The 192,243-nt window shown below is 37.9% G+C and carries 172 protein-coding genes, 2 tRNA genes and 3 riboswitches (1 of these 177 cut by a window edge); of the genes, 91 read left to right on the forward strand and 83 right to left on the reverse strand.

Annotation, left to right across the window (positions count from 1 at the left end; all coding sequences use genetic code 11):
- The 4 genes from BUC06_RS01340 to BUC06_RS01355 all read right to left on the reverse strand — a co-directional run.
- Nucleotides 1–22, reverse strand: the 5' portion of a protein-coding gene (locus BUC06_RS01340) for a hypothetical protein (RefSeq protein WP_073328693.1). It extends 185 nt beyond the left edge of the window; only the first 22 of its 207 coding nucleotides appear in the window; it begins with the start codon at nt 20–22; its stop codon lies beyond the left edge, outside the window.
- A gap of 128 nt (nt 23–150) precedes the next feature.
- Nucleotides 151–816, reverse strand: a complete 666-nt coding sequence (locus BUC06_RS01345) for a response regulator (protein ID WP_073328696.1) — start codon at nt 814–816, stop codon at nt 151–153.
- Between the two features lie 15 nt (nt 817–831).
- Nucleotides 832–2,463, reverse strand: a complete 1,632-nt coding sequence (locus BUC06_RS01350; RefSeq protein ID WP_073328698.1) for a tetratricopeptide repeat-containing sensor histidine kinase — start codon at nt 2,461–2,463, stop codon at nt 832–834.
- A 77-nt stretch (nt 2,464–2,540) separates the two neighbouring features.
- Nucleotides 2,541–2,768: a hypothetical protein gene (locus tag BUC06_RS01355; RefSeq protein ID WP_139263254.1), complete on the reverse strand. Its 228-nt coding sequence runs from the start codon at nt 2,766–2,768 to the stop codon at nt 2,541–2,543.
- Nucleotides 2,769–3,148: 380 nt separating this feature from the next.
- On the opposite strand from BUC06_RS01355, the gene BUC06_RS01365 reads away from it, so the two are divergent.
- Nucleotides 3,149–4,003 carry a hypothetical protein gene (locus BUC06_RS01365; protein WP_073328706.1) on the forward strand — a complete coding sequence of 285 codons (855 nt, stop codon included), beginning with the start codon at nt 3,149–3,151 and terminating at the stop codon, nt 4,001–4,003.
- A 49-nt stretch (nt 4,004–4,052) separates the two neighbouring features.
- On the opposite strand, the gene msrA is transcribed toward BUC06_RS01365, so the two are convergent.
- From msrA to BUC06_RS01410, 9 genes are all read right to left on the reverse strand, one after another.
- Entirely contained in the window at nt 4,053–4,607 is a 555-nt protein-coding gene (gene msrA / locus BUC06_RS01370; RefSeq protein WP_073328708.1) for a peptide-methionine (S)-S-oxide reductase MsrA, read from the reverse strand.
- A 383-nt stretch (nt 4,608–4,990) separates the two neighbouring features.
- Nucleotides 4,991–5,959, reverse strand: coding sequence for an ROK family protein (locus BUC06_RS01375; RefSeq protein ID WP_073328711.1), 969 nt, complete (start codon nt 5,957–5,959; stop codon nt 4,991–4,993).
- A gap of 84 nt (nt 5,960–6,043) precedes the next feature.
- Entirely contained in the window at nt 6,044–7,255 is a 1,212-nt protein-coding gene (locus BUC06_RS01380) for a PepSY-associated TM helix domain-containing protein (RefSeq protein ID WP_073328714.1), read from the reverse strand.
- Between the two features lie 51 nt (nt 7,256–7,306).
- Nucleotides 7,307–9,424: a TonB-dependent receptor gene (locus BUC06_RS01385; RefSeq protein ID WP_073329115.1), complete on the reverse strand. Its 2,118-nt coding sequence runs from the start codon at nt 9,422–9,424 to the stop codon at nt 7,307–7,309.
- On the reverse strand, nt 9,424–10,620 hold the full coding sequence (locus BUC06_RS01390) for a PepSY-associated TM helix domain-containing protein (protein WP_073328716.1): 1,197 nt from the start codon (nt 10,618–10,620) through the stop codon (nt 9,424–9,426). The genes BUC06_RS01385 and BUC06_RS01390 overlap by 1 nt, the downstream gene beginning before the upstream one ends.
- 40 nt (nt 10,621–10,660) lie before the next feature.
- Nucleotides 10,661–12,826: a TonB-dependent siderophore receptor gene (locus tag BUC06_RS01395; RefSeq protein WP_073328719.1), complete on the reverse strand. Its 2,166-nt coding sequence runs from the start codon at nt 12,824–12,826 to the stop codon at nt 10,661–10,663.
- Between the two features lie 153 nt (nt 12,827–12,979).
- Entirely contained in the window at nt 12,980–16,054 is a 3,075-nt protein-coding gene (gene secA / locus BUC06_RS01400; RefSeq protein WP_073328721.1) for a preprotein translocase subunit SecA, read from the reverse strand.
- Nucleotides 16,055–16,179: 125 nt separating this feature from the next.
- Entirely contained in the window at nt 16,180–16,401 is a 222-nt protein-coding gene (locus BUC06_RS01405) for a DUF2795 domain-containing protein (protein WP_002662059.1), read from the reverse strand.
- Between the two features lie 141 nt (nt 16,402–16,542).
- Nucleotides 16,543–17,565, reverse strand: a complete 1,023-nt coding sequence (locus tag BUC06_RS01410) for a GDP-mannose 4,6-dehydratase (protein WP_073328724.1) — start codon at nt 17,563–17,565, stop codon at nt 16,543–16,545.
- Nucleotides 17,566–17,651: 86 nt separating this feature from the next.
- Between BUC06_RS01410 and BUC06_RS01415 the strand changes: the two genes are divergently transcribed.
- From BUC06_RS01415 to BUC06_RS01425, 3 genes are read left to right on the forward strand one after another with little or no spacing between them, the layout of a single operon-like run.
- Nucleotides 17,652–18,446, forward strand: coding sequence for a DUF2797 domain-containing protein (locus BUC06_RS01415; RefSeq protein WP_073328726.1), 795 nt, complete (start codon nt 17,652–17,654; stop codon nt 18,444–18,446).
- Between the two features lie 2 nt (nt 18,447–18,448).
- Entirely contained in the window at nt 18,449–20,263 is a 1,815-nt protein-coding gene (locus tag BUC06_RS01420; RefSeq protein ID WP_073328729.1) for a WG repeat-containing protein, read from the forward strand.
- A 28-nt stretch (nt 20,264–20,291) separates the two neighbouring features.
- Nucleotides 20,292–22,919, forward strand: coding sequence for a hypothetical protein (locus tag BUC06_RS01425; protein ID WP_228423598.1), 2,628 nt, complete (start codon nt 20,292–20,294; stop codon nt 22,917–22,919).
- A 37-nt stretch (nt 22,920–22,956) separates the two neighbouring features.
- Here the strand turns inward: BUC06_RS01425 and BUC06_RS01430 are convergent, their stop codons facing one another.
- The gene (locus BUC06_RS01430; protein WP_073328734.1) at nt 22,957–23,307 is read right to left on the reverse strand and encodes a hypothetical protein; all 351 of its coding nucleotides are present in this window, start codon (nt 23,305–23,307) and stop codon (nt 22,957–22,959) included.
- A gap of 173 nt (nt 23,308–23,480) precedes the next feature.
- On the opposite strand from BUC06_RS01430, the gene BUC06_RS01435 reads away from it, so the two are divergent.
- Together BUC06_RS01435 and BUC06_RS01440 are read left to right on the forward strand one after the other, a co-directional pair.
- Nucleotides 23,481–23,675 (forward strand): hypothetical protein, encoded by a 195-nt coding sequence (locus BUC06_RS01435; RefSeq protein WP_034739952.1) that lies wholly within the window; start codon nt 23,481–23,483, stop codon nt 23,673–23,675.
- Nucleotides 23,676–23,795: 120 nt separating this feature from the next.
- A complete protein-coding gene (locus BUC06_RS01440) occupies nt 23,796–24,842 on the forward strand; it encodes a PA0069 family radical SAM protein (protein ID WP_073328736.1) in 1,047 nt (348 codons plus the stop codon).
- 354 nt (nt 24,843–25,196) lie between these two features.
- On the opposite strand, the gene BUC06_RS23705 is transcribed toward BUC06_RS01440, so the two are convergent.
- The gene (locus BUC06_RS23705; protein ID WP_164466347.1) at nt 25,197–25,358 is read right to left on the reverse strand and encodes a bacteriocin-like protein; all 162 of its coding nucleotides are present in this window, start codon (nt 25,356–25,358) and stop codon (nt 25,197–25,199) included.
- 264 nt (nt 25,359–25,622) lie between these two features.
- Between BUC06_RS23705 and BUC06_RS01450 the strand changes: the two genes are divergently transcribed.
- Nucleotides 25,623–25,895 carry a bacteriocin-like protein gene (locus tag BUC06_RS01450; protein WP_073328742.1) on the forward strand — a complete coding sequence of 91 codons (273 nt, stop codon included), beginning with the start codon at nt 25,623–25,625 and terminating at the stop codon, nt 25,893–25,895.
- Between the two features lie 106 nt (nt 25,896–26,001).
- On the opposite strand, the gene BUC06_RS01455 is transcribed toward BUC06_RS01450, so the two are convergent.
- The gene (locus BUC06_RS01455; protein ID WP_073328744.1) at nt 26,002–26,952 is read right to left on the reverse strand and encodes an isopenicillin N synthase family dioxygenase; all 951 of its coding nucleotides are present in this window, start codon (nt 26,950–26,952) and stop codon (nt 26,002–26,004) included.
- 86 nt (nt 26,953–27,038) lie between these two features.
- On the opposite strand from BUC06_RS01455, the gene menD reads away from it, so the two are divergent.
- A complete protein-coding gene (menD, locus tag BUC06_RS01460; protein WP_073328746.1) occupies nt 27,039–28,715 on the forward strand; it encodes a 2-succinyl-5-enolpyruvyl-6-hydroxy-3-cyclohexene-1-carboxylic-acid synthase in 1,677 nt (558 codons plus the stop codon).
- On the opposite strand, the gene BUC06_RS01465 is transcribed toward menD, so the two are convergent.
- Together BUC06_RS01465 and BUC06_RS01470 are read right to left on the reverse strand one after the other, a co-directional pair.
- Complete coding sequence (locus BUC06_RS01465) at nt 28,712–29,338, reverse strand: aminotransferase class IV (RefSeq protein WP_073328748.1); 627 nt, start codon at nt 29,336–29,338, stop codon at nt 28,712–28,714. The two genes, menD and BUC06_RS01465, sit on opposite strands and share 4 nt — an antisense overlap.
- Nucleotides 29,322–30,299, reverse strand: coding sequence for an aminodeoxychorismate synthase component I (locus BUC06_RS01470; protein WP_073328751.1), 978 nt, complete (start codon nt 30,297–30,299; stop codon nt 29,322–29,324). Before BUC06_RS01470 ends, BUC06_RS01465 begins: the two co-directional genes overlap by 17 nt.
- A gap of 47 nt (nt 30,300–30,346) precedes the next feature.
- Here BUC06_RS01470 and BUC06_RS01475 point away from each other — a divergent pair, with 47 nt between their 5' ends.
- The 4 genes from BUC06_RS01475 to BUC06_RS01490 all read left to right on the forward strand — a co-directional run bounded on the left by BUC06_RS01475 (nt 30,347) and on the right by BUC06_RS01490 (nt 33,207).
- Nucleotides 30,347–31,066, forward strand: coding sequence for a hypothetical protein (locus BUC06_RS01475; protein ID WP_073328753.1), 720 nt, complete (start codon nt 30,347–30,349; stop codon nt 31,064–31,066).
- 72 nt (nt 31,067–31,138) lie between these two features.
- Nucleotides 31,139–31,876, forward strand: a complete 738-nt coding sequence (locus BUC06_RS01480) for a beta-carotene 15,15'-monooxygenase (protein WP_073328755.1) — start codon at nt 31,139–31,141, stop codon at nt 31,874–31,876.
- 9 nt (nt 31,877–31,885) lie between these two features.
- Nucleotides 31,886–32,977 (forward strand): AI-2E family transporter, encoded by a 1,092-nt coding sequence (locus tag BUC06_RS01485; RefSeq protein ID WP_073328758.1) that lies wholly within the window; start codon nt 31,886–31,888, stop codon nt 32,975–32,977.
- 2 nt (nt 32,978–32,979) lie between these two features.
- Nucleotides 32,980–33,207, forward strand: coding sequence for a DUF3820 family protein (locus BUC06_RS01490; protein WP_073328760.1), 228 nt, complete (start codon nt 32,980–32,982; stop codon nt 33,205–33,207).
- 77 nt (nt 33,208–33,284) lie between these two features.
- Here the strand turns inward: BUC06_RS01490 and uvrB are convergent, their stop codons facing one another.
- The 3 genes from uvrB to BUC06_RS01505 form a co-directional block, all read right to left on the reverse strand.
- Nucleotides 33,285–35,276: an excinuclease ABC subunit UvrB gene (gene uvrB / locus BUC06_RS01495; protein WP_073328763.1), complete on the reverse strand. Its 1,992-nt coding sequence runs from the start codon at nt 35,274–35,276 to the stop codon at nt 33,285–33,287.
- Between the two features lie 152 nt (nt 35,277–35,428).
- On the reverse strand, nt 35,429–36,862 hold the full coding sequence (locus BUC06_RS01500; RefSeq protein WP_073328765.1) for a M56 family metallopeptidase: 1,434 nt from the start codon (nt 36,860–36,862) through the stop codon (nt 35,429–35,431).
- 1 nt (nt 36,863) lies between these two features.
- On the reverse strand, nt 36,864–37,235 hold the full coding sequence (locus BUC06_RS01505) for a BlaI/MecI/CopY family transcriptional regulator (RefSeq protein ID WP_073328767.1): 372 nt from the start codon (nt 37,233–37,235) through the stop codon (nt 36,864–36,866).
- 107 nt (nt 37,236–37,342) lie between these two features.
- Here BUC06_RS01505 and BUC06_RS01510 point away from each other — a divergent pair, with 107 nt between their 5' ends.
- Nucleotides 37,343–38,560, forward strand: a complete 1,218-nt coding sequence (locus BUC06_RS01510; RefSeq protein WP_073328770.1) for a PQQ-dependent sugar dehydrogenase — start codon at nt 37,343–37,345, stop codon at nt 38,558–38,560.
- 57 nt (nt 38,561–38,617) lie between these two features.
- Here BUC06_RS01510 and BUC06_RS01515 read toward each other — a convergent pair whose 3' ends face one another.
- The 8 genes from BUC06_RS01515 to BUC06_RS01550 all read right to left on the reverse strand — a co-directional run bounded on the left by BUC06_RS01515 (nt 38,618) and on the right by BUC06_RS01550 (nt 48,558).
- Complete coding sequence (locus tag BUC06_RS01515) at nt 38,618–41,053, reverse strand: TonB-dependent receptor plug domain-containing protein (RefSeq protein ID WP_073328772.1); 2,436 nt, start codon at nt 41,051–41,053, stop codon at nt 38,618–38,620.
- Nucleotides 41,054–41,215: 162 nt separating this feature from the next.
- On the reverse strand, nt 41,216–42,373 hold the full coding sequence (locus BUC06_RS01520; RefSeq protein WP_073328775.1) for a pyridoxal phosphate-dependent aminotransferase: 1,158 nt from the start codon (nt 42,371–42,373) through the stop codon (nt 41,216–41,218).
- Nucleotides 42,374–42,378: 5 nt separating this feature from the next.
- Nucleotides 42,379–43,458 (reverse strand): FAD-dependent monooxygenase, encoded by a 1,080-nt coding sequence (locus BUC06_RS01525; protein ID WP_073328777.1) that lies wholly within the window; start codon nt 43,456–43,458, stop codon nt 42,379–42,381.
- 242 nt (nt 43,459–43,700) lie between these two features.
- On the reverse strand, nt 43,701–45,077 hold the full coding sequence (locus BUC06_RS01530; RefSeq protein WP_073328779.1) for a tryptophanase: 1,377 nt from the start codon (nt 45,075–45,077) through the stop codon (nt 43,701–43,703).
- Between the two features lie 93 nt (nt 45,078–45,170).
- A complete protein-coding gene (locus tag BUC06_RS01535) occupies nt 45,171–45,788 on the reverse strand; it encodes a DUF502 domain-containing protein (protein WP_073328781.1) in 618 nt (205 codons plus the stop codon).
- Nucleotides 45,789–45,812: 24 nt separating this feature from the next.
- Entirely contained in the window at nt 45,813–46,391 is a 579-nt protein-coding gene (gene miaE / locus BUC06_RS01540; protein ID WP_073328783.1) for a MiaE family protein, read from the reverse strand.
- A 76-nt stretch (nt 46,392–46,467) separates the two neighbouring features.
- Nucleotides 46,468–47,556 (reverse strand): acyltransferase family protein, encoded by a 1,089-nt coding sequence (locus BUC06_RS01545; protein ID WP_073328785.1) that lies wholly within the window; start codon nt 47,554–47,556, stop codon nt 46,468–46,470.
- Nucleotides 47,557–47,670: 114 nt separating this feature from the next.
- Nucleotides 47,671–48,558 carry a neutral zinc metallopeptidase gene (locus BUC06_RS01550; protein ID WP_073328787.1) on the reverse strand — a complete coding sequence of 296 codons (888 nt, stop codon included), beginning with the start codon at nt 48,556–48,558 and terminating at the stop codon, nt 47,671–47,673.
- A gap of 405 nt (nt 48,559–48,963) precedes the next feature.
- On the opposite strand from BUC06_RS01550, the gene rplU reads away from it, so the two are divergent.
- The 3 genes from rplU to BUC06_RS24480 all read left to right on the forward strand — a co-directional run bounded on the left by rplU (nt 48,964) and on the right by BUC06_RS24480 (nt 50,176).
- The gene (gene rplU / locus BUC06_RS01555; RefSeq protein ID WP_073328790.1) at nt 48,964–49,539 is read left to right on the forward strand and encodes a 50S ribosomal protein L21; all 576 of its coding nucleotides are present in this window, start codon (nt 48,964–48,966) and stop codon (nt 49,537–49,539) included.
- A 12-nt stretch (nt 49,540–49,551) separates the two neighbouring features.
- Nucleotides 49,552–49,809 (forward strand): 50S ribosomal protein L27, encoded by a 258-nt coding sequence (gene rpmA / locus BUC06_RS01560; protein ID WP_034726841.1) that lies wholly within the window; start codon nt 49,552–49,554, stop codon nt 49,807–49,809.
- A gap of 199 nt (nt 49,810–50,008) precedes the next feature.
- Nucleotides 50,009–50,176: a bacteriocin-like protein gene (locus BUC06_RS24480; RefSeq protein WP_407919917.1), complete on the forward strand. Its 168-nt coding sequence runs from the start codon at nt 50,009–50,011 to the stop codon at nt 50,174–50,176.
- Between the two features lie 310 nt (nt 50,177–50,486).
- Here BUC06_RS24480 and BUC06_RS01565 read toward each other — a convergent pair whose 3' ends face one another.
- From BUC06_RS01565 to BUC06_RS01595, 7 genes are all read right to left on the reverse strand, one after another.
- A complete protein-coding gene (locus BUC06_RS01565) occupies nt 50,487–53,015 on the reverse strand; it encodes a DUF5686 family protein (protein ID WP_228423599.1) in 2,529 nt (842 codons plus the stop codon).
- 647 nt (nt 53,016–53,662) lie between these two features.
- Nucleotides 53,663–53,739, reverse strand: a tRNA-Asn gene (locus tag BUC06_RS01570).
- Nucleotides 53,740–53,876: 137 nt separating this feature from the next.
- On the reverse strand, nt 53,877–54,350 hold the full coding sequence (locus BUC06_RS01575; protein WP_073328792.1) for an AAA family ATPase: 474 nt from the start codon (nt 54,348–54,350) through the stop codon (nt 53,877–53,879).
- Nucleotides 54,351–54,389: 39 nt separating this feature from the next.
- Nucleotides 54,390–54,463, reverse strand: a tRNA-Asn gene (locus BUC06_RS01580).
- Nucleotides 54,464–54,544: 81 nt separating this feature from the next.
- Nucleotides 54,545–56,026: an RIP metalloprotease RseP gene (rseP, locus tag BUC06_RS01585; RefSeq protein WP_073328795.1), complete on the reverse strand. Its 1,482-nt coding sequence runs from the start codon at nt 56,024–56,026 to the stop codon at nt 54,545–54,547.
- Nucleotides 56,027–56,128: 102 nt separating this feature from the next.
- Nucleotides 56,129–56,569, reverse strand: coding sequence for a DUF6646 family protein (locus BUC06_RS01590; RefSeq protein ID WP_073329120.1), 441 nt, complete (start codon nt 56,567–56,569; stop codon nt 56,129–56,131).
- A 182-nt stretch (nt 56,570–56,751) separates the two neighbouring features.
- Nucleotides 56,752–57,501: a sialate O-acetylesterase gene (locus tag BUC06_RS01595; RefSeq protein WP_167367392.1), complete on the reverse strand. Its 750-nt coding sequence runs from the start codon at nt 57,499–57,501 to the stop codon at nt 56,752–56,754.
- Nucleotides 57,502–57,713: 212 nt separating this feature from the next.
- Between BUC06_RS01595 and BUC06_RS01600 the strand changes: the two genes are divergently transcribed.
- Nucleotides 57,714–58,466 (forward strand): nitrilase-related carbon-nitrogen hydrolase, encoded by a 753-nt coding sequence (locus tag BUC06_RS01600; RefSeq protein ID WP_073328800.1) that lies wholly within the window; start codon nt 57,714–57,716, stop codon nt 58,464–58,466.
- A gap of 67 nt (nt 58,467–58,533) precedes the next feature.
- Here BUC06_RS01600 and BUC06_RS01605 read toward each other — a convergent pair whose 3' ends face one another.
- From BUC06_RS01605 to BUC06_RS01615, 3 genes are all read right to left on the reverse strand, one after another.
- Entirely contained in the window at nt 58,534–58,833 is a 300-nt protein-coding gene (locus tag BUC06_RS01605) for a thioredoxin family protein (protein ID WP_034701246.1), read from the reverse strand.
- 63 nt (nt 58,834–58,896) lie between these two features.
- Complete coding sequence (locus BUC06_RS01610) at nt 58,897–59,271, reverse strand: rhodanese-like domain-containing protein (protein ID WP_073328803.1); 375 nt, start codon at nt 59,269–59,271, stop codon at nt 58,897–58,899.
- Between the two features lie 4 nt (nt 59,272–59,275).
- Nucleotides 59,276–60,685 (reverse strand): MBL fold metallo-hydrolase, encoded by a 1,410-nt coding sequence (locus BUC06_RS01615; RefSeq protein ID WP_073328806.1) that lies wholly within the window; start codon nt 60,683–60,685, stop codon nt 59,276–59,278.
- Between the two features lie 365 nt (nt 60,686–61,050).
- On the opposite strand from BUC06_RS01615, the gene BUC06_RS01620 reads away from it, so the two are divergent.
- The 15 genes from BUC06_RS01620 to BUC06_RS01695 all read left to right on the forward strand — a co-directional run bounded on the left by BUC06_RS01620 (nt 61,051) and on the right by BUC06_RS01695 (nt 78,318).
- Entirely contained in the window at nt 61,051–62,577 is a 1,527-nt protein-coding gene (locus BUC06_RS01620; RefSeq protein ID WP_073328808.1) for a helicase HerA-like domain-containing protein, read from the forward strand.
- Between the two features lie 398 nt (nt 62,578–62,975).
- Nucleotides 62,976–64,199, forward strand: coding sequence for a 3'-5' exonuclease (locus tag BUC06_RS01630; protein ID WP_073328814.1), 1,224 nt, complete (start codon nt 62,976–62,978; stop codon nt 64,197–64,199).
- Between the two features lie 259 nt (nt 64,200–64,458).
- The gene (gene lysA, locus BUC06_RS01635) at nt 64,459–65,658 is read left to right on the forward strand and encodes a diaminopimelate decarboxylase (protein ID WP_181876124.1); all 1,200 of its coding nucleotides are present in this window, start codon (nt 64,459–64,461) and stop codon (nt 65,656–65,658) included.
- A 320-nt stretch (nt 65,659–65,978) separates the two neighbouring features.
- Entirely contained in the window at nt 65,979–67,712 is a 1,734-nt protein-coding gene (locus BUC06_RS01640; protein ID WP_073328819.1) for a thiamine pyrophosphate-dependent enzyme, read from the forward strand.
- Entirely contained in the window at nt 67,712–68,956 is a 1,245-nt protein-coding gene (locus tag BUC06_RS01645; RefSeq protein WP_073328821.1) for an MFS transporter, read from the forward strand. The genes BUC06_RS01640 and BUC06_RS01645 overlap by 1 nt, the downstream gene beginning before the upstream one ends.
- Before the next feature lie 118 nt (nt 68,957–69,074).
- A complete protein-coding gene (locus BUC06_RS01650; protein ID WP_073328824.1) occupies nt 69,075–69,560 on the forward strand; it encodes an energy transducer TonB in 486 nt (161 codons plus the stop codon).
- Between the two features lie 9 nt (nt 69,561–69,569).
- Nucleotides 69,570–69,980 (forward strand): energy transducer TonB, encoded by a 411-nt coding sequence (locus tag BUC06_RS01655; protein ID WP_073328826.1) that lies wholly within the window; start codon nt 69,570–69,572, stop codon nt 69,978–69,980.
- On the forward strand, nt 69,967–70,707 hold the full coding sequence (locus tag BUC06_RS01660) for a hypothetical protein (RefSeq protein ID WP_139263256.1): 741 nt from the start codon (nt 69,967–69,969) through the stop codon (nt 70,705–70,707). The genes BUC06_RS01655 and BUC06_RS01660 overlap by 14 nt, the downstream gene beginning before the upstream one ends.
- 111 nt (nt 70,708–70,818) lie before the next feature.
- Complete coding sequence (miaB, locus tag BUC06_RS01665) at nt 70,819–72,255, forward strand: tRNA (N6-isopentenyl adenosine(37)-C2)-methylthiotransferase MiaB (RefSeq protein ID WP_073329123.1); 1,437 nt, start codon at nt 70,819–70,821, stop codon at nt 72,253–72,255.
- Between the two features lie 6 nt (nt 72,256–72,261).
- Nucleotides 72,262–72,777 (forward strand): hypothetical protein, encoded by a 516-nt coding sequence (locus BUC06_RS01670; RefSeq protein ID WP_073328831.1) that lies wholly within the window; start codon nt 72,262–72,264, stop codon nt 72,775–72,777.
- Nucleotides 72,749–73,546: a tetratricopeptide repeat protein gene (locus BUC06_RS01675; protein ID WP_073328834.1), complete on the forward strand. Its 798-nt coding sequence runs from the start codon at nt 72,749–72,751 to the stop codon at nt 73,544–73,546. Before BUC06_RS01670 ends, BUC06_RS01675 begins: the two co-directional genes overlap by 29 nt.
- Nucleotides 73,547–73,579: 33 nt before the next feature.
- Nucleotides 73,580–74,866, forward strand: coding sequence for a sigma-54 interaction domain-containing protein (locus BUC06_RS01680; RefSeq protein WP_073328836.1), 1,287 nt, complete (start codon nt 73,580–73,582; stop codon nt 74,864–74,866).
- An 8-nt stretch (nt 74,867–74,874) separates the two neighbouring features.
- On the forward strand, nt 74,875–75,576 hold the full coding sequence (locus tag BUC06_RS01685; RefSeq protein WP_073328838.1) for a DUF4013 domain-containing protein: 702 nt from the start codon (nt 74,875–74,877) through the stop codon (nt 75,574–75,576).
- Nucleotides 75,573–76,094 (forward strand): LPS assembly lipoprotein LptE, encoded by a 522-nt coding sequence (gene lptE, locus BUC06_RS01690; protein WP_083563887.1) that lies wholly within the window; start codon nt 75,573–75,575, stop codon nt 76,092–76,094. The genes BUC06_RS01685 and lptE overlap by 4 nt, the downstream gene beginning before the upstream one ends.
- Before the next feature lies 1 nt (nt 76,095).
- Entirely contained in the window at nt 76,096–78,318 is a 2,223-nt protein-coding gene (locus tag BUC06_RS01695; protein WP_073328843.1) for a hypothetical protein, read from the forward strand.
- Nucleotides 78,319–78,374: 56 nt separating this feature from the next.
- On the opposite strand, the gene BUC06_RS01700 is transcribed toward BUC06_RS01695, so the two are convergent.
- The 4 genes from BUC06_RS01700 to BUC06_RS01715 form a co-directional block, all read right to left on the reverse strand.
- The gene (locus BUC06_RS01700; protein ID WP_073328845.1) at nt 78,375–78,983 is read right to left on the reverse strand and encodes a DUF4126 domain-containing protein; all 609 of its coding nucleotides are present in this window, start codon (nt 78,981–78,983) and stop codon (nt 78,375–78,377) included.
- Between the two features lie 295 nt (nt 78,984–79,278).
- The gene (rnpA, locus tag BUC06_RS01705) at nt 79,279–79,653 is read right to left on the reverse strand and encodes a ribonuclease P protein component (protein WP_073328847.1); all 375 of its coding nucleotides are present in this window, start codon (nt 79,651–79,653) and stop codon (nt 79,279–79,281) included.
- Nucleotides 79,653–80,378, reverse strand: coding sequence for a tRNA threonylcarbamoyladenosine dehydratase (locus BUC06_RS01710; protein ID WP_073328849.1), 726 nt, complete (start codon nt 80,376–80,378; stop codon nt 79,653–79,655). The genes rnpA and BUC06_RS01710 overlap by 1 nt, the downstream gene beginning before the upstream one ends.
- A complete protein-coding gene (locus BUC06_RS01715; protein ID WP_073328852.1) occupies nt 80,371–80,997 on the reverse strand; it encodes a TatD family hydrolase in 627 nt (208 codons plus the stop codon). Before BUC06_RS01715 ends, BUC06_RS01710 begins: the two co-directional genes overlap by 8 nt.
- Nucleotides 80,998–81,095: 98 nt before the next feature.
- Here BUC06_RS01715 and BUC06_RS01720 point away from each other — a divergent pair, with 98 nt between their 5' ends.
- The 9 genes from BUC06_RS01720 (at nt 81,096) to BUC06_RS01760 (ending at nt 90,375) form a co-directional block, all read left to right on the forward strand.
- On the forward strand, nt 81,096–81,725 hold the full coding sequence (locus tag BUC06_RS01720; protein ID WP_073328854.1) for a TetR/AcrR family transcriptional regulator: 630 nt from the start codon (nt 81,096–81,098) through the stop codon (nt 81,723–81,725).
- 103 nt (nt 81,726–81,828) lie between these two features.
- The gene (locus tag BUC06_RS01725; protein WP_073328857.1) at nt 81,829–82,824 is read left to right on the forward strand and encodes an outer membrane protein assembly factor BamD; all 996 of its coding nucleotides are present in this window, start codon (nt 81,829–81,831) and stop codon (nt 82,822–82,824) included.
- Between the two features lie 42 nt (nt 82,825–82,866).
- Nucleotides 82,867–83,190 carry a DNA-directed RNA polymerase subunit omega gene (locus BUC06_RS01730; protein WP_027372958.1) on the forward strand — a complete coding sequence of 108 codons (324 nt, stop codon included), beginning with the start codon at nt 82,867–82,869 and terminating at the stop codon, nt 83,188–83,190.
- A 123-nt stretch (nt 83,191–83,313) separates the two neighbouring features.
- Nucleotides 83,314–84,519 carry a bifunctional phosphopantothenoylcysteine decarboxylase/phosphopantothenate--cysteine ligase CoaBC gene (gene coaBC / locus BUC06_RS01735; protein WP_073328859.1) on the forward strand — a complete coding sequence of 402 codons (1,206 nt, stop codon included), beginning with the start codon at nt 83,314–83,316 and terminating at the stop codon, nt 84,517–84,519.
- A gap of 36 nt (nt 84,520–84,555) precedes the next feature.
- Nucleotides 84,556–85,458: a type IX secretion system protein PorD gene (gene porD, locus BUC06_RS01740; protein WP_073328862.1), complete on the forward strand. Its 903-nt coding sequence runs from the start codon at nt 84,556–84,558 to the stop codon at nt 85,456–85,458.
- A 77-nt stretch (nt 85,459–85,535) separates the two neighbouring features.
- Complete coding sequence (locus BUC06_RS01745; RefSeq protein ID WP_073328864.1) at nt 85,536–87,185, forward strand: DNA repair protein RecN; 1,650 nt, start codon at nt 85,536–85,538, stop codon at nt 87,183–87,185.
- A gap of 50 nt (nt 87,186–87,235) precedes the next feature.
- On the forward strand, nt 87,236–88,702 hold the full coding sequence (locus BUC06_RS01750) for a DUF5687 family protein (protein ID WP_073328867.1): 1,467 nt from the start codon (nt 87,236–87,238) through the stop codon (nt 88,700–88,702).
- Nucleotides 88,703–88,705: 3 nt separating this feature from the next.
- Nucleotides 88,706–89,425, forward strand: coding sequence for an ABC transporter ATP-binding protein (locus tag BUC06_RS01755; protein ID WP_073328869.1), 720 nt, complete (start codon nt 88,706–88,708; stop codon nt 89,423–89,425).
- A 14-nt stretch (nt 89,426–89,439) separates the two neighbouring features.
- A complete protein-coding gene (locus tag BUC06_RS01760; RefSeq protein WP_073328872.1) occupies nt 89,440–90,375 on the forward strand; it encodes a Dyp-type peroxidase in 936 nt (311 codons plus the stop codon).
- Nucleotides 90,376–90,434: 59 nt separating this feature from the next.
- Here BUC06_RS01760 and BUC06_RS23475 read toward each other — a convergent pair whose 3' ends face one another.
- Both BUC06_RS23475 and fumC read right to left on the reverse strand, forming a co-directional pair.
- Nucleotides 90,435–90,626 (reverse strand): bacteriocin-like protein, encoded by a 192-nt coding sequence (locus BUC06_RS23475; RefSeq protein WP_139263258.1) that lies wholly within the window; start codon nt 90,624–90,626, stop codon nt 90,435–90,437.
- Between the two features lie 146 nt (nt 90,627–90,772).
- Nucleotides 90,773–92,167, reverse strand: a complete 1,395-nt coding sequence (gene fumC, locus BUC06_RS01765; RefSeq protein WP_073328874.1) for a class II fumarate hydratase — start codon at nt 92,165–92,167, stop codon at nt 90,773–90,775.
- Between the two features lie 136 nt (nt 92,168–92,303).
- Between fumC and BUC06_RS01770 the strand changes: the two genes are divergently transcribed.
- Complete coding sequence (locus BUC06_RS01770) at nt 92,304–93,911, forward strand: fumarate hydratase (protein ID WP_073328877.1); 1,608 nt, start codon at nt 92,304–92,306, stop codon at nt 93,909–93,911.
- A 93-nt stretch (nt 93,912–94,004) separates the two neighbouring features.
- Entirely contained in the window at nt 94,005–94,289 is a 285-nt protein-coding gene (locus BUC06_RS01775) for a hypothetical protein (protein ID WP_181876125.1), read from the forward strand.
- A 98-nt stretch (nt 94,290–94,387) separates the two neighbouring features.
- Here the strand turns inward: BUC06_RS01775 and BUC06_RS01780 are convergent, their stop codons facing one another.
- Nucleotides 94,388–94,531: a helix-turn-helix domain-containing protein gene (locus BUC06_RS01780; RefSeq protein WP_073328880.1), complete on the reverse strand. Its 144-nt coding sequence runs from the start codon at nt 94,529–94,531 to the stop codon at nt 94,388–94,390.
- Nucleotides 94,532–94,799: 268 nt separating this feature from the next.
- Between BUC06_RS01780 and BUC06_RS24035 the strand changes: the two genes are divergently transcribed.
- The 19 genes from BUC06_RS24035 to BUC06_RS01870 all read left to right on the forward strand — a co-directional run bounded on the left by BUC06_RS24035 (nt 94,800) and on the right by BUC06_RS01870 (nt 122,417).
- Complete coding sequence (locus BUC06_RS24035; protein WP_228423600.1) at nt 94,800–96,248, forward strand: alpha-amylase family glycosyl hydrolase; 1,449 nt, start codon at nt 94,800–94,802, stop codon at nt 96,246–96,248.
- Nucleotides 96,193–97,638, forward strand: a complete 1,446-nt coding sequence (locus BUC06_RS24040) for a T9SS type A sorting domain-containing protein (protein ID WP_228423601.1) — start codon at nt 96,193–96,195, stop codon at nt 97,636–97,638. The genes BUC06_RS24035 and BUC06_RS24040 overlap by 56 nt, the downstream gene beginning before the upstream one ends.
- Before the next feature lie 109 nt (nt 97,639–97,747).
- Nucleotides 97,748–97,856, forward strand: a riboswitch (SAM riboswitch).
- A 96-nt stretch (nt 97,857–97,952) separates the two neighbouring features.
- On the forward strand, nt 97,953–100,373 hold the full coding sequence (locus BUC06_RS01790; protein WP_073328882.1) for a TonB-dependent receptor plug domain-containing protein: 2,421 nt from the start codon (nt 97,953–97,955) through the stop codon (nt 100,371–100,373).
- A gap of 7 nt (nt 100,374–100,380) precedes the next feature.
- Complete coding sequence (locus tag BUC06_RS01795; RefSeq protein ID WP_073328885.1) at nt 100,381–101,682, forward strand: APC family permease; 1,302 nt, start codon at nt 100,381–100,383, stop codon at nt 101,680–101,682.
- A 208-nt stretch (nt 101,683–101,890) separates the two neighbouring features.
- Nucleotides 101,891–102,976: a peptide chain release factor 1 gene (gene prfA, locus BUC06_RS01800; protein ID WP_073328887.1), complete on the forward strand. Its 1,086-nt coding sequence runs from the start codon at nt 101,891–101,893 to the stop codon at nt 102,974–102,976.
- Nucleotides 102,977–103,057: 81 nt separating this feature from the next.
- Nucleotides 103,058–103,729 carry a hypothetical protein gene (locus tag BUC06_RS01805; protein WP_139263260.1) on the forward strand — a complete coding sequence of 224 codons (672 nt, stop codon included), beginning with the start codon at nt 103,058–103,060 and terminating at the stop codon, nt 103,727–103,729.
- Nucleotides 103,730–103,751: 22 nt separating this feature from the next.
- A complete protein-coding gene (locus BUC06_RS01810; protein WP_073328893.1) occupies nt 103,752–104,426 on the forward strand; it encodes a hypothetical protein in 675 nt (224 codons plus the stop codon).
- A gap of 161 nt (nt 104,427–104,587) precedes the next feature.
- A complete protein-coding gene (locus BUC06_RS01815) occupies nt 104,588–106,624 on the forward strand; it encodes a prolyl oligopeptidase family serine peptidase (protein ID WP_394363671.1) in 2,037 nt (678 codons plus the stop codon).
- Between the two features lie 136 nt (nt 106,625–106,760).
- Nucleotides 106,761–109,793 (forward strand): reprolysin-like metallopeptidase, encoded by a 3,033-nt coding sequence (locus tag BUC06_RS01820; protein WP_073328898.1) that lies wholly within the window; start codon nt 106,761–106,763, stop codon nt 109,791–109,793.
- 232 nt (nt 109,794–110,025) lie between these two features.
- A complete protein-coding gene (locus BUC06_RS01825; protein ID WP_073328900.1) occupies nt 110,026–113,073 on the forward strand; it encodes a reprolysin-like metallopeptidase in 3,048 nt (1,015 codons plus the stop codon).
- Nucleotides 113,074–113,211: 138 nt separating this feature from the next.
- On the forward strand, nt 113,212–115,332 hold the full coding sequence (gene scpA / locus BUC06_RS01830; protein ID WP_073328903.1) for a methylmalonyl-CoA mutase: 2,121 nt from the start codon (nt 113,212–113,214) through the stop codon (nt 115,330–115,332).
- Between the two features lie 73 nt (nt 115,333–115,405).
- Nucleotides 115,406–116,386 (forward strand): M28 family peptidase, encoded by a 981-nt coding sequence (locus BUC06_RS01835; protein ID WP_073328906.1) that lies wholly within the window; start codon nt 115,406–115,408, stop codon nt 116,384–116,386.
- 406 nt (nt 116,387–116,792) lie between these two features.
- Complete coding sequence (locus BUC06_RS01840) at nt 116,793–117,527, forward strand: hypothetical protein (RefSeq protein WP_073328908.1); 735 nt, start codon at nt 116,793–116,795, stop codon at nt 117,525–117,527.
- A 26-nt stretch (nt 117,528–117,553) separates the two neighbouring features.
- Nucleotides 117,554–118,945 carry an RtcB family protein gene (locus BUC06_RS01845; RefSeq protein WP_073328910.1) on the forward strand — a complete coding sequence of 464 codons (1,392 nt, stop codon included), beginning with the start codon at nt 117,554–117,556 and terminating at the stop codon, nt 118,943–118,945.
- An 84-nt stretch (nt 118,946–119,029) separates the two neighbouring features.
- Nucleotides 119,030–119,581, forward strand: coding sequence for a hypothetical protein (locus tag BUC06_RS01850; protein WP_073328912.1), 552 nt, complete (start codon nt 119,030–119,032; stop codon nt 119,579–119,581).
- A 1-nt stretch (nt 119,582) separates the two neighbouring features.
- Nucleotides 119,583–120,167 carry a hypothetical protein gene (locus BUC06_RS01855; RefSeq protein WP_073328914.1) on the forward strand — a complete coding sequence of 195 codons (585 nt, stop codon included), beginning with the start codon at nt 119,583–119,585 and terminating at the stop codon, nt 120,165–120,167.
- Nucleotides 120,146–120,844 carry a peptide chain release factor H gene (prfH, locus tag BUC06_RS01860; protein WP_073328916.1) on the forward strand — a complete coding sequence of 233 codons (699 nt, stop codon included), beginning with the start codon at nt 120,146–120,148 and terminating at the stop codon, nt 120,842–120,844. Before BUC06_RS01855 ends, prfH begins: the two co-directional genes overlap by 22 nt.
- Complete coding sequence (locus BUC06_RS01865; protein WP_073328919.1) at nt 120,831–121,334, forward strand: tetratricopeptide repeat protein; 504 nt, start codon at nt 120,831–120,833, stop codon at nt 121,332–121,334. Before prfH ends, BUC06_RS01865 begins: the two co-directional genes overlap by 14 nt.
- A gap of 90 nt (nt 121,335–121,424) precedes the next feature.
- Nucleotides 121,425–122,417, forward strand: coding sequence for an enolase C-terminal domain-like protein (locus BUC06_RS01870; RefSeq protein ID WP_073328921.1), 993 nt, complete (start codon nt 121,425–121,427; stop codon nt 122,415–122,417).
- 75 nt (nt 122,418–122,492) lie between these two features.
- Here the strand turns inward: BUC06_RS01870 and BUC06_RS01875 are convergent, their stop codons facing one another.
- Entirely contained in the window at nt 122,493–122,780 is a 288-nt protein-coding gene (locus tag BUC06_RS01875) for a cytochrome C (RefSeq protein ID WP_073328924.1), read from the reverse strand.
- A 22-nt stretch (nt 122,781–122,802) separates the two neighbouring features.
- Nucleotides 122,803–123,093, reverse strand: coding sequence for a c-type cytochrome (locus tag BUC06_RS01880; RefSeq protein WP_073328927.1), 291 nt, complete (start codon nt 123,091–123,093; stop codon nt 122,803–122,805).
- 142 nt (nt 123,094–123,235) lie between these two features.
- Between BUC06_RS01880 and meaB the strand changes: the two genes are divergently transcribed.
- On the forward strand, nt 123,236–124,219 hold the full coding sequence (gene meaB / locus BUC06_RS01885) for a methylmalonyl Co-A mutase-associated GTPase MeaB (protein WP_073328929.1): 984 nt from the start codon (nt 123,236–123,238) through the stop codon (nt 124,217–124,219).
- On the opposite strand, the gene BUC06_RS01890 is transcribed toward meaB, so the two are convergent.
- Nucleotides 124,216–124,767: a DUF4251 domain-containing protein gene (locus tag BUC06_RS01890; RefSeq protein WP_073328932.1), complete on the reverse strand. Its 552-nt coding sequence runs from the start codon at nt 124,765–124,767 to the stop codon at nt 124,216–124,218. The two genes, meaB and BUC06_RS01890, sit on opposite strands and share 4 nt — an antisense overlap.
- 106 nt (nt 124,768–124,873) lie before the next feature.
- Here BUC06_RS01890 and BUC06_RS01895 point away from each other — a divergent pair, with 106 nt between their 5' ends.
- Nucleotides 124,874–125,680 carry a M48 family metallopeptidase gene (locus tag BUC06_RS01895; protein WP_073328934.1) on the forward strand — a complete coding sequence of 269 codons (807 nt, stop codon included), beginning with the start codon at nt 124,874–124,876 and terminating at the stop codon, nt 125,678–125,680.
- A 92-nt stretch (nt 125,681–125,772) separates the two neighbouring features.
- The gene (locus BUC06_RS01900; RefSeq protein ID WP_073328937.1) at nt 125,773–126,084 is read left to right on the forward strand and encodes a hypothetical protein; all 312 of its coding nucleotides are present in this window, start codon (nt 125,773–125,775) and stop codon (nt 126,082–126,084) included.
- A gap of 35 nt (nt 126,085–126,119) precedes the next feature.
- Here BUC06_RS01900 and BUC06_RS01905 read toward each other — a convergent pair whose 3' ends face one another.
- The 12 genes from BUC06_RS01905 to BUC06_RS01960 form a co-directional block, all read right to left on the reverse strand.
- Complete coding sequence (locus tag BUC06_RS01905) at nt 126,120–126,734, reverse strand: outer membrane beta-barrel protein (protein ID WP_073328939.1); 615 nt, start codon at nt 126,732–126,734, stop codon at nt 126,120–126,122.
- Nucleotides 126,718–127,533 carry an ABC transporter ATP-binding protein gene (locus BUC06_RS01910; RefSeq protein ID WP_073328942.1) on the reverse strand — a complete coding sequence of 272 codons (816 nt, stop codon included), beginning with the start codon at nt 127,531–127,533 and terminating at the stop codon, nt 126,718–126,720. Before BUC06_RS01910 ends, BUC06_RS01905 begins: the two co-directional genes overlap by 17 nt.
- Nucleotides 127,533–128,285, reverse strand: coding sequence for an MlaE family ABC transporter permease (locus tag BUC06_RS01915; RefSeq protein ID WP_073328944.1), 753 nt, complete (start codon nt 128,283–128,285; stop codon nt 127,533–127,535). Before BUC06_RS01915 ends, BUC06_RS01910 begins: the two co-directional genes overlap by 1 nt.
- A gap of 119 nt (nt 128,286–128,404) precedes the next feature.
- Nucleotides 128,405–129,775, reverse strand: coding sequence for an exopolysaccharide biosynthesis polyprenyl glycosylphosphotransferase (locus BUC06_RS01920; RefSeq protein WP_073328947.1), 1,371 nt, complete (start codon nt 129,773–129,775; stop codon nt 128,405–128,407).
- A gap of 156 nt (nt 129,776–129,931) precedes the next feature.
- Entirely contained in the window at nt 129,932–130,561 is a 630-nt protein-coding gene (locus BUC06_RS01925) for a 7-carboxy-7-deazaguanine synthase QueE (protein ID WP_073328950.1), read from the reverse strand.
- A 7-nt stretch (nt 130,562–130,568) separates the two neighbouring features.
- A complete protein-coding gene (locus BUC06_RS01930) occupies nt 130,569–131,453 on the reverse strand; it encodes a bifunctional 5,10-methylenetetrahydrofolate dehydrogenase/5,10-methenyltetrahydrofolate cyclohydrolase (RefSeq protein ID WP_073328952.1) in 885 nt (294 codons plus the stop codon).
- Nucleotides 131,454–131,474: 21 nt separating this feature from the next.
- A complete protein-coding gene (locus tag BUC06_RS01935) occupies nt 131,475–132,299 on the reverse strand; it encodes a class I SAM-dependent methyltransferase (protein ID WP_073328955.1) in 825 nt (274 codons plus the stop codon).
- 3 nt (nt 132,300–132,302) lie between these two features.
- The gene (pgi, locus tag BUC06_RS01940) at nt 132,303–133,943 is read right to left on the reverse strand and encodes a glucose-6-phosphate isomerase (protein WP_073328957.1); all 1,641 of its coding nucleotides are present in this window, start codon (nt 133,941–133,943) and stop codon (nt 132,303–132,305) included.
- Nucleotides 133,944–134,146: 203 nt separating this feature from the next.
- Nucleotides 134,147–134,755, reverse strand: a complete 609-nt coding sequence (locus BUC06_RS01945; RefSeq protein ID WP_073328960.1) for a hypothetical protein — start codon at nt 134,753–134,755, stop codon at nt 134,147–134,149.
- On the reverse strand, nt 134,745–135,254 hold the full coding sequence (locus BUC06_RS01950) for an RNA polymerase sigma factor (protein WP_073328962.1): 510 nt from the start codon (nt 135,252–135,254) through the stop codon (nt 134,745–134,747). Before BUC06_RS01950 ends, BUC06_RS01945 begins: the two co-directional genes overlap by 11 nt.
- A gap of 24 nt (nt 135,255–135,278) precedes the next feature.
- Nucleotides 135,279–136,148: a TraB/GumN family protein gene (locus tag BUC06_RS01955; protein WP_073328965.1), complete on the reverse strand. Its 870-nt coding sequence runs from the start codon at nt 136,146–136,148 to the stop codon at nt 135,279–135,281.
- 156 nt (nt 136,149–136,304) lie between these two features.
- A complete protein-coding gene (locus BUC06_RS01960; protein ID WP_073328967.1) occupies nt 136,305–137,210 on the reverse strand; it encodes a DUF4349 domain-containing protein in 906 nt (301 codons plus the stop codon).
- Between the two features lie 210 nt (nt 137,211–137,420).
- Here BUC06_RS01960 and BUC06_RS01965 point away from each other — a divergent pair, with 210 nt between their 5' ends.
- Complete coding sequence (locus BUC06_RS01965; protein WP_073328970.1) at nt 137,421–138,779, forward strand: acyl-CoA dehydrogenase family protein; 1,359 nt, start codon at nt 137,421–137,423, stop codon at nt 138,777–138,779.
- A 101-nt stretch (nt 138,780–138,880) separates the two neighbouring features.
- Here the strand turns inward: BUC06_RS01965 and BUC06_RS01970 are convergent, their stop codons facing one another.
- Nucleotides 138,881–139,258, reverse strand: coding sequence for a DoxX family protein (locus BUC06_RS01970; RefSeq protein ID WP_073328972.1), 378 nt, complete (start codon nt 139,256–139,258; stop codon nt 138,881–138,883).
- A gap of 156 nt (nt 139,259–139,414) precedes the next feature.
- On the opposite strand from BUC06_RS01970, the gene BUC06_RS01975 reads away from it, so the two are divergent.
- Nucleotides 139,415–139,657, forward strand: coding sequence for a bacteriocin-like protein (locus BUC06_RS01975; protein WP_073328975.1), 243 nt, complete (start codon nt 139,415–139,417; stop codon nt 139,655–139,657).
- 84 nt (nt 139,658–139,741) lie between these two features.
- Here the strand turns inward: BUC06_RS01975 and BUC06_RS01980 are convergent, their stop codons facing one another.
- Nucleotides 139,742–140,854, reverse strand: coding sequence for an AI-2E family transporter (locus BUC06_RS01980; RefSeq protein ID WP_073328977.1), 1,113 nt, complete (start codon nt 140,852–140,854; stop codon nt 139,742–139,744).
- Between the two features lie 320 nt (nt 140,855–141,174).
- Entirely contained in the window at nt 141,175–143,580 is a 2,406-nt protein-coding gene (lon, locus tag BUC06_RS01985) for an endopeptidase La (RefSeq protein ID WP_073328980.1), read from the reverse strand.
- A 260-nt stretch (nt 143,581–143,840) separates the two neighbouring features.
- Here lon and BUC06_RS01990 point away from each other — a divergent pair, with 260 nt between their 5' ends.
- The 5 genes from BUC06_RS01990 to BUC06_RS02010 all read left to right on the forward strand — a co-directional run bounded on the left by BUC06_RS01990 (nt 143,841) and on the right by BUC06_RS02010 (nt 149,892).
- Nucleotides 143,841–145,994, forward strand: coding sequence for a peptidylprolyl isomerase (locus tag BUC06_RS01990; protein WP_073328982.1), 2,154 nt, complete (start codon nt 143,841–143,843; stop codon nt 145,992–145,994).
- Nucleotides 145,995–146,122: 128 nt separating this feature from the next.
- The gene (locus BUC06_RS01995) at nt 146,123–147,073 is read left to right on the forward strand and encodes an MlaD family protein (protein WP_073328985.1); all 951 of its coding nucleotides are present in this window, start codon (nt 146,123–146,125) and stop codon (nt 147,071–147,073) included.
- Between the two features lie 7 nt (nt 147,074–147,080).
- Nucleotides 147,081–148,415: a 4Fe-4S dicluster domain-containing protein gene (locus BUC06_RS02000; RefSeq protein WP_073328986.1), complete on the forward strand. Its 1,335-nt coding sequence runs from the start codon at nt 147,081–147,083 to the stop codon at nt 148,413–148,415.
- A gap of 100 nt (nt 148,416–148,515) precedes the next feature.
- Complete coding sequence (locus tag BUC06_RS02005) at nt 148,516–149,301, forward strand: (Fe-S)-binding protein (RefSeq protein WP_073328989.1); 786 nt, start codon at nt 148,516–148,518, stop codon at nt 149,299–149,301.
- A gap of 102 nt (nt 149,302–149,403) precedes the next feature.
- Nucleotides 149,404–149,892, forward strand: a complete 489-nt coding sequence (locus BUC06_RS02010; protein ID WP_073328991.1) for a hypothetical protein — start codon at nt 149,404–149,406, stop codon at nt 149,890–149,892.
- Nucleotides 149,893–149,913: 21 nt separating this feature from the next.
- On the opposite strand, the gene BUC06_RS02015 is transcribed toward BUC06_RS02010, so the two are convergent.
- Both BUC06_RS02015 and BUC06_RS02020 read right to left on the reverse strand, forming a co-directional pair.
- A complete protein-coding gene (locus tag BUC06_RS02015; RefSeq protein ID WP_073328994.1) occupies nt 149,914–150,522 on the reverse strand; it encodes an acyltransferase in 609 nt (202 codons plus the stop codon).
- Nucleotides 150,509–151,741 carry a lipopolysaccharide biosynthesis protein gene (locus BUC06_RS02020; protein WP_073328996.1) on the reverse strand — a complete coding sequence of 411 codons (1,233 nt, stop codon included), beginning with the start codon at nt 151,739–151,741 and terminating at the stop codon, nt 150,509–150,511. Before BUC06_RS02020 ends, BUC06_RS02015 begins: the two co-directional genes overlap by 14 nt.
- 70 nt (nt 151,742–151,811) lie before the next feature.
- Here BUC06_RS02020 and BUC06_RS02025 point away from each other — a divergent pair, with 70 nt between their 5' ends.
- Both BUC06_RS02025 and serS read left to right on the forward strand, forming a co-directional pair.
- Nucleotides 151,812–152,336, forward strand: a complete 525-nt coding sequence (locus BUC06_RS02025; RefSeq protein ID WP_073328999.1) for a hypothetical protein — start codon at nt 151,812–151,814, stop codon at nt 152,334–152,336.
- A 67-nt stretch (nt 152,337–152,403) separates the two neighbouring features.
- Nucleotides 152,404–153,672 (forward strand): serine--tRNA ligase, encoded by a 1,269-nt coding sequence (serS, locus tag BUC06_RS02030; protein WP_073329001.1) that lies wholly within the window; start codon nt 152,404–152,406, stop codon nt 153,670–153,672.
- Nucleotides 153,673–153,747: 75 nt separating this feature from the next.
- Here the strand turns inward: serS and BUC06_RS02035 are convergent, their stop codons facing one another.
- Together BUC06_RS02035 and BUC06_RS02040 are read right to left on the reverse strand one after the other, a co-directional pair.
- Nucleotides 153,748–154,512, reverse strand: coding sequence for a hypothetical protein (locus BUC06_RS02035; RefSeq protein WP_139263262.1), 765 nt, complete (start codon nt 154,510–154,512; stop codon nt 153,748–153,750).
- Nucleotides 154,513–154,604: 92 nt separating this feature from the next.
- Nucleotides 154,605–155,228 carry a hypothetical protein gene (locus BUC06_RS02040; protein ID WP_228423602.1) on the reverse strand — a complete coding sequence of 208 codons (624 nt, stop codon included), beginning with the start codon at nt 155,226–155,228 and terminating at the stop codon, nt 154,605–154,607.
- 584 nt (nt 155,229–155,812) lie between these two features.
- Between BUC06_RS02040 and BUC06_RS02045 the strand changes: the two genes are divergently transcribed.
- The 3 genes from BUC06_RS02045 to gwsS all read left to right on the forward strand — a co-directional run bounded on the left by BUC06_RS02045 (nt 155,813) and on the right by gwsS (nt 158,269).
- Entirely contained in the window at nt 155,813–156,013 is a 201-nt protein-coding gene (locus BUC06_RS02045; RefSeq protein ID WP_073329009.1) for a hypothetical protein, read from the forward strand.
- A 51-nt stretch (nt 156,014–156,064) separates the two neighbouring features.
- The gene (gene gwsG / locus BUC06_RS02050; protein ID WP_073329012.1) at nt 156,065–156,994 is read left to right on the forward strand and encodes a grasp-with-spasm system ATP-grasp peptide maturase; all 930 of its coding nucleotides are present in this window, start codon (nt 156,065–156,067) and stop codon (nt 156,992–156,994) included.
- Between the two features lie 183 nt (nt 156,995–157,177).
- Nucleotides 157,178–158,269: a grasp-with-spasm system SPASM domain peptide maturase gene (gene gwsS, locus BUC06_RS02060; RefSeq protein ID WP_073329017.1), complete on the forward strand. Its 1,092-nt coding sequence runs from the start codon at nt 157,178–157,180 to the stop codon at nt 158,267–158,269.
- A 46-nt stretch (nt 158,270–158,315) separates the two neighbouring features.
- On the opposite strand, the gene BUC06_RS02065 is transcribed toward gwsS, so the two are convergent.
- From BUC06_RS02065 to BUC06_RS02100, 8 genes are all read right to left on the reverse strand, one after another.
- Nucleotides 158,316–159,053 (reverse strand): sulfite exporter TauE/SafE family protein, encoded by a 738-nt coding sequence (locus BUC06_RS02065; RefSeq protein WP_073329020.1) that lies wholly within the window; start codon nt 159,051–159,053, stop codon nt 158,316–158,318.
- Nucleotides 159,044–159,496: a FixH family protein gene (locus BUC06_RS02070; RefSeq protein ID WP_073329022.1), complete on the reverse strand. Its 453-nt coding sequence runs from the start codon at nt 159,494–159,496 to the stop codon at nt 159,044–159,046. The genes BUC06_RS02065 and BUC06_RS02070 overlap by 10 nt, the downstream gene beginning before the upstream one ends.
- 76 nt (nt 159,497–159,572) lie before the next feature.
- Entirely contained in the window at nt 159,573–161,027 is a 1,455-nt protein-coding gene (ccoG, locus tag BUC06_RS02075; RefSeq protein ID WP_073329025.1) for a cytochrome c oxidase accessory protein CcoG, read from the reverse strand.
- A 93-nt stretch (nt 161,028–161,120) separates the two neighbouring features.
- Nucleotides 161,121–161,999 (reverse strand): cbb3-type cytochrome c oxidase N-terminal domain-containing protein, encoded by an 879-nt coding sequence (locus tag BUC06_RS02080; RefSeq protein ID WP_073329027.1) that lies wholly within the window; start codon nt 161,997–161,999, stop codon nt 161,121–161,123.
- Between the two features lie 10 nt (nt 162,000–162,009).
- Entirely contained in the window at nt 162,010–162,210 is a 201-nt protein-coding gene (locus tag BUC06_RS02085; RefSeq protein WP_062652071.1) for a cbb3-type cytochrome oxidase subunit 3, read from the reverse strand.
- Nucleotides 162,211–162,226: 16 nt separating this feature from the next.
- Nucleotides 162,227–164,488 (reverse strand): cytochrome-c oxidase, cbb3-type subunit I, encoded by a 2,262-nt coding sequence (gene ccoN, locus BUC06_RS02090; protein ID WP_073329029.1) that lies wholly within the window; start codon nt 164,486–164,488, stop codon nt 162,227–162,229.
- A gap of 5 nt (nt 164,489–164,493) precedes the next feature.
- Nucleotides 164,494–164,721 (reverse strand): cbb3-type cytochrome oxidase assembly protein CcoS, encoded by a 228-nt coding sequence (gene ccoS / locus BUC06_RS02095; protein ID WP_073329032.1) that lies wholly within the window; start codon nt 164,719–164,721, stop codon nt 164,494–164,496.
- 109 nt (nt 164,722–164,830) lie between these two features.
- Nucleotides 164,831–167,209 carry a heavy metal translocating P-type ATPase gene (locus BUC06_RS02100; protein ID WP_073329034.1) on the reverse strand — a complete coding sequence of 793 codons (2,379 nt, stop codon included), beginning with the start codon at nt 167,207–167,209 and terminating at the stop codon, nt 164,831–164,833.
- An 88-nt stretch (nt 167,210–167,297) separates the two neighbouring features.
- Here BUC06_RS02100 and BUC06_RS02105 point away from each other — a divergent pair, with 88 nt between their 5' ends.
- The 11 genes from BUC06_RS02105 to BUC06_RS02155 all read left to right on the forward strand — a co-directional run bounded on the left by BUC06_RS02105 (nt 167,298) and on the right by BUC06_RS02155 (nt 176,238).
- A complete protein-coding gene (locus BUC06_RS02105; RefSeq protein ID WP_073329037.1) occupies nt 167,298–168,011 on the forward strand; it encodes a Crp/Fnr family transcriptional regulator in 714 nt (237 codons plus the stop codon).
- Between the two features lie 63 nt (nt 168,012–168,074).
- Entirely contained in the window at nt 168,075–168,890 is an 816-nt protein-coding gene (gene panB / locus BUC06_RS02110; RefSeq protein ID WP_073329039.1) for a 3-methyl-2-oxobutanoate hydroxymethyltransferase, read from the forward strand.
- Between the two features lie 3 nt (nt 168,891–168,893).
- Nucleotides 168,894–169,217, forward strand: coding sequence for a hypothetical protein (locus BUC06_RS02115; RefSeq protein ID WP_073329042.1), 324 nt, complete (start codon nt 168,894–168,896; stop codon nt 169,215–169,217).
- Between the two features lie 3 nt (nt 169,218–169,220).
- Complete coding sequence (locus BUC06_RS02120; protein WP_073329044.1) at nt 169,221–169,898, forward strand: RluA family pseudouridine synthase; 678 nt, start codon at nt 169,221–169,223, stop codon at nt 169,896–169,898.
- Nucleotides 169,899–170,027: 129 nt separating this feature from the next.
- A riboswitch (TPP riboswitch) is annotated at nt 170,028–170,125 on the forward strand.
- Nucleotides 170,126–170,183: 58 nt separating this feature from the next.
- On the forward strand, nt 170,184–170,390 hold the full coding sequence (gene thiS / locus BUC06_RS02125) for a sulfur carrier protein ThiS (protein WP_073329047.1): 207 nt from the start codon (nt 170,184–170,186) through the stop codon (nt 170,388–170,390).
- Between the two features lie 26 nt (nt 170,391–170,416).
- The gene (gene thiC, locus BUC06_RS02130) at nt 170,417–172,228 is read left to right on the forward strand and encodes a phosphomethylpyrimidine synthase ThiC (protein WP_073329049.1); all 1,812 of its coding nucleotides are present in this window, start codon (nt 170,417–170,419) and stop codon (nt 172,226–172,228) included.
- A complete protein-coding gene (locus BUC06_RS02135) occupies nt 172,225–172,815 on the forward strand; it encodes a thiamine phosphate synthase (protein ID WP_073329051.1) in 591 nt (196 codons plus the stop codon). Before thiC ends, BUC06_RS02135 begins: the two co-directional genes overlap by 4 nt.
- A gap of 49 nt (nt 172,816–172,864) precedes the next feature.
- Nucleotides 172,865–173,479 (forward strand): thiamine phosphate synthase, encoded by a 615-nt coding sequence (locus BUC06_RS02140; protein WP_139263264.1) that lies wholly within the window; start codon nt 172,865–172,867, stop codon nt 173,477–173,479.
- On the forward strand, nt 173,476–174,252 hold the full coding sequence (locus BUC06_RS02145; protein WP_073329056.1) for a thiazole synthase: 777 nt from the start codon (nt 173,476–173,478) through the stop codon (nt 174,250–174,252). The genes BUC06_RS02140 and BUC06_RS02145 overlap by 4 nt, the downstream gene beginning before the upstream one ends.
- Before the next feature lie 14 nt (nt 174,253–174,266).
- Entirely contained in the window at nt 174,267–175,385 is a 1,119-nt protein-coding gene (gene thiH / locus BUC06_RS02150) for a 2-iminoacetate synthase ThiH (RefSeq protein ID WP_073329058.1), read from the forward strand.
- A 142-nt stretch (nt 175,386–175,527) separates the two neighbouring features.
- Nucleotides 175,528–176,238 carry a HesA/MoeB/ThiF family protein gene (locus BUC06_RS02155; protein WP_073329061.1) on the forward strand — a complete coding sequence of 237 codons (711 nt, stop codon included), beginning with the start codon at nt 175,528–175,530 and terminating at the stop codon, nt 176,236–176,238.
- A gap of 71 nt (nt 176,239–176,309) precedes the next feature.
- On the opposite strand, the gene BUC06_RS02160 is transcribed toward BUC06_RS02155, so the two are convergent.
- Nucleotides 176,310–178,532, reverse strand: a complete 2,223-nt coding sequence (locus BUC06_RS02160; RefSeq protein ID WP_073329064.1) for an outer membrane beta-barrel protein — start codon at nt 178,530–178,532, stop codon at nt 176,310–176,312.
- A 122-nt stretch (nt 178,533–178,654) separates the two neighbouring features.
- Nucleotides 178,655–178,752: riboswitch (SAM-I-IV-variant riboswitch) on the forward strand.
- A gap of 287 nt (nt 178,753–179,039) precedes the next feature.
- Between BUC06_RS02160 and BUC06_RS02165 the strand changes: the two genes are divergently transcribed.
- On the forward strand, nt 179,040–181,784 hold the full coding sequence (locus BUC06_RS02165) for a TonB-dependent receptor domain-containing protein (protein WP_073329066.1): 2,745 nt from the start codon (nt 179,040–179,042) through the stop codon (nt 181,782–181,784).
- 544 nt (nt 181,785–182,328) lie between these two features.
- Here BUC06_RS02165 and BUC06_RS02170 read toward each other — a convergent pair.
- The gene (locus tag BUC06_RS02170) at nt 182,329–184,449 is read right to left on the reverse strand and encodes an outer membrane beta-barrel family protein (protein ID WP_073329069.1); all 2,121 of its coding nucleotides are present in this window, start codon (nt 184,447–184,449) and stop codon (nt 182,329–182,331) included.
- 161 nt (nt 184,450–184,610) lie between these two features.
- Here BUC06_RS02170 and BUC06_RS02175 point away from each other — a divergent pair, with 161 nt between their 5' ends.
- Nucleotides 184,611–185,627, forward strand: a complete 1,017-nt coding sequence (locus tag BUC06_RS02175; RefSeq protein WP_073329071.1) for a sensor histidine kinase — start codon at nt 184,611–184,613, stop codon at nt 185,625–185,627.
- Complete coding sequence (locus BUC06_RS02180) at nt 185,614–186,297, forward strand: LytR/AlgR family response regulator transcription factor (RefSeq protein ID WP_073329072.1); 684 nt, start codon at nt 185,614–185,616, stop codon at nt 186,295–186,297. The genes BUC06_RS02175 and BUC06_RS02180 overlap by 14 nt, the downstream gene beginning before the upstream one ends.
- Before the next feature lie 123 nt (nt 186,298–186,420).
- Here the strand turns inward: BUC06_RS02180 and BUC06_RS23710 are convergent, their stop codons facing one another.
- The 5 genes from BUC06_RS23710 to BUC06_RS24000 all read right to left on the reverse strand — a co-directional run.
- Nucleotides 186,421–186,591, reverse strand: a complete 171-nt coding sequence (locus tag BUC06_RS23710; protein ID WP_167367394.1) for a hypothetical protein — start codon at nt 186,589–186,591, stop codon at nt 186,421–186,423.
- Between the two features lie 364 nt (nt 186,592–186,955).
- On the reverse strand, nt 186,956–187,480 hold the full coding sequence (locus tag BUC06_RS02185) for a hypothetical protein (RefSeq protein WP_139263266.1): 525 nt from the start codon (nt 187,478–187,480) through the stop codon (nt 186,956–186,958).
- A gap of 4 nt (nt 187,481–187,484) precedes the next feature.
- On the reverse strand, nt 187,485–188,600 hold the full coding sequence (locus tag BUC06_RS24415) for an RHS repeat-associated core domain-containing protein (RefSeq protein WP_394363672.1): 1,116 nt from the start codon (nt 188,598–188,600) through the stop codon (nt 187,485–187,487).
- Nucleotides 188,601–188,744: 144 nt separating this feature from the next.
- The gene (locus tag BUC06_RS02195) at nt 188,745–189,278 is read right to left on the reverse strand and encodes a hypothetical protein (RefSeq protein WP_073329078.1); all 534 of its coding nucleotides are present in this window, start codon (nt 189,276–189,278) and stop codon (nt 188,745–188,747) included.
- A 4-nt stretch (nt 189,279–189,282) separates the two neighbouring features.
- A partial coding sequence (locus tag BUC06_RS24000) for an RHS repeat domain-containing protein (protein WP_139263268.1) occupies nt 189,283–192,243 on the reverse strand: 2,961 nt, incomplete at its 5' end.

The following is a 192,243-nucleotide window of genomic DNA, read 5'->3' on the forward strand; positions in this document are numbered from 1 at the left end:
TGTTTACGTAATACTTTTTCATATTATTTATTTTAAATGTTTTAACATTTCAAAAGTAGAACGATTAGAAAATGAATCCTTACGGGAATCCGTAAAAAGAAAAAACCTTCCAAGAATTTGAAAGGTTGTATATCCTATGTAAAAACAAGATTAAATAATTCCCAGGTCTTTGCAGAAGGCAACCAGCTGTTCATTACTTGCTACATTGAGGTTTTCTTTTAGATTGTTCAGTCTTTTCTCAACACTGCTCAGGCTATTAGGCTTGATATTATTATTCTGAAGATAGGTGGGGATATTTTTTTGTAATACTCCCTGAGAAAGAAGGGAAACGAGTGTAATGTCATACGACGTAAACTCATAGCTGTTGAGTTTTTTCACTTCCTGTTTAAGGTCAAGTGAGAGGTAGTTTTCATTGACGTATACGGAAGCGATTGCTTTTTTGAGATCTTTGGAATCATTTCGGGCTTTGCGTACAAATCCATTGATCTTATAGTCGTTAAAAAGAGAGTCTATCACTCCTGATTTATGTTCTCCGGAAAAAACAATCACTTTGACAGAAGGGATTAATTCCCGTACTTCAAGGATCAGGTCCTTTCCTTCTTTGATGGTTTGTTCGCGGTGATCCTCTTCGAAAGAGAGATCGGTGATCAATAAATCATAGTGGTCATTCTCGCGAATGGACTTTTTTACTTTAGCGACTGCATCATCACAGTAATACACATAATCAGCATGGGAGATATTGAGATCTTCCAATGTTTTTTGTACAGAAATACTGCTGCTTTCGTGGTCTTCGGCTATTAAAATTTTTTTGAACATTCTTTAGGTCTTTTTTTAAGAAACAGGAAATGAAATTGTAATCTTCAGTCCTTTTTCGGATTTATTGTCAAAAATAATTTCTCCACAGATAGCGGCAATACGGGTTCCCGTATTGGTGAGGCCATTTTTGTAGATCAAATCTCCTGGAATTCCGATTCCGTCGTCTGTATACTGTATTTTGACAAGGTTATCAGTTCTTTCAAATTTAAAAATAACACGCGACGCCTGGCTGTGTTTTTTCATATTAACCATCAACTCACGGATAATCTGAAAAACATCTTCAAATGAGGATGGCGAAACTCCATTCCATATTTCGCTTTCATTTCCTACGATATAAGTGTGGGTTGTATCATTTTTAAAAGAAGCAATAAGGCTGGATATTCTATCTTTATTGTCCTTTGTATAATGTTCAGGATCAGGATCAGGTTTTTCGTAGGAAATGTCTCTGGATTTCTCGTAGACAAATTCCAGTTCGTCCAGAGCTTCTTCTTTATCAAAATGTTCCTGATTTTCTATTTTGGTCATCACCTGGTAGATACCGTTGGCTACAACGTCGTGGACTTTTTTTGAGATTCTTAATTGGTCATTTTTTATCTTTAATTCATTTTCTTGTTTCACTCTCTTTTTTCTTTTTCTATACCAAAAATAAGCCCCGATTAAAAGGGCTGATAAAGTACCTATACCAATATTTCTTTTTAAGAGCTCAACTTCATTTTCAACTATTTTCTTTTTCTTTTTCTCTACATCATATCTTATTGTAGCAAATTGGTTTTTAGCTTTACTTCTTGCAACCTGTACGGCATCATTAAGTTCCTGGAATTTTTCAAAACACACCAGATAGTTTTCAGGATCTAAATTGATTATTTTTTGTAATGCTTGTAACTGATCCTCCAAGCTATTATTTTTTTCCGCAGTATTTAACATTTTGTATGCATAGTATAATGCCTTACTCTTGTCTTTATAGAAAAAATAATTGGATAGCGTGGCATAGCTTGAATTTTCATCGTTTCCATTTTTCAGTCTTATTTCGAGAGCTTTATGAAATTCGGGAAGAGGATTGTAATTTTGATTTTCATAATATTTTGCCCGGGCCATATTATTAATAAACATTGCATATTTTAAACTGTTTGTGGTTGGCAGGGCAAGTTTTATACTTTCCTGAGCTTCTTTATACTTTCCTAATGTTATCAGTGCAGCTCCCAGATTATTATGGTACATATAATTATTCTCTTTATCATCAGAGTATTGAAGTGCGCGCTTATAGTACTCTATAGTTTCATCAAAACTGTAAAGATAGGATGAGCAGATTGCCATATTGTTAAAGCTGGAGGCTAATATTCGTCGGCTTAAGCTATCTTCATTTTTCTCAAGACATCGATTGGCTTCAAGAGAAGTTTCGATACTTCCATAATAATCTCCTTGATTTTCTTGAAGAATGGCCATATTTACTAATGATCTTGATCCTTCGATAGAATCGTTTGCTTCAAAATATAAATTTTTAGAGAGATTGTAATAATAGAAAGAGGAGCCTGTTGTATCTGCTTTTGCTTTATCAAAGTATGCTTTCGCAGCAGCAATTTTTTCAGATTTATTATTATTGCACGAAAAAAGGAAGATTGATAAAATGATGAGAAAAAACGTTTTCATGGAATTTGGTTTTTCCTACAAAGTAAAAAAAAAGAACAGATTATACAATCTGCTCTTTTAAAATTGATATGTTAAACTTATGGTTGTGTTGAAAAGGGAGGTGTTTGTCCTGTGTTTCCTCCTGTATTTCCTCCGTTTCCATGGCCGTTCCCATTCCCATTTCCTGTTCCGTCTCCGGTTTCTGGATTTTCTCCCAGATTGATAAGCTGTGCTGTTGCTTGTCCTTGATTGTTAGTACATGTTGCCGTGTTGGCATTATTATTTGAGAATGCTAAACCAAATAGCATTAATATAATCTCGATCATCTTCTTAAAATTTAAAATTTGAGCATTTCTGTAGTTGCCAGTGAAACCGATCACGGGTAGAGCTACACGAATAAAAAATTTGAAGCGCTTCTAAATTTTTGGGAAGTGAACCTTCAAAAACGGAGGAGAAACATCTGCTTCCCAACCCGGAGTTTTCCTCCGTTTTATCTGGTGTTTTTTGAAATCAGTTTCGTATTTTTGTTTTTGTAATGTTTTGTTTGTCACTGATTTCTATGGCAAAGATGCGGCAAATGATGAAGCAGATGTTAGACAAAACATGGACATCGATAGACAGGAAATGGACAGGGATTTCATTGCGGAAACCCGTAATGCGACATGGTCGAAAATCACCTATTTTGTAATTATTTTAAAAACTAATTATGTCCAAAATAAAACTACTTATTCATGAGGTTTTCAAACAGGCACGGGAAGAATCTGATAAGGACACTAAAAATGGTCTTGCTTCCTACTTATGGCTCTATTTTAAAGAAGATTTAGGTTTTGAAATCACCGATAAAAGCTTTGCGAGATATTACGATGCTTATATATTGGGAGGGAAAGAGATTCAGATTCAGTCGGATAGGCTAGATAAGATGAGTGAGTACGTTGGTTTTAGGAATTTTTCTGATTTTTCCAGAACTTTTGTTAAAAATGATGAAAGTTCCAATAAAACAACTGTTAAAATAAGTGTGGATAAAGACGAAGAAACACTGACGGAAAAGTTATCTAACATTATCATCAATATTACCAATGAGCAGCATTTCAAAATGCCTGATTTTATGAAACAGAATGGCTTAGGGATCATGGAGATGGCATTGCTTTTATGTCTCGTCACAGGCAATGTGGTTTTCTCTAATAGTAAGAAGATATCGAATGGCTCTTCGTTTCCATCAAGCTTTATGTCTGGTTTACAAGCGGGTACAGATAAAAAATATATGTATTGGGGTGGGGAAAGATATATTGCTACGGATAGTAGCTTTATCAGACCTGGATTGGAAGTAAAGGCCATGAACGAGCATGTATTTCTGCATTTTAGAAAGATCAAAAGAAAAGATACTCTGACAGAGGCTAATGCTCTTGGAAAAACTTGGTATTCAAAGTTCTATGGAAATGTTGAATTCTTTACAGATGATGGGGTAGATCCTGAAAATGGGAGGGAATTGAGAAAATCAACCTCCACGATTATTTATAAATATGCAGGAAAGCCAAAAGACTCGGTAGAGGTTGAAGAATAATTTAGACACAAAAAAGCGAACATCCACCAGATATTCGCTTTTATATTTTTTATGCCTCATTCAGCATTCCCAGTCCTCCAAAATGTTTTTTAAACTTCTGGATCTTCGGACCTACTACGGCACTACAGTAAGGTTGGTTCGGATTCACGTTATAATACCCCTGATGGTACTGCTCTGCAGGCCAGAACTTCTCAAACCGGGTAACTTCAGTAACGTATGTTCCGGGCCATTTTCCTGAAGCTTCAGAGGTTTTCAGAGCTTCTTCCGCTTTAGCCTTTTCAGCATCGTCTTTATAGTAAATAACGGAACGGTATTGTGTTCCGATGTCATTCCCCTGTCTGTTCAGTTGCGTAGGATCGTGAAGGAAGAAGAATACATCCATCAGCTGTGCATAAGAAATGATCTTTGGATCAAATGTAATCTGTACTACTTCTGCATGTCCGGTTTCTCCGGTGCAGACTTCTTCATAGGTAGGATTGTCTTTGTGTCCTCCTGAATATCCTGAGATAGCAGAATGCACTCCTTTAAGCATATTGAAACAGCTTTCCACGCACCAGAAGCATCCGCCTCCGAAAGTGATCTGTTCTAAATTATTATTATCCATTGTTCTTAAATTATTTATTTGTTGGTTTCACCAGGTTAGCCCGAGCGTAAAATGAATGAAAAACCAATCAAAAGTAAGAAAAAGTTTTTCATTTTGCATGAGAATTCCGATGATTTAAAACAGAATTGATGCCAGTTTTTTTAACCGCTGAAGATGGGAAAGTGATCTGATTTATTCGCGCATATTTCACAGATTAAACAGATCACTGCGGCAAAGAATTTCTGGAATAAATGAAATTTATCAAATAAAGTAGAGAAAAAGTATATGTAAACCTGTATCAAGACCTGTAGAATCTGTGGGAGCTCCAACCAGATCGACCCATTCAAAGCAAAAAAGCATCCCAAAAGGATGCTTTAATATATTATTCCATTGTTGTTGTTCAGTTATTTTTCCCAAACCAAAGCACTTGCGCCAAGAATGGCAGCATCTGCTTCGTCCAGTTCACTGAAAACCAATTTTACTTTATTTCTAAAGATCGGAAGAAGGTTTCTTTCCATATGAAGTTTTGCAGGCTTCAAAATAAAATCTCCCGCCTTGATCACGCCACCAAATAGAAGAATGGCTTCAGGTGAAGAAAACATCACAAAATTAGCCAAAGCCTCGCCCAGTTTCTGTCCCGTATATCTGAACACTTCAATAGCGATAAGATCACCTTTCAATGCGCATTCATGGACTGTTTTCGAGTTGATGGACTCTTCAGGATACTGGCTCAGCATAGATTCAGGAAATTCAGCCCTCATCTTCTTGGCGGTAATCGCAATTCCCGTGGCTGAAGCATACGCTTCCAGACTTCCTTCAGATCCTGTACTCCAGTGCTTTCTTCCGCCCGGTTTTACAATGGTGTGCCCCAATTCTCCTGCAAAACCGTCGTGGCCGTAAATCAAACTTCCATTAGAAATGATTCCACTGCCCACGCCTGTTCCCAGAGTGATCATGATAAAGTCCTTCATTCCCCTTGCGGCTCCGAAAAGCATTTCTCCAAGAGCAGCTGCATTCGCATCATTGGTGATGGTACACGGCAGATTGAATTTGGCATTCATCAGTTCACTGAAAGGAATGAGTCCCTTCCATGGTAAGTTAGGGGCCTGCTCAATGGTTCCTTTATAATAGTTGGCATTGGGAGCACCTACCCCGATTCCGTCAAAGTTGGTTTCAGTACCGTACTTTTCGATCAGGGGTTTTACCTGTTCGTATAAAGCATCGATAAAGTCTTCTACTTTTTCGTACTCATCGGTTCTCAGATTTCCTTTTTCCAGAACTTCACCGCGGTGGTTAACCACTCCGAACTTGGTATTCGTCCCGCCGATATCAATTCCTAGAGCAACTTGTTTTGATAAATCTATTAATGACATTTCTATTTGTAAATTCTAAAGGGTTAAAATTATAAAAAAGATTGTATTAATGGATTATTAACAAAACTTTTATTTAAAAAACTTTTAGGCGGTTTTTGCCGGTTTCTTTTTTCTTCTTCCCCACCAAACCATAAATCCGGTTACCGGCAGTGATGCGCAGATGAGGCTGACAATGAATGCGATGATCTTCGTAGGAAGTCCCAAAATGGAACCTACATGGATATCATAGTTGGCCCCTACTGCTTTTTCACCAAAGTTTTTGTCCTTAGGATCATGGGTGTGGAGTAGTTCTCCCGAGTTTTCATCAAAGATCAGGCTGCTGCTTTTGTGATAAGAATAAGAAAGATGCTTGACATACACCTCAAAATTCGGGTGTTCATGATCATCCATATGCTCGTGGCCAAGATCAATTGCGAAACCAAAAGAATCAGGATATTTCTGTATAACCGTATTGATCACTTTGTCCAGTGTTCCTTCCGTTCTTAATTCTATCGGAGCTTTGGTTTTAATGTGAGAGAAATCCGGATATTGGGTTTCTCCGCCGGAGAAGATCACATAGATCATCGCCTGTACAACGAAGAACGCATAAAACAATCCTGTAATGGTAAAGATCAACGCAAAGATAGAGGAGTAAAAACCAAGGATGTTGTGAAGATCATAGTTCTTTCTTTTCCAGCTTTTGATATTTTTCCATTTGAAAGAAAGACGCTGCTTTCTTGCCGCTTTATTTTTAGGCCACCAAAGTACAATTCCGGTGATCAGCATGATCAGGAATATGATCACGGGAATTCCCACGACATACGGTCCCCAGTCCTGCTTCAGCAAAAAACTCCAGTGAATCATTTTCACAATATTGAAGAACCCGTTCTTTTCATCATAAACTCTGAGAACTTTTCCTGTGTAAGGATTTACATAAGCGGCTTTATAAACCGGCAGTTCATCAAAATAATTCCAGGCCTTCGTGTTGTGTTCATACCAATAAAAAATATAAGATCTCTTTTTATCAATCGGAACATTCACCCAGTGAACCGGATATTTTTCTTTGACCTGTTCTACAACAGATTTCTCCATCATTCTGATAGGAAGAACGTTTTTCTGTTCGATATTCTGTTCGTTATGATAGATCACGTCCTTTCGGGTAAAGTTTTCCAGTTCGTCCTTAAAAACATAGAGCGCTCCTGTAATGGAAATAATAAAGATCAGAAAGCCAATCCCCAGACCAAACCAAAGGTGCAGTTTGGCTGACCATTTTTTAAAGAAACCCGGTTTGTTTTTATGATGATGTTTTTTCTTCATATCGCAGTTCAAAGTATCGCAAAGATAAGTTTTACTTTTTATTTAGATTAATTAAAATTTATATTCAAGCATCATCGTCCCTCTTCTTCCCAGTGAGTTCACGAATTCACTGTCACGGGCAGACCACCATGCAATCGCGGGTTGATACATTCTGTTGAATACATTTTCAACGCCTGCAGAGACTCTCCAGTTCCTATTGACTTCGAAACTTGCTTTAAAATTAAAAACAGTATAGTCAGGAACATAGCCTTCTCCGTAGGCAAACATTCCTGTTTTGGCGTTAGTCTGGAACCTGTCCTGCTCAAAAGCGTGAATCATATCAGCCCCGAGAGATAAAGAAGGTATTGGTTTTACCTGAAGGTAGGCCAGTACTTTAGGCGCAGAAATGCGGCTGTTGTTGATTTTTGCTGAATAATCTCCGTCGTCTTTGATAGAAGTAATGCCTTCCATCCAGCTGTAGCTTCCTCCGAAGTTGATCCATTTAGCCGGCATAAAATGTAAGAATCCTTCCACACCGTAAACAATTTCCGGAGATCTCTGTATCGTTAATGCTCTGTCCGCACTCTGTACAAATGAAGCGCCTAGTTTTGATGTACTTACATAAGAAGTAATCTCGTAGTTGATCCATTTGGAGATCTGTCCCGTCGCCCCGAATTCATAGTTGTTCACGATGATCGGTTTGGTTTCAAGATTTTGAATCGTACCTTCTGTTGAGGTTCTGAGGATTCTTCCTAATTCATTGATAGAGTAGGACTGTGAGAAGCTTCCGAACAGATTAATGAAAGGTTCAATATTGTAACGTACCCCTAAATTGGCGACCAATGCATTGTATTTTAAATCTCCACCGGTCACAAAGATACTTTTGGTAAATGTCCCGTCACTTTTAATAGTAGAAAGGGTATTGAAATCTCCGACTTTCACACGCATGTTTTCATAGCGTAGACCTCCTTTGATGGTTAATTTTTTTAATAAATCAATTTTAACCAAAACGAAAGGGGCAAGGTTGGTCATATTCATATCCGGTGTCCAGTAACGTCCGTCTTCCAGCTTCTGGACGGTCTGATCGTTAAGGATATCCATCCCGTACATGATTTCACCCTGAGAATCTTTAGCCGACCACAGTTGAGTGTCGAAGTTGAATCTGACTCCGTACTTTTTAGAGATTACGTTGGACTGTCCTCCTCCGGAGAAGGTATCGCTGTATCCGTATACAGTCCTGAAATCCTGCATATAAGCATTGAAATTCAGTGAAGTTGTTCCACCAAAAAGGTTCTGATTGTCGTAGTTGATCCTGAAATTATGGTTTCTCGGTGTTCCCTGAGGGGTGGTTTCAAGATTTTTTCCTACACCTTCTCCAATGGTTGGGGTAATCCCGTATTTTCCTGTTTTTAGTCCTAAGTTAAGGTCAGATTTAGAGGCATATCCGATGTAGGAAGCTTCAATTCTCTGGTCTTTGTTGATATTGTAACCTACTTTAAGCATTCCGTTGTAGTTGTCCATTTTTGCAGGACTGTAGGTCGGGGTAAGGTTTACGCCGTCCGCATCTTTCATATAGCCTGTTTTTTCGTAGGCGAGAGAGAAGACGTAATCAAATTTATTCACCTTTCCGGATAAGAGCTGGCTGGCCCTCACTCCAAGAGTTCCGCCATACGTTTGACCTGTAAAACCGAGCTGAGTAAGTCCGGAAATATTTTTATCGGATTTGCTTCTTCTCGTGATGTAGTTGATGATCCCGCCATCTGCTCCGTTTCCGTAGATGGAGGACGCTCCTTTGATCACTTCAATTCTTTCAATCACGGAAGGATCGATAGACCTTAGATCTCTGGCTCCGTTTCTGAGTGGAGTAGACTGGGGAATTCCGTCGATAAGAACAAGAACCTGGCGGCCTCTCAAGGTCTGCCCTGTATTGGATGTTTGTCCCGAGTTGGTTCCTAAACTTGGAACGGTATATTGAAGAATGCTGGTAATATCTGAATTGACGGTCAGCTGAGACTGGATCTGCTTTTCTGCAACAATCGTTACCGAGCTGGGTATTTCTTTGATATTTTCTTTTTTTCTGGAAGCAGTCATCACGACTTCATCCACGCTGTTGATCTGCAGGCTGTCTTTAACCTGTGCAAAAATGGCAACCGAACCTAAGCATGCAGCTGATATAAGCGCTTTTTTCATTATATTTTCTTTCCTTGTTTTTTTTGTTTTCCCCACCATACCAAAAATCCTGTCACAGGAAGTGAAGTACAGATGAGTCCGGTAATGAACCATAGAATTTTTCCGAACAGTCCGAAGTAGGACCCTGTGTGGATGTCATAATTGGCATTGGCATATTTTTCAGCATTGCTCAGTTTCTGATGAGGTTTTTCAGCCAGCAGCTTTCCTGAGTATTTGTCAAAGATCAATGCATTTCTTTCGCTGAACCTTCCTTCTTCGCCGTAAATAGTCACCGGGATATTTTTCAGTTCTTTTCCTTTCTTGTTTTTTCCGTTCAATGGAATTCTGAAACTGGAAGAAGTAGGATACAATTTTCTGGTTTGCTGAGCGGTAAGGTCATAAACCGAAGCATTTTTCACCATAAGGGAATCAGGAGATTTAATATCCTTTTCTTTAGGCTGTTCCAGAGATCCTGAAAGGGCAAGATTGAATGTGTTTTTCACATACGGATAGGCAAAATAGATTCCTGTAATGCTGATGAGTAAGGCGAAAAATGAAGCATAAAACCCTAACACATTATGGAGGTCATAGTTTTTACGTTTCCAGGTTTTCACATTTTCCCAGCTGAACCAGAAGCGTCCTTTTCTCGCTTTTTTGTTATTTGGCCACCACAATACGATTCCTGTGATCAGCATGAAGATAAACACAACAGTAGGAATTCCCACCACATATTTTCCCCATTCGGAGTTCAGAAGAAGACTCCAGTGGATGTATTTCAGAATGTTGAAAAAGCTATATTTCTCATCGTAAACGGCCAGAATTTTTCCGCTGTACTGGTCCACATAGACGAGCTTATTGATCTTGACCTCTTCAAAATAATTCCAGCCTTTTTTATTTTTTTCGTAATAGGAAAAACGGTAGGATCTGTTTTTATCCAATGAGATTTCTACAGCACTCAGCGGATATTTTTCATTAAGTTCAAGACTTACTTTTTCCTTAAGAACGGCAATAGAAAGTGGTGATGTTGAAGATTTCTGTACATAAATCGCTTCTTTTCGGAGACTGTTCTGTATTTCGTCTTTAAAAACATATAAAGTTCCGGTAAGCGAAACAATAAAAACAATGATACCAACGGACAAGCCCAACCACAAGTGCAGCTTGGAAGACCATTTTTTTGTAAAAGAAACTTTCTTTTTATGGAGGTGCTTTTTCTTCATAGCAAAAAGTTAACCTCCGGAGAGGCTAACTTTTGATTATTTAAAATTTATATCCTATTGATAGTCTCCAGTTACGCGGAGCGTTATAGATCCATGCGTAAGAACCGTCATCTGATCTGTAACCGCTGTAAAGTTTTCTGTTCAGCACGTTGTTCAGTAATAGGTTAACATCGAATTTTTTGGCTACATAAGAGATCCCGAAGTTGGTGTCAAAATAATCTTCCAGACTCTGGTCATATTTGGCGGTGGTTCCAAACCACGACTGTCTTCCTCCCTGATATTGGTATCCCGCAGAAATACCGAATCCTTTTAATTGACCGTGTTCAAATCTGTAGTTTAACCAGGTATTCTGTACGTTTTTGGCATTTCCGGGAGCAGCCGTTCCTATTCTTGAAAGATCTGTATCTTCTGTCACGATCGCATCGGTATATGCGTAGTTTATGACAACATTTAGCCCGCTTACGATTTCACCTTTGATATCTGCTTCAAATCCTCTTGCTCTTTGTTCACCAATGGCCAGTTTGAATGGATAATTAAAGGTGATATTATCCGGATTAAGTACACCGTGTTCTTTGTCGTCTACACTTATGTTTTTTCTTTTAATTTCATAAACAGCGAAAGTAGAGTTCCATTTGCCATTAAACCAGTCTTTTTTCAATCCAAATTCTATATTTTGCCCTTTTAATGGAGCCGGAATATTGGTGTTGGTATAACTTGCTACTGATTGAGGAACAAATGTTTTATCAAAAACTCCATACACTGAAAGATCATCCTTAATAGAGTAGCTGACACCAGCTCTTGGTGTAAATTCTCCAGCTTGATCAGCTTTTATCGGATCTAAATTGGGATATCCCGAGAATGTTGTTCCACTGGTATATCTTCCTGCCAGTGTAATACGGAGCTTATTATTAAGCATTTCTATTTGATCCTGAGCATAATAAGAAGTGTATTTTACTCCCTGATCATTATAGTAATTAGCATTTCGGTTTAGATAATAAGCACTTTCAGGAGGCAGTGTACTAGGATTTACACCATAAGTAATATTGTGGACATCAATAGATCCTCCATCACCTAAATAAGAGAAATCAGCCTGGTATTTTCTATTTCCATAATCGAATCCGGCAATGATTTTATGAGTAATATTTCCTGTTTGTAGACTTCCTCTAACGTAGGTCTGGAATATATTGTTTTTTCCAAGAGCCTGCCAGTTGCTTAATGATCTGCTTAAAATATTGGGATCTGAACCGTAGAAACCGCCCCACCACGAGCCGCCGTCATAATTCATATCCATGTAGGCATATTGTGTACTCCAAATCCAGTCTTTGAATAACTTCTGATCTAAGCTTAAAAATAAACTCTGATCTTTCACTTCTGTTTTTTTGAAGTTAGGATCGTTAAAGTTAGTATGAACATTGAGTGAAGCATAGCCGTCATTAGACATCAGGTAGGCACCCGGCTGATTGAATTTTAGATATTGATAATTGTATTGGGCAGTGAATGTAGTTGTTTTTGTAGGTCTGAATGTGATAGACGGAGCAATGATTATTTTACTTGTCTTATCATTTTCTGACCATGATTTGTTGGAACTTCCCATTAAATTTAAACGATAATCCAAAACACCGTCTTTCACAATAACCCCGTCAAGATCTGCTTCGCCTCTGAAAAGGTTGTAACTTCCTGTTGTGAATCTTACGCTGTTGGCGAATTTTCCAGTGGGTTTTTTCGTCACTATATTATAAAATCCTGCCGGATCACCCATAGATCCCATGAATCCTGCTGGCCCTTTTACAAATTCTATTCTGTCGATAATGGATGCGTCCGGGTTAATGGGTCCCCAGGTAGAAGATACGTTCATTCCGTTCATATAAGTAGCAATACTTGCTCCTCTCATGAAAACGTTGGAATAAACATTGTCCCAGTGTTCTACTTTTCTGGCACCGCTCACATTGCGGACAATTCCTTCAGACATATTTAAGGTGATCTGATCATTCAATACCTGGCCACTAATAGACTGTACATTCTGCGGAAGTTCAATAAGAGGGGTCTGCAATCTCAGTGATCCGGAAACCTCGTTGAGTTTATATTTTTGATAATATCTTCCATTGACAACAACTTCTTCAATATCGTTTGATTTGATAGTGTCTTTTTTTTGGGCAGAAACCAGCATTGTTCCCAGTGCGGAAGCGCAGATCAGTACATTTTTCATGAAAGTCAAATTTTTTGCAAATATATTGTTTTTAATTGTTCTAAATAAATAATAACATTGATATTTATCATGAAATTATTAGGTGCTGAATAACAAAACCCCGCTTCAGACGGTACTGAAGCGGGGTTTTTATGAGATTTTATTATAGATTTCTTAAGCCGGAATTTCTCCTTTGTATAAGAAAGAAATAATTTCTTTGTTCATTTTGTCAACCATTTCACTGAATAAGTGGAACGATTCCTGTTTGTAAATTACCAATGGATCTTTCTGCTCGTAAACGGCACCTTGAGAAGATCTTCTCAGGTCATCCATTTCACGAAGGTGAAGTTTCCAGTTTTCATCGATGATGGATAAGGTAATATTCTTTTCAAAATCATTGATCAGACTTTCACACTGAGTATCGTAAGCTTCCTTAAGGTCAGCCACAATCGTCATGGTTTTGTGTCCGTCTGTGAAAGGAACCTGGATCATTTTAAACATTGAACCTTGATTCTGATATACATTCTCAATAATAGGGAATGATTTCTCCTTCAATAAGTTCAGTTTCATTTTGTAATCTTCCTGAGCTGCTTTGAAGACAAGATCCGTCAATTCAGGAATCTGCTTGCTCTTGAAGTCATTTTCAGAAACCGGAGATTCCATGGTAAAGAACTTAATGATATCGAATTCAAAATCTTTATAGTTCCCTGTAGCCTTTCCTTTTGTAACGATGGAGTTGGAAACATCGAAGATCATATTCGTGATGTCATACTTCAGGTGATCCCCAAAAAGAGCATTCTTTCTTCTCTTATAGATCACATCACGCTGCTTGTTCATGACGTCATCATACTCAAGAAGTCTTTTTCTGATCCCGAAGTTGTTTTCTTCTACTTTTTTCTGAGCTCTTTCAATAGACTTGCTGATCATAGAATGCTGAATCACTTCACCTTCTTTATGACCCATTCTGTCCATCATTTTCGCGATTCTTTCAGAACCGAACAAACGCATCAGATTATCTTCAAGAGATACATAGAACTGAGAGCTTCCCGGATCTCCCTGACGTCCTGCTCTACCTCTTAACTGTCTGTCTACACGTCTTGAATCGTGTCTTTCTGTACCGATAATGGCTAAACCTCCCGCTTCTTTTACTTCTTTGGAAAGCTTGATATCTGTACCTCGACCTGCCATGTTCGTTGCAATCGTTACAACTCCCGGCTGTCCTGCTCCGGCAACGATTTCAGCTTCTTTCTTGTGAAGCTTCGCGTTCAATACCTGGTGAGGAATTTTTCTTAGCTGAAGGGCTTTAGAAAGCAACTGAGAGATTTCAACAGATGTTGTACCTACCAGTACAGGTCTTTTAGCAGCTGTTAATTTTTCAATTTCTTCAATAACAGCGTTATATTTTTCACGGTTAGTTTTGAAAACTAAATCCTGTTTGTCATGTCTTAAAATAGGACGGTTCGTAGGAATGACCACAACATCTAATTTGTAGATCTCCCAAAGTTCTCCCGCCTCTGTTTCAGCAGTACCTGTCATCCCCGCAAGCTTGTTGTACATACGGAAATAATTCTGAAGTGTTACCGTTGCAAAAGTTTGCGTAGCAGCTTCAATTTTTACGTTTTCTTTAGCTTCAATCGCCTGGTGAAGACCGTCTGAATAACGTCTTCCTTCCATGATACGACCGGTCTGTTCGTCAACGATTTTTACTTCACCGTCTATTACCACATACTCATCATCTTTTTCGAATAGAGTATAAGCTTTCAATAACTGGCTCATCGTGTGTACACGCTCAGACTTTTCAGCGAAGTCAGAGAAAAGTTTTTCTTTAGCTTCGAATTCCTCTTCTTTAGATAGGTTTTTTGCCTCAACTTCAGCGATTTCTGTTCCGATATCCGGAAGAACGAAGAAGTTGTTGTCAGAATTCCCCTGAGACATATATTCTACTCCTTTATCTGTAAGATCTACCTGATTGTTTTTCTCTTCAATAACGAAGTAAAGGTCTTTATCTACAATGGGCATGTCGCGGTTGTTGTCCTGCATATACTGCGCTTCAACTTTCTGAAGCAATGCTCTGTTTCCGCTTTCCGATAAGAATTTAATTAATTGTCTGTTTTTAGGAAGACCTCTGTAAGCCTGAAGTAATTTGAACCCTCCTTCTTTAGTGTTTCCTGCAGCGATTAATTTTTTTGCTTCATTAAAGATCGCAGAAACTGTTTTCTTCTGAACTTCCACGATTCTGTCAATAGAAGGCTTAAGAACATCAAATTCCTGTCTGTCTCCCTGAGGAACCGGACCCGAAATAATTAGTGGTGTTCTGGCATCATCTACCAATACAGAGTCAACTTCATCCACGATCGCAAAGTTTAATTCTCTTTGTACCAATTCTGAAGGGGATGTTACCATGTTATCTCTCAGATAATCGAAACCGAATTCGTTGTTCGTCCCGTATGTAATATCTGAATTATATGCTTTTCTTCTTCCGTCTGAGTTCGGCTGGTGGTTATCGATACAATCGATAGACATTCCGTGGAACTGATAAAGAGGGCCCATCCATGCCGAGTCTCTTTTGGCAAGATAGTCGTTCACCGTTACTACGTGAACTCCTCTTTCAGGAAGTGAATTTAAGTAAATCGGCAATGTTCCTACCAAAGTTTTACCTTCACCGGTTGCCATCTCGGTAATTTTACCGCTGTGAAGAATAACCCCTCCGATAAACTGAACATCATAATGGACCATGTCCCAAACTACAGGAGTTCCGGCTGCGTCCCATGAGTTTTTCCAGATTGCAGTATCTCCCTGAATTTCTACGAAATCTTTACCCGCAGCGGCCAGTTGTCTGTCCCAGTCGGTGGCTTTGGTGCGGATTTCTCCGTTCTGAGCCCATCTTCTTGCTGTTTCTTTTACCAGAGCAAAAGCTTCAGGAAGGATCTGGCCAAGAACTTTCTCCTCAATGTCGTATGATTCTTTTTTAAGAGTCTCAATCTTTGTGAAAAGAGCTTCTTTTTCATCAACGTTTGTTGAATTCTTTATCTGCTCCTGTACTTGTTCTATTTGAGCTGTGATTTTGCTGGTTGCAGTTTTGATATTTTCTTTAAACTCAGCAGTTTTTTCTCTCAAACCATCATCAGACAATTGCTGAATAGTTGGTTCAACAGCTTTGATTTTTGTTACAACTTTTTTTACTTCTTTTAGGTCCTGCGCTTTTTTGTCTCCCAAAAACCCTTTAAGAACTTTGTTTAAAAAACTCATAAATTTTTTGCTTTATGCTTAAAGTAATATGCTTTAAGCGTTGTATTGATACGCTTATCGTGTGAATTATATATAAAAAAAGGGCAAATAAGCTCTAAGCTACTGCTTAAAGCTTATTGCTTTAATTAATATTCGTCTTCGTTCCAAAGGAAATCCTCGTCGGTAGGATAGTCGCTCCATACCTCTTCGATAGACTCATAGATCTCTCCTTCGTCTTCAATAGCCTGAAGGTTTTCTACTACTTCCATTGGTGCACCAGTTCTGATTGCATAGTCAATAAGTTCTGCTTTTGTCATCGGCCAAGGTGCGTCACTTAAATAGGAGGCTAGTTCTAATGTCCAGTACATAATTTCTAATTTTTTTGCAAAAGTATAAAATTAGCTTATATTATACGCCTTTTTATACTTGATTTTCAATTCTTTTTGATTAATTTTTGTTCATTGTCCGTCATAGACTGCATTACAGCTGCACCGGAAACTTATATGATGTCATTTTCTCAAAAACCATTCCACAAATTTTTTTATGCCATTTTGGAAGTCGGTGTCTGGTTGGTAACCTATTAATGTCTTTGCTTTTGTGATATCTGCATTGGTTTTCTGGACATCTCCGGGCTGAAGTGGCAGAATTTTTCTGGTGGCAGAAATTTTAAGGGTTCTTTCTATGGTCGCCAACATTTCAGATAAGGTCACTACTTCGCTTTCTCCAAGGTTAACGATTTCATAAACATCGGAATGTGTTTCCAGATAAACAATAGATTTCGTGATTCCGTCGATGATATCATCAATGTAGGTGTAGTCTCTGGCTGTATTTCCGTCGCCGTAGAAGGGGATTTCCTCACCTTCTGAGATCAGTCTGGTGAATTTGTGAATGGCAAGGTCTGGTCTTTGTCTGGGGCCATATACGGTGAAAAAGCGTAAATGAATCATGTCGATATGATACAGGTTGTGATACACGTGTCCTAAAATTTCACCGCTTCGTTTTGTTGCGGCATAAGGGGAGATCGGATGATCTACATTATCTGTTTCGGTAAATGGGATCTTTTCATTATTGCCGTAAACGCTTGATGAAGATGCACCTATGAATTTACTGATATTGAATTCCTTACAAAGCTCCCAAAGATTCATGGTGCCACGAACATTTACTTCTTCATATTCCAGTGGTCTTTCAATGGAAGGCCGTACGCCTGCCAATGCTGCAAGATGGATAACAAGGTCTATGTTGTGACTTTTAAAAATATTTTCAAGTCCTTTTTTATCACGAATATCCTGATAATAGATTTGATAATTGTCTGACCGGGAAATGTCAGTTAAATATCCGATATCGGTCTCTTTGTCCGAAAACTCAAAATCCGGATTTTTATCAATAGACTCTAAAGTATTTTTAATTTTTATCTGATAATTGTAGAAATCATCAAAATTGTCAACGTTTATGACAGAATGTCCATTTCTTAATAATTTTTCTATTAAATGGGAACCTATAAACCCGCTTCCTCCAGTTACAAGATAAGTCATTTGTGATTTTTTAATGCTGTAAAAATATAAATTTACTTTTTGAAAATATAATCATTAAATTTACTTAAAAAAGTAATATAAATAGTATGCAGTTTCAAGGGCAAATTTTAAAAATGACGAGCTACGACGCACAGCCGATCCAATATTATCTGAATCTTTCAGGAGATCTTATCCATATGAATGAGCTTTTCGGAAAAGAATTACGTATAAAACATGTGGGGTTTCAGTGTGTGAACTGTGGGGAAGATAAAACTATTTATAGAATAGGCTTCTGCAAAAGCTGTTTCTTCGAAAGCCCGTACGCGAGTGATACGATCATTCGTCCCGAGCTTTCCACGGCACATCTGGGAGTGGGGGAACGTGATCTGGAAGTTGAAAAACAAATCCAGTTGCAGCCCCACACCGTATATCTTGCCTATACAGGCGATGTAAAGGTAGGAGTAACTAGAAATACTCAGATCCCTACAAGATGGATCGATCAGGGAGCTACTTTTGCACTGCCGATTGCCAGAACCGAGAACCGTTACGAGGCAGGAATGATAGAAGTTGCTTTAAAAGAACATCTTCCTGACAAAACCAACTGGAGAAAGATGCTTCAGGATGATTTTGAGGGAGAAATGGACCTCGCCGATTTTCAACAAAAAATCAGACAGTATTTCCCTGAGGATTTTCAAAAATTCTACAGTGAAGGAGAAGACCTCTGGAGATTTGATTATCCTTTTGAAAAGCCGGAAAAAGTAACCTCATTCACATTAGATAAAAGACCTGAATTTACCGGCAAATTAACCGGAATAAAAGGGCAGTACCTGAGTTTTCATGGCGGAGATTTTATCAATGTGAGAGGACATGAAGGATATGTAATTGAGCTGGATATCTCTTAAATATGAAGCATATTATCTTCCTTATTTTTGTAATTTTAGTTTCCTGTCATTCAAAATCTCAGAATAAGGTGGATTTCTCAAAACAGAATATTAGTTATACAGAAAGAGATGAGGAAACAGACTGGATTAGAGTAAAACTTAATAATCCTAATAAGTGGGGCTATATTAACGATGACGGTCTGGTTATGATTCCTTTTGAATATGATTTTCTTAATCCTTTTAAAAATGGTTTGGCTTATGCTAAAAATAACAATAAAGAATTTTTTATAACCAAGAAAAATTTAAGATTAAAAGGAGATTTTGAAGCTGTAGGTATTTTTTCTGAAGGACTTGCGCCTGTTAAAAAAAATGGAAAGTGGGGATTTATAGATTATCAGGCCAATTTAGTAATACCAATACAGTATGATGAAGTTGATTGCTTCAGGCCTAGTGGACTGTGTGCTGTAACAAAGAATGGGAAATCTGGATTTATAAATAAATCTGGGGCGGAAATTATTCCAGTCATTTACGATGAGGCAAGTCAGGAAATGAAAGATCAGAATGTAATTGTTAAAAAGAATAATAAATGGGCGGTTTTTGACAATTCAGGAAAACAACTTTCAGATTTTTTATATGACAGTTTCAAAAGAGCTTCTATTTCAGATTTTTCTAAAGATATTTTTACTAGAGATCAATCTACATTTTTTGAAAACGGAGCGGCTTTAGTAGAGGCCAATGGAAAGTATATATTTATAAATAGGAAAGCTCAGGCTGCTTTTCAAAATAATGAATTTGATTCTGCAAGTGTTTTTGACACCTTTAAAAATGCTATAGTAAAGAGAAATGGTAAGTTCGGAATTATTAAAACAGATGGAACCTTTAAGGTTCCTCTACAATATGATTTCATTGATTATTTTGAGTCAAATCATTCTTTTTCAGAATATTATAACGCACGAAAAGGAAAAATATATTCTATCTTTAATAAGGATTTGAAAAAAATAGGCGAATCTTATGAAGCTGTTTATAATGATTATTCAGATTTGGATCCTACACTTATTTACAAAAACTTAAAGAGAAAATATGGTATTGTTGATTGGCAAGGAAATGTCATTGTTCCTTTTGAATATGATGAGTTAAGACAAATTGAAAATACCACTTTTCTATGGGTTAAAAAGGGTGATTTTTACGGAATTATTTCTGAAAAGGGACAAATTAAAATACCTATAAAGTATAAAGAAATAACTTCTGTTTATGATAAATTTGATAATATTGAAAATGCTAGTAAATGTTTATTTATTATAAATGGAATGGTGGTTGATATAAACAATAATGTAATAATTAAAGGATATGATTCACTAATACCTCTTTATTACAATCATAATAAACTTATAGCATCTAAAAACAAAAAGTTTGGAATTATTGATATCAGTAAAAAAGTTCTTTTGCCGTTGGAATATGATGAAATATCAAATTGGGTAGAGTATGGTCCTGAAAAAAGACAATTTATAGAAAAAAATGGCAAGCATGGCTTGATAGAATTTGAGACTTTTAAAATAATTATTCCACCAATTTATGATCAATTTATTTCAAGAGAAAATTTGATTTTTGCTTCTAAAAATGGAAAGGCAGGAATTCTTGATATCAATAATAAAGAAATTTGCCCTTTTATTTTAGATCAGATAAGGCCTCATAAATATTTTGGTTATGATGGTGGACAACATACAATGTTTTATTCTAAAAAAGGGAATGCGCATTTTCAAATTAATTTAGAAGGTAAAATTCTGAAAGAAATTTCAGAAAAAGAATATAAAAACTATACCGAACATCAAAATAAATAATATGCGAAAATGGGTCAAAAAGTTATTAATGAGCCTGGGAATTCTGCTGCTCATTCTTCTTGCCGCGAATTTCGGTTTGAATATATGGCTTAAAACCCAGCTTCCTGATTATATCAAGAAAAATACGGATTATAAAGTTTCCTATAAAACTCTGGATGTAGATCTGGGTTCTGGAAATATTTTTGCTGCAGGAATTACCGTAAACAGTAAAAATCCTCAAAATACTAACGTTATTGGACTCAAGGGAACCATCGATACCTTGAAAATCAGTCGTTTTGGGATTTATGATGCCATTTTTAATAAAAGAATCAGCTCATCAGATCTTCTGTTGGCCAGGCCGAATTTAAATATTAGTCTCGCAAGACCTGTCGACCGGAAAACCGATAAGAAACAAAGTCCATTCCTGTTTGAAAATATCAGAATTAATAAGGGAACCATCAATATTTTCAAATATACCAAACAGAAATTTTTATCTGTTCAGCAGCTGGATTTATTTGTAGAAAACCTGCAAATGACTGAAGAATCCGTAGAGGATAACCTTCCGGTTGCTTTTGACCGTTATGATATTAAAGGAAAGAATTTTTTCTTCCGTCCGAATGAGGTATATGCTATCACCATCAGTACCATCACGACTTTAGATGGCCAAATGTCAGTTGGGAATTTCCGGCTGAATCCACTTTTGTCTTTCCATCAGTTTACAAGATTTTATCCTAAAAAGCCCAAATTATTTGAGTTTTCCGTCCCAAAGATGGATTTTAAGGACGTAGTTTTCGCTAAAAATAAAATTTCACTCACCAATGCTGATTTCCAAAATCCGGTTCTTACTGTTTATAATACGGGCGTAAAAGCAAAAAAAACAGACAAAAAACTGAATTTTGAAATTAATTTAGAAGATGTAAAACTGAATAATGCGTCAGTGCTTATCAATAAACCTGACGGAAGCAGGCTGCTTTTTGCTAAAACAATGAATGTAAAGGTTAACCAGCTCAAGTTTGATAAAGTGACCGCAGAAGAGATTATTCCTGTCGGATATAAAGATTTCCATTTTTCAGGAAGAGAGATACAATATTCAAATCATCAGAATTTTTCTGTTGAAAGTATTGCATTGAACCCCAAAAGTGGCGAAATCAGGAATCTGATTTTGTCTCCCGGATCTTCTGAAGCAGGAAAAGGGGCAATGGATCTTAAAGCCGGACATATTGCTCTTAACATCAACAAGTTTGAATTTATAGAAAAGAAACTTAATCTAGATCTGAAAGATGTTCTTGTTGAAAATATAAAAGGAACGATTAAGGCAGGTACCGGTAAACCGAAGAAAAATTCCGGTACCGGAATCATCAATTCAGTTATAGTAAGAAAAATGTCCCTGAAAAATTCTGATCTTGTTTATGATAAAGGAATGCAACCATTAGCATTTCACGATTTGAATGCCACAATCAATACTATTGAAATAGCACCCCAACCCAATAATCAGGGGCTTTCTTTCAAAGTGAAAGATTATTTCCTGACCACACGGAACTTTGCTTACAGAACGAAGTTTTATAATATGAGCGCGGGACTTTTAAAATTAAATAAAAACAAGATTCAGGTTAATAATTTTGTCATGAAGCCTCTCGTTTCGAGAGCCCAGTTTATCAAAATGATACCTGTTGAACGTGATCTTTATGACATTAAGGTTTCCGGGATCACAGCAGAAGGACATTGGGACTTATTCTTAGATCATCAATCGATCAACGCGTCCCATGTAACAGTTGATGGAGCAGATGCCAATATTTTCAGAAGTAAAATTCCGAATGACGACCCAAAAGTGAAGCCTCTCTACTCTCAACTGCTTCGTTCGATAAAAATACCATTGACCATTAATAGTCTGGATCTGAAAAACTCAGTTTTAGTCTATGAAGAAGATACACCGCAAAGTGCAGGACCTGGAAAGCTTACTTTCGCCAATTTTAATATGAACGTTAAAAACCTGAATTCTGCTAAAGCAAAAGGCAAACCTACGCAAGTGGATATCAGGATCAACTGCTCGTTTATGAATCTGGCGCCACTTTTTGTAAACTGGAATTTCGATGTAGCTGATCGCAATGACGGTTTTTCAATTGCCGGAAAGACATCCAATCTCCCTGCAAGCGGTATTAATCCATTTATTAGACCCTACTTGCATGTAACGGCTACGTCAGGAACCATTCAGGAAATGCTCTTTAACTTCAGGGGGAATCCTGCCGGGCTGCATGGAACATTTAATCTGAAACATAAAGATCTTAAAATTGCGGTATTAAATAAGAATAATCATGAAAAGAAGGGGGTATTAACCGCTGTAGCCAATCTTTTTATCAGATCGAACTCAGGTAAATTTCCTGAAGCCGTAGAGGTGGAAAATGTTGAACGTGATCCTACAAAATCATTCTTTAATCTTTTCTGGAAAGGAATTGAGCAGGGATTGAAGAAAACCCTGATCGGAAAGAATGTGGATAAAACTGAAGAAACCGTTAAAAAAGCGGTCACTTCGGTAAAGGAAGTAAAGAAGTCTGTAAAAGAACTCAAGCAGGAAATCAAATCGAAAAAAGAAGAGCCCAAGCCGCAGGAAGAGAAAAAAGAAAAGAAAGGCTTTCTAAAGAATGTATTCAGGAAAAAAGAAAATCCCGAAGCTGAATAGTTTCGGGATGTATATTGATCTTCTCATGGAAGTGGGATCAGAAATTAAATTCGTCGCTTTCCTGAACGGGAATATCTCTTAAAAATTCGTCAAATTTTTCACCGGGATAGTTGCTGTCCGCTCCATAAGAATCTATAATCATTCCTCGATTTCCGGCGTCGTCCTTCACTACATATAATACCGCACTGTCATCAGGATTACTGTCGCCTTCAAAACGGTAGGTTTTTAAAATGGTGAGGTCAGAAGGCTGATAAACGGTCTCTGAATTTTCAAATTTCATTTCGCAGTTTTCATTCATTCTGAATTCCCGGTGTATTCCTCTTCCTGCAAGGGTGTTCATGACCTGACTTAGGGTGGTCATTTTATCGTTATATTCAGAATTGTCCATAATATTATTTTTTATAGTTAGTACAATAATTAAACCATTAATCTGCTAAATATAATTAAAAAAGCAATTATGTTTTTCATTGAAATAAAGTTTAATGTTAACAAAATTTATAATTTGAAACAGAAAAATAGGTATGCTTTTTGCAGTAACGAGATTAATAAATCGGACAAAATATGAAAAAAGAAGTTGGCGTTTTACTGGCAGGAGGTGTTGGTCTTTTGGCAGTATTAGGTTTTATTGGATTAAAAAAAATACTGACTAAAAAAGATAAAAAATATAGTGATACCTATTCGGATTATCACAGACATTTTGATGAAAAAAACCACGAAGATGAATATCATGGCGTGGAATTTTATGCACTGAAGTAGTAAAAGAATATATTTTAATTATGTTGAAATCCGGCTCCTTTTTAGGGATCGGATTTTTTTGTGAATAAATTTAATGTTAAAACTCATTATTTTATAAAAAATCCATTCTAATTTTACATCATGCAAAACGAAAATTTCATCAAAGGACAGGGGGCACAGCGGAACGTGATCAATCGTTTCGACAAATATACCTATGAGCCTGAAGATGAGGATTTCGAAGCGATAAAAACAACCTTCACAGAAGTTTTTCCGAAAACCATCGTCAATCAGGTGAAAAGTGAAGATCTGCCTATGGAATATTCTATGAATCCATACCAGGGTTGTGAACACGGATGCTCCTATTGTTTTGCAAGACCTACCCATGAATATTGGGGATATAGTGCAGGAATTGATTTTGAAAGACAAATTATGGTCAAGAAAAATGCTCCGGAACTATTGGAGAAATTTTTTCAAAAAAGAGGTTATAAGCCAGCGCCCATTCTTCTCTCGGGAAATACAGATTGCTACCAGCCTGCAGAAAAAAAATTTGAAATTACCAGAAAGTTACTTCAGGTGTGCCTGGATTACAGGCATCCGGTTAATATTCTGACAAAAAACGCACTTGTTCTGAGGGATTTAGATATTTTAAAGCCAATGGCAGAGCAAAATCTGGTTTCTGTATCTTTTAGTATTCCTACTATCAATGAAGATCTTAGGCGCAAAATGGAACCGCGTACGAGCTCGGCACCGAATAAATTAAAAGCAATAGAAGTTCTGACCGAGAATAAAATTCCGGTTCACGTTATGGTTGCACCAATTATACCTGGATTGAACAGTGATGAACCGTTAAATATTTTAAAAGCAATTTCAGATGCCGGGGCTTTAAGTTTCGGTTATACTTTGGTACGACTTAATGATACGGTAGAACCTGTTTTTGTACAATGGATTGAGTCACATTTTCCGGACAGAGCACAAAAGATTTTAAATCTTATCCGTTCCATGCGGGGTGGAAAACTCGGAGATAAGAGATATTTTGAGAGACAGAAAGGGGAAGGGAATATTGCGGAAATGATCCATAATACCTTTAAGATAGGAAGAAAGAAATTTTTCGAAGGCAGAGAGTTTCCCAAATTATCAACCTCAAATTTTACGGGCGCCAAAGATCAGCAGTTGCGACTGTTTGACTAATTTAAAGTTTTCCAGAGGGATGTTGCGAGGTATAAGAAAACCACCCCAAAAGGATGGTTTATAGTATATTTGTCAGGTTATTTCTAGTGAATAACAGGATCTTCACCATCTGGGCAAATAAATTCATTTCGGCACAAAGGGCGGTAAGTTATGCCGTCACTGCATACATCAACACATTCTCCGGGAAAAGGATAACTTATTCCTCCGGAAATCATTTTCATCTTGCTTTTATTCAGTTTTTTAAAATTTTTCAGAGTATTTTATTGATAATGAATGGTGGTGATGAATAGTTTTTTTAAGATAAAAAACCACTCCAAAAAGGAGTGGCTTTCTTATTCTTTCTGATTTTCAATCTTACATAGTGTTGTCCGGACATTTGAAATCATCACTGCAAGTGGCACAAACTACGGTGCCGTTACAATAATACATACAGAATTCTGGTTCCGGAAGTTTAATTCCTCCTGCTCCTGAAATGCTTTTTAACTGGCCTTTGTCTAGTTTTTTTAGATTTTTCATATTGTTTTAATTAAAAATTTGATAGTAAAGTAAATATAATTAAAATATTTTTAACTAAAATAAAATGTGATAGTTTTTTTTACATTAAATAGTACCGGCTTAAAAAGTCGGTAGTTTATCCATTTTTAATATGGGATCATTAATTTCATTTTATAGTGAATAAAATAAGTTAAGACTTTGATTATTAATGGAAAATAATTAATTTAGGTCAAACAAAACGGGATCCGAAAAGCGGATAGCGTAGAAAATCTAAAAACAAAAACCATGAAAAATTTAAAAAGATTGTCCAGACAGGACCAAAAGAAAATTTCTGCCGGAGATCTGACCCCCTCGTTCTGTTTTGAAGGAGAAGGACCGGGAACAGGAGGCTGTTCAGCAGGACAGATTTGCTCAGGTGGCAGGTGTGTCCCTTATGTTGATCCGGGAAATGGTGGAGGCGGCGGAACCGGCGGCGGTGATACCTATACCTGTATCTGTCCATGGGGTACTTTTACGCAGACCACTCCATGCCCTGAATTTTACTGTATTACAGGATAAAACCCAGCTACTTACAGGCATAAAAAACAAAAGTCAATAATTAATCTGAGGGTCACAACATTACGTTGATAACTGAAACAAAGATCAATTATTGACTTTTTTTATATTACTTTTTGATAAGACCTAGTTCTATAAGTCTTTCATGTAAAAACTCTCCTGCAGTCGTATCTTCATATAACTTAGGATTGTTTTCGTCAATACAGTTTTCAAGAGCATTAAGCGACATTCCGCTCACAGGATGCATAAAGAAAGGAATTGAATATCTTGAAGTTCCCCATAATTCTCTTGGCGGATTGACCACTCTGTGAATGGTAGATTTCAATTTGTTGTTCGTATGTCTCGATAACATATCTCCAACATTGATCATTAATTCGTCCGGTTCTGCAATAGCATCGATCCATTCCCCCTTATGGTTTTGAACCTGTAACCCTTTTCCCTGAGATCCCATCAACAGAGTAATCAGATTGATGTCTCCATGAGCTGCAGCTCTTACCGCATCATCAGGCTCCTGAGTGATGGGCGGATAGTGTATTGGTCTTAAAATAGAGTTTCCTTCTGCGATCTTATCATCAAAATAAAACTCATTCAGGCCAAGGTACAAAGCCAAAGCTCTTAGCACATACTTCCCTGTTTTCTCAAGCATCTGGTACGTTTCTTTACCTACCTCGTTGAATTTTGGAAGTTCGTCTACAATTACGTTATCGGGATATTCCTGTTTGTATTTTGAATCATCAGACACATACTGTCCGAAATGCCAAAATTCTTTCAAGTCTCCTTTTTTGAAACCTTTTGCAGTCTCTTTACCGAATCCTACATATCCTCTTTGGCCTCCAATTCCGGGAATCTCATACTTTTGTTTCGTTTCCGTTGGAAGTTCAAAAAAGTTTTTCACCTCTCCATACAAGCCTTCTACTAATTGGTCGTCAAGAAAATGGCCTTTTAAGGCAACAAAACCAATTTCTTCGTAAGCTTTTCCGATTTCATTTACAAATTTCTGTTTGCGTTCCGGGTTGTCCGAAAGGAAATCACGCAGGTCTACACTAGGTATTTTATCCATTTTTAGAAATTTAACGTGGTGCAAAATTACATCTTTTTTGAATTAAATGTTTTTACAATTAAGTATTTATAAGTTAAATTTGCTGTATGAAAAAATATTCTTCAAAGAGAAGTATTCAGATACTTGCTCATCTCCTTCAGCAGTACGGAATTTCAGATGTCATCATTTCCCCGGGATCCAGAAATGCACCCCTGGCGATTCATTTTTCAGAAATTGATGCGTTCAACTGTTACAGTATTGTAGATGAGAGAAGTGCAGCTTTTGTGGGAATAGGAATGGCCAAGAGTGAAAAGAAACCTGTAGCGATAACTTGTACCAGCGGTTCTGCGGTGGCCAATTATTATCCTGCGGTGACAGAAGCTTTTTACCAGAATGTTCCGCTTTTGATCCTGACTGCCGACCGTCCTACAGATTTTGTAGATATTTTCGATGGGCAGACCATCAGACAGAAGGATATTTTTCATCAGCATTCTTACGGTGATTTCCAGCTTGTGGAAGACAGCAAAGAAAATGCGGAAGACATTAATTTTGACATTATTAAAAAAGCGATTGAACTATGTTTTGAAAAACAGGGTCCTGTACATGTCAATATTCCATTAGAAGAGCCTTTATATAATTTGGTTTCCGAACTTCCTTCTTTTCCAACCGTTGAAAAAACAATCAGACATAAGGAATATGAGGTTCCTTCCAACTTAATTGCAGACTGGCATACTTCACAAAGGATTATGATTTTGGTGGGAACCAGAGATTACAGTCCTGAGTTGGAAAATCAGTTGACACAGCTTGTGAAAAACCATTCTGTTGTTGTATTAAGCGAGGCGAACTCCAATCTGTATCATGAAAAGTTCTTCAGACATATTGACCGTTATATCTTTAATTTCACAGAGGAGGATTATAAAACCTATGCACCGGATCTTCTTATCACAGTGGGTCAGAATGTTGTGTCTAAGAAGGTAAAACAGTTTTTGAGAAGTGCACGCCCGAAGCAACACTGGCATCTGGATGAAGTATGGCAGCCGGATACTTATTTCTCTCTCACGGAAAAAGTAGAGGTGAAGCCTGAGGTTTTCTTTTCTAAACTTTTAAAATTCATCAACCTTGAGCCGAGGCCTTACTTTAACCTTTGGGATGTTTTAAGGGATAAAAAGGATGCTAAACACGAGCTTTTCCTGAATAAAGTGGAATTTTCAGATTTTTATTTCTTTAATAAAGCTTCGCAGACAATTCCTCAAAACTATAATATCCATTTCAGCAATTCCTCAGCAATCCGGTATGCGCAGCTTTTTGATTTCGGAAAAAGAAAGATGTACTGTAACCGCGGAACGAGCGGTATAGACGGTTCTACTTCCACAGCGATGGGTTTTGCTATAAAAAATACCAACCCTACACTGCTTATTACAGGAGATTTAGGATTTTTCTATGATATCAACGGGCTGTGGAATCAATATATTCCGCCGTTTGTACGAATCATCATTTTCAATAACGGTGAAGGAAATATTTTTAAGATTATTCCGGGACCCGGAAATGCCAATCCAAATACGTTAGATGAATTTATAGCCACAAAGCATCGCAAACACGCAGAGCATTTGGCTAAACATTTTGGTTTCTCCTATATTAAAGTGGAAGACGAGCCTACGCTGGACAGGGTATTAGAGAATTTCTTTAAGCCTGATCTGCAGCCGAAGATCCTGGAAGTGAATACACACGGGAAAAACAGCGCAGATGTTCAGAAGGCCTACTTTGAATTTATGAAGGGAAATTAATAATCCAGATACTCTTCATTTCCCGGAAGATTGTTAATCTTGTCGATAGGATAAATAAACATATCATCAAAGTCATTCATCGCATTAATCAGTTGGAAATGAGAAAACTGCTTAATGTTCTGAAGTGTGACTTCAGTTTCTTTTATTTTCTTGTGTTTCAGAAGATTCTGTCTCTGTACTCCATTCAGAAGATAGGTAGTCGGCGTAAACCATTCCTTACCTTTCAGGAAAAGAATATTGGAGAAAGACGTATCTGTGATGTGGTTGTTTTTGATGATAATGATTTCCTCAGCTTTGGATTTCATTTTCATCTTTTCCAGTTCCTTACGGTCTTCAAACTTGAATGAATAGTCGAAACTGTTGTTTTCAACCAGCTGGAAGCTCTGGATCTCCGGAATAGCGTAAGGAATCATCTGGGTGCGGATTCTTTTATCAAGATCATAAGAAAGTCTGAGCTTGAACAGACCGTCTTCGTCATGCTCAAGATTTTTGAAAATCTTACCCAGATCAATAGAACCCTCTTTTCCGAAGTGGGCAAACGTCTGGTTAACACGTTTTTGATGTAGTTCCAAAAGGAAAATATCCTGATCTTCTACTTTTATGCTTTCAATGAATTGGGACATAGATTTTATTTTTCATTTCCTGATATTCGTCTTCTAACTTGCTCATGTGTGTTATACCGCCGCCACTTTTGAAATAAAGCCGGTCTCCCTCTTTTTCAATAAAACGTATCATGACGCAGCTGTCAAGGTTCTCACCGTCAAACCAGCCGCATACTCCGGTATAATATCCTCTGTCATATCCTTCTGCTTCCAAGATTATTTCCAGCGTCTTAGGCTTTGGCGCCCCCAAAATTGATCCGGCAGGAAGCAGTTTTTTCATTAAGCTGCCTATCTTTCCTTCAAACTCAGGCTTTACTCTCCCTGAAATTTCAGAACTCATTGCGTACAGATCTTTTTGCTGTGTTTTGATGAGTTCTATATGCTGAAATTGGTCTACTATGACATCGTCTGCTACCATGCTGAGATCGTTCCGGAGAAGATCTACCACGGTGTAATGTTCTGCCTTTTCTTTTCGGTCGTTTTTCAAAACTTCAGCTGCATTTTCCAATGAGGCATCGATAGTACCTTTCATCGGATAGGTTAAAATTTTGCCGTCAATAATCTTTACAAAAGTTTCAGGAGAAAAAAATACAAAAAAATCTTCACAAAACACTTTGTACTTTGCAATTGAGTGATAAAAAATTTCTTCCAGGCTTAAATTGGTCTGAACTTCCGTCTTTCTCGTATAATTGACCAGATAAGAATTTCCGAGACGGATATTTTTCTGAACTTTATCAAAGCCTTCTTTAAAGCTTTCCAAAGTTTCAGGAAATGCCTTCCATTCAATTTTTTTATTGAGATTATGTTTCTGAGTAACGGTTGAAAAGTTTTGAAAATCAATTAATAAGCCTGATTTTTTAATTTCACTTTCTCTATAAACCTTTACATTTTCCGAAAGGAAATCGATCATGAAGAAGTAGGGAACTTTCTGAAGGGAAAGTTCGTCCATTTCCAGAAATTTTTGATGATTCATTGAAAACATCCTGCAAAAATAATTAATGATGACTACTTTTGTGTAAAATTTTTTTAATGCAGACTAAATATCCTCAGAAACCGGGAATAGATTTTATATTGAAGCAGGCTTTTTTCTATTGGAATAAGACCCTTTTCTTTCAACTGGTATTTTCAATCTTTTATTTTGGAATCTTTTTTTCGGTGCTTTTCTTCTTAGACGGAAAATATGGAGTGCTGACCCAGTATTTAGAGACGGCTAAAAATATTAACCAGGGGATGAATGCTTCTGAGCAGATTTTAAAGATGCAGTCCAATCCCGGGATCATCTATTTTTCATGGGCTCTTATTGGGACTTTAGTGTTTCTTTTTCCACTGAATATCGGGTTTTATCATATTTACAGGAAGATTGACCTGAAAGAAAAATTGGAATTGGGAGATTTGCTTGTAGGTTATAATGGACTTAATTTTTTCAAATACATAGGATATTACATTTTCTGGCTATTTGTTTATATCTATACATCTCAGACCATTATATTGGGTGTCGTGTGGGTTTTTATCACCATTTTTGTAGCTCCGCTGATGTTTTTCACAAACAAAAGGATTTTTGAAGCCATCTCCTTAAACTTTCAGGCCCTCAAAAGGTACTTTCTTGAAATACTGGTCTGTGTTATAGTGGCTGTATTCTTTAAATATGTTGGTTTTATGTTGTTCTTTGTAGGAGGCTTGTTTACATTTCCTTTTTGGAATGCCATGATTTACTCACTGTACAAAACTATTTTCTCGGAAAAAAGTTAAATTTTAAATAAGTTTAATATGTTTTTCTGCTAAAAAAAGTTAATTTTGAGGAAAATCATTAAATATTAAACTATGTCAGAATTTAACGAATTTGACCAACAGGGGTCTGTTCCCAACAAAGATACGGGATCTATTATTTCGCATTCTTTTGAAATGTATAAGGGAGTCTTCCTATACGGTATTGTAGCGATGGTCATCTACATGATAGCAGGTTTTGCAATCCAGTTGATTACAGGGTTCAATTCCGCTTCCATGATGGAGGAGATGAAAGATGCAGGAGGGGACTATTCTTCCTTTAGCTACTGGAATGTACCGGGGTTTTCGCTATACCTTTCATTGTCAGGTCTTTTGGGGATCTTGGTAGCTCCGTTATATGTAGGATTGATCTACATTGTTAATAAGTATAATACGAAAAAGCAGATTGATTTTGCTGATCTGTTCATCGGATACAAACAGAATTTTGTGAATATCCTGATCTACAGTATTATTTCAGGGATTATTTCCAGTGTGGCGATGACTTTATGTTTCTTCCCGTTCATTTTTGTTTATCCTTTCCTTTTATTGGGTTATCCTATCTTATTATTTGAAAATGCATCAGCTACTGAAGCATTAGGAAAGTCTTTCAATATTGCAAAAGAAAATTATGGAACGTTTCTTGGTGCAACGGTTGTAGGTGGACTGATTTCTATTGCCGGAGTTATTTTATGCGGTATCGGTATCATTGCAACAGCACCATTCATGATGATTGTAATGTATTCTGTGTATTGTGCATTTTTAGGAAAGCCAAGACAGATTGAATTTAAAAAATAAATAAGATAAATGATAAATAAGGATAAGCAGATAAGTAACGTTGCGATAAAACAGGTCGCTTTGCTGGCCATAATTCTGGTTTTGGCCGGATTGATCTGCTTTAACCTTGCCTTGTTTATCCCATCAGTTCTCGGGGCGATCACGATTTACGTGGTCTGCAGACGATATAATTTCTATTTACAGGAAGAGAAGAAATGGAAACCCTGGCTAGCGGCATTTGTACTGATGCTGGCAAGTCTTGTCATTCTTATTCTTCCCGTATATTTTATCGCTGATCTGCTGATAGAGAAACTTGGGAATGCTCAGGTTTATATGACTAAATTCAATGTATTTGTGGATAAAATACATTCATATATCTACTCAAAAACAAATTTTGATATTCTCAGCAAAGAGAATATGGACAAAGTAAAAAGCTCTGCCGGAAGGTTTTCCACTTCTGCAGTTAGCGGGACTTTCAACACCCTTACAGTCGTGATGTCCATGTACTTTATTCTTTATTTTATGCTGGCCAGTCCAAGGCTGTTTGAGAGGATTCTTAGTTCTTCCGCACCATTGAAGAGAGCAAACATCTCTTTGATCGGCGAAAAGCTTAGAAAACTGATTATGGCCAACGCTATCGGGATTCCGGTTGTAGCATTAGGGCAAGGAATTGTAGGGCTTATAGGGTACTTTATTTTTGGAGCACCAAGTCCGATTCTTCTTTTCGCTTTGACAGCTGCAGCTTCCATGATTCCTGTGGTTGGAGCTGCTATTATTTATGTTCCGGTCTGTGTCTTTATGATTGCAGAAGGAAATACAGGTCAGGGACTTGGTCTTGCTGCCTATTGTTTAGTAGTTGTAGGACTTACCGATAACCTGCTCCGTTTTACACTCTTAAAAAAACTGGAAAACATCCATCCGCTGAATACCGTATTCGGAATTATCATGGGGATGAATTTATTTGGTTTTATGGGGCTTATTTTCGGACCTATTCTGATCTCTTTTACCTTACTTCTGGTTCAGGTATACAGAAATGAATTTTCTGATGAGGATACACCGCCTGAGCTTGAGTTGCCGAATAGAGATAATGATCAGGGAGACAGAGTAGATTTAATTGTATAAAAGTGGAAGGAGTAAATTCAGAAATATTAAAGGAAATATGCATCGTCAGGATGCCTTTTGGGAAATACCAGGGAACCATTCTTGCCGATCTTCCGGTAAGCTATCTGGAATGGTTTAACCGAAAAGGAATGCCTCCGGGAAAACTGGGGATGCAGCTTGCGACGGTTTACGAGATTAAGCTGAACGGCTTGATGGAACTGCTGATTCCGATCAGGGCTTCTTTAAGATAAAATAGATTTTTCCGTAAAAGTATAAATTTAGGGGCGGCATCTTCGATGCCGCCCCTAAATTGTTTTATATCAATCAATTATTCTTTCAGTGCTGCGATCTCATCCCTGAGCTTGGCCGCTTTTATAAAGTCAAGATTTTTAGCTGCTGCTTCCATCTCTTTTTGTTTCTGCCCGATCATTTTTTCAATGTCTTCACCTCCATAGCTCGCTTTCGTTTCTGCTGCTTTCTGAAGGATCTCTTTTTGTGTATATTTCGGATCAGGGAAATCTTTGCTTCTTCCGACCAGATTTTCAGAGATCTTTTTATTTAAAGCCGTTGGAACCCTATTGTTCTCTTTGTTGTATTGAATCTGCTTTTCACGACGATAGTTTGTTTCATCTATCGTTGCCTGCATAGATTTAGTCATTTTATCAGCATATAAAATAGCTTTACCGTTAAGGTTTCTTGCCGCACGCCCAACCGTCTGAATCATTGATCTTCTGCTTCTCAGCATTCCTTCTTTATCAGCATCCAGAATGGCCACCAGAGAAACTTCAGGTAAGTCCAATCCTTCTCTCAATAAATTCACCCCAATTAAGACATCGAAAAGGCCAACACGTAAATCATGCATAATTTGAATACGTTCCAGTGTTTCCACATCCGAGTGGATGTATCTTGTTCTGATTCCGAACTTTACAAAATATTTAGTAAGCTCTTCAGCCATTTTTTTGGTTAGGGTAGTCACTAGAACCCTCTCATCAGCGTCAGATCTTTTCTGGATTTCTTCCATCAAATCATCGATCTGGTTGAGACTTGGTCTTATCTCAATGACGGGATCCAACAGACCGGTCGGACGGATAATCTGTTCGATATAATCACCACCCGTTTTTTCCAGTTCATAATCAGCTGGTGTTGCGGAAACATAAATAACCTGATTTTGAATTGATTCATATTCTTCAAATTTCAATGGTCTGTTGTCCATCGCTGCAGGAAGCCGGAATCCATATTCTACCAAAGCTTCTTTTCTGCTTCTGTCGCCACCGTACATTGCATGCACCTGAGGTACTGTAACGTGGCTTTCGTCAATCACCATTAGATAATCCTTCGGGAAATAATCCAGTAAGCAGAAAGGTCTTGACCCAGGAAGTCTGCCATCTAAATACCGTGAATAGTTTTCAATCCCGGAACAGTATCCAAGCTCTTTGATCATTTCCAGATCAAGCTCAGTTCTTTCCTGTAGCCTTTTGGCTTCCAATGGTTTTCCTATTTCACTGAAAAAGTCGACCTGCTTTACCATATCATCCTGAATGTTTTTAATGGCTCCGTTTAAGGTCTCTTTTGAAGTCACAAAAAGGTTAGCAGGATAAATCTGGATCTGGTCAAAATTAGCCGTAACATTTCCTGAAACGGGATCAAAACTTTGAATTTTTTCGATCTCATCTCCAAAAAACTGTATTCTCACCGCATTGTCGGCATACGCAGGAAAGATATCGATAACATCTCCCTTTACACGGAATGTTCCTCTCTGGAAGTCTGCCAGTGTTCTGGAATAAAGCGCATTAACCAGAGAGTGGAGGAGCGCGGTTCTTGTTACCTTTTCTCCGGTAGCAATTGATATTAACGATTTATGAAACTCAGCAGGGTTTCCCACACCATAAATACAGGATACGGAGGCAACGATTAAAACGTCCCGTCTTCCGGAAAGTAAACTGGCGATAGCAGAAAGTCGTAGCTTTTCAACTTCTTCATTAATGCTCAGGTCCTTCTCAATATAGGTTCCGGTTGTCGCAATGTAGGCTTCCGGCTGATAATAGTCGTAGTAACTTACAAAATATTCTACCGCATTGTCAGGAAAAAATTCTTTAAATTCCATGAAAAGCTGTGCTGCCAATGTTTTATTATGAGCCATGACAATCGTTGGCCTTTGTACATTTTGTACAACATTGGCTACAGTAAAGGTTTTCCCGGATCCGGTAACCCCCAGCAAAGTTTGATATTTCTCACCAATTTCTATTCCTTTGGTAAGTTTTTCAATAGCTTGTGGTTGATCACCTGTAGGTTTATATTCTGATTGAAGATTAAAGTTCATTTGAAATGATGTATACAACAAAAATACGAAAGAAATTTTTAGCCTTCATAAAGTATTTAAAGATGAATGTTTTAATAGTAAATTTTTCGTCAGTCAATCCTGAATACAAAATAAAAAAAAACGCTACTGGAGTAGCGCTTTTTCTCTTCATTTTACTTGAAACTCATTGTCGCAGGCATCTTGTAAATGCTGGCGATAGCTTTTCCGTTTTTTGTCGCTGGTTTCCATGCGACTCCACTATTTACAGCAGTGACGGTTTTAATCATCTCTTTATTGAATCCTTCATTATCACCGGAAGCAGTTACATTAACTACCTTTCCCGTTTCATCAATGTGTATAAATGCTGTTGATTTTACGAGCCTCTCTTTTCCGTCAAAGATACTGGTATCAAGCATTGATCCAACTTTTGATCGAAGTGATTTTGCTCCTTCCGGAAATTCTGCCTCAACAAAATTCTGGTCTTTTTGTGCATCATTTGTGTTAATACCTTCATTGCTGGCTGTTTTTCCTGGAGAAACAGTATCCGAAACAGCTTGTACCATTTCTTTTTTGATTTCCGCTGTGGTTGGTGGTTTCTCTTCCACTGATTTTTCGAAATAATAAGGAGAAGTTAAATGGCTCTGATTCGCCTGCACATTTCCGGCTGTAATGGTGCGCTCAGAGGAATCCTTAATGAATGGTTTCTCTTTTTCTGTGCTGTTGGCTTTTTGCGTATCTGCTGTAAGTCCGGGACTTCCTGCGTATGTTCTTTCAGCGAATAAAGCTGTAGCGGCAATCATTGCGGTGATTCCGGCTGCTTTTTTCAATACAATGAACTTGGATTTTTTTGCTGTCATCATAATAAATCGTTTTTTGGTGTTGTTAAAATTAAATGAATGGGTGAGTGGCAGGTTCTGATGGTGAATAATCTCTTTAAGGATTAAATTCTGGTACTCTTTAATATTGTATCTGTTATTTAAAACAGCTTCGTCAGCAAGAAATTCATGATTGGTGAGTATAGCCTTCTTATAGAAAAAAAGAACAGGATTGAACCAGGTGAATATCTTAAAAATATCCAGAAAAATGAGATCAAGACTGTGTTTCTGATCAATATGTCCTTTCTCATGAAGGAAAATTCTTGTGTCGATTCCATCATCCTTTACATAGGTTTTGCCTAAATAAATAGTGTTCCAAAAGCTGAAAGGAGGAATGTTTTCTTTTATTACCAAAATCCTGTGATTCTGATAAATCCGCTTTTCACCCTGCATTTTTTTAATCGCTCTGAAAGAAAGAATACTTTTGATCAGTAAGAATACGGTGATGGCTCCATAGACAAGCCATACGATACTGACCCAATTGAAACTTTCCTGTTCATGCTGAGCGAATGTGATTTGCTGTACTGTCTCTTCAAATAGGATCTGAGATTTCTGCTCATGTTCTGGAAGCTTTACGGTGATCGAAATAAAAGGAATCACGTAGGAGAGAATCAGTGAGCATAATAAATAGAACCTGTTGAAACGACACATTTTCTCCCTTTCCAGAAACAGATGATAGACCGCGATGAAAATGGAAGAACACAGAATTATTTTCAGAATAATGATCAACATTTTATTCTTTTATTTGCTGGTCGATAATATCACGGAGTTCTTTCAGCTGCTTTTGACTGAATTGGGCATTCGAAGTAAAAAAAGAGGCAAACTGAGTCACCGAGCTGTTGAAAAAACGGTCAATCATAGAGGTCATTTCCTCGTTGAAATATTCCCTTTTTTCTACTTTTGGATAGTATTCACGGGAATTTCCATACTGTGTATAGCCTACCAGATCTTTATTCTGCATCCTTTTCAGCAGAGTAGCAATGGTAGTCGCTGCGGGTTTCGGTTCCGGATAAGAATCCAGAATGTCCTTCATGAAAATGCGTTTCTTTTCCCAAAGGATTTCCATCAGATTTTTTTCTGAACCGGTTAATTTAATTTCTTTCATTCTACAATGTTGTAATTTGTTCTACAAATGTAGAATAAAAATTAATACCAGCAAATTTTTATGGCATTATTTTTCTATCTATCTTTTTACCACTAAATCAAATCATTATGAAATTCAACCCCATTTACGTACCGGCACTCAGTATTTTTGTTCTTTTGTCTTCGTGCAGTAAGAACAATGCCAATGCTCAGCAGACAGGAAAAGATGGCAGTGTAGAAACCGAAAAGCCCAATACAGACTATCAACCTGCTTTTAAAGGTCAGACAAGAATTAAAGCTGTTAAAACAGCCACTGCCTATAAGGTGGAAGTTCTGAATAAAGACCTTGGAAGACCCTGGGGGATGATTAATCTTCCGGACGGCAAATTTCTTATTACCGATAAAAAAGGTCATATGAACGTAGTTTCTCAGGATGGCCAACAGGTTTCTAAAATTGAAGGATTTCCAAAAGTAGACTCTAAAGGACAGGGAGGAATGCTGGATGTAGCGCTTGATCCGGATTTTAAAACCAATAATATCATTTATTTCAGTTTTTCAGAACCTTTTGGAAAGGGAAATCTGACTTCCGTTGCGAAGGGTAAACTTTCTGCAGATCTTAAAAATATTTCAGAAGTAAAAGTTATTTTCCGTGCAGAGCCTTCTTATGACGGTGACAAGCATTACGGAAGCAGGCTGGCATTTGATAAAGATGGATATTTGTTTGTGAGTACCGGAGAAAGATCAGATAAAGAAACCCGGGTGTATGCTCAGAAAACGGATAATTATTTGGGTAAAATTTTAAAAATAACCAAAGACGGTAAACCCGCTCCGGGAAATCCATTCATTGGAAAACAGGGATATAAACCTGAAATATATGCCTATGGGGTAAGAAATCCACAGGGAATGGCAATAGATCCAAATGGAACACTCTGGGATGTTGAAATGGGACCAAGAGGTGGAGATGAAATAAATCTTATACAACCTGGAAAAAATTACGGCTGGGGAGATGTGACTTATGGAATTGAGTACATGGGATCAAAAGTAGGAAACGGAATTACCCAAAAAGAAGGTACGGAGCAACCGGTTTATTATTGGGATCCTGTGATCTCTCCAAGCGGAGTCACTTTTTATACCGGAAATATCGAAGAATGGAAAGGAAACCTTATCATCGGATGTTTGAGTGGAGAGCATATTAACAGAATGGTGATAAAAGATAATAAAGTAGTGGGCGAAGAACGTCTGCTTGCTGATCAGAAAGAACGCTTCAGGGATGTTCTGGATGGGATGGACGGTCATCTGTATGCAGTCACCGACAGCGGAAAACTTTATAAGATTTCTAAAAAATAATAAAAAGAGGCTGTGATTAGAATAAATTCATTTCTGTTACAGCCTCTTTTGTGTATTCTAAAACTTAAAATTAAGTCTTGCGAAAGCCTGTCTTCCTGCAAAACCCATCTGTACAGGATCGAAGATTCCTCCGGATTCTGTATTGCCGTCTACAGCGGCGGTCTGAAGAGTAGGGTAGCGGTTGAATAAGTTTTTGCTTCCGATCGTAAGATTAAAATTTTTCGAGAACTCATACCCGAAAGAAATGTCAGTGGTTACTTTTGCGCCATAAAGCTGATAATCATCTGCACCGTTGTAACCTATCAGTTTCACTTTGTCAAATCGTACCAGCTGAACATTGGCATTAAACTTACTGATCTTATAATTTAAATTCAGATTAATCTTTGTTTTAGGAGCAGAAGCCAGGATAAATGCTCTTTCTCTCGGGCTTAAATAAGTATCTTCTTTTCCTTGTAGTTTTTCTGAAGTATTGACCTTGGTGATCTCCATTTCATTGTAATTTCCGGCCAGAGTTGCAGAAAGTTTTCCATAACCAATATTTTCAGTGTAATTTAAAATAATGTCAACACCCTTTGTTCTGGTGTCTATCGCATTCGTGAAAAACTGAGCCTGGTCAATACGATTATCAATTAAAATCTGCCCAATAGCATCATCATCCTGTGAGAAATTACCGGTTAGTACAATTCTGTCTTTTACTTTGATATAATATCCGTCAATTGTTGCGGTGAATTTTCCGGTATTAAAAGTGAATCCGGCACTACCGTTTAACGAGGTCTCCTGTTTTAATTGTGGAATTCCAACAGTTTTTGCAAGATCACTATCATTGGAGGCAAGCTGAATGGTCACCAGATTTCCTCCCTGGAAATTGGTAAACTGAAGGCTGTAATATTTTTGAGCCAGAGAAGGCGCTCGGAATCCTGTAGAAACCGATCCTCTGAACGCAAATTGAGGCGTAAAGGCATATCGTGTAGCGAATTTACCATTCAAAGTACTTCCGAAATCATTGTAGTTTTCAAACCTTCCCGCTGCACTGATCATCCATTTTTTGGTAATATCCAGTTCAGTGTCTATATAAGCCGCAAAATTATTTCTGTTTTTATTAGCCTCCTGTGAATAGCCGGGAAAGCCTTGCGAGCCGCCAGGTCGTACATCTCCGGAAAGAGGATTGGTAACCAGTAGGTTTCCGGGCGTGTTGGAAGTAACAATGTTTCCATTGATATCATACATTGCATACGATGCTTCTTCCCCTTTAATGATTTCAAACTGTTCATACCTGAATTCAGATCCGAAAGCAACATTTAATCCTTCCAGTACCTTAAACTGTTGGGAAGCGTTAAAGCCTGTTGTATTCTGTAAAAGAGAGTGTCCGCCGGCATTAAAGCTTGTGGGTGATCTTTTTCCTAGCGTAGCATTGATCGTTTTGTCTATCTGATAAGTAAACCTGTTGCTCCCGAATGCATTATAAAAATCGACATCCCAGTTTGCAACTTTAAACTTGAGTCCATTGTCAAAAGTGAAATCTGTAATCGTGGTATTCTCTATAGGATTAAACCCATTGGGATAGACTTCAGGAATATTTCCATCCGCATCGGCGGATCTTGTCCACGCATAAGCATTCGTTTTACGGTAGGAAAATCCTTGACGAGAATAAAAGTTCAGTCCATCAGATAAAGGCACTTCTACATTTCCAAAAAAGTACATATTCTGGGATTTTGCATCTCCAAACTTTTCCCTTGGAGACGAATAACCCTTTTCCGGATTGGCATTTCTAATGGTACGATCTTTATTGATAAATTCAACAGTAAAGTTACCGAAACCTCCTTTGTTGCCTATTTTAGTCCCCAGATTTCCGTTGAAGTTAAAGGTGGTTCCATCTATTTTGTGATCTGACACTACATCTTTGTCTCCGGGGCTTTTGAAAAGATTCATACCGTAAAAAGCATTGCCTTCAAAACCATGGTTACGGTCATTAAGAATAACGTTAATGACCCCAGCGATCGCATCAGAGCCATATTGTGCAGAAGCTCCGTCACGAAGGACTTCAATCCTTTTGATCGCTCCGATGGGAATGGTATTCATATCTGATCCCGTATTTCCTCTTCCTTTGGTTCCGAAAAGGTTGATCAGTGATGACTGATGGTATCTTTTTCCGTTCAACAAAAGAAGCGTCTGGTCTGGCCCGAGACCACGGAGGGTTGCCGGATCTACAGAGTCCGCCCCATCTGATCCTGACTGTTTATTAGAATTAAAAGAGGGGGCCGCAAACTGTAAAAGCTGATTGACCTCTATCTGCCCGGTGGACTGACTGACCTGTTTGATATCAATAACATCTACAGGGACAGGCGTATTGGTCACCGTTCTTTTTTTATTCCGGCTTCCGGTGATCGATACTTCCTCTATTTTTGATTCCTTGGAAATGGTATCATTGGTATTTTGTGAATAAAACATCGTTACAGTCCCTAAAAAAAGAACGCTGGTGTATATTATTTTCATATTTCATATTGGATTTCGTGATTGTTTCAAAAATATTGAATTTTATCTTCAAATCAATGTGAAATATCGCTATTGTGTATGAATTTTTTAAATAGAGGGTGTTTTTCGTTAATTTCAGTAAAATATTAAGTATATAATTATAATTTATGAATTTTTTTAACCTTAAAAACTTTTGATGATCCGGTTAAGGCCTTCCTCCAGAATTTCCCTTGAAGTGGAGAAGCAAATTCTGATATGGCCCTCAGCTCCTTTTCCAAACCATCGTTCAGAACCCGGAACAACTGCTACTTTCCCATGCTGAAGTACGTGCCGGGTAAATTCATCACTGGTAAGATTGTTTTTGATCTTTGGAAATAATACGAAGGTAGCTTCAGGTAAGTTCGGAGTTAAAATCTCTGATCCGCTCAGAATATCATAAGCAAAGTTCCTGTTATTCTGTAAGTGGCTTAGAAATTCTCTATACCATGGTTTTGCGCGCTCCAAGGCAACACTGGCAGCAATTTGTGAAAGCGTAGAAACCCCTTCTATCGTAGAATTGAAATTTGATTTTTCTACAAAGTCATCAAATATATCCTGATCATTACACAAAACAGCTCCAATCCGGAGTCCTGCGATTCCAAATGATTTTGAAAAACCATAAACCGTGAAGCTTTTTTTCCTTGCCTCCTCTGAAACAGATGAATAGGTATGGAAGTCTTTATGGTCATAGATGATGTCACTCCATATTTCATCACTCATCACCCAAAGGTCATGAGCAGAAGCAATTTCAGAGACTTTTTTCAGAACTTCTTTGGAGTATACTTTTCCAAGTGGATTATGAGGATTGCATATACTGATGAGTTTGGTTTTCGGATTGATCAGTTCTGTCATTTTTTCAAAATCAATATCTCCGGTTGTGTGATTTACAGGGCATAATTTGACAGTTCCTCCGGCAGCTTCTACAGATCTTTTGAACAGAAAATCTACGGGATCTAAAATAATGGCCTCGTCTCCAGGCTTTAAAACATAGGATGCAATCAGGAACATTCCCTGCGCAGCGCTGTTCACAGCAAGAACGTTGTCAGGTGTAAAACGGCCATGTTTATCAGTATTAAAATGTTCTGCAACATTTTTTTTAAACTCAGGAAGCCCTGAAAAAGGCCCATAGCTTAAATAGCCGTCTTTGATGTATTCTATGATTCCCTGCTCTATTTCCTGGGCGGTTCTAAAATCCGGATCTGCAGCTGTCAGAGGAATAATTCCCTCTTCTATGGTTGCCCATCTGCCGTTGTAGGCTTTTCTCTTTAAGGCTTCAAAATTGATATCGTTATTACTGAACATTGGCTTTATTTATAGGATATGGGTAAAATATTTTCGGTCAGTTGGTGAAGAGGTTTCAGAAACTCATTCAGCAGGGTTCTTCCGTTTCTGATATGAATTTCTATTTCCGGTTTCCTTTCTGCTTCATATTTTCTGAAGGCATTGACCCTGTTTTTTTCTGTTATCAGACATTGAGTCAGAGTAAAAGAATCCTTTAGTGCTGAGGTTACGCCCTGGCTGGTGAAGGGGATGAGCGGATGGGCAGCATCACCTATGAAAACAATATTATCGTTGAAAAAAGGGTTGAGTTTCTCCAGTTCATAGACCCGCCACAAATGGACATTTTCATAATTTGATCCTTTTACGATAGAAGATACCATAGGATCCCAATCGTTAAAAATTTCAAACATATAGCTTTTCAGGTTTTCAACGGTAGATGCTTCACTGATTTTGTATTTTTCATGATCAAACTGAGCGTACCATAAGACGGTGTCTTCGGAAAGCTTCAGGATCCCGAAAGTAAGTCCGCCATCTTCGTGATGGTATTTCATGAAGTTGTCTTCTAAGCACGCAGCGATCTCCTTACATTTGATGATGTTCACAATTTCATATTCCTGCACCGTTCTCATGACCTCGTCCTGGAAGGTTTCTCTTCTGATACGGCTTTTAGAACCATCAGAAACAATGGCAAGATCAGAATCTAAATACGTTCCGTCATGCTTTTTTAATTTCCCTTTCTGAAGGGTACAGGGGATGACCGTTTCTTCATATGTGATCTTTTCAGCAGGAATATTTCGGGCCAGAATATCAATAAGCGAGCTTCTGGAAATGACAAAGACATCATGGAGTTCTTTTTCTGCAAGTATCTTTCCCTGATGTGAATACCTGATGTATTTCTTTAAAAAATTACCCTGTTTATAAAGCAAGGACTGATCAACGATCTGTGACAGATATTCTATCCCTTCTTTCGGAAGCAGAAAGCCGTGACCTGTAAGATCATCTTTTTTCCTTCTTTCATAAATGTGGTAATCTAATTGATGTTTTTCTAAGTAACTCGCTATGCTTAAGCCGGAGATGCCGGCGCCCACGACAGCAATTTTGTTCATTTCGGAATGATGGATTTTTTCAGTTAGTGTTTACGTTTACGTCCTGTAAACTGTTTTTTTTGATAAGTGCAAATGTAAATTAAAAACGATCATCATTTGAATAAAGTAAATGATTTTAATTTAGAATAATTTATACATAACATAAAAAATACATGAGTTGATATATTTTGATCAGAAGTTTCGCGTGTTTTTTTTTGCTGAAATGTAACTAAAAAACCGGGAGCTGAATCCCGGTTTTATTGTTAAGCTTCTTCAAGCTGTACTGTAAAGTGTCTTAGTAAATCTGGTTCCCAAGTGATTTTATATCCTTTGGAAATCTCTTCACGTCTTTCATATACGTTTTTGATTCCTGCAGCGATGTAGTCCATGTGGTTGTTGGTATACGTTCTTCTAGGAATTGCAAGACGTACCAATTCCAGTTTTGGATAACGGTTTTCTCTGGTTTCAGGGTCTCTGTCGGCTAATAGTGTACCGATCTCTACGGTTCTGATTCCTGCTTCCTTGTAAATCTCAAGTCCTAAAGTCTGCGCAGGATATTCTGCACGGGATACGTTGGGAAGAAAATTTAGGGAATCAATAAAAACAGCATGTCCTCCGATGGGTTTCTGAACAGGAATTCCGTATTCAATCAGTTTGTTTCCAAGATATTCCACCTGAGAAATTCTGCTTTCAAGGTAAGCGAATTCTGTTGCTTCATCCAGACCAACGGCCAAAGCAGCCATATCTCTTCCGGCCATTCCTCCGTAGGTAATGAAACCTTCATAAATGATTGTAAAGTTGGATGCTTTTCTAAAGATTTCTTCACTGTTTAACGCAATGAATCCTCCAATATTAACAAGACCGTCTTTCTTGGAACTCATCGTCATTCCGTCTCCGTATGAGAAGATTTCCTTACAGATTTCTTTGATGCTTCTGTTTTCCTGGCCTTTTTCTCTTTTTTTAATGAAATAAGCATTTTCTGCGAATCGCGCTGAGTCAAAGAAGACAGGAATCCCATATCGGTTGGAAAGTTCTCTTACTGCTTTCATGTTCTCCAGAGAAACAGGCTGTCCTCCCGAAGAGTTACAAGTGATCGTAATCAAACAGAAAGGGATGTTTTCTTTAGGATGGCTTTTGTAAATCTCTTCCAGCTTTTCCAGGTTGATGTTTCCTTTAAACGGATGCAGATCATTAATGTCAAAAGCTTCATCGATGGTACAGTCTACTGCATGTGCCTTTCTGAACTCGATGTGACCTTTAGTCGTGTCAAAATGAGAGTTTCCAGGAACAACATTGCCTTCTTTTACCAGAACTGAGAAAAGAACGTTTTCAGCAGCTCTTCCCTGGTGAGTTGGTAGTAAATATTTAAAACCGGTGATTTTTTCAACGGCATTCTGAAGCTGTTCAAAAGATCGTGACCCGGCATAGCTTTCATCTCCGGTCATCAATGCGCCCCATTGTCTGTCGGACATCGCTCCTGTCCCGGAATCGGTAAGAAGATCGATGAAAACCTGGGATGACTTTAGGTTAAAAAGATTATAATTGGCATCTTTAAGCCATTGCTCTCTTTCTTCTCTGGTAGACTGGCGGATTTCCTCCACCATTTTGATACGGAATGGTTCCGCGTACGGTAATTTCATGCGTTAAAATATTTTTTAGATTGTTTGTAAAGAAAATTTGTTTGAAAAAAATTTCAAATTCATCAATGTATATTTAAAAGGGAGCAGAAGAGATTACTCCGGAGCTTTAAATATATTGTCGTCAGAATGGAACCCGGCTACACCGCCGCTTACGGCAAACTTCATGGCAGAAGCCGCAGTCATTCCCACAACAGGTTTGATGTTTTTTTCTTCAGTAACAATTACCCATCCTGAAATAGCGTAGGAGTGGGGCAGATATACCGCAACGTAATTGTGCTTGTCAACGTCCGACATTTCTTTTTGGGTCAGAAAGCCGATTCTCCAGATTTCAGGATTTTCGTTGGTTTTTACCCAGACCGGATCGTTGAATTTCTTTTTGTCTCCTACAAATGAAGACATGACGTCTTTTGTAGGCGTATAGATGTGTTTCACCCCGGGAGTTTTCTCCAGCAGGCTATCCATGGTGTCAAAAAAGAACCGTCCGACTACGAATTTATTTCCAAGATAGCCCAGGATTGCAGTCATCAGTATGGTTGAAATGAAAACCAGACCCGGGACTTCCCTTGCGACAGATGGAATAAGGTTGTCAATAGCACTGACAATATACCATATCACAAAGATGGTCAGCCCGATCGGGCCAATAATAACCAGTCCCTGAAAGAAATTTTTCAGAAAAAAATTAGCAATATTTTCGAAAGTCGGTTTTTTCAACGTGGATTTTTTACTTTTTTTATTTTAACCGTGAATGGTTTCTTTGTTTCCGTAAGATTTGATGATACTGGCTTCGTATTCCAGCCATTCTTCCCAGCGTTGGTTTACCTTTTCGAGATCACCCAGCTGTCTTGCAAAACCAATGAAAGTCGTGTAATGATTGGCTTCTGAGATCATTAATTCTTTATAAAAAGCTTTAAGCTCTTCATCTTTGATGTTTTCTGTAAGAACTTTAAATCTTTCACAGCTTCTTGCTTCAATCATGGCAGCGAAAAGTAATTTATCAACAATTAAATCTTCTCTTCGTCCCTGAACAACAAATTTAGCCAGTTCATTGACGTAATCATCTTTTCTCGCCTTTCCGAAAACATATCCTCTTTTCTTGATAATTTCGTGAACCTGGCTGAAATGGTCGAGCTCTTCCTGCGCAATGGCAATAAGTTCCGTTACAATTTCCGGGTATTCTGGGAGCATATTGATTAAACTGATGGCATTGGTTGTGGCTTTCTGCTCGCACCACGCATGATCCGTTAAAATTTCTCCTATGTTTCCTTCTGCAATATTTGCCCACCTTGGATCGGTAGGAAGTTTCAACTTAAACATGTTTTGAATTTTTTGTAAAATTAAAATAAATTGCGATACTAAAGTTTTTTTTTATTTCAAATAGAGAGCTAAAGTGTTAAGAAGCAGTTTTTCTCCTTAAAAATTCCAGAACTTTCCACCCGAGATCGTCTACCTTTTTTAATCCTGCTGCAATAATGAAGGCAAAGATTATATTAATGATATAAATGAGGATCATCAGCGTCCACCAGGGCATATTTTCTTTTAAAGCAACAACTATAAAATAGACGAGCGAGGAACTTATTCCCTGAGCGAAGTAAAAGAAAATGGCATTCTTTCCGATGTGGGTAACAAAATTTTCTTTTGTAATTTTTAATCTGTTATAAAGCACCAGTAAGGTAGTGAGGGAGAATAATGACCAGATAATATAAGGAATCTTTGGCGGGAATTTATTTTTATTGATTTTATAAAAGATCTCACTTCCATAATACCAGAACATCCAGATCAGGGCCGCCGCAACTGCTGCGTAAACGACAGGAATAGCTTTGGCCGGAATTTTTTTTCCGCGCATTCTGTTGGCAATTAAAAAGATGGCCAGGTAGAAAGCTACATAACCGACTTGACCTGTAGGATAGGTTTCCGGGAAAATATTGAATACTAAGGTTAAAACAAGGCAAAGTCCTATGAACCAGTTGACATGTCTAGGAAAAAATCTTAAAATTAATACTCCAAAAACAGCTAAAATAAAATAAACTTTGAGGTACCAGAAGCTGCCCATAACCACTGGGAAAGTGTCTGCATTCGTATATTGGTGAAGGTACCAGTTTCCAAGATTCTGCCATTGCGGGATATCGGAAACACCGGTTGTGGCATATTTTGATCCAAACGTTGAATAAAAGCTCTGAAGCCATTCCATAGAAAAGAATGTTAATCCAAATACTTTGAAAAAGTAATCTAAAAAGAAAAGGAAGGTGACAAAGATCATATAGGTGATCTGAAGTTTTAATAACCTGTACAATGTTTTTTCTACGTTCGATCCGGAAGTAATTCCACTGAGTGCATAAAAAAGCGCAACATCAAATACCAGAGAAAATACTCTGATTTCTGCAGGAATATAAAACTGTCCCGACCAGAAAGCGGTATGGATGAATATAATGGAAAGTGTGGCTATTCCCTTGGCAAAATCAATGTAGAGGTCTCTGTTCATTGTTGTACGATATGGCTCAAAAGTAAATAAACTTTAGGATATTTGTCGATAAAAATAAAAAGAGACAGGACATTGCTGCCTGCCTCCTTTGTTAAATATGCTAAAAATGAATGTTTATTGAAGTTGTTTAAATTCTTCTGCAGAAATTTCTCCCGTCTGAATTTTTCTAAGTTCATCCATGTATTGGCTCATATAAGCATCGATCTCCGGGTTTGCGGAGTTTTTGCCCATTTTATAAGTTCCGTTTAATACACCCTGATAATAATAGAAGAAATTATAGTCGAAATTCGCGGCATTAAGATCGTACTGTCCGAGAAGAAATCCTAAACGTACAGCGGATCTTCTTTGTGGAGGAGTTCCGTGATGGTTGGCGCTGTTCGTTTGATAATCTCCGATGCTTTGTGCAAATTCATAGGCAGCGGCAATTTCTGTAAAGTTGGTTTTGTTGTATCCGTTCGGTCTTCTTAAATAATATCCTGCAAAACCATCTGCTTCCAGTTCGTTGGGTCTTGCGGTGGATTCATTAACGGTAGGCAGTCCAAAAATGTATTGTAACTGATGACCATATTCATGAGCAAGGATCATGGCATTGACAATATCTCCGCCTTTGCTTTTTGCATCATAATAAATAGCGTAGCCATAGTAAATCTTTCCTGTGGAATAAGAAATGGCATTGTACGTAGAATTAAAGTTGGAAGGGTCATTCACAAATCGAAGGGTAGGATTGCTTCTTCCCCATAAACTTGCAATTTTAGTCATCTGAGAATTCATAAAGTTGGTGTCCGTAGAATTCTGAAGAGTAGTGTACAGTAAAGAAGATGAGCTCCAGTTCTGGTCTACATAAGAGCAGCTTTTTTGAAGATCTCCCGGCTGTTCGATCTTTGCGCTTGCAGATTGAGATTCAGGAAGAACAGATTCTTCCATTTTGTCGTCACGGCAGGCTGACAATGAGAAAGCAGCCATGGCTCCTGCTAATAAGCAGAATTTGAAGTTTCTTTTCATATAAAATATTTTTGGTGATAACGAAGGTATAAAATTATCTCTTAATTATGAGTGCTTTAATGTGATAAATTATTCAAAACATAGTGAATTTATATTTTTTGTATTATTTTGATGAAAAAAATAAATCTAATTGTAAATATTAATAGGAATTTGTACAGGTAATTTTCTTTTATGCCTTGATATAACTAAGAAAAAGGGATGAATAGACCATTGAGTATTGATTTTAAACTGTTGGTAATAAGAAATTATTTCTTTTCAAAATAGGTTTACGATTGAATATTTTACAACGGGGAATTCTTTAAATGACCCTAAATTGTTTTTCTAAAAAAATACAGATCTGATTGCAAGCTATTTAGAAAATTATTCATATATTTGCACCTCGAAATAACTAAAAATTTATAAACAATGTTTGCAATTGTAGAAATAGCAGGGCTTCAATATAAAGTTGAGCAAGACCAGAAGTTGTTTGTAAACCGTTTGAAAGGAGAAAAAGGAGACAAGGTTTCTTTTGATAAAATTCTTCTTACTGTAAACGGTTCAATCACTGTTGGCGCCCCAGCTGTAAGCGGTATCACTGTAGATGCAGAGATCCTAGACCATGTAAAAGCTGATAAAGTAATCGTTTTCAAAAAGAAAAGAAGAAAAGGTTACCAAGTAAAGAATGGTCACAGACAATCTTTAACTCAGATTCGAATCACTGGTATTACCGGTTTTGAAGCTGGAGCAAAGAAAGTGACTAAAAAAGAAACAGCAAAAACTGAAATTCTTTCTGACAACGCAACTGTTAACTTTGGTGAAGATCATGAACTGAACTATCACCTGAAGAAAAACAACTTGTCTCAGTCTAAAGAGAACAGAGAAACTTTAATTACTTTAGGTAAAGCAGTTAAAGTGGAATTAGAAAAAACTATTCTTACTCACGAAGAAGTAGATGCTGCTATCGTTAAGAATATTGATCAATTTAAAGCACTTAACAAATAATCCAGTAATAAAATGGCACACAAGAAAGGAGTCGGTAGTTCCAAGAACGGTAGAGAGTCTCACTCTAAGAGATTAGGTGTGAAGATTTTCGGTGGACAAGAAGCTATTGCCGGAAATATTATTATCAGACAAAGAGGTACACAACATCACCCGGGTGAAAACGTGGGAATGGGTAAAGACCACACTTTGTTTGCATTAGTAGACGGTAAAGTAGTTTTCAGAAAGAAAGCAAACAACAGATCTTTCGTATCTGTAGAAGCAAACGCATAATTTTTTAAGCGTTTTATAAAAATTGAAACCTCGGCATTTGCTGAGGTTTTTTTATGTCTATATCCGTTAAAAGCAAAATATTTTCGCCAATATTCCAATTTTGGTGAAATATTTATATATTTGTTAACCATCAAATAACAAATCATATGCGGATGCCGAAAAGCGTAGAGAGTAGGCGAACAAATCAAAGCTAATTATTATGAAAAATCTCAGAAAATTATCTAAGAACAAACTTAGAACTATTGCCGGTGGAGCTGTATTGTGTCCACCTCCTGCAACTACCTGCGGTGAATGGTGTTCATGGACATCACAGCAGAGACTTAGATGTATTAATATGGTTATGGACCCGGATCCTTGCCCATGTTAATGTAAATAAAGTTATTGAAAGGCCTCAGCATACGCTGAGGTTTTTTTATTTTCAAGGATAAATAATTCTACCCTATTCCACTGTAATGAAACATATATCTATTTGTTTAACAGATAAATAAACAGTAGCTACCGTATGTGATATCTGGTGGAATGACTGATTTGAAGAAAATGCATTTTCCTGCTTCATGTTAATGAGGGTTGGAAATGCTAAGTGTACAAACCTGAATAAAGTCAATATTCATGAACTTAGTAAGAATGAAATGGGCTGCATCTTCGAAGATGCAGCCCGTTCTTATATTGTCTTCTTATTAAAATCCTACCTGGAATCCTGCTTTGATACCAAATGTAGAAATATCAGGTCTGTCGAGATAATTTCCTCTCCAGTTGAAGTCTACTCTAAAGATCCTAAGGTTTCCGATTCCTATATTTTCAATTCCGAATCCATATTCAAAATAAATCTGCTCACTGGGTGCGGAATATTTAAATCCGTCTACATTGATCGCTTTAGACGCGTCACTTAAAGTTCCGTAAGCACTTCTGATAAAGGCAATCTCTCTGAGCTTCAGTTTTTTAATCAAAGGAATGAAAGAAAGTATCTTTCCATTAAAGTGATGTTCAAGATGAAGTGTTGAATACGTATCAGCAACAAATTCATAATAATTAAGCTGTGCAAATGTATTTTGTGCCAGACTGTAAGATTGGTTTCCCGGGATTACATTCTGAAGTCCTAACGGAACATTGTCGAAAGTCTTTCCAGCCTCGAAGCTGATCATGGTCTTACCCCAGCTTCCGAGCAATACGGGCTTGTAGAACATAAACTGAAGTCTGTTGTAATTGAAATCACCATTGAATAATCCTTCAATTCCTCTCGTGTATTTCAATATAATAGTAGGTGCCAATGTTCCATGTTCATAACGGTCTACTCCGGTCTGGGAGAATTTGGCTCCCGGTCTTGCAATTAAGCTAAGCGTAACGTGAGAATCATTAAGGGTTTTTCGCAAATCACCATTGCGGTAGTACATCAGGCTGAACTTCTCGGGATTGGCAGATTTGATGCTCTGCAGGGTTCCGTCTACTCTTACCTGGAAGTTTTTCCATGGCTCAATAGAGGCAAAAATATTAGTTTTGTTGATAGAACTCAAAGAAGCGTTCTCTCCTCTGGCAAAAAGGGTGGATGATGCAAAAGTTCTTGCCATGATTCCGTCATCAGTCGTAAGCTGTACCCCAAGTTGTTCGATGTCTCGCTTGGTTCCGGCGCCAATCATAAATCTGTTGACCCTGTTGAACATGTAGCGAGCTTCTGCTCCGTATTTAACCTGTTGGTCTTTGAATCCGTATGCGGTATAAAACTGAACTCTCCAGGGATCATTTTGTCCGAAATACGTTCTGGCTCCCAGTCTTATCCTGTCTCCTTCAACCTCATTTTTACCATAAATTGAAAAAATAGGACCGATATCAATACCTTTAAAGGCGTTGTAATATCCTGATGCGAGTGTTTCGTAGATTTTAACAATACGGTTGAATTTTGGGGTCTGCTGAAGCCTGTCAAGCATCTCGTAAACTCCCTGCTCCGATTTTGATAATGAGTCCGGTCTTGCTTTTGCCCAATAAGCATCGTCTTTATCAACAAATTTATCATCGTATTCTTCTTCTCTGCGGGTAAATACTTTGTCATCAAGAGGCTTGTTGAATTCATACTGTGAATAATCAACGGACCGTTTTGCAATAATACTTTTTGAAGTTCTTTTTTTCGCAAAAGGGGTAAGCTCTATTTCTGTAATGAATTTTTTAGGAAGGAATGTATTTTCGTCAGGATTATCATATTCCAGCTCTGTGGAAATACTATTGATAAAGTTAACGTTGATTTTCTGGGTTGATTTTAAAGTGGCTCCCAGCACAGCATAGCTATCTGTATCTATATAAAGGTATCCCTGAAAAGCTAAAACGTCTTTCCTTTTGGGTTGATATCTGATCTTATAAGCATTCTCTCCGTGGATAGAGATCGTATCGGTTAAGTTATAATCGTAGGTGCTGAATCCATTGGTGCCCACGGGGCTAGGAAATCCGATGTCAAAATAATTTAACGTGTTATCGTAAATATTAATATCTCTGTAGAGGTTTTTTGCCGTAATGGTGATGACCTGATTATCCTGAAATCCTGATGTTTTTTGGGCGACAAGTAATCTTTTTGTCTTTTTCCCCGGTTTGTTTTCCCCGAAATTTTCATACATGGACTCATTCAGGAATATAGGAAGTCCTATTTTTCCGCTCGCTGTAGAATCAGCATAATCAAAAATAAAGTCAAGTTTGTTAAAGATCTTTTTACTCATAAAAGCACTGTCCAGATTGTTGGCGTCAAACTGGATTTTTTCATACTCTTTATAGGTATAGGTGTCGAACTTTTCTAAGCCGTTATTTCGTTTTCTTTTCCATACTTCCTGCATAATGGCATAAGCAGGATTTTCCTTCTTGTTTTTATACTTAGGTTTTTCGTTATGGATGACAATCTCAGCAATGGTATTTTCTTTTTCCTGTGAAAGTTTTACGAAAATGTTTTCTGCTGTTTCAGGAGTAATGTTAACGGTTTCAGCGGAATAGTTCTTTTTCGAAAATTTTAGTTTATAAATAATGCTGTCAGACTGGACGCTGAAGTTTCCCACGGAAGTCTTCAGAAAAGGGGTTGTGCTGTCATTGATAAAGATATCTACACCGGAAATTTCTTTGTTGGTTTTTGCATCGGTGATTCTACCGTTTGCTGTGTTTTGGGCATACGTGAGACAGGATATAAAAAGCAGAAAAAAAAGGTTGTAATATTTGGAGTTGTTATTTAACATCATTTGGTTCTTCAGGCAATTAGCACAAACAAAAAGCGTGCTGTTAATTTAAAAAAGATCATTTTTTTTAACGTTTTCTGTGAAAAATCACAAAACTACAAATGTAACGAAAATAACAGGAAAAGATTGTGATAATAACTGGCTTGATGAAGGGAAATTTTGCCATTATAATTCGGTATGTGATTCACGAATATGTTTTTTCGCTATTCACATCTTTTCCACAATTTATCAGCATAGGAAAATTGGATTATCAACACCCTTTAAATATGTTTTCGTTAGGTTATTCACATGATTTTAACAGATTAATATTGTGTTTTCCATGATATCTTAATACCTTCTTAATAGTTTTTCCACAGGTTATTAACAATAGTAATTTATTTAATTTCAATTGATTATTCAATTTAATGAGCTTTTTCCACATTAAATAATAGTTATTTGTGGATATCTGAAATGATAGGTAAAAAGAAGAAGAAGTTGACGTCTTTAGCTATTTTGTGGAAAATTATGGGATGTGGAAAAGTAAGTTGATCGGAATTTAAGTAAAATAGATTAATTAGATAATGAAGACTTGCTGATATTGATGGTTCAAATACCTCCTATTATCTGAGGTCCGGATACAAAAAAAAGACCTACATTTCTGTAAGTCTTTTTGGCTCCTCCTGCTGGGCTCGAACCAGCGACCCTCTGATTAACAGTCAGATGCTCTAACCAACTGAGCTAAGGAGGAATTTTCCTCTGTTTAAGGTGCTGCAAATATAAAAGGAATATTAATATCAGGCAAATTTTATCCTTAATAAACGGCGGATTTTGAGCAAAAATGTTGAATTTCAGGAAGAAATATTTCAATCTTTTTTTTGTTTAACTCTAATAATCCTCAAATAAATGACGAAAATAGAGTTCCGGAGATTCTAAAAAATTCTTGGTCAGCTCATAATGCTCTGTCTCTTTGTAATGAGTTCGTTGAATTGGATCATCCAATAAATAAATTTCGGCGCCGGGATAGCTCATCAGAATCGGAGAATGGCTGGAAATGATGAATTGAGCCTTTCCTGCTTTTTCTAATTTGTGAATGACGGATAATAATGAAAGTTGTCTTTGTGGTGAAAGGGCAGATTCTGGCTCATCAAGGATATAGAGGCCCTTCTGGAAGTGATTATGGAATAATGAAAGGAAAGCTTCGCCATGCGACTGTTGATGCAGGGATTTGCCTCCGTACGCGTCAAGAGCCCTTCTGTCTTCTTTGGCGACTTCATCAATATACGTGGCGAAGTTGAAAAAACTTTCGGCTCTCATGAAAAATCCCTGGCCTGTTTTGGTTTTCCAGGATAGGGTAAGCAAAATAAAAAAGACCTACATTTCTGTAAGTCTTTTTTTGGGCTCCTCCTGCTGGGCTCGAACCAGCGACCCTCTGATTAACAGTCAGATGCTCTAACCAACTGAGCTAAGGAGGAATGTCCTTTGTTTTAAGTGGTGCAAATATAGGACGAATATTTATACCTTACAAATATTTTTTAGAAAAAATTTCAAAAAAATTATAAACTGCCGGTAAGTGCTTTAAAGATATCACTTCCGAAGATCAGTAACATCAATCCTAGCAGGAAGATAACCCCAATCATCTGTGCGTTTTCCAATACTTTCTGAGGTACAGGTTTGCCTGTAACTACTTCCCATAATGTAAACAAAACGTGTCCGCCATCTAATCCAGGAATTGGAATAAGATTCAGGAATGCCAACCATACCGAGAACATTGCTGTAAAACTCCAGAACATACTCCAGTTGATAGATACACCTCCGTCTTTCGACTTCTCTACAGGCATATTCTTGATGATCGCCAAAGGACCACCCACTTTTTTGTATCCCTGAACTTTCTTGTTGAATACCAGTTTAAACTGCTTCACCTGATACGTCAAACTTTCAATGCTTCTGGTAAAGCCTCTTCCGATAGATTCTATAAATGTGAAATGTTGTGTGCTGGCGAACTTTTGCATTTGCTTATAAGACATAATGCCTAGTGTGCCTTCTTTGGAAACCTGAAGGGTTAAAGGATGAACTGCCCCGGCTCTTAATACTTCCGTATTAATTGCTTTTCCTGAATTCTTTACAACAACACCTTGCAGTTCGTCATAATAATTGATTTTCTGGCCATTTACAGAAACGATCTGATCTCCTATTTTTAAACCTGCTTCAGCTGCTTTAGGATTCACGATGGAATCAATAATAGGTAAAGATCTTGGCGTAAGGAATGCTCTTGGATTCTCATCTTTGAAAGCCAGTGCTTTTCCGTCATCATTCGTGTTGAAAGTAACTTCCTTACCATTTCTTAGAACAGTTACCTGATCACTTAATAAAATATCCAAAGACAGTTTATCCAGATTGTTCTGGACCTTTCCATCTACTTTTAAGATTTTATCACCGTCTTCAAAGCCCATTGCTTTGGCAATATTGGTATAATGCATCGGCGTATCTACCTTCGTGGTATCAAAAGAGGTTTCTCCGTTGAAATAAGAAAGACTTCCGAAAATAATCCAGGCAAGGAAAAAGTTTACTGTAACCCCTCCAAGCATGATGATTAGTCTCTGCCATGCCGGTTTCGATCTGAATTCCCATGGCTCAGCAGGTTTTTTCATCTGCTCGGTGTCCATGCTTTCGTCAATCATCCCTGCAATTTTCACATAGCCACCAAAAGGAAGCCATCCGATTCCGTATTTCGTCTGCTCAGGATGTTTTCTCCAGTCGTTGTCTGAAAGTTTTGATATATCGATAGGGACTTCTTTCTCTTTACCATCTACTACAATGGTTTCTGTGTCCGGAAGGTTTTTCGAAATAAATTTATACTGCCATTTTCCGTTGATCTTCTTCATTGAAAAGAGAGAAAACCAAGGATCGAAAAACAGGAAGAATTTCTCAGCTCTGGTCTTAAACCATTTTGCCGGTAAAAAGTGTCCAAGCTCATGAAGAACCACTAAAATAGAAATACTTAGTATGAACTGGAAAATCTTGATTGCTAATTCCATTAATAATTTTTAGATTTAATTTGCAAAGGTAACAATTATCAAAACTATGCCAAATAAAAAAGCCTCCCTAAATGAGAAGCTTTGTCATATATTAAGCTGATATTACAGATTGAAAGAAACACCTATACTGCCGTTATTGCCTACTTCTGCAAAAACACCCACTTTCTCCGTGAAAAAGTAACGCGCTCCGATGTGGGCTCCAATCCCAAAATCTTTCCCTAGTACTCCCACGTCAACTCCTGGGTAAATATCCCATTTAGCGGGTAGGTCAAGAGCTTCCTGAAGGTGGAAATTCACCCTTCCGAATACAAAAACACGGTTGTCTTTGTCATTATCTTTATAATCACCAAAGTAAGCATTAAGCCCTGCTCCAACAGATACAAGCTTGTTTAGTCCATAGTCATAAGTTCCTGTAACTCCCGTTCCATAACCCCATGCACTCAATCCAAGCTGAATTTTCTGATCACCTTTTCCTGTATAAGCCTGCGCATTGGCGGTAGCTCCACAAAAAATAACCATGAATGTAAAAATTAACTTCTTCATAAACTTTAAATTTTTAATGATAACGATAAGAGGTATCATTATCAAAAATGAAACCGAATATTTCAGAAAATATAAAATTTACAGAAAATCAATGGGTATTTTGCTAGTGGACAAGCGTATTATATTTCTCAAAATATCTTAACCCCAGCTCTCTTTGCCCTTTTGCATCAAAGTGTATATGATCATAGGAATTTATTCAGCTTAGATATTTCAAAAGGAAATGTAGGGTCTGCATATGCTGAATTGTTAACTCTGTTTGGGGTCGTTTTAATCTTTTCCTGCTGTGCTATTCTTGAAGGATGTCGGTTCACCCAGAACGGAACCATTCCCCCCAATACAATTGGAAGATTAGGATCATTTAAATCCTTTCGTAGATCTCCAATAAATTTGTCCAGTAATGTAGTATAATTTGTGGTATTTACATTAAATTCTCCCTGATGCCATAATATACCTTTTAAAGAACTCCCGGGATTATTATTGAGTGCGGTTAAAGTTCTCTTTACTGCATCGTTATACAGGGGGGTGTTTTTAGACCATTGCTGTATGGTGGTACCTCCATAGCCGCAGGGAACGAGCAATATTTTACGATCGGGTTTTAGCAAATATTGTTTATATTTTTTTGCGAAAGTTAATCCGAAACCTATCTTACTGTTGTTGGAGGTCCAATGATGTAAAGCTTCACTGGCGACAATAACTTTATTATTGAATGTACCATGCCTCCCTACTTGGAAAATATCGGGATCTATGGTATCTATCATTGGATCGTAACCTATTCCATAATGGGTATTGGATTGTCCGGCGATTAAAAAAATATCGTACTGTGGCGCGGCTGTTTTTGATTGCAATAAATGAACTTCTTCTTCAATGTTGTCTGTTGTGTTTGTGCAGTGTACAAAAAAGAATGCCATAAGTACTAGAATAAATTTTTTCATGTGTTTGTGTTTAATCATCATTTGTTGTGTAATATATTTGTTTACTGATAAATTTGTAAAAATTCTTTAGTAATTTGCTTTTGGATTATTCAACTAATTGGTAAATGAATTGTATCCCCTATTCTGAATGTTTTTTGGATCGGAATAAGGCTATTATTAATCCCCTTTTTGTGATATAAAGCAATTTTTATGCCATTTGAAATATAAATAATATGAAAATTATAGGATTAAATTTAGATATTGTCTGGAAAGACAAAAAGAAAAATTTTCAAATAATCGAGGGTGAGTTGAAAGATCTGGAAGCAGATATTTTTCTCCTTCCAGAAATGTTTTCTACAGGTTTCTGTATGGATGCAGATGAAGTTTCAGACAGGCATGAAGAATCTCTGGAGTTTTTGAAAAAGATGGCAAAAGAAAAAAATGCAGCCTTTTGTGGAAGTGCTCCGGTAGAAATGGGTGGTCATTTTTATAACAGAATGTATTTTGTGCAGCCTGACTCCGAAAGTTTTTTCTACGATAAAAGACACCTTTTTTCTTTTTCAGGAGAAGATCAAGTGTATAGCCCGGGACATAAAAGGGTCATTGTGAATTATAAAGGATTCCGGATTTTACTTCAGGTATGCTACGATCTTCGTTTTCCGGTATTTGCAAGAAATAATGATGATTATGATGCTGTTTTATACATCGCCAACTGGCCTGAGAAGAGAGTCGGAGCATGGGAACATCTTTTAAAAGCCAGAGCCATTGAAAACCTGTCTTTTGTTTTTGGTTTAAACAGGATTGGGACGGACGGAAATAATCTTTTTTATCAGGAAAGTTCACACTGCTTTTTCGCAGACGGAACTGAGATTTCCCAAAAAAACGGAAATATCATCTCTGCAGAACTCAATATAGATGAATTGAAAGACTTCAGACAGCACTTTCAGTTTCTTAATGACAGAGATAAGTTTACAATAGATTTATAGGAAAAGGCTGAATTTGAGACTAAAGCAGAATATCTTCTTTTCTCAATTTCAGCCTTAGCCTGAATTTTTAAGAATATTGTTTAAGCAGTTCCGTGAGTGTATTCACATCATGAACACCGCTTTCTTTCCATAAGAGTTCACCGTTTTTGAACACCGCCAATGTTGGAACTCCCCGAACTCCATATTGTGCCGCCAACGCGGGATATTGGTCTACATCTACTTTGATAATTCTGGCTCCTTCGCCGATATTTTCCTTTACCGTATTTAAAACAGAGGATTGTACTTTACATGGCTGACACCAGGTAGCAAAAAAGTCAATAAGTACAGGTCTTTCCGAATTGATGATTTCCTGAAATTTTTGTGACATAGTTCTAGTTTTTATTGAAACCATTAAGATTCTCCTTGATCAATCTTAATGGCTTAATTATTTTTACTTTCCGGATGATTTCTCATCCTGTATTGCTTTTACATTTTTCCAGCTGGTCCCGTCATAAGCCTCTATGCCGTTTTTCTTCAGGATTTCCATTGCCTGATCGGCCTGTATTCCTTTATTACAGAACACAACAACTTTTTTGTCTTTCAGCGAATCTATAGTATTCTGTAGTTCAGCTAATGGGATGTTGATAGCGTTCTTTGCGGTTCCTGCTTCATACTGTTCCGGAATTCTTACATCCACTAAGGTGGCATCTGAACTGTTGACCACTTCTCTGATATCTGCTATTGGGGCTATTCCCGTACCCGCTGTTTTACAAGAGGTTACCACTAAAATTGCAGCTAAAAGGAATCCGGAAATCTTTACTGTCATGATATTACAAAGTCTTTGACTGGCATACAAAATCTGTAGTTGGTAGTTTTTCCGTCTTTTTAATCCCGTTGAAACCTCCTTCTATTTCAGTAAAGTTTCTGATTCCGTGTGCATTAAGGATGCTTGCTGCAATCATGCTTCTGTATCCACCTGCACAATGAAGGAAGAAGTGTTCCGAGTCATCTATGGTTTTTACCCAGTCACTGATGGTATCCAAAGGCTTATTGAATGCATTGTCAACGTGTTCCGCAGAATATTCGCTTAGTTTTCTGACATCGATTACTTTAGCGTTTTCTGTAAACTGTTCAGCGAATTCAGCGGGAGATATTCTTTTGATTTCGTCAGTTTCTTTTCCTGCATCTTTCCATGCACTGAAACTGCCGTCGAGATATCCTAAAACATTGTCAAAACCAACTCTGCTTAATCGGGTAATGACTTCTTCTTCACTTCCTGTATCAGTTACAAGTAAAATAGGATGTTTTACATCTACAATCATATTTCCGACCCATGGCGCAAAATCTCCTTTTAAACCGATATTAACTGAATTAGGAATAAATCCTTTATGAAACTCTGCGGGGCTTCTTGTATCTAAAATTAAAGCACCCGTATCTTCTGCAAAAGCCTCAAAATCTTCAGCAGCAATCGGACTTAGGCCTTTGTTCATTACCACATCCAGGCTTTCATATCCGCCTTTGTTCATGGCTACATTCATTCCGAAATATTTCGGTGGAGCAGTAAGACCGTCCAGAACTTCTCTGATGAATGATTCTTTATCAGGCTGGTTAAGCGCATAATTGGTCTTTTTCTGATTTCCCAGAATGTCGACTGTTTCTTTCTGCATATTTTTTCCACATGCTGAACCTGCACCGTGAGCAGGATAAACGGTAATACTGTCGTCCAGAGGGATAATTTTTGTCTGAAGACTGTCATACAGAATTCCGGCAAGATCTTCCTGCGTAAGATTGGTTGCTTTCTGTGCCAGGTCAGGCCTTCCGACGTCACCCAGAAACAGAGTGTCGCCTGTAAAAATAGCCGTTTCAACACCGTTTTCATCGATGAGCAGATAGGTGGTACTCTCCATCGTATGTCCCGGAGTATGAAGTGCTTTTATTTTTATTTTTCCGATCTCAAAGATCTGATTATCTTCAGCAATGATTGCATCAAATGCAGGCTGAGCAGTAGGTCCGTAAACAATGGGAGCCCCGGTTTTTTGACTTAAATCCAAATGTCCTGAAACAAAATCAGCATGGAAATGAGTCTCAAAAATATATTTTAAAGTAACATTGTCTTTTTCTAGACGATCCTGATAAGGTTTTACCTCTCTCAAAGGATCAATAATGGCAGCTTCATTTTCTGATACAATATAATAGGCACCCTGAGCCAGACAGCCCGTATATATTTGTTCAATTTTCATTGGGTCTTTTTTAAATTTTAGATAAAGATACGAAGTATTAGATGAAATGTAAATGAAATGTTAAATCCGTGCGATAGTTTCTTTCAATATTCGAGGGGGTGAAAGCCTTAAAATCCTTTGTTTTCAAATGGAAAGGGGATGTCGTGAAAAAGTGATTTAATGCAATGTTTTTTATCATGTGCAAAAAATGAAAATAATTGTGTAGGGCCATTCTTTGCATTGTTCCCTTCTCTCATTGTTTTGAATTTGAAGAAAAGGGCATTCATGGATTTTTAAAGTGTATTCACTAAGATTATTCCGGAATATCACTTTAATGGTCAGATATTTTACAAAAACTTTTATATTTATAGGTTAAAAAAGATCAGATGGCAGACAAAACACAATTTATTGAAGAACTGAACACAAGATATACTCCAAAAGGAGAACACATTATACTGGGAAAGGGAATGCTGGACGGTGAAGTAGTACCGGAAGTCAATGTAACTATTCCTTTGAAAACAATCAACCGTCATGGTCTTATTGCAGGGGCCACAGGAACGGGAAAAACAAAAACACTTCAGGTATTTGCAGAGCAGCTTTCTCATGCAGGAATTCCATCTTTAGTTTTGGATATTAAAGGTGACTTTTCAGGAATAGCTGAAGCCGGCCAGATGAATCCTGTGATTGAAGAAAGATATGCCAAAACACAACTTCCGTATAATCCGCAGGCATTTCCGGTAGAGCTGATGAGCATTTCCGGTGGAAAAGGGGTAAAACTACGGGCGACTGTGACAGAATTCGGTCCGGTTTTGTTAAGCAAGATCCTGGAGCTGAATGATACCCAACAGAGTATTATGTCTATTGTTTTTAAATACAGTGATGATAAAGGCCTTCCATTAATTGATCTCAGTGACTTAAAGAAAGTTCTGCAGTATGTGACGGACAATGCTCAGGGGAAAGCTGAACTGGCAGCCAATTATGGATCTATTGCTTCCGCTTCATTAGGGGCAATCCTAAGATCTATCGTGGCACTGGAACAGCAGGGTGCCTCTGACTTTTTTGGAGAATTAAGTTTTGACGTTCATGATCTTTTGGAAACCAGAGATGGAAAAGGAGTGGTCAATATCTTAAGAGTTGCCGAAATACAAAGCAAACCACAACTCTTTTCAACATTTATGCTTTCTCTGTTTGCAGAAATTTATATGACTTTTCCTGAAGAAGGAGATAGTGGGAAACCTAAACTGGTTCTGTTTATAGACGAGGCTCACTTAATTTTTGATGAAGCTTCCAAGGCATTGCTTTCCCAAATTGAAACAATGGTCAAACTGATCCGTTCAAAAGGAGTCGGGATCTATTTTATTACACAGATTCCGGGTGATGTTCCTGAGAATGTGCTGTCACAGTTAGGGCTGAAGATTCAGCATGCATTGAGAGGTTTTACGGCAAAAGATAAAAAAGAGATTACCAAAGCTGTTGAAAATTACCCCACAACAGAATTTTATAATGCCTCCAGCCTGATCCAGAATCTTGGAATTGGAGAAGCCTTTATTACTGCTTTGGATGAAAAAGGAATTCCTACACCACTTGTTCATACCTATCTGATCTCTCCTGAATCAAGAATGGATGTTTTGAGTGATGCAGAAATTTCAGAACTGACGGGAAAATCTGCGTTAGTAGCCAAATACGAACAACCTGTTGACAAAGAGTCTGCGTATGAAATATTAACAAACAGAATGGAGCAGGCCGCCCAAAATTCTGCACCCACCCAAAAAACAAAACCGGTAAAAGAAGAACCCGGAATGTTTGAGCAGGTCCTTCAAAGCAAAGCGGGAAGAACTTTTACCAGCACCTTGATGCGGGAAGGAGCAAAAGCGCTTCTTGGAATGTTTGGACTGGGGGGAAGAAAGAGATAGAATTTTAAAATTAATTCTTCGAAAAAATCATCTGCTATGAAAAGAGTATCAGCTTTTTATTGTATTCGACTGGCTGTTTAGAATCTGGTCATGGACAGTATCAATACGCGTTTTACTTTTTTTGATATATTTTTTGTTATTTTAGCCGCATTGCCTTTATTGGTAAATAAAAAATGGCTTTATCAGTTATTGGGCGGAATAATTTCTTTCAGTAGTCTGTATGTCTTTTTTGCGGTGTTTCTTTCCAACACTAAAGATTGGCAACAGGCGCAATTGCAGCCGTTATGGACGTATGGCATGGGTTATGTACTAAGCCTCATAATGTTAAGCTCCTGTCTGATAACGACGGGAATTATAAAATATTAATTAAAAAAAATAGCAGTATAATTAAAAATTCAATGTATTCGATCATAGATATAGAAAGTAATGGTGCAGGTTATAGAAATGAATGCATTATAGATATAGCCATCTACAGGTATGATGGTCAGAAAATTACTGACCAGTTTATTTCTCTTGTCAATCCTGAAAGCGATATTACCCCTTTTGTGCAGAAACTGACCAATATAACGCCCAAAATGGTTAAAACAGCACCAAAATTTCATGAAATAGCAAAAAGAGTCATTGAAATTACCCGGAATACCACGCTTGTAGGTCACAATATTGATTTTGATTACAGAATGCTCCGCCAGTCTTTCAAAAGATTGGGATATGAATTTCAGATCAATACTTTAGATACCATTCCTTTAGCGAAAAAGATGATTCCGGATGAAGTAAGCTATTCACTCGGAAAATTGGTGAAATCTCTAGGGATTCCGTTGACAAATCATCACAGAGCCGACGGGGATGCAAGAGCCACGCTGGAACTGTTCAAACTTTTGATTTCAAAAGATACTGAAAATGAGATCATCCAGAAGCAACATGACGAAACCAATTCGAAAACCTATATCAATAAAATCAAGATCCTGACTCAGGATTTACCGAATGAAAAAGGGTTTGTTTATTTTCAGAATGAAGCCGGAAAAATTATTTTATCAGACTATGTTCCGGATATCAATAAATTCTCAAAGAAGGTCTTTAATTCCAAATCTAAAAAATGGGAGCAGGTTCAGCAGGAGGTTGAGCAGATCAATTATGAACTTACAGGAACAGATATTATTGCCAAGCTCATCCTGAATTCTAAAAACATCAAAAAAAAGGAAGTATTTCCGTTCGGACTTTATTTTAGAAACAATAAATACATCGTTGAAAAAAATAAACTGAATAAAACTGAAAAACCCATCCTTAAATTCAGATCGTTTACCCAGGGAACAAAAGCCGTTCAGTTTATTGGACTTCAGGAAGAGTTCAATGATATCAATGTACTCATTAAAAAAATAGATTTCAGAAAAAGAAATGAACTCTGGCTTGGTCAGGGGAGAAAGTTGGGTGAAAAGATGTTCATGATCATTGAAAATGGAAAGATAATGTCTTACGGTTTTTATGACCTGTTTACCCAGATTCAGACCATGAGCAAGATCTCAAAACTGAAGATTGATCTTCCTTTGCCCTCTACAGACTTACATAATGATCTGCAGCTGGCATTGCTTCGGGGTGATTTTGAGACCTTACCATTACCGAAGTAATAAAGAATTTCAGACTTTAGGAGTTTTTAGCAAAAGAAGATGCTTTCAAATGAATTTTCTTAAAATAAAAAATAAATAGTATTTTTGTAAAAAATAAATAGAAGCAATGCAAAATTTTAAACAAATTAAAACCGGAAAAAAGGGAACTGTAAAGTTTTCTAAGGTTTGGAATATTTAAAAGAGTTGTCTTGCATAAAAATAATTAATGTGGCAGACTCTTTATCTAAGAATCTGCCTTTTTTTATGTTAAAATGAAATTATGAATTCAAAAGAATTATTAAAGATTGCCACTGAGTTTGGCACCCCGGTGTATGTTTACGATGCTGAATCCATCAAAGTTCAATACGAGAAACTTACATCTTCTTTTTTAAAACACACAAAGTTTTTCTATGCGGCAAAGGCGTTGACAAACATCAACATTCTGAAGTATGTCAAGAACTTGGGTGCTTCTTTGGATTGTGTTTCTATTAATGAAGTGAAACTTGGACTAAAAGTAGGATTTCCGAAAGAAAAAATATTGTTTACGCCCAATTGTGTTGATCTGGCTGAAATAGAAGAAGCAATGACTTTCGGAGTTCATATTAACATAGATAATATTTCTATTCTTGAGCAGTTCGGGAATAAATACGGAAGTACGTATCCGATCCTGGTAAGAATTAATCCACATATTTTTGCAGGAGGAAACTATAAAATCTCAACAGGGCATATCGATAGTAAATTCGGTATTTCCATTCATCAGGTTCGTCATATCGAAAGAGTGATGAAAAGTACCAACCTTAATGTGGAAGGTCTTCACATGCACACCGGAAGTGAGATTAAAGATCCGGACGTTTTTCTGCAGGCGCTGGATATCATGCTGGAACTTTCCGAGCATTTCCCGAATCTTAAATACCTGGATATGGGAAGCGGGTTCAAAATTCCTTATCAGGACAGTGAAGAAGAAACCGACGTGAAAACATTGGGGAAAAAAGTAGAAAACGTATTGTCTCAGTTCACAAAATCTACCGGAAGAAAGTTCGAATTATGGTTTGAACCGGGAAAATTCTTAGTAGGAAAAAGCGGCTATCTTTTGGTGAAGGCTAATGTGATCAAACAGACGACGGCGACTGTTTTTGTAGGCGTAAATTCAGGATTTAATCACCTGATCCGCCCGATGTTCTATGACTCTTACCATAAGATCGAAAACCTTTCTAATCCTAAGGGAGCGGAAAGAATCTATACGGTAGTAGGAAACATCTGTGAAACCGATACTTTTGCTTGGGACAGAAAACTGAATGAAGTCAGAGAAGGAGATATTCTTGCCTTTCACAATGCCGGAGCGTACGGTTTTGAAATGAGTTCCAACTTCAATTCAAGATTAAAACCTGCTGAAGTATTATTCTTAGACGGAAAAGCACACCTGATCCGTAAAAGAGACGAATTTGAAGACCTGTTAAGAAACCAGATAGAAGTAATTTAAAATCAGATACAAATCATATAAGCTCCGCAGTAATTTGCGGAGTTTTTTGTTGAAAGAAATAGTAAATTTTAGTGATTAAGAATTAGGTTTTTAAGAATATAAAGTTGAGTTTCATTTAAAAAAAAATTCATGAGTTTAAAACTTTTTTCTTCGATAATTACTATCAAAATATGTTGAAATTTTAATAGTCTGTTGGCATGAAAATTATAATTTATTAGCTAAATTTGAGAGAGTGAAGAATTTTTTATGCTAAAAACGACGCATCGATTCTTATCCTTTTCAGTATTCTATAACGAAAATAAACACCAAAAAATAGTATTATGGCTAAAAACATAGCAGAGCAGATCGTTGAAATGCTCGAAGCTGCCCATGTAAAAAGAATCTATGCAGTAACAGGCGACAGTCTTAATCATCTCAATATCGCCGTGAAAAAAAGCAGCATCGAATGGATCCATGTCAGACATGAAGAAGTTGGTGCCTATGCTGCCGCCGCAGAAGCGGAACTGGATGGTTTTGCAGTATGTGCAGGAAGCTGCGGTCCCGGACACGTTCATTTGATCAACGGAGTTTATGAAGCACATAAATCTCACGTTCCGATGCTGGTTATTGCCTCTACCATTCCAAGTGACGAAATGGGAATGGATTACTTCCAGGAAACCAATACTATCAAACTATTTGAGGATTGCAGCCACTACAATCAGATGATCACAAGGCCTGAACAGGTTCAGAGAACACTGCAAAGCGCCATTCAGCACGCGATTTCAAAAAAAGGGGTCGCTGTAATCGGGCTTCCGGGAGATGTTTCAGAGCTGGATGCCGAAGAAGCTTCTACTTCCACCCAGATATTCAGGACCAACCCCGTTATCAGACCTTCTGATGATGAATTGAAAAGTCTTGCAAATCTCATCAATGAAAGTAAAAAAGTAACGCTTTATTGCGGAATTGGAGCATCAGAAGCGAATGCTGAGGTCATAGAATTATCAAAGTTTTTAAAAGCACCGGTCGGCTATTCTTTCCGTGGAAAAATGGCTATTCAGCCCAATAATCCAAATGAAGTAGGACTTACAGGTCTTCTGGGATTCCCATCAGCCTATCATGCAATGCACGAAGCTGATCTTGTGATCCTGCTGGGAACTGATTTCCCGTATCAAAAGTTTATGCCGGTAAAAAATAAAATTGTCCAGATTGATGAAAGTCCTGAAAGATTGGGAAGAAGGGCCAAACTGGAGCTTGGGCTGGCAGGAGATGTTAAAGAAACCATTAAAGCCTTACTGCCGTTGATTGAAGAAAAAACAGATATTCATTTCCTTAATGAACAGCTGGCGTTTTATGAAAAAGTAAAAGAAAACCAGCTTGAATATGTCAAAGACTTTGGAAAGGAAGATGCGATTCAACCGGAATATGTAGCACATACCCTCGATCGGCTGGCTAAAAAAGATGCAATCTTCACTGTAGATACCGGGATGTGTTGTGTTTGGGGTGCCCGATTTATTACAGGGACTGGCGAAAGAAAAATGCTGGGATCTTTCAATCACGGATCAATGGCCAATGCAATGCCGATGGCTATTGGTGCTGCTCTCGCTCATCCGGGAAAAGAAGTGATTGCCATGTGCGGAGATGGAGGACTTTCGATGCTTCTCGGAGATATGGCCACCATCTTCCAGTATAAACTTCCGGTAAAATTGATCGTTTTCAATAACAGAACCCTTGGAATGGTAAAGCTTGAAATGGAGGTAGGTGGAATGCCGGACAATGAAACCGATATGATCAATCCTGACTTTGCAATGGTAGCTCAGGCTATGGGGTATCCGGGAAAAAATGTTCACAAACCCGAAGACGTAGAAAGCGCGATAAAAGAATGTCTGGCCTATGACGGACCTTATCTTCTTAATATATTTACCAATCCAAATGCACTGGCTCTTCCTCCCAAAGTAGATTTCGATCAGGTTCTGGGAATGACTAAATCCATGGCTCAGCTGATGCTTGGTGGGAAAATGGAAGAAGTTCTGGACACGGTAAAAACCAATTATAAACATATAAAAGGACTGTTGTAATGAGTGTTTCCTTAAAAAGATGGTATGTCATTGCCTGGTTATTCGGGCTGGTATTCTATTTTCTGGATTATGTAGTCCGTTCAGCGCCGGCCGTCATGATCCCTGAGCTTGTCAATAATTTCAGTACAACAGAACTGAAGCTTGTCAGCCTTATCGGAACCTATTATTACACTTATTCCACTTGCAGTTTGATCGCCGGAATCGCTTTGGATAAATTCGGGGGAAAAAAATCACTTTTTGCCGGAGCTTTAATTCTGGGAGTCGGTTGTTTGTTGTTTCTTGCGTCTGCGTATTCCGGAGGTGTGGTTGGAAGATTATTGCAGGGTGCGGGTTGTGCTTTTGCATTTCCGGGCTGTGTGTATCTGGCAAGTAAAGGATTTTCCTCAAAATCTCTGGCTACGGCCGTAGGATTTACACAATGTATCGGGATGCTGGGAGGAACGGCAGGACAGTTTGTCGTGGGACCTTGGGTAGAGCAGGGTGTCAATATAGATACTTTCTGGCTTTGGTCGGGGATTATCACGGTGATTACAGCATTTTGTCTGTTCTTTGTAACGCCTGGAGAAAAACAGGCTGAAGCAAAGCCCGGTGAGAATGTTAAAAAAGTGGGTTACTTAGAACCCTATAAAATCGTTTTTAAAAACCCTCAATCCTGGTTATGTGGCCTTATTTCCGGGCTTTTGTTTGCTCCTACCACCATATTTGCCATGACATGGGGAGTCGCTTTTTTTCAAAAAGACAAAGGATTTTTGTTTCATGATGCGGCCATCACAAGTGCAATGGTTGCTTTTGGATGGGTATTCGGGTGTCCTGTTTTAGGCTTTATTACAGATAAAATAGGGCGGCGAAAACCTGTTCTGGTTGGTGGTGCATTCTTAATGATTCTAAGCTTTCTACAGCTGGTATACCTTCCGGAGCTTTATCCGGCCAAGATCAGTATGTTTATTTTCGGTCTGGGTTCCGGAGCTGCTATGATCCCTTATTCTATCATCAAAGAAGCGAATCCTGATTATGTCAAAGGAAGTGCAACCGGTGCTATCAATTTTATCACCTTCGGAGTGACCACATTGGTGAGCCCGTTGTTCAGCAGATGGTTCGGGAAAAGCTTGGATGCTTCTTCCGGAGAAATGCATTTTCAACACTCCATCTTATTCTGGATAGCAGGAATTGTACTCGCTGTTCTGATTTCATTATTATTAAAAGAAACGGGAAGTAAAGCACAGGCTCAGGCTTTAACTGCGTAAAATAAATCTCAATAGTATCTTACAACTTCAGGTGAAAGCCTGAAGTTTTTCTTTTTGATACAACATTTAAATAATTAACTTTGTTAAAGTAATTTTATTAACTAATGAATACGGTTCTATGAAAGCTTTTACATTGTTTATAGCACTCCTTATGGCGAATTTTGCATTGGCCCAGCAGGATGTTGAAGACAGAGACGACAATCCAATGACGGAGAATAATAAAAACCTCCTGAAAATAGACATCAAAGAACCTCTTCTGCAGATTGCGGTGAAGAATTGCAATGATTTCAAACCTGCAGCATTTGAAGGAGGCGTAGCTGTTTATAAGGATACGCTGCAGAAGTTTATGTATGATTATCTGAATTCAGATTTTTATGTTCTGAACGGCGATTTTACCTTTACCCTTACCGTAGATAAGACCGGAAAAGTAACCAATATAGAAGGAAGTCCGAAAGTTTCTAACAGCGCTTACTTTTTTGACGATATGAAATACGTAGTGAGACGCATCAAAAAGAACTGGATTCCTGCTTCATGCAACGGCCAGCCTGTTTCTTCCCAGATCAAACTTAAAATGAGTTTCTCTTCTATAACCACAGATCTATAAATTGATCAGATGAAAAAATACCTTTTACTACTGCCTTTATTGTTCATTGGAATTAAAGGCTTCTCTCAACAAACTCAGGTTGAAGGAACATCATCATATACTCAAAAAGCAGAATTTCCTGGTGGAGACGAAGCTTTCAGAAAGCAATTCATGGAGATGCTTTACGCTTATGTAGATACCCAGAGTTATGCGATCAACGGCAAAGTAACTTTTGTGATCAATATATCGCCGGATGGGAAAATGAATCGTCTTGATATTCTTCCCAAGATCAGAAACAGCGAAATGTTTGTAGATGATGTAAAGTATGCAATGAAAAAGATCAAAGGAAAATGGAAACCAGCTATGAAAGACAATACTCCGGTAGATTCCAAAATGATTGTAAAGGTTAATTTCAGTACCCATGGATATGATGAAGATTAGAATACTGCTCTTTTTCCTGCTGATATTTTCTTCTCAGGTTACCTATGCGCAAATGAATGTTCTAGAGTCTTATCCTCAAAACCAGTACTTTTATGAAGGTGGAGCGGTAGAGTTTTATAAACAGGCCCATGAATATCTGACCCATAATCAATTCAAAGAATGTGGTGAAAAAGAAATTTATCAACCCAGAATTATTATTACAAAAGAGGGAACTGTCAAGAAGATAAAGGATAATGACACCGTAAATATTGCAAAAAACAAATGTGCCTTTGATCTTTCAATGGAAGTCCTGAAAAACCTGAAGAACTGGAAAGTAGCTGATGTAAAAGGGGTTAAGATTGGTGCTATTACTGAATTCATATTCTATCCTAAAGATCTGATGAGTAACTATAAAAAAGGTTATGATGCCCGTACTTTTGTAATCCACGCACAATATCCCGGAGGAAACAAAAAGCTGAATGAAGATTTCCATGATAACTTTATGACAATTTTTGCAGATTATCAGATCAATGGAGCTCTTAGTTTGGAATTCTATGTCAATGATAAAGGCTATATGACCAATCCCAGAATCTATCCTGAAATAGACAACCAAAATTTTAATATGAACTTCTTGAGAACTTTTTCCAGGCTTAAAAAAGTTTGGAAACCCGCTCTTTATTCAAATATTCCGATCAAACAGAAAATTGTATATCCAATGGAATTTTCTGTAAAATTTATAGAAAGATAGCCCTGCCATTCTGTCACAATATTTTGTATCTTTGCAGACTAATCTGTTCAGGGGTGAAAAATTCATGAATTGAACTTTGGATCTTGAATCCTGAACATCAAATTGATTACAGTGCAGGAAAAATATATAGACGAAACAAAACAGGGAGAAGCTTTTGCCATCGCTGAAAGGCCCGAGAATTCTAAAAAACTTTTTTTAGAAAGCTATGGTTGTCAGATGAACTTCTCTGATTCTGAAATTGTTGCATCTATTCTTAATGAGCAAGGGTACAACACCACGCTGAAAGTAGAAGAAGCAGACCTTATCCTTTTAAATACCTGTTCGATCCGTGAAAAAGCGGAGCAGACCGTAAGAATGCGTCTTGCCCAGTTCAAAAATCTGAAGAAACAAAAACCGAATATGACGGTTGGTGTTTTGGGATGCATGGCTGAACGGTTAAAAACCAAATTTCTGGAGGAAGAACAATTGGTAGATCTTGTGGTGGGTCCCGATGCTTACAGAGATCTTCCCAACCTTTTGAAGGAAACCGAAGACGGAAGAGATGCCATCAATGTCATTCTTTCAAAAGAAGAAACTTACGCAGATATCAACCCGGTCCGTTTAGGCGGAAATGGTGTTACAGCCTTTGTAACCATTACGAGAGGCTGCGATAATATGTGTACATTTTGCGTGGTTCCTTTTACAAGAGGACGCGAAAGAAGCCGTGATCCCCATTCCATCATTCAGGAATGTAAAAACCTTTTAGATAACGGATACAAAGAAATTACACTTTTAGGTCAGAATGTAGACTCTTACCTGTGGTATGGAGGCGGTCCTAAAAAAGACTTTGTCAAAGCTTCTGAAATGCAGAAAGCAACAGCCGTTGATTTTGCGCACCTGCTTGATCTGGTGGCTAAAGCCGTTCCGGAAATGAGAATCAGATTCTCTACGTCCAATCCTCAGGATATGAGTCTGGATGTGTTCAGAATGATTGCAAAACATGACAATATCTGTAATTACGTTCACCTGCCTGTACAAAGCGGAAGCAACAATATGCTTTTGGCGATGAACAGACAGCATACGCGTGAAGAATATCTAGATTTGATTAAAAAAGCAAAGGAGATTGTTCCTGATATTGCTTTTTCTCAGGATATGATTATCGGTTTCTGTAATGAGACGGAAGAAGATCATCAGGATACATTAAGCCTGATGAAGGAAGTGGAATATGACTACGGCTATATGTTCGCTTATTCGGAAAGACCCGGAACACCGGCACATAAGAAAATGGAGGATAATATTCCTTTTGAGGTAAAACAGAAACGCCTGAATGAGGTCATCGAACTTCAGCGCGAACTGTCGAGAAAAAGGATGGAGACTTATGTCGGAAGAACGCACCAGATTCTGATCGAAGGAACTTCCAGAAAGAATAAAAATCAATGGAAGGGAAGAAACTCACAGAATGCAGTTTGTGTATTTGATGTTCTGGAAGGTCAGAAAATTGGTGACATTGTGAACGTATTTGTCTATGACAATACACAGGGCACGCTTTTAGGGAGAACTGCAGAATAACATAAGATGGTGATCAAAGCGGTTTATCTTTTTGCTTTATTTTCCTTTATCCTGATGTCATGTCAGACAGAAAAAAACATCAGTCAATATCCTGCAACCGTAGGAGACATAGAATTTGATGAAAAGCTGGATGATCCTGCCTTTAAAAAATGTACTCCTGAGAAACTCATAAGTCTTCAGTATTATCAGGGATCAAAAGAGTTTGACTATAAAGGAGAGAAAATAGCTATTCTAGAAAAACTCGAAAAAGAAAAAATATCTTCCGAAAGTAAAACGAACGGTTATATTACCGTAAGATTTTTAGTAAATTGTGAAGGAAAAACAGGATGGTTCAGAGTTCAGCAGATGGATGCAGATCTTAAGGAAACAATTCTAAATAAAGAGCTGGGAGAAAGGTTGCTTCGGTTTACAAAATCGCTGGACGGCTGGATTCCCAAAGAGATAAAGGGTTTTAAAATAGGCTATTATCAGTATTTAACCTATAAAATTGAGAATGGAAAAGTTTCAGAGGTATTACCTTAGCTTTTTGCTGCTTATCGTTTATACCAATACTATTGCACAGGTTAACTGTAATGCAGTAGAGGGGGAGAACTGCAAAAAAGCTTGTGAATTATACAACTGGGCTTCAGACAGACAAGGCAGCCGGGAATCTCAGGAAGCCTTCGATAAAGCCATCGGATTTTGCCCGGATTTCTCCAACACCTATATGGAAAAAGCAGTTCCATATCTTAAGAACGGAGACTTTGTAACCTGGAAGATTCTTATTGACAAGGCTGTTGCAGCAGATCCTAAAATGCATTTAGGCTACAGAGGATGGTGCAAATTTCAGTTTTTGCGCGATTACCGAGGAGCCATTCAGGATTTAGAAGCATTAAAAAAATATTACCCCGATGATCTAGGGAGATCCTTAAACGGAGATTATCATTTAGATATAGTAAAGGCTATGTCTTACAGTGCGTTGGGGCAGAAAGAAAAAGCTGCAGCGATTATTGAAAAGCTTCTGGCGTCAAAAGGCTATTTCAAAGGATTGTATGACCACTACCAGCTGGGAGTAACGTACTTTGAACTTGGCAGGTACGACAAAGCTTTAGAAAATTTTGAAAAACAGAGCAAGGAAAACAACTTTGCAGAGAATATATATTTTAAAAGTAAAGTTTCTAAAATCAGAAACAAAGATTATTTAGATTTAAAGAAGTTAGCATTAATGACTTATGATGAAGGAAAGACCATGAAGGATGTCTACACTCATCACTTTAACAAAGTCTACAGGAAACAGATCGAAGAACTGTAGATTATTATTAAATCAATAATCAAAAATTTACTTATGAGTAACGAGTTACAAAACATAAAAAACCGCTTTGGCATCATTGGAAACTTTCCTGTCCTGAACAGGGCTTTGGAAAAGGCAATCCAGGTAGCGCCCACAGATATTTCCGTTCTGGTTATCGGAGAAAGTGGTGTTGGGAAAGAATTTATCCCGAAAATCATTCATTCAGAATCAAAAAGAAAACATCAGCCCTATATCGTGGTCAATTGTGGAGCTATTCCGGAAGGAACCATAGACTCTGAATTATTCGGACACGAGAAAGGAGCATTTACAGGAGCTACCGCTACCAGAAAAGGATACTTTGAAGTAGCAGACGGCGGAACCATCTTTCTGGATGAGGTTGGAGAGCTTCCTTTACAGACGCAGGTCCGTCTTTTGAGAGTCCTGGAAAGCGGTGAATTTATGAAAGTAGGTTCCTCGCAGGTGCAGAAAACCAATGTAAGAATTGTAGCCGCAACCAACGTCAATATGATGAAGGCTATTCACGACGGAAGATTCCGTGAAGATTTATTTTACCGTTTAAATACCGTTCAGATTGATATGCCTCCTTTAAGAGAAAGAAAAGGAGATATTCATTTGTTATTCAGAAAGTTTTCAATAGACTTTGCAGAGAAATACAGAATGCCGGAATTGCAGTTGGAACCGGGTGCTGTTCATTATATTGAAAATTATTCCTTTCCCGGAAATATCCGTCAGTTGAGAAACCTGGTGGAACAGATGACGGTAGTGGAAAGAAACCGGGAAATAACAGTGGAGAAACTCGCTGAATACATTCCTATGGAAACCCATCTTCCGATGGTGGTTAACAATCAGAGTACTCAGAAACAGAGTGATTTCGGAAGTGAGAGAGAAATCATGTACAAAATTCTCTTTGATATGAGAAGTGATATTAATGACTTAAAATCACTAACTTCAGAACTGATCAAAAACAGAGGAACAGCCGATCTGAGCAACCAGGAAAAAAATCTCATCAACAGAATCTATTCTGCAGAACAGACTCAGCCTGTGTCCCAGAATTCACTGCTGTATTTCGAGGATAAATCTCCTGTAGTGCAGTCTGCGCCAACCATTATTTCAAACAATGATGACAGCTACGAAGATATTGAAGATATAGAAGTAGAAGAAAACCGACCGGAATCTCTATCGCTTCAGAATAACGAAAAAGACTTGATCATTAAAGCTTTAGAGAAGCATAAGGGACGCAGAAACAGAGCTGCGGACGAGCTTGGAATTTCACAAAGAACTTTATACAGAAAAATAAAACAATATAACTTAGAAGACTGATAACACAAATGAAAAACTTAGAAGTACTGAATATAAAAGAATATGATTTCAATATAGGGAAATATCTGTCCCAGGGAACAGACCTGTTCAAAAAAGATATTGGAGGCTTTATTGTCGCTACATTGCTGCTTTTTGTAATGAGCTTTATTCCTTTTTGTGGTATTCTTGGATTGGGAAACTTCTATAAAATCTGCAAAAAAGTAGATGAAGGTCAGCAGGTTTCAGCAGGAGATATTTTCGACTTTACGGATTTCGTAGTGTATCTGAAATTGTTTCTGCTTATTTTCGCAGTGTGTATCGTGGTTATGATTCCTATACAGCTTACGTTACTTCCGTTTCTGGCTGTGGCCGGAGTAGATGGGGAAAATGTATCAGATACTGGTGCCGCTTTATTTGCTGGCGGAATGGGACTGTGGCTGATGTTGACCATAATTGTGTTCATGGCTCTTTCTATATCAATGTATTTTGTACAGCCTTTGATCTCGCTTTACAGAATAACAAGTGTAAGAGAAGCTTATGGACTTTCATGGAAAATTGCCAGAAAAAACTTTTTTAAGATCTTTTTATTCTCGATTGTAGTAGGTTTCATTTCCCAGCTTGGAATGATCGTGTGCGGAGTAGGAATTCTGGTGACGATACCTCTCGGAATCTGTATGAAATATGCTGCGTATAAAGACGTGCTGGAGTCGCTAAATCAAAAAATGGTATGAGTAAATTAAAAATAATAGTTGGGTTTGTAATGCTTTCACTGTTTCATCAGTGTTACTCTTTTACCGGATCTTCATTGACGGATGAAAAGACCGTTCAGATCAATGAATTTCCAAATAATGCAGCGCTTGTTAATCCAACTCTTTCCCAACAGTTTTCTACAGATATCCAAAACAGATTTTTGCAGAGAACCACATTAAAAGGAACAAAATCAAATCCTGATATTTTGATAGAAGGTGAAATCTCCGACTACGGCTATTCACCAACTACGATCAGCTCCAATACAACAACCAACCCTTCGGGTGGAGTAGTACAGCAGGCACAGAGCAAGCTGACTATTTCTGTAAAAGTACACTATGAAAACAAAGTGCATCCGGATTCCAGTTTTGACAGAACCTATACGGATGAAGCTGTTTTTAACAGTAACCTGACCCAAAGTGAGATCGAAGCTTCTCAGGTGAAGCTTGTGACAGACAGAATTATTAACAAGATATTTAACGATATTGTAGCCAATTGGTAAGATGAATCCCAGAGTTTTAGAATTATTAAAGAACCCCAAAAATATTCAGTCAGAAGATCTCGGTCTTTTGAAAGAAGAAATTCATGCATTTCCTTATGTTCAGAACATCAGGGCACTTCATTTGTTTGGGGTACACCTTTATGATAAAGAAAACTATCAGAAAGAACTTTCGACAACGGCAGCGTATACTACTGACAAGAAACTTCTTTATCAGCTGATTAACGGGAAAATACAGCGAGAACCAAAGCGTGAGGTTTTAGAAGACAAAAAAACTTCTAAAACAGCAGAAAAAGAGGTGAAATATTCCTATAAAGACAAAGCTTTCCCGATAAAAAGAGAGGAGCCTTCCGAAAAAATACAGCAGAAACAGGAGAAATATGAAGCGGTGGCCAGCATGATGCCACCTGTTCAGGAAGTGAAACACATCCATACCAACGGGGAAAGAAACCGTATTCTCTTTGAAGGTGAAGAAAACTTCCTTGAGGAAACCAGCTCTGAAATCATAGATCTTGAATCCACACTCGAATCAGGGGTCATCGTAACTCAAAAAACGGAAAATGCTGCAAAAGATCTGCAGGAAGAAGTTGTACAAACAGCAGAAACACAAAAAAGTGAGGAGGAGAAAGAGTTAGAAGTAGGAGCAGACTTTACTCCTGAACTTATTGTTGATGAAAATAATATTGATAGCCAGCCAGAAGAGCAGAAAATCGATAAAGATGAAGATGTAAGCTTCCATGAAGTAGAAACAGAAAATAATGATAAGAATGATAGTGAAACTGGAGCAGAATTCACTCCGGAATTGATTGTTGAAGAAAATAATATAGCCAGCCAGCCAGAAGAACAGGAAATTGATAAAGGGGAAGACGTAAGCTTTCATGAAGTTGAAACCATCATTCCGGAACCGGAAGCTAATGAAAATGAGGAACAACAGGAAAAAGTTGAAGAACCTTTAGTTACCGAAAGAGATCAGGACCCTGTCATCGTTGCTGTAAAGGAAGATTCAGTCGAGCTGGATGCTGAAATAAGTTTCCATGGAATGGATCAGTTTCTTCCCGATGTTAAGATTCAGGCAAACAGTGAGGATGAGGCAGTAGCTCCTGAAGTTTCTAAACCGACTGTTAATAAACATGAGGAAGAAATGCGACGTCTGATTGAAGAGGTGGAGAAGAAAATGAAAGAGGCTCAATCCGCTCCAAAAGCTGAGATTGAGGATACTGAAACAACCGACCACGAGATCAGTTTTGCAGAAACACAAAACTTCCATTTCTGGTCCACTGAAAAAGAAGAACCTAAAGCTGAAGAATCTGTACCTGAACCCATAGAAAATAAGGTAGTTCAGCCGGAACCAAAGGAAAAACCTGTAGAAATAACGGAAAGAGTTGAAGAACCTGAGGAGGAAACCTCACAAGAAGTTTCTGCATGGAAACCGATGAGTCTGGATGCTAATCTGCCCGACTCGATGATCAGTAAAGAAACTGCAGCAAACTCACCTAAGACTGAAGCTCCAAAACAGCAGGAAATTTCAGATGCAAAAGAAACGCATAAGGAAATAACTGGGCATTCTGCCGGAGAGCCGCAAAAAGAGATTGAAACAACCTCAGGTCATAATATTCTGCCTGCTGTAGAGGAGGAGACCGAACTGCCGGTAGAAGAAGCTGAAGAAGTTAGAAGCTCTGAAGAAATTACAGAAACAAAAACGCAGAAAGGAGAAGAAGCACCAGTCATGAATGTTTCCTTCTTCGGGACAGATATTTCAAGTTTGTCTGTGCAAAAAGCGGAAAAAGAAAAAACTATAGAAGAACCTGTTCAGGAAGCTAAAGTTCAAAACACAGCAAAAGCTGCGGATGACAGTAATGTTCCCGGATTTATCAATACATGGCAAAGTTGGTTGAAAATAGACCGACCTGCAGAGGAAGAAGTCATTGCTGAGAAAAAAGTAAAAGAAGCACCCATTCCGCCGGTTCAGGAGAAGGTAATTGAAGCTTTTATCGAAAACAATCCTAAAATCAGTCAGTTAAGAGACGAAAGCACCTACGTTGTCAGAGAAAAGAATGATGATATTTCACACCTGATGACAGAAACACTGGCCAATCTGTACTTTGAACAGAAGTTATATACTAAAGCTATTAAGGCGTTTGAGATTCTGATCAAAAAGACTCCTGAAAAAAAGGAACACTTCCAATCTAAAATTAAAGAAATTAAAGATTTCAGAAGCAAAAACTAAAGAGCAAATAAAAGATAAATTAAAGGCTGAATACAGAAGTGTTCAGCCTTTAATTTTTATATATTTTCAGGGGTGTTTTTCCTGCCGCGTACTTTTCGCCACGCTTTCCGGCCAAAAACAACAACAAGAATAATCAGAATTACGGCAAATACAGCCGCAATAACAGGGGCTGCCATGGCCAATATAGTCATGATGCCGGCTCCTGCTGTTTCAGTCGTTCCCACCACAGAATTACCCAAACCTCCTGTGGTGGCAGTAGAAGCTGCCCGGATCCCGGCAAAGCCTGAACTGATGGTTGCTGCAGTTCCTCCTCCTGCAATTAAAGCAAGCGCCCACTGCGGAAAAGTACCCAGATCCGCAAACTGGCTCGCAAATAAAACAGAACCCGCCACGGTAGCCAGAGGCACAGAGATGGTATCCAGCAAATGATCTACGAAAGGAATATAATAGGTTAAAATTTCAGCAATAGTGGCAATACCCGTTGTAATAAGTGCCGGAAGCCCGGATATCCATTCAAAATGCTCATTCATCGGGATCCAGTGAAAGTACGAAGCAAGACTCACTGCAAACATAGGCAGAAAAACTCTGAAGCCTGTAGCCGCAGCCAAACCGATGCCGATGAAGGCGCTCAGTACGTAAGAAAAATAGGGAACATGGTCTAACATTTTAATTTTCAGATTTATTGTTTCCCCTAAAAATACAAAAACTATGCAAGATTTTAGAAAAATTTATAACCTGTAAATCACGGGCAGCTTATTCCCCACAGATTTATCTGATTGCACAGATATCTGTTCTGCATGAAATAAAAAAGATAAGCTGTAATTGAGATATTAAAGTAAAAGAAATGATTTCACAAAGAATTAAAGGTTTTTCTCTGTGAAAATCTGCGCGATCGGTGGGAGAAAATTTACAGTTTCACCATTTCATTGGTCAACTGTAAACTGCTGCATTGTTGCATTATTAAGCCTTCTTCTGCATCTGGCAAAGCTTGAGAAACTGCTCTTCCACTTCCTGAAATTTAGCCGGGATTTCAGAGGAAACCCAAAACATCATGGCCAGTGTTTTCTCTCCGAAAGCATCTTTATATACCTCCTTATTCAGGCGGTAACACTCCCTTAAGAGCCTTTTTACCCTGTTTCTGTGCACCGCCTTCTTGAAATATCTTTTAGAAACAGAAACACCAAACTTATGGTTTTCAACGGGTAAATTGGGTTTGTCTTTGAGAATAATGATTCTCAGATTTCCGCAACTCCTCCATTTACCTTTGTCAAAAAGTAAAGCAATCTCAGTGTTTTTTTTGAGTTTTTCTTCTCTGGAATATTTGAAGTTTTGCATTAATCCTGTTTCACTAAATAATTAATCACTTCCGCTGCTGCATACAATCCGAAAATTGCAGGAATATAGCTTACCGTGCCGTAGAAAGATCTTTTGTAATTGGCTCCGTCGGTCAGTTTCAGACTTTCCTCCTGCTGAAGTTCATTGGAAAAAACACATCTGAAGCCTTTATTGATATTTTCTTTTTTAAGTCTTTTTCTGATTTGTCTGGCCAGGAAGCAGTTCTGCGTTTTGCTGATGTCCCTTACCATAACTTTACTCGGGTCTGTTTTTCCACCAGCTCCCATAGAACTGATCAGTTTTATTTTCTTTCTTTTGGCTGCTTTGATTAAACACAGTTTGGGAGTAATGCTATCGATGCAGTCCAGAATATAATTAAACTTGTCCGATTCAAGAACTTCATCCATTCTTTCCGGATTAAGGAATTCATTGATCTTCTTCAGATTAAGTTCCGGATTGATATCCAGAAGTCTTTCCGCGACGACTTCTACCTTGTGCTTTCCTACGGTGGAACGTAAGGCGGGTAACTGTCTGTTAATGTTGGTGATATCTACCGTATCGCCATCTACAATCGTCATATTTCCAACACCCGATCTGGCCAGAAACTCTGCGGCAAAAGAACCTACACCTCCTAAACCGATGACCAGGACATTGGCCTTATTAAGTTTTTCTAAACCTTCCTCTTTGATCAGGAGTTCCGTTCTCTCCAGCCAGTACTTATCCATTCTTTATCGTGTCTAAATTTTCTAAAATCTGTTCATTCAGCCTTTCCACAGAAATACCCTTTAATTCTGAAACCTTTGAATATAATTCTTCAATATTAAAACATTCATTATCAGTTTCTAAAAAGATTTTATCTAAAGGTGCATTCCTTACAATATCCTGCAAAGATAAATGATACAAAACAGCTTTTCCAAAACTCAGATAAAAATTATTTTTCAACAGGTCTTCAGCGATCCGTTGTTTTTTGTTAAAACCATGAATAATAACCGCTTGTTCGGCTTTCTTAGTTAAAGAAATAACCTCATAAAACTTTCTGACACAATGAATAATCAATGGTTTCCTGATCTCATTGGAAATAAGAATCTGTCTTGAAAAAACTTGCTCCTGGATCTTTTGCGGTACAGCCACCATTGAATCCAAACCACATTCCCCGATCGCCAGACAGTTTTCTGAGATATTTGATTGCAGCCAACTGAATTGTGCCTCTATAGAGTCCAAAGCAATATCCCTGGGATGGATACCGATAGAGTAGGAACGGTCCGGAGGAGTCATTCCAGGGTCAATATTGTAAATTCCATGAAGAATATTTTTCCTATGATGGTGAAAATCAAAAAAATCCATTCACAAAAGTACGATTATCTGGAAAATTAATTTAAAATTATTAAACGAACGTTTATAATTGTGTTAAAAATTTCCTAACTTTACTCAAAGTGCACTTCATGAGAAAAAAATTTACGGAAAAACAGATCCATATACTGGATATTGCTGAAGAACTTATTGCCAAAAAAGGGTATGAGGGAACTTCGGTAAGAGATATCTGTTCCAAGGCCAACATCAATGTGGCAATGATTTCCTACTACTTCGGTTCCAAAGAGAAAATGATGTCTTACCTTTATCAGTACAGAGTGCTGAAAACAAGAGAGAATTTTTCGGAATTTGCAGATACCATCAAGGATGGCAAGCCGGAAATGCAGTTAAGAGAAATCATTAAATATATTGTTTCCCAACTATTCAAATACAACTATTTTCATGGGTTTGTTACCCAGGAACTCAGGCATACTGAAAACTTAAAAGATGAACTTCTCGATTTCTATCAGCTGTTTGTCAAAAAACTTGATGATGTGATCAAGAAAGGGGTGGCTTCTGGAGTATTTACTTTTACGCCAAAGCCTGAGGATATCCTTACCATGATTATAGGCTCCACATTATTTGTCATCAGAAATAAAAATTTCTATGAGCTCTATGTGCCGAGCAAAAATGAGGAAGCGTACACCAAAGAAGCAGAGAAAAAAGTAAGAATGAATCTTTTAGTCAGCGTTTTTGCTATTTTGGGATACGCTGCAGACTAAATTTACGTTAAATATTCATAAAAAAAAATCTATTGACAAAAAAGTTATATTTTTGCAAATTAGTAAATCGGCCCTATAATCCGAAAACTGTTGAATTTTTTATATGAAAAAATATATTTTAGGTCTTTTTGCTGTGGCAGTTGTTTCCTCATGCGTAAGCCAACAGGAAAGAGCAATGAAGAGTGCTGACAAGAATTTTATCTTAAAAGCAGCGAATGATAATTTTACCAAAAAGAAGTGGAAAAATGCATTGGCTCTATATGACAGGTTGACTAACCTTGTGGCAGGAACAGATGATTTTCCTAACGTAGGTTTTAATACTGCTTATGCGAATTACTATGACAAGAGTTATAAACTGGCAGGACATCAGTTTAAAAACTTTGCGGTCAATTTTCCAAAAGATCCTAGAGCAGAAGAAGCAGCCTATATGTCTGCATTATGCTACTATGAAGGGTCTATGGACTACAATTTGGACCAGTCTACAACAGAAACGGCGATCAATGAACTTCAGGACTTCCTGACCAATTATCCCAACTCTGAAAGATCTAAAAATATCAGTCAGCTTATTGACGAACTCTCTTATAAACTGGAATTTAAGGCCTACGAAAATGCCAGACAGTATTTCAAAATGGGTGAGTACAAAGCAGCCAACGTTGCTTTGGAAAATGTATTGGAAGACTTCCCAAGTACCAAACTTCGTCCAAAAATCTACGACTTTATTATGAAGTCAAGATATGAACTGGCTGTAAAATCTGTTTATGAGCTTAAAGACGAGCGTATAGAAAGTGCTCTTTCTTATACAAGGATGGTGGAAAAAGAACTTCCGAATACAGAGTATTCCAAAACAGCAACAGATCTGAGAGGAAAACTGGAAAAAGAAAAAGAAAACTTTGTAGTTGTCAAGAAACAAACAGAAGCAAGAATTGCGGCATTAACGATAAGACAGAAAAAAGAGGCTGAAAAACTGGCTGAAAAAAATAAAACTGAGCAGCAAATCAAAGATCAGATCAGTAATGAGAAGAAGGCAATGCAGATCCAGAGGGACAGTGCAGCACTTCAGACCCCTCCTCCAGCAGCCACTTTCAAAATCCAAAGATAATTCGTAAATTTGCCGTCTTATTAATAAAATAATTTTCTCAAAATGAGTGTAAAAGATACAAAAGCAGAAGTAAATACTATTACTTACGATAAAGACAAGATTGAAGATAAAGTAGGTTCAATCTATGAAGCTATTGTTATCATGGGAAAGAGAGCAGAGCAGATCAATGCGGAGATCCGTACGGAACTTCACAATAAATTGGACGAATTTGCTGTGCACAATTCTACATTGGAAGAAGTTTTCGAAAACAGAGAACAGATCGAAATCTCTAAACATTACGAAAAACTTCCTAAGCCTACTTCTATTGCTATCGAAGAATGGCTGAATGAAGATATCTATTTCAGAAAGACAGAAGACAGAAAGTAATTATTTTTGTTTTTAATCATATGAAGGTCATAAGGGAATTCAATTCTTTTATGACCTTTGTCTGTTTATACCCGGCTTTGTGCGAAAAAATAAGTAATTTAGTATTTCAAAAATTAAAACTAAATGAGTGTTTCCGGTAAAAAGATACTTATCGCTGTTTCCGGTGGAATTGCGGCCTATAAAATTCATTTCCTCATCAGGGATTTTGTGAAAAAAGGAGCCGAAATTCAGGTAATCATGACTCCAGATGCAGAACAGTTTGTAACAAAACTAAGTCTTTCAACCCTTTCAAAAAAACCTGTCTATTCAGATTTTTATGGTGATAACGGTACCTGGAACAGTCATGTTGAAATGGCCTTGTGGGCAGACGTCATGATCGTTGCTCCATGCACCGCCAATACATTAGCCAAAATGATTCACGGAATGTGTGATAATCTGGTCATTGCGACCTATATGTCTGCCAAATGTCCCGTATTTATTGCTCCGGCCATGGATTTGGATATGTATGCACATCCTTCCACCAAACAAAACCTTGAGATGGCAGAAGATTACGGACATTTTATTGTTCCCGCAGAAACCGGTGAACTTGCCAGCGGATTGATAGGCCAGGGTAGAATGGCAGAACCAGACACGATTGTTAAAACCATTGAGGATTTCTTTACCTCCGGAAATCACATCAAAAGTCTGGAAGGAAAAACGGTACTGATCACAGCAGGACCTACCTATGAAGCCCTTGATCCCGTAAGATTTATCGGGAATCATTCTTCAGGTAAAATGGGATTTTCCCTGGCTGAAGAAGCCTCAAAAAGAGGAGCCCGAGTAATTCTGATCTCCGGCCCGAGTGCCCAGACAACCGAAGATAAAAATATAGAACTGCATAAAGTAACCTCCGCAAGAGAAATGCTGAATAAAGTTTTTGAATTCTATGACCACATCGATATCGGTATTGCCAGTGCCGCCGTCGCAGATTACGCTCCAAAAGAAGTAGCGAAGGAGAAAATTAAAAAGAATGATGAAAATTTAACCCTTGAACTGGTTAAAAATCCTGATATCCTTAAAACAATGGGTGAAAAGAAAACCCATCAGTTTCTCGTAGGTTTTGCCCTGGAAACCCAGAATGAAGAAGAAAATGCAAAAGGGAAACTGGAAAAGAAAAATCTTGATATGATCGTTCTGAACTCCCTGCGCGACGAAGGGGCAGGCTTTAAAAATGACACCAATAAAATCAAGATCCTGACCAAAACAGGGAAAAAAGAATTTGACCTTAAATCCAAAGATAAAGTAGCCATAGATATTCTGGATTTTGTTGAGGCTCAACTTTTAAAATAATTTTAATAAATTTCCGTTCTCAATTTTTAATCGATAATGAAAAAAATTATAAGCTTATTCTTGCTGCTTTTTATATATAACCTGAGTTTTTCCCAGGAACTGCTTGCAACGGTACAGATCAACTCCCAGCAGCTGGGAGGAAGTAACCAGCAAGCCTACAAAGCGCTGGAAAAAAGTCTCAGAGACTTTATCAATAACACCAGCTGGACCGGTAAAAAACTGCAGAATTTCGAAAAGATCAAATGTAATTTTGCCGTTGTCATTGCAGAAAGAGACGGAAACAGATTTAAAGGAAGCATTGTGATCCAGGCTGTTCGTCCGGTTTACAATACAAATTACGAGTCACCGTTGGTCAATCTTCAGGACCAGAGGTTTGCATTTGAATACGTAGAAAATGAAAATCTTGTATTTAATGAAAGACAGTTTTCCGGTAAAAACCTGATCGATGTGGTAAGCTTTTACGTCTATGTGATCTTAGGGTATGATGCAGACAGTTTCCAGTCTATGGGAGGAACACAATGGTTCTCAAAAGCCCAGCAGATTGCTCAGAATTCACAGAACAGGAATTATGAAGGATGGAATGTCATCAACGAGCCGCGAAGCCGCACAATACTGATCAATGAGATTATCAACCCGAACTGGAGCCAATTGCGTTCCACGATGTATACCTATCACAGGGCTGGTTTGGATAATTTATTCAACCAGGATCAGACTGCTGCAAAAAAAGTGATCTTTGATGCGCTTATGCAGCTGAAAATGTATGAAAATTCATTTCAGCAGTCCTATTATTTCAATCTGTTCTTAGATAATAAAAGTGACGAGATTTTCAATATTTTCAATTCCGGAAACAATGGAGGATTGGTGATGAATGACCTTAAGCAGCTGATGATGATCCTTACGCCCAAATATTCAGAGAACAAATGGAGCAAGTGGAAATAAAATCTGCCAGCTTTACCCATTGAATACCGGATACTAAATTCTATATTTGCATTACTTAAAGTAATCAGTTATTATCCATGCTTTCGAGAATTTACATTAAAAACTTTGCCTTGATTGATACTCTTGAAGTATCATTGAATAACGGTCTGCAGGTAATTACCGGGGAGACCGGAGCCGGTAAGTCTATTATTTTAGGGGCTTTAAGGCTTATTCTTGGCGAAAGGGCTGAAGTAAAATCTATTTCCAAATCGGAAGAGAAAAGCATTGTGGAAACTGAATTTGACTTAAATAACCAGTTCAAAAAATTCTTTATTGAAAATGATCTGGATTATGAACATCAGACCATCATCCGAAGGGAAATCCTTCCTTCAGGGAAATCCAGAGCATTCATTAATGATGTTCCTGTGACCCTTGATGTCCTTAAAGAATTAACGTCTCAACTTATTGATATTCACTCACAGTTTGAAACCTCAAACCTTTTTACCTCAGAATATCAGTTTAAAATTATTGACGGACTTTCTGAAAATAAAAAGCTAATTGAAGAGTATCAGAATGAATTTTCCGACTTTCAAAGCTTAAAATTACAGCTTAAAAAACTTCAGACCCAACTTTCTGAAAACAGAAAAGAAAGCGACTACAAAGAATTTCTGCTGAATGAACTGGAGGAATTGAAATTGGATGATGTAGATTATGAAGACCTTCAGAATCAGTTATCTGTCCAGGAAAACGCTGAAATGATCTCAGAAAACCTTGTGCAGATTCTCTCAAGATTCCATCAGGAAGAAGTAGGAATTTTATCGTTCTTTAACGAAGCCAAACATAAGCTGTCACGAATTGCTGAAGTTTCAAACGGCTTCTCAGAACTTGACGAAAGGCTGGAAACCTCTTTTGTCGAACTGAAAGATATTATTTCCGAACTGGAAAATGAGTCCGAAAGAATAGAGATCAATCCAGCAAATCTGGCGGTTCTTGTGGAGCTTAATAATAAAATCAATGCCCTTTTTCTAAAGCATACTGTATCTGATATCAATGAATTAAGAGCACTCAGAGATCAGCTGGCAGGTGAGCAGAAAGGAGCTTCAGAACTCGAAGATCATATTGCCGAGATTGAAGAAAATATTTCTAAAAAAGGGAAAATACTTCAGATTCTCGCTGAGAAACTTTCAAAAAACAGAAAAAAATCGGTGCCTGTTTTCATTAAAAAAGCAGAAACCCTTCTGAAAAAATTAGGTCTTGAAAAATCCAGAGTGGATATTGAACTTCAGGATACTCAGGAATTTAATGCATTTGGAAAAGAAAATATACAGTTGCTTTTTCAGGCCAACTCAGGCTTTCCTTTAAAGCCAATCCAGACCGCTATTTCCGGTGGTGAAAGATCCAGAGTGATGCTTGCCGTGAAAAAGATCATTGCCGAAAGTGATGAGCTTCCAACCCTTATTCTGGATGAAATTGATACAGGAGTTTCCGGAAAAGTAGCCGAAGAAATAGGAAATCTGATGAGAGAAATGTCTGCGGATATGCAGCTTATCGTTATTTCTCACCTGGCCCAGGTTGCTGCCAAAGGAAATGACAACTACAAAGTCGTAAAACGTGATATTTCCGGTAAAACACAATCTACCATCATTCCTCTGAACGAAGAAGAGAAACTGAACGAGATCGCCCAGCTTCTTTCCGGAAGCAAAATTACCGATGCCGCACTGGCACAGGCGAAAGAACTAATTGGCTGAAAAACTGTAACATATTTTACATTATATTGACTAATATAAAAAACTAAAATATGTTTCTAAAGTTCCTCAGGCTGGAAATCAAAAGCTTTTTCCGTGGTACCTCCTTAGGCGTGAATCTTGCCATGAAAATCCTTCGTTTTATAGGAATCCTTTATTTTATGGCTTGCCTGGCAGGAGGCGCTTTTGCTACATTCTTTTACGTAAGAGACGAGATGCATCAGGATCCTTTGAAAGTAGTTTCAAAATTTTTAATCATAGCCTGGGCGGCAGACTTGATTTTGAAGTATATCTGGCAGGAAATGTCAACTCAGAATATTAAACCATTCCTGACTCTTAATATTCCCAAGAATACATTGGTCAACTACATGTTTGTTAAAACATTTTTATCGGCGTTGAGCTGGCTGAATTCTTTATTTTTTATTACTTTTTCTGTTATTGCCATGTTCAATGGATATAGTATTACCGGGATCTTAGCTTGGTTTACCGGAATTTCTTTTTTGTTTTATCTCAATAATTTTATCAACATTCTGTTCAACGATAAAGAAGCCGTAGTTATTAGTATAGGCTGCCTGTTTGCTGCCATTGCCGGGCTTGGATACTACCATATTGTACCTGTACTTTCTTACTCAGAGAATTTTGTATACAGTTTTTATCAAAGTCCTTACTTTATCATCGTTCCTATTGTTCTCTTTTTTGGTTTGTGGATCATCTGTTTTAAATATATCCGAAAAGAATTCTATCTCGATCAGGGACTGGAAGCGAAGAAGCAATTCGGAAAAACAGAAAATATTGCATTCTTAAACAAGTATGGCGTCATCGGAACATTCATCAACAATGATATAAAAATGCTGCGACGGAATAAAGTCACCAAAGGAATTCTGATCGGAAGTTTTTTCTTTCTTTTCTACGGCATGCTGATGTTCACTTCTGCCATTTACAAGACACCGGCCATGATCATGTTTATGGGGCTTTTTGTAACCGGAGGTTTTCAGTTTCTTTTCGGGCAGCGGGTTCCTGCCTTCGACAGCTCTTACTATCCTCTGATGATGACATTGAATGTACCTTATAAAGAATATCTTAAAGCAAAATGGTGGCTGATTAACATTGTGACCGCAGCTTCAATGATCATTGCTTTATTTTATGTGTATTTCGGCTGGGAAATGTACATCACATTTTTCGCCGCAGGACTTTACAATATGGGCGTGAATTCACAGTTTACCCTTTGGTCGGGAGCCTACAATAAGACTCAGATCGACCTTAATTCAAAAGAAAAAAGGATTGGGCAGAAAAACAGTTTTAACCTCAAAGCCTTACTCCTGCTGATCCCTAAAATGCTTCTTCCTATGGGTGTTTTTGCCTTGTCAAAATATTTCTTTGGAATGACCGGGGGAGTCATAAGCATTGCCATTTTGGGACTTTTAGGGTTTTTTCTCAGAGAAAAAATATTCAATATTATTGTCAAACAATATAAAAGAGAAAAGTACAGTACGCTGGATGCATTTAAAAATAAAGACTAAATTATGATTACTATCAATAACTTATCCAAAACTTACGGAACGGCTACCGTTCTTCAAATTGAGCATCTTGAAATTCCTAACGGAGAAACATTCGGGCTTGTTGGAAACAACGGAGCCGGTAAAACAACACTTTTCAGTCTGATGCTTGATCTGATTCAGGCGACAACAGGATCTGTAAGCATCGACGGCATCAAAGTCAATGAATCTGAGGCGTGGAAGAATAAAGTCTCCGCTTTTGTGGATGACACTTTCCTGATCGGCTATCTGACGCCCGAAGAATATTTTTATTTTATTGGAGAACTGAGAGGTCAGAATAAAGCTTCCATTGACGAATTCTTAAAACCTTTCCATGATTTTTTTAATGGAGAGATTCTGAATTCAGGAAAATACGTTCGTGATTTGTCAAAAGGGAACCAGAAAAAAGTAGGAATTATAGGCGCAATTATCGGAAATCCGGAAATTATTATTCTTGATGAACCTTTTGCCAATCTGGATCCTTCTACTCAGATCAAACTTAAAAACCTGATCAAAGAACTTTCAAAACAAGATGGAGTGACTTTTCTGATTTCCAGTCATGACCTGTCACATACCACCGAAGTCTGCAATAGAATTGTTGTAGTCAACAAAGGACAGCTTGTCAAAGACATTAAGACCAATCCTGAAACATTGAAGGATCTGGAACAGTATTTTGCAGATCAGGTTTCTGCGTCTCCGGTAATTTAATTCATAAAAAAATAATGAGCATAGAATCACAAAACGTCACCGACTATCCTAACAGCAACACTATTTTTATGGTGTGGAACCTGAATGAAAGCCCTCTACTGAAAGATACCTTTCAACAGCTTTGTGCATTGGTTCTCAATCTTAATAATTCAGTTTTCAACAGATTTCCGGACAGCAGAGCCAGCTGTGTTATGGGAATAGGTTATGAAGGCTGGAAAAAATTAGAGCTTCCAACCCCGTTACCTAAAGAATTGGTCAATTTTGAGGAAATTAGAGGAGTAAAGCATACAGCCGTTTCTACACCCGGCGATCTTCATTTCCACCTGAGAGCCGATAATAAAAGTCTTATTTTTGATATGGCGATAGAAATCTCCAGACTTTTAAGTCCTGTTGCAGAAAGTATTCTTGAGATCAACGGATTTAAATACTGGGATACCCGTTCCATTCTGGGTTTTGTAGATGGTACGGAAAATCCGCACGGAGAAGACCGGGATTATTTTGCGAAAATTGGAGAAGAAGATTTACAATATAAAGGAGGAAGCTACTTGTTTGTCCAAAAATATCTGCATAATATGGATGCCTGGAAAGGCCTTTCTACAGAAGAACAGGAAAAAGTAATCGGAAGATCAAAAGAAAATGATATTGAAATGTCAGATGCCGTGAAGCCATCCAATTCCCATATCGCATTAGCCAATATAGAAGGAGAAAACGGGGAGGAGCTTAAAATTGTAAGAGATAATATGCCTTTTGGAAGACCCTCTTCCAATGAATTCGGGACTTATTTTATTGCTTATTCAAGTACATTTACTACCACAAAAAAAATGCTGACCAATATGTTTGTCGGAGATCCGGTTGGCAATTACGACAGAATCTTAGATTTCAGCACAGCCGTCACCGGAACCTTGTTTTTTGTACCTACCAGAAATATGCTGGATGAATTTTCAGGATAAAAAAAGGCTGGAAATATGCTTCCGGCCTTTCTATCAATTATTTTAAATAGGATCTTCCTCTATCGGAACAGCACACATATCAACATGCACCATGCACATTCCCTGGCATGGATTGTCTGTAGGAAAACGGCAACATGCATAATAGCCATTGTAGGGATAAGATACGAATAGTTAATAGGGCAGTGTGGAATAACCACTCCCCCGAATACTTCTTTCAGGTTCGCTCTGTTGAATTTTTTAAGATTTTTCATACGATTAGTTTTATATATCACCAATATATGAAAAAATAAAATTGAAGAATGTAATTTTATAAAAATTTGTTGTTCAATATCTTACTTAAAATAAAAACCCCAGAATTTCTGAGGTTTCTATCATTTAATCTATAGGTTCTAAAATCTTATTTAAGGCTTCCCACCATATCTTCCGGCTTTACCCATTCGTCAAACTGTTCAGCTGTTAAAAAGCCAAGATTCACAGCTTCTTCTTTTAGAGTAGTCCCATTTTTGTGGGCTGTTTTTGCAATTTTTGCTGCATTTTCGTAACCGATGTGGGTATTTAAAGCAGTGACAAGCATTAATGATTTGTCTACCAGCTCTTTAATTCTCTCATGATTCGGTTCAATACCTTCCGCACAATGATCATTGAATGAAATACAGGCATCAGCAATCAGTTGTGCAGACTGCAGGAAATTGTAAGCCATAACAGGCTTGAAAACATTAAGTTCATAATTCCCCTGCGTTCCCGCAAAAGATATGGTGGTGTCATTTCCAAGAACCTGAGCACAAACCATAGTCATGGCCTCGTTCTGCGTAGGATTTACTTTCCCCGGCATAATAGAAGATCCCGGTTCGTTTTCCGGAATATGAATTTCACCGATTCCCGAACGCGGTCCGGAAGCCAGCAATCTGATGTCCTGAGCTATTTTGAATAGTGAAACAGCCAGTTGCTTTAAAGCTCCGTGAGATTCTACAATCGCATCATGAGCAGCTAATGCTTCAAATTTATTTTCAGCAGTAATGAAAGGGTGATTCGTAAACTTAGCAATATATTCAGCTACTTTTACATCATAACCATTTGGTGTATTGAGTCCTGTACCCACAGCAGTTCCTCCCAAAGCAAGTTCAGAAAGATGAGGCAGTGTATTTTTTAAAGCTTTCAATCCATATTCAAGCTGAGCCTTGTAACCTGAAAACTCCTGGCCAAGCGTAAGAGGAGTAGCGTCCATCAGGTGGGTTCTCCCGATTTTTACAATATCTTTAAAAGCTTCTGCTTTAACTGCAATCGTATTTTTCAGTTTTTCAACAGCAGGAATCGTTACTTCCACCACTTTTTTATAAGCAGCAATATGCATTGCCGTTGGGTAGGTATCATTGGAAGACTGCGATTTATTCACATCATCATTCGGGTGAATTTCAGATTTTTCGCCCAAAACTCCGCCATTGTTTACGTGAGCTCTGTTTGAAACCACTTCATTGATATTCATATTGGACTGCGTCCCCGACCCCGTCTGCCAGATCACCAAAGGAAACTGATCGTTGAGTTTTCCTTCCAGGATTTCCTCACACACCTTGGCAATCATATCTCTTTTTTCAGCAGGAAGAACTCCAAGATCTGTATTGGCGTAGGCTGCCGCTTTCTTTAAATAAGCAAAAGCCTCAATGATTTCGTGGGGCATAGAACCCTCCGGTCCGATCTTGAAATTATTTCTGGAACGTTCAGTCTGTGCCCCCCAAAACTTGTCTGAAGGTACCTGAACCTCTCCCATAGTGTCCTTTTCGATTCTGTAATTCATTGTGATTGAAATTTTTATAAAGTTAACGATAAACGCAGAATCACGCAATTTATAACCATTATAAATATCAATATGGATCACTGATTTTACTCATGTTTTTTTAAGGATGGCGTATTTTTGCACAAACAAAAATTGAATGGATTTTAGATATCAGGATCCGTATCCGATCCAGAAAGATGATACGGTGTATAAAAAATTGACATCAGACTATGTAAAGGTTGAGCAATTGGGAGATAGAGAGATTTTAACCATTGACCCGAAAGGACTGGAGCTTTTAGCGGAAGAAGCGATGGCTGATGTTTCTTTCATGCTTCGTTCTTCGCACCTGGAAAGTCTTAAAAGAATCATCGATGATCCGGAAGCTACTGATAATGACAGATTCGTAGCATATAATCTCTTACAGAATGCAGCAGTTGCCGTTGAGGGAGCGCTTCCTTCTTGCCAGGATACAGGTACAGCTATTGTAATGGGTAAAAAAGGAGAAAGTGTTTACACCGGAGTGGATGACGGAGAATACCTGAGCAAGGGAATTTATAATACATACCAGAAAAGAAACCTTAGATATTCACAAGTGGTTCCTTTAACCATGTTTGAAGAGAAGAATTCAGGATCCAATCTTCCGGCACAAATTGATATTTATGCTAAAAAAGGAGATTACTATGAATTTTTATTTTTAACGAAAGGAGGGGGATCTGCTAACAAAACATTCCTGTATCAAAAGACCAAGTCATTATTAAACGAAAAGTCTCTTGAAGCATTTGTTAAAGAAAGAATCTCAGATCTTGGAACGGCTGCGTGTCCTCCTTATCATCTGGCTCTTGTGATCGGAGGAACTTCTGCTGAAGCGAATCTGGCTGCCGTGAAAAAAGCATCTGCAAAGTATTATGACAATCTTCCGACAGAAGGAAATGAAGGCGGACAGGCATTCAGAGACCTTGAATGGGAAGCCAAAGTTCAGAAAATATGTCAGGAAAGTGCCATCGGAGCTCAATTTGGAGGAAAATATCTTACCCATGACGTAAGAGTAATCAGACTTCCTCGTCACGCTGCTTCCTGCCCTGTGGGAATGGGGGTTTCATGTTCAGCAGACAGAAACATTAAAGGGAAAATCACCAGAGACGGTATTTTCCTTGAACAGCTGGAAGAAAATCCGAAGAGATTCTTGCCGGATACTCCTCCGCACTTGGAAGAAGCTGTTGAAATCAATTTGAATAAGCCAATGCCGGAAATTTTGGCTGAGCTTTCAAAATATCCGATCAAAACGAGATTGAAATTAAACGGAACATTGATCGTCGCAAGAGATATTGCCCACGCAAAGATTAAAGAAATTCTGGACAGCGGACAACCGATGCCTGAGTATTTCAAAAATCATCCGATCTATTATGCGGGACCTGCAAAAACTCCCGAAGGAATGGCGTCAGGAAGTTTCGGACCTACGACTGCCGGAAGAATGGACGTCTATGTTGACGAATTCCAGAGCCACGGCGGAAGCATGATTATGCTGGCGAAAGGAAACAGAACTAAAGAAGTAACGGATGCATGTGGTAAATACGGAGGATTCTATCTGGGCTCCATTGGTGGACCTGCAGCCATTCTTGCCAAAGACAATATTGTATCCGTAGATATCGTAGATTTCCCTGAATTAGGGATGGAAGCCGTAAGAAAGATCGAAGTGAAAGACTTCCCGGCCTTCATCATTACGGACGATAAAGGCAACGATTTCTTCGCAGATCTAGCCCACTAATTAGTTTAAAATCAAAATAAATTAGAAAATAGGGCGTGTATCTTTTGTGTACGACACAAAAAAGTCCTATTTTTGCCTAAAATCTTTAAGAAAATGATAACGATTTTATCAGCATTTTGGCCGTTCTACCAGTTCCTATGGACTGTATTCTTTATAATCATGTTCTTGGTAGGGTTCTGGTGTATCTTCATGTTCTTCGGTTTGGTAATCCCAATGTGGTTAACTGAAGGTCTGAAAGAATATTTCGGAAAAGTAAAACCTTTCGACCCTGAGGATATCAGAAGAAAAGAGGTGAATGAGCAGGAAGGTGTAGAAGTAATCTACAGCAATCCTAAAGGAAACGGACCTTTCCTACACGATCACGGACATCATCATTAATTTGATTGTCATTGCTTTTTCACCTTAATTCTGAAAAAGTAATATCAAAGCAAAACAATATATATAAACCGCTTAATTTTTTTAGGCGGTTTTTTTTATTATTCATTTCTCAGTTGTTCAGGCGACACTCCGAATTTTTTCTTGAATGCCCTCTTGAAATTCTGGACATATTCATATCCGCATTTCATCGCAATTTCTTTGGTCATAATTCCTATACTAATAATCATTTTCTTCGCTTTCATTATTCTCAGTTCCTAAATAAAGAACGGGCAGGCTTTTTCTAAGAAAATTATTAAAAACTAGATCCTTAAATATTTGATTGATCAGCAGGGGGGAGGTAGGCACTTTGTTGATTAGCCTATGAATTAATTTTAAATATTAGTTTGTTACAATTACTTTTATCGTAAAGGTTTATGAAATTTTTCACGTGCTTTTTTATATACTTAATTTTCACAGGTAAATGAAGTATAAAAATGAAAATAAATACTATATTCGATAAAAATAAAGAAAATGAAAAAGTTTTATTCCCTTGTTTACCTGTTGGTTGCGGTGTTTTCTTTTGGACAGATCAATTATACAATCGCTCCGAATCCCTTCAACGAAACTGATGCCATCACGCTGACGGTTCCGGGAGATCAGATCGATGAATCCGCATGGGGTGTTTCCAATAATTCTATTTACATGTGGTCTTGGTCTTTTGATACCAATTATCAAAACAGTCAGGATTGTCCTACCAACGGAAGCTGGAACAACTCCAATGATTTGAATAAACTCAGTTATAATTCAATTACAGATACCTATTCATTAACTTTTACTCCAACCACCTTTTATGGAAGAACAGGAATAGGAAGGTTCGGATTTCTGTTAAAAGATAAAACAGGTTCTCATCAGACCTCGCCGGATATTTTTGTTAATGTTGGTATTTTAAATTTAAACTTGACGAATCCGGTCGCCAATAGTCTCACTACAGTTCCTTCGGGAAACTCTGTCAATATCACAGCAACCACAAATGTTAGCGCCATATTTCAGCTAAAGGCTAACGGGACAGTTGTCAATTCTACGTCTGCTCCCTCCCAGTCTTATAATTATAGTTATACGGTAACTCAGGATGCCAACATGGAGCTGATTGCAACAGACACCAATTCGAACTCAAAAAATGCAGCATTTATACTACAGACTCCCAGGACGGTCATTTCGGAAGCAATTCCCGGCTGGATCAGACAGGGAATCAACTATCTTCCATCCGATCAGACCAAAGTAGGACTTGCTCTTTATGCACCTCATAAAAATTTTGTACATGTGATCGGAAGCTTTAATAACTGGGCTGTAAATGACGCTTATTTAATGAAAAGAGATACTGCCAATCCGGATCTTTACTGGATTGAATTAAATGGGTTGACCCCTCAGCAGTTATATACGTTCCAATACAGAACCAATGATCTCAAAAAAGTAGCAGATCCTTATTCACCACAGATCTTATCTTCCTATGATGATCAGTGGATCTCAAATGCTACCTATCCGAACTTACCACCGTTTCCTGCAGGACAGGATTTTGAAGTTTCTATGTTTAAAACCGGGCAGGCTCCTTATAACTGGCAAACGATTAATTTTCAAAGGCCGGCTAAAGAAGACCTTGTAGTGTATGAACTATTGCTCAGAGATTTTACACAGGAAAAAAACTGGCAGTCACTCATTAACAAAATCTCTTATTTAAAAAATTTGAATATCAATGCCATAGAATTGCTTCCTATTATGGAATTTGATGGCAACCTTTCCTGGGGATATAATACTTCATTCCATTACGCATTGGATAAAGCGTATGGAACGCCCGAAAAATTTAAAGAATTTGTTGACTTATGCCACCAGAATGGAATTGCTGTTATTTTAGACATTGCCTTTAATCATGCTACGGGACGTTCTCCTCTGGCAAGACTCTGGAATATTGACCCCGGATGGTGATGGCTACGGCGAAATAGCGGCTAATAATCCTTATTTTAATCAGGTTCCCAAACATTCTTATAACGTGTTTAACGATTTCAACCATACAAGCCCTTCAACTCAATATTACGTTGAAAGAAGCCTTCAGCAATGGCTTACCGAGTATCATATTGATGGATTCCGCTGGGATCTTACCAAAGGTTTTACCCAAAACTGCTCGGAAAATGATGAAGTCTGTACCAATGCCTACCAGCAGGATAGAGTAGATATTATGAAACAGTATGCAGACAAACAATGGGCTATTGATCCCAACTCTTACATGATCTTTGAACATCTGGGAACAGATGCCGAAGAACAGCAATGGGCCAATTATAGAATAGACGAAGGAAAAGGAGTAATGCTGTGGAATAAACAAACCGATCCTTATAACCAGAATACAATGGGCTATAAGGATAACAGTAATTATGACAGAATGAATCACAGTCTTCATGGTTTTACCAATAAGAGTGCCGTAGGATATGGAGAAAGTCATGATGAAGAAAGATTAATGTTTAAGAACCTTGCGTATGGTGCCATTAACGGAAACTACAATGTGACCAACCTTACTACTGCTTTAGAAAGAATGAAAACTTTTGGGGCGACATTTTTTACCATTCCCGGTCCTAAAATGATCTGGCAGTTTGGAGAATTGGGTTACGAATTCAGTATCAATCGTTGTGCAAACGGTACGATCAACAGCGGATGCAGAACCGATGAAAAACCTGTTGCCTTTACACTAGGCTATGATACCAATGCCAGCAGAAAAGCGGTATATGATACCTGGGCTAAAATCATTAATATCAGAAATAGCCACCAGGTTTTCAAGTCTAAAACATACACAATAGAATCCAACAACCTTACCAATGACCCGGAGGGCCTGATCACGAGGATTTATGTATATGATAATACCCTGAATGGAATGAAAAACGTTGTTGTGCTGGCCAATTTTACCACTTCTGCACAGAATGTTGTTCCTTATTTTCCGTATGCTGGTCTATGGCAGAATCTGATGGATAATACAATCTCAAATTTTATTTCTACAACAACTCCGATCATGCTCCAGCCGGGAGAATTCAGAATTTTTGGAAATTATTCCGGAGCACTTGCAACCGTTGATGTCAACGCAATGAATAAATTATCACTTCAGATTGCAGATAATCCCGTAAAAAATCGTTTAGTAAAATTGATTTACCACAAAGTGAAAAACGGAGACATCGTCATTTTTGACATGAGCGGCAAAAAAATGGATTCATTTCAATTACCTCAGGAAAACGGAACTTATGAATTGAAGGTTGCCTATCCTTCCGGAACCTATCTGGTTCATTTACGGTCTGAAACAGGCACAGCTATCCAGAAGATGGTGATTAAATAAATGGGAAAAAGAGGGATGATGAAAGGACATGATCCCTCTTTTTTATTCACAGCACAGAATATATAAATCTACTTTTTGGTAATTAAAAATATTAGTCTACTTTTGCAGTAGATTATCAAGAAAGGTGGAGGGATTTGGCCCTATGAAACCTTAGCAACCTGCACGTCTCTAAAAAGTGTAAAGGTGCTAATTCCAGCCCGTTGTGGGGAAGATGAGAAAAGTCAATATTCTGGCAGCAATTCCATTTCTTGAAGTCTTTTTATATCTGCGGATGAGGTCCGTTGAAGTATATTATTAATTTATAAGAACGAAAGATGAAAAAATTAAGCCTGTCTGTTATACTCTTGGGATCCGTTTTGGTCAACGCACAGGAACAGGAAAAAGGAACTCAGATCGAAGATGTGGTCATTGTAGGAAACCGGAATGCCAAAAGAACAAAACTGGAAACCCCCGTTCCCGTTGACATTATCAATATAGAAAAACTGCAGAGATCAGCCCCGCAAACTACAGTTCAGGATCTTCTGAACTATGTGATCCCTTCATTCAACGCGGTAAGACAATCTGCTTCTGATGGTACGGAACATATTGATCCTGTAAGTTTGAGAGGAATGGGACCTGATCAGGTGTTAGTACTGGTCAATGGCAAAAGAAGACATACCAGCTCACTGGTGAATTATCAGAATACAGTCGGAAACGGATCTGTAGGAACGGATCTCAGTACTATTCCGGTGATTGCTATTGACAGGATAGAAGTTCTGAGAGACGGTGCGGCAGCACAGTATGGTTCAGATGCTATTGCAGGGGTTGTGAATATCATCCTTAAAAAAGATATTGGAGCGTCGGCATCGGCATCTTACGGAATTACTGGAAGAAACGACGGGGAAACTTATCAGACAGGAATCAACTATGGATCCTCTCTTGGAAAAAAAGACAGTTACATCAATCTCTCACTGCAGTTGAGTCACCGGGGTAAGACTACAAGAACTCAAAATCATGATCTTGATATTTTCGGAGATAATTTTGCGTATGAATTTGCAGATGATCCTGATGCAGCCAGAGCAGCTGACGATCAAAAAATAAGAGAACGGGGATTGACGCGTAATGATTTTAACTTCCAGATCGGAGATGCTCAGATCAGACAGGCACAATTGTTTTTTAATTCAGAATATCCTTTGAGTGAAAACTTCAAACTTTATTCTTTCGGAGGTTTCAGTATTAAAGAAGGAAAAGGATTTGGTTTCAGAAGGCTGCCAAGTGAAACATCTAATGTGGTTTCTTCTATTTATCCAAACGGATTTCAGGCCTCTCTGGGATCACAGGTCTACGATTTTTCCTATGCTTTAGGCGCTAAATATAATGTAAACAACTGGCTGATTGATTTAAGCAATACTTTCGGAAGCAATACGTTCAATTATAATGTGAATAATACCAATAATGCTTCGTTGGGAGCGAAATCTCCAACAAGTTTTTATGCAGGAGCTCACAGTTTCCTTCAGAATACTGTCAATCTTGATATATCTAAAAATATCAATCAGTTTAATGTAGCCTTTGGAGGAGAATTCCGTTTTGAACAATATCAAATCAAAGCAGGAGATGAAGCTTCTTACACCCGTTATGACATCAATGGGAATCCTTCCGGCCCTGATTCTACGGTTGAAGGCAATGGGGGTTCACAGTCATTTATAGGTTTTTCACCGGATAATGCCTTGAAAAAATCCAGACATTCAGCAGCGGTATATGCAGATGTTTCTTATGATCTTGCTAAAAAATTAAATATAGATCTTGCCGGGAGATTTGAAAACTATTCAGATTTTGGAAATACCCTGAACGGAAAACTGGCATTGAGATATGAATTTGTAAAAGACTATGCTGTAAGAGCAGCGGTGGGAACTGGTTTCAGAGCCCCCTCCCTTCAGCAGCAATATTTTAACAACTCCTATGCAGATATTTCTACTTCAGGATCTGGCATTGTGACCAAAGGGATTTTCAGAAACGACAGCGATGCGGCCAAAGCGCTTGGATTCGATAAATTAAAGCAGGAAACATCAGTCAATGCCAGTGCTGGATTTGCTGTAAAGCCAGCCAACAGATTACTGATCACTGTTGACGGGTATTGGATCCGGGTAAAAGACAGAATTGTGATCACCAGTAATATCACAGATCCAAGACTGGCGGAGTATAACGTAGAAAGCGGAAGGTTTTTCGCCAATGCTATTGATACTGAGACAAAAGGCGTTGATGTCGTAGTAACGTATGACTGGAAAGTAGGCGGTGGAAATTTAAATATCAATCTCGCAGGAAATTATACTGAGACAAAGATCAAAGATTTCCATTTTCCTGAAAAGTTAGTGCCTGCCCAAAATGAATTCTTCGGGCCCGATCAGATCAATATTATTGAAACCCTGTCTCCCAAAACAAAAGCATCCTTAGGACTGAATTATGCCATCGGAAAATTCAATTTCATGGTAAGAAATACGTATTTTGGCCAGGTGATAAGAGATGGTTATCCTTTTGGAAAAGTTCAGAGCTTTACGCCCAAAGTAGTAACCGATGTGAGTGTAGGATATGATATCACAAAAAGTATTAACCTGACGGTGGGTGCCAATAACGTACTGGATGTCTTTCCGGATCTTCAGATTTATGAAAACTCATATTATGGAGTATTTAAATATGCTCCGGTTCAGATGGGAACCTTAGGGAACTATTTCTTCGGAAGACTTAATTTTAATTTTTAACGGCTAAATGAGTACTGCTACACACCAGATCGGCTGGAAAACCGCTGCTGCCATCGTTGTTTCCAATATGATCGGGACCGGGATATTTACCACCTTAGGCTTTCAGCTTTCTGATATTACCAATACCTACAGTATTTTTCTGTTGTGGATCATCGGTGGGATTCTCGCTTTGTTTGGGGCTTTTTGCTATGCTGAGCTGGGATCTTATTTTAAGGGAAACGGAGGAGATTATATTTATCTTAAAGAAACCTATCATCCGGTTTTCGGCTATCTGGTCAGCTGGATCTCTCTGATTATTGGGTTTTCTGCGCCCGTGGCTTTGGCTGCATTGGCCATGTCAAAATATCTTTCAGCCTTTAATTATACCTTTGGAAACGGTTTTGCGATTGGATTCATTTTCCTGGTGGCGGCAACATTATCATTCAGCCTTAAAACCTCAAGCCGGTTTCACAATTTTTTTACCTTGATCAAAATTGCTTTCATCATTGTGCTGGTTATTTTGGGGGTTGTGCTTCCGGGATCTGCTTCCGGAAACAGTCTTGAATTAGGAACCAGCTGGCAGGACGAAATTATGCTTCCGGCATTCGCAACATCTCTGGTATTTGTTACCTATTCCTATACCGGATGGAATTCTGCATCTTATATCGCAGGAGAAATCAAAGAGGTCCAGAAAAATCTTCCCAGAGCTTTAATTGTGGGAACTGTTTTTGTAACGTTAAGTTACCTTCTGGTCAATTATATCATGCTCAAACACGCACCAGTAGTTCAGATGGCAGGAAAAGAAGATGTGATGGGAGAAGCAGCAGGCAATATGCTGGGTATCGGCTTTGGAAAAATTGTCAATATTTTTATTGCCTTGCAGTTGATTGCAACCATCAGCGGATATCTGTGGGTAGGTTCAAGGCTGACGCAGGCTTTTGCAAAAGAAAATCATTTATGGAGATCACTAGCTGTCAACAACAAAAAAGGAATTCCCGTAAGAGCGATCTTTGTCCATGCTGTGATTGCTTCGGTGATCATTCTGACAGGAAGTTTTAAAGAAATATTTGTTTACACCGCATTTATCCTTCAGTTATTTGCCAGTCTTTCCATTTCTACCGTCTTCTTTCTGAAAAAAGACCAGCGAAAGATATTTAAATCCAATCTATTCTATATTTTTCCGGCCGTTTTTCTTCTTTTCAGTATCTATATTCTCTATTTTACGCTTATTCATAACCCGAAAGAGAGTATTATAGGACTTGGTATAGTAGCCTTCGGACTTATTTTATATGCAGTTGATCAAAGGTTTTTTAAAAAGCCAACAGAATAATTATTCAGTAAATTGTGTAGAATAAGATCTTCAATCTTGATGAAAGCAATTATTCTCATTTTAAATGAAATTCTAACGGTTAGCCAGCTTGATTATCTGAAAAATATCATAAACCCAAAGGTTTCAAAAAATTATGACGATTTGATTGTAGAAAGGAATTTTAATTTGAATTAATAATTCTTATCTTTGCACTCTCAAAAATTGCAGAATGTCTAAATCATTAATTCCAAAGCTAGAAGCGATTAAACAAAGATATAATGAGGTTGCAGACCTTATTATACAGCCTGATATCATTTCAGATCAAAAAAAATATTCTTCATTAAATAAAGAATACAGTGATTTGGGTAAGATTGTAAGAGTTTACGATCAGTATAAAGGGGCACTAGACAATATTGCAGAATCTGAAGAAATCATTGCAGATGGTTCAGACAGAGATTTGGTAGATATGGCTAAGGAGGAAAAAGTAGAAGCGCAGGCTAAACTTCCGGGTTTGGAAGAAGAGCTGAAAGTTTTATTGATTCCTAAAGATCCTGCCGACGACAAAAACATCATCGTGGAATTACGTGCCGGAACCGGTGGTGATGAAGCGGCTATCTTCGTGGAAGATGTATATAGAATGTACTCCATGTATTTCAAAACAAAAGGTTGGAAACATGAAGTGACAGATTCTAATGAAGCAGCAAAAGGATATAAGGAACTTATCATGAAGGTGGAAGGTGAAGGCGTTTACGGTATCATGAAATTTGAATCCGGAGTGCACCGTGTACAGCGTGTTCCTGAAACAGAATCTCAGGGTAGAGTTCATACCTCTGCCATTACCATTGCTGTTTTACCCGAAGCTGAAGAAGTGGATTTTGAACTGAATCCTGCAGATATTGAAATGCAGACATCCCGTTCAGGTGGAGCCGGAGGTCAGAACGTAAACAAGGTTGAAACTAAAGTTCAGCTGACTCATAAACCTTCAGGAATGGTCGTTGTTTGTCAGCAGGCCCGTTCTCAGCTGGCAAACAGGGAGTTGGCAATGGAAATGCTGAGAACCAAACTATACGATATCGAATTGCAGAAAGTTCAGGGTGATATTGCAGCACAACGTAAATCGATGGTTTCTACCGGTGACCGTTCTGCAAAGATCAAAACCTACAACTATCCACAGGGAAGGGTGACAGATCACAGAATCAACAAATCGATGTATAATCTCGATGCCTATATGAACGGGGATATTTCTGAAATGATAGACGCCGTGATCATGGCAGAAAATGCAGAGAAGATGAAGGGGGAAGAAGAAAACTATTAAAATAAACATATCAGGCTCTTGAAATTCAAGAGCTTTTTTTTGCTGGACCATTCAGCAGATTTAAAATAAACTATACTACCTATGAAACGACCGATGAGAATTGTATTTCTGATGCTGTTGTTCTGTGTTCAGAACCTTTTTGCACAGACTAAAGCATTAAATCCTGAACAGGTATTCGGAATGTATTTTGATGCTTTTGTAAAGCAGGATCAGAATACACTTCAGAAACTGAATACGTACCTTACGCCATTCCTTGGTGCTGAAAATGGGTATACCATAGATTTGAAAAAATCGTACAGCGAGGAAGTTCAAAATCTCACCAATACCTTTCTTACCAATCTTCCAAAAGAAACAGCAGTTGATTGTCAAGCGGAAGCAGGCGAATATTTCAATGCACTTTTAGACAATTTAAAACATACCCGATACGTTGTAAAAAACATACAGGAAGTAAAGAACGAATATGTGGATAATGGCCTGTTGACAGAACTTAATGTAGATTTGATTTTTTCTGTTCCTGCAAAAACCTCAGATTTAAAACTTGAAGAAGTAAAAAACTTGAAGACTGAAGATCTGAAGACCTATTTAAAAAAGAAAACAAGTGCTTTTACAAAATCAGAAAGAAAAGAGACTGTAAAACAGGTTTTTAAGCTTTATCAGATTAAAAAAGACGGAAATACTTATTATTGGAATGGAGGTCCACAGGAATTAGTATGGAAGCTGAATGAATTGTATTTCTGGACTTTAACGCATTAGAACGACAAAATAAAATATATTTATGAAGAAGTTGAATGTCATTATATTGTTGATGTTGGCCCTGTTCAGCCAGAATCTTACGGCCCAGACGGAAGTGAAAAAACCTTCAGAAGTTTTTGAAATGTACTTTGGTACTTTCGTTAATAATGATACAGCCGTCCTGAATAAACTGAACGATTATCTGAAACCTACGGTAGAAGGAGAGAATGCTTATCAGGTAGATTTTAAGGTCGTTTCTCAGGATATGATGAAAGAGAGTACAGATAACTTTTTATCGGCTTTTTCCAAAACGACAGCGGATGCCTGTAGAAAAGAAGCTGAAGACTACTTCAGTGCCATGATGGAGAATTTTAAAAATGGAAAACTAACCGTGAAAAACGTAAAAGTTGTCCAGAATGAATATATTGAAGATCAGAAAATTGCGGAGATCAATTATTCAGTAAGTTTTAAAGTTCCTTCAAAATTTTCAGATATTCCCTCAGGAGATATTAAAAATGTAAAGCCTGAAGACTTGAAGAAATATCTGGTTCAGAGTGTACAGGATTTTAAAAATGCAGACAAAACTGTAATAACTGACCAAACGTTTAAATTGTATCAGCTTAATGAAGCAGGAAAAATATATTACTGGAATGGTAGTCCGGACGAAATTGTTTCCGGGCTAACCGATTTTTACTTTGAAAGCTTCGGGTCTAAATAACGATCTGTACAAAATATACCTTAAGAAAAGGCTCTGATTTTTCAGGGCTTTTTTTATTTCACATACTTTGCGTATTTTTGAGAAAACCCTTGATTATGAATTTTAAGCCTATGTTATTAACCGCTGGAGTCCTGTTTTCAGCAACTTTTTATTCTCAAAAAATGAATTATCCTAAAGCAGTAAAAGGAAGTCAGACGGATACCTATTTCGGAACCGCAGTATCTGACCCTTTCAGAGATCTGGAAAATGATTCTGAAGCTACAAAAAAGTGGGTAGATGATGAAGTGGCCTACAGCCAGAACTATCTTTCTAAAATCCCTTTCAGAAATAAAATCAAAGATCAGTTAAAAGATATCTGGAATTATGAGAAGATATCGGCACCTTTCAAAGAAGGAGAATATACCTACTATTATAAAAATGACGGTCTTCAGGCTCAGTCTATCTTATACAGAACAAACAATAAGACCAAAGCAACGGAAATATTTTTAGATCCAAACAAGTTTTCAGATAAAGGAACGACGTCACTTTCTAATCTTTCATTCAACAAGAAAGGAAACCTTGCCGCCTATTCTATTTCTGAAGGAGGAAGTGACTGGAATAAGATCATTATTATCGATGCACTGACTAAAAAGAAGATCGATGAAACGCTGGTAGACGTAAAATTCAGCGGAATTTCATGGCAAGGGGATGATGGTTTCTACTATTCAAGCTATGATAAGCCCAAAGAAGGAACCGTACTTTCCGGGATGACCGATAAGCATAAAGTGTACTTCCATAAATTAGGAACAAAACAATCTGAAGACAAACTCATCTTCGGAGGAGATAAAACACCTAGAAGATATCTAAGCGCAGGTGTTTCTGAAGATCAGAGGTTCCTGATCATTTCTGCTGCCAATGCAACGAACGGAAATGAATTGTACATTAAAGATTTAAAGAAAGGCGGAGACTTTGTACAAATTAACAAAGGATTTGATATTAATGCCAGTATTGTAGATACTCACGGTGATGATCTGTTTATCTTTACCGATAAGGACGCACCTAATATGCGTCTTGTAAAAACAAGTATTACAAATCCTTCGCCGGAAACATGGAAAGATCTTATTCCGGAGACCGAAAATGTTCTGGGAATCTCTTCAGGAGGCGGATATTTCTTTGCAACCTACATGGTTGATGCCATTGACAAGGTAAAACAATTTGATAAGGCCGGAAAACTGGTAAGAGAAATTACACTTCCCGGAAAAGGAAATATTTCAGGTTTTGGAGGTAAGGAAGAGGAAAAAGAACTTTACTTCTCATTCAGCAACTATATCACACCGGGAACCACCTATAAATTTAATGCAGATTCAGGAAAATCAGAAGTCTATCAGAAGCCGAAAGTGAAGTTTAATCCAGAGGATTACGTCTCTGAGCAGGTATTCTATACTTCAAAAGATGGGACTAAAGTTCCAATGATGATCAATTATAAAAAAGGAACTAAGCTGGATGGAAAGAACCCTACCATTCTTTATTCTTACGGAGGATTCAACATCAGCCTTCAGCCCTCATTCTCTGTAGTGAATGCAATATGGATGGAAAACGGAGGGATCTATGCAGTTCCAAATATCCGTGGTGGCGGTGAATATGGTAAAAAATGGCATGATGCAGGCACGAAAACACAGAAGAAAAATGTTTTTGAAGACTTCATTGCTGCCGGAGAGTATCTTCAGAAAAAAGGCTATACTTCCAAAGAATATATGGCATTGTCCGGAAGATCAAATGGTGGGCTTCTCGTAGGCGCAACGATGACGATGCGTCCCGATCTTGCCAAAGTAGCTTTTCCTGGAGTTGGGGTTCTGGATATGCTGAGATACAACAAGTTCACAGCTGGAGCGGGATGGTCATATGACTATGGAACTGCCGAAGACAGCAAAGAAATGTTTGACTATCTTAAATCTTATTCTCCTGTACATAATGTGAAGAAAGGAACATGTTATCCCTCTACGATGATCATTACAAGTGATCATGATGACAGGGTAGTTCCTGCACACTCCTTCAAATTTGGAGCAGAGCTTCAGGAAAAACAAGGATGTAAGAATCCTATATTACTAAGAATTGAGAAAAATGCTGGACATGGAGCAGGAAGAGCAACCGATCAGGTGATCAGTGAAAATGCGGACCTTATTTCATTTGCTCTATATGAGATGGGAATTAATAAATAAATGTAAATAACAAAAAAGAAACCAAAATGGCTAATTTTATTGAAATTAGCCATTTTTTTTAATTGTACTATGTATTAAATTATTACTTTTGTTCTGGATATTTAAAATTTATTAATTCTATTCATGTAGTTCAGTTATGAAAAAAAGAATTTTACTAGTTTGTGCATTGACGGCCGGTGTTGCCAGCTTCAACGCACAGAGATGGGAACCTGCTTCGCAGAAAACTTCCCAAATCAGAAAAGAAGTTGAAGTGCAATATTCTTACAAAGTGGATCTTGCATCACTTAGAAATCTTTTGAAAGATGCTGTAGAAACAGGTAAAGGCGCAAAAGCTGTTGTCGTTTCACTTCCTACAGCAGAAGGGAAAATTGAAAAGTTTGCGGTATACAGCAATCCAGTGATGGAGAAGTCTATGGCAGACAGATATCAGTTAGGTTCATACGTAGGTGTTGGAGTTGAAGATCCTTCTAAATACGTAAGATTCAGTACTTCTCCTACAGAAATGCAGTCAATGATCATCAAGGACGGAGTATTCCAGTTCATTGAGCCAATCACTACAGATAAGCAAACTTATGGAGTATTCTATAAAACAAAAAGAACAAGCAGCGAGCAGGGATTTGAATGTGGTACCAACGAAACCAATATCAAAGATATCCAGCTTTTAAGAGAAAACGGTAAAAAAAAGCTTTCTAATGTAGGAATTACTAACAGACCTGCAAGTACAAAGTACAGAACCTATAGATTGGTAATGTCTACTACCGGTGAATATACTGCTTATTTCGGAGGTGTTCCCGGAGCTGTTACACAGATCAACAATACCATGACCAGAGTAAACGGAGTTTTCGAAAAAGACTTTGGTATTAAATTACTTCTTCAGGATTTTCAGAATGTTATTTATACGAATGCTGCTACTGATCCTTATTCAGATTCTGATGCAGGAGTAGATGATGCATTATGGAATGGAGAGCTGATGAATGTTCTTCACAATAACGTGGGTGAAGCTAATTTTGACATCGGACACTTATTTGGTGCCACCGGAGGTGGTGGTAATGCCGGATGTATCGGATGTATCTGTAGCGATGATATGACATTAGATCAAGGGTCGCCTGTAGCTTACAAGGGATCTGGATTTACGTCTCCAGCTAATGGAGTTCCATCGGGTGATTCATTTGACATCGATTATGTAGCGCACGAATTAGGACACCAGTTAGGTGGAAACCATACCTTCTCAAATAGCACAGAAGGTTCTGGTGTTAATGTAGAGCCGGGTGGTGGTACAACTATTATGGGATATGCGGGAATCACGTACGACAATGTACAGATGAGTTCCGATGCCTATTTCCACTATGCTTCAGTAAATCAGATTCTTAATAATCTTGATGCTAAAACAACATGTGGTGTTTCTCAAAATATCACAACCAATACAGCACCTGTTATTTCCCCTCTTACAGCATACAGTATTCCTAAGGGAACAGCCTATTATTTAGATGCTACAGCAACCGATACTGATCCTATTAAATATACATGGGAGCAATATGACAGCGTAGACCAAAATGCTACCATCTCCGGAGACAGTGGTTGGGGATACAATACTCAAGGCACTGTGGGAAGATCTTTCTTTGGAACAACGAGCGGAAGAAGATATTTCCCAAGCTTACCTTTGGTAATGGCTGGTAAATTAACGAATAAAACAGTTTCGGGAGCTGCTACAACCCCAAATTGGGAAACAGTATCTTACGTTCCTAGGACGTTACATTATGCAGTGACTGTAAGAGATGAGAATGCGCAAAGACCAATGCTTTCCTCTTTAGAGACCACAGTGACTGTAGGAAACGACGGACCATTTAAATTTAACGGTCTTACAGCTTCTTCAGTTTTATATAATAATGCATCAAATACGATCAAGTGGGCTGTAGCCAATACAACAGCTGCCCCTTATAATGTTGCAAATGTAAAAATTGAATATACTACAGATCTTGTCAACGGAGCAACGTGGAACCAACTGGTAGCCTCTACTCCAAATACAGGAAGCTATACAGGACAAATGCCGGATGGCTTAACTGGTGCAGTTAAATTGAGAGTATCTGCGATCAATAATATATTCTATGCAGTATCTCCACAAGTAACTGTAGGAGCAGCGCCGACTTCAACTACAGCAGCGCCGACTGGATTATCTACTACATCTGCAGATGTTCTTAAGAATTCAGCGATCGTTTCTTGGAACAGTGTACCGGGAGCGGCTACCTATTCTGTAAATTATAGAAAATCAGGAGTTTCATCTTGGACAAATGTATCAAGTACAACTAACTCGTTACTGTTGAGTACTCTTGAAGACGAAACAGCTTATGAAGTACAGGTAGCGGCTGTGGTGAACAGTGTACCCGGAAGCTTCTCTTCAAACTATGTTTTCAAAACAAAGCCATTGGCAACAGGGGTTAACTACTGTATCTTAAATACAGGATATAATTCTGTAGGAAATATTGCAAGAGTACAGCTTTCTAACATTAATCATATTGATACTAACATTAGGTCTTATAAAGATTTAAGTGAAGATCCTGCAAAAATAATCAACCTTATCAGAGGAAACTCTTATCCAATCAGTATTTTTGGTATTTACAATCAGGCTGCTCCTATGACTTATAACGTATGGATCGATTATAACAGAAATGGGGTGTATGAGACAAGTGAAAAAGTATATACAAGTGCTGCTACAGCTCCGGCAACAAATGGTATAGGAAGTGTTGCGGGTAACTTCACTGTTCCTGCTTCTGCTCTTGTTGGAAACAGAGTAGTGGGAATGAGAGTTGCATCTAACTATGCTGCAGCACTAAACAACGCTTGTGGAACTGCCGCGGGTAATTTGCCAAGTGGAGCAGGAAGTGTGATGGATTTCTCAGTAAGAATTTTCGGATCCGCACTTGCAGTAGACGAAACTAAAGACACAAAATCTGAAGTGGAAATTTATCCGAACCCTGCTGATACTTTTGTAGGTGTAAGAAACCTTAAAGGAAAGGCAGACTATAAGATCTATAGTGCAGACGGAAGATTAGTTCAGAGCGGTGGTGTTGATAATCAGATTATTAATGTAGCTGGTTTAACTAAGGGTATGTATATCATTACCATTAAAGATGATAAGAACACTTACAATACTAAACTTATCAAAAAATAAGTAAAGTATTTATTAATGAATCGGGCCGGACTTATGTCCGGTCTTTTTTGTTTCTATAACCAAAGGTTTTGATATGTTGAGTATATTTTTTCAGAAATACTATCCACAATGTATTTTTTTACACTTAATTTTTAATATTTTATTGTAAATAAGTGTTTTGTGTACCCTTTCTTTAAATTAATTTTTTATTTTTGTGGAAATACTTAATGTTTTTTCAGAATCAGTGTAAATTATGAAAAAGAAAATTTTACTAGTTTGTACGTTGGCTGCCGGTTTGGCTACTGCTAACGCACAAAGATGGGAGCCTACATCCCAGAAAACTTCTCAAATCAGAAAAGAAGTTGAAGTTCAGTACTCTTACAGAGTAGATCTTGCATCACTTAGAAATCTTTTGAAAGATGCTGTAGAAACAGGGAAAGGTGCAAAAGCTGTTGTTGTTTCACTTCCTACGGCAGAAGGAAAAATTGAGAAATTTGCGGTATACAGCAGTCCGGTTGTAGTACAATCTATGGCGGACCGATACCAGTTAGGGTCTTATGTGGGAGTAGGAGTAGACGATCCTTCCAAATACATAAGATTCAGTACAGCTCCAACAGAGTTGCAGTCGATGATTATCAAAGACGGAGTGTTCCAGTTCATAGAGCCTATCAGTACAGATAAGCAGACTTACGGTGTATTCTATAAAACGAAAAGAACTGCAAGTGATAACGGATTTGAGTGTTCTACGGAAGAAAAAGAGATTGTTAAGGATATCAAAGCTTTGGAAGCTAACGGTAAAAAGAACCTTTCTAACGTAGGAATTACCAATAGAGCTCCTATTACCAAATACAGAACATACAGACTGGCACTTTCTACTTCTGGAGAATACACTAAGAAATTTGACCCGGCAGGAGGAACAACGAATACGGTCATTCAGATGAACGCTACCATGACCCGTGTAAACGGTATTTTTGAAAAAGAATTTGGTATTAAAGCGATCATTCAGGATATTCCGGCTATTCTATTCACAGATGCTGCAACAGATCCATATACAAACAACCTAAACCTTCAGCTTCAGCAGACTTTAACATCTGTCGTAGGTAATGCCAATTACGACATGGGACACGTATTCAATGCTGCAGGTGGAAACGGAAATGCAGGTTCTATTGCATCAACATGTGTAAACCCTGCAACGGCAACTTCTTTAGCGAAAGGATCTGCATTCACGCAGAGTACAAATCCTACAGGAGATCTTTTTGATATTGATTACGCTGCTCACGAAATGGGACACCAGCTGGGAGCTAACCATACATTCTCTCACGTTTCGGAAGGGTCCGGAGTTAATATTGAACCCGGTGGTGGTACTACGATCATGGGTTATGCAGGAATTACAGGAGATAATGTACAGGCTACTACTGATGCCTATTTCCATTATTCTTCTATTAATCAGATATTAAATAGCTTGGACGGTAAGATCACTTGTGGTACTTCAGAAACAATTACTACAAATACTGCCCCTGTAATTGCCCCTCTTGGTGTTTACAATATTCCTAAAGGAACGGCTTATTATTTAGAGGCTTCTGCTACAGATACTGATCCTATTAAATATTCTTGGGAACAGTATGACAGTGTTGATTCTTACAATTCCATTTCCGGAGACAGCGGATGGGGATATAGCGCACAAGGAGCGTTAACAAGATCTTATTTCGGAACAGCAAGCGGAAGAAGATATTTCCCAAGCCTGCCAATAGTGATGAGCGGAGTTTTAACGAATAAGACAGTTCCGGGAGCGACTACAACCCCAAATTGGGAAACAGTATCTTATGTACCTAGAACTTTACATTATGCAGTGACGGTAAGAGATGAGAATGTAGCAAGACCTATGCTTTCTTCTTCTGAAACTATAGTTACCGTTGGAAATGATGGACCTTTCAAATTCTCAGGACTTACAGCCTCTTCAATGCTATATAATAACGCAGCGAATACAATCTTATGGGATGTTGCCAATACCAATACAGCACCATATAATGCGGCTAATGTAAAAATTGAATACACTACAGATCTTGTCAACGGAGCCACGTGGACAGAATTGGTAGCCTCTACACCCAATACAGGAAGCTATACTGCACAAATGCCGGCATCTTTAACGGGTGCTGTGAAATTAAGAATTTCTGCTATCGGAAACGTATTCTATGCAGTATCTCCACAAGTGACGGTAGGTGCAGCGCCTACGTCTACGACTGCAGCACCTACAGGACTTGCAGCAATAAAAACAGAAATTTTCAAAACTACAGCCAGAGTATCCTGGAATAGTGTTCCAGGGGCAACGTATTCAATTAATTACAGAAAAGTAGGCACAACAAACTGGTCAAATGCAACCAGCCCTACCAATTCCGTGGTGCTGAGTGCTCTTGAAGATGAAACAAACTATGAAGTACAGGTTGCTGCAGTAGTAAACACGGTTCCGGGAGCATTCTCAAGTAACTATACCTTCAAGACTAAGGGACTTACAACAGGAGTTGATTACTGTTTAATGACAACTGGTGGAAATAGCTTTGCAAGCTTTAGTTATAACAGTGGGATGGCTCAAATGAACATCTCTAATTTAGCCTTTTCAGATTTAACATATAAGAATATTTTCAGCACATACAGAGATTATACTGAAGATGCAACCAAGGTGATCAATTTGACAAAAGGAACACAATACACATTGACTTATTTCAATGTTGGTACCACAGCTTCTACTTATAATGACAACATGGAAATATGGATCGATTATAACAGAAATGGGGTATTCGAAACTTCAGAGAAAGTAGCTTCAGTAAGTACAGACCCACCTGCTAACGGTCAATATCAGGGATCAGTTTCATTTACAGTTCCTGCTACAGCGTATTCCGGAGATAAACTGTTAAGAATGAGAGTGGCAAACACTTTCTTTAACAAAGCTACAGGTCCATGTGGTAGCCCATCGGTGGGAGTAACCGGAGGTGGAGTAATTTCACAAGGTTCATTTAAAGATTTCTCTGTAAAAATCACTAGCGGATTGGCAGTAAATGATGTAAATGGGACAAAAACATCTGAAATCTCGATTTATCCAAACCCTGCAGATACTTTCGTGGAAGTGAAGAACCTGAAAGGAAAAGCGGATTACAGCATTTTCAGTGCAGACGGAAGACTGGTTCAGCAAGGTCAGACAGATGGTAACAACAGAATTAATGTGGCATCACTGATCAAAGGAATGTATGTGATCACTCTTAAAGATGACAAAAACACGTACAATACTAAGCTTATCAAAAAATAATAAGTAAGTAGATCTATAACTGAGACCGGGCATTTGCCCGGTCTTTTTTATGACCTAAAATTCAGAAAAACTGAATGTTAACATAAGTTTCATGTTTCGTTCAAAAAAATTAACTTTACGGAGACAAAAATTATTGGAATGCGAAAGACAATTTCTGTGAAAAATCCGGATTTTACTATAGAGCCTCAGGAAAGAGAAATCTATAACTTTGAAAAAGACGGATTAGAGTTAAAATCATCTTACACTCAAAAAGATATTAAAAATGAATCTTTAACACAGACTTCTCCAGGAATTGCTCCCTATCTCAGAGGCCCGTATTCCACCATGTACGTACAAAAACCATGGACTGTAAGACAATACGCAGGCTTCTCTACAGCAGAAGAATCCAATGCCTTTTACAGAAGAAACCTTGCAGCTGGACAAAAAGGACTATCCGTAGCCTTTGACCTGGCTACCCACAGAGGATATGATTCCGATCACCCAAGAGTAGAGGGTGACGTAGGAAAAGCCGGCGTTGCCATCGACTCTGTTGAAGATATGAAAATCCTCTTCAATGAAATTCCTCTGGATCAGATCTCAGTATCGATGACGATGAATGGTGCCGTACTTCCTATTTTGTCTTTCTATATTGTGGCAGCTGAAGAGCAGGGGGTAAGTCAGGAACTTCTTTCAGGAACGATTCAGAATGATATTTTGAAAGAGTTCATGGTAAGGAATACCTACATCTATCCACCGGCCCCTTCTATGAAAATTATCGCAGATATCTTTGAATATACTGCGCAGAACATTCCGAAATTCAACTCTATTTCCATTTCAGGATACCACATGCAGGAAGCAGGTGCCACTCCGGTACTGGAAATGGCTTATACGCTGGCAGACGGTCTGGAATATGTAAGAACAGGAATCAAAGCAGGGATGAATGTAGATGATTTTGCCCCGAGACTTTCATTTTTCTGGGCGATTGGCATGAATCACTTCATGGAAATTGCAAAAATGAGGGCTGCAAGATACATTTGGGCTACTCTTTTAAAACAGTTCAATCCACAGAACGCAAAATCTTTAGCCTTAAGAACTCACTCTCAAACTTCAGGATGGTCGCTTACAGAGCAGGAGCCGTTTAATAATATTACAAGAACAGCTATTGAAGCGCTTTCTTCAGCGTTAGGCGGAACTCAGTCTTTACATACCAATGCTCTGGATGAAGCAATTGCCCTTCCAACAGATTATTCAGCAAAAATTGCGAGAAATACTCAGATTATCCTTCAGCAGGAAAGCGGAATATGCGACGTTGTAGATCCTATGGGCGGAAGTAATCTAGTGGAAAGTCTCACCCAGCAGATGATTGAAGAAGCAATGAAATATATCGATGAGGTAGAGCAGGAAGGTGGAATGACCAAAGCAATTGAAGCAGGAATTCCCAAAATGAGGATTGAAGAAGCTGCCGCCAAAAAGCAGGCTAAAATAGACAGTGGTGAAGAATTCATTATTGGAGTGAACTCATTTAGGACATCCCTGAAGCAAGATGGAATAGAAATCCTGGATATCGACAATACTGAAGTCCGCAGAAAACAGATCGAAAGACTTGAAAAAATAAAAGCAGAAAGAAATCCCGAAGCCGTTATCCAGATTCTGGATGAGATCCGTGAAAGTGCCAAAACAGGAAAAGGAAACCTTCTGGCTCTTTGTATAGAAGCTGCGAAAAGAAGAGTGACGCTTGGTGAAATGAGCGATGCGATGGAAGAAACTTTCGGAAGATATAAAGCCAATATCAGAACAATATCTGGAGTATATGCTATGAATGCCGGAAAAAATGAATATTTTGAAAAAGCCCTTCAACTGACTCAGAAATTTGAAGAACAAGAAGGCCGTCGCCCAAGAATTATGGTCGCTAAAATGGGTCAGGACGGACACGACAGAGGCGCCAAAGTAGTCGCAACCGCCTTTGCAGATATGGGATTTGACGTCGACGTGGCACCCTTGTTTCAAACACCGGAAGAAGTAGCTAAACAAGCTGTAGAAAATGATATTCATATCCTTGGAGTATCTTCTCTTGCTGCCGGGCATAAAACCCTGGTTCCACAGGTTGTGGAAGAACTGAAGAAATTAGGAGCAGATGATGTAACCATCGTAGTGGGAGGCGTTATTCCACAACAGGATTATGAATTCCTGTATGCGAACGGTGCCGACTTTATTTTCGGTCCGGGAACCAACCTTCCAAAATGTGCAGTGGAAATTTTACAGAGATTCTTAGAAAATTAAACTTTACTCACGGTGAGGATTGACGGAAAAAGACTAATTTCAGGATTTCCAACAATAAACCCCATACCGTGAGATGAATTTTAAAAATATAACCAGGCCTGCGGCAAATAAGATCATTATTTTCGCAGGCCTATTTTTTATCGCTGTGTTTTGTTTGGCGATAGATTGTAAAAACCAGCCGGTGCAACAATCTCCGTTGCCTGCTGATATTAATCTGGTTAAAAGCCACCTCACAGTCCTTACCCAAACTCCGCAATTCAGAAACCATAAAAATACAGATCAGCTGAATGCTGTGGCAGACTATATCAAGAAGAATTTCAGTAAATATGGTGATAGTACCATCTTTCAGGAATACAATGCCGATGGTAAAACCTATAAAAATGTAATCACTTCTTTCGGGACAGAAAACAAAAGGAGAATTATTATCGGGGCTCATTATGACGTTTGCGGAGACCAGCAGGGTGCCGACGATAATGCTACCGGAGTGACTGCTCTTTTAGAGCTGGCAAGAATGCTCAAAGATCAAAAACTGAACTACCGGATCGATCTTGTAGCCTACACCCTGGAAGAACCTCCCTATTTCAGGACCGAAAATATGGGGAGCCACATTCATGCTCAATATTTAAAAGATCACAACATCGATGTATATGGGATGGCAAGTGTAGAAATGATAGGATATTTCAAGGATGAAAAAGATTCACAAAGCTATCCATTAGGGATTTTATCTTGGGTTTATGGCAACAAAGGAGACTTCATAACCTTGGTCAAAAAGTTCGGAGCCGGAAATTTTGTAAATAATTTCAGCACTCAATTTAAAGAAGCCAATCAGATAAAAACCGAAACCTTTACCGCCCCGAAATTTGTAAAAGGAACCGATTTTTCAGACCACCTTAATTATTGGAAATTTGGCTACTCCGCCCTGATGATAACAGATACATCATTTTTCAGAAATAAAAATTACCATCAGACTACAGATACTCTGGAGACACTGGATCTGGTAAGAATGACCAGAGTAATCGATGGTATATTTCTCAGTCTGATCCACATGAAATAAAAAAAATATTTTGATATTCAAAAAAATTAATATATTTGCATCTGAAAATCAAGTTTAACCCATTAAAAAACAACGAAGCAATGTTCAAAACGAATCAAAATTCTTCAGCTGGAGTACCCCTTATGGTGGTAAGGCTTCGTGGTTTGGTATACTCTTAGAATAATAGTACAACGAAATATCAAAACCCGAAGTCGTAAAGATTTCGGGTTTTTTATTGCGCAATATTAAACTCCAGTTTCCCCGAAATTTTTTAGTGTCATTAAGAACAAAATGAAAAGATCTTTTACGATCCAACTTCATACTGTTCACTATTGTAAAATCAGTCAACTGAAATTTTAGTTGAATACGGAATTGTTGTGATTTGTCAGAATCTAACTTCTAATATCTCACTTCTAAATTCTTTTTTATGGAAAATAATAACCTTCTGTTTCACCGCCTTAGAAGCATAAGAAGCAGAAAAAGAACAGCTATAAAAGATGTAGAAAAACAGATAAGAAAAAAGTATAAACGTAGTAAGGAGCTTTGGCACCTCAGAAGGAATATCCGTTGGATTCCACTGGAAAATCCCTATCAGAGAGGATTTGTAAGATTCTTCGTTGTGAATGATGAGGTGAAAAGATCTGAAGATGAAGATTTATTTGAAGGAATTCTGAAGAAGATCAACACCTATATGTATTCCGAAAGCCGGCTGTTTCTCAAAAAGAGAAAAAAGTTCGGGCGCAGGATCTATGTGGAAAAAGCACAGAAGCTGAACCGCATTTCCTTCTATGCATGGACAGACCCCAAATTTGGGCTTACCCCAAGAGAAAGGCAGTATTTTCTTAAAAATGAAGAATACAATCCATTCAGAAAAAGGAATGAAACCTACTACGAATTCATAGAACCCTGGAGATTTACCCTACGGATAAGACCCAATATGATTACACACTACAAACCTGTAGATGCAGAACTTGAAAAAGAATATGCTGAGATAGAATTATATATCAGCCAGTATAAAGTGGCGGGAATTATTCAGAAAACTATTAACGGTAAATCAAATGCCTGGAAAAAGGAATATGAAACTGAACTTATCAAAAGCAGGAAATATGCAAGCTGCATCCTGTCTGCAAAAGAGATTGCAGACTATTTTGAGGACTTATAGGTCCAAAATGATTTAAAACAAAAACAATGGGAAATTTAAAACTAAAAGGAAAAGATATATTAAAACTCGGCTATCCAAATAATCAAAGCGTCAATGTGGCTTTGGAGGTCATGAAAAGAAATTTTGCAACGAAGAATATTCATCACGTAAAATCTATCTTAAAAGACATCCTCCTCAATCCGGAGAACTTTGAAAAAGACCTGACCTTCGGGCAGATCGCAGAATCACTGCTTTCATCCAGAAAGACAGAAAAAAGAATGCTCAACACCCAGCGTGCTTCCTTCCAGATCTTTGGAAACAATATCTCTGAAGAAGCAAAAAATCAGCTGTATACCGCTTTAAAACTGCCCATTTCAACGCAGGGCGCTTTAATGCCCGATGCACACAGCGGTTACGGACTGCCAATTGGCGGTGTTCTGGCGGTAGAAAATGCAGTAATCCCCTACGGAGTAGGAATGGATATCGGCTGCAGAATGAGCCTCAGTATTTTGGATATACCGGTTTCATATCTCGACGGAGCAAGAGATAAATATGAAAAAGCTCTTGCCGAACATACCAAATTCGGGATGTACGAAACCCATAAATCTCATATCGATCATGAAATCTTTGAGAGAGATACCTTCGATATGATCCCGGTTTTGAGGAGACTAAAAGGAAAAGCCATTAAGCAGATGGGATCTTCCGGGGGAGGAAATCACTTTGTAGAATTCGGAGAAGTGGAGATCACGGAAGAAGAAGATCAGATCGGGCTGCCGAAAGGAAAATACCTGGGCATTCTGTCACACAGCGGATCAAGAGGCTTGGGAGCTGAGATTGCACAATACTACTCAAGAGTAGCTGCCGATCAGTGTCCCCTGCCAAAAGAAGCCCAGCAATTTGCCTGGCTGGATCTGAATACCCATCTCGGCATTGAATACTGGACTGCAATGAATCTCGCCGGAGATTATGCTTCTGCCTGCCATGATGACATCCACAGAAGACTTGTAAAAGCAGTGGGTGGAAGAGTGAAGGCAAGGATTGAAAATCACCACAATTTCGCATGGAAAGAAATTCACAACGGAAAAGAAGTGATCGTCCACAGAAAAGGCGCAACACCGGCCCATGAAAATGAATTGGGAATGATTCCCGGATCCATGACGGCAAAAGGTTTTATCGTCCGTGGAAAAGGCAATCCTGATGCTTTGAATTCAGCATCACATGGAGCAGGAAGAGCTCATTCGAGAGGAGAATGCAGAAGCCTTTTTACTCAGAATGATATCAAAAAAGAGCTTAAGCTAAAGAAAGTCACCTTAATGGGCGGTAATACGGAAGAAGCACCAATGGCTTATAAAGACATTCATGAAGTAATGAATGCACAAAGCGAATTGGTAGACATCCTCGGAACATTTCAGCCCAGAATTGTGAGAATGGACAAATAAATTTTAGATGCCGGTTTCTGGTTGTCAGTTGAAAATTTTAACTGATAACCGGGAATAGCATCAAAAAAACAGAAATTAAAAAAAATGGGAGCACCTCATAACATAAAAAGATATGGAGAAGTCTGGCCGGAATTTAGAATCCGCCACGGACTTGAAATTTTAAATAAATTAAAGGATAAAGTCATCATATCTGGTGGCTGGGCATGGCATTTTATGTCGGAAAAAGGGCATACGGAATACAAACATGCACACGACCATAAGGATATTGATGTTTTCGTAAAAAAAGAAAATGCAGCAGAAACAGTCATGATCCTTCAACACGAAGAGTTTCAGAAAGTATGGACCCGGTATGATCATCTTCAGAGTGAAGAAAATTTCAGGAGATATGAGAAAACGGTAGAACTCGAAAACGGGAAATCTCATAGAATTACCATAGATTTCTTTAAAAAAAATGATCTGGATACGATTGATATAGAAGGTTTTACTGTTGTTAAGCCGGATATTTTGCTGACTTTTTACAGAAATATCCATTCCAGTGATAAATGCTGGGCGGTGATGGCAGCTAAAGATTTACTACAGAAAGGAATAGACCCCATCGGGCATCCAAAATTAAGTGAAATCCCTAACACACATTAAAATGGAAAAGAGATACCAACAACTATATTCTTATTACTATGCTGATTGTCTGGTGGTTTGCCCGGACTGTGGAAAGGATGCAGTTGTTAAAAATGAAAACAATTATAAAGAAGCTGCTTTGGAATGCAGGCACTGTAATTTGAGAAAAACAGGATATGATATGGTGCTTTATAAAGCAGTTGCTAAGCTTCATTGTCCTATCTGTGCACATTCTATCCGCGTTGAAAGATGTGTAAAAGAAAAGCTTGAGAATATTTCAGTGGAGTGTGGCGAATGTGATACCAAGTTGGATCTTAAACCAAGATATGAAAGGTATGTCAGCAATTATTCTAAGAAAACAAATGGACTGAAGCAGGATGATGTTTTTGGCTGTCCCCTTTATTTTCAGGATGACTGCAAAGGAAATTTATTTTGGGCAAAAAACAGAGAGCATCTTTTAGAAATGGAGGCTTATGTATCGTCAGAATTAAGAACATTGCCGTACAGGATGCCTATGGTAGAAAGACTGCCTGCCTTTATCAAAGAAGCAAAAAATAGAGAAGCAGTCTTAAAAATTTTACAAAAATGGAAAAACTCATACAAATAACCTCAGGAAGAGGACCTTTAGAATGCCAGTGGGTGACCGCTAAAGTACTGAAGGTTTTTCTTGAGGAAATCAAAAATAATAAGATAGACTACGAAATCATTCATCGTGAAAATGGCGATGAAAACCTGACCCTTAAATCCGTAACCCTACTTTTAAAAGCAAAAGAACTGAATACATTCTTAAAAACATGGTTAGGAAGTATATGCTGGACCGGGAAAAGTACTTTCAGAAAACTTCACAAAAGAAGCAACTGGTTTATTGGTGTTTTTGAGCTGGAAGGATTGGAGAAAATCGATTTAAAGGAAAAAGATATTCAATTCCAGACCACAAGAAGCCAGGGAAGCGGCGGACAAAATGTGAACAAAGTAAATACTGCGGTTCGGGCCGTTCATGTACCTACCGGAGAATGGGTATTTGCACAGGATTCCCGTTCTCAATTGGAAAATAAAAAACTCGCCATTATGCGACTGAAAGAAAAAGTGGCCGGGATTTATATCAAACAGCTGGAAAAAAGGATGCAGGATACCTGGAACAATCATTTGCAGGTACAGAGAGGAAACCCGGTGCGTACATTCTCCGGAACAGATTTTAAAAAGAACCATCAGGATAAATCATTCAAAAAACAAAGGAATGATCTGAAAAAAGAATTAAAAAACGAAAAAAATGACCTTAACTAAAAGCAAATATTATTTTGAAGCACTGGATAATTATCCATATAGCCTTCCGGATTGTCTGGAAGCATTGAATTATGCCCTTTCCTATGACCCTGAAGATGCGGACAGCCTTTGCCTTATGGGAAGAATTTACAGTGAAATGCTGACCGATTACGAAAAGGCGAAAACCTATTTCGAAGAAGCGATGCAGTGTAATATAAGTAATCTGAATACACCACAACATTATATCAAATGCCTGTTGGATAATGAAGATCTGGATGAAGCCGAAAAACTCATCAACTACGCTTTAAAAATCAAAGGTATAGACAAAGCAAGGATATTGATCCAGAAATCGCTGCTATTGGAGATCAGATTGGAATATAAAAAAGCACTGGAGCCATTGAAAGAAGCAAAAAAATACAGTTATAACCAAAATATGATTGATTTTTTGAAGAGCCGGGAGAAATTTGTCAAAAGCAAAATGGCCAAAACAAAGAGGAAGGTGAAAAAATAAATACCCTATTGTTAGCAAATGGGTAGGCTTACCTAACATGATACAATATAAAAGGATCTTTTTAAGGTCCTTTTTTTGTAGCTTTAATAAATGGAACTGCATTTTGAACTTAAAACCCTTCAGCTGAAGGAAACCTTCTCTATCGCTTATGGAAATTACAACAGAAGGGAAGCATTGCTTGTTGAGTTATCTTATTTAAACTGCAAAGGATATGGTGAATGTGTGGCCATCGATTATTATAAGATCAATTTAAAGGATTTTGTGATCAGGTTAAAGGAAATAAAAGGGTTAGTTGAAAAGAAGACCATTATTCATCCAACAGAATTTTTTCTTTTTCTTTCAGGATTAAATCTGCACCCATTTTTAAAGTCTGCCTTGGATTGTGCCTATTGGGACCTTTTTGGAAAACTGGAAAATAAAAGCTTTATAGAATTAAATCACATTCCTTCTGGAAGTTTAGTCGAAAGTTCCATTACCATTTCGATAGCAGATATCGAAGAGCAAATCACAAAAATAGAAAACAGCAGCTGGAATAAATTCAAGGTAAAATGTAAAGGACTGAATAAAAACAATATTGAAAAATTACTAAGATTAAATAGAAATATCGTATTAGATTCCAATGCCAGTTTTACAGATCAGGATTGCCTCTGGCTGCAGGAATCTGAAATGATCACTCAATTTTCTTATATCGAACAGCCGAGGCCGGTGGGAAATTATAAAATATTGGATAAAGAAAGTTCCGCCAACTGGATGGCAGACGAAGACTGTCAAAATCTCAGTTCTCTTGAAGAGCTGTTACCATATTATAAAAGTGTCAACATTAAGCTGACGAAATGCGGAGGCCTTACTCCTGCGTTAGAAATGATCCGCAAAGCGAAAGACTTAGGATATAAGATCATGATCGGTTGTATGACAGAATCCACCGTTGGTATTTCTGCAGGCTGTGTACTCGCAGGACTTGTAGATTTTGCAGATCTGGATGGAGCTAACCTTATTTCCAATGATCCGGCACTAGGAAATTATGTAGAAAATGGAAAAATAATCCAATCCGGAAACCCCGGATTGGGAATAATTTTAAAATAGATGATAGACAGTTGTCAATTATTAAACGTATTAAATGCTAATACCTCTTAATTTTCAAACCTTTATTTATCAACCTTACTTCTTATTCACAGAAATCAGATAATCATAAACCATCTGGTGTTGCTCGTCGCTTAATTTAGCTTTAGGAGCCATTCTGCTTAATGTTTTGATCCATCCCTGATCATCATGCCTGGCAGGATCAGGAAGCTTGTGGCATCTGGAGCATGAATTTTCAAAAATAGTTTTACCCTGAACCAGCTGTTCAGACGCAGTATACTTTGGGCCTGTTACAGCAGTGCTTTTAGGTCCGCATGATACCATCAATAAAGCACTTGCCACCATACTTAAGATTGTTTTTTTCATACCCGTATTTTGATTTGGTTGGTTATTTTTTCACGGAAACAATATAATCGTAAACCCACTGATGCTGCTCGTCCGTCAATTTCGCTTTGGGAGCCATTGAATTCATAATTCCTACCCATTGTACCGATGTATGTGATGTGGGATCCGGTAGTTTATGGCATCTTCCACAAGCGTTTTCAAAGATTGTTTTTCCCTGTGCTATTTGTTCTGCAGTAGAAACAGCTTGTCCCATAGGTGCGGCTGTAGAAGCCTTTGGGGTACAAGAGGCTAATAAAATACAGATTAATAGTGCAGCAGCGGATATTTTTTTCATGTTTCTTGATTTTTGATTCCTAACAAATGTAGGAATTTCCATCCCCCCGTTGATGAAATATGCTCTAGTTTTAATTTAGAAGAAATAAAATTAATGGCTGTTTGTATGGAAGTTTGAAGGTTATTTTTATACTTTTGAATTAATGAAATTTTCTACAGAAGAACTCATCGAAGGAATACGGTCAGGAAATAAACGTCTGATCGCAAAAGCTATTACATTAGTGGAAAGCAAAAAAGCCGAGCACAGGGCACAGGCTGAAGAACTTCTGAAACAAATCATGCCTTTTACTGGAAATTCTGTCAGAGTAGGAATTACCGGAGTTCCGGGCGCCGGGAAATCTACATTCATAGAAAATTTCGGAAGACTGGTTATTGCTAATGGAAAGAAAGTAGCGGTTCTGGCTATTGATCCGAGTTCTTCCATCAACAAAGGAAGTATTTTAGGCGATAAAACAAGAATGGAAGAGCTTGCCAAAGAAGAAAATGCGTTTATACGACCTTCCCCAAGTTCCGGATTTCTTGGTGGGGTGGCCAATACCACTTTTGAAACCATGATGATCTGCGAAGCAGCCGGATATGACTATATTCTGATAGAAACTGTCGGGGTAGGTCAGTCAGAAGTCCTTGTGTCTGATATTACTGACGTGTTTCTGTTTTTGAAGATCATTGGTGGCGGAGACGAACTGCAGGGTATTAAGCGTGGAATTATGGAAATGGTGGATCTTATTTTCATCAATAAAGTAGATCAGGATAACCTTCAGAAAGCAAAAAATACAAGACTGGAATTGAAACGAGCGCTGGACTTTATTCCTCCAAAAGAAAAAGGCTGGAAAATACCTGTACTATTAGGTTCTGCCCTTTATAATGAAGGTCTGGATGAGGTTTATACAAAAATCTATGAATTCATAGAGATGAAAAAGAAAAACGATCGTTTTCATCAGGTTCGTACCCAACAAGCTGAAAAACGCTTTGAATATTGGGTTCAGGAATATATTCTGGCGATGATGAAAAGAAGCAATTCTGTGGAAGAGGCCTATCTGCAGCACAAAAAAAATGCTTCAGAAATGGTTTCTAATCCCAGCACTGAAGCAAAAATATTTGTTGAAAAATTTTTATCTAAAGATTAAAGCTTCTCCTTTTGTTTCTGTGTCTCTTCATTTTTTGACACATATCCATCATAGGTGATCGGTTGTCTGTCATTACTTCTCATAGAAACAAATGCTTTACCGTTTTTAAAAACCTCTACATTAATTTCATCAACGTTTCCAACATCTGCAGGTTTAATCTTTACAGTCCAGTTTCCCTTTTTGTTTTGCGATTTAGTGACTGTGAAATCTTTTGAAGTAAAACGGTAACTGTTATTCGCGGTATTGTAAGAGGCGTTGTATAATCTTCCAAAATAAGGAAGAACGACTTCCAAATTATTTTTCTTAAGCTCTATGGTATAATTTTCTCCGTCCAGCTGTAGCATTCTTGCAGAAGGAGCATTTTGAATAGATCCCATCACATTAATCACTTCATAGTTCATAGGATTTGCCCGCTGGGCGTAAAATGTAAATTCCTCAGAATTCACCAGTGCGTCTACTGTTTTGGAATCTAATGAACCCTGTGAAGAGCAGCTCTGAAAGAAAAAAAGAAATCCAAAAATAAATATAAGTGAAATATACTTTTTCATAACCGTAATTATTGTTAAATTTAAATAGCAAAATGTATGCAAATATATCCCTTCTCAACCATTTTGGAATAAAAATTGTAAATGTTGAATTATTAACACTCGAAATATGAAATTTACACATCTATTAGGAATAGGAGCAGTTGCACTGTCAACGGTAGCTTGTACTACAAATCCGATTACGGGCAGGTCTTCATTACAGATTGCCAATAACTCGGAAATACTTACAATGTCTTCCCAGGAATATAAAACAACATTGTCTAAATCTAAGATTATCTCCGGAACTGCAGATGCCAAAAGAGTAGTGAGTGTAGGAAGCAGAATAAAAAGCGCAGCAGAAAGATATTATCAGAGCATAGGAAGATCAGCAGATCTTGCCAATTACAGTTGGGAATTTAACCTTTTGCAAAGCAATGAATTGAATGCATGGTGTATGCCTGGCGGGAAAGTTGCAGTATATACAGGAATTCTTCCAGTGACTAAAAATGATAATGGTCTTGCGGTGGTCTTAGGACATGAGGTTTCACATGCTTTGGCTGGCCATGGAAATGAGAGAATTTCTCAGGCAATGGTAGCCCAGTATGGCGGTTCTATTTTAGGCGGAACCATTTCCAACTCACAATGGGCCGGTATTTTTGAAAAAGTATATCCTATTGGATCACAAGTTGCATTATTGAAATACGGAAGAAACCAAGAGTCGGAAGCAGATCAGATGGGACTGTATTTGATGTCTATGGCAGGATATGACCCTAGAGAGGCTATTCCTTTCTGGAATAGAATGGAAGGGGCATCATCAGGAGCAAGGCAGCCGGAATTCCTTTCTACCCACCCGAATCCTGAGACCAGAATTTCAGATATCAACAGAAATCTTCCAAAAGCTTTAGAATACTATAAAGCGGCTGGAGGAAAAATATAATGATGTAAAATTCTAATCATATATAAAGCCTTATTGAGCTGTAATTAAATTAGATAAGGCTTTTTTCTAATAAACCACTAAACACAATATTTATGAAAAGTTTATCAATTACCGGACTTATACTGCTTGCCGTTTCAGCATTGCTTTTTTATCTGACCACAGATTTTACCGTAGGCGGAATTACCATCTCACACATGATGGGAGTAATGGCCGGAGTAGGAATAGGTCTTATTATTGGCGGAATGGTAGGGTATGTAAGCAAAGGAAGTGCTCTCAAGGCTGAAGAAAAAAGAAAAGAATTCAAGCAATTACAGAAAGACAAAGAAGAACTGGAAAAGCAGGCGGCAGAAATTGCCCAACGTGAAGCAGAACTCCGTCAACAAAATCAAAACCCTCAAATTTAAGATTTGAGGGTTTCTTTATAGCTGCTATTTTCAAATTATTTAAATCTGTAGCCTACACCTACTAAAAATAGGTTAGGTCTGTTGTCATATCTGATTTCCGAACCGGAAACTTTATTGATGAAGTTTCTTTCATCCTTGCTGAATGAACCTTCATATCGTGCATTGATAATTAATTTTTTAATTTCAAGCTGCGCGCCAAACTGATATCCAACAGTGAAATTATTTTTAACATTTTCCTTAAAATCGTTGTAGGTATTGTCCTTGCTCAGATTATAACTGGCAACAGGTCCTACAAAAACCCCAAGCATATTTCCCAAAACATTATGCCCAAGAAGAACGGGCATGTCCAGGCGGTTGCTTTTTACATCAAAAGTGGTATTCTCTGTCGTGAACTCATTTTTGAAATGGGTATAGTATAATTCAGGCATTACATAAAATGAACCCGGAAGTCCTACTTTTAATGAAAGCCCAACATTGAAACCTGCATTATTTTTTCCTGTTCCTTCAATGGCTTCGTTCACTGTTCCTTTAATGTTTGTCCATGACGGAGAACCCGTCGGGAAGATTAAGTTAGCTTTTCCTGCCAGTGAAATCTGCGCAGAAGCGAACATTGAAAACCCGATTAATGCTATACTAAGTACCTTTTTCATTATCATCTATTTTAGTGATTGTATTTTCAATCGTTTTATTATTTTCAAGTAAATATTCTCTCAGTTCTTTAAACAGTTCTGAAGAATAAACGAAGTCAATAAGATTTTTATTGCCTGCCGTGATGAGAACATCTTTGTTTCCTTCCCATTCTTTGATTCCCAGTCTCAGGTATACAATTTTCTGGCCTATCGTCATCACAGAGTTCATATCGTGTGTGTTGATAATGGTTGTGGTATTATATTCCTGGGTGATTTCCAGAAGGAGATCATCAATGATATTCGATGTGTATGGGTCAAGACCGGAGTTCGGTTCGTCACAGAACAGATACTTTGGATTGTTCACTATAGCTCTGGCAATGGCCACACGTTTCTGCATTCCTCCCGAAATCTCAGACGGAAATTTTCTTCCTGCTTTATCAAGATGCACTCTGCCTATTACGTCAAAAACCCTTTTCTTTTTTTCTCTGAAGGTAAGGTTCGTAAACATATCCAGAGGAAACATAATATTCTCTTCTACCGTAAGCGAGTCAAAAAGTGCACTGCCCTGGAATACGGTTCCGATCTCCGAACGAAGATGCTGCTTCTGGTCTCTGGTCATCGTATTGATATCCGTGCCGTCGAAAAGGATTTCTCCTGATGAAGGCTGATAAACATTCAGCAGGCTTTTCAGGAAAACAGTCTTTCCGGAGCCACTCTGTCCAATGATAAGGTTTACCTTTCCCTTATCAAAAGAAGTCGAAATTCCCTTCAGTACTTCAACATCACCAAAACTCTTCTTAAGATCTTTTACCTCAATCATCAGCTTAATATTAATTGGGTTAAAATTAATTCGGAAATGATAATAAATACCATCGTCCATACTACGGCCTGCGTACTGGCTCTACCTACTTCCAGCGATCCTCCTTTTACATTATATCCGAAATAAGAAGGAACAGTAGCAATAATAAAGGCAAATACGGTAGTTTTTACAAATGCATAATACACAAATAAATTCGGCATATACATCTGGATTCCTGTTATATAGTCGTTTTCAGTCCAGTTTCCTGTAAGCATCCCAGCAAGATGTCCACCGCCAATACCAAAAACAATACTGATGGCAATAAGGAGAGGATTGAAAATAACACAGGCAAAAATTTTAGGCAAAATCAGGAAATTGGGAGAATTTACCCCCATAATGTCTAATGCGTCGATCTGCTCAGAAACTCTCATGGTTCCTATACTTGATGCAATATATGATCCTACTTTCCCTGCCAGAATAAGGCTGATAATGGTTGGAGAAAACTCCAGAACCAAAACGGCCTTCGTAGCATATCCTACAAACGAAGGCGGGATAGGAAAAGAAGAAGAAGCAAAATTATTGAACATCTGGATAGCGACTACCGCTCCCACAAATATAGAAGTGAAGATCACAAGCCCAAAAGAATTGACGCCGAGATCATTGATTTCTCTCATGAACAGCTTCCAGAAAACCCTCATTTTCTGGGGTTTCTGCAAGGATTTACCTAGAAGGATAATGTATTCTCCTACTGCTGTGAAAAACTTTTTTAACATGCTGCTAAATTAGACTTTTTTTATTTAATTAAAGTTACGGCTCAGGGGAATGCCTGAGGTTTATTTAACCTTAGAAGCAAATATGATTCCTCAATCTTGATCTTACCCTTTTGTTTGATTTATTTTGCGTTTTTATCACCGCCGATCACTAATAAAACGGTCTTTAAAATGATGACCAGATCCAATACAAAACTCCAGTTTCTTACATAGAAAGTGTCTGCAAGAATCCTTTTTTTCATTTCTACTTCCACGTCTCCGTAGTCTCCACGCAGTCCGCTTACCTGAGCAAGGCCTGTGATACCAGGAGAGACCATACTTCTTAAGCTGTATCTTCCTATCTTTGGTTTATAATAATTGTCAACCGCCAGCATATGGGGACGGGGTCCTACGATAGACATTTCTCCTTTCAAAACATTGATAAACTGGGGAAGCTCATCAAGACTTGTTTTCCTGAGGAACTTTCCGATTTTGGTGATCCTTGAATCATTCTCTTCTGTAGTTTTTGTCGAAGACTCCTCATTGACGACCATGGTTCTGAACTTCAGGCATGAAAATACCTCTTCATGGAAACCATATCTTTTCTGAACAAAAAAAACGGGGCCTTTTGATGTTGCTTTTATGACAGCAGCAATGATTGGAAATAGCCATGAGCAGAGTAGGACTAAGATAATCACTGAAAAAGCGATGTCAAAAACCCTTTTAACCAAGAAGTTGGAATAATAATCCAGCGGGTATTTTGCCTGGCTTAGAATCGGCTGAGTCTGTATATATCCAAGATCATACAGGAAAAAATCACTTTGTGTGATGCTTGGAATTAATGAAACGTGCACCTTGTTGTCTTCAGCCAGTTTGAAAATTTCTTGCTCTATACTGTCGCTAAAATTATTTTCTGTAGACAAAAACAGGGTGTGAATTCCGTTTTTCTTCCAAAAACTAACGAGTTCATTCGGGCTTATGTCGGACTTTTCATAATCAAAAGTTTTATAACCGTAATCCTTTCTTTCCTTAAAAATATTCTTCAAAATCTCTGTAGAGCCCGTTTCTCCCAGAAACATTACATTTCTGTAGTTGACCCCCAGAGAACGGAAATATTTTATGGCAAAATAAATGACTGATTTTGCCAGGAAAATAAAGAAAAATAGGTAAAATGAAAGCCAGTAAATATCTGAATTGAAAAACACATTTTTACTTACCTTTCCAATAAGGAGAACTCCCAATATAAAAAACAGGAAATGGATCAAAAGACGTTCTAAAAATAAAGTATACGTAAGATTTCTCTGAATATTATAAATCTTTGTTCTGCCACTTAACAGCATCCAGAACATAAATAGTAATATCAGGGAAAAAACATTTTGATACCAGGTTTCTTCATGGTAACGCAAGCTTTCATTTCTGCTGATAAAAAAGAATATGAAGATAGATGCAATAACCATAAGGTCAAGCAAAATGATGATCGATTTCAGGTATCTAGAGTATCGAATTCTCTGCATCTATCGGTGTTTATAACGGATACGAAGAGCTAAGGTACATAATTTTTATCGTATATTCTATATTCGGTGAATATTATAAACCTTCATCCTACTACTTGGATACTTCATGTCATAAAAACATCCATTATAGATAAAAAAATAACCTTATTTAAAGCTTTACGGGATATTCAGATATTTATGCGTCTGCACCGAAGCCTGCCATTCGGGATGAGCCAAAATGAAATCGGTAATCTTTGGATACATCTCATCACGCTTGCTCCATTCGCTTTGCATATACAATTTACAGTTCTCAGAAACTTTTGCTGCCTGCTCCTGCGCAAAGGTGAAGTCGTGTTGGTTGAATATGATTACTTTAAGTTCACTTGCCTTCTCGTAGATCTCTTCTTTCGGAAGCCCTGTTTTCTTGGGAGAAAGGGTGATCCAGTCGATCTGACCACTTAATGGATAAGCACCTGAAGTTTCAATATGTATAGTGCATCCCAGTTCCTTTAATTTGGAGGTTAAAATGTCCAGATTCCACATCAGGGGTTCTCCACCTGTCAGAACAATCGTCTTACAGTGTTTTGCTGCCGTTTCGGCAATTTCCTCTGCATTCATCAATGGGTGGAGGTTCGGATCCCAGCTTTCTTTGACGTCACACCAGTGACACCCAACATCGCAGCCTCCCAATCTGATGAAATAAGACGCTTTTCCGGTGTGGGCTCCTTCTCCCTGTAAAGTGTAAAAATGCTCCATTACGGGGAGCATTTTACCTTCTTTTAATAAAATATCTTCTTCTTTGTTCATTTTAAAATTAGTCGTTATAGACCGAAGTTTTGTATGCGATGATGGTGTTCTTCATCAGCATGGCTCTCGTCATCGGGCCTACTCCTCCAGGTACTGGTGTAATCCAGCTTGCTTTCGCTGCACAACTGTCAAAATCCACGTCACCTGCCAGGTAATATCCTTTTGGAGAGTTATCATCTACTCTTGTGATTCCTACATCCACGATGACTGCGCCATCTTTGATCATATCTCCTTTTAAGAAATGAGGATCACCTAAAGCGGTAATAACGATATCGGCCTTTTTTGTATATTCTTCGATGTCTTTTGTGTAAGAGTGGGTCAAAGTTACGGTAGAGTTCCCGGGGAAATCTTTTCTTCCCATCAGGATGCTCATCGGTCTTCCTACGATTTTACTTCTTCCGATGATGACACAATCTTTTCCTTTGGTTTCAATATTATATCTTTCCAATAAGGTCAGAATCCCGAAAGGAGTAGCAGGAAGGAAAGTGTCCATTTCCAGAGCCATTTTTCCGAAATTCTCAGGATGGAACCCATCTACATCTTTTCTTGGATCAATAGCCAGAATGATCTTTTCCTGATCGATCTGATCTGGCAAAGGAAGCTGTACGATGAAGCCGTCTACTGCCTTAGATTTATTCAGTTCATCAATTTTTTCCAATAGTTCAGATTCAGAAACTGTGCTTGGGAATTTGACAAGTGTAGAACGGAATCCTACTTCCTCACAGTCTTTTACCTTACTGTTTACATACGCCTTGCTCGCTCCGTTGTTTCCTACAAGAATCGCTACCAAATGTGGTGCTCTTTTCTTGCTTTCAAGGATCTTTTCTACTTCCACCTTGATCTCTGCTTTTATTTCCTTGGATACTTTAAGTCCGTCAAGAATTTCTGCCATTTTTACTTTTTTTACTTTTATTTAGATTTTATTGAATACAACAATATCCTGGAATTCATCAGCACTTTCCTTATCTACATTGGTTCTCCAGAATCCTTCTTTTACTGTGGTCACTTTTAAACCTGCTTCTGCAGCCATCTGATGCAGTAGAGGAATACTTACCGCAATATTCGCTGCGGTCACTTTATCGTCCATCAGCCTGTAGCCTTCATATTGGTGCGGAAAAGGCATGGTGCCAAATTCCGTTTTAGAGTCATCATACAGAAAGAAAGTGGCTAAACACTGTCCGCTGCTGTTCAAAACCCGGCTGATCTCATTCAGATATCTTTTAATCTCGGGAATCTGCATATGCGTGAAAACCGAGAACAGGAATACTTTGTCAAATTGTGCCTGATCATAAGGAAATGTAAAACTCTCTGCTTTTTGGCTGAAAGTGTTGTACAGGTCATTATAAATCGGGGTAAACTTGAATTTAAAATTCGGATGTTTCTCACCGATATTTTTATTACACCAGTTGATTCCTTTTTCTACAGCATCAAACCCGTCATACGTTCCGTGATCAATAATTCCTTTAAGTGCTACAGCGGTTCTTCCGATTCCGCATCCTACATCCAGGACATGATCTGTATTTTGTAAGCCGATATATTTTTTAAGGGCATTTACCTGACGGATCCCGTGAGGAATAAAGTCGCTGCCGCCCACATAGATGTCACCTTTTTTAGGTTCATTCTTAGATCTCTTTCCGGTAAGACCTTCATACAGGTCTATTGGGAAATAATAGATCTTTCTTCCCAAAAGCCTGAGACTGGGAGGAAGCTTATAATAATATGATCGTAATGCAGACATCTGCTATTTATTTCCTTTATAATAGTTGATCAGTCCGTTTGTAGAGCTGTCATGAGAATTGATCGCTTCATTGTTTTCAAGCTCAGGAAGGATTTTATTGGCTAAAACTTTTCCTAATTCCACCCCAAACTGGTCGAAGCTGAAAATATTCCAGATCACTCCCTGAACAAAAATCTTATGCTCGTACATGGCAATCAACTGTCCCAATGAAAATGGAGTTAATTCATTGAATAATATTGAGTTGGTGGGGGTGTTTCCGTGGAAGACTTTATAGTTCAGTAATCTGTCAATTTCTTCATCGGATTTCCCTTCGTTTCTTAATTCCTGTTCCACTTCTTCTTCTGATTTTCCAAAGGCAAGAGCTTCAGTCTGTGCAAAAAAGTTAGCTAAAAGTTTAGGCTGATGATCAGAAACCGCATTGCTGCTTTTTACATAAGCGATAAAATCCGCAGGAATAAGTTCTGTTCCCTGATGGATAAGCTGATAGAAAGCATGTTGTCCGTTTGTTCCCGGCTCACCCCAGATAATAGGCCCTGTTTCATATTCTACAAATTCTCCGTTTCGGTCCACACATTTTCCGTTACTTTCCATATCTCCCTGCTGAAGATAGGCTGCAAACCTGTCCAGATATTGAGAATAAGGAAGGATGGCATACGTTGTTGCCGCATAGAAATTACGGTACCAGATGCCTAAAAGACCCATTAATACCGGAACGTTTTCTGAGAAATCAGCCGTCTGGAAATGTTGGTCAGTGTCGGAAGCTCCCTTCAAAAGTTCCTCGAAATTGTCATATCCAACTGCCAGAACGATGCTAAGGCCGATAGCACTCCAAAGAGAATATCTTCCGCCTACCCAGTCCCAGAACTCAAATATATTTTCTTCTGCGATACCAAACTGTTTAACAGCTTCAACGTTTGTAGATAAAGCTACGAAATGTTTGGCAACGTCTTCTTCTTTTCCTGCTTTCAGGAACCAGTCTTTTGCAGAATTGGCATTGGTCATGGTTTCCTGAGTTGTAAAAGTCTTGGAAGCAATGATGAACAATGTCGTTTCAGGATTCAGTTTTTTTACGGTTTCTGCAATGTGATTCCCGTCAACGTTTGAAACGAAATGAACGTTTAATCTTGTTTTAAAATGCTTTAATGCAGAGCAAACCATCACCGGTCCAAGGTCTGAACCTCCGATTCCGATATTCACCACATCAGTAATTTCTTTTCCACTGAAACCTTTGTGCTCTCCTGAAATAATTTTTTCAGAGAAGGCTTTCATGTGGTCAAGAACTCTTCTGATCTGAGGTTTGATATTTTCACCGTCTACAATGATTTCTTTATCTGAAAAATCCCTCAACGCAGTATGAAGCACTGCTCTTCCTTCAGTTTCGTTGATCTTGTCACCGGAAAACATTTTAGAAATAGCATCTTTCAACTGACATTCTTCTGCTAATTGAAGTAAAAGATCTCTGGTTCTTGAGTCGATCAGATTTTTAGAGTAATCAAAAAGAAAATTATCTTTCTGCAAAGAAAATTCTTTAAAACGCTCAGGGTTATACTGGAAAAGACTTCTCAAATCGAAGTCATTACCTGCAAAATGTTCGTCAAGCGCTTTCCAGCTGGTAGTTTGTATAGGATTTATTTTTGATAGCATATTTTAGAAATTAGATAGATTCAAAAATGAAGATTGGATCAAAAATGTTTTAAATCCATGTCATTTTATTTCTGATGTGCAAATTTAAGGAAAAATAAAACCTCAGATCAATTTGAACGTGATAAATAACATTTTTTTAAAAAACAAACCCCAGATCAAGTCTGAGGTTCGTTGTTATTATTAGTGACAGATGAATAAGAAAATTATTCGTCCATTTCGTTCAGAATATTTTCAAGGCGCTTGGCATTTCTTCCGTAGATGTATCGAGTCCATAAAACAATGCTGGCTACAATCGCTACGGTTCCAGCAAGAACGATGAGAATCAAAGTCTGTTGATAGACATCGGCAAAATTTACTAAAGACTTTCCTTTTTTCTCAAACAGATTATAGAATTCCAGTCCTAATGCAATCATGAAATGGGGAAGCAACAGGAATCCAAATGACTGATACCGTTCCATATTCAGTTTCAATTCATGGTATATTTTCCAGAGACTGTTTTTGGTATTTCCGGAATAAAGCTCCGTTTGCTTATAAAATTTATAAAACCCGAAAAAGTAATAGGAAGATATAACGACAAGCATCGCATAGGATGTATAATAAATGATATACTGAGAAGGCGGAAAATCCAGCAGCTGTGGAAAGAAAGCAATAAGAATGATGGCAATGACCTGCATGGGAAATTCTGCTTTCATACTTTTCTGGATCTTTTCAATAGGATGCTTGCTTTTCTTTAATTGTTCTATAGTGTTAGGAATACTGACGCTGCTGTTGTCTTCGTTATTCCACTGCTCTTTTAATTGATCAAAATTCATAGCCTGATTTTTTTATGATTTGCTGTATTTTTTCTTTGGTTCTGTTAAGTTTTACGCGGGCATTGACTTCACTTAGCCCCAGGTTTTCACCAATCTCCTTATGAGACATCCCTTCCATGAAATAAAAGATAATGGCTTTTTCAAGTGCTTTGAGTTCCTGGACAGCTCTGTAAAAAACTTCCAGCTGTTTATCCTTGGCGGGATTATAGTCTTCATTTTGTACTTCAAAATGGCTTGGCACATCTGTTTGATTACTCGTCCGTTGTTTTTCTTTTTTTAAATAAGTAATGGCGGTATTGATGGCCACCCGGTACATCCATGTTGAAAATTCACTGTTGCCTTTGAAGTTCCGGTAAGATTTCCACAGTTGAATAAGGATTTCCTGCTGCAGGTCTTCCCGGTCTTCCAAAGAATCCGCATAGATGCGGGAGGCCTTATATAAGATGCCTTTGTGTTGGTTGACGAGCTTTAAAAAAGCGGTTTCAGTTTGGCTGCTCACGACGATTTCATGGTTTGGTTATAATTAAAGGCTTAAAATCGGTTTCACGGTGTATCCTTTCGATCTTAAAAGAAGGATTATTCCGTTCTCACCCATAAGATGAGCGCTTCCAATGGCAAAGAAAGCACTTTCTTTTTTCATCATTTCCGGCATTTTTTCTGCCCAGTTTTTATTTCGGTCCGTAAGCATTACTTTTTCCTGTTCCGCATTCATTAAATTGTCATCTTTGAAAAGGGAATAAACCGATTGTACATCTTCTTTTTTAAATGCTGCTACCATTTTCTTAAGAAGGATTTCATATTCTTTTCCCATTTTTAACTGTCCGATTACCGCTTTCAGATCATAAGCCTTATTGATGGAAGTCATCTGATCGTTTACTTTTTCAAGTCCAAAGACTTTCTTTTTATTTTTAAGAGCATTTTGAAGCAGTTCTATTTCATATAATTTGATATCAGTTTGCGGACATGGCAATGCATTTAATGAAATAAGTGCATACAGCCCCTGTGAACTCGAGTGATCCATCTTCTTTAAATCTGTTCCGTAATCAGCGAGTACGTTGTCTAACTCCGCAGATTCTTCAGGAGTCAGCTGATCGGATAGTTTTTTATCGGTTTGATACATTGTCTGCATGGCTGCCATTTCAGCCGGATCCGTATAATTGATCTCCATTACGAATTGATCAGATTTTTCAAGGGCTTTCATGACTTTCGGTTTAATTTCAAAATCCTGACTGCACATGATATGAAAGGTTCCTGCTATATAAGAAGGTTTTGTAAGGCCATTCCCTGAAATTTCCCAAACTGTACTGTTTTCGGTGTCCTTGCTTTGGGCCTTCGCTGTGATAAAGGTTGCTGATAATACTGCAGCGAGCCCAAGTTGTATTAAATTTTTCATATGATTAAGTTTTTAATTATTTATTCTTTTATACAGTAGGTAAGAGCAGGATAATGATCGTTACAGTTTTTTTCCGAAAAAATAAAAAACCTCCTGAGCAGGAGGTTTGAAAAATCTGAAATTATGATGATAACCAATTGGTTAGGATTGCTTTTTTTATTCTGAAACTTTTGTAGTTTCCGGTTTGGTCAGCTTTCTTTTTCTTAGAAAATAGACCGCTGTACCTAAAATGAATACCAGAGGCCATACCGTAATAAGTCCCACCGCAATTTTTTGGATCAGATAAAAACCTTCTACAAATGCATTTTTAGCATCATATAGAAAATTGAACTTATATTGATTGTCAATATTCCGGGTATTGGTCACAGCAATTTCCGCAATGCGAAGTTTAGGCTCTTTGATATAAATGTCTATAGTGCTGTATTTGATATCGTCTGTAGTGTCCATATTGGCAAGCTGCTGCAGATTTCCTTCCGCCATATTGTCGTTGTCCAGTTTTACTTTATCCTTGTTTGCTTTTAGCTGACTGATGTTTTCTTCGGTCTTTTTTATTCTTTTGCCTTCCATTTCCGCATACTTGATGTTGGATGTTACATCTTCAGCATGGATTGTTCTGGAATTTAAAAACAGTTTTTTATCATTGATTTTGACAAGGAGCTCACTCAATTTTTCTGTAGGAACACGTGCCTGGATTGTGTTTTCAGTCTGATACTTTTTGATCAGCATTGCATCATTATCGGAAGTATTGTAAGTATCCTGTGAAATCACATTGCTCTGAAGGTTGCTGTGGGTAACAAAGCCTCCAAGGTCCTGAACTGTCTTTTCAATGGAAACCGTTGCGTCATACACATCCTTCACTTCCATATTGACATCTGCTGTTTTGATGAATTGTTTGTCTTTTACCTTCATAGAGGCGACAGAAGAGACACTGTCTGAAAGGGAAACAGCAGCAGTAGAATCAGCAGCATAATTTTCAGTAGTGGCCACTTCTCCTTTTTTACATGAATAAATTCCTAATAAAAGAAATGCTGAAAGAGATAGTTGAATGTAAGTCGTTTTCATAGCGTTGATTTTTTTGTGGGTTTACTTAGGTCAAAGTTCTTTCAGGATCGTTTGTAATATTTGAAAATCAGGCGTAAAGAAATTGTAAAGAAATATTTCCATTTTAACGAATTGTAAATGAGTGTTTTGTAAAATGGAGTATCCTGTTAGGGCTTATTTTCGGAGCAATTTTTGCTTAACTTTTACAAATCAATCCCACAAAACATTACTATGTCAAATACTTTTTCCAAAATCAGAAACGCTTTAGAATTATTCAGGTCGATAGATTTTGACCAGCTGAGTGCTATTTCTCAAAAAGTTGATCTTCCCAAGCTGATGCAGAATTTTTCCAAACTGGATGATCAGCAGTTGAACGGAATGATGAAAATGCTTGATCCTAATAAGAAAAAGCGGGAACTTCCCCCAATTGATGGGGATTTTTATGACATCTACCATACCTTAACTGCGGAGCAACGAGAGATTCAGCTTAAAGTAAGAGCGTTCATGGAAAAAGAAGTAAAACCTTTGGTAAATCATTACTGGTTAAGAGACGAATTTCCTTTTGAGCTCATTCCAAAATTCCAGAAACTGAATATCTGTGGCGTTACCTATGAAGGATATGGCTGTCCGGGAATGCCTTTTCTGATGGAAGGTGTTATCGCTATGGAAATGGCGAGAATTGATGCTTCTATTGCCACATTCTTTGGTGTTCAGTCCGGATTGGCGATGGGATCTATTTATATCTGCGGATCAGAAGAACAGAAACAGAAATGGCTGCCGCAAATGCAGAAGTTTGAAAAAATAGGAGCTTTCGGACTTACGGAGCCTGAAGTAGGATCCGGAGCTGCAGGTGGTCTTACGGTTACCTGTAAAAAAACAGAGGAAGGCTGGATCCTTAATGGTCAGAAAAAATGGATAGGAAACGCCACCTTTGCTGACTTAATCATTATCTGGGCAAGAGATCTTGACAGTGGTGAAGTAAAAAGTTTCATTGTCGAAAAAGATAATCCGGGATATTCCGTTGAAAAAATCAAAGGAAAAATGGCATTGAGAATTGTTCAGAACGGATTGATTACTTTAACCGATTGTCTTGTCACCGAAGACAACCGTCTTCAGAATGCCAATTCATTCAAAGATACCGGAAAAGTGCTCCGTATGACCAGAGCAGGAGTGGCCTGGATGGCTACAGGTTGTGCAAGGGGTGCATACGAAAGTGCATTACAATATACCAGAACGAGAGAACAGTTTGGGAAGCCTATTGCCTCATTCCAGATGATTCAGGGACATTTGGTAGAAATGTTGTCCAATCTTACCGCAATGCAGACCATGGTTTTCAGACTGTCTGAAATGCAGGATGAAGGGATTTTAAAAGACGAACATGCTTCACTGGCTAAAGTTTTCTGTACTTTGAGAACCAGGGATATTGTTTCCAGAGCAAGAGAAGTCCTGGGAGGAAACGGTATTCTCCTTGAATATGATGTCGCAAGATTTGTTGCAGATGCTGAAGCCATCTATTCTTACGAAGGAACGAAAGAGATCAATTCCCTTATCGTAGGAAGATCCATTACCGGATTCAGTGCGTTTGTATAAATTATTTAATGTGAATTGTGAATGGTCAATAGTGAATTTTTCGCGTGGTATAAAAATTGACAGCGAAGCTAATTGACCATTCACTATTCACCAATAGTTTTTTAACTAATCAAAGCCTTATATTTTTCCCGGTCATCAATAATTGCCCAGATATTGATCAGAAACATCACTATTGCGGTGATGATTCCCATTTGGCTGGGATCCCTGTATAGATTATGAATAACAATGCCTACCATAACGGGAAGAAGCATGATAGCACCCAATGCTTTGGTCTTTGGAAAGATAAATAATACCCCACCGATAATTTCTACGATTCCCACTAAAGGCAAAAGCCAGCCGATTTCACCAAAAGCAGCAAATATTTTCACTTGCTCAGGAGTCATTTTAGGCATTGGAGAATAGTGGAAGAATTTGTTCAAACCGGCATTGATGAACATCAATGCGAATATAAAGGATAGAATAAATTTTACGATTTTCATATTGTTGATTTTATATCAAATGTAAAACAAAAATGATATTCGTTTATTTAATTTAGATGAAACTTATGAATATCTTTCGTTTTGTTGGGTGTCAGCTGTTATATTTTGATTTTGTTTAATATATTTGTTGTACAAATCAAACTAAACAATTGTATTATGCTGAAAAATCTTCAAAAACTAGATCGTGAAAATTTAAAAAAAATCAATGGAGGAGGGAAACCGCCTATCTGTGATATTGGACCAGAAGGATGTCCTTGTAAAATTCCACCAGGAGACCCTTGTTTAGGAGGTCCTGGCGGTGGAGGTGGTTCGGATTTAGGATACTGTCCTGATAGCCATGCGTATATTCCATGTAACCAGACTTGTCCTAACGGGATGGATCCGTTATGTGCATTGTAAAAACTTAACAATAGAGCTGTCTCAAGTGAGGCAGCTTTTTTATGGATAGTAAATGATAGACTTGTATGACTTATAATTTAATACTCAGTCCATCTCCTTTAATGTAATATTTTTAGATATTTTGTAGCTCTTTTTCTTTTTGTCAGGCTTTTCTTCTTCTCCAAGCAGTTTACCCCAAGGTTTTAGACCTTCCACTCTTTCAAAAATAATTTTAATAATCGCAATGGCCGGAATACAGAGAAACATTCCTGCAATTCCCCACAAATGTTCACCTAAAATAATTCCTATAAAAGAAAATAAGGCATTGATCTTTACTTTTGAACCTACTACAAATGGAAGGACAATATTTCCGTCGATAACATGAATCGCAATATAGCCAATAGCTACGTAAACACAGGTAGAAGGTGTTCCCGTGGCAAAGGCGATAAAACATGAAATTAAAAGAGAAATACAGATTCCAAGATAAGGAATCACATTCAATAAACCCGTCAGCACCGCAAGAAGTATAGCATATTTCACCCCTAAAATAGTAAGGAGAATAGAGCACAGAATGGAAACAATAAGAACCTGCAGGCAAAGTCCGAAAATATATTTCTTGGTCATTACTCGGATCTCAGTAACCACTTCCTGTACGCTGGCTTTGTGCTTCTCGTTAAAGACCGTTACAATAAAATTGTTAAGGATTCTTCTGTAATTTAAAATAAAGATAAAAAACAGGGTGAAAAAAACAATGAAGCCAAATCCACTGGAAAATATTCCAAAAGTAAAGCCCAGGATGACTCCTGAAGAAGACAATAATTTATTCAGTCCCTGATTAATGTAATCAAGCTGTTCGTTAATTTTAACATTGAATGTTTTCGAGATCCAGTGCTGCAGATTATTGAAAACAGTCGTCATCTGATCCCTGAGATGGGGCAGATCTTTACTGAAATCAGAAAGCTGCGATCCGAAAAAATAAATGATTCCGGCTAAAATAGCCAGCATAACGAAAACCGAAGTCATCGTTGATATAGATCGTGGGAATCTTAACCTTCTTTCCATGAAAGTAGCAGCCGGAAGAAATAGCATAGCCATTAAGAAAGCTAAGAAGAAAGGGGCTAAAATGCTTTGCCCAAGCGTGAGCAGATAACCCAGTCCGATAATGGAAATGATAACAAGGGTAAGCTTAACAAGGAAGGGAAGTCTAAGGAAATTCATAATTTTTCAAATCTGTAGGATAAAAATAAGAAAACGCATCTAATTTATGGACTGTTTTCGTTTAATTAACATAATTCTTTTTTTAATAGAAGATCTTTAAACAAGGCCGTGTGGTACGTCTTTATCTAAAACGATCTCAGCTATTTGTCATCTTGGATTTTTCATAAAATTTAGGTCCTTTTACTGCGGACACTGTATTGAACTTAAAAATGTGCCAAACATCAAAATTTTTGCATCTTTTTTGATGGAATCCAATATAATAAAAAACGCATCCCAGAATCTGAGACGCGTTTTCTTATTGAGAGTTGATATGTTCTGAATTATTTTTCGATGGCTACATCGATCACCTCTTCCATTCTGTTCACATAATGGACAGTCAGATTTTTAAGATAATCCTTCTTGATTTCCTCTACATCTTTTCTGTTCGCTTCACACAGAATAACCTCTTTGATACCAGCTCGTGTAGCAGCAAGAAGTTTTTCTTTAATTCCTCCTACAGGAAGTACTTTTCCTCTTAATGTTATTTCTCCTGTCATTGCAAGGTGAGGTCTTACTTTCTTGTTCTTGAATGAAGACACCATTGAAGTCAGCATAGCAATACCCGCAGACGGTCCGTCTTTCGGTGTTGCCCCTTCCGGAACGTGAACGTGGATGTTTTTCTTGTCCAGATCTTCCTGAGCTATTCCAAGATCATCATGTCTGGCTTTGATATATTCCAAAGCAATAGTAGCGGACTCTTTCATTACCGTACCCAAGTTTCCGGTCATGGTAAGACTTCCTTTTCCGTTGCTTAAAATACTTTCGATGTATAAAATGTCTCCTCCAACGCTTGTCCACGCTAAACCTGTCACGACACCCGGTACACCAGTGATCTCAGACAGACTTTTCGGTCTTGGAACCCCAAGAATCTCGTCTACTTTCTCAATGGTAATCTTTGGGTCGTACTCTTTTACAAGAGCAGTCTGAAGGGCAACCCATCTTGCAATGGCAGCAATTCTTTTTTCTAAAGTTCTTACCCCGCTTTCCGAAGTGTGTGCTTCAATAATATGTTTAAGCTCAGGATTTCCAAGTTTGAATGATTTGGCATCCAATCCGTTTTCTTCCTGTTGTTTTTTTATTAAATGTCTTTTCGCAATTTCCGTTTTTTCCTCCATCGTATAGCCTGCAATCTGGATGATCTCCGTTCTGTCTAAAAGCGGTGTCTGGATTGTGGATAAAGAATTGGCAGTCGCGATAAACATGACTTTGGATAAGTCATAACCCATTTCTAAGAAGTTATCATAGAAAGATTTATTCTGTTCAGGATCAAGAACTTCAAGAAGTGCTGAGCTCGGATCACCGTGAAGTCCCTGTGCAATTTTATCAATTTCATCAAGAACAATTACCGGGTTGGAAGTGCCTGATTTTTTGATTGTTTGCAGAATTCTTCCCGCCATCGCTCCAATGTATGTTTTTCTATGTCCGCGGATCTCACTTTCGTCATGAAGTCCACCCAGAGATAACCTTACATATTTTCTTCCCAGCGCATCAGCCACAGATTTCCCCAAAGAGGTTTTTCCTACTCCCGGAGGTCCTACTAGCAATAGAATTGGAGACTTCATGTTGTTTTTCAATTTTAAAACCGCCATGTGCTCCAGAATTCTTTTCTTAATATCTTCAAGTCCAAAATGAGCTTTATCTAAGATCTTTTCAGCTTTAGCAATATCAAAAACATCTTTTGTATAGGTTTCCCATGGAAGATCTGTAAAGAAGTCAAGATAATTTCTCTGTACGTTGTAATCAGGAGAGTTCGGATTCTGACGCTGCAGTCTGTTGATCTCCTTCTGGAAATGGTCTTCCACTTCCTGATTCCATTTTTTTCTACTTGCTTTATCGATAAGTTCTTCCACATCACTTTCAGGACCACCGCCAAGCTCATCCTGAATGGTTCTGATCTGTTGATTCAGAAAATATTCTCTCTGCTGCTTGTCAAGGTCTTTTGAAGTTTTCTGATGGATCTGATTTCTTAATTCCAGTTTTCTGAAATCTTCGTGCATCATCTCATAACACTTATTCGCCCTTTCTAGCAGACTTTTTTCTTCGAGAAGTTTTTGCTTTTCTATCGATGGGAAATTGGAGTTGGTGCAGATGAAGTTCAGAAGATCATCATTGTTCGTAATATTCTTGATCGCAAAATTGGCCGCATTTGGAATATTCGGATCCAGTTCAATAATCTTTAGGGCCAGATCTTTTATATTTTCAAGCAGCGCATCATATTCTTCCTTGTTTTTCGGACGGGTATCTTTTAGTTTTGTGATTTCCGCTTTAAAATAAGGTTTGCTTTCTACAATCTTTCTGATCTTAAATCTGTGGAACCCTTTGGTAATAGCAGTGATGTTTCCTTCAGGAAGTTTTATAATTTTTATGATTTTGGCTAGTGTGCCGGTGGAGTACATGTCTTTTTCACCAGGCTGCTCCAGTTCTGAGTTTTTCTGGCTTACGATTCCGATGAAATCACCGTTTTTCTGTGCTTCTTCCAAAAGCTGTATCGATGTTTTTCTTCCCGCAGTAATTGGAATTACCACGTTGGGAAACATGACCATATTTCTTACAGGAAGGATAGGGAATATTTTTTGTTCGGAATTTTTATCAGTCTCCGAGAAGTCTGAAAGATTGATCTCTTCTGCAACAATGTCAAACCCATCGCTGATCATTTCCTCTAAACTAATATCTTCAAATTCTGTCATAGTTAATCAAATGACAAATTGTCATCTTCGTTTTAAATCGTTAAAATGATATTTTACAATATGCGCTGAAAACGTGCAGCGTATTATACTTCTCTATAATGCACAATACCTATGCCATTTGTTTTTTGCTAAAAAATATGGTCAAAATTTCCTTTTTTCAACAATCTTTCATTTTAAAAATTAAAATAAAGGACTTCTGCTTCTCTAATTTCTTAAAAATGTGTATTTTCGCAAACTGATAAAAAACTATAATATATAAAATGGCAATTTTAGGACAGATTAGGAGTAAGCCTTGGCTTTTGATGGGAGTGATAGCATTGGCGCTTTTAGCGTTTCTGGTAAACCCTGATAGCATCGACAAGGTTTTTGGGAAAAATCCTGACGTTTTAGGAAAAGTAAACGGTGAGAAAGTCACCCGCGAAGAGTTCAATGATCAGCTTTTCGTACTGCAACAGCAGGCTGAACAACAAGGCCGTCCAAAAACGGGACTTGAAGAGCAGGCTTGGCAGTTACTTGTACAATCTAAACTTATCAAGCAACAGTTTGAGAAATTGGGCTTTGAGATGACTGACGACTATTTCTGGAATCAGATCCAGTATGATCAGATGTTTGCCCAACAACAACAGTTCTTTGACGAGAAAGGTAATTTTAAAACTCAAGAACTTAAAAAAGAGATTGAAACATTAAAAAGCACCAATCCGGAAGGTTACAACCAATGGTTGAAAACCAGAAAAACCGTTGAGTACAGACTCATGGCGAGACAGGTGTTTACTAATATTTCAGCAGGTATTACGACTGGTAAGAAAGAAGCTGAAGAGCTTATGAAACAGAGAGACCAGTTAGCAGACATCGATTTTGTAAAGATTGATTACGCAGCATACCTTCAGAAAACGAAAATCAACGTTACTACGGCAGACCTTGATAACTATATCAAACAACACCCGGTAATGTTTAAAGCTGAACCTAGCAGAAATATTGGAGTTGTATATTTCCCTTCTAAACCTAGCCCTGCAGATGATGCAGCAGCTCAGAAGGAAATCAATAAACTTTTCGCTGGAGGTACAGATGCAAGCGGAGGAACTGAAAACTTCCAGAATACGAAAAATGACTCTATGTTTGTAATGGCCAATTCTGATATGCCTTTTAACAATCAGTATTCAAAGCCTAACCAATTGCCTCAGGCTATCCAGGGACAGATCACATCTGCCGCGATAGGACAAACTTTTGGACCTTACAAAGAGCAAAACTTCTATGTAGTTTCAAAACTTTTGGATAAAAAGACTTCGGACTCTACTTTGTCAAGACACATCCTGATTGCTTTCAAAGGAAGTCCTGCAGGAGAAGGAGTAACAAGATCCAAGGAGCAGGCAAAGAAATTAGCAGACTCTATTGGAGCTATTGTAAAAGCCAATCCAGGTAAATTTACAGAGTTTATTAAACTTTCTAATGATCCAAGTTCTGCAGCACAAGGAGGAAGCTTAGGATGGACAACTCCTGAAACGCCTTTCGTTCCGGAATTCCTTACTTATTTAGCCAACAACCCTAAAGGAGCTACTGGTGTGGTAGAAACCCAGTTTGGATACCATATCATCAATATTGAAGATAAAAAAGCAGGGTCAATGAGCTATAAAGTAGCTAACCTTGTAAAAGAAGTGAAGCCTTCAGATGCTACGGAAGCAGAATCTGATAAAAAAGCAAGAAGATTTATTCAGCAGGTTCAGGGGAAATCTTTCAACGATTTCGTGAATATTGCTAAAAAAGGAAACTATCAGTTCTCTAATCCTAAAGCTGCCAAAAGATTTGACGGACAGATTCAGGGACTTGGTACAGATAAAGATGGAGAAATCTTAGCCTGGGCGTTCAATAAGAAAACCAATAAGGGAGATACTGAATTCTTTACTGTAGAAGGTACAGGAGATAAAATTGTAGCCTACCTTAACGGAAAACAGGACGCAGGTCTTGCAGATGCAGAATCCGTAAGAGATCAGATAGAAGCGATTGTTAAAAACAAACTGGCAGCGAAACAGATTGCTGAGAAAATTGCAGGAGCTAAAGCTTCAAGCCTAGATCAGATTGCTAAAATGTTTGCTTCAACAAAGCAGGCGGCGCAAGTAAATATGCTTAACCCTTCAGTAGCGGGTTCTATGGAACCTAAAGTGGCTGGTGCGGCTTTCGGTGTTGCAAAAGGTAAACTTTCTAACCCTATCGAAGGTGGGACGGGAGTTTATGTACTGATCAAAAAATCAGAAACAATCAACAAACAGCCAGGTGATCTTAAGCAGTTCACAGAATCTATCAGTCAGAGAAATGCAGGAATGTTCGGACAGGCTTGGATGAAGAGCCTTCAGGATAATGCAGATATCAAAGATTATAGAATCGAGATCTGGAACAAGGTTGGAAACCAACAACAGTAAGAAATTAATTTTTACAGATATAAAAGCGGCAGATTTTTCTGCCGCTTTTTTTGTATTTAACGCAGAACAATAAAGAAAAAGATTAATTTAAAATGTGTTATATTTGCTCATTAGAAAAAATTTAGCAAGTGAAGTTCAGTAAAGAATTAAAAGCTGGTGTGATCGCACTTCTGGCTATTGTAGGCTTTGTAGTGTTGTTTCAATTTATGAAAGGCAGAAGTCTTTTCACTACCGATAATATATTTTACGCAAAATACGATAATGTGGAAGGTCTGGCTCAGTCTTCTGCAGTTTCCATTAATGGTCTGAAAGTAGGGCAGGTTGATAAGATTATCCCAAGGACGGCCAAAGACGGAAAGATCAGTTTTGTTGTGAAAATAACGGTAGATGACAAGTTCGAGTTTTCCAAAAATTCAACCCTTGAAATCTTTGAACCTGGATTGATGTCCGGCAAAGAAATGAGGGTAAATCTTATGTACGGTGGCCAGACTGCAAAGGATGGCGATACGCTGCAGGGAGCTTTCAAACTCGGAACACTGGGAAGCCTTTCTTCTCAGGTAGGACCGGTGAAGGATCAGCTGCAAACAGTTTTACACCGTGTAGACTCTCTGATGGCTAATGCCAATCTATTGGTCGACGGTCAGAACAGAGCAGAGATCAAAGCATTACTATCCAATCTAAATAAGACCGTAGCTGCTTTGCAGACTACTGCAGGAAGCGTTAACAGTCTTGTAGGACATAACGACCCTAAATTGCAGAAAGTACTGGATGATGCAAGTATTACCATGCAGAGTGGAAAAGTAACTTTGGATAAATACGGAAATCTTGCAGAAAGCATCGATACTAAAAAACTGAATGCAACAATATCAAATTTAGATGCTACCGTAGGAAAGCTTAATCAGGTGATTGCAGGAGTTGATAACGGACAAGGAAGCTTAGGGAAATTAATGAAGGATGAGCAACTTTACAATAATCTGAATTCTGCCTCTACCAATCTGAATTCATTGATTGAAGATATGAAAGCAAACCCTAAGAGGTATATTAATTTCTCAGTTTTCGGAAAGAACAATAAAGACTAATCACCTTATGCAGTACATCGATAACATTATTTTTCTGATCTTATTAGTTGCTGGATTTGGGCTCTTTGCAAAAAGCCTGCAAAAGATTTACAGAAATATCAAGCTTGGAAGAGAGATCAACAGAAGCGACAGGAAAGCTGAGCGCTGGGAAACCATGGCCAGAGTGGCAATGGGCCAGAGCAAAATGGTAAAACGTCCTGTAGCAGGTGTTCTCCACCTTTTCGTATATGTTGGTTTTGTTATTATCAATATAGAATTGATAGAAATTATTGTGGATGGAATCTTTGGAACCCACAGATTCTTAGCTTCCGTTTTTGGACACGGTTTCTACAATTTCTTTACAGCAACATTGGAAGTACTGGCTCTTTTAGTAATCATTGGAGTGGTTATTTTCTTTATCCGAAGAAACTTCTATGGCGTTAAAAGGCTTACCATGAAAGAACTTTTTGGCTGGCCTAAAAATGATGCCAACTGGATTCTGATCATAGAGTTTGCTCTGATGATGGCGTTCTTTAGCATGAATTCTGCGGATTATGTTCTGCAGATGAGAGGTATTCTTGCGGAACATGGAAGCTTTCCGATCAGCGAAATGACATTGGTTCCATTCTTAGAAATATTCAGTTTTGATAATGGGTTTTTAGTGTTTGTTGAAAGAAGTGCCTGGTGGTTCCACTTTGTAGGGATACTTTTCTTCATGAACTATCTTTATTACTCAAAACACCTTCATATCATTTTGGCATTTCCAAGCACCTGGTTGGCGAATCTTGATCAAAAAGGAAAATTCAATAATCTTGACTCTGTAACCAAAGAGATCAAACTGATGATGGACCCTAACGCTGACCCTTATGCCGCCCCGGCTGAAGGAGAAGCTGCGGATATTCCTTCTAAATTTGGAGCAGAAGATATATTTGACCTGAATCAGGTACAATTGCTAAATGCCTATTCCTGTACCGAATGCGGAAGATGTACTTCAGTATGTCCTGCTAACATTACAGGTAAAAAGCTTTCTCCGAGACTTATTCTGATGAAAACCAGAGACAGACTGGAAGAAGTAGGCAGAAATATCGACAAAAACGGAAAATTCGAAGACGACGGTAAGAAGCTTCTGAATGATTATATCACCAAAGAAGAACTTTGGGCATGTACCACATGTAACGCCTGTACAGAAGCATGTCCGGTATTGCTGGATCCGCTTTCTATTATTTTCGAAATGAGAAGATTCCTTGTGATGGAGCAGTCTGCTGCCCCTCAGGAGCTGAATCTGATGATGACGAATGTAGAAAACAATGCTGCTCCTTGGCAGTACAATCAGGCAGACCGTCTGAACTGGGCAAAAGATTAATATCTATTGTATTAAAATGTTCAAGTCATGTACAAAAGTATTTTAGCTTGAAAATTTTAAAGTACATTTTACATTAATAAAAAATACATTTTACAATTAAATGGATTTCAATATAAAAACAATGGCAGAATATGCTGCCGAAGGAAAATCCCCGGAAGTTTTATTTTGGGTGGGATGTGCCGGAAGTTTTGACGACCGTGCCAAAAAAATCACAAAAGCTTTTTGCAAGATATTAAACAAAATAGGAGTTGAATTTGCAGTTCTGGGACCAGAAGAAAGCTGTACCGGAGATCCCGCGAAAAGAGCAGGAAACGAATTTGTCTTCCAGATGATGGCCCTTACCAATATTGAGGTCCTGAATGCCTACGAAGTAAAAAAGATCGTTACTGCCTGCCCTCACTGTTTCAATACCCTTAAAAATGAATACCCAAGCCTGGGAGGACACTACGAAGTGGTGCACCATACTCAGTTCCTTAAAACATTAATGGAAGAAGGAAGACTGAAGATTGAAGGAGGTGCTTTTAAAGGGAAGAAGATTACTTTCCATGATCCTTGCTACCTTGGAAGAGCCAACAACGAATATGAGGCTCCCAGAATTCTTCTTGAAAAGCTGGATGCCGAGCTTGTAGAAATGAAACGTTGTAAAACCAACGGTTTGTGCTGTGGAGCAGGAGGCGCACAGATGTTTAAAGAACCTGAAAAAGGAAATAAAGACATCAATATTGAAAGAACGGAAGAAGCTTTATCTTTCCAGCCTAAAGTCATTGCTACAGGATGTCCGTTCTGTAATACCATGATGACAGATGGGGTAAAACACTTTAATAAAAACGAAGAAGTAGCAGTAAAGGATATCGTCGAACTTCTTGCTGAAGCAGAAGATTTGTAGAATGCTATTGAAAATAGATGAAAACTCAGGTTTCGGCCTGAGTTTTTCTTGATTATAAACTCAGGAATATTTCTTAATTTTATACTTTAAAATTGAAAGGATATGAAAATTGAAGAATCTAGTATAGTAGAAACCAACGACTACAGAGTCATTATATACCCGGCATCCAGACCATTTGAAACCAAAGAGGCTAAAGTGATCACCGAAAAACTGTTCGATTTCCTTGCCACCTGGGCGGCCCACGGAAAACCGCTTGATTCATCCTTTAAAATTGAGAAAAATCAGTTTATCGTGGTATGTGTAGACGAGGAAAAAGAAATGGCTTCAGGATGCAGTATTGATGCCTTAGGGAAGATCATGCGCGAGATCGACAGAGAATATCAACTGGGACTTTTCGACAGAATGAAGGCCAGCTTTGTGCAGAATAATGAAGTAAAGACGCTGAAGCTTCAGGACTTTAAATCTCAACTGAGAAGCGGAGAATTGCCAAAAGATATCCAGGTTTTTGATTTCTCTAAAAATACCTACCTGGACTTTTTAAGTCACTTTCTTCTGCCATTGGAAAAAAGCTGGGCAGCAGGGATTGCCTAGACCCATATAAAATACAATCTTCTAGAACTTTAGATTGGTGCCTTCAGGGAGCTTTCTGTTGAAAACAGTCTTCGTGAAGTCTTCAATGTAGGGTTCTTTTTGTTTAATAACTCTACAAGGATTTCCTACTGCAATAGAGTTGGAAGGAATATCTTTTGCAACAATAGAGCCGGCTCCGATAACGACATTATCACCTATTTTTACTCCCGGAAGAATCACGGAATTTGTTCCTACAAAAACATTGTTTCCTATAGTGATAGGCGGGCATTTGTCATGAATGCTGTGGTCGTTGTGGTTATGATTGGCAGATATTAATGATGTTCCTGCTCCGAAACCTACATTATGTCCGATAATGATACCATTGTTCGCCTGAATGTAAATATTTGGATTATCTCCCGGATCACACATAATCCCCTTTTTAATATTCTGGTACCCCCTGATTTCTGATGTAAAATGGACCGGCCATGGAACTTTCCCATTGATTCTCAGTATCTTTTGTGGAATCAAGTAATAGAAAAAAAGAACGTGAGGAAGCAGATAATCATATTTTTGGCGGTAATACTCCGGATAGAAAAAATTATTAATTCTATGGAAGATTTGGTATTCAATAAATTTTTTAATCGGATTCATTTTTCTTCAGAATAAACATAATGTAAAAATACAAAAATCCATAACCTACAAACAAGAATAGAGAGAAAATACCCACCAGATAACTGATTCCTTTCTCCTTTCCGATCAGTATAGCAGCAATATTAGCAAGGAAAAGATAAATGTTAAAGACCATTGCTACATTATTTCTCTTCAGGATCGTCAGAATATCTGAAATAGGATTGATCAGACTTCTCGTGAGATATCCAAATGACATCAGAAAAATGAATAATCCGAGATGCTCCCAGTTTTTATTGAAAAACATTTCAAGAATGGGAATTCCAACGACGTTCACCAGAATATAGAGAGCAAAAATGATATAGAAGTTCATCAGGCTCATTTTTTTGGTGTACGCAAACAATTCACTTTTACTTTGTCCTCTGTTATTAATCTCTGCAGCTCGCGGATAGTAAACTGTTGCAATGGAAGATGAAATCAAAAGAAGAGGAACCGACATTATTTTTACAGCCAAAGAATATTCCCCAAGCAATGAATCTGCAAAATAAAGAGATATCAGAATCGGCATTATATTATTCCCTAAAGCATTGATCAGGGTTGATGGATAGGAATATTTAAAAAGCTCCGGCCTTTTTTTCGCATTGGCAATATATCTTTTGAAATCAGGTTTTACATAGTAGGTTCTGGAGTAATAAATAGCGGCCAGGAAGGCTGCAATATATCCGATCAGACTTCCTATCACAAGGCCATTTTCTATCTTGATGAATACAAATACCACCTGAAAGATAAAACTCACCAAAGAATCTATGATCGTCAGAACGGAAACCAGTTTGAAAAGTTTCTTTTTAGCCAGCAGAAATTTCGCATTGTTGGTAAAGAGATAAATAAAACCGGTGAAAATCCCAAGAAATAAGATGTGTTTTGGAATGTCAAAAGGAATAAATACCAGTAGAAAAGCCAAAACCATAATCCCTCCGGAAATAATTCCTGCCGCACTGAAATTATTATTCACATCCACCTCATTTCCTTCAAGCATGATCATATGTTCCTGTGCAAGGCTTAAGACTACCGTAAATATGCTCATGATGCTCAGGTAGATACTGAATACGCCGTACTCTGATGAACCGTAATATTTTGCAAGCAGAAGCCCTCCAATCACCAAAACGAACTTAGAAATAAAATTTCCTTTAAAGATGGTCGTGATGTGGCTGCTGTTTAATCTTTTGAGTTTGTTTAAAAACATGGTAAAATATTACGAGAACAAATATATAATTATACATTTGCATAAAAAAGATTATTGAAAATTACAGAAGATGAAATTTAAGCTCAATCATATTTTCATATTTAAACTTATTGCTGTCCTTTTTTTAACAGTTTCATGTGGAAGTGATGACGATTCTTTACAGAGGATTGATCAGATTATGAACTTCGATGTGAGAAACAGTGTGGGACAGGATCTGATGAACCCTAAAAAGGCCGGATCATATACTGCCTATTCTGTCAATGATATTAATGGATTAACAGATCTTGCTCCAGTATCTGTCCCCCTGAGAATGACCACAGATTCATTGTATTATTTTGAATATCTGAGTGGAGCAAGAAGAATTATAAAAGATTCGATCAGTCCGGAAAATAAAACCTACCGTTCAGATTTGGCTTTTTCCTTCAGCAGAACTGTAAACAATCAGATAGTCACGGTTACTGATGTGATGGAAATTCATTACCGCTGGACGCCGTCACTATTTCAGGTTTCAGAGGTGCTTTATAATGGTCAGCCCGTATTTTCGAAAGCTGCTGATGCACCAAATTCGATTAATACCTTTACTATCATAAAATAATTCTAAATTTGTAAAACTGTTAGCTTAGTATTTAAGTTTAACATCTAATATTTAACATCTAAATACAATGTTACAAGTCAATTTTTTACGCGACAATAAAGAGCGCGTTTTAGAAGGTCTTCAAAAAAGACAATTCAAGAATCTTGGGTTGGTAGACGATGCTGTCGCTACTGACGACGAAAGAAAAAGAATTCAGTTTGAATTAGATTCCCAACTTGCCGAAATCAACAAAATCTCCAAAGAAATTGGTCTTTTGATGAAAGAAGGAAAAAAAGAAGAAGCGGAGTCCTCAAAATCTAAAACAGCTCAGTACAAAGAATCGAGTAAAGAATTGCAGGCTCAGCTAGAGGTGACGGAAAAAGCATTGCTGGATATTTTATACCAGATTCCAAACGTTCCTTTTGAGTTGGTAAAGAACGGATCTTCTGCGGAAGACAACGAGAATATTTACCAGTCTCATGATGTGGAAGGCCTTGGAGAAGGCGCTATTCCTCACTGGGAACTTGCCAAAAAATATAACCTGATTGATTTTGAACTGGGAGTGAAGATTGCCGGTGCCGGTTTCCCTGTTTATTTGGGTAAAGGAGCAAGACTTCAGAGAGCTTTGGTTCAATATTTCTTAGATAAAAACGTTGAAAAAGGATATATGGAGGTCAATCCTCCTCACGTTGTGAATGAAGCTTCAGGCTACGGAACAGGACAGCTTCCGGATAAAGAAGGGCAAATGTACCATATTGGTATTGATGATTTGTATCTGATTCCTACAGCTGAAGTTCCTGTCACGAATCTTTATCGCGATGTACTATTGGAAGAAAAAGATCTTCCTATCAAAAATACGGCTTTCTCTCAATGTTACAGAAGAGAAGCGGGAAGCTACGGAGCTCATGTAAGAGGCCTGAACCGTCTTCACCAGTTTGAAAAAGTTGAGATCGTAAGACTTGAAAAGCCTGAAAACTCTTATGCTGCATTAGAGGAAATGGTAGAACATATCAAGGAGATCCTTACAGATCTGGAACTTCCGTTCAGAGTATTAAGACTTTGCGGAGGAGATACCGGTTTTGCTGCTGCAATGACGTATGACTTTGAGGTATGGAGTGCTGCTCAGGAAATGTGGCTGGAAGTAAGCTCTGTATCTAATTTTGAAACCTTCCAGGCAAACCGTCTGAAATGCCGTTTCAAAACAGACGGAAAAGCGCAGTTGGTACATACTTTAAATGGTTCTGCAATGGCTCTTCCGAGAATTATGGCAGCTTTGCTTGAAAATAACCAGACTGAAGAAGGAATCAGAATTCCTAAAAAAATCGCAGAATATGCGAGATTTGATCTGATTAACTAGAATACTATTTTGTGAAAAAAAATAATCCCCTTTCATTTTTGGAAGGGGATTATTATATATTTCCGTGTATTGAAATTACTCTGTGGTAATGATTACTTTTTTATCTTTATTAATCAGATTTTTGCCATCAACAAGATCATTGGATCTTACGGTGATCTGAACGGTTTTATTATCGACCTGCTTTACGAAATCATGCTTTCCTTCTATATTTTTAATGGGTTTCTGAAACTTCAGCGTGTTGGTAAAGGTAAGATTGAACATTCTGAGCATTCCGGCCATTCCGGAAGCCATTTGCTTTCCGTAGGCTTCAATAGAGTCACTTTTGGTTTTAGGAACCGTTTTTTCTTCTGAATCTTTTTCTTCAAGCATTTTAAGGATACCATCAGAATTAAATTGATCTGTATTAATGATCAGAGATTGACCATTCCATACGGCGATATCCTGTAAAGGAATCTTTTTAAGGCGTTTGTCACTCGCCAGAAGTTGAGTGATTTCTGAAGGCATGAGTTTGTCATATTTCAGGGAAAGACCAACGATCTCGTCTTTATCTTTGTCTACTTTCATATAGACTTTTTTCAGCACCTTCGCAGAATCCTCATTCAAGGTTACTTTTCCATGCTTCTGAACCGTATAAAGACTGGTCCAGTCAGTCGGCAGTTTATCAAGTTCGCTCAATTTCTTTGGGTCTGATCCCATCATGCTCATCATTCCCATTATATTTTTGTCCATCAGGATATTAGACTTCATACTGGTGGCAGCATCCTTATAATAGGTGGTTTCTGTATTGATAGAGCAGGACTGAAGGATGATCAGAAGAACGGCTGCCCATAAAAACTTCATCTGTTTAATCATTGCTAAGTTTTTTCTGTTTTTAGTTATATTACAAAACAAATACCAAGAAAATTGCCGGCTGAAATTTCAGCCGGCAATTTTTATTCTGTAACGATTACAATTTCTTTGTCCGTATTTTTTAGCTTTACTTCCTTGTCATACATGGCCTTGAGGTCGTAATCTATTTTGACGGTATAATTATCCATCTGTTTCACCCAGTCATGTTTTCCTGAGATCGATATTATTTTATTTTCAAATTTCAGGGTAGTTCCAATGCTTTTGAAGAACATAGTGATCATTCCTTCTACTTTTTCAGCTTCCTCTTTTGAAGCTTTGCTTTTGAGGGCCTCTTCAATAGTCTTAAGATTAAAATTTTCGGTATTGATCGTCAGTGTTTTTCCGTCCCAGTTGTTGAAAATATTCTGATCAAACGGAAGCTTTTCCTTTTTGTTGTAGCTTTTTAGCAACTGATGGTCTGATTGGGTAAAGTGTTCCATCTTTAAAGAAAAACCGGAAGGTTCATTGTTTTCCTTATTGGTTTTCATGAATATTTTCTTCATGATTCTGATGGAGTCCGGGTCTTGGGTCTTCAGTTTTCCTTCCTCTTTCTGTATGTCAAAAATACTGGTCCAAACCGTGGGAAGCTTATCCATTTCTCCAAATTCTTTCTGTTGTTTCAGAGAGTCGGGAGTCATGGCCTTCATTTCAGCAATGAATTGTTTCATATCAATATCTGTGACAGAAGTGGAGGCTGTATCCTTGTGATAGACAATTTCAGAATTTATACTACAGGATTGCAGTATAAAAAAACTGATTAAAAAAAAGAGGATCGTTTTCTTCATAATTCCAAATCTAACAGAATGCAAAGATATGCCTTTCTAATGATTACTTTTTTACATTTTCAGATGACATGCTTTGTCTATATTTCTTTAATTAAACAGTACTTTGAAGGTTGAAAAACTTCACTAAGACACTAAAAAGTGTTTTAATCATGTCTTAGAAATAGTGGGTAATTTTTGTTTTATTTATTGTAGAAAATGATATTTTCATATAATACCTTAATTTTTTATATATTTTATTGAATTTAATTCAATAAAATATATTTTAATCAAATGTTAAATTTTGTTAAATTACATTGATGTATTGGATTAATTAATACATTTGAAAAAGAAACGGGATAAGTCTTGAATAATATTTATTCAAATTAGTTTTAAATTGCGATTAATGTAATTGTCGCGGCTGCATTATTGTGATGAATCTATTTGATTGGTTGGTTTTTGATGACTTATTCGAAATAATAAAAATTACTATGAAAAATTTAAAATCATTAGCAGATTTCAAAAAAGAAATCAAAGGAAAAAAAATTTCTAGAACTTCTATGATGGCAATTGCCGGAGGAAAAAGAATTATCCGCCCAACAACACGCTCAACTGGAGGTTCAGACTCTGTTTTATATACTTATGATGAAGATGGACATTTGCTGGGAACTGAGTGCTGGTCAGGGTGTTAAGATGATTTCTTTAAACTTAATAGACTACCATTTTGGTAGTCTTTTTTCTATATGATACTAATAATTTCGGATGAATATGATTGGTCAACTAATATCGTGATCGATTGGTTGGCTTACTTTCAGGTAGAGTGGTTTAGGATCAATGATTCTGATGCGTGTGAACTGTCTGTCGTTGATTCAAAAACTTTTATTAAGATGGGAAAGACTACGATTGACGTAGACAAAATACAGGCAGTCTGGTACAGAAGAGGATTTATTTCTGTTGGGCAGTTTAAGAAACTTAAAGTCCCTCAATTCAATTCGTATCTATCACACAACAAGAATGTTTTGCATGAATATCTTCAGTATAAGTTATCAGATAAAAGACAAATTAATTCTTATGGTAAGGCCAATGTAAATAAATTAATTGTTAATGATATTGCAAAAGAAATCGGCCTGAAGATTCCGGAATCGTACATCGATAATAAGCTGTTAAGCCAGAAGAAATATAAAAAAACGATTACAAAGCCAGTTACGCCAGGTTTTTTAGGGAGTATAAATAATTTGAATATTGATTCTTACACAAAAATTTTACAAAAGGATCGTATAAAGAGTTTCAACACTTCCTTCATTCAGGAGTATATTGAAAAAAAGATTGAGATCAGAACATTTTATCTTCTTGGAAAATGCTGGAGTATGGCCATTCTCTCGCAAGGAGATAGTAAAACTCAGGTAGATTTTAGAAGATATAATAATGATGTGCCCAATAGAACAGTGCCTTTCAAGCTTCCTGAATCCATTGAGAAAATGATTGATACGCTTATGAAAAGGATTTCTTTGGAAAGCGGCTCAATAGATTTACTCTATTCAACAGATAATATATTCTATTTTTTAGAAGTTAATCCTGTTGGTCAGTTTGATATGGTCTCATTTCCATGTAATTATCATTTGGAAAAAGAAATTGCATTGCATTTAAGTAACGATTATGAAACAGAAAAATAAGCTTGACGATATTATAAAGGAAATAGAAGATAATCACAACGAATTACCCCTTGTTTTCCAGGAATTAGAGTTTAAACGAATCAAACGGCAGAAAAAGACTGAAAGAAAAATTTCATCAAGTTATTATAATACGCAAAAACTAGATGTTCAAAATTTCTATAAGCCTATTTTACGAATAGAAAAATGAAGCATAATTATTTTAGAGTCTATACAAATTGTATAGTGACAAGAGGGTATACAAAATCTGTTATCAGCGATATTCAGAGAGAAAATTCTGATTTTATACCGAATTCTTTAGCTGATATTATTGAAAGACTTAACCGAAAAGAAAGTTTAGTTTCAATTTATAAAGACTATGGTGAAGAAAACAAACCCATATTGGATGAATATTTGAATTTTTTGCTCCAGGAAGAATATGGTTTTTACTGCAGCAAAGAAGAGTTTGATATGTTTATCGACTTAGATCTGCGGTATCAAAATCCAGATCGGATTTCAAATATAATTATTGAAATTAAAAAAGATGAATTACCTTTCTTAAAACAAGTGATTACTCAGGTTGAAAAACTAGGCTGTAAGTTTGTAGCGTTGGTTTGCTATGAAAGTTTAAATCCTGATGATTTTGACCTGATAAGATTAATGTTTGACAATACGATTATACATTCAGTTGAAATCATCTCCCAATATTCTGTTGGTGTTGATGAGCATAGTATCTCAGAATTAAGTACAAAATTTGAAAGGCTTAGCTCTTTATTTTTGTTTAATTCACCTCCAAAAATGACCATGGGATCTAGAAAAAAATATGGTAAAGTAGTATTTTCTCAAAAAAAATATACGAATTTTAGTTTTTGTGGCGGTATATCACCTGATCATTTCCAGACAAATCTTCCCAAAGTGTTAGAAGCAATCAATCATAATTCTTGTCTTAACAAGAAAATAGCAGTAGATATCAATGGGAATATAAAGAACTGTCCGGCAATGCCTCAAAGCTTTGGGAATATAAAGGATATCACTTTAGACGAAGCCATCAGGCATAAAAATTTTAACCAATATTGGAATATTACAAAAGATGATATTGCGGTGTGTAAGGATTGTGAATTTCGTTATATATGTACAGATTGTAGAGCTTATACCGAACAACCGGACTTAAATGAAAGTAGGCTTGATGTATCTAAACCTTTAAAATGTGGTTATGATCCCTATACAGGAGAGTGGGAGGAATGGTCCACCCATGAACTTAAACAAAAAGCAATTAAATACTATAAAGAATTATCTTAAATCTAAAAAATTCAGACAGTCAGTCTACTGTAAAATAATATTGTCCTTAATGACAATTGTTATTAATGTGAGAACCGTCCTGATGATCCTTTGAAATGGTCATTGCTTCTGCTTTTGGAGAAACATAAGGGATTCCCAATTCAAGACCTCTCAGAATGAATAATCCTCCCAAAATAATCATGATGACAGGAACGGCTTTTAAAACCTTTACTCTGAAGGCCTGATTCATTAGATTCCCGGCTAAAACTACAGCAAACATGAACGGGAGGGTTCCCAGGCCGAATAAAGCCATGTATGAAGCTCCCTGCCATATTCCGCCTCCTGCGAGGCTGGCCGTAAGAGCCATGTAAACCATTCCACACGGTAAAAAGCCATTCAGAACCCCTGTTGTAAATCTCGAACGGTAATCCGCTTTCTGAAGAAGTCTTCCCAGATTTAACTTTACAGAATATAAAAATTTGGACAGGAAAGGAATTTTTGAAGCAAAATCTTTTCCGCCAAATGAAAATACAGCCATAATAATCAGAAGAACTCCTGCAGTAATCGTAAGATATTTCTGAAAGCCAGCCATTTCAAACCCCTGTCCGATAATTCCCAAAAGTGCACCCAATAAAGAATAGGTGAATATTCTGCCGAACTGATAGGTAAGGTTCTGAAGATAGAAGTTGGCGGCCTGCTTTTTGGTTAATCCCATCGACAGGGCAATAGGACCGCACATTCCGATACAGTGAAAACCGGAAGCAAAACCTAGTGCGATGGCCGATAAAATGAGTCCTATTTCCATATCACATCATAATCCATTCTGTAGTCTGTTTTGTCTTTTGTCCACATCAGTCTCAGGGTGTAGTTTCCTACTTTTAATACCTGTGCAGGGATTATAAAAGACTGTGCGGCATCAAGCTGAACTGGTTTTTTGATGTCCAGATTCTGGTCGTCGGTTCTGTTTAAAACAAATTTTACCGTAGTATTGGCATTGTTATATTCTTTTGGGAATACAATCTTAATTCCGGATTTTTCCTGGCTGTACACCGGTTTTTCCTGCAGGTCATCAGCTCTTTTTTTAGCATCAATCACATCCTGATACTTAAGCTCTTCTTCGTAATAATTATCGGTGACCATTTCAGAATTCTTCTGCCCGTTCGGGAAAAGAAACAACATGGATAATATAAAAACAATGAATGCAAATAATGCGACTACAACACCGTGTCCCCAACTAAAGTTTTTCATTTCTTCCGGATTTTTTTGTTTTTTTATAGTAATTGAGAATGTCTATGTCTTAAAAATCATAGACATTCCTTAAAAATTAGAATTGCAATTTGAATGGTCCCTCAAAGTAGGTCTGATAAGAATCGACAAGCTTGCCTTTCATATCATAAACTCCAATGGTTATATTTTGTTTTGAAAGTTTCATATCTTCTTGAGGAAAGCTGATGTTGATGGTTCCTTTCGAAATTTTATCTCTATCTACCTGGATTTTGCTGGACGCACTGTATATAATTTCACCATGAGCCGGCTCAACTACTTTTATCGTAACAATTTTCTTTTCGTTGGTTTTATTTAGGAAGGTATAATTGTAAGTATTGGTGATTTTACCATCTCGTACAAAAAAAGTACTTCCCGCAGGTTTAATGAATTTTGCTTCCATCTCTCCTCTGCTGTAAAGAAGGAACCCTAAGAATCCAACCAGTAAAACAAGAACCACCGCAAAACCTTTCATTCTTCCTGTAAATTTGAACTCGGTCTGATTCTCAATTTCGTTCTCTGAAGCATATCTTACCAGTCCTTTCGGAAGACCTACTTTTTCCATGACCTCGTCGCAGGCATCAATACATGCGGTACAGTTAACGCATTCCAGCTGCTGTCCGTCTCTGATGTCAATTCCTGTAGGACATACGACCACACACTGATGACAGTCGATACAGTCTCCTTTTCCTGCTGCTTTACGGTCTTCCCCTTTTCTCCATTTTGATCTGTTTTCTCCTCTTTTGAAATCATAGAAAACATTGATGGTATCTTTATCAATCAAAACACCCTGTAATCTTCCGTATGGGCAGACCAAGGTACAAACCTGCTCTCTGAACCATGCAAATACAAAATAGAATGCAGAGGTAAACAGAACCATAACGATAAAATTGGTAGGGTGGGCAAAAGGCCCTTCAGAGATGATTCTTAATATTTCCTCGTACCCTACAATGTACATGAGCATAAAGTGCGTGATTATCAGGGAAATAATAGCGTAAACTGTCCATTTTAAACCTCTTTTCCAGATTTTCTCGCTGTTCCACTCCTGTCTGTCCAGCTTCATTTGTTTGTTTCGGTCACCTTCAATAAGATATTCAATTTTACGGAAAATCGATTCCATAAAAATTGTCTGAGGGCATATCCACCCGCAGAAAATTCTTCCGAACGCAATCGTAAAAATGATAATAAAAATTAAAGATGCGATCGCACCTAAAGTAAGGATAAAAAAGTCCTGAGGATAAAAGGGTTGTCCAATAATGAAAAACTCTCTATCAATAACGTTGAATAAAAAGAAAGGGTTGCCATTGACTTTAATGAATGGCACTGTAAAATAAATAATTAATAAAGCATAGCTTACAAGGTTTCTATAGTTGGTGTATTTCCCCTTTGGTTTTCTGGGAAATACCCACTTTCTCTTACCGGATTGCTCCATTGTCCCGATAGAATCTCTGTAAGTTTCAGGGTCCAGAACCTGTCCCTGTCCGCCGCGTACTTCTATTTCTTCTATATCTGACATCTTTGTAATGTGTTTAAAAAAGAAAAAACATAATTCGTTACTTTTTTTATTAATAACAAATTATGTTTTTTCATATGTTTCTAATTTTTTAAATTATTCTTTTTCCCAATGTGCTTCATCACCATACGGTGTAGCCCCTCCCTGGGCAGGAGTAATTGGTGGCTGCTCCTGATTGATGTGGTAAACATAAGCGGCAACATTTTGAATGTCAGTCCCTGTTAATACCCCATTTTTACCCCAAGCCTGCATTGCTGTACCTGTTACCCCATTTTCTACAACGTGGAATACATTTTTGAATAATGTTTTTTCAGGTTGATTGTGCCAGAAGTTATCAGTAAGGTTGGGTCCGATACCCCCTCTACCACCATCAGAGTGACAAGAAACACAGTTGGTTTTGAATACCTCTTCACCTGCCGCAATGTTATCAGCTGAATACTTTGCTGATTCAATAGTGATAGGCGGCTGAGACTTTTCATATTCTGCAATACTTGCCATCTGCTCTTTATATTCCTGCTCATATTCGCTCAACGGATGAGCAAAATCTGTGAAAGAATAAGCTGCGATATATACAATACAAAAAGCAGTCCCAAAATAAAATAATCCTACCCACCATTTTGGAAGTTGATTATCTAATTCCATAATGCCATCGAAACCGTGGTCGATAAGGATATCCTTTTCTTCCGTTTCAGATTGCTTTTTGAATGCAGCATCGTACATTCTTCTCAGGAAAGGGATCTTTTTCTCTGTTAAATAAGCTGCTTTCTCTTCCGGAGATAATTTCTTGAATTTATTGTTTTCAATCAAATCTCCAATGGCACTGTGGATGTAGGCTAAAATAGCACTGATCACTACAGTTCCCCAGAAGTATGGTGAAGCTAGAAACGAGTAGCTCTGTACAAACAAATAATAAAAAACTATCAGAAGTCCAGTTATTATTAAGATGTTTACAACAACAGGTGTTCTTTGTTTCATAATAAATAGTTTAATTTTTTAAATTAAAATCGTCATCCTCATCATCCCCAAGCGGCGCCTCTTCTTCCTCTTTGTAATATTTTTTAGGCCTGCTAAAAACATAGATTACCAGAGCTACGAAGAATAGCATAAAGAAAATCAGAGCCAGCGTCTGGTATAAACCAGCGTTTTCTGTATTGGATAATATATCTTTAAAGTTCTGAGGAATCATGTGAACCTTTTAATGTTTAGTTAGTACTTGCTGTTTTTATTTCCGTCGTCTTGATATCGGTACCTAGTCTCTGAAGATAAGAGATAAGCGCTACGATCTCTTTTTTCTCCAGTTCTCCCTGAGGTCTCTTAGCATATGCTGTCTTAAGGTCATTCGCTTCAGAGAAGATATCTTTTACAATTTTTGTTGCCTGGTTGTCTGCCCATGCATTGGCTGAGTCTATTTGAGCTTTAGTGTAAGGAACATCAAATGCGTTCTTCATTAGCTTCATTTTGTCAACCATCTTAGTTCTGTCAAGGTTAGTTGCAATTAACCAAGGGTAACGAGGCATGATAGAACCGGCAGACGTAGATCTTGGGTTGTACATGTGTTTGTAATGCCAAGAACTTGGGTTTTTCCCTCCTTCTCTATGTAAATCCGGTCCTGTTCTCTTAGAACCCCATAGGAATGGTCTGTCATATACAAATTCTCCGGCTTTCGAATATTGTCCGTTTTTACCGTTGAATCTTGTAATTTCATCCCTGAATGGTCTTACCATCTGAGAGTGACAGGCATTACATCCTTCACGGATATAAAGATCTCTACCTTCCAATTCAAGAGGTGAATATGGTTTTACTGCTGAAATCGTAGGTACACTTTTCTTTAAAGAAAGGGTAGGGATAATCTCTACCGAACTACCGATTGAAATGGTGATGAAAGATAAAATACCTAATAATACAGGCATTCTTTCAAGCCATAGGTGAGTACCTTCTCCTTCTTTACGTTTGTTTCCGATGTTAGCCAACGCTGGTGCTTCAGCAGGAACTTCTTTCTGGAATGAACCTTTTCTTACCGTAGCAATGACGTTAACGATCATTAGGATAGATCCTGAAATATAGAACAGACCTCCTAAGAATCTCATTTTGAAGTATGGAATGATCGCAGTAACTGTATCCAACCAGTTTTTGTACATCAATGTACCATCTGGATTGAACTGTTTCCACATTAATCCTTGGGTAAATCCTGAAATATACATAGGTACTGCATAGAAAATAATTCCTAATGTCCCTAACCAGAAATGCCAGTTAGCTAATTTTACAGACCAAAGTTTTGTTCTCCACATAATCGGTACCAGATAATAGATAACCCCGAATGCCATGAAACCATTCCATCCAAGAGCTCCTAAATGTACGTGACCGATAACCCAGTCTGTAAAGTGACCAATTTTGTTGATGTTTTTAGTCGCTAAAAGAGGACCTTCAAAAGTTGCCATACCGTAGCATGTAACTGCCACTACGAAAAACTTAAGGATAGGGTTTTCCCTTACTTTATCCCAAGCTCCTCTCAGCGTAAGAAGTCCGTTTAGCATTCCTCCCCAAGACGGTGCGATAAGCATGATAGAGAAACCAGTTCCCACAGCCTGCGCCCATGCAGGAAGAGCTGTATACTGAAGGTGGTGAGGACCAGCCCAGATATAGACAAAAATTAATGACCAGAAGTGAATAATAGACAGTTTATAAGAGAAGACCGGTCTGTCTGCTGCCTTCGGAAGGAAGTAATACATCAAACCAAGAACCGGAGTTGTCAGTACGAATGCAACTGCATTGTGACCGTACCACCACTGTACAATAGCATCTTTTACCCCTGCATATGCTGAATAAGATTTCCAGCCTGTGAAAGATAAAGGAACCTCAAGGTTGTTGAAGATGTGTAGCATTGCCACAGCAATCCATGTACCGATATAAAACCAGATGGCTACATAAAGGTGTCTTACTCTTCTTTTTGAAATCGTCAGGAACATATTGATCCCGAAAATGATCCATGAGAAAGCAATCAATATGTCGATCGGCCACTCGTGTTCAGCATATTCTTTTGAGGTATTGATCCCCATAAAGAAGGTAACGAACGTAGCAACGATCATAAACTGCCAAGTCCAGAAATGTAACCATGATAATGTATCACTGTACATTCTTGTTTTTAATAATCTCTGTAATGAGTAATAAATACCGGTGTAAACGATATTACATACGAATGCAAAGATCACGGTATTGGTATGAAGCATTCTGATCCTACCAAAACCAAATGCACCATGAGTGTTTATTAACCCTTGAATATTGCCTGATGCAAGACTCTTGATGGTTGTATCATCAGTACCGAATATAAATTCCGGCAATTCAGGGTAAAAAAGCATTAATGCCGCCGTAAGCCCGAACGTAAATCCTATAAGACCGAAAACTAAGGTCGCATAAAGGAACGCACGGACAATACTGTTGTCATAACTAAACTTTTGTGTTTCCATATCAACTATTCACTTTTTTCTTCAATTTTATTATTCTCTCCTATTTTTTTCTCGTCCTTATCTTTGTTGCCTTTTTCATCCTTTTCCTTGATTTCTCCACTATCAAAAAGAATTCTGACAGCAGGAGATTCATCATCTTCAAACTGTCCTTTTCGGGCATACACTATAAATACGATCAAGAAAATCGCAGCTAAAGAAACACTGCAGAGGATCATTAAATATAGAATATCCATTGGACAACAAAATTAACCTATTTTCGGGGTTCAAATTTAGTGAAAAATAATGACATTCATCACGAAATGCCGATTTCAGCTAATTTAAAATCAGTCTAAATAAGGCCTTCTAAGCCTGCTTTTTGAAATGTTTTCTGCCTAAAATCCATGTGGAAATAGTAGTAAATGTGACAACGGTGATCGAACTGATTGGCATGATGATTGCTGCGAAGAGCGGATGCATGTGGCCTGTAACTGCGTAACTTAAACCAACAATATTGTACAGAAAACTGATTATGAATGTCATTTTTACAATAGTGATGGAACCCTTGCAGACATTCAGATAGTTATTCAAAGTCACTACTTTATCCCCATTCATGATCACATCCGAAGAAGGCGTAAAGCTATTGGTATCATCAGAAATAGCAATTCCAACGTTGCTCTGTTTAAGCGCTCCCGCATCATTCAGTCCATCGCCAAGCATCGCCACTTTCATGTTCTGGTCCTGAAGATTTTTAATGTAGTTCAGTTTATCTTCAGGGCTTTGGTTAAAAGCCATTCCTTGATAATTTGGGATGAGTTCTTTCAGTTGATTTTCTTCGGAAGAATTATCACCACTCAGGATAAATATCTTGTAAGAACTGAGTTTTGTAAACAGTTCTTTTAATTTCGGACGGTATTCATTTTTGAAGATGAATTTACCTATGAACTCACCATTTTTACTGATATAAACGGCGGTTTCAAGATTTTTCGGTTCCTGGTTGTTGTAACGGGCAGAGCCGATCTTATAAACGTTTCCTCTGACGCTTGCTTCGTATCCTTTTCCGGAAATCTCCTGGAATTTCTCAACAGGGAAATAGTCATCATTGATATCCATAAATTCATATAATGACTTGGAAAGCGGATGGTTAGAGTTCTTTAATAACGTTTTGATATTCAATTGATCAAAATCACTGATTTCAATACCCTCATATCTGATATTGGATTTTTTTCTGTGGGTAATCGTTCCTGTTTTATCAAAAACAATAGTATTCAGCTTAGCAATCTTTTCGATGGTCAGTGTATCTTTTACGTAAAATTTATTACGTCCTAAAATTCTCATAATATGCCCGAAAGTAAACGGTGCAGATAATGCAAGTGCGCAGGGACAGGCAATAATCAGAATAGCTGAAATAACCTGGAACATGATCTTCAGATCAATGAAGGACCAGTAAATTCCGGAAATTAATGCAATGCCTAAAATGATGAATGTAAAATATTTACTGACGTTATTGGTCAGTGTGTCAAGGCCGGTTTCGTGCTTCTTGAATGCTTCCTTATTCCAAAGTTGCGTCAGATAACTCTGGTCAACATCTTTGATCACTTCAAGTTCCAGTGAAGAACCGATTTGTTTTCCTCCCGCAAATATTTTGTCTCCCGGATGTTTACTGATGCTTTCACTTTCTCCGGTGATAAAGCTGTTGTCTATATTTCCTTCTCCATTGATCAGGATAGCATCCACCGGGATAATTTCCTGGTTTCTTACCAAAATTCTGTCCCCCACTTTAATCTCGGAAAGAAGGATGTTATTCTGTTTTCCCTCGAAATCGACCTTGGTAACGGCGATAGGATAAAACGATTTATAATCTCTGTCGTATGAAAGTGCGCTGTAGGTTCTTTTCTGGAAGATTTTACCCATCAGCATGAAGAATAATAATCCACACAGGGTGTCAAAATATCCAGGGCCATAATTGGTCACTACTTCGTAAATACTTCGCCCGAAAAGAACAAGAATACCCAGTACGATCGGAACATCAATATTCACGATCTTGTTTTTTAACCCGTACCATGCAGATTTGTAATAGTCTGAAGCAGAATAAAAGACAACAGGACATGCCAGAAGAAACATCAGTGTTCTGAAAAGCCCCTTATAATGTTCCATCCAGAAATCTTCACCCCCTACATATTCAGGAAATGCAAGGAACATACTGTTTCCGAATGCAAACCCTGCGATGGCAAATTTGATAAGAAGGGATTTATCAAGATGATCAACATTTTTGTCAGCTGTTTCAAGACTGATCACAGGCTTGTATCCAAGATTCGTTAAGAAATTGGCTAGTTCGCTTAATTTCAGATCATTATGGTTGAATGAGATCTGTAAGGTCTTTCTCGTGAAATTGACCTGTGAATAATTGATATGATCATTCAGTGTATGAAGGCTTTCCAGAAGCCATATGCATGATGAACAATGTATTACGGGGATTTTAAAGGTAACAAGACTGGTCTTTCCTTCAGAGAAATCGGTCACCTTTTCAAAAATCTCAGGAGTGTCAAGATATTCAAACTGTGAAGAGCTCTCATCACCGGGACGAATTCCGGCTCTTTTATTAAGCTCGTAGAAATTAGTTAAATTATTGATATTCAGAATTTCGTAGACAGACTTGCATCCGTTGCAACAGAAAGTCTTTTCATCAAACAAAATTCTCTCTTTTTCTATACCTTGACCACAATGAAAACAGTTCTCGCTCACCACATAATATATTGAACTACAAAATTATAACAATTTTTTTTGTTTATCGTGTTAAAAAGTTCTATTTTTGTGATAAATGTCATATAAAATGTCGCAGGAACAACAGATTGCAATTGAAGAGAGGTTCGCCAGAGTTTTTAATGATAAATCATTTAAGGAAAGACTTTCTAGCACTGATTTTGAAAAGTATATTAACAGCAAGAAAAAATTAAGTTTTCAAAAGCACGACACTATTTTTGAAGACGGAGAAACACCAAAAGGGGTTTTCTTTTTAGAAAAAGGAGCTGCCAAACTTTCGAAGTCCGGAGCTTTTGGAAAAGATCAGATCTTAAGATTTATCAAAGAGGGGGACATCATCGGCTATCGTTCATTGCTTTGCGGGGAAAACTTCCAGGCAAAGGCGGAGGCTATGACAGACATTGAATGCATTTTCCTTCCAGCCGATATTTTCATGTATCTTCTGGAAGTAGATCCGCAGCTTTCTTTTGCAATGCTTCAGAAAATCTCTTATGAACTGGGAGAGTCATCCAATACCATTACCTTTCTTGCACAGAAAACAGTAAGAGAAAGACTGGCAGAAATTCTTATTCTTCTGGAACAGAAACTGGGAGTAGATCCGGAAGGATTTATCAAAATTTCGCTCACCAGAGAAGAAATTGCCAACATCATTGGTACCGCTACAGAAAGTGCCATCCGTTTGATCTCCGAATTCAAACAGGACAGCCTTATTGAAGTAGACGGCAGAAATATCAAAATTCTGAACCACGATAAACTGATGAAACTAGGTCACGTAGTTTTATAAAAATCATACAAAAACTTAAGTCGGCGGAAGCCGACTTTTTAACTTTTAAAAAATAGATACATTATGTCTGTTCACTCTGAAATTAAAAAAGTTACGACTGAAACCTTGCGTAAAATGAAATTCGACAAGGAAAAAATAACAATGCTAACTGCCTATGATTTTACCACTGCAAAAATGGTAGATGCCGGAGGTGTGGATGCTATTTTGATAGGAGATTCTGCAGCCAATGTGATGGCTGGTTTTGAAACGACTTTGCCCATTACCTTAGATCAGATGATTTATCATGCTCAAAGTGTCGTTCGTGGAGTAGACAGAGCTTTGGTTATTGCTGATTTGCCATTTGGTACTTACCAGAGTAATCCCGAAAAGGCTTTAGAGTCCGCAGTAAGAATGATGAAGGAAGGTGGCGCACATGCCGTGAAGATTGAAGGTGGTAAAGAAATATCAAAATCGATTAAGAAAATCGTTAATGCAGGAATTCCTGTAATGGGGCATTTAGGGTTAACACCACAATCTATCTATAAATTCGGAACCTATAAAGTAAGAGCCAAAGAAGAAGCGGAAGCGGAAAAATTAATCAGTGATGCACAGCTTTTGGAAGAATTAGGATGTTTCTCTATCGTTCTAGAAAAAATACCTGCTGACTTAGCCAAAAAAGTATCAGAAAGCATTACGATTCCAACCATCGGAATCGGAGCCGGAGCTGATTGTGACGGACAGGTTCTTGTATACCACGACATGGTTGGAATGAACAAAGGTTTCAGTCCCAAGTTCTTAAGAAGATATCTTGATCTGTATACCGAAATTACAGGAGCAGTTGCTCAGTACGTAAAAGATGTAAAAAGTGTTGAATTCCCTAATGAAAATGAAAGCTATTAATTGATGATGAACCAACAACAATCACTTCAGGGTATTTTATCAATTGCAGCCATTATCTGTATGGCAGTAGGATGGTTTAATTTATTCTCTCCGGAGATCAACGAGCTTCTGTCCAGAAAAGTTTTTTATGTATTGATAGGAGCGAGTTTCTTCGTTCAGGCACCATCGCTTTCCAATAAAAATTTTATGTACGGGATGTATGCGGCAGCTGCACTTTGTGTCATCGGCGCATTTTTACCGGCAGATTCTAAACTTTCAATGCTTAAAACAATCGGTCTTCTCGGAGGAATTATCATTTCTTTTACCAACAGACCAAGGCGTTCGTAAGGTATGAAAGAGCAGATTGTATATGAAGACAACCATCTTTTGGTTGTTAACAAAAAAGTAGGTCAGCTTGTTCAGGGCGATAAAACCGGGGATGAATCTTTACTGGAGTCCATTAAGAATTTTATAAAGAAAAGAGATGACAAGCCGGGAAATGTTTTTCTTGGCCTGGTGCATCGTATAGACCGCCCAACTTCGGGTCTGGTGATTTATGCCAAAACTTCCAAAGCACTTTCCCGCCTTACCCAGATGGTGAAAAACAGAGAAGTCAAAAAAACATATTGGGCTGTAGTCGGAAAAGAAATGATTCCTCAGACCCAGCGACTTGTTCATTATTTAAAGAAGAATGAAAAGAATAATAAAGCCATTGTTTTTACAAAAGTAACCGAAGGCGCAAAAGAAGCCATTCTCACCTACCGTGTTACCAAAACATTAGATAATTATCTGCTTCTTGAGATTGATCTGGAAACCGGAAGACATCATCAGATCCGTGCCCAGCTGTCAAAAACAGGAATTCCTATCAAAGGAGATCTGAAATACGGATCACCCCGATCCAATCCTGACGGAGGAATTAATCTTCATGCAAGAAAGCTGGAGTTTATTCATCCTGTTACCAAAGAAGAAATAGAAATTATAGCTCCCGTTCCGCAGAATGATGCCATCTGGCGAGCTTGTGAAGAGTAAAGATTTTTGGATAAATTTTTACTGCATAAAATTTAAAAAATAACAGAAGACCATCTCATCACTGAAATGGTCTTTTTTATTTTGAGCAAAACTTAGATTTTGCCCGTTCTTAAAAAATTCCTACCTTCGTCACAACTTTAGGGGTGTCTGTAGACTTACAGACTGAGACTTTACCCTTTGAACCTGATCTGGATGATACCAGCGTAGGGAAAAGTAAATGACTTTTGCTGTACATTCTATTGTACAATAATGGCCATTCCTAAAGTATAGATAAAACAATTAGGAATGGAAATTACAATTAACCACACAACGAAAACATTTGATGTACTTCCCGAAAATCTGGAAGCACTGATGGCTATGGAAATTCCCGGAAAGAAAAAAGGGATAGCTGTAGCCCTCAACAACCGTATTATTCCACTGTCCGCCTGGGCAGAAACCCTCCTTAAAAACAAAGATTCAGTTTTAATCATTACTGCCACTCAGGGCGGATAATTCTCATTTAATAATACAAAAAACTTATGGCTCATCCAATCACATGTTCGCCATTTCCGAACGCCAGAAAAATTTATGTTGAAGGAAAAATACATCCGATCAGCGTAGCAATGCGGGAAATTCATCTCAGCCCGACACGTCTTACCAATGGAACAATGGAGGAAAACGCTCCTGTAACCATTTATGATACTTCGGGTCCTTATACGGATGAAAATGCCTCAATTGATATCATGAAAGGGCTTCCCAGAATCAGGGAACAATGGATTCTGGACAGAAAGGATGTAGATATCCTTAACGGGATCACTTCAGAATACGGAAAAGCACGTCTTGCGGACTCGCGCCTTGATGAACTACGTTTCGGATACGATCACAAACCTAAGGTAGCGAAAGATGGATTAGAGATTACCCAGCTCTATTACGCCAAACAGGGAATCATTACCCCTGAAATGGAATATGTAGCCATCAGGGAAAACCAGCGTATTGAACAACTGGAAACCGTTCCCAAAGAAATCGCATTGCAGCATCCGGGAAATAGTTTCGGAGCCAATACTCCAAAAGGAAAGATCAGTCCGGAATTCGTTAGAGACGAAATTGCAGCAGGAAGAGCAATTATCCCGAATAATATCAACCATCCGGAGAGTGAACCGATGATCATCGGGCGTAACTTCCTGGTTAAAATTAATGCCAATATTGGAAACAGTGCCGTTTCATCCAGTATAGATGAAGAAGTGGAAAAGGCAGTTTGGGCCTGCCGTTGGGGAGCAGATACTATTATGGATCTTTCTACAGGAAAAAACATCCACGAAACCAGAGAATGGATCATCAGAAACAGTCCGGTTCCGATTGGAACGGTTCCCATTTATCAGGCACTTGAAAAAGTAAAAGGAGTACCGGAAGATCTGACCTGGGAAGTTTTTAAAGATACCCTCATCGAGCAGGCGGAACAGGGAGTGTCCTATTTTACAATTCATGCAGGTGTATTGTTAAGATACATCCATCTGACTGCAAAAAGAGTAACAGGAATTGTTTCAAGAGGTGGTTCCATCATGGCAAAATGGTGTCTGTACCATCATAAAGAAAACTTTTTATATACTCACTTTGAAGAAATATGTGAGATCATGAAGAAATACGACGTAGCGTTCTCTCTGGGAGACGGTCTTCGTCCCGGATCTATTGCAGATGCCAATGATGCTGCCCAGTTTGCAGAACTTGAAACTTTGGGAGAACTGACCAAGATCGCATGGAAACACAACGTACAGGTCATGGTAGAAGGCCCTGGTCACGTACCCATGCATATGATCAAAGAAAATATGGAGAAGCAGCTCGAAGAATGTCACGAAGCTCCGTTTTATACTTTAGGCCCGTTGACAACAGATATTGCACCAGGTTACGATCATATAACTTCCGGGATCGGAGCGGCAATGATCGGATGGTTCGGATGTGCAATGCTGTGCTATGTAACCCCGAAAGAACATTTGGGGCTTCCCAACAAAGAAGATGTAAAGGTTGGTGTTATTACTTACAAACTCGCTGCTCACGCTGCCGATTTGGCTAAAGGTCATCCCGGAGCCCAATACAGAGACAATGCATTAAGTAAAGCCAGATTTGAATTCAGATGGGAAGATCAGTTCAATCTTTCATTGGATCCGGATACGGCGAGAGCCTATCATGACGAAACTTTACCTGCGGAAGGCGCTAAGATTGCCCATTTCTGTTCCATGTGCGGCCCGAAATTCTGTTCCATGAAAATTACCCAGGAGATCCGTGATTCCGCAGAAAAGGGGATGCTGGACAAGTCCCAGGAATTTATTGAAAAAGGAAAAGAAATTTACATATGATCATTGTGATCACTCCTGAAACTCCTTTTCAAAAAGAGACAGAAATCATTAACCAGTTATTTAATGAAGGATTGGATCTGCTTCACATCAGAAAACCTATGTTCAACAGGGAAAAAATGAAAAGTTTTCTCGATGGTATTGATGACGAATTTCATTCTCAATTGGTACTACACGGATTTTATGATATGAGGAAAGAGTATCCTGTTTCCCGCTTTCATTTCAGGGAAGCAGACCGTTTGGAAGAGCGGCATAAAGTTTTTGCAGGCGAAAATATCATCTCTACATCAGTTCATGACATCGAAGTATTTAATGCCTTGGGAAAAGAATGGGAATACGCATTAATAAGTCCTTTTTTTCCAAGTATTTCTAAAAAAGGCTATGGTGAACAGTCTACTGTTATGGAAGATATCAAATGCAGAAATAATCAGGAGGTCAAATTGATTGCGTTGGGAGGAATTAATGAAAACAATATCAGTGAAGTTTTTAAAAACGGGGCGGACGGAGCAGCGCTTTTAGGTGGAATATGGGAATGTAATGAACCTGTAAACTCATTCAAAAATTCCAGGAAGAAAATCCTTTCATCATAAAAACAAATCCGGAAAAGAGAAAATCCTAGATCATTCAGTTTAATTAATAATGGAAAAGTTACAATATATATCACAGGGACATACAATACACGAACAGGAATTCAATATCCGAGCGGCCTTGGACAACGGGATACAATGGGTTCAGGTCCGCTGGAAAAATGCTTCAGAGAAAGAATTAAATGAGCTCTGTATGGTTTCAAAACTACTCTGCTCAGAATATCAGGCGGTCTGCATCATCAATGATCATGTTCAGATCGCAAAAGAAATCGATGCTGATGGGGTTCATCTGGGTTTAAACGATGGATCAATTCATACGGCAAGAACTGTTTTAGGGAATCATAAAATCATTGGAGGGACCGCCAATACAGTATCGGATGTCATCCACAGAATACAGGAAAAGTGTGATTATATTGGCCTTGGACCCTTAAGATTTACTTCTACAAAAGAAAAACTCAGTCCGGTACTTGGATTTGAAGGCTATCAGCATATGATGAACAGTTTAAATGAAAAATCAATCACCATTCCGAAGATCTTCGCGATCGGAGGCGTTGTGCTTGAAGATATACAACAGTTGCAGGAGATCGGACTCTATGGAGTTGCGGTATCGGGACAGATCACCAACCGCCCGGCTGCCATCAGTGAATTTAAAAAAGCAATGATATGAATAATCAGAAATTAATAATAGCAGACAGAATATTCGAGTCAAGACTGTTTCTGGGAACCGGAAAATTCGGTAATCTCAGTGAAATGGCAACCTCTGTAATCGCTTCAGGAACAGACATGGTTACTATGGCTTTGAAAAGAATAGATTCGGGAGCGGCAGAAGACGGGTTACTGGATTCATTAAAAGAAACCCATGTTCATCTTCTTCCCAATACTTCAGGCGCCAGAACCGCAAAGGAAGCCGTATTGGCCGCTCAGCTTGCTAGAGAAGCCCTGGAGACGAACTGGGTGAAACTGGAAATCCATCCCGACCCGAAATACCTTCTTCCGGATCCTATAGAAACCCTCTATGCAACTGAAGAATTGGCCAAACTGGGATTTATTGTGATGCCTTACATCCACGCTGATCCCGTTTTGTGCAAACGTCTGGAAGACGCCGGAACCGCTGTGGTAATGCCTTTGGGAGCCCCGATCGGGACCAATAAAGGATTGAGAACATTAGATTTCCTGGAGATCATTATCAGTCAGAGCAATGTCCCTGTTGTAGTAGATGCCGGAATCGGAGCGCCTTCCGATGCAGCAAAAGCCATGGAAATGGGTGCGGATGCCGTTCTTGTGAATACCGCGATTGCTGTAGCAAGAAACCCGGTTAATATGGCTTTAGCTTTTAAAGAAGGAGTCATTGCGGGAAGAAGAGCTTTTGAGTCAGGCCTGGGAGCAATAGCAGACCATGCAGAAGCCTCAAGTCCGTTGACCTCTTTTTTATTTGAATAATAAAGCAGAAAAAAATGAACAGTTTTAAAGATATCTTTGAACGTTATCATTGGGATGAGATAAAAGAGAGGCTCGGAAAGGTGACGCATTCAGATGTGCTCGGCAGCCTTCAGAAAAAATATAAAACATTAGATGATTTTTTGAATTTGCTTTCTCCAGCCGCCGCGCAGGAGTTGGAACTGATGGCCAAAATGACCAGACAACTTACCCAGAAGCGTTTTGGAAAGACCATTCAGTTATATGCTCCGATGTACCTCAGCAATGAATGTCAGAATATCTGTACCTACTGCGGTTTCAGTCTGGATAATGACGTAAGGAGAAAAACCCTTTCAGATACGGAGCTGCTGATTGAAGCTTCTGTTCTGAAATCCATGGGCGTTAATCACGTCCTTTTGGTCAGCGGAGAAGCCAATAAAACGGTAGGGATTTCTTACTTTCTCAATGCTGTTGGCCTGCTAAGATCTCATTTTGCCAATATTTCGATCGAGGTACAGCCTCTGTCAGAAGAAGAATATCTGCAGTTGCATCAGGCAGGTGTTTATTCCGTGCTGGTTTATCAGGAAACATATCATCGGGAGGTTTATAAAGAATACCATCCCAAAGGCAAAAAATCCAATTTCCATTTCCGTTTGGATACTCCTGACAGGATAGGAAGAGCAGGAATTCATAAAATCGGACTCGGAGTTCTGCTTGGGATTGAAGACTGGCGCGTAGACAGTTTCTTTAACGCCCTTCACATTGATTATCTTCAAAAGCAATACTGGAAAAGCCGTTTTTCAGTTTCATTTCCCAGATTAAGACCAGCGGAAGGAATTATTGAACCGAATTTTATCATGGAAGATAAAGATCTGCTGCAACTGATCTGTGCCTACAGAATATGGAATGAGGATCTTGAAATTTCAATATCTACCAGAGAAAATGAAAAATTCAGGGACAATATCATATCACTGGGAGCAACCTCTATGAGTGCAGCGTCTAAAACCAACCCCGGAGGTTATGCTGTAGACATAGAATCATTGGAACAGTTTGAAACCAGTGACGAACGAAGCATGGAAGAAGTTAAAATAAGCATCAGAAAAGCAGGCTACGATCCGGTGATGAAAGACTGGGATCCTGCGTACAGTGGTTTTTAAAAAATTAAACCATTAAGAAGAATGAAGTCATTAAGTTTAATTAAGAAAAATCAAATCGATTTTTAAATCTTAAAGCAGAGCTTACCTTAATACTTCTTAACCTCTTAAAAAAAACTTAATGGTTCAAAGTAGGTTATTTAGAATGAAAAGCGAAGATATTTTTGCAAGATACAGCCGGCAGATATTCATAGAAGAAATCGGGCTGGAGGGACAAAAAAAAATCAGGTCGTCCAAAGTCCTTGTCATTGGAGCAGGAGGTTTGGGAAGTCCCGTTATTCAATACCTCGCAGCTGCCGGAATCGGAACTTTGGGTGTTTCAGATTTTGATGAGGTGGAACTTCACAACCTGAACCGCCAGATTATTCACAATGAAAATACAGTTGGAGTTTTGAAGGTTAAAAGTGCGGCAGCCTTTGTGAAAAACCTAAATTATCACGTCGATTTTATAGGAATTGATAGGAAAATTGAACGTTCAAATGCAGACGAAATTCTTTCGCAATATGATATTATCGTAGATGGGTCTGATAATTTTACAACCAGATACCTCATCAATGATACCTGTGTAAAACTTGGAAAGCCACTGGTGTACGGAAGTATACTCGGTTTTTCGGGGCAAACTGCGGTATTCAACTATAAAGGCAGTAAAAACCTTAGAGACCTGTTTCCGGAACCGCCTTTCGATGAAGATTTGCCGGACTGTGACAGTCTTGGAGTTTTGGGAGCATTGCCGGGAATAGTAGGAAGTATGATGGCAATGCAGGTCTTAAAGATGATTACCGGACTTCCTGGATCTACTGATCAGCTTACACTTATTGATACCCTGAACTGGAGATTTCAGACCATAGATTTTTAAATAATATTGTTTTAAATAAATGAGGCCGTAAAATTTCTTTACAGCCTCATTTTAATTGTATAAGGATCAATTTACTGGGGAGATTGCATAACGCCCGTATCCTCTTTTTTAGTCTGGTTCAGGATGTTTGGATCTTCCTTCGCCAGTTTATTTCTTGTCGGAATTTTATAATTAATGGAAATTCCGAAATTTCTTGTGTCATACTTGCTTCTGATCATCACAGCCTGCCCTTCAGGTGGATTAGAATAGACCTGCATCACCTGTCCGTTGAAGATATCATTCGCGAAAACAGACACCGTAAGACGATTGTTCATAAATTTTTTCGTCAGGGTGATATCCAGATTATTATTGAACGGTTTATCTGCTGTAAAATAGAAATAGCCTGCTTTTGGAGTCAGATAGCTGTAGTTGGCCGTCAGTTTGATATCTTTCGGTAAAAGCAACTGAGTCATGATATTGAAGATCCAGAAACCCTTGTTGTTCAAATTATCAATTTCGTGCTTCTGATATCCGGCGTACAGATACATGAAATTAATTTTATCAGGATTAAAATTGAACTTCATGATCTCGCTCATCGGTTTGCTGAAGATCATAAACGGAATCGGAAGCCCCAGGTTGAAATTGTGAATTTTCATATTTGAAATATTCACTTGCTTGTTGAAAAGATATTTCCCTTCTTTCAGGACAATCTGGGCGACCTGATTTTTAGCAGAACTTACGCTGTACCCGATAAAAGCATAATCAAAAGCTGAAACTTTTACTTCATAATTGTCAAATATCGTAGGCTGAAGATCCGGATTACCTGTTACCTGGGTGTTCGGGCTGCCAAATGTTACGTTATTCGGGTTAAGGGCAGAAATACTGGGAAGGCTGATCTTTTTATTGTAGTTCGCTGCAATGTAAACCTGGTTCATCAGGTTATACTGTACGCTGGCATTAGGAAAAAGCTTAAACTTATTGAATGTGGTAAGATCTCTTTCAAGAATAGCGCCATCCTTTATGGTTCTTGTAATCCCTGAAATATCATAATTTTCAGCACGGGTACCTAATATAAAGTCAAACTTCTTAAGCTTTGCCTGGAATTCAAGATAAGTAGAAGCGGTTTGTCTCTGGTATTCTAAATTGGTAAGTCCTTTATTTTCTGTATCATAATCCTGTCTTTCATACAAACCTCCCAAGCTCACTTTTCCACCGTCCATAAGCTTTATTGGCTGTGAATAATCAATTTTGAAGTTTGCTACCCTCATATCTGATTGATTGTCAAGTACATTTTCCCCACGATAAAAAAGGAAAGGTTCTAAAGGGGTAGCGTCAGTGTAGAAACCTCTCTGGAAGAAATTATCCTGAGAGAATTTGGAGGTAGACTTTGTGTATCCGAACTGGAAGTCCAGCTTTTGAGATTTGTCACTGAAGCGCTTCTGATACGTCACAACAGCCTCCTGTCTCAGGTTGTTGGTATGAGCCACATCTGATGCTTCATAATCAGCTTCACGGTAGGTGATAGGATTAATGTTCACAAGGATGTCGGCAAGTCCTCTACTCGCAGTATAATTGTCGTTATTATTGTGATAAATATCGTAGTTCACTAATAATCTGTCCTGTCCAAGATCAAAAGTCAGACCGGATTTAGCAAAATAACCTCTCCCTATTCTGTCTGTATTATTGTGCAGTATAACATCCTGATCACCGTTCAGCATACTTTCACGGTAATTCTGGCCCACATTCAGCTGCCAGCCGAATAGTTTATTTCTTGCATTCAGATTCACAGAATGCGTTGTTCTGCTTCTGAACTTATCGTAGTTGGTAAAAGAGTAATTTCCCGAATACGTTGCCGTTAAATACTTATTGGCGTTTTTATTCGTGATGATATTCATGATCGCCCCTCCGGAGGTGGCAGGGAATTCTGCTCCCGGCTGCGTAATCACTTCAATTTTTTCTACTGAATTGGCCGGCATTCCTTCAAGGAAAGAATTTAATTCATTGGAGGTAATATTAAGAGGTCGTCCGTTCAGATATACATCCAGGATTTTCCCCTGATACATCATTCCCGCAATATCGGTAGCGACCAGTCCCGGAAGTTTTTTGATGCCCTCAAGAACGTTACCGTTATTCAGCTGAGGCTGTTCAGAAAAGTCAAAGATAGTACGGTCTGCTTTCTGTTCAACGGCTTTTTTAGTTTTGGTAATGACAACGCCTTCGATCTGTTTTTCTTTCTCTGGACTGCTCGTACTCTTTTCCTGTGAATAAGCGAAAAAAGACCCTAAAAGGGATAAAGCTAGTATAGTTTTTTTCATAATGTTTTTTTACTACTCTTCAGTTAGACGTAAAAAAGAGCAATTTGTTACGGCAAAATTTGCGAAAAGTTAAATTTTTAAGCAATTATTTTTTTTATTCCGAAATAATTATATCTTTGCCAGGTAATTATCAAGAATCTCATAGATGGGATAGCAACCTGCAAAACAAGCAAGGTGCTACAATAGATAAGCCGGTATGCCCGGAAAAAATGTTTATTCTCTAGTTCTTCCCATCTTGACATTTTTGTTTTAAAAATAAAATCAATGTTTAAAGACAAGGGAAACCTCAAGACCAATTTAAATTTTCGTTTCTCAGATCATGAAGTGTCACTTCGTTATTCTGACCTCTTTTCATGCCATTTCTACATGCGCATGGGCTGTTGTCTCTAGACTTCTTTAAAAAATAATACTTCCATTTTGGCTTTTTAAAAGTAACCTTACAATAAGGTTGCAGGAATACTATTGCCAAAAATCAAACAAACAATTACTCAAAAAAATAGAAAACACATGCGCAATTTCGAGAAAAAAACAATCATAGCTTCAGCAGCTCTTATCTCAGCATTTTACTTTGGACAGTCGGATTCTGCAACATCCAAAAAAATAGATGATGTAGTCATCCTCGGATCAAGAGGAGCCGGAAGATCTCTTACAGACACTCCGGTTCCCGTAGATATCATCAATATTTCAAAGATCTTAAGACAAAGTCCTGTTAACAATATCAGTCAGGCCCTCAATTATGTAGTGCCTTCATTTTCTTCCACTTCACATACGGTCAATGACGGAACCGATTTTGTAGATCCCGCTCTTCTCAGAGGACTGGGTCCGGATCAGGTTCTGGTCTTGCTTAATGGTAAAAGAAGATATCAGTCTTCATTAATCAATGTGACATTGACTCCGGGAAGGGGTTCGGTAGGAACAGATCTTAATGCAATCCCTGCTTTTGCTCTGGAGAAAATAGAGGTTCTAAGAGACGGAGCGTCTGCTCAATATGGCTCTGATGCCATTGCAGGAGTCGTGAATTTAGGACTCAAAAAAAGATTAGGGCTTTCAGGACAGGTTTTCCTTGGAGGATACGCTTCCCCTGTCGCCAATAATTTTTCCGGAGGAGTAGACGGGCAGACGATCTCCGCAGATCTGAATTACGGAGCTAAAATAGGTGAGAAAGGCTTCATTAATGTTACCGGATCGGTACAATACCGTGATCCGTATTCAAGAGCGGGCGTCCGTCAGGGAGACATCTATAACGCTTATAATGCCATTAATTACAGAGCACTGCAGGATGGAGTCAATATCGATGGATTATATAAAAATATTACCAATACTTCCAACAGCCAGCAGATCATCAATACCGTCAAACAATATGCCTCGCAGGTAGGCTATTTTTCACAGGATTTCAGAGATCAGATTTCAGGAGCGAATAGTATTGCTGCACTACAAGGTTTGCTAGGGAAAGATTTTACTAACGATGAGCTTAGTTACAGAGGCCTGGAAAGAAAAGATTTCAGCCTGAGAGCGGGGCAGTCTAAGCTGCAGTCGGGACAACTTTATTTCACTTCTGAAATTCCGGTAAATGAAGACTGGAAAGTCTATTCCTTTGGAGGATACAGTTACCGTTTGGGAAACACCGGAGGATTCTTCCGCCTGCCCAACACAGAAAGAAATATCAATGCGGTTACCCCGAATGGATACCTTCCTCAAATTGAAGCCAATGTGAATGATTATTCCTTAGCAGGAGGGATCAAAGGGAAATGGAATGGCTGGAATGTAGATCTGAGCAATACTTTCGGAAAGAATGCTTTTAATTTTGGGGTAGTGAATACATTTAATGCCTCTCTGGGAGATCGCTCGCCAAGAACTTTTAAAGCAGGAGGATCAGAATTTTTACAGAATACTCTGAATTTGGATTTCTCAAAGAAATATGATGTCCTTCAAGGCCTGAATGTAGCCTTTGGTGGAGAATACCGTTATGAAAACTATAAAGTGAATGCAGGAAATGAAAACTCCTATGTCTCCTACGATATTTTCGGGAGTGTAGTGACTGCTGCTACTCCTGAAAATGAAAAGGTTACCGATTTTTTTGGACATATAAGACCAGCCGGATCACAGGTTTTCCCGGGATTCAGTCCTGATAATGCGGTTTCCGGAAGCAGAAACAGTGTCGCGGCCTATGCTGACGTTGAAATTGAGCCCACGGATTGGTGGTTGGTAGAAGGAGCTGTACGGTACGAAAACTACTCCGACTTTGGGTCCACCTTTAATTATAAATTGGCAACAAACGTAAAACTGGCTAAAAATTTCAATGTGAGGGGGGCGGTTTCAACAGGATTCAGAGCGCCTTCTTTAGCACAGATTTATTATAGTTCCACGTCTACATTGATCCAGCAGGGCAAGACAACTCAGGTTGGGACTTTCAGAAATAATTCTGAAGCGGCTCAGGCTTTAGGAATTCCAAAACTGAAACAGGAAACTTCGCAGTCTTACAGTACGGGAATTACCTGGAAGATTCCGGCTTTAAGTCTTGTATTGACAGCGGATGCCTATCTGATAAAGATTAAAGACAGGGTAGTGCTTACCGATTTATTTTACCGTCCGGAAGGAAGTTTTGCGCCAGGATCTGACCAGGCTGTGCTGCAGGGAGCTTTCGATCTTGCGAGAGCCAGTGCTGCTAATTTCTTTGCCAATGCTGTAGATTCCCAGACAAAAGGATTGGACATCACTATTTCGCAAAATACAAGAATTTCGGAGGGAATATCTTTGGAAAATAATCTTGGACTTAATCTGAATCAGACCAGGAGAGTGGGAGAGATACATGCCTCGCCGAAACTGGTGAGCCAGATCGATAATTATTTCTCTGAACCCAACAGAGTGTATTTTGAAGAAGCGGTACCCCGCATAAAAGCCACGCTTGCCAATACAGTAAAATTGTCTGCTCTTACAGTTTCGCTTAGGAATTCCTACTTTGGTAAAGTGACAGATGCGGATGTATTGGATGCCAATTTTGATGGAGTTACCGAAAGCAGGGAACATTTTATTTTAAATGACCGTATTGTGACAGATCTTTCTGTGGGGTATGATTTTAATAAAAATATTTCGGCAACGATAGGAAGTAATAATATATTCAACAGATTGCCTTCCAGAAGTCCAGACATCAGTTCACTGACTGCTGATAATCAGTTTGTGTATTCCAGACAGGTTTCGCAATACGGGATAGGTGGGCGTTTCGTGTTTGCGAGGGTAGAATTTAAATTTTAAAAATTGATAAAGAAGGCAACAGAAAAACAGAGAATCAATCTCTGTTTTTTTGTTTAGATGAATACCCAAAAATCATCCATTGCAAAACCTGGGGACTAGATAAAGTTTTTAACGCAAAGAAAATGAGTATCCACTTATATCAAGGAAAGCGAAGGAGGAATCAATGAAATTGATTCTGATGAAGGAGGTGGATACAGATCATCTGATTTTAAAATGTCCCGCAGAAGATGGAGTTGATGCGATTTTTACTTTTGCTCATCTGCTTGATCCGTATCATCTGCGAGAGTAAAAAGTTAAACCATTAAGATGAGGTTAAGCTCTTAAGAAGATTAAGTTTTTAGCTTCGCTTTTAAGACCTACAACTTAAAAATCATTTGATTTTTTTGTAACTGAGTTGACATTCTTCATTGATCTTAATGTTTAAAAAAGGATGAAATGAGAATCTGTTTCGTCAGCCAGATCTGCGAAAGCGTATCATTATAAATACGCTTTTGTGGTTAATAAAAACAAGATCAAAAGGTTGAGAATGAGTCAACAAAAACAATTATTGTGCTCTTTCTTTTTCCTCAAAATTGATGTTTTTCTTACTGATTTTCTTTTTGCCGCTTCCAAAAGTATAATTAACACTTAAACGGAAGCTTCTGCCGTCCCAATAGTTATTCATGTATTGGGTATTATCAGAGAAATATAACTCTCCACGGTATCTCTGGGCAAAAATATTGGTTATTGTGGCATTGATCTGAAGCTTCTTTTCCATAAGAGAAACCTTTAATCCTGAAGTCAGTTCCGGGAAAGCCTGGAAATAGGAGTTCACATTTTTGTACGCAAGGCTGTGGCTGTAGTTCAGGAAAAATACCAGTGTTTTATTTTTGTTTAACGTAAAAGTATTGTTGATAGAATAGCTGAACGAACTGCCTTTTTGGGTTTGTGCCTGAATATTAAACACCGATGAATTCTGAAGGGAAGCATTCAAAGAAAGATTGGTTTCCCAGAACTTGAAGAAAATATCGGTATAAGAGGCATTGAGTCCCAAAAAATTGTTGTTGTAATAATTCAGATAGGTACTGGTTTGTGAAAGTTCATCTATATAAGAGATCTGTCCAAATCCATTTTTCATTCTCAGATAATAAACACTGGCTGAGAATTTATTGTTAAGCGTATATCCTAGCTCTAAATTATTGATATAGGCAGGTGTAAGAAGAGGATTTCCTGAAGAATATGAATAAGGATTTTCATACCATCGGAACGGATTCAGGTTGCTCATACTCGGGCGGTTGATCCTTCTTGAATACGACAAGCTTAATACATTTTTGTCTTCTTTATACGAGACATACGCGGAGGGAAACCATTGTCCGTAATTATATTTGTTTCCTGAATTGGAAGTAGGCGTAAAACTCTCTGCATGGGTATTTTCATAACGGATACCCGCTTTCGTTTCCCAGTGTTCCCCGAATGTTTTGGCATAGCTGAAATAGGCTGCGTAATTTTCTTCCTGATACGTGAATACATTAGCTCTAGAAAGATCCGGAATATATTGTCCGCCGTCCAGATTAAAATACTGAATGTTGGAACTGTTTTTAAACTGATTGAATTTCACTCCGGTTTCAAGGGTTCCAAAGGAGAATGGAAGTTCCAGGTCCGCCTGAGCGGAGAAAATCTGTGGGGAAATCAAAGATACTGTTTTCACGTCCTGAGTAGAATGGTCTGAAGATTTTAAAGTAGAAAAATTCACTTCAGTATCAGAATCGTTTTTGTAAAAATTTCCTGCAATGCTTAGTTTCTTACCCAGTGAATCAAGTTTCAGATCGTAGTAAGCGCTTAAAGTATGAGTAGGAAGTTTTTCACGGTGAAAAGTATGGGTTAAAAGATCTTCTTCGTCAAGATTGGAGGCGATGTTCTTTGTGGTGTTCACGATATCCATCCCGGATTTTTGATGGGCATAAATGTATTCCATTCCGATTTCAGCGTTTTTGCTGATTTTATAAGATAGATTAAGCGTTGGCGTCAATTCCTTCCACATATCTTTTCGGATCGAGTTGCTGTAATTTTGAGAAGCTCCGATAATAGTATAATTTTCATCTGTACGCTTGGCTGAATCATAATACGTTAATTTCAGGCTGCTGCTGAATTTTTCCGTCTGATAATTAAGGGAGCCATTGGAACTAAAGCCGGAATAACTTCTTTGGATGAGGTTGGAATTGATATTTCCACTGAAGCCTAAATTTGGATTCTTTTTAAGGATAATATTAATAAGTCCGCTGTTTCCCTGAGCTTCATATTTTGAAGGAGGGGTAGTGATCACTTCTATTTTGGAGATATTTTCAGAACGGATAGATTTCAGATAATTTAAAAGAGCATTCCCTGAAAGATTCAGCATTCTTCCGTTGACCATTACACTCACGGTACTTTTCCCGGTAATAGAAATGGAACCCATGTTTTCATCAACTTTCAGCATCGGAACATTCGCCAGTGTCTCTGTTGCATCCATCCCCTGAGAAGCTACAGATGCTTCTACATTAAAGATCAGACGGTCTGCTTTTCTTTCGATGAGTTTTTTCTTGACCAAAAGATTGATCTGCTCCACATTCCTGATGCTGTCTTTTTGCGTCTGTGCAGATAGCGCTGCTGATAAAAGGGTGCTGATAAGAATATATTTCAGTTTCATAGTTTAAAATCTTGGTTCAAAGGTATTTTCAAACTTCTTTTTATGAAATGGCATTTAGATTTGAAGTGGAATTAATCCGCTCAAAAAAATTTCATCGGAAAAAAAACGGGTTTCATCGGAAATGGATAGGAATGTAAAAGTGATGTGTCTTACATTTGAGCATGAAGCAAAAACAAGTTTTTTTTCTGCACTTTTTCTATTGGCTGTTGATTATTTTTAACGGACTCCTTGCCCGGGCTGTCTACAGTGAAGGAGCGCTTGATATTTTGGATGTCACCATATTCCTGGCTAATATTCTGGGATTTTACGTCAATTATTTTTTTATTGTACCAAGATTTTTTGATCCTAAAAGATTTTACCTGATGATCATCGGTTTTTTTGTGGGGGTCTTTGTTTTCGTACTCTTCAGATATTCCATGGAAGAGCTTTTGCTTCCTGCGGTGGCAGGTTTCAGAAATTATGCGGAGGGAACTACTTTCCTGTACTATTTTTATGATAATATCTATTATTCGAGCCTGACGGTTTTCGTAAGTACGAATTTATGGTTCTTTAAGTATTATCTGAAGGTTGAAGAAGAAAAATCTGTCCTTATCGAAGAAAGGAAACATGCCCAGCTTCAGGCCTTAAAAACCCAGATCAATCCTCATTTTATTTTTAATTCTTTAAATAATATTTATTCCCTGGTGTATCAAAAATCAGATAAGGCACTTCCGGCCATAGAAAAATTAAGCGAATTGCTGAGGTACAGCACTAAAGATCTTGAAAAAGAAGTGATCAGTCTGGATAAGGAAATAGGATACATTGAAAGCTTAATTGGTCTCGAGAAACTCAGAATCAAAAATCCGGAACTATTGGTTATTGAAAAAAATATCAATCATCCTAAAATCAATATTTCTCCTATGTTGCTGGTGCCGTTTGTAGAAAATGCTTTTAAACACGGAGACTTTAGAGACAAAGGTTTTGTATTGAAAGTTTCGGACGACAATAATGTACTTCATTTTTATCTTCATAATTATAAAAAGCAAAGAATGAAAGATACGGCGTCCGGAATCGGAATTGAAAACGTAAAAAAGAGGCTGGAAATTTTATATCCTAAAAAGCATGAACTCTTTATAAAGAATCTGGAATCTGAATTTATTGTAGATTTAAGAATAATTTTCCCATATGAGAACGATTAAATGTATCATTGTAGATGACGAACCGCTGGCAATCTCGCTATTGGAAAATTATGTCCGCAAAATTCCTTTTTTAGAGCTGGTTTTTTCTGCAGAAAATCCTATTCTTGCGCTGGAATATATTCAAAATAATGATGCTGATCTTATTTTTCTGGACATTCAGATGCCGGAAATTTCGGGAATCAATTTTATGAAGATTGTAGGGGATAAGAAAAAATATATTTTAACAACGGCTTATTCGGAATATGCACTGGAAGGCTATGAACACAATATTATAGATTATCTTCTGAAGCCTGTTTCTTTTGACCGATTTCATAAAAGTGCAGTAAAAGCGCAGGAGCGTTTTACATTTCCCGATCATAGTAGCGCATCTTATTTTTTTGTGAAATCTTCGGGTCAGCAACACCGCATCAATTTCAGCGATATTCTTTACATAGAAAGCATTAAAGATTATGTGAATATAAAAACATTAAATGAGGAATTCATTGTACTGGATACTCTGAAATCCCTGGAAAACCAGCTTTCTGAAAGGTTTGTCCGTGTCCATAAATCATTCATCGTCAATCTGGATAAAACTAAAAATATCGGGATCAAGAGAATTGTTCTGCTTTCCGAGCAGGAAATTCCAATTGGAGAGAGCTACCGGAGCCATCTTCTGAGTAAGATCAAATAAAATTATTAATTTGGGTTTCTTAAGATTTGCTCTTTTTACAATGTTTATTAAACTAAATTTAATAATTTTAATTGGTCTGAAAAATAGGGAAGTTTACATTACTAAGCATTCCCTGAATATGATTCAAGCCAAAAGGATATAGTTATTGGTATCCGTCACTTCCAGAACACCTTCGCTGTTTTTGGCAAAACTTACCCTTGCATTGCCAAGATGATCTTCGTACTGGTAAATATAGCGGTTTTCTGTGAATGAAATGATAAAAGAGGCTGTATCAGTTGTAAGACACAAGTCCAAGAGATAGCACTTTTGAGACAGTTTCCTTATTTTTATTGATGGACACGAGCGAGACGCTCGCGCCAGCGGGGGGTTCATTCCAAAAGGATAATAATCGTTGGCATCTGTAATTTCCAAAGCGCCTGTGCTGTTTCTTCCGAAACTTATTCTTGTATTGCCTAAATGATCTTTGTACTGATAAATATAATGGTTTTCTGTGAATGAAATGATAAAAGAGGCTGTATCAAAAGGTAAACCAACGCTCTGAAAATTCCTTAAATGACAAAAGTTGTCACACAGGAGTCCGAGAGAGAAGGTGCTTTTTAGACAGCCTCGTTATTTTTATTGATGGACACGAGCGAGACGCTCGCACCAGCGGGGGGGCTTAATCATCATCAAACTCCTGACTAAACTTTACTCCCCTTTTTAAAAGTATTCCTTTTATCTCTTTTGATTTTTGTTTTGGAGATATACGGATAACTTCATTTTTTGAACTAAATACAATATACCAGTTTTTAGAATCATAATCTATTAATTCAGTTGCAAGATTAAAATTTTCATATTTTGTTTCTTTAAATGAATGTTTTAATATTTCTGATTTATTTAGCGATTCATCTATAATCAATTTATATCCTTTAATTTCATACACTTTACTATAATCAAAATCTTGTAATAATTTTGGATTAACAAACCATATATCTAACCAATAGGAATTTTCATCATTTTCAATCGTATTGGCTCCAATTATTAATATATTTTCTTTTTTACTGATTTCTGTTTCTGAATTTCTATAGTCAATAAATGCCTTAAAAATATTTTGATATATATTATTTTTTTTCTGACTATGTAGATTATTTTTACAGCTACTCATGAGTAGCATTGCAAAAACTAATAAAAAGTAATTTTTCATATTTTTATTTTTTTATGTTACCAATATAAGTAGATGTTTTATTGTTATATCTGAAGTAGCCGACACCTGGAGTATATTGGTATACATTTTGAATATTTGTGTTGTAGTTTTTTCGGTCGCCACCAGGTAATCCTAAATCAGTTAATATACCACCAGTTTTTTTATCGCGATATGCATTAAAGCCTGAAGGTCCCCATTCAGCTCCTGGAGGATGAGAGTGAACTCTTTCCTGTCGAATTGCATCTTTTGTAATATGGAATCCTGAACCGCCTAAGTTATTATTTTCAAGAACATCTGCAGCACTAGCACTTTCATTTGTAGAATGATTAGTACCCACAATATTTGTAGAAAAACCGTCTGAAAAATTAAATGTATCTTGTCCAAATTCCACAGACGTATTATTTGCCGCAAATTCAAAAACTTGTGTTGCAACGTCATAATTTTGAATTTGCATATAAATAAATTCAGTCCCTCTTGAAACTCCCTCGTGACCAGGAGTATTATAAGAAACTGTTTTAGCTTCTCCTATTTGTGAATCTCCTGTTGGATTTGACTCCGAAACATTTGTACGAGCAATCTGTATAGACTTAGATTCATCTTCATTTGTTACAGTATCATAGGCATTATTATCTTTTGTTCTTTCTATATTACCATTATTAAAAATCTTAATCTTATCTTCTGCTTGCATTCCATCCGGATCAATAAATCGTATTGGGTTATTAAAAGCATAATTATAAGGACTATGTCTTGTCATCTTCTCTGCCAGCGGATCCACCACACCCCATCTTCCTAAGTCCGGCATATAAAATCTTGCTCCGTAATCATACATCCCAGTCTCCTGAAGCTCCTTTCCATTGTACTTATAACTATAATAACTTCCAAGATTAGAACCCATCAGCATTCCCTGAATATGATTCAATCCAAAAGGATAGTAATCATTGGCATCTGTGATTTCAAGAGCGCCTGTGCTGTTTCTTCCGAAACTTATTCTTGCATTGCCTAAATGATCTCTGTACTGATAAATATAACGGTTTTCTGTGAATGAAATGATAAAAGAGGCCGTATCACAAGGTAAATCAACACTCTGAAAATTCCTTAAATGAAAAAAGTTGTCACACAGGAGTCCGAGAGAGAAGGTGCTTTTGAGACAGCCTTACTTATTTTTATTGATGGATACGAGCGAAACGCTCGCGCCAGCGGGGGAAACGCTCACGCAAGCTAAGGGGAACTATGATTACCGAACAAAAAACTCAAAGATTTCTTTTCAATCATTTTCTTGGTAATTTTCATATTTATAGTCTTTGAATACTAAAACACCAAAACTTTTCCAAGCAAAAATATCCAAGTAATTAAGCTTCAAAATTAAATTTTTCTTAGTTTGAGATAAGATTTCAATAGATTTTATTTGTAAGGTATGACTTGGATAAACACCGTAAGAGGGCAATGCCGTAAAATTATTTTTGCCTTCTCTTATTAAATCAAAATATTCGAAAACTCCCAATTTATTTTTGGAAAATTTTACCTCATTTGGTTTTAAAGATAAAAATACCTTGTTTTTCTTTTCCTTTTTATCAAATAAATACAATGTACAAGCATCTGAATCATACCGAAAGTAATCCTTTATTAAATCCTCTTCATTCGGAGTATAGTAGTCCAAACTCACTTCATCAACTTTTTCATTATTAAATACAATTCCTTTATTATTTACAATTAATATAGGGGTATAAGCTTCAAGTACTTGCGAGTTGAAAATGTTCGGATATAATATTAAAATGAAGAATAAAATATGTTTTTTCATAAAACTATTTTTTTTTGGTTTCTTTTTCTTTTAAATCTATTAATTGATTCTTTATAATACTTGCTGGGGATCCCTCTTTTCTTTCAGTATTCAATTTAAAATAACTTCCTCCATAATTATTATGATCAACATCTGCATCACGAGTAACAGTATCTCTGTCCTCTATATGTGCTTTAAATTCATGATATATAGCCTCTGCAAGATCATATTTATTGTAAGTTAGACCAACTTCTTTTCCTTTTATATTAATACTGGTTGAGTATGTATCGGGTGTACTTTCTTGGAAAAAATTTTCATTTAAAGAAACTAAATGTACATTTTTATCACCAGATTTAGAAACATCTACGCCTTCAAAAACAGATGCATTTGGATAAACATCTCCAATACTTTTAACTTTACCATCTTTCACAAAATTACCTAATGTTTTAATGTCTGGTACTGTTTCTGCTACAGAACTTGCCCTTTCTCCAAAATCTGCAGATGCAATATAAATATCATCTGTTTTACTATTGCCATATTTATCCCAAAGCCTTCTTCCTTCCTCTGTCTTAGATAATGTTTCTTGAGAGGCTTTATATGAACCATTTTTAGTTAAGATAATTATATCTTCATTCTGCATACCATCCGGATCAATAAATCTTATTGGATTATTATAAGCATAATTATAAGTTGACCAACGTCTGGAAGTTTCCGCCAGCGGATCCACCACACCCCATCGTCCAATATCCGGCATGTAAAATCTCGCTCCATAATCATACATTCCAGTCTCCTGAAGTTCCTTCCCATTATACTTATAATTTTTATACGTATTCTGCCCAAAGAAAGCTCCTCCCGTATTCAAGTGGTTCATTCCAAAAGGATAGTAATCATTGGCATCTGTGATTTCCAGAGCGCCTGTGCTGTTTCTTCCGAAACTTATTCTTGCATTGCCTAAATGATCTTTGTACTGATAAATATACTGATCTTTTTCATAATCATAAAATCCTTCAGCGGTTGGGAAAAACCTCAGGTCTTTCGTTTTTGAAGGAGGAACCGTTTTCCTTTCTTCAATGGAGAAAGCCTGTACTTCCATCGCCTTAGAAGTTTCTTCTGATAACCTGAGTCCCAACTCAGTAGCCCCTCCGCCGCCACCGCTGGACATTGTGCGGCTCATATACTGGAATCCATCCAGGTAATCTGAAACATCTGTTACGGTATAGCAGCTCGCAAAGCCACATTCAAATTTTGGAACTATTTTCTGAACCTTAGTTCCATCTGACCTGTATACATACTGAAAAACACCAGGCATCCCAAAATCTCCGTACTCCAGCTGAGTCGGAAGATTCAGATAATTATAATTGATCTTGGTGATGTTTTTATCAGCCATTTTCCACATATTGCCGTTAAGGTCATATCTGATCTCTCCGCCACCGCCTTCATATCCTGCAGAATTTCCGTTATCGGTAATTTTAGATACCTGATTCCCTGAATTATAGGTATAGACGAGATTGTCTATGACATTGGGTATATTGTTGATTGCTGCTGCTGTTCGGTAGAGTTTTTTAATATTTCCGTTCAGATCATACTCCAGAGATTCGGTGTGCTCTTTACTGTATGGGTTTTGGGGATTCTGATAATATCCGGCAGTCAGCCTGTTGGTACTATCATAGGCATATCCATACCTTTTGGGAGTTAAGGAAGGGTTCGCTCCTAATGACTCAATAGCCCGCCAGTCTATTTCTGCGATGTTTCCGTTGTATTTCGCCTTCACGTCTTTCCCCTGAAATAAGGCTGTATCCGGGTTGGTAATCCCATCTTTCTGATTATACTTGATTTTATAGGAAAACAGTTTTCCTCCAAGATCGGGAACCGCCATCTGGTCTCTGTTAATATCGGTCATCCATCCTCTGATATTGTATGCATAATCAATGCTCTGAAGATTGTTTCCTACTTTTTTGCTCGCAAGCTGAGACAATTCATTGTAGCTGTTTTCAGTCAGCAGTTGTTCCGGGTTATTATCTACCTGATGGTAATGCTCTTTCAGTCGGTTCTGATGGTCATACACTAAACGCTCTTTAATGACGATTCCGGATTCACCGGGTCTTCTCAGGTGAGCCGTCTCTGTTTTCTGTGGAACTCCGGCAAAATCCAGTTTGGATTCTGTTTTGGTATAGCCTCCCAGATGATTGATGGAATGACTGCCAATCGCTCGTCCTTTGAGATCATAATAGGTGTAGTTTTTGGTCCAGTTATCATCTTCAATATTCTTGACCAGACTCATGACTGGAAGGCCTTTAGTGGTTTTTCCATCGGCTGGAGTTGCTGTTAAAATGGGCTCTCCCTGAATGATTGATGGAAAAGAGGGATTGAAATCGTATCCGGGAACAGTGTCATAATAGTTGACGGATAATACTTTAAAATTTGCCCCTGGATAAGATCCATTTTTGGAATAAAAAACATCTATTCCACTATTATTCCAACTAGAAGTTGTTCTTGTTTCGTTAGCTGAGCCAAAACCCTCCACTGCTGCTACCTGTTGAATTCTTCCTGGAGGACTGTCCAGTATTCCTGTGTAAATAGGTCTTGAAAACTGATCATATTTGGTAAAAAGCCATTTGCCTTGTGCTCGCAAATTAGCATCTTGAGTTAAAACCAATCTGTCCTGCTTATCATATACCATATATTCCCATCCTTTACCGGGAAGTTTCTTTTCTACCAAACGGTTTCTGCCGTCATACCGATATTGATAAAACAAATTATCTAAGGTAGTTTGATCTAAAGTACTCCATGTAGAGATCAAAGGAGGAATAACATACGCCAGCTGATCATATTCATTATAAACATAATACGTATCTGCATTTTCTGTAGAACTTAATACTTTTCGGACAAGCAAAAGCTGTCCTTTCCCATTTTTAAACTCTATGGTTTTGTTGCCGTCTTCATCAGTGACGGTATTTTTATACAGTTGAGAAGGCTCGAAATACTG

Source organism: Chryseobacterium carnipullorum (assembly GCF_900142785.1).
GTDB classification, from domain to species: domain Bacteria; phylum Bacteroidota; class Bacteroidia; order Flavobacteriales; family Weeksellaceae; genus Chryseobacterium; species Chryseobacterium carnipullorum.

Excerpts from the sequence above, each read along its gene's own strand:
- BUC06_RS01590 (WP_073329120.1), bottom strand. The coding sequence starts at position 56,569 with ATGAAGAAGTTAATTTTTACATTCATGGTTATTTTTTGTGGAGCTACC.
- fumC (WP_073328874.1), bottom strand. The coding sequence starts at position 92,167 with ATGAATTACAGAATCGAAAAGGACACTATGGGAGAGGTTCAGGTACCT.
- BUC06_RS01730 (WP_027372958.1), top strand. The coding sequence starts at position 82,867 with ATGAGTGTAAAAGATACAAAAGCAGAAGTAAATACTATTACTTACGAT.
- BUC06_RS02045 (WP_073329009.1), top strand. The coding sequence starts at position 155,813 with ATGAAAAATTTAAAATCATTAGCAGATTTCAAAAAAGAAATCAAAGGA.
- BUC06_RS01565 (WP_228423599.1), bottom strand. The coding sequence starts at position 53,015 with ATGATGTTAAATAACAACTCCAAATATTACAACCTTTTTTTTCTGCTT.
- BUC06_RS02170 (WP_073329069.1), bottom strand. The coding sequence starts at position 184,449 with ATGAAACTGAAATATATTCTTATCAGCACCCTTTTATCAGCAGCGCTA.
- BUC06_RS02070 (WP_073329022.1), bottom strand. The coding sequence starts at position 159,496 with ATGAAAAACTTTAGTTGGGGACACGGTGTTGTAGTCGCATTATTTGCA.
- BUC06_RS01925 (WP_073328950.1), bottom strand. The coding sequence starts at position 130,561 with ATGAACAAAGAAGAAGATATTTTATTAAAAGAAGGTAAAATGCTCCCC.
- BUC06_RS01440 (WP_073328736.1), top strand. The coding sequence starts at position 23,796 with ATGCAAAACGAAAATTTCATCAAAGGACAGGGGGCACAGCGGAACGTG.
- BUC06_RS02195 (WP_073329078.1), bottom strand. The coding sequence starts at position 189,278 with ATGAAAAAACATATTTTATTCTTCATTTTAATATTATATCCGAACATT.
- BUC06_RS01545 (WP_073328785.1), bottom strand. The coding sequence starts at position 47,556 with ATGAACAGAGACCTCTACATTGATTTTGCCAAGGGAATAGCCACACTT.
- BUC06_RS02080 (WP_073329027.1), bottom strand. The coding sequence starts at position 161,999 with ATGAAACAAAGAACACCTGTTGTTGTAAACATCTTAATAATAACTGGA.
- BUC06_RS01530 (WP_073328779.1), bottom strand. The coding sequence starts at position 45,077 with ATGAAATTACCGTACGCGGAACCATTCCGTATCAAAATGGTGGAGGAA.
- BUC06_RS01605 (WP_034701246.1), bottom strand. The coding sequence starts at position 58,833 with ATGTCACAAAAATTTCAGGAAATCATCAATTCGGAAAGACCTGTACTT.
- BUC06_RS02145 (WP_073329056.1), top strand. The coding sequence starts at position 173,476 with ATGAATAATCAGAAATTAATAATAGCAGACAGAATATTCGAGTCAAGA.
- BUC06_RS01820 (WP_073328898.1), top strand. The coding sequence starts at position 106,761 with ATGAAAAAAAGAATTTTACTAGTTTGTGCATTGACGGCCGGTGTTGCC.
- BUC06_RS24480 (WP_407919917.1), top strand. The coding sequence starts at position 50,009 with ATGAAAAATCTCAGAAAATTATCTAAGAACAAACTTAGAACTATTGCC.
- lysA (WP_181876124.1), top strand. The coding sequence starts at position 64,459 with ATGAATTCAAAAGAATTATTAAAGATTGCCACTGAGTTTGGCACCCCG.
- BUC06_RS01600 (WP_073328800.1), top strand. The coding sequence starts at position 57,714 with ATGAAAATTATAGGATTAAATTTAGATATTGTCTGGAAAGACAAAAAG.
- rnpA (WP_073328847.1), bottom strand. The coding sequence starts at position 79,653 with ATGCAAAACTTCAAATATTCCAGAGAAGAAAAACTCAAAAAAAACACT.
- BUC06_RS02005 (WP_073328989.1), top strand. The coding sequence starts at position 148,516 with ATGGATTTCAATATAAAAACAATGGCAGAATATGCTGCCGAAGGAAAA.
- BUC06_RS01910 (WP_073328942.1), bottom strand. The coding sequence starts at position 127,533 with ATGATTGAGGTAAAAGATCTTAAGAAGAGTTTTGGTGATGTTGAAGTA.
- BUC06_RS02120 (WP_073329044.1), top strand. The coding sequence starts at position 169,221 with ATGAAAGAGCAGATTGTATATGAAGACAACCATCTTTTGGTTGTTAAC.
- BUC06_RS02115 (WP_073329042.1), top strand. The coding sequence starts at position 168,894 with ATGATGAACCAACAACAATCACTTCAGGGTATTTTATCAATTGCAGCC.
- porD (WP_073328862.1), top strand. The coding sequence starts at position 84,556 with ATGAAAAAAATTATAAGCTTATTCTTGCTGCTTTTTATATATAACCTG.
- BUC06_RS01525 (WP_073328777.1), bottom strand. The coding sequence starts at position 43,458 with ATGAACAAAATTGCTGTCGTGGGCGCCGGCATCTCCGGCTTAAGCATA.
- gwsS (WP_073329017.1), top strand. The coding sequence starts at position 157,178 with ATGAAGCATAATTATTTTAGAGTCTATACAAATTGTATAGTGACAAGA.
- rpmA (WP_034726841.1), top strand. The coding sequence starts at position 49,552 with ATGGCACACAAGAAAGGAGTCGGTAGTTCCAAGAACGGTAGAGAGTCT.
- BUC06_RS02000 (WP_073328986.1), top strand. The coding sequence starts at position 147,081 with ATGCAGTACATCGATAACATTATTTTTCTGATCTTATTAGTTGCTGGA.
- BUC06_RS01725 (WP_073328857.1), top strand. The coding sequence starts at position 81,829 with ATGAAAAAATATATTTTAGGTCTTTTTGCTGTGGCAGTTGTTTCCTCA.
- BUC06_RS24040 (WP_228423601.1), top strand. The coding sequence starts at position 96,193 with ATGCTACGGGACGTTCTCCTCTGGCAAGACTCTGGAATATTGACCCCG.
- BUC06_RS01610 (WP_073328803.1), bottom strand. The coding sequence starts at position 59,271 with ATGACAGTAAAGATTTCCGGATTCCTTTTAGCTGCAATTTTAGTGGTA.
- BUC06_RS01875 (WP_073328924.1), bottom strand. The coding sequence starts at position 122,780 with ATGAAAAAAACAATCTTAAGTATGGTGGCAAGTGCTTTATTGATGGTA.
- BUC06_RS01640 (WP_073328819.1), top strand. The coding sequence starts at position 65,979 with ATGGCTAAAAACATAGCAGAGCAGATCGTTGAAATGCTCGAAGCTGCC.
- BUC06_RS01520 (WP_073328775.1), bottom strand. The coding sequence starts at position 42,373 with ATGTTCAGTAATAACGATATCAATTTTGAAGCCTTAAAGAGAAAAGCC.
- BUC06_RS01345 (WP_073328696.1), bottom strand. The coding sequence starts at position 816 with ATGTTCAAAAAAATTTTAATAGCCGAAGACCACGAAAGCAGCAGTATT.
- BUC06_RS01945 (WP_073328960.1), bottom strand. The coding sequence starts at position 134,755 with ATGAATTTTGATCAATTAAAAGAGCAGTGGAATAACGAAGACAACAGC.
- BUC06_RS01840 (WP_073328908.1), top strand. The coding sequence starts at position 116,793 with ATGGAAAATAATAACCTTCTGTTTCACCGCCTTAGAAGCATAAGAAGC.
- BUC06_RS02015 (WP_073328994.1), bottom strand. The coding sequence starts at position 150,522 with ATGAATCCGATTAAAAAATTTATTGAATACCAAATCTTCCATAGAATT.
- BUC06_RS01755 (WP_073328869.1), top strand. The coding sequence starts at position 88,706 with ATGATTACTATCAATAACTTATCCAAAACTTACGGAACGGCTACCGTT.
- panB (WP_073329039.1), top strand. The coding sequence starts at position 168,075 with ATGTCTGTTCACTCTGAAATTAAAAAAGTTACGACTGAAACCTTGCGT.
- BUC06_RS02040 (WP_228423602.1), bottom strand. The coding sequence starts at position 155,228 with ATGAAACAATTCATTGCTGAAATGAAGGCCATGACTCCCGACTCTCTG.
- BUC06_RS01485 (WP_073328758.1), top strand. The coding sequence starts at position 31,886 with ATGATAAATAAGGATAAGCAGATAAGTAACGTTGCGATAAAACAGGTC.
- uvrB (WP_073328763.1), bottom strand. The coding sequence starts at position 35,276 with ATGAACTTTAATCTTCAATCAGAATATAAACCTACAGGTGATCAACCA.
- BUC06_RS01405 (WP_002662059.1), bottom strand. The coding sequence starts at position 16,401 with ATGTACTGGACATTAGAACTAGCCTCCTATTTAAGTGACGCACCTTGG.
- scpA (WP_073328903.1), top strand. The coding sequence starts at position 113,212 with ATGCGAAAGACAATTTCTGTGAAAAATCCGGATTTTACTATAGAGCCT.
- secA (WP_073328721.1), bottom strand. The coding sequence starts at position 16,054 with ATGAGTTTTTTAAACAAAGTTCTTAAAGGGTTTTTGGGAGACAAAAAA.
- BUC06_RS01845 (WP_073328910.1), top strand. The coding sequence starts at position 117,554 with ATGGGAAATTTAAAACTAAAAGGAAAAGATATATTAAAACTCGGCTAT.
- BUC06_RS01510 (WP_073328770.1), top strand. The coding sequence starts at position 37,343 with ATGAAATTCAACCCCATTTACGTACCGGCACTCAGTATTTTTGTTCTT.
- BUC06_RS01685 (WP_073328838.1), top strand. The coding sequence starts at position 74,875 with ATGAAAAACTTAGAAGTACTGAATATAAAAGAATATGATTTCAATATA.
- BUC06_RS01720 (WP_073328854.1), top strand. The coding sequence starts at position 81,096 with ATGAGAAAAAAATTTACGGAAAAACAGATCCATATACTGGATATTGCT.
- coaBC (WP_073328859.1), top strand. The coding sequence starts at position 83,314 with ATGAGTGTTTCCGGTAAAAAGATACTTATCGCTGTTTCCGGTGGAATT.
- BUC06_RS01385 (WP_073329115.1), bottom strand. The coding sequence starts at position 9,424 with ATGAAAAAAGCGCTTATATCAGCTGCATGCTTAGGTTCGGTTGCCATT.
- thiH (WP_073329058.1), top strand. The coding sequence starts at position 174,267 with ATGAACAGTTTTAAAGATATCTTTGAACGTTATCATTGGGATGAGATA.
- BUC06_RS01425 (WP_228423598.1), top strand. The coding sequence starts at position 20,292 with ATGAGCCTGGGAATTCTGCTGCTCATTCTTCTTGCCGCGAATTTCGGT.
- BUC06_RS01770 (WP_073328877.1), top strand. The coding sequence starts at position 92,304 with ATGGATTTTAGATATCAGGATCCGTATCCGATCCAGAAAGATGATACG.
- BUC06_RS01455 (WP_073328744.1), bottom strand. The coding sequence starts at position 26,952 with ATGGATAAAATACCTAGTGTAGACCTGCGTGATTTCCTTTCGGACAAC.
- BUC06_RS01410 (WP_073328724.1), bottom strand. The coding sequence starts at position 17,565 with ATGACTTATCTTGTAACTGGAGGAAGCGGGTTTATAGGTTCCCATTTA.
- BUC06_RS01700 (WP_073328845.1), bottom strand. The coding sequence starts at position 78,983 with ATGTTAGACCATGTTCCCTATTTTTCTTACGTACTGAGCGCCTTCATC.
- pgi (WP_073328957.1), bottom strand. The coding sequence starts at position 133,943 with ATGCTATCAAAAATAAATCCTATACAAACTACCAGCTGGAAAGCGCTT.
- BUC06_RS01660 (WP_139263256.1), top strand. The coding sequence starts at position 69,967 with ATGATGAAGATTAGAATACTGCTCTTTTTCCTGCTGATATTTTCTTCT.
- BUC06_RS01615 (WP_073328806.1), bottom strand. The coding sequence starts at position 60,685 with ATGAAAATTGAACAAATATATACGGGCTGTCTGGCTCAGGGTGCCTAT.
- rplU (WP_073328790.1), top strand. The coding sequence starts at position 48,964 with ATGTTTGCAATTGTAGAAATAGCAGGGCTTCAATATAAAGTTGAGCAA.
- BUC06_RS01515 (WP_073328772.1), bottom strand. The coding sequence starts at position 41,053 with ATGAAAATAATATACACCAGCGTTCTTTTTTTAGGGACTGTAACGATG.
- BUC06_RS01955 (WP_073328965.1), bottom strand. The coding sequence starts at position 136,148 with ATGAAAAATTTAATACAACTTGGGCTCGCTGCAGTATTATCAGCAACC.
- BUC06_RS01350 (WP_073328698.1), bottom strand. The coding sequence starts at position 2,463 with ATGAAAACGTTTTTTCTCATCATTTTATCAATCTTCCTTTTTTCGTGC.
- BUC06_RS01650 (WP_073328824.1), top strand. The coding sequence starts at position 69,075 with ATGAAAGCTTTTACATTGTTTATAGCACTCCTTATGGCGAATTTTGCA.
- BUC06_RS01415 (WP_073328726.1), top strand. The coding sequence starts at position 17,652 with ATGCAGTTTCAAGGGCAAATTTTAAAAATGACGAGCTACGACGCACAG.
- BUC06_RS01430 (WP_073328734.1), bottom strand. The coding sequence starts at position 23,307 with ATGGACAATTCTGAATATAACGATAAAATGACCACCCTAAGTCAGGTC.
- BUC06_RS02025 (WP_073328999.1), top strand. The coding sequence starts at position 151,812 with ATGAAATTTAAGCTCAATCATATTTTCATATTTAAACTTATTGCTGTC.
- BUC06_RS01750 (WP_073328867.1), top strand. The coding sequence starts at position 87,236 with ATGTTTCTAAAGTTCCTCAGGCTGGAAATCAAAAGCTTTTTCCGTGGT.
- BUC06_RS01380 (WP_073328714.1), bottom strand. The coding sequence starts at position 7,255 with ATGAAGAAAAAACATCATCATAAAAACAAACCGGGTTTCTTTAAAAAA.
- BUC06_RS02065 (WP_073329020.1), bottom strand. The coding sequence starts at position 159,053 with ATGGAAATAGGACTCATTTTATCGGCCATCGCACTAGGTTTTGCTTCC.
- BUC06_RS01810 (WP_073328893.1), top strand. The coding sequence starts at position 103,752 with ATGAAGAAGTTGAATGTCATTATATTGTTGATGTTGGCCCTGTTCAGC.
- BUC06_RS01450 (WP_073328742.1), top strand. The coding sequence starts at position 25,623 with ATGAAAAATTTAAAAAGATTGTCCAGACAGGACCAAAAGAAAATTTCT.
- prfA (WP_073328887.1), top strand. The coding sequence starts at position 101,891 with ATGTCTAAATCATTAATTCCAAAGCTAGAAGCGATTAAACAAAGATAT.
- BUC06_RS01980 (WP_073328977.1), bottom strand. The coding sequence starts at position 140,854 with ATGAATTTCCTTAGACTTCCCTTCCTTGTTAAGCTTACCCTTGTTATC.
- BUC06_RS01715 (WP_073328852.1), bottom strand. The coding sequence starts at position 80,997 with ATGGATTTTTTTGATTTTCACCATCATAGGAAAAATATTCTTCATGGA.
- BUC06_RS01965 (WP_073328970.1), top strand. The coding sequence starts at position 137,421 with ATGTCAAATACTTTTTCCAAAATCAGAAACGCTTTAGAATTATTCAGG.
- BUC06_RS01855 (WP_073328914.1), top strand. The coding sequence starts at position 119,583 with ATGGAAAAGAGATACCAACAACTATATTCTTATTACTATGCTGATTGT.
- lptE (WP_083563887.1), top strand. The coding sequence starts at position 75,573 with ATGAGTAAATTAAAAATAATAGTTGGGTTTGTAATGCTTTCACTGTTT.
- BUC06_RS02160 (WP_073329064.1), bottom strand. The coding sequence starts at position 178,532 with ATGAAAAAAACTATACTAGCTTTATCCCTTTTAGGGTCTTTTTTCGCT.
- BUC06_RS01880 (WP_073328927.1), bottom strand. The coding sequence starts at position 123,093 with ATGAAAAAAATATCCGCTGCTGCACTATTAATCTGTATTTTATTAGCC.
- BUC06_RS01960 (WP_073328967.1), bottom strand. The coding sequence starts at position 137,210 with ATGAAAACGACTTACATTCAACTATCTCTTTCAGCATTTCTTTTATTA.
- BUC06_RS02105 (WP_073329037.1), top strand. The coding sequence starts at position 167,298 with ATGTCGCAGGAACAACAGATTGCAATTGAAGAGAGGTTCGCCAGAGTT.
- BUC06_RS01500 (WP_073328765.1), bottom strand. The coding sequence starts at position 36,862 with ATGTTGATCATTATTCTGAAAATAATTCTGTGTTCTTCCATTTTCATC.
- BUC06_RS01655 (WP_073328826.1), top strand. The coding sequence starts at position 69,570 with ATGAAAAAATACCTTTTACTACTGCCTTTATTGTTCATTGGAATTAAA.
- BUC06_RS01780 (WP_073328880.1), bottom strand. The coding sequence starts at position 94,531 with ATGAAAGCGAAGAAAATGATTATTAGTATAGGAATTATGACCAAAGAA.
- BUC06_RS23475 (WP_139263258.1), bottom strand. The coding sequence starts at position 90,626 with ATGAAAAATCTTAAAAAATTCAACAGAGCGAACCTGAAAGAAGTATTC.
- BUC06_RS01930 (WP_073328952.1), bottom strand. The coding sequence starts at position 131,453 with ATGGCAGAAATTCTTGACGGACTTAAAGTATCCAAGGAAATAAAAGCA.
- BUC06_RS01895 (WP_073328934.1), top strand. The coding sequence starts at position 124,874 with ATGAAATTTACACATCTATTAGGAATAGGAGCAGTTGCACTGTCAACG.
- BUC06_RS02165 (WP_073329066.1), top strand. The coding sequence starts at position 179,040 with ATGCGCAATTTCGAGAAAAAAACAATCATAGCTTCAGCAGCTCTTATC.
- BUC06_RS01375 (WP_073328711.1), bottom strand. The coding sequence starts at position 5,959 with ATGTCATTAATAGATTTATCAAAACAAGTTGCTCTAGGAATTGATATC.
- menD (WP_073328746.1), top strand. The coding sequence starts at position 27,039 with ATGAAAAAATATTCTTCAAAGAGAAGTATTCAGATACTTGCTCATCTC.
- BUC06_RS01760 (WP_073328872.1), top strand. The coding sequence starts at position 89,440 with ATGAGCATAGAATCACAAAACGTCACCGACTATCCTAACAGCAACACT.
- BUC06_RS01480 (WP_073328755.1), top strand. The coding sequence starts at position 31,139 with ATGTCAGAATTTAACGAATTTGACCAACAGGGGTCTGTTCCCAACAAA.
- ccoG (WP_073329025.1), bottom strand. The coding sequence starts at position 161,027 with ATGTCAGATATAGAAGAAATAGAAGTACGCGGCGGACAGGGACAGGTT.
- BUC06_RS01390 (WP_073328716.1), bottom strand. The coding sequence starts at position 10,620 with ATGAAGAAAAAGCACCTCCATAAAAAGAAAGTTTCTTTTACAAAAAAA.
- BUC06_RS01890 (WP_073328932.1), bottom strand. The coding sequence starts at position 124,767 with ATGAAAAAGTATATTTCACTTATATTTATTTTTGGATTTCTTTTTTTC.
- BUC06_RS01675 (WP_073328834.1), top strand. The coding sequence starts at position 72,749 with ATGGAAAAGTTTCAGAGGTATTACCTTAGCTTTTTGCTGCTTATCGTT.
- BUC06_RS02185 (WP_139263266.1), bottom strand. The coding sequence starts at position 187,480 with ATGAAAAATTACTTTTTATTAGTTTTTGCAATGCTACTCATGAGTAGC.
- BUC06_RS01990 (WP_073328982.1), top strand. The coding sequence starts at position 143,841 with ATGGCAATTTTAGGACAGATTAGGAGTAAGCCTTGGCTTTTGATGGGA.
- BUC06_RS01795 (WP_073328885.1), top strand. The coding sequence starts at position 100,381 with ATGAGTACTGCTACACACCAGATCGGCTGGAAAACCGCTGCTGCCATC.
- BUC06_RS01595 (WP_167367392.1), bottom strand. The coding sequence starts at position 57,501 with ATGAAAAAATTTATTCTAGTACTTATGGCATTCTTTTTTGTACACTGC.
- BUC06_RS01850 (WP_073328912.1), top strand. The coding sequence starts at position 119,030 with ATGGGAGCACCTCATAACATAAAAAGATATGGAGAAGTCTGGCCGGAA.
- BUC06_RS02180 (WP_073329072.1), top strand. The coding sequence starts at position 185,614 with ATGAGAACGATTAAATGTATCATTGTAGATGACGAACCGCTGGCAATC.
- BUC06_RS01745 (WP_073328864.1), top strand. The coding sequence starts at position 85,536 with ATGCTTTCGAGAATTTACATTAAAAACTTTGCCTTGATTGATACTCTT.
- BUC06_RS02135 (WP_073329051.1), top strand. The coding sequence starts at position 172,225 with ATGATCATTGTGATCACTCCTGAAACTCCTTTTCAAAAAGAGACAGAA.
- BUC06_RS01695 (WP_073328843.1), top strand. The coding sequence starts at position 76,096 with ATGAATCCCAGAGTTTTAGAATTATTAAAGAACCCCAAAAATATTCAG.
- BUC06_RS01465 (WP_073328748.1), bottom strand. The coding sequence starts at position 29,338 with ATGTCCCAATTCATTGAAAGCATAAAAGTAGAAGATCAGGATATTTTC.
- BUC06_RS01505 (WP_073328767.1), bottom strand. The coding sequence starts at position 37,235 with ATGAAAGAAATTAAATTAACCGGTTCAGAAAAAAATCTGATGGAAATC.
- rseP (WP_073328795.1), bottom strand. The coding sequence starts at position 56,026 with ATGGAATTAGCAATCAAGATTTTCCAGTTCATACTAAGTATTTCTATT.
- BUC06_RS01970 (WP_073328972.1), bottom strand. The coding sequence starts at position 139,258 with ATGAAAATCGTAAAATTTATTCTATCCTTTATATTCGCATTGATGTTC.
- BUC06_RS01790 (WP_073328882.1), top strand. The coding sequence starts at position 97,953 with ATGAAAAAATTAAGCCTGTCTGTTATACTCTTGGGATCCGTTTTGGTC.
- BUC06_RS01905 (WP_073328939.1), bottom strand. The coding sequence starts at position 126,734 with ATGAAAAAGGTACTTAGTATAGCATTAATCGGGTTTTCAATGTTCGCT.
- meaB (WP_073328929.1), top strand. The coding sequence starts at position 123,236 with ATGAAATTTTCTACAGAAGAACTCATCGAAGGAATACGGTCAGGAAAT.
- BUC06_RS01395 (WP_073328719.1), bottom strand. The coding sequence starts at position 12,826 with ATGAAAAATGTACTGATCTGCGCTTCCGCACTGGGAACAATGCTGGTT.
- BUC06_RS01935 (WP_073328955.1), bottom strand. The coding sequence starts at position 132,299 with ATGTCTGCATTACGATCATATTATTATAAGCTTCCTCCCAGTCTCAGG.
- BUC06_RS01620 (WP_073328808.1), top strand. The coding sequence starts at position 61,051 with ATGGCAGACAAAACACAATTTATTGAAGAACTGAACACAAGATATACT.
- BUC06_RS01710 (WP_073328849.1), bottom strand. The coding sequence starts at position 80,378 with ATGGATAAGTACTGGCTGGAGAGAACGGAACTCCTGATCAAAGAGGAA.
- BUC06_RS02035 (WP_139263262.1), bottom strand. The coding sequence starts at position 154,512 with ATGAAGTTTTTATGGGCAGCCGTTCTTCTGATCATCCTTCAGTCCTGC.
- BUC06_RS24035 (WP_228423600.1), top strand. The coding sequence starts at position 94,800 with ATGAAAAAGTTTTATTCCCTTGTTTACCTGTTGGTTGCGGTGTTTTCT.
- BUC06_RS01805 (WP_139263260.1), top strand. The coding sequence starts at position 103,058 with ATGAAACGACCGATGAGAATTGTATTTCTGATGCTGTTGTTCTGTGTT.
- BUC06_RS01420 (WP_073328729.1), top strand. The coding sequence starts at position 18,449 with ATGAAGCATATTATCTTCCTTATTTTTGTAATTTTAGTTTCCTGTCAT.
- thiS (WP_073329047.1), top strand. The coding sequence starts at position 170,184 with ATGGAAATTACAATTAACCACACAACGAAAACATTTGATGTACTTCCC.
- BUC06_RS01435 (WP_034739952.1), top strand. The coding sequence starts at position 23,481 with ATGAAAAAAGAAGTTGGCGTTTTACTGGCAGGAGGTGTTGGTCTTTTG.
- BUC06_RS01915 (WP_073328944.1), bottom strand. The coding sequence starts at position 128,285 with ATGTTAAAAAAGTTTTTCACAGCAGTAGGAGAATACATTATCCTTCTA.
- serS (WP_073329001.1), top strand. The coding sequence starts at position 152,404 with ATGTTACAAGTCAATTTTTTACGCGACAATAAAGAGCGCGTTTTAGAA.
- BUC06_RS01825 (WP_073328900.1), top strand. The coding sequence starts at position 110,026 with ATGAAAAAGAAAATTTTACTAGTTTGTACGTTGGCTGCCGGTTTGGCT.
- BUC06_RS02085 (WP_062652071.1), bottom strand. The coding sequence starts at position 162,210 with ATGATTCCTCAGAACTTTAAAGATATATTATCCAATACAGAAAACGCT.
- BUC06_RS01355 (WP_139263254.1), bottom strand. The coding sequence starts at position 2,768 with ATGATCGAGATTATATTAATGCTATTTGGTTTAGCATTCTCAAATAAT.
- msrA (WP_073328708.1), bottom strand. The coding sequence starts at position 4,607 with ATGGATAATAATAATTTAGAACAGATCACTTTCGGAGGCGGATGCTTC.
- BUC06_RS01835 (WP_073328906.1), top strand. The coding sequence starts at position 115,406 with ATGAATTTTAAAAATATAACCAGGCCTGCGGCAAATAAGATCATTATT.
- BUC06_RS01920 (WP_073328947.1), bottom strand. The coding sequence starts at position 129,775 with ATGCAGAGAATTCGATACTCTAGATACCTGAAATCGATCATCATTTTG.
- BUC06_RS01365 (WP_073328706.1), top strand. The coding sequence starts at position 3,149 with ATGTCCAAAATAAAACTACTTATTCATGAGGTTTTCAAACAGGCACGG.
- BUC06_RS01680 (WP_073328836.1), top strand. The coding sequence starts at position 73,580 with ATGAGTAACGAGTTACAAAACATAAAAAACCGCTTTGGCATCATTGGA.
- BUC06_RS01550 (WP_073328787.1), bottom strand. The coding sequence starts at position 48,558 with ATGAAAAGAAACTTCAAATTCTGCTTATTAGCAGGAGCCATGGCTGCT.
- miaE (WP_073328783.1), bottom strand. The coding sequence starts at position 46,391 with ATGTTTAAGTTGAAACTTCCTACCGATCCAAGGTGGGCAAATATTGCA.
- BUC06_RS01815 (WP_394363671.1), top strand. The coding sequence starts at position 104,588 with ATGAATTATCCTAAAGCAGTAAAAGGAAGTCAGACGGATACCTATTTC.
- BUC06_RS01645 (WP_073328821.1), top strand. The coding sequence starts at position 67,712 with ATGAGTGTTTCCTTAAAAAGATGGTATGTCATTGCCTGGTTATTCGGG.
- BUC06_RS23705 (WP_164466347.1), bottom strand. The coding sequence starts at position 25,358 with ATGAAAAATCTAAAAAAACTAGACAAAGGCCAGTTAAAAAGCATTTCA.
- thiC (WP_073329049.1), top strand. The coding sequence starts at position 170,417 with ATGGCTCATCCAATCACATGTTCGCCATTTCCGAACGCCAGAAAAATT.
- BUC06_RS01475 (WP_073328753.1), top strand. The coding sequence starts at position 30,347 with ATGCAGACTAAATATCCTCAGAAACCGGGAATAGATTTTATATTGAAG.
- lon (WP_073328980.1), bottom strand. The coding sequence starts at position 143,580 with ATGACAGAATTTGAAGATATTAGTTTAGAGGAAATGATCAGCGATGGG.
- BUC06_RS02155 (WP_073329061.1), top strand. The coding sequence starts at position 175,528 with ATGAAAAGCGAAGATATTTTTGCAAGATACAGCCGGCAGATATTCATA.
- BUC06_RS01865 (WP_073328919.1), top strand. The coding sequence starts at position 120,831 with ATGACCTTAACTAAAAGCAAATATTATTTTGAAGCACTGGATAATTAT.
- gwsG (WP_073329012.1), top strand. The coding sequence starts at position 156,065 with ATGATACTAATAATTTCGGATGAATATGATTGGTCAACTAATATCGTG.
- BUC06_RS01870 (WP_073328921.1), top strand. The coding sequence starts at position 121,425 with ATGGAACTGCATTTTGAACTTAAAACCCTTCAGCTGAAGGAAACCTTC.
- ccoS (WP_073329032.1), bottom strand. The coding sequence starts at position 164,721 with ATGGATATTCTATATTTAATGATCCTCTGCAGTGTTTCTTTAGCTGCG.
- BUC06_RS02010 (WP_073328991.1), top strand. The coding sequence starts at position 149,404 with ATGAAAATTGAAGAATCTAGTATAGTAGAAACCAACGACTACAGAGTC.
- BUC06_RS01900 (WP_073328937.1), top strand. The coding sequence starts at position 125,773 with ATGAAAAGTTTATCAATTACCGGACTTATACTGCTTGCCGTTTCAGCA.
- BUC06_RS02140 (WP_139263264.1), top strand. The coding sequence starts at position 172,865 with ATGGAAAAGTTACAATATATATCACAGGGACATACAATACACGAACAG.
- ccoN (WP_073329029.1), bottom strand. The coding sequence starts at position 164,488 with ATGGAAACACAAAAGTTTAGTTATGACAACAGTATTGTCCGTGCGTTC.
- BUC06_RS02020 (WP_073328996.1), bottom strand. The coding sequence starts at position 151,741 with ATGTTTTTAAACAAACTCAAAAGATTAAACAGCAGCCACATCACGACC.
- BUC06_RS01975 (WP_073328975.1), top strand. The coding sequence starts at position 139,415 with ATGCTGAAAAATCTTCAAAAACTAGATCGTGAAAATTTAAAAAAAATC.
- BUC06_RS01775 (WP_181876125.1), top strand. The coding sequence starts at position 94,005 with ATGATAACGATTTTATCAGCATTTTGGCCGTTCTACCAGTTCCTATGG.
- BUC06_RS01470 (WP_073328751.1), bottom strand. The coding sequence starts at position 30,299 with ATGTTTTCAATGAATCATCAAAAATTTCTGGAAATGGACGAACTTTCC.
- BUC06_RS01630 (WP_073328814.1), top strand. The coding sequence starts at position 62,976 with ATGTATTCGATCATAGATATAGAAAGTAATGGTGCAGGTTATAGAAAT.
- BUC06_RS01670 (WP_073328831.1), top strand. The coding sequence starts at position 72,262 with ATGGTGATCAAAGCGGTTTATCTTTTTGCTTTATTTTCCTTTATCCTG.
- prfH (WP_073328916.1), top strand. The coding sequence starts at position 120,146 with ATGGAAAAACTCATACAAATAACCTCAGGAAGAGGACCTTTAGAATGC.
- BUC06_RS02175 (WP_073329071.1), top strand. The coding sequence starts at position 184,611 with ATGAAGCAAAAACAAGTTTTTTTTCTGCACTTTTTCTATTGGCTGTTG.